At 71.5% G+C, this 229,672-nt stretch carries 199 protein-coding genes and 19 pseudogenes (1 of these 218 cut by a window edge); 123 read left to right on the top strand and 95 right to left on the bottom strand.

All coding sequences use genetic code 11. The features are described 5' to 3' along the window. The 9 genes from OG715_RS01070 to OG715_RS01030 form a co-directional block, all read right to left on the bottom strand. Positions 1–361: the 5' portion of a GNAT family N-acetyltransferase gene (locus OG715_RS01070; protein WP_327063589.1), read on the bottom strand. The gene continues 263 nt to the left of window position 1, outside the view; only the first 361 of its 624 coding nucleotides appear in the window; it begins with the start codon at positions 359–361; its stop codon lies beyond the left edge, outside the window. Between the two features lie 5 nt (positions 362–366). Beyond that, the gene (locus OG715_RS01065; RefSeq protein ID WP_327063588.1) at positions 367–1,224 is read right to left on the bottom strand and encodes a hypothetical protein; all 858 of its coding nucleotides are present in this window, start codon (positions 1,222–1,224) and stop codon (positions 367–369) included. A gap of 642 nt (positions 1,225–1,866) precedes the next feature. Continuing rightward, the gene (locus OG715_RS01060) at positions 1,867–3,111 is read right to left on the bottom strand and encodes a beta-ketoacyl-[acyl-carrier-protein] synthase family protein (protein WP_327063587.1); all 1,245 of its coding nucleotides are present in this window, start codon (positions 3,109–3,111) and stop codon (positions 1,867–1,869) included. Continuing rightward, positions 3,108–3,374, bottom strand: coding sequence for an acyl carrier protein (locus OG715_RS01055; protein ID WP_327063586.1), 267 nt, complete (start codon positions 3,372–3,374; stop codon positions 3,108–3,110). The genes OG715_RS01060 and OG715_RS01055 overlap by 4 nt, the downstream gene beginning before the upstream one ends. Continuing rightward, the gene (locus tag OG715_RS01050) at positions 3,371–4,489 is read right to left on the bottom strand and encodes a beta-ketoacyl-ACP synthase 3 (RefSeq protein ID WP_327063585.1); all 1,119 of its coding nucleotides are present in this window, start codon (positions 4,487–4,489) and stop codon (positions 3,371–3,373) included. The genes OG715_RS01055 and OG715_RS01050 overlap by 4 nt, the downstream gene beginning before the upstream one ends. Continuing rightward, complete coding sequence (locus OG715_RS01045; RefSeq protein ID WP_327063584.1) at positions 4,486–5,325, bottom strand: SDR family NAD(P)-dependent oxidoreductase; 840 nt, start codon at positions 5,323–5,325, stop codon at positions 4,486–4,488. The genes OG715_RS01050 and OG715_RS01045 overlap by 4 nt, the downstream gene beginning before the upstream one ends. A 29-nt stretch (positions 5,326–5,354) precedes the next feature. Then, positions 5,355–6,356, bottom strand: coding sequence for a 3-oxoacyl-ACP synthase III family protein (locus tag OG715_RS01040; RefSeq protein WP_327064198.1), 1,002 nt, complete (start codon positions 6,354–6,356; stop codon positions 5,355–5,357). 35 nt (positions 6,357–6,391) lie between these two features. Continuing rightward, complete coding sequence (locus OG715_RS01035; RefSeq protein WP_327063583.1) at positions 6,392–8,281, bottom strand: acyl-CoA dehydrogenase family protein; 1,890 nt, start codon at positions 8,279–8,281, stop codon at positions 6,392–6,394. Beyond that, positions 8,278–9,312 carry an acyltransferase domain-containing protein gene (locus OG715_RS01030; RefSeq protein ID WP_327063582.1) on the bottom strand — a complete coding sequence of 345 codons (1,035 nt, stop codon included), beginning with the start codon at positions 9,310–9,312 and terminating at the stop codon, positions 8,278–8,280. Before OG715_RS01030 ends, OG715_RS01035 begins: the two co-directional genes overlap by 4 nt. Before the next feature lie 325 nt (positions 9,313–9,637). Between OG715_RS01030 and OG715_RS01025 the strand changes: the two genes are divergently transcribed. Further along, complete coding sequence (locus OG715_RS01025) at positions 9,638–10,999, top strand: tetratricopeptide repeat protein (protein WP_327063581.1); 1,362 nt, start codon at positions 9,638–9,640, stop codon at positions 10,997–10,999. 140 nt (positions 11,000–11,139) lie between these two features. On the opposite strand, the gene OG715_RS01020 is transcribed toward OG715_RS01025, so the two are convergent. Further along, positions 11,140–11,487: a MerR family transcriptional regulator gene (locus OG715_RS01020; protein ID WP_327063580.1), complete on the bottom strand. Its 348-nt coding sequence runs from the start codon at positions 11,485–11,487 to the stop codon at positions 11,140–11,142. 950 nt (positions 11,488–12,437) lie between these two features. Beyond that, a complete protein-coding gene (locus tag OG715_RS01015; RefSeq protein ID WP_327063579.1) occupies positions 12,438–13,787 on the bottom strand; it encodes a glycosyltransferase in 1,350 nt (449 codons plus the stop codon). 202 nt (positions 13,788–13,989) lie between these two features. On the opposite strand from OG715_RS01015, the gene OG715_RS01010 reads away from it, so the two are divergent. Beyond that, a complete protein-coding gene (locus tag OG715_RS01010; protein ID WP_327063578.1) occupies positions 13,990–16,086 on the top strand; it encodes a glycosyltransferase family 4 protein in 2,097 nt (698 codons plus the stop codon). Between the two features lie 68 nt (positions 16,087–16,154). On the opposite strand, the gene OG715_RS01005 is transcribed toward OG715_RS01010, so the two are convergent. Further along, the gene (locus OG715_RS01005; protein ID WP_327063577.1) at positions 16,155–16,868 is read right to left on the bottom strand and encodes a response regulator transcription factor; all 714 of its coding nucleotides are present in this window, start codon (positions 16,866–16,868) and stop codon (positions 16,155–16,157) included. After that, on the bottom strand, positions 16,865–18,115 hold the full coding sequence (locus OG715_RS01000; protein ID WP_327063576.1) for a sensor histidine kinase: 1,251 nt from the start codon (positions 18,113–18,115) through the stop codon (positions 16,865–16,867). The genes OG715_RS01005 and OG715_RS01000 overlap by 4 nt, the downstream gene beginning before the upstream one ends. A gap of 137 nt (positions 18,116–18,252) precedes the next feature. Here OG715_RS01000 and OG715_RS00995 point away from each other — a divergent pair, with 137 nt between their 5' ends. Next, complete coding sequence (locus OG715_RS00995; RefSeq protein WP_327063575.1) at positions 18,253–18,630, top strand: DUF4190 domain-containing protein; 378 nt, start codon at positions 18,253–18,255, stop codon at positions 18,628–18,630. Between the two features lie 80 nt (positions 18,631–18,710). Here OG715_RS00995 and OG715_RS00990 read toward each other — a convergent pair whose 3' ends face one another. Beyond that, positions 18,711–21,572, bottom strand: a complete 2,862-nt coding sequence (locus tag OG715_RS00990) for a helix-turn-helix transcriptional regulator (protein ID WP_327063574.1) — start codon at positions 21,570–21,572, stop codon at positions 18,711–18,713. 483 nt (positions 21,573–22,055) lie between these two features. On the opposite strand from OG715_RS00990, the pseudogene OG715_RS00985 reads away from it, so the two are divergent. The 9 genes and pseudogenes from OG715_RS00985 (at position 22,056) to OG715_RS00945 (ending at position 29,813) form a co-directional block, all read left to right on the top strand. Further along, positions 22,056–23,391: pseudogene (locus OG715_RS00985) on the top strand (enolase C-terminal domain-like protein). Beyond that, entirely contained in the window at positions 23,384–24,295 is a 912-nt protein-coding gene (locus tag OG715_RS00980) for an amidohydrolase family protein (protein WP_407660930.1), read from the top strand. The pseudogene OG715_RS00985 and the gene OG715_RS00980 overlap by 8 nt, the downstream one beginning before the upstream one ends. Next, a complete protein-coding gene (locus OG715_RS00975) occupies positions 24,286–24,723 on the top strand; it encodes an RbsD/FucU domain-containing protein (RefSeq protein WP_327063573.1) in 438 nt (145 codons plus the stop codon). The genes OG715_RS00980 and OG715_RS00975 overlap by 10 nt, the downstream gene beginning before the upstream one ends. Then, positions 24,720–25,784 (top strand): zinc-dependent alcohol dehydrogenase, encoded by a 1,065-nt coding sequence (locus OG715_RS00970; RefSeq protein WP_327063572.1) that lies wholly within the window; start codon positions 24,720–24,722, stop codon positions 25,782–25,784. Before OG715_RS00975 ends, OG715_RS00970 begins: the two co-directional genes overlap by 4 nt. Then, positions 25,781–26,542 carry an SDR family oxidoreductase gene (locus OG715_RS00965; protein WP_327063571.1) on the top strand — a complete coding sequence of 254 codons (762 nt, stop codon included), beginning with the start codon at positions 25,781–25,783 and terminating at the stop codon, positions 26,540–26,542. Before OG715_RS00970 ends, OG715_RS00965 begins: the two co-directional genes overlap by 4 nt. Further along, a complete protein-coding gene (locus tag OG715_RS00960; protein WP_327063570.1) occupies positions 26,539–27,630 on the top strand; it encodes a sugar kinase in 1,092 nt (363 codons plus the stop codon). Before OG715_RS00965 ends, OG715_RS00960 begins: the two co-directional genes overlap by 4 nt. Before the next feature lie 35 nt (positions 27,631–27,665). Continuing rightward, positions 27,666–28,679, top strand: coding sequence for an aldo/keto reductase (locus OG715_RS00955; protein ID WP_327063569.1), 1,014 nt, complete (start codon positions 27,666–27,668; stop codon positions 28,677–28,679). Then, entirely contained in the window at positions 28,670–29,389 is a 720-nt protein-coding gene (locus OG715_RS00950) for a FadR/GntR family transcriptional regulator (RefSeq protein WP_327063568.1), read from the top strand. The genes OG715_RS00955 and OG715_RS00950 overlap by 10 nt, the downstream gene beginning before the upstream one ends. A gap of 46 nt (positions 29,390–29,435) precedes the next feature. Next, entirely contained in the window at positions 29,436–29,813 is a 378-nt protein-coding gene (locus OG715_RS00945) for a nuclear transport factor 2 family protein (RefSeq protein ID WP_327063567.1), read from the top strand. Positions 29,814–29,905: 92 nt separating this feature from the next. On the opposite strand, the gene OG715_RS00940 is transcribed toward OG715_RS00945, so the two are convergent. Continuing rightward, a complete protein-coding gene (locus OG715_RS00940; RefSeq protein ID WP_327063566.1) occupies positions 29,906–31,627 on the bottom strand; it encodes an amidohydrolase in 1,722 nt (573 codons plus the stop codon). A gap of 582 nt (positions 31,628–32,209) precedes the next feature. On the opposite strand from OG715_RS00940, the gene OG715_RS00935 reads away from it, so the two are divergent. Further along, positions 32,210–33,280, top strand: coding sequence for an RICIN domain-containing protein (locus OG715_RS00935; RefSeq protein WP_327063565.1), 1,071 nt, complete (start codon positions 32,210–32,212; stop codon positions 33,278–33,280). A gap of 136 nt (positions 33,281–33,416) precedes the next feature. Here the strand turns inward: OG715_RS00935 and OG715_RS00930 are convergent, their stop codons facing one another. After that, positions 33,417–34,124 (bottom strand): FadR/GntR family transcriptional regulator, encoded by a 708-nt coding sequence (locus OG715_RS00930; protein ID WP_327063563.1) that lies wholly within the window; start codon positions 34,122–34,124, stop codon positions 33,417–33,419. A gap of 67 nt (positions 34,125–34,191) precedes the next feature. Further along, complete coding sequence (locus OG715_RS00925; protein WP_327063561.1) at positions 34,192–34,959, bottom strand: SDR family NAD(P)-dependent oxidoreductase; 768 nt, start codon at positions 34,957–34,959, stop codon at positions 34,192–34,194. Positions 34,960–35,368: 409 nt separating this feature from the next. On the opposite strand from OG715_RS00925, the gene OG715_RS00920 reads away from it, so the two are divergent. Beyond that, a complete protein-coding gene (locus OG715_RS00920) occupies positions 35,369–35,716 on the top strand; it encodes a DoxX family protein (protein ID WP_327063560.1) in 348 nt (115 codons plus the stop codon). A gap of 233 nt (positions 35,717–35,949) precedes the next feature. On the opposite strand, the gene OG715_RS00915 is transcribed toward OG715_RS00920, so the two are convergent. Continuing rightward, complete coding sequence (locus OG715_RS00915; protein WP_327063559.1) at positions 35,950–36,429, bottom strand: hypothetical protein; 480 nt, start codon at positions 36,427–36,429, stop codon at positions 35,950–35,952. A gap of 275 nt (positions 36,430–36,704) precedes the next feature. On the opposite strand from OG715_RS00915, the gene OG715_RS00910 reads away from it, so the two are divergent. Both OG715_RS00910 and OG715_RS00905 read left to right on the top strand, forming a co-directional pair. Further along, positions 36,705–37,196, top strand: coding sequence for a DUF2975 domain-containing protein (locus OG715_RS00910; RefSeq protein WP_327063558.1), 492 nt, complete (start codon positions 36,705–36,707; stop codon positions 37,194–37,196). Continuing rightward, positions 37,196–37,453 carry a helix-turn-helix domain-containing protein gene (locus tag OG715_RS00905; RefSeq protein WP_327063557.1) on the top strand — a complete coding sequence of 86 codons (258 nt, stop codon included), beginning with the start codon at positions 37,196–37,198 and terminating at the stop codon, positions 37,451–37,453. Before OG715_RS00910 ends, OG715_RS00905 begins: the two co-directional genes overlap by 1 nt. Positions 37,454–37,479: 26 nt before the next feature. Here the strand turns inward: OG715_RS00905 and OG715_RS00900 are convergent, their stop codons facing one another. The 3 genes from OG715_RS00900 to OG715_RS00890 form a co-directional block, all read right to left on the bottom strand. Then, positions 37,480–38,715, bottom strand: coding sequence for a PP2C family protein-serine/threonine phosphatase (locus OG715_RS00900; protein ID WP_327063556.1), 1,236 nt, complete (start codon positions 38,713–38,715; stop codon positions 37,480–37,482). A gap of 417 nt (positions 38,716–39,132) precedes the next feature. Continuing rightward, positions 39,133–40,314 carry an RICIN domain-containing protein gene (locus OG715_RS00895; RefSeq protein ID WP_327063555.1) on the bottom strand — a complete coding sequence of 394 codons (1,182 nt, stop codon included), beginning with the start codon at positions 40,312–40,314 and terminating at the stop codon, positions 39,133–39,135. Positions 40,315–40,360: 46 nt separating this feature from the next. Beyond that, positions 40,361–40,876: a hypothetical protein gene (locus tag OG715_RS00890; protein ID WP_327063554.1), complete on the bottom strand. Its 516-nt coding sequence runs from the start codon at positions 40,874–40,876 to the stop codon at positions 40,361–40,363. A 442-nt stretch (positions 40,877–41,318) separates the two neighbouring features. Between OG715_RS00890 and OG715_RS00885 the strand changes: the two genes are divergently transcribed. After that, positions 41,319–44,669 (top strand): ALF repeat-containing protein, encoded by a 3,351-nt coding sequence (locus OG715_RS00885; protein WP_327063553.1) that lies wholly within the window; start codon positions 41,319–41,321, stop codon positions 44,667–44,669. Between the two features lie 679 nt (positions 44,670–45,348). Beyond that, the gene (locus OG715_RS00880) at positions 45,349–47,043 is read left to right on the top strand and encodes a DNA/RNA non-specific endonuclease (RefSeq protein ID WP_327063552.1); all 1,695 of its coding nucleotides are present in this window, start codon (positions 45,349–45,351) and stop codon (positions 47,041–47,043) included. Positions 47,044–47,496: 453 nt separating this feature from the next. Here OG715_RS00880 and OG715_RS00875 read toward each other — a convergent pair whose 3' ends face one another. Next, entirely contained in the window at positions 47,497–48,105 is a 609-nt protein-coding gene (locus tag OG715_RS00875; protein ID WP_327063551.1) for a TetR/AcrR family transcriptional regulator, read from the bottom strand. A 75-nt stretch (positions 48,106–48,180) separates the two neighbouring features. Here OG715_RS00875 and OG715_RS00870 point away from each other — a divergent pair, with 75 nt between their 5' ends. After that, the gene (locus OG715_RS00870; RefSeq protein WP_327063550.1) at positions 48,181–48,762 is read left to right on the top strand and encodes an RBBP9/YdeN family alpha/beta hydrolase; all 582 of its coding nucleotides are present in this window, start codon (positions 48,181–48,183) and stop codon (positions 48,760–48,762) included. Positions 48,763–49,190: 428 nt separating this feature from the next. Here OG715_RS00870 and OG715_RS00865 read toward each other — a convergent pair whose 3' ends face one another. Beyond that, entirely contained in the window at positions 49,191–49,766 is a 576-nt protein-coding gene (locus tag OG715_RS00865) for a winged helix-turn-helix transcriptional regulator (protein WP_327063549.1), read from the bottom strand. A gap of 60 nt (positions 49,767–49,826) precedes the next feature. Between OG715_RS00865 and OG715_RS00860 the strand changes: the two genes are divergently transcribed. Continuing rightward, on the top strand, positions 49,827–51,257 hold the full coding sequence (locus OG715_RS00860; protein WP_327063548.1) for an MFS transporter: 1,431 nt from the start codon (positions 49,827–49,829) through the stop codon (positions 51,255–51,257). Positions 51,258–51,569: 312 nt separating this feature from the next. Here OG715_RS00860 and OG715_RS00855 read toward each other — a convergent pair whose 3' ends face one another. Both OG715_RS00855 and OG715_RS00850 read right to left on the bottom strand, forming a co-directional pair. After that, entirely contained in the window at positions 51,570–51,734 is a 165-nt protein-coding gene (locus OG715_RS00855) for a hypothetical protein (protein ID WP_327063547.1), read from the bottom strand. 399 nt (positions 51,735–52,133) lie between these two features. Continuing rightward, positions 52,134–52,661, bottom strand: a complete 528-nt coding sequence (locus tag OG715_RS00850; RefSeq protein ID WP_327063546.1) for a hypothetical protein — start codon at positions 52,659–52,661, stop codon at positions 52,134–52,136. 157 nt (positions 52,662–52,818) lie between these two features. On the opposite strand from OG715_RS00850, the gene OG715_RS00845 reads away from it, so the two are divergent. The 3 genes from OG715_RS00845 (at position 52,819) to OG715_RS00835 (ending at position 56,257) form a co-directional block, all read left to right on the top strand. Beyond that, positions 52,819–53,841, top strand: coding sequence for a hypothetical protein (locus tag OG715_RS00845; protein ID WP_327063545.1), 1,023 nt, complete (start codon positions 52,819–52,821; stop codon positions 53,839–53,841). Positions 53,842–53,994: 153 nt separating this feature from the next. Continuing rightward, positions 53,995–55,224, top strand: coding sequence for an alpha/beta hydrolase family protein (locus tag OG715_RS00840; RefSeq protein WP_327063543.1), 1,230 nt, complete (start codon positions 53,995–53,997; stop codon positions 55,222–55,224). A gap of 202 nt (positions 55,225–55,426) precedes the next feature. Continuing rightward, entirely contained in the window at positions 55,427–56,257 is an 831-nt protein-coding gene (locus OG715_RS00835) for a helix-turn-helix transcriptional regulator (RefSeq protein ID WP_327063542.1), read from the top strand. 20 nt (positions 56,258–56,277) lie between these two features. Here the strand turns inward: OG715_RS00835 and OG715_RS00830 are convergent. Together OG715_RS00830 and OG715_RS00825 are read right to left on the bottom strand one after the other, a co-directional pair. Continuing rightward, positions 56,278–56,790, bottom strand: a pseudogene (locus OG715_RS00830) (DUF6584 family protein). A gap of 1,447 nt (positions 56,791–58,237) precedes the next feature. Further along, positions 58,238–58,534, bottom strand: a complete 297-nt coding sequence (locus OG715_RS00825; protein WP_327063541.1) for a hypothetical protein — start codon at positions 58,532–58,534, stop codon at positions 58,238–58,240. A gap of 490 nt (positions 58,535–59,024) precedes the next feature. On the opposite strand from OG715_RS00825, the gene OG715_RS00820 reads away from it, so the two are divergent. Continuing rightward, the gene (locus OG715_RS00820) at positions 59,025–59,858 is read left to right on the top strand and encodes an endonuclease/exonuclease/phosphatase family protein (RefSeq protein WP_327063540.1); all 834 of its coding nucleotides are present in this window, start codon (positions 59,025–59,027) and stop codon (positions 59,856–59,858) included. Positions 59,859–60,608: 750 nt separating this feature from the next. Next, positions 60,609–60,698: a K(+)-transporting ATPase subunit F gene (locus tag OG715_RS00815; RefSeq protein ID WP_327063539.1), complete on the top strand. Its 90-nt coding sequence runs from the start codon at positions 60,609–60,611 to the stop codon at positions 60,696–60,698. A gap of 785 nt (positions 60,699–61,483) precedes the next feature. On the opposite strand, the gene OG715_RS00810 is transcribed toward OG715_RS00815, so the two are convergent. Further along, positions 61,484–62,272: a bestrophin-like domain gene (locus OG715_RS00810; protein ID WP_327063538.1), complete on the bottom strand. Its 789-nt coding sequence runs from the start codon at positions 62,270–62,272 to the stop codon at positions 61,484–61,486. Between the two features lie 546 nt (positions 62,273–62,818). Between OG715_RS00810 and OG715_RS00805 the strand changes: the two genes are divergently transcribed. The 3 genes from OG715_RS00805 to OG715_RS00795 all read left to right on the top strand — a co-directional run bounded on the left by OG715_RS00805 (position 62,819) and on the right by OG715_RS00795 (position 67,798). After that, positions 62,819–64,675, top strand: a complete 1,857-nt coding sequence (locus OG715_RS00805; RefSeq protein ID WP_327063537.1) for an APC family permease — start codon at positions 62,819–62,821, stop codon at positions 64,673–64,675. 355 nt (positions 64,676–65,030) lie between these two features. Next, entirely contained in the window at positions 65,031–66,146 is a 1,116-nt protein-coding gene (locus OG715_RS00800; protein ID WP_327063536.1) for a hypothetical protein, read from the top strand. 335 nt (positions 66,147–66,481) lie between these two features. Next, positions 66,482–67,798, top strand: a complete 1,317-nt coding sequence (locus OG715_RS00795) for a hypothetical protein (protein ID WP_327063535.1) — start codon at positions 66,482–66,484, stop codon at positions 67,796–67,798. A 207-nt stretch (positions 67,799–68,005) separates the two neighbouring features. Here OG715_RS00795 and OG715_RS00790 read toward each other — a convergent pair whose 3' ends face one another. The 4 genes from OG715_RS00790 to OG715_RS00775 all read right to left on the bottom strand — a co-directional run bounded on the left by OG715_RS00790 (position 68,006) and on the right by OG715_RS00775 (position 71,279). Further along, a complete protein-coding gene (locus tag OG715_RS00790; RefSeq protein ID WP_266315383.1) occupies positions 68,006–68,563 on the bottom strand; it encodes a hypothetical protein in 558 nt (185 codons plus the stop codon). A gap of 324 nt (positions 68,564–68,887) precedes the next feature. Further along, positions 68,888–69,625: a hypothetical protein gene (locus OG715_RS00785; protein ID WP_327063534.1), complete on the bottom strand. Its 738-nt coding sequence runs from the start codon at positions 69,623–69,625 to the stop codon at positions 68,888–68,890. Positions 69,626–69,943: 318 nt separating this feature from the next. Continuing rightward, positions 69,944–70,606, bottom strand: a complete 663-nt coding sequence (locus OG715_RS00780; RefSeq protein ID WP_327063533.1) for a sulfotransferase family protein — start codon at positions 70,604–70,606, stop codon at positions 69,944–69,946. Between the two features lie 73 nt (positions 70,607–70,679). Beyond that, the gene (locus OG715_RS00775) at positions 70,680–71,279 is read right to left on the bottom strand and encodes a hypothetical protein (RefSeq protein ID WP_327063532.1); all 600 of its coding nucleotides are present in this window, start codon (positions 71,277–71,279) and stop codon (positions 70,680–70,682) included. A 148-nt stretch (positions 71,280–71,427) separates the two neighbouring features. On the opposite strand from OG715_RS00775, the gene OG715_RS00770 reads away from it, so the two are divergent. The 4 genes from OG715_RS00770 to OG715_RS00755 all read left to right on the top strand — a co-directional run bounded on the left by OG715_RS00770 (position 71,428) and on the right by OG715_RS00755 (position 76,308). After that, a complete protein-coding gene (locus tag OG715_RS00770; RefSeq protein WP_327063531.1) occupies positions 71,428–72,261 on the top strand; it encodes a hypothetical protein in 834 nt (277 codons plus the stop codon). A 278-nt stretch (positions 72,262–72,539) separates the two neighbouring features. Continuing rightward, entirely contained in the window at positions 72,540–73,910 is a 1,371-nt protein-coding gene (locus OG715_RS00765; protein ID WP_327063530.1) for a pyridoxal phosphate-dependent decarboxylase family protein, read from the top strand. 119 nt (positions 73,911–74,029) lie between these two features. Continuing rightward, the gene (gene cysD, locus OG715_RS00760) at positions 74,030–74,986 is read left to right on the top strand and encodes a sulfate adenylyltransferase subunit CysD (RefSeq protein WP_327063529.1); all 957 of its coding nucleotides are present in this window, start codon (positions 74,030–74,032) and stop codon (positions 74,984–74,986) included. Beyond that, complete coding sequence (locus tag OG715_RS00755; RefSeq protein WP_327063528.1) at positions 74,986–76,308, top strand: sulfate adenylyltransferase subunit 1; 1,323 nt, start codon at positions 74,986–74,988, stop codon at positions 76,306–76,308. Before cysD ends, OG715_RS00755 begins: the two co-directional genes overlap by 1 nt. 144 nt (positions 76,309–76,452) lie before the next feature. On the opposite strand, the gene OG715_RS00750 is transcribed toward OG715_RS00755, so the two are convergent. Both OG715_RS00750 and OG715_RS00745 read right to left on the bottom strand, forming a co-directional pair. After that, positions 76,453–76,992 (bottom strand): hypothetical protein, encoded by a 540-nt coding sequence (locus OG715_RS00750; protein ID WP_327063527.1) that lies wholly within the window; start codon positions 76,990–76,992, stop codon positions 76,453–76,455. Between the two features lie 115 nt (positions 76,993–77,107). After that, positions 77,108–77,632, bottom strand: coding sequence for a hypothetical protein (locus OG715_RS00745; RefSeq protein ID WP_327063526.1), 525 nt, complete (start codon positions 77,630–77,632; stop codon positions 77,108–77,110). A 413-nt stretch (positions 77,633–78,045) separates the two neighbouring features. On the opposite strand from OG715_RS00745, the gene OG715_RS00740 reads away from it, so the two are divergent. Next, positions 78,046–78,618, top strand: coding sequence for a hypothetical protein (locus tag OG715_RS00740; RefSeq protein ID WP_266315390.1), 573 nt, complete (start codon positions 78,046–78,048; stop codon positions 78,616–78,618). Between the two features lie 357 nt (positions 78,619–78,975). Here OG715_RS00740 and OG715_RS00735 read toward each other — a convergent pair whose 3' ends face one another. Both OG715_RS00735 and OG715_RS42335 read right to left on the bottom strand, forming a co-directional pair. Next, positions 78,976–79,233: a hypothetical protein gene (locus tag OG715_RS00735; RefSeq protein ID WP_327063525.1), complete on the bottom strand. Its 258-nt coding sequence runs from the start codon at positions 79,231–79,233 to the stop codon at positions 78,976–78,978. Between the two features lie 6 nt (positions 79,234–79,239). Then, a pseudogene (locus OG715_RS42335) lies at positions 79,240–79,638 on the bottom strand (MFS transporter); the annotation flags it as partial. 86 nt (positions 79,639–79,724) lie between these two features. Between OG715_RS42335 and OG715_RS00730 the strand changes: the two are divergent. The 4 genes from OG715_RS00730 to OG715_RS00715 are packed head-to-tail and all read left to right on the top strand — an operon-like array spanning position 79,725 to position 82,510. After that, complete coding sequence (locus tag OG715_RS00730; RefSeq protein WP_327063524.1) at positions 79,725–80,243, top strand: (2Fe-2S)-binding protein; 519 nt, start codon at positions 79,725–79,727, stop codon at positions 80,241–80,243. Then, positions 80,240–80,788: a hypothetical protein gene (locus OG715_RS00725; RefSeq protein WP_327063523.1), complete on the top strand. Its 549-nt coding sequence runs from the start codon at positions 80,240–80,242 to the stop codon at positions 80,786–80,788. Before OG715_RS00730 ends, OG715_RS00725 begins: the two co-directional genes overlap by 4 nt. Further along, positions 80,772–82,148 (top strand): molybdopterin cofactor-binding domain-containing protein, encoded by a 1,377-nt coding sequence (locus OG715_RS00720; protein WP_327064196.1) that lies wholly within the window; start codon positions 80,772–80,774, stop codon positions 82,146–82,148. The genes OG715_RS00725 and OG715_RS00720 overlap by 17 nt, the downstream gene beginning before the upstream one ends. Next, positions 82,145–82,510 (top strand): hypothetical protein, encoded by a 366-nt coding sequence (locus OG715_RS00715; RefSeq protein ID WP_327063522.1) that lies wholly within the window; start codon positions 82,145–82,147, stop codon positions 82,508–82,510. Before OG715_RS00720 ends, OG715_RS00715 begins: the two co-directional genes overlap by 4 nt. 1,087 nt (positions 82,511–83,597) lie before the next feature. Here OG715_RS00715 and OG715_RS00710 read toward each other — a convergent pair. Continuing rightward, the gene (locus OG715_RS00710; protein WP_327063521.1) at positions 83,598–84,824 is read right to left on the bottom strand and encodes an SPFH domain-containing protein; all 1,227 of its coding nucleotides are present in this window, start codon (positions 84,822–84,824) and stop codon (positions 83,598–83,600) included. Positions 84,825–84,877: 53 nt separating this feature from the next. Continuing rightward, a complete protein-coding gene (locus tag OG715_RS00705; protein WP_327063520.1) occupies positions 84,878–85,042 on the bottom strand; it encodes a hypothetical protein in 165 nt (54 codons plus the stop codon). A gap of 361 nt (positions 85,043–85,403) precedes the next feature. Between OG715_RS00705 and OG715_RS42330 the strand changes: the two genes are divergently transcribed. Continuing rightward, positions 85,404–85,721 carry a hypothetical protein gene (locus tag OG715_RS42330; RefSeq protein ID WP_407661159.1) on the top strand — a complete coding sequence of 106 codons (318 nt, stop codon included), beginning with the start codon at positions 85,404–85,406 and terminating at the stop codon, positions 85,719–85,721. On the opposite strand, the pseudogene OG715_RS42325 reads toward OG715_RS42330, so the two are convergent. Then, positions 85,613–85,876: pseudogene (locus tag OG715_RS42325) on the bottom strand (hypothetical protein); the annotation flags it as partial. The gene OG715_RS42330 and the pseudogene OG715_RS42325 sit on opposite strands and share 109 nt — an antisense overlap. Positions 85,877–86,172: 296 nt before the next feature. Here OG715_RS42325 and OG715_RS00695 point away from each other — a divergent pair. Further along, entirely contained in the window at positions 86,173–86,823 is a 651-nt protein-coding gene (locus OG715_RS00695; protein ID WP_327063519.1) for an NAD(P)-dependent oxidoreductase, read from the top strand. Positions 86,824–86,880: 57 nt separating this feature from the next. On the opposite strand, the gene OG715_RS00690 is transcribed toward OG715_RS00695, so the two are convergent. After that, a complete protein-coding gene (locus OG715_RS00690; protein ID WP_327063518.1) occupies positions 86,881–87,306 on the bottom strand; it encodes a hypothetical protein in 426 nt (141 codons plus the stop codon). Positions 87,307–87,338: 32 nt separating this feature from the next. Between OG715_RS00690 and OG715_RS00685 the strand changes: the two genes are divergently transcribed. Both OG715_RS00685 and OG715_RS00680 read left to right on the top strand, forming a co-directional pair. Then, complete coding sequence (locus OG715_RS00685; protein ID WP_327063517.1) at positions 87,339–87,875, top strand: DUF2231 domain-containing protein; 537 nt, start codon at positions 87,339–87,341, stop codon at positions 87,873–87,875. Between the two features lie 513 nt (positions 87,876–88,388). Next, entirely contained in the window at positions 88,389–89,819 is a 1,431-nt protein-coding gene (locus OG715_RS00680) for a transposase (RefSeq protein WP_327063443.1), read from the top strand. Positions 89,820–89,859: 40 nt separating this feature from the next. On the opposite strand, the pseudogene OG715_RS00675 reads toward OG715_RS00680, so the two are convergent. Next, positions 89,860–91,149, bottom strand: a pseudogene (locus tag OG715_RS00675) (NF041680 family putative transposase); the annotation flags it as partial. A gap of 239 nt (positions 91,150–91,388) precedes the next feature. Between OG715_RS00675 and OG715_RS00670 the strand changes: the two are divergent. After that, positions 91,389–91,928 carry a hypothetical protein gene (locus OG715_RS00670; RefSeq protein WP_266274513.1) on the top strand — a complete coding sequence of 180 codons (540 nt, stop codon included), beginning with the start codon at positions 91,389–91,391 and terminating at the stop codon, positions 91,926–91,928. On the opposite strand, the gene OG715_RS00665 is transcribed toward OG715_RS00670, so the two are convergent. Further along, positions 91,885–92,676, bottom strand: coding sequence for an IS5 family transposase (locus OG715_RS00665; protein WP_266274514.1), 792 nt, complete (start codon positions 92,674–92,676; stop codon positions 91,885–91,887). The two genes, OG715_RS00670 and OG715_RS00665, sit on opposite strands and share 44 nt — an antisense overlap. 344 nt (positions 92,677–93,020) lie before the next feature. Between OG715_RS00665 and OG715_RS00660 the strand changes: the two genes are divergently transcribed. Both OG715_RS00660 and OG715_RS00655 read left to right on the top strand, forming a co-directional pair. Beyond that, positions 93,021–94,283 carry an ISL3 family transposase gene (locus OG715_RS00660; RefSeq protein ID WP_266273001.1) on the top strand — a complete coding sequence of 421 codons (1,263 nt, stop codon included), beginning with the start codon at positions 93,021–93,023 and terminating at the stop codon, positions 94,281–94,283. A gap of 172 nt (positions 94,284–94,455) precedes the next feature. Next, positions 94,456–94,539 (top strand): annotated as a pseudogene (locus OG715_RS00655) (serine hydrolase); the annotation flags it as partial. Positions 94,540–94,709: 170 nt separating this feature from the next. Here the strand turns inward: OG715_RS00655 and OG715_RS00650 are convergent. Beyond that, positions 94,710–94,956: pseudogene (locus OG715_RS00650) on the bottom strand (IS630 family transposase); the annotation flags it as partial. Between the two features lie 107 nt (positions 94,957–95,063). On the opposite strand from OG715_RS00650, the gene OG715_RS00645 reads away from it, so the two are divergent. Continuing rightward, positions 95,064–96,824 carry an aldehyde dehydrogenase family protein gene (locus OG715_RS00645; protein WP_327063516.1) on the top strand — a complete coding sequence of 587 codons (1,761 nt, stop codon included), beginning with the start codon at positions 95,064–95,066 and terminating at the stop codon, positions 96,822–96,824. Between the two features lie 52 nt (positions 96,825–96,876). Beyond that, entirely contained in the window at positions 96,877–97,440 is a 564-nt protein-coding gene (locus OG715_RS00640; RefSeq protein ID WP_327063515.1) for an EF-hand domain-containing protein, read from the top strand. A 367-nt stretch (positions 97,441–97,807) separates the two neighbouring features. On the opposite strand, the gene OG715_RS00635 is transcribed toward OG715_RS00640, so the two are convergent. Continuing rightward, a complete protein-coding gene (locus OG715_RS00635) occupies positions 97,808–98,797 on the bottom strand; it encodes a YihY/virulence factor BrkB family protein (RefSeq protein WP_327063514.1) in 990 nt (329 codons plus the stop codon). A gap of 325 nt (positions 98,798–99,122) precedes the next feature. After that, complete coding sequence (locus OG715_RS00630) at positions 99,123–100,415, bottom strand: cation:proton antiporter (RefSeq protein ID WP_327063513.1); 1,293 nt, start codon at positions 100,413–100,415, stop codon at positions 99,123–99,125. 458 nt (positions 100,416–100,873) lie between these two features. Here OG715_RS00630 and OG715_RS00625 point away from each other — a divergent pair. Further along, positions 100,874–100,981: pseudogene (locus OG715_RS00625) on the top strand (IS5/IS1182 family transposase); the annotation flags it as partial. A gap of 133 nt (positions 100,982–101,114) precedes the next feature. Here the strand turns inward: OG715_RS00625 and OG715_RS00620 are convergent. Next, positions 101,115–102,539 carry an MBL fold metallo-hydrolase gene (locus tag OG715_RS00620; protein ID WP_327063512.1) on the bottom strand — a complete coding sequence of 475 codons (1,425 nt, stop codon included), beginning with the start codon at positions 102,537–102,539 and terminating at the stop codon, positions 101,115–101,117. Between the two features lie 416 nt (positions 102,540–102,955). Here OG715_RS00620 and istA (OG715_RS00615) point away from each other — a divergent pair, with 416 nt between their 5' ends. From istA (OG715_RS00615) to OG715_RS00600, 4 genes are all read left to right on the top strand, one after another. Beyond that, positions 102,956–104,491, top strand: coding sequence for an IS21 family transposase (istA, locus tag OG715_RS00615; protein ID WP_266271892.1), 1,536 nt, complete (start codon positions 102,956–102,958; stop codon positions 104,489–104,491). Next, positions 104,488–105,279, top strand: coding sequence for an IS21-like element helper ATPase IstB (istB, locus tag OG715_RS00610; protein WP_033817948.1), 792 nt, complete (start codon positions 104,488–104,490; stop codon positions 105,277–105,279). Before istA (OG715_RS00615) ends, istB (OG715_RS00610) begins: the two co-directional genes overlap by 4 nt. Before the next feature lie 621 nt (positions 105,280–105,900). Further along, positions 105,901–106,545 (top strand): dienelactone hydrolase family protein, encoded by a 645-nt coding sequence (locus OG715_RS00605; RefSeq protein WP_327064195.1) that lies wholly within the window; start codon positions 105,901–105,903, stop codon positions 106,543–106,545. 423 nt (positions 106,546–106,968) lie between these two features. Next, on the top strand, positions 106,969–107,718 hold the full coding sequence (locus tag OG715_RS00600; RefSeq protein ID WP_327063511.1) for a GNAT family N-acetyltransferase: 750 nt from the start codon (positions 106,969–106,971) through the stop codon (positions 107,716–107,718). Between the two features lie 21 nt (positions 107,719–107,739). On the opposite strand, the gene OG715_RS00595 is transcribed toward OG715_RS00600, so the two are convergent. Then, positions 107,740–108,096: a hypothetical protein gene (locus tag OG715_RS00595; protein ID WP_327063510.1), complete on the bottom strand. Its 357-nt coding sequence runs from the start codon at positions 108,094–108,096 to the stop codon at positions 107,740–107,742. Positions 108,097–109,124: 1,028 nt separating this feature from the next. On the opposite strand from OG715_RS00595, the gene OG715_RS00590 reads away from it, so the two are divergent. Both OG715_RS00590 and OG715_RS00585 read left to right on the top strand, forming a co-directional pair. Beyond that, positions 109,125–109,538, top strand: coding sequence for a lipocalin-like domain-containing protein (locus OG715_RS00590; RefSeq protein ID WP_327063509.1), 414 nt, complete (start codon positions 109,125–109,127; stop codon positions 109,536–109,538). After that, positions 109,535–110,500, top strand: coding sequence for an acyltransferase domain-containing protein (locus OG715_RS00585; protein ID WP_327063508.1), 966 nt, complete (start codon positions 109,535–109,537; stop codon positions 110,498–110,500). Before OG715_RS00590 ends, OG715_RS00585 begins: the two co-directional genes overlap by 4 nt. Positions 110,501–110,836: 336 nt before the next feature. Here the strand turns inward: OG715_RS00585 and OG715_RS00580 are convergent, their stop codons facing one another. The 4 genes and pseudogenes from OG715_RS00580 to OG715_RS00565 all read right to left on the bottom strand — a co-directional run. Next, positions 110,837–112,564: an aminotransferase class V-fold PLP-dependent enzyme gene (locus tag OG715_RS00580; RefSeq protein WP_327063507.1), complete on the bottom strand. Its 1,728-nt coding sequence runs from the start codon at positions 112,562–112,564 to the stop codon at positions 110,837–110,839. Next, complete coding sequence (locus OG715_RS00575; protein WP_327063506.1) at positions 112,561–113,112, bottom strand: YgaP family membrane protein; 552 nt, start codon at positions 113,110–113,112, stop codon at positions 112,561–112,563. Before OG715_RS00575 ends, OG715_RS00580 begins: the two co-directional genes overlap by 4 nt. A 319-nt stretch (positions 113,113–113,431) precedes the next feature. Further along, a pseudogene (locus tag OG715_RS00570) lies at positions 113,432–113,781 on the bottom strand (sulfite exporter TauE/SafE family protein); the annotation flags it as partial. A 105-nt stretch (positions 113,782–113,886) separates the two neighbouring features. Then, a pseudogene (locus OG715_RS00565) lies at positions 113,887–114,009 on the bottom strand (thiol reductase thioredoxin); the annotation flags it as partial. Here OG715_RS00565 and OG715_RS42320 point away from each other — a divergent pair. Beyond that, positions 113,995–114,397: pseudogene (locus OG715_RS42320) on the top strand (transposase); the annotation flags it as partial. The pseudogenes OG715_RS00565 and OG715_RS42320 sit on opposite strands and share 15 nt — an antisense overlap. Positions 114,398–114,509: 112 nt before the next feature. On the opposite strand, the gene OG715_RS00555 reads toward OG715_RS42320, so the two are convergent. Beyond that, positions 114,510–115,658 (bottom strand): hypothetical protein, encoded by a 1,149-nt coding sequence (locus OG715_RS00555; RefSeq protein WP_327063505.1) that lies wholly within the window; start codon positions 115,656–115,658, stop codon positions 114,510–114,512. Positions 115,659–116,294: 636 nt separating this feature from the next. Between OG715_RS00555 and OG715_RS00550 the strand changes: the two genes are divergently transcribed. Next, the gene (locus OG715_RS00550; RefSeq protein ID WP_327063504.1) at positions 116,295–116,822 is read left to right on the top strand and encodes a flavodoxin domain-containing protein; all 528 of its coding nucleotides are present in this window, start codon (positions 116,295–116,297) and stop codon (positions 116,820–116,822) included. Positions 116,823–116,853: 31 nt separating this feature from the next. Here OG715_RS00550 and OG715_RS00545 read toward each other — a convergent pair. Continuing rightward, positions 116,854–117,089 (bottom strand): annotated as a pseudogene (locus OG715_RS00545) (helix-turn-helix domain-containing protein); the annotation flags it as partial. Between OG715_RS00545 and OG715_RS00540 the strand changes: the two are divergent. Further along, entirely contained in the window at positions 117,027–117,500 is a 474-nt protein-coding gene (locus OG715_RS00540; protein ID WP_327063503.1) for a DUF4394 domain-containing protein, read from the top strand. The pseudogene OG715_RS00545 and the gene OG715_RS00540 sit on opposite strands and share 63 nt — an antisense overlap. Positions 117,501–117,564: 64 nt before the next feature. Here the strand turns inward: OG715_RS00540 and OG715_RS00535 are convergent, their stop codons facing one another. The 3 genes and pseudogenes from OG715_RS00535 to OG715_RS00525 form a co-directional block, all read right to left on the bottom strand. After that, a complete protein-coding gene (locus OG715_RS00535) occupies positions 117,565–118,491 on the bottom strand; it encodes an HhH-GPD-type base excision DNA repair protein (protein ID WP_327063502.1) in 927 nt (308 codons plus the stop codon). A 259-nt stretch (positions 118,492–118,750) separates the two neighbouring features. After that, positions 118,751–118,900, bottom strand: coding sequence for a hypothetical protein (locus tag OG715_RS00530; protein WP_327063501.1), 150 nt, complete (start codon positions 118,898–118,900; stop codon positions 118,751–118,753). 139 nt (positions 118,901–119,039) lie between these two features. Continuing rightward, positions 119,040–119,420 (bottom strand): annotated as a pseudogene (locus tag OG715_RS00525) (ISAzo13-like element transposase-related protein); the annotation flags it as partial. A gap of 88 nt (positions 119,421–119,508) precedes the next feature. On the opposite strand from OG715_RS00525, the gene OG715_RS00520 reads away from it, so the two are divergent. Next, positions 119,509–119,727, top strand: coding sequence for a hypothetical protein (locus OG715_RS00520; protein ID WP_327063500.1), 219 nt, complete (start codon positions 119,509–119,511; stop codon positions 119,725–119,727). Between the two features lie 170 nt (positions 119,728–119,897). Continuing rightward, complete coding sequence (locus tag OG715_RS00515) at positions 119,898–120,368, top strand: hypothetical protein (protein ID WP_327063499.1); 471 nt, start codon at positions 119,898–119,900, stop codon at positions 120,366–120,368. Between the two features lie 189 nt (positions 120,369–120,557). On the opposite strand, the gene OG715_RS00510 is transcribed toward OG715_RS00515, so the two are convergent. Further along, on the bottom strand, positions 120,558–120,920 hold the full coding sequence (locus OG715_RS00510; protein ID WP_327063498.1) for a hypothetical protein: 363 nt from the start codon (positions 120,918–120,920) through the stop codon (positions 120,558–120,560). Positions 120,921–121,101: 181 nt separating this feature from the next. After that, complete coding sequence (locus OG715_RS00505) at positions 121,102–121,329, bottom strand: hypothetical protein (protein WP_327064194.1); 228 nt, start codon at positions 121,327–121,329, stop codon at positions 121,102–121,104. 511 nt (positions 121,330–121,840) lie between these two features. Between OG715_RS00505 and OG715_RS00500 the strand changes: the two genes are divergently transcribed. The 3 genes from OG715_RS00500 to OG715_RS00490 all read left to right on the top strand — a co-directional run bounded on the left by OG715_RS00500 (position 121,841) and on the right by OG715_RS00490 (position 124,517). Continuing rightward, a complete protein-coding gene (locus tag OG715_RS00500; protein WP_030918248.1) occupies positions 121,841–122,044 on the top strand; it encodes a cold-shock protein in 204 nt (67 codons plus the stop codon). 368 nt (positions 122,045–122,412) lie between these two features. Beyond that, a complete protein-coding gene (locus OG715_RS00495; RefSeq protein WP_327063497.1) occupies positions 122,413–123,978 on the top strand; it encodes a DEAD/DEAH box helicase in 1,566 nt (521 codons plus the stop codon). A 158-nt stretch (positions 123,979–124,136) separates the two neighbouring features. Then, the gene (locus tag OG715_RS00490) at positions 124,137–124,517 is read left to right on the top strand and encodes a CBS domain-containing protein (protein ID WP_327063496.1); all 381 of its coding nucleotides are present in this window, start codon (positions 124,137–124,139) and stop codon (positions 124,515–124,517) included. Positions 124,518–125,064: 547 nt separating this feature from the next. Here OG715_RS00490 and OG715_RS00485 read toward each other — a convergent pair. Continuing rightward, positions 125,065–125,816 (bottom strand): annotated as a pseudogene (locus OG715_RS00485) (ISAzo13-like element transposase-related protein); the annotation flags it as partial. 582 nt (positions 125,817–126,398) lie between these two features. On the opposite strand from OG715_RS00485, the gene ltrA reads away from it, so the two are divergent. After that, positions 126,399–127,661: a group II intron reverse transcriptase/maturase gene (gene ltrA, locus OG715_RS00480; protein ID WP_266272552.1), complete on the top strand. Its 1,263-nt coding sequence runs from the start codon at positions 126,399–126,401 to the stop codon at positions 127,659–127,661. A gap of 86 nt (positions 127,662–127,747) precedes the next feature. On the opposite strand, the pseudogene OG715_RS00475 reads toward ltrA, so the two are convergent. After that, a pseudogene (locus OG715_RS00475) lies at positions 127,748–128,701 on the bottom strand (ISAzo13 family transposase); the annotation flags it as partial. Between the two features lie 82 nt (positions 128,702–128,783). Here OG715_RS00475 and OG715_RS00470 point away from each other — a divergent pair. Continuing rightward, positions 128,784–128,975: a hypothetical protein gene (locus OG715_RS00470; RefSeq protein WP_327063495.1), complete on the top strand. Its 192-nt coding sequence runs from the start codon at positions 128,784–128,786 to the stop codon at positions 128,973–128,975. Between the two features lie 485 nt (positions 128,976–129,460). On the opposite strand, the gene OG715_RS00465 is transcribed toward OG715_RS00470, so the two are convergent. Then, positions 129,461–129,808 (bottom strand): MerR family transcriptional regulator, encoded by a 348-nt coding sequence (locus tag OG715_RS00465; protein WP_327063494.1) that lies wholly within the window; start codon positions 129,806–129,808, stop codon positions 129,461–129,463. 928 nt (positions 129,809–130,736) lie between these two features. Between OG715_RS00465 and OG715_RS00460 the strand changes: the two genes are divergently transcribed. Continuing rightward, positions 130,737–130,877 (top strand): hypothetical protein, encoded by a 141-nt coding sequence (locus OG715_RS00460; RefSeq protein WP_327063493.1) that lies wholly within the window; start codon positions 130,737–130,739, stop codon positions 130,875–130,877. A gap of 474 nt (positions 130,878–131,351) precedes the next feature. On the opposite strand, the gene OG715_RS00455 is transcribed toward OG715_RS00460, so the two are convergent. Beyond that, positions 131,352–131,567, bottom strand: a complete 216-nt coding sequence (locus OG715_RS00455) for a hypothetical protein (RefSeq protein ID WP_327063492.1) — start codon at positions 131,565–131,567, stop codon at positions 131,352–131,354. Positions 131,568–132,204: 637 nt separating this feature from the next. On the opposite strand from OG715_RS00455, the gene OG715_RS00450 reads away from it, so the two are divergent. From OG715_RS00450 to OG715_RS00425, 7 genes and pseudogenes are all read left to right on the top strand, one after another. Beyond that, positions 132,205–133,116 carry a universal stress protein gene (locus OG715_RS00450; protein ID WP_327063491.1) on the top strand — a complete coding sequence of 304 codons (912 nt, stop codon included), beginning with the start codon at positions 132,205–132,207 and terminating at the stop codon, positions 133,114–133,116. After that, a pseudogene (locus OG715_RS42315) lies at positions 133,040–133,552 on the top strand (alcohol dehydrogenase catalytic domain-containing protein); the annotation flags it as partial. The gene OG715_RS00450 and the pseudogene OG715_RS42315, both read left to right, overlap by 77 nt. Positions 133,553–133,589: 37 nt before the next feature. Continuing rightward, positions 133,590–133,775: a carboxymuconolactone decarboxylase family protein gene (locus tag OG715_RS00445; RefSeq protein WP_407661081.1), complete on the top strand. Its 186-nt coding sequence runs from the start codon at positions 133,590–133,592 to the stop codon at positions 133,773–133,775. An 11-nt stretch (positions 133,776–133,786) separates the two neighbouring features. Beyond that, positions 133,787–134,674 (top strand): aldo/keto reductase, encoded by an 888-nt coding sequence (locus OG715_RS00440; RefSeq protein ID WP_327063490.1) that lies wholly within the window; start codon positions 133,787–133,789, stop codon positions 134,672–134,674. A 284-nt stretch (positions 134,675–134,958) separates the two neighbouring features. After that, complete coding sequence (locus OG715_RS00435; protein WP_327063489.1) at positions 134,959–135,108, top strand: hypothetical protein; 150 nt, start codon at positions 134,959–134,961, stop codon at positions 135,106–135,108. A gap of 167 nt (positions 135,109–135,275) precedes the next feature. Beyond that, complete coding sequence (locus OG715_RS00430) at positions 135,276–135,734, top strand: MarR family winged helix-turn-helix transcriptional regulator (RefSeq protein WP_407660929.1); 459 nt, start codon at positions 135,276–135,278, stop codon at positions 135,732–135,734. After that, positions 135,731–137,215 carry an MFS transporter gene (locus OG715_RS00425; RefSeq protein WP_327063488.1) on the top strand — a complete coding sequence of 495 codons (1,485 nt, stop codon included), beginning with the start codon at positions 135,731–135,733 and terminating at the stop codon, positions 137,213–137,215. The genes OG715_RS00430 and OG715_RS00425 overlap by 4 nt, the downstream gene beginning before the upstream one ends. 149 nt (positions 137,216–137,364) lie before the next feature. Here OG715_RS00425 and OG715_RS00420 read toward each other — a convergent pair whose 3' ends face one another. Continuing rightward, positions 137,365–137,877, bottom strand: coding sequence for a hypothetical protein (locus OG715_RS00420; RefSeq protein ID WP_327063487.1), 513 nt, complete (start codon positions 137,875–137,877; stop codon positions 137,365–137,367). A 930-nt stretch (positions 137,878–138,807) separates the two neighbouring features. Between OG715_RS00420 and OG715_RS00415 the strand changes: the two genes are divergently transcribed. The 5 genes from OG715_RS00415 (at position 138,808) to OG715_RS00395 (ending at position 145,188) form a co-directional block, all read left to right on the top strand. After that, positions 138,808–139,791: an ABC transporter permease gene (locus OG715_RS00415; RefSeq protein ID WP_327063486.1), complete on the top strand. Its 984-nt coding sequence runs from the start codon at positions 138,808–138,810 to the stop codon at positions 139,789–139,791. Between the two features lie 13 nt (positions 139,792–139,804). Then, positions 139,805–140,770, top strand: coding sequence for an ABC transporter permease (locus OG715_RS00410; RefSeq protein WP_407660928.1), 966 nt, complete (start codon positions 139,805–139,807; stop codon positions 140,768–140,770). Continuing rightward, positions 140,767–142,872 carry an ABC transporter ATP-binding protein gene (locus tag OG715_RS00405; protein ID WP_327063485.1) on the top strand — a complete coding sequence of 702 codons (2,106 nt, stop codon included), beginning with the start codon at positions 140,767–140,769 and terminating at the stop codon, positions 142,870–142,872. The genes OG715_RS00410 and OG715_RS00405 overlap by 4 nt, the downstream gene beginning before the upstream one ends. Before the next feature lie 57 nt (positions 142,873–142,929). Then, the gene (locus tag OG715_RS00400; RefSeq protein WP_327063484.1) at positions 142,930–144,615 is read left to right on the top strand and encodes an ABC transporter family substrate-binding protein; all 1,686 of its coding nucleotides are present in this window, start codon (positions 142,930–142,932) and stop codon (positions 144,613–144,615) included. A 180-nt stretch (positions 144,616–144,795) separates the two neighbouring features. Next, positions 144,796–145,188: an Imm32 family immunity protein gene (locus OG715_RS00395; RefSeq protein WP_327063483.1), complete on the top strand. Its 393-nt coding sequence runs from the start codon at positions 144,796–144,798 to the stop codon at positions 145,186–145,188. Positions 145,189–145,224: 36 nt separating this feature from the next. Here OG715_RS00395 and OG715_RS00390 read toward each other — a convergent pair whose 3' ends face one another. From OG715_RS00390 to OG715_RS00370, 5 genes are all read right to left on the bottom strand, one after another. After that, positions 145,225–146,856, bottom strand: coding sequence for a S41 family peptidase (locus OG715_RS00390; RefSeq protein ID WP_327063482.1), 1,632 nt, complete (start codon positions 146,854–146,856; stop codon positions 145,225–145,227). Then, positions 146,853–148,457, bottom strand: coding sequence for an amidohydrolase family protein (locus OG715_RS00385; RefSeq protein ID WP_327063481.1), 1,605 nt, complete (start codon positions 148,455–148,457; stop codon positions 146,853–146,855). Before OG715_RS00385 ends, OG715_RS00390 begins: the two co-directional genes overlap by 4 nt. A gap of 16 nt (positions 148,458–148,473) precedes the next feature. After that, positions 148,474–149,262 carry a uracil-DNA glycosylase family protein gene (locus OG715_RS00380; protein WP_327063480.1) on the bottom strand — a complete coding sequence of 263 codons (789 nt, stop codon included), beginning with the start codon at positions 149,260–149,262 and terminating at the stop codon, positions 148,474–148,476. Between the two features lie 278 nt (positions 149,263–149,540). Further along, the gene (ppnP, locus tag OG715_RS00375) at positions 149,541–149,825 is read right to left on the bottom strand and encodes a pyrimidine/purine nucleoside phosphorylase (protein ID WP_327063479.1); all 285 of its coding nucleotides are present in this window, start codon (positions 149,823–149,825) and stop codon (positions 149,541–149,543) included. 434 nt (positions 149,826–150,259) lie between these two features. Then, entirely contained in the window at positions 150,260–151,084 is an 825-nt protein-coding gene (locus OG715_RS00370; RefSeq protein ID WP_327063478.1) for a hypothetical protein, read from the bottom strand. A gap of 919 nt (positions 151,085–152,003) precedes the next feature. On the opposite strand from OG715_RS00370, the gene OG715_RS00365 reads away from it, so the two are divergent. Next, on the top strand, positions 152,004–152,756 hold the full coding sequence (locus OG715_RS00365) for a hypothetical protein (protein WP_327063477.1): 753 nt from the start codon (positions 152,004–152,006) through the stop codon (positions 152,754–152,756). Between the two features lie 538 nt (positions 152,757–153,294). Here OG715_RS00365 and OG715_RS00360 read toward each other — a convergent pair. Further along, positions 153,295–155,055 (bottom strand): penicillin-binding transpeptidase domain-containing protein, encoded by a 1,761-nt coding sequence (locus tag OG715_RS00360; protein WP_327063476.1) that lies wholly within the window; start codon positions 155,053–155,055, stop codon positions 153,295–153,297. A 388-nt stretch (positions 155,056–155,443) separates the two neighbouring features. On the opposite strand from OG715_RS00360, the gene OG715_RS00355 reads away from it, so the two are divergent. The 9 genes from OG715_RS00355 (at position 155,444) to OG715_RS00315 (ending at position 164,076) form a co-directional block, all read left to right on the top strand. After that, the gene (locus OG715_RS00355; RefSeq protein WP_327063475.1) at positions 155,444–156,487 is read left to right on the top strand and encodes a DUF4129 domain-containing protein; all 1,044 of its coding nucleotides are present in this window, start codon (positions 155,444–155,446) and stop codon (positions 156,485–156,487) included. Next, a complete protein-coding gene (locus OG715_RS00350) occupies positions 156,484–157,131 on the top strand; it encodes a hypothetical protein (RefSeq protein WP_327063474.1) in 648 nt (215 codons plus the stop codon). Before OG715_RS00355 ends, OG715_RS00350 begins: the two co-directional genes overlap by 4 nt. A gap of 165 nt (positions 157,132–157,296) precedes the next feature. After that, positions 157,297–158,406 (top strand): AAA family ATPase, encoded by a 1,110-nt coding sequence (locus OG715_RS00345; protein ID WP_327063473.1) that lies wholly within the window; start codon positions 157,297–157,299, stop codon positions 158,404–158,406. After that, complete coding sequence (locus tag OG715_RS00340; protein ID WP_327063472.1) at positions 158,403–159,923, top strand: DUF58 domain-containing protein; 1,521 nt, start codon at positions 158,403–158,405, stop codon at positions 159,921–159,923. Before OG715_RS00345 ends, OG715_RS00340 begins: the two co-directional genes overlap by 4 nt. Next, positions 159,920–160,516, top strand: coding sequence for a hypothetical protein (locus OG715_RS00335; RefSeq protein ID WP_327063471.1), 597 nt, complete (start codon positions 159,920–159,922; stop codon positions 160,514–160,516). The genes OG715_RS00340 and OG715_RS00335 overlap by 4 nt, the downstream gene beginning before the upstream one ends. A 314-nt stretch (positions 160,517–160,830) precedes the next feature. Continuing rightward, positions 160,831–161,097, top strand: a complete 267-nt coding sequence (locus OG715_RS00330) for a hypothetical protein (protein ID WP_327064191.1) — start codon at positions 160,831–160,833, stop codon at positions 161,095–161,097. 249 nt (positions 161,098–161,346) lie between these two features. Continuing rightward, on the top strand, positions 161,347–162,258 hold the full coding sequence (locus OG715_RS00325; RefSeq protein ID WP_327063470.1) for a hypothetical protein: 912 nt from the start codon (positions 161,347–161,349) through the stop codon (positions 162,256–162,258). A 155-nt stretch (positions 162,259–162,413) separates the two neighbouring features. Next, positions 162,414–162,725, top strand: a complete 312-nt coding sequence (locus tag OG715_RS00320; protein WP_030394462.1) for an ArsR/SmtB family transcription factor — start codon at positions 162,414–162,416, stop codon at positions 162,723–162,725. Between the two features lie 136 nt (positions 162,726–162,861). Beyond that, a complete protein-coding gene (locus OG715_RS00315; RefSeq protein WP_327063469.1) occupies positions 162,862–164,076 on the top strand; it encodes an MFS transporter in 1,215 nt (404 codons plus the stop codon). Between the two features lie 305 nt (positions 164,077–164,381). On the opposite strand, the gene OG715_RS00310 is transcribed toward OG715_RS00315, so the two are convergent. Beyond that, the gene (locus tag OG715_RS00310) at positions 164,382–165,992 is read right to left on the bottom strand and encodes an RICIN domain-containing protein (RefSeq protein WP_327063468.1); all 1,611 of its coding nucleotides are present in this window, start codon (positions 165,990–165,992) and stop codon (positions 164,382–164,384) included. 396 nt (positions 165,993–166,388) lie between these two features. On the opposite strand from OG715_RS00310, the gene OG715_RS00305 reads away from it, so the two are divergent. Then, the gene (locus OG715_RS00305) at positions 166,389–166,670 is read left to right on the top strand and encodes a hypothetical protein (protein ID WP_327063467.1); all 282 of its coding nucleotides are present in this window, start codon (positions 166,389–166,391) and stop codon (positions 166,668–166,670) included. A 226-nt stretch (positions 166,671–166,896) separates the two neighbouring features. Here the strand turns inward: OG715_RS00305 and OG715_RS00300 are convergent, their stop codons facing one another. After that, complete coding sequence (locus tag OG715_RS00300) at positions 166,897–167,529, bottom strand: hypothetical protein (protein WP_327063466.1); 633 nt, start codon at positions 167,527–167,529, stop codon at positions 166,897–166,899. 209 nt (positions 167,530–167,738) lie between these two features. Between OG715_RS00300 and OG715_RS00295 the strand changes: the two are divergent. Then, positions 167,739–167,975, top strand: a pseudogene (locus OG715_RS00295) (DIP1984 family protein); the annotation flags it as partial. 378 nt (positions 167,976–168,353) lie between these two features. On the opposite strand, the gene OG715_RS00290 reads toward OG715_RS00295, so the two are convergent. From OG715_RS00290 to OG715_RS00280, 3 genes are all read right to left on the bottom strand, one after another. Then, a complete protein-coding gene (locus OG715_RS00290) occupies positions 168,354–168,851 on the bottom strand; it encodes a hypothetical protein (RefSeq protein WP_327063465.1) in 498 nt (165 codons plus the stop codon). Positions 168,852–169,497: 646 nt separating this feature from the next. Beyond that, complete coding sequence (locus OG715_RS00285; protein ID WP_327063464.1) at positions 169,498–170,397, bottom strand: HEAT repeat domain-containing protein; 900 nt, start codon at positions 170,395–170,397, stop codon at positions 169,498–169,500. A gap of 142 nt (positions 170,398–170,539) precedes the next feature. Further along, entirely contained in the window at positions 170,540–171,091 is a 552-nt protein-coding gene (locus OG715_RS00280; RefSeq protein WP_327063463.1) for a YciI family protein, read from the bottom strand. Positions 171,092–171,794: 703 nt separating this feature from the next. Between OG715_RS00280 and OG715_RS00275 the strand changes: the two genes are divergently transcribed. The 3 genes from OG715_RS00275 (at position 171,795) to OG715_RS00265 (ending at position 173,269) form a co-directional block, all read left to right on the top strand. Then, a complete protein-coding gene (locus OG715_RS00275) occupies positions 171,795–172,043 on the top strand; it encodes a hypothetical protein (RefSeq protein ID WP_327063462.1) in 249 nt (82 codons plus the stop codon). Positions 172,044–172,173: 130 nt separating this feature from the next. Beyond that, a complete protein-coding gene (locus OG715_RS00270) occupies positions 172,174–172,329 on the top strand; it encodes a hypothetical protein (protein WP_327063461.1) in 156 nt (51 codons plus the stop codon). A 292-nt stretch (positions 172,330–172,621) separates the two neighbouring features. Continuing rightward, positions 172,622–173,269, top strand: a complete 648-nt coding sequence (locus OG715_RS00265) for a hypothetical protein (RefSeq protein WP_327063460.1) — start codon at positions 172,622–172,624, stop codon at positions 173,267–173,269. Positions 173,270–173,294: 25 nt separating this feature from the next. On the opposite strand, the gene OG715_RS00260 is transcribed toward OG715_RS00265, so the two are convergent. Both OG715_RS00260 and OG715_RS00255 read right to left on the bottom strand, forming a co-directional pair. Continuing rightward, entirely contained in the window at positions 173,295–174,203 is a 909-nt protein-coding gene (locus tag OG715_RS00260) for a hypothetical protein (protein ID WP_327063459.1), read from the bottom strand. A 667-nt stretch (positions 174,204–174,870) separates the two neighbouring features. Then, complete coding sequence (locus tag OG715_RS00255) at positions 174,871–176,238, bottom strand: tetratricopeptide repeat protein (RefSeq protein ID WP_327063458.1); 1,368 nt, start codon at positions 176,236–176,238, stop codon at positions 174,871–174,873. Between the two features lie 596 nt (positions 176,239–176,834). Here OG715_RS00255 and OG715_RS00250 point away from each other — a divergent pair. Next, positions 176,835–177,215, top strand: a complete 381-nt coding sequence (locus tag OG715_RS00250; RefSeq protein WP_266315396.1) for a peptidoglycan-binding domain-containing protein — start codon at positions 176,835–176,837, stop codon at positions 177,213–177,215. A 763-nt stretch (positions 177,216–177,978) separates the two neighbouring features. Here OG715_RS00250 and OG715_RS00245 read toward each other — a convergent pair. The 5 genes from OG715_RS00245 to OG715_RS00225 all read right to left on the bottom strand — a co-directional run bounded on the left by OG715_RS00245 (position 177,979) and on the right by OG715_RS00225 (position 181,848). After that, complete coding sequence (locus OG715_RS00245; RefSeq protein WP_327063457.1) at positions 177,979–178,347, bottom strand: transposase; 369 nt, start codon at positions 178,345–178,347, stop codon at positions 177,979–177,981. A 189-nt stretch (positions 178,348–178,536) separates the two neighbouring features. Continuing rightward, a complete protein-coding gene (locus OG715_RS00240; protein ID WP_327063456.1) occupies positions 178,537–178,818 on the bottom strand; it encodes a hypothetical protein in 282 nt (93 codons plus the stop codon). A 310-nt stretch (positions 178,819–179,128) separates the two neighbouring features. After that, positions 179,129–179,602, bottom strand: coding sequence for a hypothetical protein (locus tag OG715_RS00235; protein ID WP_327063455.1), 474 nt, complete (start codon positions 179,600–179,602; stop codon positions 179,129–179,131). A 494-nt stretch (positions 179,603–180,096) separates the two neighbouring features. Then, positions 180,097–180,594: a hypothetical protein gene (locus tag OG715_RS00230; RefSeq protein WP_327063454.1), complete on the bottom strand. Its 498-nt coding sequence runs from the start codon at positions 180,592–180,594 to the stop codon at positions 180,097–180,099. A gap of 21 nt (positions 180,595–180,615) precedes the next feature. Then, entirely contained in the window at positions 180,616–181,848 is a 1,233-nt protein-coding gene (locus tag OG715_RS00225; protein WP_327063453.1) for a S1 family peptidase, read from the bottom strand. A gap of 798 nt (positions 181,849–182,646) precedes the next feature. Between OG715_RS00225 and OG715_RS00220 the strand changes: the two genes are divergently transcribed. Further along, positions 182,647–183,129 carry a GNAT family N-acetyltransferase gene (locus OG715_RS00220; RefSeq protein ID WP_327063452.1) on the top strand — a complete coding sequence of 161 codons (483 nt, stop codon included), beginning with the start codon at positions 182,647–182,649 and terminating at the stop codon, positions 183,127–183,129. Between the two features lie 75 nt (positions 183,130–183,204). Here OG715_RS00220 and OG715_RS00215 read toward each other — a convergent pair whose 3' ends face one another. Together OG715_RS00215 and OG715_RS00210 are read right to left on the bottom strand one after the other, a co-directional pair. Continuing rightward, positions 183,205–183,720, bottom strand: a complete 516-nt coding sequence (locus OG715_RS00215) for an abortive infection family protein (RefSeq protein ID WP_407661080.1) — start codon at positions 183,718–183,720, stop codon at positions 183,205–183,207. Positions 183,721–183,757: 37 nt separating this feature from the next. Then, the gene (locus OG715_RS00210) at positions 183,758–185,119 is read right to left on the bottom strand and encodes a tetratricopeptide repeat protein (protein WP_327063451.1); all 1,362 of its coding nucleotides are present in this window, start codon (positions 185,117–185,119) and stop codon (positions 183,758–183,760) included. 860 nt (positions 185,120–185,979) lie between these two features. Here OG715_RS00210 and OG715_RS00205 point away from each other — a divergent pair. The 3 genes from OG715_RS00205 (at position 185,980) to OG715_RS00195 (ending at position 187,830) form a co-directional block, all read left to right on the top strand. After that, on the top strand, positions 185,980–186,417 hold the full coding sequence (locus tag OG715_RS00205; RefSeq protein ID WP_327063450.1) for a trypco2 family protein: 438 nt from the start codon (positions 185,980–185,982) through the stop codon (positions 186,415–186,417). Between the two features lie 11 nt (positions 186,418–186,428). After that, a complete protein-coding gene (locus OG715_RS00200; protein ID WP_327063449.1) occupies positions 186,429–187,205 on the top strand; it encodes a trypsin-like serine peptidase in 777 nt (258 codons plus the stop codon). Positions 187,206–187,290: 85 nt separating this feature from the next. Beyond that, complete coding sequence (locus OG715_RS00195) at positions 187,291–187,830, top strand: hypothetical protein (protein WP_266274513.1); 540 nt, start codon at positions 187,291–187,293, stop codon at positions 187,828–187,830. Here OG715_RS00195 and OG715_RS00190 read toward each other — a convergent pair. After that, positions 187,787–188,578, bottom strand: a complete 792-nt coding sequence (locus OG715_RS00190) for an IS5 family transposase (protein ID WP_266274514.1) — start codon at positions 188,576–188,578, stop codon at positions 187,787–187,789. The genes OG715_RS00195 and OG715_RS00190 overlap by 44 nt on opposite strands. A gap of 351 nt (positions 188,579–188,929) precedes the next feature. On the opposite strand from OG715_RS00190, the gene OG715_RS00185 reads away from it, so the two are divergent. After that, positions 188,930–189,739: a hypothetical protein gene (locus OG715_RS00185; protein WP_327063448.1), complete on the top strand. Its 810-nt coding sequence runs from the start codon at positions 188,930–188,932 to the stop codon at positions 189,737–189,739. 44 nt (positions 189,740–189,783) lie between these two features. Here the strand turns inward: OG715_RS00185 and OG715_RS00180 are convergent, their stop codons facing one another. Then, positions 189,784–190,998 (bottom strand): hypothetical protein, encoded by a 1,215-nt coding sequence (locus OG715_RS00180; RefSeq protein WP_327063447.1) that lies wholly within the window; start codon positions 190,996–190,998, stop codon positions 189,784–189,786. 225 nt (positions 190,999–191,223) lie between these two features. Next, complete coding sequence (locus tag OG715_RS00175) at positions 191,224–191,967, bottom strand: hypothetical protein (RefSeq protein ID WP_327063446.1); 744 nt, start codon at positions 191,965–191,967, stop codon at positions 191,224–191,226. Between the two features lie 240 nt (positions 191,968–192,207). Between OG715_RS00175 and OG715_RS00170 the strand changes: the two genes are divergently transcribed. From OG715_RS00170 to OG715_RS00125, 10 genes and pseudogenes are all read left to right on the top strand, one after another. Further along, positions 192,208–193,365, top strand: coding sequence for a site-specific integrase (locus OG715_RS00170; RefSeq protein WP_327063445.1), 1,158 nt, complete (start codon positions 192,208–192,210; stop codon positions 193,363–193,365). Beyond that, positions 193,362–195,824, top strand: a complete 2,463-nt coding sequence (locus tag OG715_RS00165) for a tyrosine-type recombinase/integrase (protein ID WP_327063444.1) — start codon at positions 193,362–193,364, stop codon at positions 195,822–195,824. Before OG715_RS00170 ends, OG715_RS00165 begins: the two co-directional genes overlap by 4 nt. A gap of 127 nt (positions 195,825–195,951) precedes the next feature. Continuing rightward, positions 195,952–197,487: an IS21 family transposase gene (istA, locus tag OG715_RS00160; RefSeq protein ID WP_266271892.1), complete on the top strand. Its 1,536-nt coding sequence runs from the start codon at positions 195,952–195,954 to the stop codon at positions 197,485–197,487. Beyond that, positions 197,484–198,275 (top strand): IS21-like element helper ATPase IstB, encoded by a 792-nt coding sequence (gene istB / locus OG715_RS00155; protein WP_033817948.1) that lies wholly within the window; start codon positions 197,484–197,486, stop codon positions 198,273–198,275. Before istA (OG715_RS00160) ends, istB (OG715_RS00155) begins: the two co-directional genes overlap by 4 nt. A 107-nt stretch (positions 198,276–198,382) precedes the next feature. After that, entirely contained in the window at positions 198,383–198,532 is a 150-nt protein-coding gene (locus OG715_RS00150; protein ID WP_266274748.1) for a hypothetical protein, read from the top strand. After that, a pseudogene (locus tag OG715_RS00145) lies at positions 198,529–198,813 on the top strand (DUF6262 family protein); the annotation flags it as partial. The gene OG715_RS00150 and the pseudogene OG715_RS00145, both read left to right, overlap by 4 nt. A gap of 102 nt (positions 198,814–198,915) precedes the next feature. Beyond that, the gene (locus OG715_RS00140; protein WP_266274746.1) at positions 198,916–199,110 is read left to right on the top strand and encodes a hypothetical protein; all 195 of its coding nucleotides are present in this window, start codon (positions 198,916–198,918) and stop codon (positions 199,108–199,110) included. A 67-nt stretch (positions 199,111–199,177) separates the two neighbouring features. Further along, complete coding sequence (locus tag OG715_RS00135) at positions 199,178–199,654, top strand: hypothetical protein (protein ID WP_266271891.1); 477 nt, start codon at positions 199,178–199,180, stop codon at positions 199,652–199,654. Between the two features lie 72 nt (positions 199,655–199,726). Beyond that, positions 199,727–200,152: a hypothetical protein gene (locus OG715_RS00130; RefSeq protein ID WP_266271890.1), complete on the top strand. Its 426-nt coding sequence runs from the start codon at positions 199,727–199,729 to the stop codon at positions 200,150–200,152. A gap of 276 nt (positions 200,153–200,428) precedes the next feature. Next, on the top strand, positions 200,429–200,929 hold the full coding sequence (locus tag OG715_RS00125; protein WP_266271889.1) for a hypothetical protein: 501 nt from the start codon (positions 200,429–200,431) through the stop codon (positions 200,927–200,929). Positions 200,930–201,010: 81 nt separating this feature from the next. On the opposite strand, the gene OG715_RS00120 is transcribed toward OG715_RS00125, so the two are convergent. Together OG715_RS00120 and OG715_RS00115 are read right to left on the bottom strand one after the other, a co-directional pair. After that, positions 201,011–202,486 (bottom strand): hypothetical protein, encoded by a 1,476-nt coding sequence (locus tag OG715_RS00120; RefSeq protein ID WP_266271888.1) that lies wholly within the window; start codon positions 202,484–202,486, stop codon positions 201,011–201,013. Further along, the gene (locus tag OG715_RS00115) at positions 202,486–203,325 is read right to left on the bottom strand and encodes a TnsA-like heteromeric transposase endonuclease subunit (RefSeq protein ID WP_266271885.1); all 840 of its coding nucleotides are present in this window, start codon (positions 203,323–203,325) and stop codon (positions 202,486–202,488) included. Before OG715_RS00115 ends, OG715_RS00120 begins: the two co-directional genes overlap by 1 nt. A gap of 312 nt (positions 203,326–203,637) precedes the next feature. Between OG715_RS00115 and OG715_RS42310 the strand changes: the two genes are divergently transcribed. The 6 genes from OG715_RS42310 to OG715_RS00090 all read left to right on the top strand — a co-directional run bounded on the left by OG715_RS42310 (position 203,638) and on the right by OG715_RS00090 (position 210,145). After that, positions 203,638–203,871 carry a helix-turn-helix domain-containing protein gene (locus OG715_RS42310; protein WP_353962752.1) on the top strand — a complete coding sequence of 78 codons (234 nt, stop codon included), beginning with the start codon at positions 203,638–203,640 and terminating at the stop codon, positions 203,869–203,871. 81 nt (positions 203,872–203,952) lie between these two features. Then, complete coding sequence (locus OG715_RS00110) at positions 203,953–204,864, top strand: ATP-binding protein (protein WP_266271884.1); 912 nt, start codon at positions 203,953–203,955, stop codon at positions 204,862–204,864. A 251-nt stretch (positions 204,865–205,115) separates the two neighbouring features. Beyond that, positions 205,116–206,669: a transposase family protein gene (locus OG715_RS00105; RefSeq protein ID WP_266274516.1), complete on the top strand. Its 1,554-nt coding sequence runs from the start codon at positions 205,116–205,118 to the stop codon at positions 206,667–206,669. Then, positions 206,666–207,421, top strand: a complete 756-nt coding sequence (locus OG715_RS00100) for an ATP-binding protein (RefSeq protein ID WP_266271882.1) — start codon at positions 206,666–206,668, stop codon at positions 207,419–207,421. The genes OG715_RS00105 and OG715_RS00100 overlap by 4 nt, the downstream gene beginning before the upstream one ends. 53 nt (positions 207,422–207,474) lie before the next feature. Beyond that, positions 207,475–208,509 (top strand): hypothetical protein, encoded by a 1,035-nt coding sequence (locus tag OG715_RS00095; RefSeq protein ID WP_266271881.1) that lies wholly within the window; start codon positions 207,475–207,477, stop codon positions 208,507–208,509. A gap of 514 nt (positions 208,510–209,023) precedes the next feature. Continuing rightward, entirely contained in the window at positions 209,024–210,145 is a 1,122-nt protein-coding gene (locus OG715_RS00090; protein ID WP_266271880.1) for an ATP-binding protein, read from the top strand. 238 nt (positions 210,146–210,383) lie between these two features. Here the strand turns inward: OG715_RS00090 and OG715_RS00085 are convergent, their stop codons facing one another. Next, positions 210,384–211,193: a hypothetical protein gene (locus OG715_RS00085; protein ID WP_266271879.1), complete on the bottom strand. Its 810-nt coding sequence runs from the start codon at positions 211,191–211,193 to the stop codon at positions 210,384–210,386. A gap of 534 nt (positions 211,194–211,727) precedes the next feature. Then, positions 211,728–212,084, bottom strand: coding sequence for a hypothetical protein (locus OG715_RS00080; protein WP_266271878.1), 357 nt, complete (start codon positions 212,082–212,084; stop codon positions 211,728–211,730). 237 nt (positions 212,085–212,321) lie between these two features. On the opposite strand from OG715_RS00080, the gene OG715_RS00075 reads away from it, so the two are divergent. From OG715_RS00075 to OG715_RS00060, 4 genes are read left to right on the top strand one after another with little or no spacing between them, the layout of a single operon-like run. Next, positions 212,322–212,903 carry a DNA-binding protein gene (locus tag OG715_RS00075; protein WP_266271877.1) on the top strand — a complete coding sequence of 194 codons (582 nt, stop codon included), beginning with the start codon at positions 212,322–212,324 and terminating at the stop codon, positions 212,901–212,903. Further along, complete coding sequence (locus tag OG715_RS00070; protein WP_266271876.1) at positions 212,903–215,167, top strand: hypothetical protein; 2,265 nt, start codon at positions 212,903–212,905, stop codon at positions 215,165–215,167. Before OG715_RS00075 ends, OG715_RS00070 begins: the two co-directional genes overlap by 1 nt. Next, positions 215,164–215,892 carry a helix-turn-helix domain containing protein gene (locus tag OG715_RS00065; RefSeq protein WP_266271875.1) on the top strand — a complete coding sequence of 243 codons (729 nt, stop codon included), beginning with the start codon at positions 215,164–215,166 and terminating at the stop codon, positions 215,890–215,892. The genes OG715_RS00070 and OG715_RS00065 overlap by 4 nt, the downstream gene beginning before the upstream one ends. Positions 215,893–215,952: 60 nt before the next feature. Then, positions 215,953–218,568, top strand: a complete 2,616-nt coding sequence (locus OG715_RS00060; protein ID WP_266271874.1) for a DEAD/DEAH box helicase — start codon at positions 215,953–215,955, stop codon at positions 218,566–218,568. Between the two features lie 473 nt (positions 218,569–219,041). Here the strand turns inward: OG715_RS00060 and OG715_RS00055 are convergent, their stop codons facing one another. Next, positions 219,042–220,037, bottom strand: a complete 996-nt coding sequence (locus tag OG715_RS00055; RefSeq protein ID WP_266271873.1) for a hypothetical protein — start codon at positions 220,035–220,037, stop codon at positions 219,042–219,044. Between the two features lie 426 nt (positions 220,038–220,463). On the opposite strand from OG715_RS00055, the gene OG715_RS00050 reads away from it, so the two are divergent. The 3 genes and pseudogenes from OG715_RS00050 to OG715_RS00040 all read left to right on the top strand — a co-directional run. Then, on the top strand, positions 220,464–220,877 hold the full coding sequence (locus OG715_RS00050) for an NUDIX hydrolase (RefSeq protein WP_323182181.1): 414 nt from the start codon (positions 220,464–220,466) through the stop codon (positions 220,875–220,877). 298 nt (positions 220,878–221,175) lie between these two features. Further along, positions 221,176–221,319, top strand: a complete 144-nt coding sequence (locus tag OG715_RS00045) for a hypothetical protein (protein WP_266271871.1) — start codon at positions 221,176–221,178, stop codon at positions 221,317–221,319. Between the two features lie 126 nt (positions 221,320–221,445). After that, positions 221,446–222,729: pseudogene (locus tag OG715_RS00040) on the top strand (NF041680 family putative transposase); the annotation flags it as partial. A gap of 40 nt (positions 222,730–222,769) precedes the next feature. Here OG715_RS00040 and OG715_RS00035 read toward each other — a convergent pair. Further along, positions 222,770–224,200: a transposase gene (locus tag OG715_RS00035; protein WP_327063443.1), complete on the bottom strand. Its 1,431-nt coding sequence runs from the start codon at positions 224,198–224,200 to the stop codon at positions 222,770–222,772. A 627-nt stretch (positions 224,201–224,827) separates the two neighbouring features. On the opposite strand from OG715_RS00035, the gene OG715_RS00030 reads away from it, so the two are divergent. Then, on the top strand, positions 224,828–225,619 hold the full coding sequence (locus tag OG715_RS00030) for an IS5 family transposase (protein ID WP_266274514.1): 792 nt from the start codon (positions 224,828–224,830) through the stop codon (positions 225,617–225,619). Here OG715_RS00030 and OG715_RS00025 read toward each other — a convergent pair. Then, positions 225,576–226,115 (bottom strand): hypothetical protein, encoded by a 540-nt coding sequence (locus tag OG715_RS00025; RefSeq protein WP_266274513.1) that lies wholly within the window; start codon positions 226,113–226,115, stop codon positions 225,576–225,578. The two genes, OG715_RS00030 and OG715_RS00025, sit on opposite strands and share 44 nt — an antisense overlap. A 257-nt stretch (positions 226,116–226,372) precedes the next feature. Here OG715_RS00025 and OG715_RS00020 point away from each other — a divergent pair, with 257 nt between their 5' ends. Further along, entirely contained in the window at positions 226,373–227,002 is a 630-nt protein-coding gene (locus OG715_RS00020; RefSeq protein WP_327063442.1) for a hypothetical protein, read from the top strand. A gap of 62 nt (positions 227,003–227,064) precedes the next feature. Here the strand turns inward: OG715_RS00020 and OG715_RS00015 are convergent, their stop codons facing one another. Then, complete coding sequence (locus tag OG715_RS00015) at positions 227,065–227,421, bottom strand: hypothetical protein (protein WP_327063441.1); 357 nt, start codon at positions 227,419–227,421, stop codon at positions 227,065–227,067. 487 nt (positions 227,422–227,908) lie between these two features. Then, positions 227,909–228,705 (bottom strand): IS5 family transposase gene (locus tag OG715_RS00010; RefSeq protein WP_327064189.1). Its coding sequence is split into 2 segments (ribosomal slippage): positions 227,909–228,370 and positions 228,373–228,705, totalling 795 coding nucleotides; the frame shifts between segments, so codons are not numbered across the junction. Positions 228,706–228,752: 47 nt separating this feature from the next. Between OG715_RS00010 and OG715_RS00005 the strand changes: the two genes are divergently transcribed. Then, positions 228,753–228,977: a hypothetical protein gene (locus tag OG715_RS00005; protein WP_327063440.1), complete on the top strand. Its 225-nt coding sequence runs from the start codon at positions 228,753–228,755 to the stop codon at positions 228,975–228,977. Positions 228,978–229,672: the final 695 nt, after the last annotated feature.

The raw sequence follows: 229,672 nt of genomic DNA, 5'->3' as shown, positions 1-229,672 counted from the left end.
CGGGCGGTGGCGAGAGCCGGTCCAGGCCCTGCTGGAACGCGCGGAACCGTTCCCACCAGGGCCCGCAGCACCATTCGAGCAGGGTGTCGGACAGGAGCAGAGGAGGAGCCTCGCCGGGCAGCCAGGCCGCGGCGGCCGAGAGGTCGTCCGTGACCTCGACGGACCCGTGTGCCAGAGCGTGGTCCAGGATCAGCCGGAACCAGCGGTGGAAGACGCTGGCGCGCCCGTCGGGATCGGGGACGAGCCAGTGGTGCAGAGGCAGATCGGCGAACGCTGCGGCGACGAGACCTGCGACAGCGTCGCCCTCCGAAGCCCGGGCCTCCCGGATCCGTACGGCCGTCCGGCGGTCGGGTTCGGTCATCCGCGTCAGCCCTCCCTGCCGGGGCAGCCGTCACGACGTGCCTCCAGGTGCCGGCGCAGCAGGGAGGCACCCTCCGGTACGAAGCGGTGACAGATCTGGACGTGGTTCGCGTGGTTGCGGGCTTGCGCTGCGGCGAGTTCCCCGATCAGCGACCGGACGTGGTCGGGCAGGCCGCAGTCGGCATCGTCGAGCCGGTCCTCCAGCGTAGTCCGCAGGCGTCGCAGCAGCCGGACCGTCTGCCTGTGTTCCTGGTTGAACAGACCGGAGAAGCCCGGGCTGAGGAACGGAGGCTCCATCGTCGGGCGGACCTCGCCCTGATAGGCGTCGGGGTGCAGGGCCGCGCTGTAGCTCATGGCCGCAGTCGCCGCGTCGTAGAGGACGCGAAGTTCCTGGAGCAGGCCGGACAGCTGGGGCCAGCGACTTTCCCGGGCTGCGTCGGTCGCCTGGATCAGGGTGTCGTTCATCGCGCGCAGGTGCAGGTGGAAGAGTTGGTGCCCCAGTTTCCAGCGGTACAGGGCCGTGGTGCTGTCTGCCGGAGCGGGCTGGGCCGGTTGCGACGCGGGAGGTCGGTTCCCGGCGAGGCCCGGTGCCCGGGTGAGCCACTCCCGGAGCAGCCGGCGGTTGAGCAGCGCGAGCCCGGCCAACAGGTCTGCCCGCTCGCGACCGTCGAGGTCGCTGGCGGGGAGGTCGGACAGGACGGCGTCCTGGACGGACAGACAGTCGCCGGTGTCGCGGGACAGCTCCTGTTCCGCGCGGCACAGACGGAAGTACTGGTCGTACTCGGCGCTCCGCCGGTTCGGCCGTCCGTCGGAGGGCAGGGTGATGACCGGGGGTTGAGGTGTTTCCGACTGGGCGCTGGGCACGTGCCGCGAGGGGCGCCCCTCACCGGAGTGGCGGAACAGGTCCCCGGAAGCGCCTTCCGCCTCGGGGGTGTCCACTGCGGTCGGCGGACAGGGCCGGCACCTGGTGCCCCGTACGTTCTCGTCGATTGCGTGGCCCGGCGACAGCTCACGTTCCATGGAAGGGATTCCCCTCAAGGCGTTCGGTTCCTGTGCCTCCGACAGTGCCCGTTGCGGTCCCGACCGGGACCAGGGGTTGTCCCCGGTCGATCCCCTGGCCGGTTCCCCGTGGCCTGCGGTTGTGCGGCTCGGAAGCGTCGGCTTCGGCGACCGTCCTCCGGATCTCAGCCGTACAGGTCGCTGTCGTGGCCCTCGGCCGCCGTCCGGCGTAGACACCGTGTGTCGTCCGGGCCGGTACCTGTGCCTGGGGCTCGGCGGGAATTCGCCGGGGGCCGCCCGGGCTGCGCCGTCCTGGGTTGCGACTTCGGCACCCACAGGTCCTACCTCTGGCCTCTGGGAGAATTCGAAACCGGTCGCCGTCCGGCGGTACCGCGGAAGGGCCAGTGGCGCCGACCGGAGTCAGGATGTGGTGCGGCGCAGGCCGGGCACAGCGGTGCCGTCGACGGGAAAGGGTGTGGCGAACGCCGGCGACACCGGCCGGTGCGGTCAGTCCGGGGACGGGCCGGCGGGGGCGAAGGCGAGGGCGGTGTTGTGGCCGCCGAATCCGGCCGAGGTGCTCAGCGCGAGCCGGAGGCGTTGGCGGCGGGGGCCGTCGAGGACCAGGTCGATCCCGCCGGTGTCCCGGTCGGGGAGGGCGAACCCCGCTGTTCCGGGCACGAGCCGGTGTTGCACGGAGAGAACCGTCAGGGCTGCCTCGATGGCGCCGGCCGCGCCCATCGTATGGCCGAGCACGCCCTTGGCGGAGGTGACCGACGGGGGGCGCCGGGCGAAGAGCCGGTGGATCAGGCGGGCCTCCGCGGAGTCGTTGAGCGGGGTGCTGGTGCCGTGGGCGTTGATGTGGTCGACGTCGCCGAGGCCGGCCCCGGCCTCGGCGAGGGCCAGTCGGGTGGCCTGTTCGAGACCGCGGGCGTCCGGGTGCGGTGCGACCGGGTGGAAGGCGTCGGCGGCCGTCCCGGCGCCGACCAGCAGAGCCCTGGGGGCGGCCCGACGCGAGGCCGCGTCCGTCAGGCGTTCCAGGACGAGGAAGCCCGCCCCCTCGCCGATGACGAAGCCGTCGCGGTCCGCGTCGAACGGACGGGAGGCCCGGGTGGGATCGGTGTTGCGGGAAAGGGCCTTCATCCTGGCGAACCCGGAGACGCAGACCGGAGTGATCATGGCGTCGGTGCCGCCGGCCAGGGCGATGTCGCAGGCTCCGGTGCGGAGCAGCAGGGCCGCGGTGTGGATGGCGGTGGCCCCGGAGGCGCAGGCGGTGGCGGTGTGCATCACCGGGCCCGTCGTGCCGAATTCGATGGCGAGCCGGCCCGCGGCCATGTTCGGCAGGAAGGCTGGAAGCGCTGTGGGGGACACGGCTGCGGGGCCCAGGGTGAGCAGGCGCTCCGCCGCGTGCTCGTAACTGCCCACGCCTCCGGCCGCGGAGCCGAGGACCACCGCGACCCGTGCGCCGTCCCAGCGTGCGGGATCGAGGCCCGCGTCCGCGACGGCTTCCCGGGCTGCGGCGAGGGCGAAGCGGGTGGCGCGGTCCAACTGCCAGGAGCGGCGTTCTCCGGCCTGCGTCGCGGAGTTCTCGGGGACCCGGCAGGACAGTACGACGGGCAGGCCGGTGAGCGCCGGGTCGGGGGCGGCTGTGCCGACGGCTCCCAGGACACCGTGCCAGGTCGGCCCGGCTCCGTGGCCGGCCGGGGTGACCAGGCCGATCCCGGTGACGGCGAGCGGTGGGTGGTCCGTGCTCATTCGGATCGGTCGGGCTCTTGGGCGGACCGCGCGAGCAGGGTCTCGATGCGGTCGACGAGTCGGCCCACCGTCACCTCGGCGGTGGAGTCGCGGTCGTCGTCCAGGGGCACACCCCAGTGGTCCTGGAGGCTGAAGACCAGTTCGACCCGGGCGAGGGAGTCGAGGTCGAGGTCCCCGAGGGCGGCATCGTCGTGGATCGAGCCGGGCGGTGCCTCGAACTTCTCGGTGAGCAGGGTGACCAGGTGTTCGCGGACGGGGTTCACGGTGGGCTGACCTCCTGATGGTCGTGGAGCGGCGGGCGGGGTTCGGGGGCGGCCGTCCGCACGGGTGCGTCCGGCCACAGCAGGGTCGCGGACGCCCAGGTGAGGCCGCCGCCGAAGGCGGTGAGCAGGGTGCGGGCGCCCGGGGCGCAGGCGTGCCGGGCGGCGGCGTCCGCGAGGGCGAGCGGTACGGAGGCGCCCGCGGTGTTGCCGACGTCGCGGATGTTGCCCAGGCGGTGCCGCGGCGGGACGCCGAGGCGGTCGGCGACGGCGTCCAGGATCCGCTGATTGGCCTGGTGACCGATGAAGGCCCGGAGCTCCTCGGGCCGCCAGCCGGTGGTGGCGAGCACGGCCTCGGAGGAGGAGGTCATGCGGCGTACGGCGTGGGCGTAGACCTGGCGTCCGCGCATCCGGAAGCAGCGGTCGCCGTGCCCGGGGGTGCCGGTGTCGATGCCGGTGTCGATGCCGGTGGTGGGCAGCCGCGAGCCGCCCGCGGCGACGGTGATCAGGTCGCTTCCACCGCCGTCGCTTCCCCAGTCGGTCTCCAGCACGGCCCCGGGCTCGTCGGCGTCCCCGAGACGGAGCGCCACCGCGGCGGCGGCGTCGCCGAACAGCGGCGCGGTGTCGCGGTCGAAGGGGTCGACGATCGTCGAGTACTTCTCGGCGGCGACCACCAGGGGTGCCCGGCAGGTCCCGCTGCGGAGCAGGGCGGAGGCCGTGACCAGGCCGTAGAGGAAGCCCGAGCAGACGGCCGCGAGGTCGAACGCGGGGACCGTTCCGAGACCGAGCCGGTGGGCGACCTCCGGTGCGGTGGCGGGGCAGGGCCGGTCCGGCGTGGTGGTGGCCAGCAGCAGCAGGTCCGGTCGTGGGACGGCGGAGCCGGCGGAGTCGATCGCCGCGCGGGCGGCGGCCGTGGCCAGGTCTCCGGTACTGATGGCGGGCCCGGCCAGCCGCCGGCGGTGGATGCCGGTGCGGCCGGTGATCCACGCATCGGTGGTGTCCAGGTTGCCGCGGGCGATGACCTGGGTGTTGGTCACCGCCAGGGGCGGGAGGCAGGAGCCGATGCCGGCGATCACCGCCCTGGCGCGGTCGCCGGGGGCGGAGGACGGGGAGGTCATGGCGCGGCGAACGGGGAGGGCGGCTTGGGGGTGCCCGCGAGTCCGCCGTCGGGGACCGAGAGGCCGCCGTCCAGGGCGATCGCCTGCCCGGTGAGGAAGGCGGACGCGGGCGAGGCCAGGAACAGCGCCGCTGCGGCGACCTCCTCCGGTTCGGCCCAGCGCCCCAGGGGAACGTGGGCCAGCAGCCAGTCGCTGAGCGCGGCGTCGCTGTGCACGGCGGCCGTCATGTCGGTGCGGACCCAGCCGGGACAGAGGGCGTTGACCCGGATGCCGCTGCGGGCCCAGCCGGCGGCGAGACTGCGGGCGAGGGAGACCTGGGCGGCCTTGGTCGCGGCGTACGCCTCCATCATGGGTGTGCCGACCAGACCTGCGACGGAGGACATCAGCACCAGGCTGGCGCCGTCGGACCGCTCCAGGTACGGGTGGGCGTGGCGGCAGATCGCCGCGGTGGCGTTGAGGTTGACCGAGACGACTTCGTCCCAGGCGGCCTGGGGGAGGTGCTGCAGCGGTGCGAGGAGCGTGCTTCCGTCGGGGTTGGTGGGCAGGACGCCGGCGTTGTGGACGACGATGTCGAGGCCGCCCAGGGCCTCGGCGGCGAGGTCGACGAGGACGGCCCGGCCGGTGTCGGAGAGATCGCCGGGCACCAGGACCGGGGACGCCCCGTACCGGAGCACCTGGTCGGTGGTGTGCTTCAGCGCGGGCGCGGTGCGGGCGGAGAGGGCCAGTCGGGCGCCGGCCTGGGCGAGTGCGACGGCCACGGCCCGGCCGATGCCGCGGGAGGCGCCGGTCACCAGCGCGCGGCGGCCGTCGAGGCGGAAGTGGTCGAGGACGGTCATGGGGGTTTCCTCCGGTTTCCGGCGGGGTGTCAGTCGGCGCTTCGGGCGGGGGCGCGCAGGGAGCGTGCCCCCGTCCAGGTGAGCAGGGTGCTGCCCCAGGTCAGGCCGGCGCCGAAGACGCAGACGAGCACGCGCGCCCGGTCGGCCAGCAGCCCCCGGGCGGCGGCGTCGGCGAGTGCGAACGGGGCGGAGGCCGCGCCGATGTTGCCCGTGAGGTCCCCGGTGATGTGCAGGCGTTCGGCCGGGATGCCGATCCGGTCCGCGACGGCGCGCAGGAGCACTGGATTGGGCTGGTGGGTGATGAAGGCGTCGACGTCGTCGAGGCCGAGGCCGTGGTGGGTGAGGGCATGCTCCACCAGGCGGGGGAAGATCTCGGTGATGAAGTCGCGTACGGCGCGGCCGTCCATGTGGATGTGGTGCAGCCCCGCGTCCAGGCTCGCCGTCCCGGCGGGTATCCGGCTGCCGCCGGCGGGGATGAGCACGTGGTGCGCGCCGCGGCCGTCCGAGCCGAGGTGGAAGTCGTGGAAGCCGCCGTCCCCTTCGACGGGGCCCAGGACCGCCGCGGCGGCGCCGTCGGCGAACAGGACGGCGGTGCCGCGGTGGGTGGGGTCGACGAACTTCGAGTAGGCCTCGACGCCGACGACCGCCGCGTGCCGGGCGCCGGGCGTCGTGGCCAGCCAGGCGTGCGCGACCTTGGCGGCGAACAGCCAGCCGGAGCAGGCCGCGCTGACGTCGAGGGCGACGGCGTTGGTGGCGCCGGTCAGGGCCTGGACGCGGCAGGCGGTGGCCGGTCCGAGCTCGTCCGGTGTGGAGGTGGCCGCGACGACGAGGTCGAGCCGGTCCGGCGCGACTCCGGCGGCTTCGCAGGCGGCCAGTACGGCGGCTGCCGCCAGGTCCGAGGCGGCCTCGTGGGGTGCGGCCCGGTGCCGTTCGGTCACGCCGGTGCGTTCGGTGATCCAGGTGGCCGAGACACCGGCGGGCGGGCCGACCTCGTGGTTGCCGCGCACCGTGGCGGGCAGGTGCGTGCCCATGCCGAGGACGCCGATGCCGGGGGATCCGCTCCGGTTCACGAGGTGCTCCAGGTGCGTTCGTCGGCGTCGGGGGCGTCGCCGTGGGCGGTGAGGAGTGCGGCCGTGCAGTCGGGCCCGTCCAAGGGGGTCCGGGCGACGGCGGCCCCGGGGTCGAGGGCGGCCACGATGTCCGGCAGGGCCTGGTGCAGCCGGTCGCACAGGGCGTCCATGGCCGCGGGCAGGCCGCGGACGGTGGAGGGTGTGAGCACGCCGGCGGCCAGCAGGGGGCCGGCCAGGCGTCGGGCCTGGCGGAGGCCGTCGAGCGCGGCGAGGTCGTCCGCCTGCGGAACCGGCCGGTCGCGCCCGTCCGTGTCCTTGCCTCCCGCCGCGGCCTCGGCCGCGAGCCGGCGGGCCTGGACGTCCCCCAGTTCCAGGGCATCCTCCAGCAGCGGGTTCCACAGCTCCAGGTCGCGGTGGCCCGCCCCGGCGCGGGAGGACCGTGCCGCGGCGAGGCCGGTGGCGAGGCGGTCCTGCAGGGCGGTGACGACCGCGGGCCACCATTCCGGGTCGGTCGGGTCGGTCGGGAGTGCGCCCGGGGCGGTCGGCGGCGGACCCGAGCGGGCCCGTTCCTCGGCTTCCTCGGCGAGGGCGCGGCCGGCGTCCAGGAGGATGAGGGTGTTGTCCCCGCCGGCGTTGTCGAAGGCTCGGGCGAACCCGAGGTAGCCCGGGAGCCGGTTGCGGTCGAAGTGGCCCGACACCCCGCAGCGGTGCTGCAGGGAGCCGATGACTTCGGCAGCGGTCCGGGTGCTGTGCGCTTTGTGGAGGGCGAGCGACCGGTCGACCGCGGCCCAGGGGGAGAAGGCCATCGCCGGGTCCGGCCCGGCGGCGGTCCCCGAGGCGCGCAGGTCCGCCCACGTGGAGAGGGCGGCCCGGGCGGTGCGGCGCAGCGAGTGGGCCGCTGCCAGTGCTCCGACGACGGCGTGCTGCTGGGTGCGGTACTCCAGGAGCGGCCTCCCGGGCGCCAGACGTCCGTTCGACCGGCGGCCCGTGTTGAACCGCCAGGCCATCGCCGCACTGCGGCCCGACAGGGCCGCCATCGCCGACGGCAGGGTGGCCCAGAGCCCCTGACCACAGCTCAGGGTTCGCCGGAGCCGGGCGTCGGGACTGCACAGGGGGTCGTGCAGTACGCCCGCGGGGTCGATCGCGGCGCCGTCCGCCAGCCACCGGCCGTACGGGACGCGGGCACCGTGGAAGCGGACGAGGCCGTAGGGCAGGGGGAGCGCGTCGACCGCTATCGGGTCGGAAACGGACACGCCCGGCACCGGGCGGCCGTCCGCTCCGGTGATGTCGACGAGGAAGGAGAACACGCCCCCGTCCTGGGAGCCGGCCAGCAACCGTGCGCAGACCACCGCCTGTTGCGGCAGGCCGAACGCCGCGACGGAGGAGAACTTCGCGGCCCGACGGTCCGGGGTGTGCAGCGTGAACTCGCGGTGGACCGGGTCGAACCGGGCCTCGGTGCGGATCTCCAGGTGGCTGCCGGCCTCGCCGATCTCGGTGACCATGAAGGAGCCCTTGGTGCGGGCGTGGGCGAGCGCGCCGCGCCCGTCCGCGGCTTCGTCGCCGAGGAGGACGAGCGAGCCGACACACAGGACGTAGTGGGACAGGAAGGTCTGGTAGAGCGAGGGGTCGGCCAGTGCCGTCGCCTCGCTGAGAGCGGCCAGAAGGGCCGGGTCGGCGACCACCTCGGCGGCAGGTGGCAGTGATGCCGCCAGGCGCGCCAGCCGCCGGTGCGCGCCGATGTCGGTGCGCAGGGCTTCGTGTCCTGCCCGGTGGTCCGCGAGGAGCTGCCCGAACTCCGTGGCCCGCCGGGGCGGGAGCAGTCCCGAGAGGCGCGTCAGGACGTCGATCGCCCGGGCCCGGTCGTCGGCCGATCGTCCGGCGCTCATGTGTGCCTCCGCACGGTCGTAGCGGTCGTCGCGGTCGGGCTGTGGTGCGACGCACCCGTGTCCGGTGCGGTGGGGGACGGGCCGGGACGGGGGGAGGGGAGCGGCGCCGGTGGGCCGGTCGGCCATCGGCCGTCGGCGATCGGGGCCAGCGCTTCCCGGTACGGATCGATCCGCCGCACGCTGTTCGTCAAGGTGCTGCCGGTGCCCGCCTCGACGATCAGCGAGGCGTCCGTCAGGCCTGCGCCGAGTACGGCGGGCAGGTCGAAGGGCCTGATCAGACAGGCGGACAGCGCTTCCGGCAGATCGGTGTCCGGGTGGTGGAACCGGCCGCTCACCACCGAGTAGACCGGTCGGCGCGGGGGAGTCAGGCGCAGCCGCCCGGCGAAGTCCGCGAACGCTCGGGCCTCGCGGGTGAGCGCCGGATGGTGGCTCATGAACGGCAGCCGCAGCCGTCGCGTCGGTATGCCGCGCGCCGTCGCCGAGTGTTCGAGGACGGAGAGCCCGTCCAGGGGGCCGGAGAGCACCGTCTCCCCGCTGTGGTTGACACAGGCCACCACCACGGCGCCGGCGCCCGGCCCTGCCGCGGCGATCAGTCGGGCGGCTGCGGCCGGCCCCGTGCCCAGCAGCGTCATGCCGCCGCCGCGGCCGGTGAGCACCTGGCCGAGCCGGCATGCCAGGCGGGCCCCGTCGGCGGTCGAGCAGCACCCGGCCGCGGTCAGCGCGGGGATCTCGCCGAAGCTGACCGCCAGCAGGCGCTGCGCCCGGCAGCCGTCGGCTTCGAGTGCCCGGTGCACCGCCAGCGACACACCGAACAGCGCGAGCTGTACGGTTCCGGGTGGGTCTGCGGCCAGTTCGCCGACGCTGAGCGGTGAGCTGCCGGCCAGGCGGGGGCCGATCGGCGGCACATCGAATTCGGGGGCTACGGCGTCGGCCTCCTCGAAGACTTCGTTGACCGCGGTCGCCAGCGACCGGGTGCGGGGGAGTGTACGAAGCAGTGCCGTCAGGCCGAAATCCCCCTGGCCCGGGAACATGTGTACGGCACTTCCGATGGTCGTGGGACTCTGTGGGCCGGACATCATGGATCCCGCCTCCGCCCTGAGCTGGGTTCGAAGAAACGTTCCGTCGTCCTTGATGGTCGAGTCTGCGACCGAACTCGCGAGGCCTTCCCGGCGATCGGCGCGTCAATTGTTCCGAGGTGTCAATTTCCACTGGAATCAGCAGAGTTGAAGAGGAGAAGGGCGCCCGTCGAAATGGCGCAGGCGGCTAGGATGGCGGAGAGTGCGGAGCACGACCGCGTGCCTCGGAGGTCGGGTCGGGCATCCGTCGGCACGGCGTCGAAGACCCGGCAGGAGAGCCATGGCCGTCCATCGTGTGCCGAACACCCGCCTTCGCGAACTGCTCGGCGAAGCCGAGTGGACCGGAGAACAACTGGCCCGGGCCGTCAACCGGATCGGCACGGAGTCCGGGTGCGCCCTGTCCTACGGGCGCGCCTCGGTGCACCAGTGGCTCACCGGCGTCGTCCCCCGCAAGCCCGTCACCCACCTCGTCTGCTCGGCCCTCAGCCGTCGACTGCGACGGCCCGTCACCCTGGACGACGCCGGCTTCGGAGACTCGCGGCCGGCCCTCCCGTCACCGGCCGTCCCGCCGCCGGAACTCCCGGCAGCGCTCGTGGAGCTCGCCTCCGCGGCCGCCGCACCCGACCGCCACGGGTACCTCCTCCCGTACCGGGCGCCGTCCATCGGCGGGGGCGTCACCGTGCCGCCGGGTCCGCTGCCGGTCCTGCTCGGGGACCTCATCGGTCCGGCCGTGGCCGTGGGAGACGCGGGGCCCCCGGCACAGCCGGACATGCTGGAGCTGTTGCTTCCCGTCTTCTCCACGATCGACCGGGCCCACGGCGGCGGCCGGGCCCGCATCGCGCTGGCCGTGTTCCTCGCGACCACGGCGGCGCACATGCTCTCCGCGTCCGCGCCGCCGGTCCGGCGCGCCGGAATCCTCGGAGCCACCGCCCGGCTGTGCTACCTGTGCGCCTTCATGCATGCCGACGACGACCTCAACGGCCTCGCCGCCCGGTACTACCACCTCGCCCTCGACCTGGCCCGCCTCGCCGGCGACACGGCCACCCAGGCGATGACGCTGCGGATCATGGCCGCCCAGGCCTACGAACTCGGCCATCGGCGGCAGAGCCTGAGACTGGCGCAGGCCGCCGCCGACTGCCGCATCAGTTCCTCGGCACCGCGCCTCCGGGCCTCCGTCCTGGGGCAGCTCGCCCTGTCCGAAGCCGCGGTCGGCGATCGGAGGGCCGCACTGCGCCACATCGGCGGCGCCCGTGACCTCCTGGCGGACGTGACCGGCCCGCCGCCGCCGGTCGGCGACTACCACCGGGCTTCGTGGGACCACCAACGTGCCCTCGTCGAGGCCGAACTCGGCGATCCGGCCAGGGCGATCGAGTTCTTCGAGACGTCCGCCGCCCGCAGGTCGCGGACCGAGTTCCGCTCCCGTGCCGTCGTCCTGAGCAAGCTGGCCGAACGCCAGCTCGCCGCCGGGCGGGTCGAAGCCGCCTGCGCCACCTGGCACGAGTTCCTCGACCTCTACCCGATGCTGACCTCCCGGCGTGCCCGCGCGGCCAGGGCACGGATACCCGGGCTCCTGCTTCCCCACTCCCGACGGCCGGCCGCGCACCACCTCCTCCGACGCGCCGGCGCCCTCGGTCCCCGCTGAGGCGTCGCACGGTACGGGACCGCGCACGGGCTGCTCGGTGGCCGGTGGCCGGTGGCCGGTGGTCGGCGCTCGTGTCCGGGCGGCCTGTCGTGAGCGCGTGTCGTTCGCCGTGGGCCGGTCCGGTCGGTCTGGTGTGTGGGTCAGGTGTCGGTGGTGGGTTGTTGTCCGGTGTTGTGGCGGAGTTGTTCGTTGATGCGCAGGGCTTCTTCGAGTTGGTCTTCGAGGATGATGATGCGGCAGGCGGCGTCGATGGGGGTGCCCTGGTCGACGAGGTCGCGGGCGCGCATGGCGATCCGTAGTTGGTAGCGGGAGTAGCGGCGGTGTCCGCCTTCGGAGCGCAGGGGTGTGATGAGTCCCTGGTCGCCGAGGGTGCGCAGGAAGCCGGGGGTGGTGGCGGTCATCGCGGCGGCGCGGCCCATGGTGTAGGCGGGGTAGTCGTCGTCGTCGAGGGAGTCGGGGGTGTGCGGTCGAATGGTTGCCGTGGTCACTGCACCTCTTCTTGTTGTCGTGTCGGGGACGCGCTGAGGGGCCCCGGGGCCGTAGCGGCTCCCGGGGCCCCGAAGGGTTTTACACCATCTACCGGCCCTTGGGCCGGGTTCCTTGTGTCCGCACCGCCCCGGGGGAGGGGGAGTGCGGGGATCGCGTATGCGTGACCGGAAACCACCGTCCTTGCCTTGGGGTCCACGGAGTCCGCCCGGGTGACTGCTTCACGGGCCGGGCGATCCTGATGGCGCTGCGTCCCCTCCGTTCATCCTCTGTACTGGCCGGTTACTGCAAACTGCGGGTACTTCCAACCACCTGGCTCCGGCAGCCGGTCCCGTCGCCCGTCCCGCTGGACCTGCTCGGCTCGGAACCCCGCTGCCGGACTCCCAGCACGCGCGCCCGCAGCCTGGGCGCCTTTACTGGGATACCGCGTACTGCGACTGCCGGTACCTCTGGTCGGCGGCCCCTGATTCCTGCGGGCCGCCAGGCCCGGCCACCGGTCCTGTCGCCTTACTGCACCATCCCTGGCTTCAGGACCCTGCAACCGTGCCGACCTGCGCACTTCCGTACTGCTGCCCGCCAGTTCATGTCTGGCGGGTACCGCTGGACTGCTGTCTACGAGAGAAACACTAACCGCGGTGCGCGGCAATGTCTACTCCGGCGGGCACAGATTTTCCGGTGTCGGTCGGGGAGGTACTCTGCGCCCCGCGCGAGGCGGGGCGGCGGTGCGCGACCGCGACGAACGGGCCCGCGCCGGCTGCCGGCCCGCTCCGCCGAGCAGGCCGCCCTGCGCACCGAGGAACACCTGGCGGGAGAAGCGGCGGGTCTATGCCCGGCAGGTCCAGGCGCAGCACGAACACCTCGCCGTCGCGGTGGGCGACCAGCGGCATGCCCTCCGGCTGCGACACGGTGCCGGCCGATGCTGCTCCTCCACCGCATGACGAGACAGGGTGGTTCAGCGGCGGGCGGGCATCTCTGCCAGGAGTGCGGCCGCGGTCCACTCGGGGCCGCGGGGGCGAATGCGCTCGCTGAGTTCGGCGGTGCCGACGGCGCCTCCGGCGAGCAGGCCCGCGACCGCGGAGCCGGCGGATTCCGGAGTGAGTGTGTTCGGGGCGAGGCAATGACCGACGGCGGCGCGCTCGGCGTCATGGGCGATGGCGAACTGGTCGCTGGAGAAGGGCAGCACGAGTGCGGGCACGCCGGCGTGCAGGCACTCGGTGAAGGAGTTGTTGCCTCCGTGGTGGACCATGACGGCGGCGTGCGGAAGCAGTTCCCGCTGCGGGACGGCCGGTGCCACGTGCAGTCGTTCGGGCGGCGCGTCGCGCAGCAGCGGGTGGCCCGTGACGTCGGCGACGCGACTCCCGGCGGCCACGATCACGGAGGCCGGGGTGTGGCGGAGGATTCCGGCCGCGGCGGTCGTCAGGACGTCGTGGCGGGCGGACAGGAACGTGCCCAGGGCGAGGAGCGCCACGGGGCGACCGCCGGCCGTCAAGCGGGTGAGCACCGCCCGCCAGGCCGCCGGCAGCGGCTCGGGGGCGCCGCGCGGCAGCAGGTGGCCGGCGTACAGGGCCTCGGGGCCGCTCGGGGCGGGCGGAAGCCAGGGCAGACGGGGATAGTTGAAGACGACCGCGTGCGGTGAGCAAAGCGCGAACGCCCGGTCCGGTGCGGGTCTCCCGGGAGCGTGGCGGCGGGCGACCGCCTTGAAGGAGGCGGTGAACGCGGTGTCATTGGCCGCGACCGCCGCGCGCAGCCTGTCGAGCTCGGCGAGGGACGGCCGAAGGCTGTCGGGCCACGCGTAGGGCAGGCCGAAGTAGGCGCCGGGGGAGACCGGCACATAGCTCGGGTGGCCGGGGCAGAACGTTGCGTAGGGCAGGCCGAGGCAGTGCAGGGCCAGGGTCGCGGCGTAGGAGAGCTGGTCGACGAGGTACCAGTCGGGGCGCAGCCGCGCGTCGAGGACGGCGAGGTCGTGCAGGACGCGTTCGGGGTCGGCCAGCATGTCGTCGGCGCGATGGCGGGCCTGGGTGAGCAGGGTCTCGGCCGGGCCGAGCCGGGTGGCGTCGAGGAATTCGCGCAGGCGCTGCGCCTCGGCGCGGCCCTGGCGGGTGGTTTCGGCGATGCCGTGGTTGGCGTTGCGGGTGACGGCGAGCTCGGCGAAGCGGAGGCCGTGTCGGGTCGCGAGGTCGGCGAACCCCTCGGTACAGGCGAAGTCGACGTGGGCGCCGTGCCGGGCCAGTGCGGCTCCGAGCGTGGCGAGCGGCCGGGCGTGGGACTGGAAGGGCGGGCTGATCACGACGACACTGGCCATGGTGTTCTCCGTCGGGGCGGTCGGTTCGCGTGAGGCTTCCGATGATGCCAGGTGCCCGGAGACAGCCACAGGCGGATGCGGGCTGCCGCGCCCGCGCCGCGCAGGTACGGCCGCACCGGGAGCGGACACGTCAGGTCCAATCCACTTCGTCACCTGTCTCCGAACATGTCCGTGACCGTTCGACGGCACGGGAGGAAGACCGATGACACACCACGTCACGCCTGCCCCGGCTGCGGCAGCGCCGCGGACCGGTGCCGCGGGCACCGGTGCTCTGGCCGCATGGCGGAGAATCCACTGGGCCCAGGACGTGGGCGCCGTCACCGCTGGTGATCTGCTCGGACGCCTGGCACAGGCCGAGTACGGCGGCGCCCGGGTCCATCCGGATCCGCTCCTGTCGCGCCAGGACCGCCGCGCGGCGCGGCTTCGGCAGCTGGCCCGGCGCGAACGCGCGATGGCGACCTGGGTGCTGGCCGCCGCGGGCGCGTCCGCCGACCTGGAACCGTGGGAACGGATCGCTCTCGCCGAGGCATGGGAACGCAGCGCCGATCCCGACGGCGGGCCGAGCGCGACCGCCGAGATCCGCCGGCGGCTGCTCGCGACTCCCGGCCCCGCCGAAACCGCCTTCCTGCTGGATGTGGCGGACGCCAACAGCCTGGGGCCCCTCTCCGCGGCGGAAGCCGTCGGACTGCGGCCCACCGGGCGGCCCGAGAGGCACGCGCTCTGGCGCTACCTGTCGGGAGTACCGGGTGGAGACCTCGTGCTGCCGGATCCGGACACGGCACTGGACGCCTACGAGCGGCTGCTCCTTTCCGCGTGCTACGAGCGGGCCGACCCCGGGGCGCCGGCGGGAGAACGGTTCAGGACGGCGTGCGACCCGCTGAGCGAGCCGTTCGAGGCAGGTCCGGTGGTCGCGCAGTCGATGCTGCTGGGTCGCCTGGAGGAGCCCGGCGCCGGGCTCAGCGGTGGCATGAGCGTGCTCCTGACCGCACTGGGCGAAGCCCTGACGACCCGCGCCCGCGCCGCACGGGTCCTCACCCTGACCACCGCCCGGCCCGCGGACACACGACGCGCAGAGCTGGTAGTACGACTGAGTCCGGCGCACCTGCTGGTTCGGCTGCCCCTGGACCCGCCGGAAGCACTCGATCCGCAGAACGCGGCCGCACACCGGGCCGCCCTGGCCTGGTGGACGGCCCGCGTCTTCGAACTCCCCGGAGCCCGACCGGACATCACGCACGTCAGGTTCGCCGACGACGCCTCGCTCGCCGTCGCCCAGGCCACCCGCAGGTCCGGCGCCAAACTCGCCTTCACGGTCACCCCCGACCCGCACCGGACGATGGACGAACGGCACGCCGGCCTGCCCGCGGAGCAGACCGGCGACGAAAGCCGCGCGCTGCGCCTGGACATGCACCGGATCTTCGTCGCCGACCGCCTCGTGGCCCGCGCCGACCTGCTGGTCGCCATGCCGGGGCGGCACGGTACGGAGGAACTCTGCGAACACTTCCCGCAGTTGGAGAAGCGGTCGGTCCATCTCCAGCCCGAGGGCATCGCGCCGTTCCGGGCCGCTCCTGACGACGCCGCGACCGGTCGCAGCCTGCTGGCCCGCCTGTTCGGAGGCGGTGGCAACGCCGACGGCCTGGAGGCCACCGATCGTGGACTCCCGTTGCTGCTGTGCGTGGGACGGCTCCACCCCGTCAAACAGCAGGAACAGCTCGTGCGGGCCTGGTTGCTGGCCGGTCTGCACCACCGCACGACCCTGCTGCTGGTGGGGGGTTCACCCACCGATCCGACCGGCGTCGAGGCGGCGGTCCGCACCAGGGTCGCCGAACTCCTCGCCGCGGACCCGGTCGCACGACGGCGAGCGGCCCTGTGGTCCGCGCTGTCCAACCGGCATGTCCGGCTGTTGGAGAGGGTGCTGGCGCGGGGCGGACCGGGATCCGTGGTGTACGTGTGTCCCAGCGTGAAGGAGGAGTTCGGGCTCGCCGTACTCGAGGCCATGGAGGCCGGCCTTCCGGTGGCCGCCCCGCAGCGCGGCGGCGCCGCCCACTACCTGCGCGACGGCGTCAACGGTCGGCTGCTGGACACCCGGTCGGTGGGGAAGCTCGCCGACGGCCTGCGCTCTCTCGTCCTCACCCCCGCACCCGAACTCGCGGCGATGGCGGCGGCCGGGTCGGCGACGGTCCGCGAGCGCTTCGGCATCGACGCCATGGCCGCGTCCCTGGCCGAGGCCTACCGGAACACGTGCCGGACGGGGCGCCCGCGCCGGGACCGGACCGGTACCGACCGGGAAGGCGGCGGCTGAGATGTCACGGGGAGAAGCAGCGGAAGTCGTGGTGGCCGGAGCGGGCCCGGCCGGGCCGGCCAGGGCCGTCAGCCGGTGAACCCGGGCACCACCAGGCCCGATTCGTAGGCGATCACCACCGCGTGGGTCCGGTTCTGCGCGCCGAGCTTGGTCAGCACGTTCCCGACGTGGGTCTTCACCGTCTCCAGGCTCACCGCGAGGGACTGTGCGATCTCCGGGTTGGACAGCCCGGTGGCCATCAGCCGCAGCACCTCCTCCTCCCGGACCGTCAGCGCCGCCTTCGGCAAGGCCTCGGCGCCGCGCAGCGGTCGGGCGGTGACCATCCGGCCCAGTGCGGCGGGGAAGAGGACCGCCTCTCCTGCCGCGACCACGCGCACCGCCTCGGCGATCTGCCGGACCGGCAGCCGCTTGAGGACGAACCCGCTGGCCCCGGCGCCGAGCGCGGCGGTGACGTAGTCGTCGTTCTCGAAGGTGGTGATCACCACGACCTTCGGCGGACCGGCCGATCCGGCCGCATCCACCGAGCCGGAAAGGAGCTGCCGGGTGGCCTCGATCCCGTTGCGGCGGGGCATCCGCACGTCCATCAGGACCACGTCGGGCCGCAGTCGCCGCGCCTCCTCGACCGCCTCGACCCCGTCGGCGGCCTCCCCGATCACCGCGATGCCCGGCTGCACCGAGAGCAGAGTGCGCAGACCGCTGCGGGTCACCGCGTCGTCGTCCGCGATCAGGACGGTGACAGGAGCGCCCGCCGGGTTGGCCGCGCTCGCGTCGGAGCCCGTCACGCCGACACCCCGACCGGCAGCCGGACCGCCAGCCTCCAGTGCCGCGGCCCGTGCGGGCCGGACTCGAACTCGCCGTGCAGTAGCCGCACACGCTCGGCGAGGCCCGGCAGACCGTGCCCCGAGGTGGGGAAGGCCCCGGTGCCGGTACGCGGGCCGGTGGCGGTTCCGGTCCTGTTGACCACGCTGAGCTCCAGGCCCTCCGGCGTGGCCGCCACGCGGACCTCGATCGGGCCGCCCGCCCCGTGCCGCAGCGCGTTCGTCAGCCCCTCCTGCAGGATCCGGTACGCCGCCCGGGAGAGCGTCCCCCGCACCTGCGCCAGGTCGCCCGAGAGCTCCGGCTCCAGCACCGCGCCCGTGTGCCGCAACCGGTCGAGCAGCTCGGGAAGGTCGGCCAGGGTCCGGGACGGAGCGGTCTCCGCCCGCTGGTCGCGCAGCACGCCCAGGACGTGGTCCAGATCCTCCAGCGCGGCCCGCGAGGACTCCTCGATGCTGCGCAGCGCGGCCCTCGCCGCCGCCGGATCGGCACCGAACATCTCGCCCGCCACCGCGGCCTGGATCGTGGTCGCGGTCAGCGTGTGCCCGATGGAGTCGTGCAACTCGTGGGCCAGCCGGTTGCGTTCGGCAAGCGACTGCTCCCGCTCCGCCGCCAGCGCGAGCTGCTCGGCCGGCGAGGGGCCCAGCAGCCGGGGCGCCAGCCACCGCAGGGCGCCCGTCACCACCGCGCACACGGCCGCCGCCAGGAGGAGGCAGCCGAGTGCCACCACCCAGCTCTGCCAGCCGCCGTCCAGCCGCACCGTCCGGCCGGACAGGCTCAGGTCCGTCTCGGCGCCGAGCCAGTTGCCCGGCAGGGTCAGCCCCAGCAGGACGAGCACCCCGGTCACCAGGGATCCCGCCCACCCCAGGGCCATGTGCAGGAGCAGCCAGAGCGATGTCCGCCGGCGGTCGGTGCCGCGGGCACCCGCGGTCCGTCGCGCGGTGGTGGGGTCGGGGAGCGGCACCCGCAGCAGGTGGCGGGCGAGCGCGATCAGCGCCCGCCGGGTGACGGGAACCAGCCCCACCGCACCGGTCAGTGCCGCCCAGACCAGGAGGACCAGGGCGGCCCGCACCCCGTAGGGGGCGGACGGCCACAGCAGCACGGGCGGCAGCGCGAAAGGCAGCAGCGGAAGGCTCGCCAACGCCCCGCAATAGGCGAACAGCATTCCCGAATACGTGGAGCCGCGCAGCAGCGGCCGAAGTCCCTTGAGCATGATCGTCCCAGTATGGCCGGGGCCCGATCCGGTGACCTCCCCCGATCGGGGGAGCGTCCCCTCCCGCCTTCCCGCGATGTGGGGCGGGGCCCCGGACGCCAGGATCGTGTCCCGAGCACTTGACCGGAGGACACTTGATGAACACCCAAGAGACAGAGACGCCGATGCGGCACACCGCCTTCGCCCAGGCCGACCGGCCCCGGAGGAACGGCCCGGCCGGCGCCGCCGTGGTGCTGGGCGTGATCGGCCTGAGTACGTCGATCGTCTTCGTCGGCGGTCTGATCGGCGTCGTCGGCCTGGCCCTGGGCATCGCGGGCCTGGTGACGGCCGGGCGGACCGGTGTCGGCCGGGGGAGGGCCGTCGCCGGTGTGGTGACGTCGGCCCTCGCGATCGTGGTGTCCGTCCTGGCCGCCGTCCTCCTCCTCTGGTACGCCGACAGGACGCAGGACTGCTACCAGCCCGACTCCTTGCGGCAGTACCGGCAGTGCGTCCAGCAGCACCTCACCGGAAACTGACGGGCCACCGGTGCACGGCGAGGCCGAGGATCGAAGGGGAGACCGGGGCTGTCCGCCCACGACGGCCGCGCGTGGTCCGTTCAGGTCGCTCCGTCGGTGAGGTCGGCGCGGGTGGTGCGGAGTTTGGTGAGGACGCGGGCGACGTGGTTCTCGACGGTGCGGGTGGAGAGGAAGAGGGCGGTGGCGATGTCCTTGTTGGTGGCGCCGGTGGCCAGGAGGTCGCGAATCTGCTCCTCGCGGGGGGAGAGTCGGTCGCCGTAGCCGGCGCGCCCACGGCGGTTGGGGGCCTGTCGGCCGTGTTCGCGCAGCAGGCGGTGGCAGCGGGCGGCGTCGGAGGTGGCGCCGAGCTGTTCGAAGGCGGCGATCGGTCCGGCCAGGAGTGCGACGGCTTCGTCGGGGTCGGTGCGGGTGCGGGCGGCGCGTTCGGCGGCGAGGGCCGCGCGGTGGGGGCGGCCGATGTCGGTCCACCGGGCGGCGGCGAGGTCGAAGGCGGCCGTCGCGGCGGCCGGGTCGGTGGCGGTCAGCAGGAGCCCGCGGCAGTGGTGGTGTTCGGCGACGGCGCCGGGTGCGTCGCGGCCCTCGATCGCGGTGGCGTGGCGTGCGGTCAGGTCGCGGGCCTCGTCGGTGCGGTCGAGGGCGAGCAGGGTCTCGACGGCGGTGGGCACCAGGTCCCAGGCGTGATTCCAGGCCTCCTTGCGGTCGAGGAACGCGAGGAAGTCGAGCGGGTCGGTCAGTGTGTCCCAGGCGGCCCGCGGGTCGTCGCGGGCCAGGTGCAGCCGGGCCCGCCCGGCCGCGGCACCCAGCGACTCCAGGTGCAGGCCCTCACGGGCAAGGACCTGCCCGAGGGCGGCGGCAGCCTGGGCGGTGAGGCCGCGCGCCGCGGCGGTGAGGCCGCCGACGGTGGCCAGCAGCCCGCCCGAGGCCAGCGGGCGGTCCGGATGGCGGTCGCGAAACTCCTGGAGGCCCTGCTCGGCCTGGTCCCAGTGCCCGGCCAGCCAGTCGAGCACCACCCGGGCGGCGTCCAGATGCACGTCCAGCGTCTGCATGTGGGTGCGCGGGACCAGGGCCTTCGCCTCGGCGCAGGCCGCTGCTGCCCGCCGGTCGTTCCCGACGGCGAGACTGCCCAGGACGGCTGCGCTGAGGAAGATCGCCGTGGCCTGGAGGAGCTGCACGTCCTCGGCCTCGCGCGGCAGTGCGGCCAGTACCTCGGCCACGGCGGGATCGGCGACCACACACTGCTGGATGAACCCGGCGAGGTGGAGCATGACCTGGGCGTAGGGATCCTCCGCGGTGATGGCCAGGCCGAATCCGCGCTCGACCATGGCCCGTTGCTCGGCGAGGGAGAAGCGGCCGGTTCTCGACATGCCCAGCAGGCCCAGCAGCCTGGCCGTGTGCACGGGGTTCTCCCCCTCCACCTCGCGCAGGGCCGTCACCATCTCCTCCTCGGCCGACTGGTCGCCGCTCTGGTAGATCAGCACCGTGCCGAGGGCCGATCTGATCTCGCCCCGGACCGGGGTGGGCAGACCCGGCAGCAGCATGAGCCGGCGCAGCACCGCGAGGGTGGCGGTGTGGTCGGTACGGAAATGCGCGGCCAGGGCCATCGCCCGGGCCGCGCCGGTCAGCTGGTCGGGGGTGAGGTCGGGCTGTTCGAGGATCTCGTCGAGCAGGGTGGCGGCGGTCCCGTGGTCGCCGAGCGCGGTGGCCCGGTCGGCGGCCGCCTGGGCGCGGGGCAGCCAGGCCTTCCGGTCGCCCGTGGCACGGGTGTGGTGGGCGATCTGCACGAGCGGGAGCGGGTCCTGGGCCAGCAGCACGTCCAGGACCCTGCGGTGCGCGCGTCGGCGGACCGGCCCCGGGAGGGCGTCGTAGACCGCCTCCTGGGCCAGGACGTGCGCGAATCCGTAGCTGTCCGGGCCGGTCTGCCGCAGCACGGCGGCGCCGAGCGCCTCCAGCAGAGCCGCCTCGCCCCGTTCCTCGTCCAGGCCGGCCGATTCGGCGAGCCGCGCCTGCCCGGCGGGGACCGCCAGTACGGCCGCGGCGTCCACCAGGGCCGTCGCTTCCGGTCCGAGCCGTGACCTGCGTTCGGCCAGGACCTCGCGCAGGCTCCGGGGCACCCGCAGCGCCGTGAGATCCGTGCCGTGCGGCGTGCCCGCGAGGGTGATCAGGTCCTCCTCGATCACCAGCGGCAGACCCCCGCTGCGCTCCAGCAGGGCCCGCACCAGGGCCGGCGCCGGCTCGTCGCCGAGCACGTCGCGGGCCATGGCCCGCAGTTCCGCCTCGGCGAGCGGGGCGAGCCGGATCTCGGCCCCGCCCGTGCCCGGCGAACGGCGGAACGCGGCACCGAGGACGGGCCCGCCGCCCCGCAGGTCCTCCGCCCGGTAGGTGAGCACCAGCGCCGCATCGGCCGGCAGGTCGCGCGCCAGCAGGAGCAGCAGTTCCCGGGTCGCCTCGTCGGCCCAGTGCAGGTCCTCGACCACCAGTACCGCCGGCGCGACCGCCGCCAGCAGCGTCCGCACCCCGGCGGCCATCCGGAACCGCTGCACGCCGGACCCGGAGGAGCCCGGTGGCACCGGCGGCGGCGCGGGCAGGGCGGCGGCCAGGTCCGGCAGCAGCGGCGCGAGTGCCCCGGCGGAGGCCTCCAGCTCCTCCACCGGGGGCAGCCACGGCCCGATCCGGCGCAGCGCGTCGATCACCGGCCCGTACGCCAGCGGCTCCCGCAACGGATGGCACCCGCCCGCCAGCACCCGCAGGCCCCGCGTGCGCAGTACCTGCGACGCCTCCGCGACCAGCCGGGACTTGCCGATCCCCGCCTCGCCCTCCACAAGTACCACGGCCGGACGTGCCGCCGACGCCGACTCCAGCAGCGCCCTCAGCTCGCGTTCGCGGCCCGCGAAGGCGCATCCCCGGATCCCGGGCGAGTCCGTTCCACTGCGGAAGCCGTCCATCCCCAGCTCTCCTCACCGTCGTGGCCCGGCAGGGACGGGACGGATCGCCGCCGCCGGCCGGATTCCACGGTAGTCCGCCCCGGGCGGGAGTGCCGGGCGCGCGCACCCGGCCGTGCGCGTGCCGACAGGCGCAAGCGGGTGCCGGTGGCCTCCTGCGGCGTGCCGGGCACGGCATCGGTGCCCGATCATTGATGGGATCAATCCTAGGGGCCCACTCGGCCTGCCTGAGTCGGCATCATGGCAAAGTGCTTGTTTTGCAGCATGGTTCCGCCTGGGCATTGACAGCTCTTTCGAATGAGACCTATAAACATCCCATGTCTTGAACCAGCGGAGCGCGTCACCGCATTCGCTCGGGACGCTGAACGGCCTGATCGTCCCGCGCATCACGAGCGGCGAGGCCCAGGAGCGACCCGGGCCGCCCCGCTCCCATCCCCCCCTCGTCCCAGCGAGACTTTTCCCCCTGCCCGCACAGGAGTTGTCGCCATGTCATCGGCCCTGCCCGCCTCCCCGGAACCCGCCCGCATCACCGCCCTCGACGTCCTGGACGTGCGGTTCCCGACCTCCGAGCACCTCGACGGCTCGGATGCGATGAACCCCGAGCCGGACTACTCGGCCGCCTACGTCGTCCTGCGCACCGACGCCCCCGACGGACTGGAGGGCCACGCCCTGGCCTTCACCACCGGGCGCGGCAACGACGTGCAGGCCGCTGCCGTCGCGGCCCTCGCCCCCCCACGTGGTCGGCCGGTCCGTCGACGAGGTCTGCGCCGACCTCGGAGGCTTCTCCCGCTCCCTCGTCCACGACCCCCAGCTGCGCTGGCTGGGCCCGGAGAAGGGCGCCATCCACATGGCCGTCGGCGCGGTCGTGAACGCCGCCTGGGACCTCGCGGCCAAGCGCGTCGACAAGCCCGTCTGGCGGTTCCTGGGCGAGATGTCGCCGGAGGAACTGGTCGCGCAGATCGACTTCCGCTGGCTCAGCGACGCGCTCACCCCCGAGGAGGCCCTGGAGATCCTGCGCCGCGCCGAGCCCGGCCGCGCACAGCGCACCGCCCGGCTGCTCGACCGGGGCTACCCCGCCTACACCACCACGCCGGGCTGGCTCGGCTACTCCGACGAGAAGCTGGCCCGCCTCGCCCGCGAGGCCGTCGCCGACGGCTTCACCCAGATCAAGCTCAAGGTCGGCGCCTCCTTGGAGGACGACGTACGGCGCCTGCGCACCGCCCGGGAGACGGTCGGCGAGGACATCCGCATCGCGGTGGACGCCAACCAGCGCTGGGACGTCCAGGACGCGATCGACTGGATGGGCGCCCTGGCCCCCTGCCGGCCGTACTGGATCGAGGAGCCCACCTCGCCCGACGACATCCTCGGCCACGCCGCCGTCCGCGCCGCCGTCGGTCCCGTCAAGGTCGCCACCGGCGAGCACATCGCCAACCGGGTCGTCTTCAAGCAGCTGCTCCAGATCGGCGCGGTGGACATCGTGCAGATCGACTCGGCGCGGGTCGGCGGCGTCAACGAGAACATCGCGATCCTGCTGCTCGCCGCCAAGTTCGGCGTCCCGGTCTGCCCGCACGCCGGCGGCGTCGGCCTGTGCGAGATGGTGCAGCACCTGTCGATGTTCGACTACGTCGCGGTCTCCGGCACGGTCGAGGACCGGGTCATCGAGTACGTCGACCACCTGCACGAGCACTTCGTCGACCCGGTCCGCGTCATCGGCGGCCACTACCTCGCCCCCACGCTCCCCGGGCTCAGCGCGCAGATGCACACCGAGTCCCTCAAGGAGTACACCTACCCCGACGGTCCGGTCTGGTCGGCCCGTGTCTGAGCTGCCCGTGTCCGGGCCGCCGTCCCTGGTCGACGCCCACCACCACGTGTGGGACCTGGACCGCCGGCCGCAGCCCTGGCTGGACGAGCCCGGCCACGAGCCGATCCGCCGAACGCACACGGTCGACGACCTGCGACGGACCGCGACCCGGACGATCGCCGGCCGGCGGCTGGCCAGCACCGTGCTCGTCCAGTGCGTGACCTCCCTCCCCGAGACTTGGGAACTCCTCGCCCTCGCCGAACAGGACGTGCTGGTCGGCGCCGTCGTCGGCTGGGCGGACCTCGCCTCGCCCGCGATCGGCGACGTGCTCGACGCCCTGCGCGCCGGACCCGGAGGCGGCCACCTGCGCGCCCTGAGGCACGTCGTGCAGGCCGAGACCGACCCCGGCTGGCTGCAACGGCCCACCGTGGAGCGGGGGTTGCGGGCCGTTCGGGACCGGGGTCTCGGCTACGACCTGCTCATCCGCAGCGAGCAGTTCCCCCAGGCGGTCCGGCTCGCCCAGCGCATCCCCGACCTGCCCCTGGTCCTGGACCACGCCGGAAAGCCGCCTGTCGGCCGCGCGCTGTCGGACTGGGAGCGGAAGGTGCGCGTGCTCGCCGCCTCCCCCCACGTGCGGTGCAAGCTCTCCGGGCTGATCACGGAGGCCGACCACCGGACCTGGACGATCGACGACATCCGGCCGGTCCGGGACGTCCTGCTGGACGCCTTCGGACCCGACCGGCTGATGTTCGGCTCCGACTGGCCGGTCTGCGTCCTCGCCGGCGGCTGGAACCACTGGGCCGCCACCGTCGAGGAACTGCTCGACGACTGCTCCGAGTACGAGCGGCAGGCCGTGCTCTCCGGCACGGCGGCCTCCTTCTACCGGCTGTCCGACCCGACGGAAGGCTCGCGCCCGTGCTCCTGACCGAACTGCTGCACCCCGGGATCCTCGCATCCCTCACCGGCGCCGGCCACGGCGCCCGGGTCCTGCTCGCCGACGGCCACTACCCCGCCAGCACCGCCACCGGCGAGCGCGCCCGGACCGTCCACCTCAACCTGGCCCCGGGCCTGCTCGACGTCACCACCGTGCTGGACGTCCTGCTGCGCGCGCTGCCCGTCGAGTCGGCCCACGTGATGGTGCCGCCCGAGGGCGAACCGGAGCCGTCGGCCGTCGCCGGGTACCGCTCCGCGCTGGCGCCCCGACCGGTCACGGCACTCGACCGCGCCGCCTTCTACGAGGCCGCCCGCTCGCGGGACCTGGCCCTCGCCGTCGTCACCGCCGACACCCGCACCTACGCCAACCTGCTGCTCACCATCGGCGTTCGCACCGAAGGGATCCTGGAACCGCGATGACACGCGCAGTCCGCTACCTGGCCGCACGCACCCTCGACACGGCCCCCGCCGAGACCCCCGAACCCGGCCCCGGCGAGGTGTTGCTCGCCCCCGCCTACGTCGGCATCTGCGGCACCGACCTGCACATCTTCCACGGCGACATGGACGCCCGGGTGGCCGCGCCCGCCGTCCTCGGACACGAGATGTCCGGCCTGGTCGTCCGCGTCGGCCCGGACGTGCAGGGCTGGCGGCCCGGCGACGCGGTCACCGTGATGCCGCTGCGCTGGGACGGCACCTGCCCGGCCTGCCGCGCGGGGAACCAGCACATCTGCCGGCAGCTCGACTTCCTCGGCATCGACTCCCCGGGCGCGTTGCAGCAGCGCTGGACCGTGCCCGCCGCCGCCCTGGTGCGGCTCCCGGACTCCCTGCCCCTGGACCGCGCCGCGCTCGTCGAACCGACCGCGGTGGCCGTGCACGACGTCGCACGGGCCGGTGTCCGTGCGGGCGAGAGGACCGTCGTGGTCGGCGGCGGACCGGTCGGCGTGCTCATCGCCCTGGTCGCGCGGGCCGCGGGCGCCGAGGTCCGGGTCGTCGAACCGAGCAGCCACCGCCGCCTGCTCGTCGAGGAGTTGGGCCTGACCGCCTGGAACCCCGCCGACGACGACGTGCCGGAACTCGTCCGGCAGTGGACGGGGGACGCGGGGGCGGACGTCGCCTTCGAGGTGTCCGGCGCGGCGGCCGGCGTCGACACGGCGGTCGACGTGCTGGGCGCGCGCGGACGGCTGTGCCTGGTGGCCATCCACCCCCGACCCCGCGAGGTGAACCTGCACCGCTTCTTCTGGCGCGAACTCACCCTGGTGGGAGCCCGGTTGTACGACCGCTCCGACTTCGAGCAGGCGGTCGCCCTCGTCGCGGACGGCACGGTCCCGGCCGAGCGGCTGATCAGCAAGGTCGTGCCGCTGACCGAGGCACCCGCCGCGTTCGAGGCCCTGGAGGGCGGCGACGTGATGAAGATCCTGGTGGACTGCACCGTGAACAGCACCGTCGACGGCACCGACAACACCGAGGAAGCCACCGCATGACACCCTTCGACCTCACCGGCAGGCTCGCCGTCGTCACGGGAGCCCGTCGCGGCATCGGCCGGGCCGTGGCCCGCGCGCTAGCCGAAGCCGGGGCGGACGTCATCGGCGTCAGTGCCTCGCTGGAGAAGTCCGGCAGCGCGGTGGAACAGGACGTGACCGCCGCCGGCCGCACCTTCGAGGCGATCCGCGCCGACTTCGCCGATCCCGAGGCCGTCCGCGCCCTGGGCGCGGACCTCGCCGGCCGCGAACGGCCTGTGGACATCCTGGTCAACAACGCGGGCACGATTCGCCGCGCCCCCGCCGCCGAGCACACCGACGCCGACTGGGACCTCGTGCTCCAGGTCAACCTGAGCGCGCAGTTCGCGCTGACCCGGGCCGTGGGTGCGAGGATGGTGGCACGCGGCCGGGGGAGCATCGTCTTCACGGCCTCGCTGCTCAGCTTCCAGGGCGGCATCACCGTCCCCGGCTACACCGCCGCCAAGCACGGCATCGCCGGCCTGACCAAGGCGCTGGCCAACGAGTGGGCCTCGCGCGGCGTCAACGTCAACGCCGTCGCGCCCGGCTACATCGCCACCGACAACACCCGGGCACTCCAGGACGACCCGGCGCGCAGCAGGGCCATCCTGGAGCGCATCCCCGCCGGCCGCTGGGGGAGCGCCGACGACCTCGCCGGCGCCGTCGTGTTCCTGGCCTCGGACGCCGCCGCCTACGTCCACGGCACCGTTCTGCCCGTCGACGGCGGCTGGCTCGGCCGATGAGCGGCACCGGACCGGAATCCGCACCGGCCGCGACGAGGAGAACGGGAAACGGCCCGGAGGTCGTCGCTCTGGGCGAGGTGATGCTGCGCCTCGACCCGGGTGAGGGCCGGATCCGCACCGCCCGCTCGTTCCAGGTCTGGGAGGGCGGCGGCGAGTACAACGTCGTTCGCGGCCTGCGCCGCTGCTTCGGCCTCCGCACGGCCGTCGTCACCGCGCTCGTGGACAACCCGGTGGGCCGCCTCGTCGAGGACCTCATCCTCCAGGGCGGCGTCGACACCTCGATGATCCGGTGGACACCCGACGACGGCGTGGGCCGCACTGCACGCAACGGCCTGAACTTCGTCGAGCGCGGGTACGGCCTCCGCGGCGCGCTCGGCGTCGGCGACCGCGCCCACACGGCCGTCTCGCAGCTGCGGAAGGGCGACGTGGACTGGGACGCCGTCTTCCCGGCGGGGGTGCGCTGGTTCCACACCGGCGGCATCTTCGCCGGCCTGTCGGACACCACCGTCGACGTCGCCGAAGAGGCCATGGCCGCGGCCCGCCGACACGGCGTCACGGTCTCCTACGACCCCAACTACCGCGCGAGTCTCTGGGCCGGCCGGGGCGGCGCCGCCCGGGCCCGCGAAGTGGACCTGAGGCTCGCCCGCCACGCCGACGTCGTGGTCGGCGCCCTGGGCCTGGCCGGTACGCACCCCGGGCAGACCCGCGTCGCGGCCGACGAGGTCGCCGGAGCCCTCGCGGAGGTCGCCGCCCGGCTGCCCGGGGCGGGAGTGCTGGCGACGACCCTGCGCGAGGTGCCCTCGGCCGGGGTGAACGACTGGTCCTCGGCCGCCTGGTCGGCGGAGACCGGCTTCGTCGCCGGGCGCCGCATGCCCGGACTGCACGTCCTCGACCGGATCGGCTCCGGCGACGGCTTCGCCGCCGGCCTGATCCACGGACTGCTCGGCGGCACCGGCCTGGAACGCGCCCTGGCCTACGGCACCGCCCACGGGGCCCTCACCATGACCACGCCCGGAGACGTCTCCATGGCCACCCTCGCCGAGGTCGAGGCACTCGTCGCGGGCGGATCGGCCCACGTCAGCCGGTGACCGGCACCCCCTCACCCCCACTCCAGGAGCACGACGTGCAGCAGCGGACCATCGAGAACACCTCCGTCACCCTCACCGGGCTGGGTTTCGGAGCCTCCGTCATCGGCAACCTCTACCGCGCCACCCCTGCCGAGGTCGCGAAGGCCGCCGTCGACACCGCCTGGGACGCCGGCGTCCGGTACTTCGACACCGCGCCGCACTACGGCCTCGGCCTCTCCGAGCGCCGCCTCGGCGCCGCCCTGCGGGACCGGCCCCGGGACGAGTACGTCGTCTCCTCCAAGGTGGGCCGGCTGCTCGTCCCCAACGAGGCGCCCCGGGGCAGCGACCCCGAGGGCTTCGTCGTGCCGGACGACCTGCGCCGGGTGTGGGACTTCAGTCGCGACGGAGTGCTCCGCTCCGTCGAGGACACCCTGGAGCGCACCGGACTGGACCGGCTGGACGTCGTGTACCTGCACGACCCGGACGAGCACTGGCGGCAGGCGGCAGAAGAAGCCATGCCCGCGCTCGCGGAGCTGCGCGACCAGGGCGTGGTCGGCGCGATCGGCGCGGGCATGAACCAGTCGGCCATGCTCGCCCGCTTCCTGCGCGAGACCGCCGCCGACGTCGTGATGCTCGCCGGACGCTACAGCCTGCTCGACCAGTCCGCGCTGGACGACGTGCTGCCCGCCGCCCGGGAACTCGGCCGGAGCGTCGTGGCGGTGGGGGTGTTCAACTCGGGGCTGCTCTCCCGGGACCGGCCCGCCGAGGGCATGAAGTACGACTACCGGGACGCCCCGCCGGACCTCGTCGCCCGGGCCCGCGCGATCGCGGAGGTCTGCGAGGCGCACGGCACCACGCTGCCCGCGGCGGCGATCGCCTTCCCCCTGACCCACTCCAGTATCATCAACGTCACCCTCGGTATGCGGAACCCGGAACAGGTCGTACGGAACGTGGAACTCCACGGCAGGAACACGCCCGAAGGACTCTGGAGCGACCTCCGCGCCCGGGGACTCATCAGGTCGGACGTGCCCCTGGAGCACGGTCGGGGGAGAGGTGCGCAGTGCTGCTGACGGACAAGGCCATAGAACAGATCCGTGAGCTGATCAGGACCGGCGCCCTGCCTCCCGGCTCGAAGCTCCCCCCGGAACCCGTGCTCGCCGCCCAACTGGGCCTCTCCCGAAACCTCGCCCGGGAGGCCGTCAAGGCCCTCGCCGTCGCACGGGTGCTGGAGGTCCGGCGGGGCGACGGCACCTACGTGACCAGCCTCCAGCCGAGCGTGCTCCTGGAGGGCCTCGGCGGCGCGGTCGAACTCCTCCAGAGCGACGCGGCGGCCCTGCGGGACCTGATCGAGGTACGGCGCCTGCTCGAACCGGCCGCCACGGCGCTGGCGGCCACCCGGATCTCGGACGGGCAACTGGCCGAGGTGAAGGAGCACCTGGACGCCATGCGCGAGGCCCGCGACGACGTCGAACAGCTCAACGTCCACGACGCCGCCTTCCACCGCGCCGTCGTCTCGGCGACGGGCAACGAGACCCTCCTCACCCTGCTGGAAGGCATCTCCGGCCGCACCCTGCGCGCCCGCGTCTGGCGCGGCCTCACCGACGCCCACGCCGCGGGCCGGACCCTCGCCGAGCACGAGGCGATCTTCAACGCCCTGTCCGCCCGCGACGCCTCCCTCGGCCAGGCGGCCGCGCTGCTCCACGTCAGCAGCACCGAACAGTGGCTCCGGGAGCACCTGAGCACGGGGGAGTCCCTTCCCGGCGCGGCCGCCGTCGAATAGCGCTGCGACCGGGCCGGACGGTCCACCGTGCTGGTATTACTGGTGCATGCAGGAAGAGACCGCGCAGTCCGCCATCGACACGTTCATCTCCGCGTTCAACGCCTCGGACGACAGCTATGTGACCGCGCTGCTCTCCCGGGCCCTGACCTCGGACGTGGTCTTCTGGGGACCGCTGGGCCGCAGTGAGGGGATCGAGGCGGTCGAGCGCTTCGTGCTGGACCTCCGGCGCCACCCCGCGGGGACCGGCACGATGGCGCGTTGTTCGGCGGTGGACATGCCGGACGAGTGGGCCCGGTACCGGTGGGTCTTCACAACGCCGGACGGAGGCCCCGGCCTGGCGGGAACGGACGTCGTCCACCTGCGGCGGAACCTCATCGACCAGGTCATCGTCTTCGCGGGGGAGATCGGGCCACTGGCCGCCTGAGCCGCTGGCCGCCTGAGCCGCTGACCTCCTGACTGATCGGCGACGCCCGGCAGCCGAGGCCGCCGGGCGTGGTGGTGCGGGCGCGCGCCGGATCAGCAGGAGCAGCCCCAGTGCGGGGCGGGTCCGGTCGACGGGGTCCCGCCGCCCCGGTCGGTGGGTGCGGGCGGGTGGACGGTGGTGCCGGCCTTGATGGTCTCGATCACCTCGATGTCGCGGATCCGCTCGGGGTCGACCGTCAGCGGGTTCTCGCTGAGGACGACCAGGTCCGCGAGCTTGCCGACCTCGATACTGCCCTTGCGGTCCTGCTCCCCGTACTGGTGGGCGGCGTTGACGGTGATCGCGCGAACCGCCTCCAGCGCGGAGACCCGCTGGTCGGGGCCGAGGAGGTGGCCGCCGCGGGTGCGGCGGGTCACCTGGCTGGACAGCACGGCAATGGAGTTCGGCAGCGCCACCGGGGCGTCGTGGTGCGAGGTGTAGCGCAGGCCCCGGTCGAGTGCCCAGCGGGCGGGGGAGATGTCCTGCGCCCGCTTCTCGCCGAGGACGGTCTCGCGGTACCAGTCGCCCCAGTAGTAGGTGTGCATCGAGAAGAAGGACGGCAGGATCCCCAGCCGGGCGAACGCGTCGACCTGGTCCTCGCGGGCGGTCTGCGCGTGGATCGCCACGGTCGGCCGGCGGCCCGGCCCGGCGGCCGCGACCGCTTTGATGAACTGGTCGATCGCCGCGTCACCGTTGACGTGCGCCAGGACCTGCCAGCCCCGCTCGACCGCCGTACCGATCTGCTTGGCCACCACCGCGTCGTCCGGTACCGCCGGGTACCCGCAGTAACCCTGGGGCTGTCCGGGCGGCGGCGTCAGGTACGGCTCGCTGAGCCACGCGGTGCGTCCCTGCGGCGAGCCGTCCAGGACCAGCTTCACGCCGGCCGCGCGGACGCCGTTCACGTACTCGTCGCTCACCCCGATCGGGTCGTCCAGCGCGGACGACATCGCCTCGTCGGCCTTCACGTACGCGACCACGTCGACCGGGAGCGGCACGGCGGCGGCGGTGTCCCGCAGCGCCTTGAGGTTGGCGAGGGTGGTGCCGCCCTCCTGGACGGTGGTGAAGCCGAAGCTCGCCGCCGTGACCGCACCCGTCGCGAACAGCATCAGCAGCTCCCGCTCCGGCAGCCCCGCGAGCGCCAGGTCCGAGGCCGGGGTGAACGCCTTCTCCTCCAGTACGCCGTCGGGCTCGCCGAACGAGGGCGGGACGGCGAGTTCGCGCCGCCGGATCACCCCGCCCTCGGGGTCGGGCGTGGCGGCAGAGTAGCCGAGCCGCTTCAGGCCGAGGCGGTTCACCGCGCCGAGGTGGAAGGACTGGTGGATGGCGAGCACCGGGCGGTCCGTGGACACCTCGTCGAGGTCGTCGCGGGTGGGGTGGCGGCCCTCGGCGAGCATCGCGTCGTCGTACCCGAAGCCGATGATCCACTCGGAGTCCGCGCCCACCGGGCCCGCGGCCCAGGAGCGCAGCTTGTCCTTCAGCGAGGCGAGGTCGGTGACGTCGCCGTCCGGGTCGGCGAGCAGGTTGGCGATGACGGTCTGCAGGCCGATGCCTCCGAGATGGCCGTGCGCGTCGATGAACCCGGGCAGCAGGGCGCGGCCCCCGAGGTCCCGCACGACGGTGTCCGGGCCGCGCCAGTGCTCCAACGCCTCCTGCTCGGGGCCGACGAAGACGACGGTCCCGTCCTTCACGGCCACCGCCTCGCCCCGTCCGTCGTCGCCGTGCTCCGCGAGCGTGACGATGTCGCCGCCGTGGAGGATGATGTCGGCCTGTTCGGCCATGCTGGTCTCCCGTTCGGTAGAAGGATGGTGAAACCGGCCCAGAGCCTAGAAGCAAACTGGGCGAACTCGGCTGCGAACGGCCGGACTTCACCGGAACGGGGCAACGCGGCGGGGGGAGCTCCCGGCTCCTCGCCGGAGGAGGCGGGAGCGTCCGGATCCGGTCGATGACGGATGCTGCGGCGGCCGGCCCGCACCCGCCTGCTTTCCCGAAGGAAGTAGGCGGCCTTGAAGGTAACCATCCGACATCGCCTACGATCTGCCCACAGCTTTGGGGAAGTGACGGTACGTCAACGCCTGCGACTGCTCCTGTTCCCGTCGTGATCGCGGCGGCGGGGTGGATCGCGGCGCGGCGTTCCCGTCGGGATCCGTGCCGCCCGCGCCGGTCGACGGTGACCGGTCCGGCCGCCACCCGGAGCGTGCAGGCGGTCCTCCGCACGGGCGCTGGGCAGCGCCGCCCGTGGACCCGCCGCATCTCCGGCCCGCTCACCCCGGGCGTCCGGCTGAGAGTCAGCGACATCGCAAGTGGAAAGAAGCTCCACGAACCCGAGACTCCCGCGTGCTCGATTCGATCTCCTGAGGACGGTGGTCGCCTGCCTGGCGACCAGCCTCCTCGCCCTCGGCCTCGCCGTCGGTCCGCTGGCGAGCACCGACGCCCGCGCCCTGGACCTCAAGGGGCCGCCGTGCCCGGCCGGCGCGGCGGGGTCCACCTGCTTCTCGATCGGCTTCGCGGGGGGACAGACCGTCGCCCTGAACCCCTACGCCTACTTCACCCAGCAGTTGACCATGCAGAACAAGGGGGAAGGCACCACCTGGCAGCTGCGGCTCGACCGGACCGACGGCACGTTCGGGATCGTCAACAGGGCTTTCGGCAAGTGCCTCGAAGTGCGCGGGAGTTCGGACGAGGCCTGGAACTTCGTGTATGCCGCGGACTGCCAGGTGAAGCCGGAGCAGAAGTGGTACTTCCACCCGAACGGCGGGGGCTTCATGATCCGGGCCGTGACCTCCGGAAGGTGCCTGGCGCCCTGGGAGGGCGACCTCCGGGCCGGCTACCCGATCGGTGCGACGGCGTGCAAGGCGGTCGCGTCCCAGCGGTGGGCCTTCGGCTGGAACACGGCGCCCTCACCGAGGGACCTCGCCCTCGCGTACGCGGCCAAGAAGTGCGAGGCGGCGCCGACTTCGTGCTCCTGGGACATGAAGTCGGAGGCGCCCGCCGCGCCGGTCCCCGCCGAATGCGTGTCGGTGCCCTGGTACAACAACACCTCCACGCCGTCGACCCACACCTACTCCGTGCTCAAGACCAGTGGGTGGTCCAATGAACTGGGCTCCAGTTTCGAGAGCGCGTTCGAGAGCGGATCGGCCGCGTCGCTGATCTCCAAGGTCACCGTCGAGCTCACGGTCTCCTTCAAGACCGTCTGGTCCGGCTCCGAGAGCGTGAACGACCAGGTCACCTACAGCGTTCCGCCGGGGCAGTACGGCTGGGTCACGCTCAACAAGATCGCCCGGAAGGCGACCGGGGTCTGGACCTTCTCCGCCGCCGAGCTCCCGTGGACGGCGTACGACACCGTCTCGGTGCCCATCGTCCACGACCGCAGCGGCCAGTCCACGGTCTACGCCCTGAACACGGACCCGAAGCCCCCGGTCTGCCGGTCGTAGCAGAGCGCGGTGGGCGGGAACGAGGTCGGACGGCGGACATCCCCGCTTCGCCGTCCGGATCCGCCCACCGCGTTCGGTGGCGGTGCGCAGGAACAGCCAGCGAGGGGGACGAGGGACGTCTCCGGGGCCGTGATCCTCATGGTGTCCCTCCCGGACCGATCAGGTCGAGGTCGGCGGTGGCCTGCGCGAGCAGCTGCCGGACGGCCTGCTCGGCCGCGTGCGGGTCGCCGTCGCGGACGGCGTCGAGGACGGCGCGGTGCGCGGGCACGGGGTCGGACCAGTGCTCCGTGCCGTGGACGAGGCGGTCGCGCACCCGCAGTCCGGCCTCGATCACCACCTCCATGCGGGTGAGCAGTTCGTTGTGGGCGGCGGCGAGCAGGGCGCGGTGGAACGCCAGGTCCGCCTCGACCACGGCACCGGCGTTGTGGCCGGCCTCGGCCATGCGTTCCAGGGCGTGGTCGAGGTCGGCCAGGTCGGCCTCGTCACGGCGCTCGGCGGCGAGGCGGGCGGCGGCCGGCTCCATGATCGAGCGGACCTCGCCCAGGTCGGCCAGGAATCCCCGGTCCGGGGCGTCCGCGCCCTGCCAGCGCAGCAGATCGGCGTCCAGCAGGTTCCAGTCGGCGCGGGGCCGTACGAAGGTTCCCCGCTTCTGCCGCGAACCGATGAGGCCCTTGGCGGCCAGCACCCGCAGCGCCTCGCGCAGCACGGTCTTGCTGACCCCGATCTCCTGCTCCAGCCGGTCCGGGGACAGGAGCGAGTGAGGAGCGTAGGCGCCGCTGACGATCCGCTGCCCGATGATGTCGATGATCTGCCGGTGCAGATTGCGGGTGGGCGGCTGGTTCATGCGGGGCCTTCCGGTGCGGGTTGTTCGGGCGTCGCGGACGGCACTCGGGGCACGTCGGAGCCGGGTGTCATGCGGATTCCTTGACGATCGACCAGCCCCCGTCCACGACGAGGGTGGTTCCGGTGACGTAGGAGGCGTCGGGCGAGGCGAGGAAGGCGACGGTGGCCGCCACCTCCTCGGGGGTGCCGAACCGTTTGGCGACCGTCCCGGCCACGCTGTCGGCCCGCCCCGCCCCGTCCACCCGCTCCCAGGCCGCCGTCAGGATCGGACCGGGAACGACGGTGTTGACCCGCACCTCGGGCCCGTACTCCACGGCCAGCTGGCGCCCCAGCGAGCACAGCGCGCCCTTGGCGGCGGCGTACGCGGGATGCCCGGGCAGGCCCACCAGCGCGTGGACGGACGAGGTCAGCACCACCGAGCCGCCGCTGTCGCGCAGCAACCCGGCGAAGGCACGCACCCCCAGCCACGCGGCCTTCAGGGTGACCGCCAGCTGGCCGTCCCACTCCGGCTCGGTCAGCTCGTGCGCCGGTTTGACGACGACCGCGTACGCGTTGCTGTGCAGCACGTCCAACCGCCCGTAGCTGCTCCGCACATGGGCCGCGAGCTCCTCCCACATCGCCGCGGACGACACGTCGCCGTGCCGGTACTCGGCCCGCCCGCCCTGCGCCGTGATCGCCTCGGCCGTCGCCCGCCCCGCGACGTCGGCGATGTCGACGATCACCACCGCCGCGCCCTCCGCCGCCAGACGTCGCGAGGTCGCGGCGCCGATACCGGCGGCGGCACCGGTGATCACCGCGACCCGGTCGCGGAAGCGGTGGCACGTCTGCTCTGTCATGCCGCCACCGTATCCGTGGACATTAATTATGCAAATATCTTGAACGCGGGAATCTCACCGCCACCGGATCGGTGTCAGAGAAGCCGGACACGGTGGTTTGCGGTGGCGGATCGGGGTGAGAAGAGCGTGCGGTGGGCGAGTGAGAGGTCCGGCCGGCGGACATCCCCCCTCTTCGCCGTCCGGACCCGCCCACCGCGTTCAGAGCCCGGCCGCCGTGACGACAGCGCACCGGTGGCCGGGCGCCCGGCGCCCCTGCGGATCGGCGGTCCGTCCGACACGCAGTTGCGGCCCCGGAGAAAAAACTTCGGCGCTGCTGTCACATCCGGTGCGGCCGGCGGGTCAGCGGAGTGTTCGAGCAAGCGCGGCGGTGCCACCGCTGCTCCTCCCACACGAAACCGGGGTCCCCGCCATGTCCGTCGCCCACATCGTCCTCGCCGTCGTCAGCGCCCTGTGGGTCGGCTTCTCCGGCGTCTCGCTGGCCCGCCGGGCGGAGTTCGTCACCCAGCCGCTGGTCGAGTACGGGGTGCCGCGCTCGTGGTGGGGGCCGCTGGCGCTGGCGAAGCTCGCCGGGGCGGCGGGTCTGCTGGCGGGTCTCGTGGTCCCGGCGCTCGGTGTCGCGGCGGCGGTCGGCCTGATCCTCTACTTTCTCGGCGCCGTCGTCACCTGCCTGCGGGCCCGCTCGTACAAGACCGTGGCCTTTCCGCTCCTCTACCTCGCCCCCGTCGCGGTCACCCTCGGCCTCGGCCTGGCCGCCTGACGCGCGAACGCCTCCGGCCGACCGGGCCCGGAGCGGCCTCGGCCGTTCCACGGGCGCGGCGACTCCGCCTCGTGGTACGTGGCGAACTCGCTGACAGCTCCCGTGCCGCGAAGCGCTCCCCGGCCCCGGCCCGGCCCCGGCCTCGGCTGCGGGACGGCCGTCGCACCGCCACGGCGCAGCCGTGCGGCCGACCCGACGCCCGCCGCGTTGGAGCCGGGGCGGGCGGGAAGCGGTCAGGCGGTGGCCTTGCCCGCCGTGACCAGGGCGGCGAGTGCGGTCCGCTGGACGTACGCGAGCAGGCCGACGGTGACGGCGGCCATCACCACGGCCATCAGGACATGGCCGAGCGCCGAGACGAGCGCGAGGCCGAGGGCGCCGAGCAGGACGTGGGTGCCGATCCGCAGGCCCACCAGGGCGAAGGCCACCTTGCGGGTGCCCTTGCCGCGCCACAGCAGCTTGGCGAGCTTCAGCCGCTTGCGCAGCAGGGTCAGCGAGACGGTGATGTTGATCGCGACGAGGAGGATCAGGGCGGGCCAGGCGGAGGGGAAGGCCCGCAGCAGGTCGAAGGCACCGGCCAGGCCGCCCTCGAATCCGAAGAACCAGGAGGGCAGCCGCATCTCGCCGACCGAGGGCAGCAGCTCACCGGCCGCGCCGACGGCATCGAGGCCGGCGGTGGGTTCGGATGCGGCCGCGTCGGTACCGGTGCTCGCCATGGTGTCCCCCGTGGTGTGTCGTCCCCTGCCGGGGCCTGTCCGCCCCGGTGATGATCATCAGTTTGGCATGCGGGACCACGTCGCTGGCAGAGGTGGAGCGTCAGCGATGAGGGATGACGGATGTCATGGCTCCGGCGCTCGACGTACGGCTTCGATCAGGTGGCGCCGGGGCCGAGGGGGCCGAGGGGGCCGAGCGGGGCTGCGAACCGCCCTTTGCTCCACCTATCGATATTCGATAGATTCCCATCGCAACTCGATGGACGGATGGATGGATCATGGGCAAGCTGACAGTGCGCGCGCTGCGCGTGGTGCTCGCGGTGGTGCTGACCGGCACTGTGTTCGTGCAGGCGATGATGCTGTGGGCCCTGGTGAGCGGGAACGACCCGGAGGACGGGACGCTCCCGCTGACCGCGCTGCGCCTGGTGACGGTCCTGGGCATCGGGGCTGCGCAGGTCGCCCTGGTCTGCGTCTGGCGACTGGTGGCGATGGTGCGACGCGAGACCGTGTTCTCCCACGCCGCCTTCCGCTACGTGGACGGCATCATCGGCGCGATCGTCGCCGCCGCTCTGGCGTGGTTCTCGGTCACGGCGCTGAACGCGCCGGGCCAGCGGGACGACCCCGGCGTCACCCTCATCATGGGCGGGATCGGCGTGGCGATCCTGGGCGTCGCGCTCATCGTGCTCGTGCTGCGGATGCTGCTCGCCCAGGCCGTCGCCCGCGACGTCGAAGCGACCCGGATGCAGGCCGAGCTGAACGAGGTGATCTGATGCCGATCGCGGTCGACATCGACGTGATGCTGGCCCGGCGGAAGATGTCCGTGGGTGAACTCGCGGACCGGATAGGGATCACCCCCGCCAACCTGGCGGTCCTCAAGAACGGCCGCGCCAAGGCGGTGCGCTTCTCGACGCTCGCCGCGCTCTGCGAGGTCCTCGACTGTCAGCCGGGGGACCTGCTCCGCTGGGAGGCCGATGGCGCCGATAGCGCCGAAGCGGCCGACGGGGCCGAACAGACCCAGGGCGACTGAATCCCGCCCGCTGCGCACGTCGGCCGTCAGAGGCGCAGGACGATCAGCGCGGTGTCGTCGGTGAGCCCGGCGGGCGGGACGAGGTCGGCCAGGAGCGCGTCGGCGAGGCGGTCGGGGTCGGCGCGGCGGTGGCGGGCGAGGGAGCGGGCGAGGCGGTCGAGGCCGGTGTCGATGTCCTCGCGTCGGCGCTCCACGAGCCCGTCGGTGTAGAGGACGAGGACGGAACCCTCGGTGAAGCCGGTCCGGGCCTGCGGGCGCGGGACGTGTTCCGGGCGGGCGCCGAGCGGGGGATCGGTGGCCCGGTCGAGGAGGACCACGGCACCGTCGGGGCCGCACAGGGCGGGCGGCGGGTGGCCCGCGCTGCTGTAGGTGAGGGTGTGGGTGGTCCAGTCGACGAAGACCGACACGACCGTGGCGTTCTCCGCACCGTCGACGAAGCGGGCGTACAGGCCCAGGACCTCCAGCGCCTGGGCGGGGCCGTCCGCGACCCGGGAGGCGGCGGACAGGGCGCTGCGCAGCTGCCCCATGACGCCGGCGGCGCGCAGTCCGTGGCCGACGACGTCGCCGACCGCCACGGCGACGGCGGTGTGGTCCGTGCCGGGCAGGTCGGCGAGGTCGTACCAGTCGCCGCAGACGTTCAGGGCCCCGGTGGCAGGGCGGTACCGCACGGCCGCGCGGTGGTGGCCGAGCGGCCGGGGCGCGGGGAGCATCGCCTCCTGCAGGTGGAGGGCGACCTCGCGTTCACGGGCGTGGGCGTCGCGCAGGCGTTCGTTGACCTCCTGCAGTTCCCGGGCACGGGTGTAGAGCTCGGCCTCCAGGACCCGGGCGCCGCTGCCGTCGCGGGAGCCGCGGGCCGTGATGAGGTCCGTGACCTCCTCGACGCGGTGCAGCAGCAGCGCCACCGTGCCGTCCGGGGCGAGGACGGGGGCGTTCACGGGGCTCCAGTACCGCTCGTGCCACACGCCGGGGCGCTCCGGGTCCTCGACGTCGTAGCGCTGCAGGGCCATGGTGTCGCGCTCGCCGGTGGCCATCACACGCTCGAGCGAGGCCTGCAGGTTGCGCATGCCGTTCGCCGAGGCGTCGTTCGGGTTGTCGGGGAAGACCTCGAACAGGTAGCGGCCGATGAGCTGCTCGCGGGTGCGTCCGGAGACGGACAGGAACGCTTCGTTGACATCCGCGTACACCAGGTCGCGGGTCAGCAGCGCCACCGCGCCCGGCAGGGCCTGGAAGACGTCCTGGTAGTCGATGACGGGTCCGTTCACGATCCACCTGCCCGTACGCCGTCGCTTCCGGTGATGGGGTTCTTCCACCATAGGAGCGTGCCGCCCGCAAGGCCCACTCCCGGAGCGCGCCCGGCGCCGGAGCACGGGGGGTGTGCCGCCACGATCCCGTCAGGGCCCGACGACGTTGATCGTGTGGTTGATCGAGGAAACCGGCACGAGAATCGTTTTCATGCCGAGCAGCCGGGAGCCGCTGCTCCCCGCGGTCCAGCACCGGTCGAAGGCCCGGTCCGGCATTTGCGTGAGGAATTCTCCGCCCCAGCTCAGAGTTCTGTCCTGGTTCTCCGCGAAAGAAGTCGACGTCCCTGCGGACTACCGGGCCTGCCGGGAAGCGCTCCGGCCCGGCCACCGCGGTGGTGACCGGGCCGGACCGCGCGGGCCTCTCTGTGTTGCCAGGGGTCAGTACGAGAAGGCCCATTTCTGGGTGGGGAGGTCGTAGAAGGTCCACTGCTGGGCGCGGGCTCCGTCGGTTTTGAGCGAGTCGTCGATCTCCAGGGCCTTGCCGCTGTTGCGGTTCTTGAGGGCGTAGCCGCCGGCGCTCTTGACGAGGTCCCATTTCTGGGTGGGGAGGCCGTAGAAGGTCCACTGCTGGGCGCGGGCGCCTTCGACCGTGAGGGAGTCCTCGATCTCCAGGGCCTTGCCGCTGTTGGCGTTGCGCACCTCCCAGCTGTCGCCGGCCCAGTGGAAGATCCAGCGGGCGGTCGGCAGGCTGTGGCAGGTCCACTGCTGGGCCTGGGCTCCGTCGGTCATGAGGGAGTCGTCGATCTCCAGGCACTTGCCGCTGTTGGTGTTGACGAGCAGGGTCTTCCAGTCAACGGCGCGGGTCTGTTGGATCCAGGTGCCGAGGTCGTCGGTGCGGGTGTTGTAGGCGCCGGTGCGGGTGGTTTCGGTGGTGCCGAGGCAGCCGTTCTGCCAGGAGCGGCTGTTGAGGGCGGCGAGTTCGTAGTGGTCGCCGACCTTGCGCAGGGCGGGGCCGCCGGTGTCGCCCTTGCAGACGGCGGCGCCGGTCGGGGTCTTGGGGTTGATGGCGAGGCCGGTGGGGTCGACGGTGCCGACGGTGAACAGGCCGCTGTGGAGCCGGTCGGGTACCCACTCGGTGCTGGTGCGGCCGAAGCCCGCCACCGTCAGCTCCTCCCCGGCGGCAGGAGTCGTGGTGGCGACCGCGACCGGGGTGATGTCGGTGACGGGGTTGGCCAGGCGGGCCATGACCAGGTCGCGGTCGGTCCGGGGGACCAGTTCGACGACATCCCGGACCTGGCCGGCTGCGGTGGTGAGGTCGGTGCGACCGACGGTGACGGTGGTCCTGAGCGCTGGCGCACCTGCGGGCACGGTTGTCGGCCGGGAGGGGTCGTCGGCGAAGCAGGAGGCGGCGGTGACGATCCAGAACGGGTCGACGAGCGCGCCGGTGCAGGCGCGTCTGCCGTCACCGATGTCCAGCTTGGCGGCATAGGTGTGGGCCCCGGTCGGCGAGGCGTCACCGCTGACGGCGGGCGCGGGACCGCCCGTCAGCAGGGCACTGGTCAGGACGGCGACGGTGACGGTCCCGGTCGTCCAGGCGGCACGTGAGCGTGAGCGAAACACGGTATGGCCTTCCTCTGCGGCCCCGGGTACTGGGTGCCGGCCGGTGCTACTTGCTGGTTCGGATTTCCAGGAGCATGAAATCTCGGCCCTGCTCGTCCGCGGTCTCGCCGACGGCCGTCCAGGCGTTCTTGTCCACCGGGAAGGTTTTTTGCTCGGTGCCGGTGGTCATCGCGACCTGCGCGGCGTAGTTGTTTCCCTTCACTCCGAAGACCGCAGGGACCTCGAGGCTCAGGTACCCCTTGTCGCCGGTGACCCGGAAGCAGATCTTCTCGTTCTTGTGGGAGAAGACCTCCATCAGTTCGGGCGCGCCCGTGCAGGGGGTGAGGAGGATGTGGCCGTCTCCGCTCTTCAGCTTGATCTTCTGCTCCGCGAGAATTTTGTCGGCGTTCGGGTAGGCGAAGTCCTCGATGGCGTACCCCGGGGCTTCGTCGGCAACCACCTTCGTCGCGGGGGTGTCGGAGCCGGACCCGCCAGTCGCTCCTCCGGCTGTGAAAGCCCAGGTCAGAGCGCCTGCGCTCAGAGCCGTGGCGGTGATCCGCAGAATGGTGCTACGTATCTTCATTTTCATCCCCGGTGTCGATTCGGGATGTGCGTGAACGCGCACGGGTGCGCAATGAGGAAGGGGCGAACGGGCCTATGTGTGCGCCTCGTCCAGGTTATAAGGATTCCTCTGGGACGGGAATACGGCGGCATCGTGCCGCGGCTGGAGATCTTCTGAATGAAAGCAGCAGGATGTCGTCAAGCCAAGGGGATGTATGGATACATACTTGAGCAAATACCGCATTCGGAATGCGATGTGCGTCACTCCGCAGAACGGTTGCGGTGTTTTTGCGAAAGTTTGATGACGAGAATCGGCCATCTTTTCGCCAGTATGCCATTCGGGTTCCGGTGAAGGTTTTGAGTTCGTGTCCGCTGCGCAGGGTCAGGTCACCGCCGCTCCGATGAGATGTCCCGGGCGGGTTGTGTCCGCACCCTCGATGAATCGCGATCAGAGAGGTTCTCCTGTGCAGCAGACTTTCTGGAGCCGACGCCGTTTCGCCACCGCCGTCGCGGCGAGCGCAGCGGTCGTCTCCACTCCCTGGCTGTGCACCACACCCGTACGGGCGGCCCCCCGTGCCGGCACGGCCGACCCCGTCGGCGACGCCCTGGCCCTTCCGGACACCGACCGTGCCAAGGTCGTCAAGGCCTGGATCCTGGGGGGCCGTTCGGTCAGGGAGGCGGCTTCCTACGTGCTGAGCGGGACTGACCAGGAGATCACCGCGTTCCTGACCGAGCAACTGCCGAGAGCGACGCGGGTCGACAACCGTGTCGCCGCCTTCACCTACCTCGGCTTCGGAGGCAGGAGCGTCCGCAGGGACGTCACCGCCGCCCTCAACGACGGTGACCAGGCGGTATCGGCCTTCATCAAGGACGGATTCCGCTCCTCGGTCACCGAGGACATGCGGGTCTCGACCCTCTCGGTGATGGCCCTCGGGGGAAAGAGCGTCAAGCGCGACGGCAACGCCGCACTCGGCGCCGGATCGGACCAGGCCCTGGAACAGTTCCTGCTCGCCACTCAGTACAGTGCCAGGCTGGAGGACATGCGGGTCGAGATCATCCGCGGCCTCGCCACGGCCGGCCCCGAGCTCAAGAAATATGCGAACCGGGCCCTGAGCGGGACCGGGGACGACGTGCAGTGGTACCTCGACACCGGCCAGTACATCGCGCGGGCCCGGGACCAGGATGCCGCCAACATCGCGCAGTTGGTCGCTGTGGTCGAGCGCGAGAGCGTACGCGCACGGGAGCAGACCGACCTGGCCGTCGAGGCATCCGCACGTGCGACGACGGCCGCGAGCAAGGCCAAGGAACAGGCCGAAATCGCCGCGTCCGAAGCGGAGAAGGCACGGGACGACGTCCGTCTGGCCGCCGACGCGGCCCGCTCGGCCGCCACCGCCGCCAGTGGGGCCGCGTCCGCCGCCCGGACCGCCATCCACGCTTCGACGGCCGCCGTCCAGGCATCGCAGCGGGCGTCCTGGGCGGCGACTGCGGCCTCGCAGGCGGCAGCCGCAGCCGGCGCGGCGGCCACGCGCGCCTACAACGCCGCGATCGCCGCGTCGAAGGACGCGTCGAGGACCGAGGAGGCGAAGAACGCCGCCGTTGCCGCACGCGACGCCGCCGCGAAGGCCTCCAACGCGGCGAAGGCGGCCGAGGACGCGGCCGTCGCTTCGGACCAGTCCGCCAACGCCGGCCTGGCGGCCGCCGGCGCCGCACGCGACGCCGCCGCCGCGGCGAGGGCCTCCGCCCAGGCCGCGAGCGCCTCCGGTGCCGCCCAGGGCGAGGCGGCCGAAGCCAAGCGCCAGGCCGAGATCGCCTCCTCCGCGGCCAATCAGGCGACCAACGCCGCCTCCACGGCCCAGGCACTCGCCTCCGCCGCCGCCCGGGCCGCGCGCGCCGCCAACGCGGCGGCCAGGTCGGCCGCCGCACACGCCGAGAAGGCCGCCGACGCCGCAGAGGAAGCGGTCAGGTACGCCGGCCAGGCCATCGACTTCGCCAACAGGTCCACCGCCCACGCCGACGAGGCGGTCAAGGCCGCCAACCTCGCGACCAAGGCCGTCGCGGACGCGCTGGACGTCGAGAAGAACGCCCGCGCCGCCGAGGCCGCCGCGCTGGAGGCCGACAGGCTGCAGGGCATGAAGGAGGCGGCCCAACTCTCCCTGCTGGATCAGAGCGAACGCGCGGCCGCCCTGCACAGGCGCACCCAGGCACAGCAGACCGACCAGGCCACCAAGGACCTCATAGCCCGGGCGGAGCAGGCGCTCAGGAACAACGACCTCGCCGTTGCCGCCACCCTGGGCCGTCAGGCAGCAACCGTGCTGCTGGATTCCAGGGGAACCTGGACCCGCCAGGCCGCCCGCTTCGCCCTCGCCGGATCCGAGTACGACGTCTACTCCTGGATCGATCTGGACCGCCAGCTCGCCGCCTCCCAGGACGATCGCGAGACCATCCTCTTCATCGCCCAGGTCTCCGAGCCGGCTGTCGCGCGAGCGGCGGTTCAAGCCCTGGCCGGCGGCATCCCCGCGGAGGGCGACTTCAACACCGGTGGCGTCATCAAGTCGCGGGCCGAGGACAACAGGGTCAACATCCTCAAGATCCTCAACGAGAGGCCCGGCGACGCCGTCGTCAAGGCCGCCAACGACGCCCTCAACGCCAACACACCGGAAGCCCTCCAGAAGTTCTTCGACGAGGACCTGGCCGACGCCATCGCGGAGGACGACGCCGTCCGCACCATGAAGGTGATCGCTTCCGGCGACGCCTACGCCAAGGCGTACGCCCAGGTCGCCATGGAAGGCCCGGCCTGGATGCGCCGGCGCTTCGTGGAATCCGTCCAGCACCGGGCCGCCGAGCTCGACTACGACTCCCTCAGCCACGCCGCCGCCATGCAGGCGACCATCGCGGCGGCAGCCAAGATCGCCCAGGACGCACAGAAGGACGCGGCACTCGCCTCCCAAGTCGCGGCCGTGGCCCGGGATGCAGGGGCGATGGCGCAGGAGTGGGCCCAAAAGGCGCTGGACTCGGCGGCACTGGCCGACGACTACGCCGCTCAGGCTCGCCGGCACGCGACCGCGGCGGACAAGTCCGCCGCCGACGCCCAGGCTTCGGCGGACAAGGCCAAGGACGCGGCCGCGACCGCCCAGGACGCGTCCCGTGCGGCGAACAACTCCGCCAACCTCGCCATCGACGCGGCCCGCAGCGCGCTGGCCTCCTCCTACAGTGCCGCAGCCTCCGCCGCCCAGGCCCACCAGGCCGAGCTCGACGCCGGCCGTGACAAGGCGACCGCTGCCGAGGCCGCCGCCCAGGCCCACCGGACCGCGGCCGCCAAGCGGACGGCGGAGGTGAACGAAGCCGCGCGCGTGGCCGCCGAGCAGGCACAGAAGAACCGCGATGCGAACCGCAACCCCTCCAACACGACGACCAACGACACGGTCAACCCCCAGGGAAGCCAACCCGGCAAGGACGAATGGCGGAACGACGCCAAATGGTGGGCCGACACCGCGGACAAGGTGAGCTCGGCCGCAGGGCTCCTGGCCGTGGGTTTCGGCGTCGCCTGCGTGTTCTGGCCCGCCGCGCCCGTCCTCGGCAGTATCGCCGCGGTCTGCCTCACTGTTTCCGTGGTCGCCGCTGGAATCAGCGCGATCGCCTCGGGCTTCGAACACGGCTTCGGCAGCGGCGAATTCGCCGCTGCCGCCGGACGCACAGCTTTGCAGCTCGTCACCCGTGGCGGCGGAAAGGTCGCCTCCACCGTGGTCAAGCCGGTCGCCAAGAAGGTGGAGAAGCTCGCCGACGCCGGTTCGAAGCTCGTCGGCGCCTTCTTCTGACAGGTCCGCCGTAGCCTTTCGCTCGCATCCCGGGCACCGGTCGACGGGACCGCCCGGCGCGGCGCGAGTGCCCCGGTCCGGTGCCATGACGACGAGTGCCGTACCGCTCCCGACCGGGAAGCGGTACGGCACTCACCCCCAGGGTTCGCCGAGCGCAAGGCAGGCGGCAACGGTCCTGTCGTGTCGCAGCATTGCCCAGCCGTCGCCCTGACGGCGCGGGCGCCCGGAGCAGTGAGAGCAACCTCGACCGGAAACGCAACCGTGACAGTCGGTCAGCGACGAATCGATCCCCAAGGCGATTCCAGCAGCCGCACCCGCCGACCCGAACGACAGAGGACGGCGCGGCCCACCTGGTCACGCAGCTCGCCGAACGGCGCTTGGTGATCCCTTGCCGAGAGAAGACATGTTCTCCTTACGCACAAGACGAATACTTCCCCGACTCCTCCTCGTTCTCAGCCTCACCGCGACCGGCACTGCCGTCGCCGACCAGAACTCCCCGTCGACGCATGCGTCCACGACCTCCCACCGTCAGGCGGGCACGGTCGACCCCGGCGGTCCGGACCGCGTCCCCGCCTCTGCCAAGACCCGGCCCTTCACGGCGGCCTCGGGGGAGAACTGCGAGCCCACGCTCGCGGGCTCCCGGGAGCGCCGGGCGGGAGCCGTGCAGGCATGTGTCACCGTGAGCGCCGTGCCGACGGCGCCGGCCGGGCGCGGGTCCCTCACTGCGGCCGGGCCGACCGGTCCGGCGGCGGCCGGCGAAGCCACCTGTACGATCACGCACCCCGGCGACTGGAACTACTACCGCTTCGGCTACTGCCTGAGCGGCCTGAGCGTGCTGTACACGCTCAAGGACAGCAACGGCAGAGTGGTCGGCACCGGCACCCTGACCGTCGCGACCAGTGCCTTCCTGCCTGCTGGGAGCACCAAGTGGGACGAGAGCATCACGGTGACCATGACCGGGGCGACCGATGCCGTCACGTCCCTCACTGCGAAGTTCAAGGCCCAATGCTCGTCCGGCTGCAAGATGAAGAACGGCACCCCTTGGTACAACGGTGACCTGGTCAAGGGCAAGTCCGTCAGCGGCACGGTGTCCTACGGCTCCGACCCTGCCCCCGGAACGTCCGTCGACTTCACGACCTCGTACACGTTGGCCGTGACATCCCCTGGCGCCCAGCCCACCGACCCGTACGCCTCCTGGACCAATCCGGAGAAGATCCGGTGCGACGACAACCTCCGGGACATCAGCATCCCCGACAGCAAACCCCCCGCGGGCTGCGTCGTCCGCGACTACACGCCCGTCGTCCGGATGAGCACGTCGACCTCCGGCGCCGCAGCGGCGGGATACCTGTGGGCCCAGGAGAACCTCTCCGACGGCTGGGGCCGCAACAAACCGCTGACACGCGCAAGGAGCGGGGCAGACGGCCGGACGAACGCTACCTGCGAGGGTTCGCAGCCGTTCGAGGCCATACCGGAGATCGTCACCGACGACACCTGTGAAGCCTTCCCCTTCGGGGCCAGCCATGAAGGAGGAACCGACGGCGCCCAGTGCGCCGAGATCATCCCCGCCAGCAGCGGCGGAGAGTGGCACATCCACAAGCTACGGGGTGTGACGCCCAGCATGCCGTGCGTGCGCGCCCACGTTCCGGCCGCGGACCATCAGTCCGCCCGGACGCAGCTCGACCAGGGCTTTGCCGAGCAGCGTGTGGTGGAGGGCGAGCGGTTCAATCTGGAGGTCACCGGCTCAAGCGCACAGCCGCAGGCCGCCTGCCTCCGGACGCGGCCGGAACCGTCGCTCCCGAGCAGCAACGGGTGGATCAACAACACCACGGAACCGGTCGCGCAGCGCAACAAGAACACCACCCCGCCCGGCCCGGCCGGTATCCGGGCGACCAAGGCCGAAGCCTGTCTGGGGAAGGCGCCGAGAACGGGCTCCGAAGCGGTGGGCGACATCACCGGCTGGCAGGACGCACAAATATTCGCTCGCCCGCTCGCCGAGCCCGGCACCAAGGCTCCGTACGGACTCGGGCGGTGTCATCTGATCGCCAACATCCTCGGTGGAAAGGGCAGGGTACGGGACGGCGGACAGAACAATCTCGTCCCTTGCTGGCAGTCGGGTATGAACACGGGAACCCCCAGCATGCGGACCTTCGAGTTCCAGGCTCAAAAGTTTTTGGACGACGACAACTTCGGGGCGAACGACGCCATCTTCTACGAGGTCACACCCCACTACAGCGACGCCACCAGCACGGTCCCTGACGGCGTCACGATGAGAGCAACCGTCCAGCGGGCGGACGGTACGTCGCAGCCGCTGTTCCAAGAGGTTTACGTCTCCAACACCAAGGGCTCGACCGGGCTGTTCAACCTCGGAAACTGATCCGGGCCGACCGGCGCCGTCGGGAGCCGGAACGTGTCCTACCACTCCACCGCTGCGGCTCGACATCACCGTGCTGTTCCCTCGACCGGTCCCTTGGCGCACACAGTGACCCGGTTGCATCCGCACCTCGGACCGCCGTCACCGGACGACGGCTCGGTCGGCGGCCCGCCGACCGAGCCGTGGCCGGACTGCGCGGGCCCGCAGGTGCGCGACCAGGTCGACGCAGCTCTCTCGCCGCAGGACGTACGGCAGAAGCGCTGCATTCGGGCGGCCGCGGCGAGCGGTCGGCACGGCATTCCCGAGACGGTTCGGTACATACCCGAAGAGCGCGCGATCGAGTCGCCGCATCACTGCTGGGGGTGGCGGGGCCCCGGTGGTCCCGGCCGGGGGAGCGGACCTCCAGGCTGAGGTCCGGGCTGTGTCGCAGTCGCCCGCCCGGCCCGACGGGCGGGCCTACCGGTGGTGCCGTGGCTGGAGGCCGTGGAGGAGTTGGTCGATGTGGGTCGCGGCCTGGGCGGGGTCGAGCGGTTGGTGGCCGACCAGGAGGCGGTACCAGAAGAGGCCGAAGAGCTGGTCGGTGACGGCGTCCAGGTCGGCGGTGGGCGGTAGGTCGCCGCGTTGCGCTCCGCGCGCCAGGATCGCGGACACGACCGCCCGCCGGCTCTCCACCCAGTCCCGGAAGGGTTCGGCGAAGGCGGGGTCGAGTTGGGCCTCGGCCATCAGGCCGCGCAGGGTCTGCACCCGGAGGGGGTGTGAGGTGACGCCGTACAGGGCGGTGGCGAAGGCGGTCAGGTCGCCGGCGAGGGACCCGGTGTCGGGTTGGGGCATCCGTTGTTCGACGGCGGCGCGGTAGGCGTCCATGACGAGGGTCGCTCTCGACTTCCACCAGCGGTAGATGGTGCTCTTGGCGACATCGGCGCGGGCGGCGATCCGTTCGACGGTGACGGCCTGGTAGCCGAGTTCCTCGACGAGTTCGATCGCGGCGGCGAGGACGGCGTCGTGGGCTTCCTCGCTGCGGAGCCGGCCGCCGGTGCGGCGGTTCGGGGATGGTCCGGTGGGCACGCGGAACACGCTAGCAGTGTGCTAGGTTTAATCGAAACGCAACGTATCGTTTTTATTTGGGGGAGTGAATCGATCATGAGCGAGATCGTGGTGTCGCACGGCTACGGCGCGAGCGCCGACAGCGTCTGGTTCCCGTACCTGACCGAGCGGCTCGCGGCCGTGGGGCACCGGGTCACCGTGCCCCGCCTGCCGCACACCGAAGCCCCGCGGCTCGGGCCCTGGCGCGAGACCTTCGGCGACGCCGCGCTGGCCGCCGGCCCCGCCGGGTCCACGGTGCTGGTCGGGCACAGCATCGGTGGCGTCAACGTGCTCCGGCTCCTGGAGCAGCACGACCCCGAGGTGAACGGGGTGTTCGCGGGCGTCCTCCTGGTGGCGACCTCCGCCCACGAGGTCGGCTACAACGAACTCGCCCCGTTCTTCGAGGGGGGCTTCGACTGGGAGCGGATCCGTCGCTCCGCCCGCCACTTCCGGGTCCTGCAGGCGATGGACGACCCGGTCAACCAGCCCGATCCGGCCGAGCACGTCCGGCTGCTGGTCGAGGGTCTCGGCGCGACGGCCGTGGTGACGCCGACCGGTGCCCATTTCGGAGCCACCCCGGACGACCACGTCGAGGTCCCGGAGGCCGTTCGGCTGGTCACCGAACTGCTCGCCCTCTGACCTGACCTGACTGAAATGGACGAGGAACCTCGTCACCCACGGCCTGTGGGGTGCGTCCCACCCGGGACGAACCCCACGGGCCGTTCCCGTGTGCCGGGTTGCCCGGTCCGCGATCACCAGGGCATCCGCGACGACCGCCGGATCAGAAGCGATCCCCGGCCCGAGGAACGAGATGCCTCCGTCGTTGGCTCCGCGAGCGAGCGCCAGCGCCACGGACCGTCAGGACCCTGGTCGCAACCCAACCCATCGGCTCAAGCTCGGCTCTTCTTCGCAGACACTCCCACCCGCGTCGCCCGATCAGGTGGCTCCTGTTCCCACCGTCGATCATGGAGCTGCGCTGCTGTCCATCTCCATCGCAGACGGACCAGTACGGCTCTCAAGGCCACCGCCCGGCTGGTTCCCGTTTGCCCCACCGAAAACAGTCCGGCTCACCGTAGAGCCCCTGTGTCGTTGCCGGGGGCGGCAGGGCCCCGGTGGTCCCAGCCGGGGGAGCGGACCTCCAGGCTGAGGTCCGGGCTGCGCACCTCCACGCCGCAGGTGCGGCAGGTCCAGGCGGCGTCCAGCGGGTGGCCGTGGTCGTCCGCGTCGTCGGGGTCCTCGGAGCCGTCCGGGTGGTCCGGGTGGTGGTGCAGCACCACCGGCGGCTCGGGCGACACCCAGCGGTCGCCCCAGGCGAGCAGGGCCTGGGTGAGCGGGGCGAGGTCCCGGCCGGCCTCGGTGAGGTGGTACTCGTGGCGCGGCGGGCGCTCGCTGTAGGCGTGGCGTTCGACCACTCCGGCTTCCTCCAGGGCGCGCAGCCGGGCGGTGAGCCGGTCGCGGGGGGCGCCGGTGTTGCGGGCGATGCGGTCGAACCGGTGGTTGCCGTAGAAGAGCTCGCGCACGGCGAGCAGCGCCCATTTCTCGCCGAGGACCTGCAGTGCGGCCGCGATGGAGCAGGGGCGGCCCGGCAATGCGGTGGCGGCGGGCCGGGCGGCTGTGGGTTGGGCATCGGTGTGCGGGGTCACTCCACCAGCCTGCCACAGTGGGTTGCGTATTCAAACCCACTGCCGCTAGCGTTCCGGGCCATGGAGCTAGTTGGAATTTCAAACCCAGTAGCCGCACCGTCCGGCCGCGACCGGCCCCACCGCCGCGCCGCGTTCCTGGTGCTCGCCGCCGCGGTCTTCGTCTCGAACCTCGACCTGTTCGTCGTCAACGTCGCCCTCCCGGCGATGCAGCAGCACTTCGACGGCAGCAGCCTGGCCACCCTGTCCTGGGTGCTGAACGGCTACGCCATCGTCTTCGCCGCTCTGCTGGTCCCCGCCGGACGACTGGCCGACCGCGTCGGCCACCGGAAGGTGTTCCTCGCCGGGCTGGCCGTCTTCACCGCCGCCTCCGCACTGTGCGCGCTCGCCCCGGCCGTCGGCTGGCTCGACGCCGCCCGGGTGCTCCAGGCGGCGGGCGCGGCCGCGCTGATGCCCACCTCGCTCGCGCTGCTGCTGGACGCCACTCCCGCGGCCGAGCGCCCCGGCGCCATCCGGGCCTGGGCCTCGATCGGCGGGATCGCCGCCGGCCTCGGACCCGTCCTCGGCGGACTGCTGGTCGAGGCCGACTGGCGCTGGGTGTTCGTCGTCAACGTCCCGGTCGGCATCGCCGCCATCGCCGTGGGGGCCCGCGTACTGCCCGCGCCGCGTCGCGGCAAGGAGAACGGACCGCTGCCCGACCTGTTCGGCGCTGTCCTGCTCACCGCCGCCATCGCCGCCCTCACCGTCGCCCTGGTCAAGGCCGACGAATGGGGCTGGCTCTCGCCCCGGGTCCTGGGCGGCCTGCTCGCGAGCGCCCTGCTGACCGCCTGGTTCCTGCGCCGCTCGGCGCGCCACCACGCCCCTGTCGTCGAACTGCCGCTGCTGCGCGTGCCGGTCTTCGCCGCCGCCAACACCGCTGCCCTGCTGTTCACCCTCGCCTTCGCCGGCATGCTGCTGACCTCGGTCCTCTGGTGCCAGCAGGTCTGGGGGTACTCGGCACTGCGCACCGGACTCGCCGTCGCCCCCGGACCGCTGCTGGTGCCGCCGGTCGCCCTGGGCAGTGCCGCCCTGGTGCGCAGGCTCGGCCCCGGACGGGTCGCCGCCCTCGGCACCCTGCTGTTCGCCGCAGGCATCGGCTGGTGGACCGCCGCCATCGGCGTCCGGCCCGGCTTCGCGGCCGAACTGCTGCCCGGGATGCTGCTCACCGGCCTGGGCGTCGGCCTGACCCTGCCCACCCTCGTCGGGTCCGCCGCGGCGGCGCTGCCTCCCGCGCGCTTCGCCACCGGCTCGGCGGTCACCACGATGGCCCGGCAGATCGGCGCGGTGGTGGGCGTGGCGCTGACGGTCGGCCTGATCGGCACCCCGCACGGGCCGCAGGCCGCACTGGACGGCTTCCGGCGCGGCTGGATCCTGCTGGTCGTGGCGGCGCTGCTGGCCTGCGCGGCCGCCCTGTGGCTCGCCGCCGCCCAGCGCCGTGCGGCGGAATCGCGGTAGCCGGCACCCGTCGGCGGCCGCCACCAGCTGCCGCCACCACCACCTGCCGCCACCGACCGGGCCGGCTCCCCCTGAGGGGACGGGAGAAGGGCGGGCCGTCTGCCACCGAGCGGTCCGCGGAGGCAGGCGGCCCGTTCGTCCTGTGAAGCGGACCGGTCGCCGAGGAGCGGCGGGGGACGGCCCGGGAGTCCGGAATCCGCCGCTACCTGAGGCTCCTTCGCCGAGATCGCGGTTAGAACGCTCCGACCGACCGGCGTCCCGTCCGCCGACCGGGCCCGTCACCACCGCTGTCCCCGCGCCCGACTTCGCGCCTCACTCCCCGGCCAGCTCGCGGAGGGCCGCGGCGTAGTAGCGACGCTGTTCGGCCAGCGTCCGGGCGACCTCGTCGTCGGTCGCGTCCATCTGCTCCAGGTGCCCCAGGAGGTTGTCCCGTTGCGGGTGCTCCGAGCCGCGGACGTACTCGACCGTGCGGGCCACGCCGGCGCTGAGCTTCGAGGACCTGTTCCCGGTCCTCCCAACGGATGTCTACGGGCTGGCCGTCGTCATCGTGCCGTCCGTCGAACTCCAGAAGCTCCCACCGCTCCGGGTCCTCGCACCACCAGGCCGGTTCGGGTACCGCGGGACGGCTCATCGGTGGTGATTCCGTTCGACCGAGGGAGTACTGGCTCGAAGCACCCGGGCCGAATGCAGACAATCGCACCCGCTGCGGACCCGTGGGTGCCCCGCCACAGTCTCGCGTCTGCCCCGGGGAATCCGCCATTTGATTCGGACGGACCCTGACTCTGTGGGCACGGGGAGAGGCCGTCCACCAGGCCCGCTGGTCCCCACGGGCGCGGGGACCAGCGGGCCCTGGCCGCTACCGACGGTGCGCCGCGGTCACGCGGTGGGGCACACCAGCGTGGTGTGGGCGATCGACTCCGGGCGGTCGAAGGAATCTGTCGCCTGCCCATGCCCGTACTCGTAGTGGAAGTACGAGACCGACATGCCCAGGGTCCATTGCGAGGCGCAGTCCAGGTCGGCACGGAAGCGGAAGGGCAGCCGGACGGTCCGGCTCTCCCCGGGGGCGATCGGGACCAGTGGCGCGGTCAGGTTGTACGCCAGCATGCCGGGGCTGTTATTACCGTACGAGCACCAGCTCGTGCCGGTGCAGCCGAGGAATTCGACCCAGATCGGCCACAGCATCGCGTAGACGAACTGGACGGGTTCGGTCTCCCGATTGGTGAAGGTGACACTGACGGTGGAGGTCTGACTGGGCGTCAGGGTGGCGTCGTCGACGGTGACCACGAAGTGGGGCGGAGTCGGCTCGGCGGCGACGGCCGGGCGGCTCAGGGCCACGAAGCAGAGAAGGGACGCGATGACGGCGGTGAGGCCTGCACGCCTCACCGCCGGGGCGGAGGTCCACATGGCGCCTCAGCGTAGGCAGCCGGGCCCGGGCCGTCTGCACCGCGTTCCTGGAACCGGCCATGATCCCTACCGCGGTCGGCCGGACGGACAACAGGGCTGTCAGTGCCCGCGGATAGAGTCCGCTCGAAACCCGCAGGCGGTTGCCGAAGGAGCACGGATGCCGAGAACCACGCCACCCCGGCCCGAGGACATCGCGTCCGTGCACCCGGAGCTGGCACCACTGGCCCGGCAGGCTGTCCGCCTGCACCCGCGCGCGGGCCGACCGTCCGTTCACGACGGCTCCGTCGGCGGACCGCTCCTGTGGCCCGCCGACGAGGAATGGCCGACCTGCGCGGAGGAACACCAGCACTGGGAGCCGCCCGTCTCCCTCGACGATGTCCGCCGCAGGCGGGCGCTGCTCGAAGCCGCCTGGCTCCGTGCTCGCGAGCCCAGCGAGGACCTCCTCGACCCCGACCAGCGCGCGTACCTCGACAAGCTCGAGGCAGGGCATCCGGCTCAGGCCGGGCCGAACGCCCTGCTGCCGGTCGCCCAGCTCTACCTTCGCGACGTCCCGGGACTGGTGGGCCCAGAGGGAGCCGACCTCCTGCAAGTGCTGTGGTGCCCGCTCGACCACCACAACTGGCTTCCTGCGGCCCGCCTCGTCTGGCGGAACGCCGCAAGCGTCGGCGAGCTGCTCACGGATCCCCCGGAACCCGCCGATGTCGAGCACTACGGCAACTACGTTCCCGAGCCCTGCGTCCTGCACCCCGAGGTCGTCACGGAGTACCCGGCACCGCACGAACTCCCGAAGGAGCTCGCTGAACGTCTCCACAGCTGGGGGGAGGAGCAGCTGAAGGACTTCGGAGCAGGCCCCGGCGGCGCCTACTACCAGTACGAGCTCTCGGTCTCTCCCGGCTGGAAGGTCGGCGGCTGGGGCCCGTGGAGCTTCTGCGACCCCTCGCCCATGCACTGCGAGACCTGCAACGCCGAGTACAGGCCCCTGCTCACCATCGGCTCGGGCGAATGGGACGGCGGAAGCGGCAGCTGGATCCCCCTCGAAGACCGCGAGGAGCCGTCGGGCCCCACCGGGCTGCGCACTCGTGCCAATGCGCCGACGGTGACGATCGGCCGGGGCTACAACCTGCAGATCTACATCTGCCCGACATCGTTCGACCACCCGCATCTCGAAGTCATGCAGTGAGCCGGTCGCGCGGTCGGACGCCGCCCGTCCGCGTCCGCTCGCGCCGATGACCGGAGAGGCACCCCTTAGGGGACGCGAAGGCTCCTTCCGGAGGGGGCGGATACACCGCTGAGTGGACGTCAGTTCCGGTGCCCGCGACCTACTGTCGCCGACATGAGACGACTTCGCGTCACCGTCGGCGCGGCAGCCCTGCTGCTCGCGCTGCCCCTCTCCGTCGCCGCCGCCGTTCCGGCTCTGGCCGTACCGTCCCCGGCGGGCTCCGCCGCGCCCGCAACCGCACCCGCAACCGCGCCCGCATCCGTACCCGCACTCGGCGCCGCCGCGACGGGCGACCCGGCCGCCGTCCGCATCGAACTCCCGCGCCCGACCGGCCCGTACGGGGTCGGGCGGGAGATCCTGCACCTGGTGGACCGGGACCGTCCGGACCCGTGGGTGCCCTCCGCCGGTCCGCGCCAGCTGATGGTCTCGATGTACTACCCCGCCCACGCCGGCACGGGCGGCCCGGCCCCGTACATGACCGCCGGGGCGGCCCGCGCGATGCTGGACTTCCGACTGCCGGGCAACACCGTCCCCACCGAGGTCCTCGCCGGCGTCCGGACCTGGTCGGCGACCGGCGCCCGTCCGCAGGGCGGCCACTACCCGCTGGTGGTGCTGTCGCCCGGTTTCGTCGACGCGCGGACGGCCATCACCGGCCTCGCCGAGGACCTGGCCAGCCGCGGTTACGTCGTCGCGCTGGTCGACCACACCTACGAGAACACCGGCACCACCTTCCCGGACGGGCGGACACTGCCCTGTGTGATGTGCGGCGTTCCCAAGGACTGGGCGCAGGTGGACGAGAGCCGGGCGAAGGACGTGTCGTTCGTCATCGACCGCCTGACCAGCCGTCCCCACCCGGCGTGGCGCTACGCCCGGATGATCGACCGCGACCGGATCGGCATTGCCGGTCACTCCGCCGGTGGCGCGGCCACCGTCCCGGCCCTGCTCACCGACGACCGGATCCGGGCCGGGGTGAACCTGGACGGGACCATGGACGTGCTGGTGCCCGCCACCGGGATCGGCGGCAAGCCGTTCCTGATGATCGGCCACCCGCTGGGCGGCGGCGCCGAGGACGAGAGCTGGGAGACGAGCTGGCCCCGCCTCGACGGCTGGAAGCGCTGGCTGACCGTCGAAGGCACCGACCACCACAGCTTCACCGACTTCCCGGTCCTCGTCGACGGACTGGGCCTGCCCCCGGCCCCCGGCACCACCATCGCGAGCGGGCGCGCCGTCGATCTCACCCGCCGCTACGTCGGAGCCTTCCTCGACCTGCAGCTGAAGGGCATCGAGCAACCGCTGCTCGACGGCCCGAACGCGGCCGACCCGGAGGTGCTGTTCCACCCCTGACCCCCGGCCCGCGGGCGGGGACCTCGGCCGCACGCCGGCGTCCCCGCCCGGGCGGGAGCGGTATTCGACGGGCTCTGTCACGGGTGGGGGAGCGGCCGAAGGAGGCGCCGAACGGCGCACGGCGCGCGTTCACCGCTGGTGCGGCGGAACGCCGGAACGGCTCATGAGCCGACATCGACTCGGCGGAACCCGGTGACGCCTCGTGGGCGAGCCGCAGTGCGCTCGCCCACGAGGCGTTCCGTCACCAGGTCGAGGTGCTGCCCGGACCTTCGGGTCCGACGGCGCCGCCCTCGCCCTGCTGGTCGCCGGATCACGGCGTGGAGCGCAGGCGTTCGGCCTCGGTTCGGCGCTCGCCTCGGCGATGCTCAAGGTGGTCGACGCGCTGCCCGAGAGCTATCGGGACACCGCGGCCGGCGCGGCTCAGCGACTGCTCGTCGACCCGGAGACCGACCTCCTCTCACGTCTGCTGGTCGCCGAGGAGGTGCCCGACACCATCGTGGCCGCGGTTCTGCGCGCGGTGTTCACCGGACACAAGCTGCGGATCCACTACGCGGCTGTGGACCGGACCCCGAAGTGGCGCACGGTGGACCCGATCGGCCTGGTCACCGTGCGCGAGCAGGGCTACTTGCTGGCCACGCGGTCGGGCGCGGACCGCACCTATCGGCTGTCCCGCATCCTGGCCGCCGAGGAACTCGCCGAACCGGCACAGCGGCCGGAGCGGGTCGATCTGGACTGGGCCTGGCAGGAACGCAGCCGGCGGTTCCGGACCGGCGGTGATCAGGTCATCGTGCGGGTGCGGGTGGACCCGGCGCGGCGGGAGGACCTGGTGGGCACCGCGCTGGCGGTCCTTGTCGAGGAGGCCGACGCGGACGGCCGGCTGCGGCTGGAGGTCACCTTCCAGGATCCGCGACACGCCGAATGGGCGGTGTGGCAGCTCGGCACGAACGCGGAGGCCCTGGCTCCGCAGTGGTTGCGCGACTCCCTGCGCGACCGCGCCGCCGCGATCGCCACCTGCTACGGAGTGTCGTCCTGAGAGTTGTCACCTTTCGCGGCTCAGAGCCACCAGCGAACGAAGGTGACGACGCCGAGGGTTGCGAAGCCCAGGAGGGCCAGACCTGCGAGAGCGAGTCCGGCACAGAACAGTGTCCCGGTCGAGTCGGCCTGCTCGGTGTGTTCGGCGCGGTCAGGTCTGTGGTGCCAGTGGATCGGGCGGCCCGCCTGCGCGGAGGCCGCCTCGCGGAGCCCGGCCAGCCGGGCCCGGGAGGTGTCCGTCGGTGCCGACTCCTCGGGGCCGCGCCAGGCGACGGCCGTCATTCGGTCGAGCGGATCGGGGTGTCGGGCCTCGAAAGCCGCCGTCTCGTCGGGATCCCGGTCCGCGTCGAGGTACGCCCAACGGCCTGCCTCGGCCGGCTAGCCGTACAACCGGTAGACCTCGGCCAGCCGCCGCCTGACCGTGAGGTCCGCCGGGTACGAGCCCACCAGGCCGCGCAGGCGTTGACGAGCGACGGGTATCCGGCCGGCGAGAAGGTCCGCGTCGACCCTGAGGAGGGTGCTCTCAACTGTCACCGGATCATGGTGACGAACGAGGAACACCTGGTCAAAGGACTTACGAGCCCGCTCGGACAACCAACCGGAGCCCGATGTCCTTCAGGAACGGCCCCGCCCCTCCGGCGACTGTGCCGCTTCCTGTCGGGCGTCGCGATCCGGGGACCGCGAGGGCACCCTGCGGGGTTCGGTTCGGGTGCCCCGTCGGTGGGGCGGTCCGGAGGCGTCTGCCGGGTCGCTGGCGTCGAGGGGGTGGGAGAGGGCATGGTGTCACCATGTCCGAACGCCGCGACCGTCGTCGTCTTCACGCCCGTGCCCGCGCTCTCGGGGTGCCCGTCGGGCAGGTCCGGCGCCGGGTCCCCCCTCGTCGGCCCGGGCCGACGCCCGTGGAGCCCGCGTGGCCGCGTACCGAGATGCCGGACCGGGACGAGGCTCTTGCGGTCGTCCGGGAGATGTCTCCGGAACCGGTGACGTGCTGCACGGTCTCGCGCGACCGGCAGGTCTCCGACGGCGGGACGGTGGTGATGATGACCCGCCACATGGCCGACTGCCCGGTCTGGTCCGCCCGCTGACCACGGGCCCCGACGGGCCCCGACGAGCCCAACCGCGCGGCGGGTGTCCGGCACCTTCCGCCGGACACCCGCTGTCGCGTTCCGCCGGACGCTCAGGTCAGGAATCAGGAGAGCATCTCCATTGCGGCGCGCACCATCAGACCGTACGCACCCGAGATCTTGTGCACGTATGCGCCGTCGATGGTCATCGACCCTCCATTGGTTTGAGTGCGGAGCAGTGCTCCTGTGCCACGTGCACGCGGCAGTTACCTCCTTCCGGCTCTCCTTCAGGCGGATAGCTGCCGTACAAACACCGCCTCATTCCTCGTGCCTCCTCGGGCCGGCAGACGGCAAGGAGCGATGGACGCCGGACGAGGGCGGGGTCGGCCAGCGAGCCCTGCCCGGTCCACAGGCCCGGTTCGACCGGTGGCAGCTCGTGGTGGATTCGCCCGGCCCTCACTGGCGCCTGCAGGTCATCGCATCCAGGTGCTCCGGCCTCGGGAGCGGGTTCGGCCGGCCCACCGGTCGACGGGCGAGAGTGGTGATCACCGGCCGGGGTGCGGCGGCGCGGACGCGCTCACGGTGCGGCGCGTCGCTCGAACGCGCGAGGATCTCAGCAGGTATCGTGCGCCGTCGAGGTCGGCCTCCTTGAGTGCCAGGCTGTTGTACTCCAGGACCCACCATCAGGAAGTCTTCGAAGACCTTCAGGCCGAAGAACCCCTTGAGTGTGTCGGGCGCGGTGCCTGCGATCCATTCGACCAGGAAGGCGAAGTACTCGGGTGCGCCGGAGGTCGCAGGAGCGCTTCCCGTACCGGCCTACGAATGGGGCTCTCCGGACATGGGACGAAAGACCTCGTGGATTCGGTGGACGGAGGTGGCCGGGGCCGTGCCGGACAACCGCGGTCCCGGCCGTTCGATCAGGTGGTGACGGTGATGCGCGTGGTCAGGACGCACTGGTCCGGGTCGGCCGGGGACGGGGTGATCGTGACACAGGCCGTGCCAGGCTTGATCCCTTCGGCGCACGGTGTGGAGGTCCAACTGCCGTGGTCGGCTCCTGGGATCACCTTGAGGACGTCCGGGTTGTCGGTGCTGATCCGGCTGTTGGCCGGGTCCTCCCACCCGTAGAAGTAGATGGTTCTGCCCGCTTCCGCGGAGGTCGAGGGCCTGCCCACCATGACGGGTGGCAGAAGGGTCGTGGACGTGGTGCTGGTCATGGGACTGCTACTCCCTTCGCATCGGTCGGCAGGGTGTGGAAGGGGCCCGGCTGTCGGGACTTCACCCCGGGCGCACTGGTGGCTCCCGCCGGCAGGCCCGGCCGGCCCCGGTGCGGAGCGGGGGCACAGGAGGACAAGCCGGGGAAGCTCCGGCAGTCGCACCGGACCGAGCCCACCCCTGCTCTCCTTCCAGCCTGGCACCTTCACACCGTCCGCGCATCAGGTCGGTGCCGCCGCGTTCGGCACTCCTCACATCGAGTCACCGCACCAGGCATGCGCCCCGGGGTGTGGAGCCCTCGCAGTCCCCGACCAACGGGCCACCGGCGGCAGCCGGATCAGGCGCCCCGGTTCGACGAAGGCCGCACTGAGCGTCACCAGCCCGGCGACCGACAGGGCCGGGCCGGCCTCGCCCAGCCGTTCTGTAGTGGGCCGCCCAACGCCTCGCAGTGGTCAGCGAGACCTGGAAGCGCTCGGTGCCGCGACCGGTGCCATGGAACTCGACGTCATGACCTACAACTTGAAGTTCGACGACCAGGGCAGCGCCACCACCAACTCCTGGACAACGCGGCGGCCTGTCATGGCCCGCCTCCTCACGAGTGCGCTCCCGCATCTGCTCGGCACCCAGGAGGGGCTCTACGGCCAGCTCAAGCAGATCCACCGAGACCTGTCAGCACAGCAGAAGCGGCGGTACGCCTGGATCGGCGAGGGCCGAAAGGGCGGCAGCCACGACGAGTTCATGGCCATCTTCTACGACACCGACCGGCTGGTGCCACAGGAGTACCAGCACTTCTGGATCGACAAGGCGGACCCGCTGACCATCGGGAGGACGTGGGACGAAGAATCGGGGTCGCCCCGGATGGTCACCTGGGTGCGCTTTCAGGACACGGTGACCCAACAGGAGTTCTATGCCATCAACACACACGCAGACGATCAGAGCGAGCGGTCCCGCCAGGCGAGCGCCACCATGATCCGGAATCAGATGCGCAATGCCCTGGCACGCCTGCCGCGCTTCGACACCAGCCTGCCGTGCATCGTGACCGGCGACTTCAACACCGCCGCCGTCAAGAAGGAGCCGGTGTACGACACTCTGGTCGGGGACGGACGCCTGGTGGACACATGGGTAGTGGCCGAGAAACGGGGCCAGTCGTACGCCACCTGGAACGACTGGCAGGACCCCAGGCCGGTCGACGAGCGGCTCGACTGGATCCTGACGACACCGAAAGTCAGGGTCAGCTCGGCCTCGATCAACATCTACCGGGAAGACGGGCAGTGGCCGAGCGACCACTGCCCGGTCCAGGCGACCCTGACGCTCCCGACCTCCTGACGATGCCTCGAGCGCGTTGACGAGAACGCGACGAACGGGTGCGTCGAACGGCGATCCAGCGTACTGGTCGACCTCCTGGAGATTGTCGAGGGTTGTGCGGTTCATCGGCTGGGTGCGGCGCGCCGGCGCCGTAGGAGCCGGGATTCGCTGATGCGGCCGAGTCGTGGCTTCCGCAGTCCAGGGCGCTGGGGACCCGGCACAGCGTGGCCGTGCTGGACTGCCCTGGTTCGGGGCGGCTCCTCGGCTGGGGCGGGGGTGACTGCGGAGGACTTCGTGGGGAGGATCGCTGTAGTAGTCGGCGCAGTCGCTCCGGCCCCGTCACCCTGGCCCTGGTCGAGCGTTTCCCGGGTTCGGTCCTGGCCGTGCGGGCGGCGCATTCAAGGACGATTTCCCGCGGCAGGTGCGCGGGCCGGTCGTCAACGGCTGGGCGGCGGCCAGTTAATGGCCCAGGCACAGGGGCATCGGTCGGCCGCCGACCACTACCGGCCTGCCGGACTCGGGCTCGGCCGCGCGCAGCAGGCAGGCCTGGAGCAAGCCGCGCCCGCCGCCGCTGAGTCGCAGGACCCGCCACGGTCGCACCGGCAGGACGGCGGACCGTCCAGGCGTCCGCTCAGGCGCCCTTGCCGGGTAGCCTGGTCCTGTAGGCGGGCAGCTGAACCGTCACCCGCGGTACAGCGCTTACGTCCCCGCTCGATGCCTGCGCGTACACGGGAGTTCCCTGTCGTACGCACGGAGGAACGCGAGGCTCTCATGGCTGTCGGAACCATCGTCGGTCTGATCGTGGCCGGCCTGCTGGTCGTCTTCCTGGTGCTGGCGGTGAAGTACCCGAACCGCTTTTGAGATCCGCCCCGAACCGACTGGGGCCCGCCTGAACCGGCCGCCCCGAAGTCGTGGCAGCCCTGCCCTGACAAGCCGCGGTCCGCCTTCGGGCCGCGTCTGTTCGGCTCTGCTCCCGCAGGTGCCCGGGCACGGGCTGCGGAGAAGCCCGTGCCCGGGCGCTGCTGCGTGGCCTTTCGCGGCAACCGCAAGCGTTCTCGGCGCAGTGCGGCGCGCGGCGGCGAAAAGTACCGTCCGGTTCGGAGGAGTTCACCGCCGGGCTCGGCGGTGGGGCGGTCGGGTGTGGAGTGGCGACGGAGGACCGGGTAGCCGGTGCGGCCGGTCCCGCGTCGCTCCAGTCCTTCCATTGGGTGGTCGTGGTCATTGTGCAGGTGGAGCGGCAGCAGGGCAGCTCGCCACCCGCCGGGTCGCCGCCAGGGAGGGCGGCGCGCTCGTCGGGTCGCAGCAGGCCGTGGAGGTTCTCCCCGACCTCCGGGGACGGTGACAGGCGAAGCCCAGCGGCACTTGGCCCACCTGCTTCCTCTGCAAGCCCCGGGTCGGCCCAGTGACGGCCTGCTCGACGGTCCGGGCCATCGCCCGGTTCCTCACTGTTCGGTGACGTGCATGAACCGGGATGTGCCGGGGTGCGTTCCGACACCGGTGCCGCTGTCGTCACAGGTCGCGGAGGCGGGGTCGCCGCCGGACCGGCCGGGGCACGGGCGAGCGGGTCCTCGCACTCCGGAGCTTCGGGGCTCGCGGCGCGGGGACCCGCTCCCCGGCGCGGCCCGGGAGATGGCGTGAGTCTCCGGTCAGTGCCAGAACTGGGCCAGGGCACCTGATTTGTAGGGGGCCGGGGAGACGCTGAGGTCGCCCGCGAACGGGCGGTCCATGACGAGGGTGAGCAGGATGCTGAACCCGATGAGGCCGGCGACGGAGGCGACGAAGAGGATCTGTATGCGCTTGCTCCGTACGCCGAAGAGGAGGGTGAGCGGGATGATGATGAGGGCACCGCCGTAGACCAGGATCTGGAGCAGGATGGGGAGTTCCTGAGTGGCCATGGTGATCCGGGCTCGTCTCTGGGCCACGAGTGTGTCGAGGTTGGCAGTGGCCTGGTCGTAGTAGGACTGTTCGCTGTTGGTCTGGGGTTCGTAGGACTGGACCGCGTCGTAGACGGCCTGAAGCCGGGCTTCGGTGGCTTTGTAGTCGGGCGATCCGTTCCGCATCTGGGGCCACTGGATGTCCACCACTCCGTGCACGTAGGTGCCGACGGCCGCGTTGATCTTTTCCTGCTCGGTCTGCGGGAAGGCCCGGGCGTCGCGGACCAGGGATGCGGCGGCCGTGGACTCGGAGGCCACGATGGTGGTGGCGGTGTCGAGTTGGGTCCACAGGGTGACGATGACGAAGGCCAGGATGATGCCGTAGATCGCGCCGAACATGCCCAGGGTGGTGCCGACCATCTCGTTGTGCTCGCCTTTGACGAGGTCGGGGAACCGGTGGCGGACCAGCAGTGCGGCGAGTACTGCGATGATCATGATCCCGCCGACTATGAGGAGCGTCAGTGTGGAGGTCTTGAAGGTGTTCAGCAGCCACAGTTCCATGTCGCTCTCCGTGCCAGTGTTGATCTTGCGATGAGTGTCCCCGCCCTCCGGCCCGTGTCGTGTTCGCGTGCTCCTGGCGGGTCGGTCGAGCGCCTGGCCCCCACTGTTGCTCGGCCGGCCTCCTGCGGTACCGGGCACAGTCCCTAGTGCCGTCCGCTTCGCCCCTGGGGTTCTGGGACCGCGTGGTGCATGCGGTCAGTGCGGAGGTGCGTGCCCGGGAAGCGACGGCGAGAAGCCCCGGGTGGGCGCCCGGGACTTTCCCCGGGTGGGCGCCCGGGACTTTCCCCGGGTACTCCCGCATCCACGCGCGCTAGAAATGAACGCACGGGTCCCCCGAGCCGACCCGGACCACCGGTACCGCCCCCTGGACCTTCACCGCCTGAGGCCGCTGCGGCTCCGTCGCCGGCCTTCGCGAACGCCACCGGAAACCGGCGCCGGAGCCGCACCGCCGCACTGCTTCACGCCGAACGACGGAGGACGCTCATGCCGACGCCGATGTCCGTACCGAACCCCCTCACGCCCGAAGTCGTGCAAGCCCCCCCGGCCATGTCGCAGCCCTCCCGCGGACCCCGCTCCGTGTGGCGGCGGATGGTGCGCTCGCGCCGGCTCGCGGACCGCGACCACCTCACCGCCCTCGGCGGGCTGCCGGCCCTGTCGCTGGACGCGCTGACCTCGGTCGCGTACGGCCCGGAGGCTGCCGTGGTGGTCCTGGCCGTGGCGGGCACCGGGGCGATTGAGGGGATGCTGCCGCTGAACATCGTCATCGCGGTGCTGCTCGGCACACTGGTGCTGTCATACCGTCAGGTGATCGCTGTCCACCCCGACGGCGGGGGCTCGTACGCCGTCGCCAAGCGGGAGTTCGGCCCGCGCATCGGCAGACTGGCGGCAGCGGGGCTGGTGGTCGACTACGTCCTCACCGCGGCGGTCAGCCTGGCCACCGGTGCAGCCAGCCTCGCCTCCGCCTTCCCCGTGCTCAACGGCCACCTGCTGCCGGTGGCATTGGCCGCTCTGGTCCTGCTCGCCGCCGTCAACCTGCGCGGGCTCGCGGAGAGCGCCCGCCTGCTGATGCCCCTGACTGTCCTGTTCGTCCTGTTCGTCCTGGCCGTCATCGCCGCAGGTCTGCTGCACCCCGCCCCGATCGGCGAGGTCGGCGGTCCGCCCTCTGTCGCCGTCACCCAGGGCTTGGGAGTGCTGCTCCTGCTCAAGGCGTTCGCCTCCGGCTGCACCGCGATCAGCGGGGTGGAGGCGATCGCCAATGGCGTCCCGGTCTTCCGCGAGCCGCGCGTGCGCACCGCCCAGCGCACCCAGGTCCTGCTCGGTGTGCTGCTCGCGTTGACGCTGACCGGCCTGGGCTACCTGCTCACCCGCGACCGCGTCGTCCCTCGGGCCGATGTCACCGTCCTCGCCCAGCTCACCGCACACTCGCTCGGCACCGGATGGCTCTACTACGCGGCCAATCTGACCGTGACACTGCTGCTCGCGGCCGCCGCCAACACCAGCTTCGGCGCACTGCCGGTCCTGCTCGCCCTGCTCGCCAAGGACGACCGCATGCCACACGTCTTCGCCCTCCGCTCGGCCCGCCCGGTGCACCGCGCCGGAGTGCTGACGCTCGCAGCACTCACCGCCCTGCTGCTGGCGGCCACCGGAGCGGTGACCGGCCGCCTGATCCCGCTGTTCGCGCTCGGGATCTTCATCGGTTTCACCATCAGCCAGCTCGGCATGGTCCGGCACTGGTGCCGGAGGCGCCCTGCACACTGGAGGCGGTTGAGCGTCCTCAATGGTACCGGCGCGGTCCTGACCCTCACCGCTACCGGCGTCCTGCTGGTCTTCAAGTTCACCGAGGGAGCGTGGGTCGTCGTCGTGGTGGTGCCGCTGCTGATGCTGCTCTTCACCCGGGTCGAGCGGTACTACGCCGCGGTCGCCCGCGCCACCGGCATCGGCCGACTTCCCGCCCGGCCCCAGGCGGGCCGAGGCCTGGTGATCGTCCCGGTCGGCGAACTGAGCGCGGTCACCTCCCACGCCCTGGCTCGCGCGCTCTCGCTGGGCGGCACCGTCGTCGCCGTGAACGTCCACAGCCAGGACGCGACCGCCACCACCATCACCCGACAGTGGGAGGAGTGGAACCCCGGCGTCCCCCTCGAAGTGCTCCCCAGCCCGCATCACTCCCTGCTCGGCCCGATCGTGCAGTACGTCCAACGAGCCACCGCCGCGGGCCACGACGTCACCGTCCTCCTCCCCGAGAAGCTCCCGCGCCGCCACCGCGACCGCCTGCTCCAAGGCCGCCGTTCCGCTGTCCTGGCCGCACTGCTGCGCCGCCGCACCGCCGCCGTGGTCTCCACCGTCCCCTACCATCTCGACTCCGCTGTCACCTCACGCACTGACCTGCCCGTGCCCTTCCCGTGACCAAGGTCGGGTGACCACGTCCAGGAGGCCGGGGGCCCAGGGCGCCAACGTGGAATCGGACCTGCCAGAACGGAGCCCCAGGCGGGTGGCCTGGGGCTCCGTGCCGGTGATTCCGGGTCATCAGGCGGCGACGGCGGGGGTTGCCGCTGCCGGTTGAGGGTGGCCGGACATCAGGTCACGAGGCGCTCACATCGGATGTACCGGGTCCAGGGGCGGCTTTGCGGATTGTTCATCCCCTCGCGGACAGGCGCAATCCACTAGCGATCGCTCTACGAACATCTGGCGATCTAGAAGATTCGGTTGCACGCCGTGCAAAATTCCAGTCGGAGGGTATTAAGAAATGAACAGAACGCGAATGGCTGAGGCCTACGATCTGTCGACGATCGCCGACGAGGAGATCTTCGTCGTCAGCGGCTTCACCCATCCCGTCCGCGGGCGGGTCGTCTGCCCGGCGGCGCCCCTCGTTGCGGCCTGGATGGCCGGGCAGGGATGTCCCGCACCCGTCCGTGAGTTCGCGCCAGGTACCATCGGGCGCCCGAGCGCCACGATCGGATCCGCGCGGTCCGGAGTGCTGGCCACGACGACCTATCTCGATCTCGACGGGCGGGCCGTGGGCATCGCGGTCGCGGGTGGGTCCCGGAGAGCGGAGTTGGCCGAGGATGTAGTGCGACGCTGGTCGCGGACGCTCAGGACCCGTCGCGCGCTGGTGGCACTCACCTCCCGGCCGTGCGGATACGGTCGGGGTGGCAGGCCACCGTTGCCCGAGCGCAGCGGCCCCGAAGGGGACTTGGGGAATGACGGTGAAGAGGTGTGCCGCGCAGCGAGGACGGTGGATGCCACGGTCCGCTCCTACCTGGACCGGGGTGACACCGTTCTCCTCCTCGGCCACCGGGACGACCGCCGCCGTCCCGGACCGGCAGGGCGTGAGACCGTGCCCAGGCCGGCCGGATCGGTCGTTGAGGTCGGCGGGCCGGAGGCGGTGGCGGGGCTGGAGGTCAAGGACGAATCGCGCATCTCGTTCGTCGTGCGACCGTGTGCGGTCGTCGAGGAGATCGTCCCGCTCCTGCGCGAGCTCCGGCACCGGTACCCCGAACTGCGCGGTCAGCACCCCGATCAGTGGTGTTACGTCGCCTCCGACGCGCGGTGGGCCTACCGGGCTGTTGCCGAAGCCAGCGATCTGACACTGCTGACCGGGAAGGCCGAGCCACATCCGGCGGTGCTTGCGGGGGGAGGGTCCCCGCGCAGGATCAGGTCGCTGGCCGAGCTTCTGCCGGACGAGATCGCCCCGGCCGCGACTGTCGGCCTGGTGGCGACCGACGACGGCCTTGCCGAAGCGGACCAGGACGCTGTGACGGTGACAGACATCCTTGAGGTGCTCGCAGGGCTGGGGCCGCTGAGTATCGTTCACCGCCGCGTGCGGACGGACGTCAGTACGAACATCTACGAGAACGCGCCGATCACTCTTCCCTAGCGCGGACCGCCACCGTGCGCCGCGGCAGGGGGAGGATGCGGCGACCCGGGGCTGGCATGTGCTGTCGAGGGTGGTTCGCGGGTGCTCTTGCCTGCGGGCCGACGGCAGGGGTCCAGGTGGTGTCACCTGTCGGACGTTCGAACTCTGGTCGGACGAACGCTGTGCCGCAGGTCCGGTACCCGTCGGCTGCGTCATATGCAAGATGGTCCCGCGGTCGCACCGACTGGTTGGTTTCGCGGATGCTCTTCCGGTAACACTGGCAGTATTTGCGTTCCCGTTCGGTGCGGTCCGTACAGAACTGCGTTAACTGGCACCCGTTCGCAAGGGAGTCGAACATGATCGCCTCGCGTCCTGAGAACGCCCTTCTGAGGGCGTTGCTCCGGGAAGCGAAATGGAGTGGGGACGGTCTGGCTTCGGCCGTCAACGCCCTCGGTGCCGAGAGTGGGTTGGGACTGCGCTACCGGCGACCGTCAGTGGCGCAGTGGTTGGACGGCTCCATGCCCAGGGCGGAGGTGCGGATCCTGGTGGCCGAGGCGTTCAGTCGTCGGCTGGGACGCGAAGTGACTCCCTCCGATCTGGGCATGGCCACCGCCGGCAAGCCGGGTACACCGGGCGGCGATCTGGAGGGGATGCTTCCGGTGCCCCGTACCGCGGTCTACCGCCTGGCCGAACTCGGCCACGTTCCGACCAGTGCGGAGGGCCGTACCCGTGGCCTGGCGCCAGGGCCTGCCGTACCGCCGCAGCTCGGCAAGCAGCACGTCAGAGCGGTGCACGACATGGCCGTCCTGCTGTCGCGGACCGACCAGACTTTCGGCGCGGGGGCAGTGAGGCAGGCGTTCACCTCCTACCTCGACAGCACGGTCGTCCCCTGGCTCAGATTGTCAGGACGCCCCGCAATCCGGAACGAACTGCTCATCGAAGCAGCCAGGCTGACCTACCTCGGTGGATTCCTGCACTTCGACGACGACCTGCAGGGCCCCGCCCAGCGCTACTACCGGATCAGCGCCTCGCTGGCGGACGAGGCAGGAGATTCGTACGGACTGGCGCTGGCGTTACGGGCACTGAGCGTCCAGGCCTGGTCGCTCGGGCACTACCGGCAGGCATACAGCCTCGCAGAGGCAGGAACCTCCGCAGGTTGCCGGGCCGGGCCGGGTACCTTGGCGTTCCTCAACGGTCAACTCGCCCTGTGCACGGCGGCGATGGGAGAGCGAAAGGTGGCGTTGGAACGACTCGCCCTGGCCGAACTGAGCCTGAGTCGGGCGGACATCGCGGCGACCCCCCCGGTCGGCGCCTACAACCTGGCCTCGCTGGCCCACCACCGGGCCGCGCTCAGCCGCCACCTGGGCGACTCCGCCGGGGCTCTGGCCGCCTTGAAGGAGGCATCCCGGCTCCGGCCCGCCCACGAAATCCGGTCTCGCGCGCTGGTCCTCGCCCGTCAGGCGGAGCTGGAACTGGAACGTGGGTACCTGGAGGCGGCCTGCGCCCGTTGGCAGGACTTCCTGACCGCCGGGCGAGGAATCCGTTCCCGGCGTCTGAACCGCGCGGCCGCGACCATGCGCGCCTGCCTGGCACCGTATCGCCACAATTCTGGGGCACGTGCGGTACTGGCCACGTGTCGTGAGGTGTTCCCTGTGACGGCCGAACGGAGTTGACCACCGGCATGGAGGCCTGAACCTCGACGGAAGCGGTCACGCGGTGCGCCGCACCGCGTGACCGCTTCCGTTCGACCCCGAGGACACCGGGGCTGATCGGACCGTAGCGGTGCCCTGCCGTCGGCCCCGGTGCCCGGATTGCCGTCCGACGGGTGGCAATCCGGGCACCGGGGCCGTGGATGCCGACCGAGGCGGCACCGGCCCGCTTCAGGGGCCGATCGTGAGTGTGGTCTGGGACGTGGTGCCGGCGATGCCCGCACCGGCACATGCCAGCGGGTCCAGGCTCGGGACGATGGTGACCTGCTCGGCGCTGAGACCGGCGAACCGGCCCGCGCTGATGGTTCCGGTGCGCAAGGAGGCGCTCTGCCCGCCGACGCTGGTCAGGGTGGTGGTGTAGGGGAAGGTGCTGGTCTGGCCGTTGTCCCAGGTGAACACCCTGGTGCCGCTCTGAGTGGCCACGCCGGAGGAACAGGACTGCGACGGGTTGGTGAAGCTCTCGTCGTAGTAGGCCGAGGCGACGGTCGCCCCGACCGCCAGGCACAGGCCCGGACTGGCGAGTGAGCCGAGATCGCCGTGCGCGGTGATGCTGGTGGCCTGCGGGGTGTTGGTCAGGGGCGGGGAGTAGCTGATGTTCGACTGACCGCTGCAGGTGATCGTGGTCGTCAGCGGGGCTGCCGAAGCACCGGTGCTGCCGAACAGCGGAAGAATCGGAACCACGACGGCGAGGGCGGCCGTCGAGCGCAGGATCTTCGTACGGTGTGTCATCCGGGTCTCCGTTCCGGTCAGGGCTGTTCCCGGCAGCTGCGGGCGATCGCCCGCAGCTGCTCGCGGCCCACCGTCCAGACTGCTCCCCTCCGAGTCTCGTGCAACCATCCGGTCGCGTGCGGTTGCGTGCGGACGTCGTATCGACGGTGGCCCGGCCGCCCGTCGGCCGGGCCTGGGGCAGCGCCGGGACGATATCGCCGCCGGTCGCCACCGGTTCTTAACACTGTGGCCGGGTAGACGGGATCGTGCCGCCTGACCGGCAGACCTTCTCGGTGTCAGGACCGGCCGGACAGCAGTCGGAGCCGGCGCCCGGGGCGCCACAGGTCACGTCTGGACGCCGGAGACGCCGAGGCGGTTGAGCGGACCGCTGCGTCGGGCCGGTACGGAGGGCTCGGGGGTTGTCCTCGTGTCGGTGAGGGACCAGCGACGGACCGCGTCGTCGTGGCCGAACTCGAACAGGTCGTACGCCAGGTTGTCGCTCGCATCCGCGGTCAAGGTCGATTGCAGTAGTACGTAGTCGCCCTCGGCCACGGTCCGTTCGAGCCTGCGCCGCGCGCCGTTCACGGCCCGTCGGGATTCGGCGTGCGCGCCGAAACGCTCGCACAACCGGTCTGCGAACACCACGTGCTCCAAGGGGTCCTGTCGCATCAGCTGCACCGCGCGCTCGGTGTTGACCGGACTCGCCCCACTGGTCGGGCCGTAGGGCCGCAGGCTCGGCAGACCGTGGGGCGGGTCCTGCAGGGGGCCGAGCGCGTCCCAGTGTTCGACGAGCAGGCCCTGGTGCGTCCTGAAGAGGTCGACGGAGGCCAGGGGCCCGTCCGCCAGACCCTCGCATGTCCCGATCATGGCGAGGAGGGAGCCTTCTACGACGGCGAGGTCTAGGTTGTAGCGGAAGTCCGGCGGCAGTCCCGCCAGGAGATCCGCCAACCCGGGCCGGGCACCCGTCACCGCAGCGGGCAGCAGCCCGTGTTCGCGGTAGTGCGCGGCGCACAGGGCGGCCGCTCCGATCCCGTCCCGCGTATCGAAGACGCGCTCGATCCGCTTGGCAAGCTGCGACAACAAGATGATGTCCCCTCAACGGTGCTTGGCGAAGTGGGTCGTTGGGGCCAGCCCTGCAGTGCTCGGCCCGCGAACGTTCCCACGTCAGGACGTATCGTCCCAAGGCTCCTCCGGCTTCACTGTCCGGACGGTGCAGAGGTGTAAAGAGTTCGCACGTGTTAAGCGCGCGTCCCGTGTGGTGGGTCTGGTTTCCCATGAGTCGCGGAGACGGTGGTGTCGTCCCGGTCGAAGCCGAAGGAGCGCTGACCGGTGCCGCAGCCCACAGAATGCTCCACCACCACGTGCGCACCGCATCGAACCGGCCTTCGTCGGGGCGCGCCGTCACGCTGGGGCGCACAGTTGCCAGAAGTCCTTGCGCCGATTGATGTGCGGATAGGCGTCCAGCGGCTGGGGGACGCCCAGGAACTCGGTCAGCGGGCCCCAGCCTGCGGTGGGATCGAAGAGCAGCAGGCGCTCCGTGGGCAGGTGGGAGACGACCGCGTTGACGTGCGCCCGGTACACGGCCAGAACCTCGTCCTTGTCGTGGACCCGCCCTCCGAAGACCCGATCGGTGATCACCCGGTACATGAGGTCGTCACTTGCGACGGCGCCGGGGATCCCGTGCTCGTTCATCGCTGCTCGCGTGGTGGCCAGGGGCGGGGTTGCCCCGAGGGCGACGGAGATGGTCTGCGCGAAGCTGGCGTACCACTCATGTGGTTCGCGGACCGTCAGGATGACCTTGGCCTCGGGGTAGAAGTCCGCGAGCTCGCGCCAGAACGCGGCGGTGGGCCAGTCGACCGCCGCCCGGAACCCGGCATAGACGGTGTCCCAGCCTACTGCTCCGCCCGCAGCGGTGTCGGACAGGACCTGGTACCAGTGAGCAGTTCTCTGTGGCTCCGCTATCAGGGTCTTCCAGTGATAGCACGGTCCGTACCCCAGTATCTGCAGGGCACTCTGCAGCGAGGCGGTCCCGGTGCGACCGAAGCCCGCGCCGATGACGTCCATCGTGGTGCTCCTTCGGAATGAAGCGGAGCATGCCATGCACGGCATGCTCCGTCGGCCGGATTGACCCGCCGGGTCACTGCAGGACGTTGACCTGGGTGGTGAAGTGGTAGTTGCTGAGGCCGGCTGTCCTGGCGCAGGCCGCGGTGTTGGAGAGGACGTTGGTCAGGACAGTGTTGTTCTCCACCGTCGCCCCTGAGAAGAGTCCGCTGTCGACCGTTCCGACACCCGGGACGTTCTCCAGGAAGTTGCCTGCCACGATGTCGATGGTGTTGGTGCTCGTGACCGTCGAACTGTCGTCGAGGGTCCATGTGGCCGTCGCCGTGTAGTGCCCGGAGGCCAGGACACAGGTGGCGCTGTCCAGGTGACCGGAGATGTTCACCGCCCTGTTGACGATGGAGCGGCCGCCCGTTGCCGATTTGTCGGTCCGCAGGTCGAGACACGAACCCGATGCGGAGGCCGTGACGTCGACGCTGCGCGGGCTCAGGTTGGTGATTCCCTGTGAGGGGTTGGCGGAGTCGGCGAAGCTGCCCGATCCGCCGATGACGCAGGAGACGGCCGTCAGGGCCCTGATCTCGGCGACGGCGGATGGTGCGTAGGCCGAGGCGGCGGCAGGCCAGACAAGGGCGGCGATCGGGGCGGCGAGGCACGGAAGGGCCCGGCGGGGGAAACGCATGACAACTCCAGTTCGGATACGAGCAGTTACGGAACGGACTTCCCCCAGTCAAGCAAGGTCCGTGTACGCCGCAACTCAGGGCGTCCCGGTTCTCCTGTTCGGCCCATCCGGCTCGCGTCCGTCCACCGGCTGCCGTTGCATGACCTCCATGACCGTGCCCGCACCCGCTCTCCTCCTCCCGCATCCCGACCACCTGCCGGAGACCCTCATGGCACTGCGGGCGGCGGTGGGCGGCCCCGGCGCACCGCACCCGGGAACGCCCAAGCCCCGGAGAAGTCCACGTGAGAGGTGCTACGACGAGTTCTTCGGCGTCATCCGGTCCTCGGGGGAGCCCGCCTCGGTCCTCGCCCACGCCCTGAGGACGACACTGACCATCGGCTGCGCCTGGGCCGAGCCGCACCAGCGGACCGCGATCACCCGGGCTGCCCGCCTGGCCGGCCTCCGCCTTGTCCCCGGCCTGGCTACCGGACGGTCCGAGGATGTCGAACCTCTGGAACGGTGGAAGACCGGACACCGACTCTTCTTCACCCTGAACCAGTTGGCGGTCGTGGCTCTGCGCCAGGCCCGCTCCGGCAGCTGCCGCTTCACAGGCGTGGTGGCGGCCGCGCACGTTCTTCGCGCGGGAGCGGCAGTCATGGCGCTGACCGCGGCGTTCGACGAGGCGTCCTACCATCGGACGGTGCGGCCGGCAATGGCGCCACCGGGTCTGCCACTGGAAGGCTTCTCCGGCCTCTGGTCCGCCGATCACCGTGCCCTCATCAAGGAATTGGGCGTCTGGGGTGAGCACCACGCGCGCCTCTGCCATCCGGACTGCACCGCCCGGCGCGCGCTGCTCGCAGCCCTCGGCCAAGCCGGGGCCGCGCATCACGGTGTCTGCGCTCGCTTCGTCGGACGGCGCCCCTCCCTCGCCGGCAGTGACGACTCCCTCCTGGTCCTGGAACGCCTCCACCGGGCCAGGTACCGTTCGGCGGCCGGTGGCTGAGGGGCGAACGGAGCCTGTGCACTTCTGGTCGATCGTACGGAGGAGCCTTGACGACTGACCGGGTCGAGCCGACTGCGCGACTGCCAGGGTGGGGCGCAGACCCGGGTTTCGCGCAGCAGCACGTGTGCGTGGGGCAGTCGAAGGCCCTCGCAAGGACGGGAAAGACAAGCCCGGTAGCCCCGGAGAGCCGGTCGGTCGCTTCTTCGGCGTCACTGGAAGCAAGACCCGACAAGCCGCATCCGGCCCCTCCGGGCGGAGCAATACCTTACGGAGAACATATGGACCTCTCACGCTGGCTTCTTCGCGCTGTCGACGAGCACGAGGCCTGGACGGAGCAGTTCGGCGAGCCGGTGCGCCATTCGGCGACCGCCGTGGACGAGCGGCAACTGGAGGACGCCTTCCAGCGTCTCGGAAAGGCGCTCGCGACGTGCTACCCGTTCTTCCACCCACGGTACGCGGGTCAGATGATCAAGCCCCCGCACCCGGTGGCGGTCGTCGGTCAGCTCGCCGCCATGCTCGTCAACCCGAACAACCACGCACTCGACGGCGGCCCCGCCACCACCGCCCTGGAGGAGGAGGCCGTCGGTCTGCTGGCCGGTATGGTGGGCTTCGCCACCCCCCTGGGGCACCTGACCGGGGGAGGAACGATGGCCAATCTCGAAGCCCTCTTCGTCGCCCGTGAGTCCCACCCGCACCTCGGCGTCGCAGCCAGCGCCGAAGCGCACTACACCCACACCCGCATGTGTCATCTCCTCGGCATGCAGATCCACCAAGTCCCGGCCGACGAGCACGGGCGGATGGACCAAGCCGCCTTGCGCGAACTGCTCGCCACCGGTCGGGTGGGAACCGTTGTGGCCACCGCGGGCACCACCGGTACGGGTGCTGTCGATCCCATCCACACCATCGTCGACCTCGCCCGTGACGCCGGAGCCCGCGTCCATGTGGACGCGGCCTACGGCGGGTTCTTCCGCTTGCTCGCCGACGAGCCCGACCGGCCGCTCGGAGACCCCGACCCGTGGCGTGCCATCAGCCGGTGCGACTCGGTCGTGGTGGATCCGCACAAGCATGGTCTGCAGCCCTACGGTTGCGGAGCCGTCCTGTTCGCCGACCCGGAGGTTGCCCGGTTCTACCGGCACGATTCGCCGTACACCTACTACACCTCCGGTCGACCTCACCTCGGAGAGATCAGCCTGGAATGCTCGCGTCCCGGGGCGGCCGCAGCGGCCCTGTGGCTCACCCTCCAGGTCTTCCCCCTGACCGCGTCCGGTCTCGGTTCGGTCCTGGCCCCCGGACGCCGGGCGGCCGTGCGGTGGTCCGCACTCCTCGAGGACTCCCCGGAGCTGGAACTCTTCCAGCAGCCGGACCTCGACATCGTCACCTACTTCCCCGCAACTCCCTTACGCACTATGGGTGCTGTGGACCGAGTGGCACAGGCCCTCTCGGACCGGTGCTCGGTGTCTTCCGATCCGCTGTACGTGAGCGTTTCACGTGCTTCGGCGCAGGCCTTCACGAAACGACCCCTCGGCGTTGCGGCGGACCTGCCGGAAGCGCGGATCCTCCGCAGTGTCCTGATGAAGCCCGAGGCCGAGATCTACCTCGGACAGATGCACAGCCGTCTCGAAGAGGAGGCCCGCGCACTGCGAGCCTGACATCACGGCATACGGAGACATTCACCCGAGGCAGGCCCCGGTCCACAAGGCGCACTGGCCCGTTTCGCAGGCAGGTCCACCGATAAGCACTCACACGACGTGTGGAGGAGGATTCCGGCATGACCACCGCGACGGACAGCCCGCTCCGTACCGAGGACCCCGACCAGAATTCAGGGGGGCCTTTCGCGCTGTCCCACCTGGACGCGCTGGAGGCCGAGTCGGTGCACATCTTCCGCGAGGTCGCGGGGGAGTTCGAGCGCCCGGTGATCCTGTTCTCCGGCGGCAAGGACTCCATCGTCATGCTGCACCTGGCGCTCAAGGCCTTCCGGCCAGCCGCGATCCCGTTCTCGCTGCTGCACGTCGACACCGGCCACAACTTCCCCGAGGTCATCGCCTACCGGGACCGCGTGGCCGCCGAGCACAACCTGCGCCTGCACGTCGCCTCGGTCCAGGACTTCATCGACGACGGCCGGCTGCGCGAGCGCCCGGACGGCACCCGCAACCCGCTGCAGACCGTCCCCCTGCTCGACGCCATCGAGAAGGGCCGCTTCGACGCCGTCTTCGGCGGCGGCCGCCGCGACGAGGAGAAGGCCCGCGCCAAGGAGCGCGTCTTCTCCCTGCGCGACGAGTTCGGCGCCTGGGACCCGCGCCGCCAGCGCCCCGAGCTGTGGTCGCTCTACAACGGCCGGCACGCCGTCGGCGAGCACGTGCGCGTCTTCCCCCTCTCCAACTGGACCGAGCTGGACGTCTGGCAGTACATCGAGCGCGAGTCCATCGACCTCCCGGAGATCTACTACGCCCACGAGCGCGACGTCTTCGCCCGCGGCGGCATGTGGCTGACCGCCGGCGAGTGGGGCGGCCCCAGGGACGACGAGCCCGTCGAGCGGCGGCTGATCCGCTACCGCACCGTCGGCGACATGTCCTGCACCGGCGCCGTCGACTCCGACGCCGCCACCATCCGGGCCGTCATCGCCGAGATCGCCGCCAGCCGCCTCACCGAGCGCGGCGCCACCCGGGCCGACGACAAGCTCTCCGAGGCCGCGATGGAAGACCGCAAGCGCGAGGGATACTTCTAATGAGCACCACCCCGACCGGCACCACCCCGACCGGCACCACCCGGACCGGCACCACCCGGACCGGCACCGCCACCTCGCTGCTGCGCTTCGCCACCGCCGGCTCCGTCGACGACGGGAAGTCCACCCTGGTCGGCCGGCTGCTGCACGACTCCAAGTCGGTGCTCGCCGACCAGCTGGAGGCCGTCGAGCGCGTCTCCCTCAGCCGCGGCCAGGAGACGCCCGACCTGGCGCTGCTCACCGACGGCCTGCGCGCCGAGCGCGAGCAGGGCATCACCATCGACGTCGCCTACCGCTACTTCGCCACCCCCCGGCGGCGGTTCATCCTCGCCGACACCCCCGGGCACGTGCAGTACACCCGCAACATGGTCACCGGAGCCTCCACCGCCGAGCTGGCCGTCGTCCTGGTCGACGCCCGCAACGGCGTCGTCGAGCAGACCCGCCGGCACGCCGCCGTCGCCGCCCTGCTGCGGGTCCCGCACGTCGTGCTGGCCGTCAACAAGATGGACCTGGTCGACTACGCGGAGCCGGTCTTCGCCGCCACCGCCGCCGAGTTCACCGCCTACGCGGCCTCGCTCGGCATCGGGGACGTGCTCGCGGTCCCGATCTCCGCGCTCGCCGGGGACAACGTCGTCGAGCCCTCCGCGCACATGGACTGGTACGGCGGCCCGACCCTGCTGGAGCACCTGGAGACGGTCCCGGTCGGCAGCGACCCGAGCGCCGAGCCGACCCGCTTCCCGGTCCAGTACGTGATCCGCCCGCAGACCGAGGAGCACCCGGACTACCGCGGCTACGCGGGCCAGCTGGCCTCCGGCGTGCTGCGGGTCGGCGACCCGGTCACCGTGCTGCCCTCCGGCCACACCACCACCGTCACCGGTATCGACGTGCTCGGCCGCGCCACCGACATCGCCTGGACCCCCCAGTCGGTCACCGTGAGCCTGGCCGACGACATCGACATCTCCCGCGGCGACCTCATCGCGGCCGGCCCGGCCCCCGTCCCCACCAAGGACATCGAGGCCACCGTCAGCCACCTCAACGAGCGTCCGCTGCGGGCCGGCGACAAGGTGCTGCTCAAGCACACCACCCGCACCGTCCGGGCACTGGTCAAGGACATCAGCTACCGGATCGACATCGACACCCTCGAACAGCGCTCCGGCGCCGACGGCCTGAACGTCAACGACATCGGCCACGTGGTGCTGCGCACCGCCGAACCGCTGGCACTCGACGACTACACGGACAACCGCCGGACCGGATCGTTCCTGCTGATCGACCCGGCCGACGGCACCACCCTCACCGCCGGCATGGCGGGCGAAGCCTTCGGATGAAGGAGGGCGTTCACTCCGTGACGGTGCATATATGTCGGACCATCAGATCTTCTTGGGGACTGATCCCGGTACCCGAAGGCGTGGACCGCCTCCAGGCGCCCGGGTTTCGGCCGGCCGCAGGGTTCCGCAGACGTGCTGCCTGGCTCAGTCGATGGTGAGGGTGGCGATGCTGTCGATCCTGGAGACTGTTCCCAGGCCGAGGGTGCACGCGAGGACAGCCGCCGAGGGAGCGACGAGTTGGTAGACGGCTGTGTCGCCGGTGAACAGGCCGGAGGTGACGGTGCCTGTCACCGTGGTGGTGAGGGCGGCTCCGGCGAGGTTGACGGTTCTGGTCCCCGTGACGACGGTGGTCGCGCCGTTGTTCCAGGTGAAGGTGATGACGGTGGGGGCGGAGTTGAGGAGGGTGGGGCACGAGTAGGAGGAGATGGTCACCTGGTGGACGGTGACAGGTGCCGAGTTGATGGCGGGCACGCTCAGTGACGTACAGGTGTTCAGGTCTCGGGTGATGGTCACGGTGGTGCTGGCCGGGGTCAGGCTCAGGGGAGGCGAGTACGTGGAGGAGTCGCTGCTGGGGGCCGTGCACAGGACGTCTCCTGCGGCTGCCTGAGCCGCTGAGCCTGTCGTGACGGCGGCTGTGGCCAACGTCAGCGCGCCGAGCAGGCCGATGACAGGGTTCCGCTTCATCGATGAGTCTCCTTACTGGTGTCCGAGGTCCCGGAGCCCGTTCCTCGGCAGTCGGCGGCTGTCCTGCCGCAGGTCGGTGCCGTGGTGTGCGCGGAGTCCTCGAAGCGGGTGGTACCTACAGGTCGAGGATGGCCAGGGCTCCGGTGTAGTCGAGCTCGGAGACTCCGGTCGTCGAGCAGGCGTCGAGCTGGCTGTTCAGTGCGGTCGCGGTCGCGTTGACCACGGCGCCCTGGAAGGTGCCGGCGGTGATGCTGCCGATCAGCTCGACCACCGTCGTGCCGTTGACCACCCTGTTGTTGATCCGGGTGAAGCTGAACGTGCTGGTGGCGGAGTTGTTCCAGGTGTAGGTCTTGGTGCCTGTCGGGAACTGCAGCAGGTCGGTGCAGCCGAGGGTCACGGTGTACTGGTCGGAGGTGGTGGCGGACGTGTAGCCGGGAGGAAGTCCGGTGCACGACGCGGTGCCGCTCGCGTTGACGGTGATGCCCTGCGGGGTGTTGACGATCGCCGGGCTGTAGGTGGCCGTCGTGCTCTCCGTGCAGGTCAGGAGGGCGGTATCGGCGTTGGCGGGGCCGGCCGGTGTCAGTAGCGCTGCCAGGGCGGTGGCGGACAGTGTCGTGGAGAGCCGGAGGGAGAAGCGCATTCTGTCTCCTGACGTCAAGCGCATGATGGGGGTCGCATCAGGGTGACCCGCTCTGCCCTTCGTGCCCAGAGGCGCAGGCGGACCTGATTCGGCGCGCCCGGTGCGGCGCCGTGCCGACCCGGTACAGCTCCGCGCGCTCCGGAGCCGGGGACACCGGCCCGGTTGTGCGCCGGTGACGTCGGCAGGAACCCTTTCAGGGGCATCCGTCGGTCGCCGATCACTGTCGGTCTGCCGGACCCGGGTCCTGCCGCGCGCACCGCTGAACGCTTCGGCGATTCTGTACACCGAGAGTGCGGTCAGGGTCTGTGTCGCCCGGTGCCGAGCCGCGAAGCTGACGGAACCGGCAGAACCACCTCGGTCGGTTCGAGCCACTTCGCCGGGTGCCACCAGTCGCACGACAGAGGAGTGCAGCCATGGGCCGAAGCGTCACTCGTCGTACCCGCACAACCGCCTTCTGCGCGGCGGCGCTGACCGCCGCCGGGGCATGGATCGCGGCCACCCCGTCCGCCACCGCCACCACCGCCCTCGTCACGTGTCCGCTGGGCACGGAGACCATCACCTACACCCCCGGGCTGAAGCTCCCCGCCCTGCCGCCGGCACCCCCCAACCCCTCCGTCTCCCTCAGTGCGAGCGGCACACTGGCGGCCTGCGTGTCGCTCGACCTGAACCACACCTCCGGAACGATCACCTTCACCGGCGGCGGGCCGCTCACCTGCCTGGGCGGCAACTCCACCGGCAGCGGCCGGGTCACCTGGTCCAACCTCGGAACCACCCCCTCCGACTTCACCTTCACCGGCGGAGTGTCGGTGCGCCCCGACGGTGTGACCGTCCTGGTCCTGTCCGGCAGTGTGACCGCCGGCGACTTCACGGGCGCCGCCGTGGTCAACACCATCGTTCTCGCCAGCACGGACCTGACCGCATGCCTGACCCCGGCAGGGCTGACCACCAGCTCGGGCCCCATCACCCTCACACTGGCCTCGCCCTGAGCACATCGAGACCCGCCACGGATCCTGGCGAACCGGGCCCGCGCCACCACCCGTTCGTTCGCCCGACGAGGAACATGACTACAAGGCCGCGCGCAAGGAGGCTGCCCGGCTGATGAGGACTGCGGGTCCGGTCGCGCCACGGCTGCGGTGCCCCGGCGGACCACCGTCGCCGGCCCGGCGGCGGCCGGGCCGCGGACAGCACGCGACGGAGAGCTGGAACGCGCCCATGCCCCAGGATCCGGCTCAGCGAACGCGAAGCCCATCCGGAACCGTTCCGCCGGCTGCAGGCCGATCAGCCTCGCCTTTGCCTGACCGGCCCCACCACCGGGGCCGTGGTCGGAGTCGGCAGGCGGCCCGTCAGGAGAGACAGCGGCACGTCACGACCGCTGCTGCCGCGAGTGTGGCCGAGACTGCCAGCAGCCCCCACTCCAAGCCGGTGTCGAAGGCGTCGGTAGTGGGGGCGGCCAGCGACTGCCGTCCGGGTGCCACGGACGGCGGAAGCTGCAGCGCCTCCTGCCGCTGGCCCGGCCCGATCTGCGCGCCGGGCCCGTCCGGAGAAGTCAGGGCGTGGCGGTACCCGGCCGTGAGTACGACGGAGACCACAACGACCCCCACGGCCCCGCCAAGCATTCGGGCAGCTGCGAGGACTCCCGTCGCCAGCCCTGCCCCGTCGGACGGTACCGATCGTGAAACAACTATGCCGACGCAGGAGTTGAGGATCCCGGCGCCGGAACCGAAGATGAGGAACGCTGTCAGCTGCGCCAGGCCGGGGCCTGTTCGCAACAGAGCGGACAGCATGCATGTGCCGCCCACAACGGCTGCCGCCCCGACAGCTGCCGTACGGCGAGCTCCGCAGCGCGACAACATGCGGCTGCTCGCTGCGGCCGCGAGAAGTAGCGCGAGCGCCGCAGGGGTCATCAGCAGGCCAGCCCGCAACGGTGCGGCGCCGGCCGATCGCTGCAAGTACATGGCGTAGAAGAAGGTGTAGCCGTTGAAGACGACGAACAGTACTCCACCCAGGACCGCGGCGGCCCGTACCGGACCGGGATCGGGCGCACCGGACCGGTGTCGGAGCGCGCCGCACCCCCGTGCCCGGAGGCTCGACGATGACCGAGCCGACCAGCACCGTTCACCTCCGGATAAACGGCGCCGACCACACTGTCGAAGTGACGGACCGCCTCCTCCTGTGCGACCTGCTGCGCCGTGACCTGCACCTGACCGGTACCCACATCGGGTGCGAGGTGGGGCAGTGCGGCGCCTGCACCGTTCTGCTGGACAGCCACCCGGCCCGCTCCTGCCTCGTACTGGCCGTCGCCGCGTCCGGCAGTGCTGTCACCACTGTTGAAGGCATCAGCCCGGCCGACGGCAGTCTCAGTCACCTCCAGGAGTCGTTCCGAGCCCGACACGCCCTCCAGTGCGGCTTCTGTACCCCGGGACTCCTGATCGCCGTCGCCCACCTCCTGGACCACTGCCCCACGCCGGACCGCGACCAGGTCCGTGAGGTGCTCACCGGTCACCTCTGCCGCTGCACCGGCTACCAGCCCGTGATCGACGCCACCGTGTCAGCAGCGCGCCTGCCACAGCCATCGGTCCGCACCGAATCCGCCAGGAGCACACCACCGTGATCGGCACCAGCCACCCACGCACCGAGGACCACAGGCTGCTCACCGGCCGCGGCCGCTTCACCGACGACCTCGGCCCCACGGCCTACAGCTGCGCCGTCGTCCGCAGCCCCCACGCCGCAGCCGAGATCGACGTGGTCGACTGCGACCGAGCCCGCGCCCATCCGGGAGTGGTCGCCGCCGTGAGCTACCAGGACCTGCCACCCTCCATGCGCCGTCGGCTGCCGCTGCTCATCCCGCACCACGACCTCACCCATCCCCGCACCGGCCACGTGCTGGCACACCGCGAGGTCCGCTACGCGGGGGAGCCGGTCGCCCTGGTGGTCGCACGTGACCGCTACGCCGCACAGGACGCCCAGGAACTCGTCCGCGTCCGCTACCGGCCCCGGCCTGCGGTTGTCGGGCTCGGCGCAGCCGACCGGGCAGACCACCTGGTGCACCCGGACATCCCCGGCAACACCGCCGCGCGCCACGCCCAGCACACCGGCGACGTCCCGGCCGCCATGGCAGGGTGCGCCCCACCGGCTCCGCCTGCGGCTGGAAGTTGAACGCAGCACCGCGGCCCCGCTGGAGCCCCGCGCCACCCTCGCCCGCTGGGACCCGATCCGTCGACACCTGCACCTGATCAGTAGCTGCCAGGCCCCGCACGGCGTAGCCGCAGCCGTGGCCGCCTTCCTCGACCTCCCGCGCGACGCCGTCACCTGCACCGTGCCCGATGTCGGCGGGGCCTTCGGCGGCAAGCTCGTCCACCCCTGGCCCGAGGAAGTGCTGACCGCCTGGGCCGCCCACCACCTCGACCACCCGGTCGCCTGGACCGAGGACCGCACCGAGAACCTCACCGCCACCAGCCAGGAACGCGGACAGCGACACGAGGTCGAGGTCGGCTTCGACAACGAAGGACAAATCCTCGCCCTCGACCTGCGTTTCCTCCATGACACAGGGGCCTACACCCCGTACGGCATCATCGTCCCCCATGTCACCGCCACTCAGCTCCTCGGCCCGTACCAGGGGCACGAGACCGTCCTCGCCCAGGTCGTCGCGGCCGAGCTCGGCTGTGACATCAGCCAGGTGACCGCCGACACAGGCCGGACTGACCTCGTCCCGTTCGGCGCAGGCACCTACGCCTCACGCACTGCGGCCGTCACCGCCTCCGCGGCGGCCGAAGCAGCCCGCCAGGTGCGAGCGAGGGCGCTGCAGGTCGCCGCCGAGCACCTGGGCCGCCAGCCCGAGGCCCTGGTCCTCCGCGACGGCATCGTCGCAGGCCACGACCCGACAGAGGAACTGACACTCGCCCAGATCGCCGTCCTTGCCAACCCCCTGCGCTACTCCTTCGACACCGTGTCCCTCGTGGCCACGCAGTTCGCCAGGCCCCGCCAACGGCCCGCCCTCGCCCCAGGAGAGCAGCCTGGCCTCGACTCCACCGCCTACTTCGCCCCACGCCGGGCCACCTGCTCCTACGGTGTGCACGTGGCCGTGGTCGAGACCGATCCCGAGACCTGCCGGACCACGGTCCTTCGTTACGTGGTCGTGCACGACTGCGGGAATCCGCTGAACCCGATGCTCGTCGAGGGCCAGATCCGCGGCGGCGTCGCCCAAGGTCTCGCCGGCGCGCTGTTCGAACGGATCGTCCACACGCCCGAGGGCAACCAGCTCACTACCACCTACGCTGATCTGTTGACACCGGGGGCGGCCGATGTCCCGGACATCGAGATCGACCACCTGCGGCACCCGACCTCGCTGAACCCGCTCGGCGCCAAGGGAGTCGGCGAGGCAGGCGTGATCCCGGTGGCCGCAGTGATCGCCTCAGCCGTGGAAGACGCCCTGGGCACGGTGATCGACCGGGCGCCGATGCTCCCGGACACCCTCCACCACCTTCAGGCCACCGTCGAACGGAGCGGTCGATCGTGAACGGCCCCCTGAAGCTGACCGGTCAGGCCGATGAACTGGCAGGAATAACACTGGAATTGGGACTGGAAGTTCCGGCCCGCACAGACCCACCGGTCCGCCGGGTGCTGCTGTGGGCACGAGAGGGCACCCAGTGGCGGCTCACCTCTGTGCTCCAAGCCCGCCCCGGCTCGGTGCAGCGGATCCACGGACTGCGCCCGGACACCGACCACCGGGTCTGTCTCGACCGCGGCCACGGCAGGGAAGCGGAGGAAGTGGTCATCACCTTCCACACGCCCGTCGGCTCCTCCCGCCTGATGGTGACGGTGGTCGTCCACTGCACTGGCTTCGAGGCCGCCGCGCTGGTCGACCCCCTCGAATCCTGACGGGTACTACGCGCGGGCCATTAACCCAAGGTGCCGTCGTGACGCGCGCTGAAGGCCCCGGGTACCCGGCTCAGGGTGCCCTGCGCGAGTCGGCCATGAGGGCGGCGCCGACCCGTGCGACGGACTCGAACCCACCGACGGACCGCCACCCGTCAGTTGGTGCGTGACCGCCAGGTCCGCTGTCCGCGTGAGGTCAGGACAGCCATGCACCGAGGCGCCCGATTCCTCCCTGTGCCGTCCTGGTATTGGCGCGCACAATGGGCATACTGGCGTCGCATGAACGCCGGGCCCCGACCTGGAGGCGGTTCTGGGGCGGTGCCCCGAAGGGTGGAGGTGTCCAGAGGCCTTCGCGCCGGTGACGGAGCGCCAGTACGAGCAAGCTGCTACGAAGCCCGCGCCGGGCCGCTCGCCGCCGACCTGCGGCAGCCCTCGGGCGGTCCTGTCCCGCCGTAGAAGTCGACCCCGGCCCGAGTTGCGGCGCGGGTTTCGTCGCATCCGACCGAGGACCCGAGAGCTGTCGCACAACTGCCGGACTCCAGCGGTCAAGGGCGCGTTGCTGTTCGAGTTTGCCGACGCGTGCGAGCGCGAAGGCTGACCAGCCACGATGTCATCGTCAAATCCTGCCGCAGGTCGTACCGAGGCGGACCGCCGCTCGCCGGCATCGCCGGACGCAAGGGCGACCGCATGGCCAGTGAGCGTGGACTGCGTTCGAGGAGATCGCCGGCCACGGCGGTGCCGACAGTCCCACGGCCAGCGAGCCGCTCGCACTCCGGGGGCCGGGCCGGTTCACCCGGGCCCGCGACCTCATGACCGGGTGCGGCAAGTCCCGAAACGGTACCGGGCCCTTCCGCGCGGGCAGATCCGGCGTGCTCCGGGGTGCGGCCGTGCGGAGTGCTCGCGTCGGCGGTCGTCTACCTGCGGGCTGTCGTTCTCCTCGGGAGCGGTTGTCGCGGCCGTCCTCCCGCAGGGTCCGGGGGTGCGGGACCGGGGTCACCGTCGGCCCGGGCGCGGCCGACCGGAAGGGCCCGTGCCAGGGCGCGGGTGACCTGGTGTTTGCGGGCGGCTCGTTCCGGCTGGACCAGGGAAGTCAGCTCCGGTCGGGGCGCCGGGGTGTGGGGCGGCCGTTGACGTTCGGGTCGGCGGCCGATGCGCCGGTCGTCGACGTCGCTTCGGGCGCCGCGGAGTGTTGGAGGGACCGCAGTACGGCCAGCCCCTGGCTGACGATGCCGGCTGCGATCTGGTTCACCCCGTCGGTGCCGTTCAGGACGGTCAGATCGGCGCCCGCCAAGCCTCGGGCCGCCGCGTCGGCGAGCCCGGGCAGGGCCTCCACGATCCGGTTGGCCGCGATCAGCTCCTGGTTGCCGTCCCGTAGCGACGTCGCGCGGGCGGCGTTGGCGTCCGCCTGGGCCTGGGCCAGGGTCCGTTCCGTGTAGGCGCCGGCGTCGGCCTCGAACTTCACCCGGTCGCGGTCCGCCTCGGCCAGTGTCCGCCTCCGGTAGGCCTCGGCGTCGGCCGGGCGCCGCACCTCCGCCTCCAGGCGCTGCGCCGTCAGCGCCGCATTGCGCTGCGCGAGGGCGGTCTGTTCCTCGGTGACCTCCTGGGTGGCTCGTGCCTCGGCGAGCGGACCGGCCTGGGCGGCACGTGCCCTGGACTGCTCGGTCTCCGCGAGGAAGCCGGCCCGCTTGATCGCGGTGTCCCGCTCGTACTCGGCCTTGAGCGCGGCGGCCTGCTGCTCCCGTTCGCTCGCCTCCTGATCGGCCTTGGCCTGGGCGATCCGGGCCTGGCTGGCCACCGCCGCCGCGTGTGGTGCGGCGAGGTTGTTGATGTAGCCGGTGGCGTCCTCGATCTCCTGGATCTGCAGCGCGTCCACCACGATTCCGAGCTTCGCCATCTCGCCGTGACTGCCTGCCATGACTTCCTGGGCGACCCGGCTGCGTTCCCTGATGATCTGCTCCACGGTCAGTCCGCCGATGATGGAGCGCAGGTGGCCCGCGAAGATCCGTCCGACCAGTTCCTGCATCTGGTTCTGCTCGGACAGGAAACGTCGGGCGGCGTTGGCGATCGACACGGCGTCGTCGCCGACCTTGAAGACACAGACCGCGCGGACGGTGAGCCGGATGCCCTGCTGGGTGACGCAGTCCTCGGCGATCTCCGCCTCCTGCAGGGCGAGGGACAGCATGCGGGCCTTCTGCTTGACGGGAACGACGAAGCTCCCGTGGCCCGTGACGATCCGGAACTGGGTGTCCTGCGACTGCCGCTTGGAGCCGGAGATGAGCATGGCCTCGTTGGGCGCGGGCACGTGCCAGAACAACATGACGAACCACCTGACCTGCAACAGATTGACGAGGGCCGCAGGCGCCGCCGGACTCAGGGCGGCAACGGCTCGACGAGTACCGACCGGGCGGAGATCGTGTCGGTCACGACCACCCGGGCGTTGACCGCGATCGGCCGGGCCGACCAAGCCGCGAACACCTCCGACCCGCCGCGCAGGCCGACCAGCACCTCGCCCGGCCCGTCCGTCGGGATCGGCACCGTCACCCTTCCGACGGCTCCGACCGGGCTCTGCCCGGAGTCATCGGCCGCGCGCATGACAGCCCGTGCCATGCGGCACGACGGCGCAGTGGGCGACCGGAGCACGTACGGTCACGGGCAGCACCCCTCCTGGAGGCACCGGGCCCCGGTCGAGTCCTACGGCAGAGTGCCTGCGGGCAGCGCACGCGTCGCGACCGCCCCGACCCCTCCCACGGTACTCCGGCCGCAGCAGGGTGGTGGTTTCTCGGGTGCCCGGCCCGGAGCCGACCGGCCCGGCTCGGAGGCTGGGCCACCAACTGCCCGTATCGGCGGATTCCGGGCCGCTCGGACGACGTCGACAGCGTCGTCGAGGTGGCGGGCGATGTCGGCAGGGGGCCAGTACTACCAGGAGTTTGTTCGAGCCTGGACAGGCCGAACGGACGGCACCCTCCTGCGCACCCTCGGCTTCAGCGGCACCGTCCCCACCGTCTACCAGGCGCAACGCGACGGCCTACTGCAAGGAGACCGGTGCACTGCGTCGCGGTGGACCGGGCTCCCGCTGTCCGCCACAGACGCCGTGCACCCGCCGCAGTACGACGCGCACCAGTCCAGCCACGAGAGCACCGCCGCCCGGCGGGCGTTCCAGGTGTCGACCGCCACGGTGCCCCGCAGCAGTTCCGGGGCCTCGCCGATCTCGTAGTCCGCGACCGACCCCAGCGGGCGTGACTCCCGGCGCGCTCCGACCAGCAGACCGCGCTCCTGGACGCGTTCCACCGGCATGCCGACACCGCCACCGGCGGACCCATTCGTTCCCGCCGGCCGCGCTCCGAAACTATGCCTGACCTGCGGCGACACATTCGTCACTCTCGGAAGGAGAACGGCTCCCCAGGTCATATCCGCAGGTGAGAGGGTTTCCGGCGCCGGCGTGGGACGGGGTCGGGACACGGCTGTGCGGCGGGCTGCTGACCCATCTCAACGAGGTACGACGAGTCTCGCCGAACGTTGACCGGCGGCAGCCGTTCGTCACAGGGACGTTCGACGGCCGCTCCTTCTGCTCACGGTGCCGTCGCGAGCGAGCCTTCTCGGTCTTGCGGTCCTCCGTGGCTAGCGTGGTTGCTCCAGCTCACGTGTGTTTTGAGGAGAATCCCTTCATGGCCAAGATCGCCCTCTTCGGTGCCGGCGGCACCATCGGCAGTCGTGTCCTTCGGGAGGCGCTGGGCCGTGGCCACCAGGTCACGGCCGTCGTCCGCGACCCCCGGAAGATCACCGAGCAGCACCCGAACCTCACGCTCGCGACCGGTGACGTCCTCGATCCCGCTTCGGTGGCTGCCGTGGCCAAGGGCCAGGACGTCGTCGTCAGCGCTGTCGGCGGGGGTGACGGCCCTGGCCACCAGGCGACCATCAGGCCTGCTGCCGAGGCCTTGGTGGAAGGCCTGCGCTCGCTCGGCGCGGATGCCCCGCGGCTGATCGCTGTCGGCGGTGCCGGTTCGCTGCGTACGCCGGGCGGCACACAGGTGTGGGACGCCGAGGGGCTGCCCGGGTTCGTCCTGCAGATCATGCACGCGCACGGTGACGCACTGGACTTCTACCGCACCATCGGTGACGTCCGGTGGACCTGTCTGAGCCCTGCCGCGCAGATCGAGCCGGGCGAGCGTACCGGCACCTATCGCGCTGCCCTCGACGACCTGGTCGTGGACGCCGACGGCAGGAGCCGGATCTCCGCCGAGGACTACGCGGTGGCCCTTGTCGACGAGATCGAGCACCCGGGGCACGTGGGAGAACGCTTCACCGTCGGCGCCTGACTCGACTGCCCGGCCCCGCGCCGCTGGCCGGGGAGCGCTCGGGTCTCCTTTGCCCACTCATACGTCATCGTGGCCCGCTCCAGGGGTGTCGTCACCGGGCCTGTGGCCTGGTTCGGACGGTGCGGGCCGGAGGATGTGGTCGGGGTCGCCCGGGGCGATGAACCGCGCGTCCGTGTTGTCGTTCGCGTTGAGGTGGCCCATGGCCGTGGACCACATCTCCGCGGCCTCCGTGCCACGGCGGCGCAGCAGGTCGGAATGGCGGACGAGGATGTCGTGGGCGTTGACCAGTTCGTTCTTGTCGTCGCCGAAGTCGGCCTCGCCCTCGCACGCACTCGCCGGCTCGTCGGCGACGGTGGCGTGGGCGTCCAGGTCTGCGCACGTCGGCGGTACCCGTTGGGCCGCCGGTGCCCGGCTGCGCCGCTCGGCGTGCCGGTGGCGGTACGGGGTTCCCGCCCGGGGCCGTCCAGCCGTGCGGGACGGCACACGACGCGGTACCTGATTCGAGGAGCTGACCTGTGGGCCTGACAACGTTCAACGGTGTTCCCGTACACGTCCTTCTTGTGCACGCTGTCGTGGTTCTGGTGCCGCTCACCGCTCTCGCGCTGCTCGCCTGCGCACTGTGGCCCGCTGCGCTGCGTCGCTTCGGACTCGCTCTGCCGCTGCTCGCGCTGGTCTCGCTCGGCTTCGTCCCGCTCACTACGGACGCCGGCGAGTGGCTGGCGGAGCACGTGCGCGAGAGCGCTCTGGTGGAGCGGCATACGGAACTGGGTGACGGGCTTCTGCCGTGGGCCGTCGGGCTGTTCGTCCTCGCGGCAGTGTTGGGCTGGGCGGCGTGGCGTCCGGACCGGTCGCCGGTCTGGCTGTCGGTTGTGGCGCGGCAGCCCACCGACCGGACGGCCGTCCGGGTCAGGGCCGCAGTGGTGGCGCTCGCGGTTCTCCTGGGCACCGGGGCGGTCGTCCAGGTGTATCGAATCGGCGACTCCGGCGCGCAGGCCACCTGGCAGGGCGTCAGCACCGCAACCACGAACGGGGCCGGACGCCTGAACGGCTGATGTGCGGTTGGACGGAAACGGATGTCGGGTTGCCTGTCGCGGCCTCCGGGTTGGCGGGTCGGCTTTGGGGCGCCTGGAGGCGGTTGGACGGCAGCAACATCCAACCGGTCTTTTTGGGGCTCTTCTGCTCCATCTGTGGGTCGCTGAGGCGCGTCTAAGCTTGGCGTTTAACCTCGCTGCGCTTGGTGATCCTTGATCGATTCGGCGCGTTTCACGGTCTTGCCGACGTCGTGGTGCTTGGCGCGGTTCTTGTTCTTCGAGCCTGCGGGCCGTCCCGGCCCTGGCCGGGACGGTTTCGGTGCGGCCGCCGGACGGGCCGGAGGCTGTCGCACGGCTTCCCCCGTCCGCGAGTCAAGAGCGATTCGATGTTCGGTTCAAGTCGTCGTGGGGACGTTGGAGTCTGGATCGGTGGGGCGGAACTTCCTGCTGTGCGACCGCGAACGTGATCTTGAGATGCCGAAGAGTGCCCGGGAGTGGCTGCCGCCAGGGCACTTGTGTTGGAGAGTGCTTGAGGTGGTCGAAGGGCTCGACCTCTCGGCCTTCGAGGGCGGCTATCGTGCCGACGGGCAGGGCGGCGTCGCCTACCCGCCAGCCGCCTTGGTGGCGCTGATCTTCTACTGCTACAGCAAGGGCATACGCTCCTCGCGCGGCATCGAACGGGCCTGCTGGGACGATCTGGGCTGCCGGATCATCACCGCGAACCGCGCCGTGGACCATTCCACCGTCGCACGGTTCGTCCAGCGTCACCGCGACGCGCTGACCCGGCTGTTCGTGCAGGTGCTGGCCCTGTGTGGCAGTCGTGGGCTGGTCGATCTGTCGGCGGTCGCGGTGGATGGCTCGCCGATGGACGCGAACGCGTCCCGTGACTCCAACAAGCAGTTGCCGCGTCTCGAGACCGTCATCGCCCGGTGCGAGGACGAGATCAGCGCGCTCATGGACGACGCGCGCGACCATGCCCGGCGCGTCGAGACCCGCGACGCTACGGACGCCGACGACGAGCCCCAGCGTGACGACTGGCCGAGGATGTCACGCCTGTGTGACCTGCTCGCCAGGGCTCGCACGGCCCGGGACCGGCTCCACCAACGCGCCCTGCCGTCCGCCAACGAGATAAGGATCAAGGTTCAGGCAGCCGAACGCATCGTGGCCCGCGCGGAGGAGCGGTTGACCGCGGAGACTGCGGCCCATCAGGAGAAACTGAGGAAGTACCAAGCACGGACCGAGGCCGACCGGGAGGCAGGGCGCCGGGCCGCCAACGGTCGACCGCCCGTGCCCATGGAGAACAAGACGGTCCTGGTCCGGCAGCGGGCCCGACTGGCGAAGGCCCTCGCTCACCTGGAGCGGGCAAGCAGCCCCGAGCCGATGCCCTCCCCGACCGCCGTCGCCAGCCTGAGCGATCCGGACTCACGGCTACAACTGGGCAAGCACGGCGGCTACCTGCAGGGATACAACCTGCAGATCGTCTGCGCGCGCCGCCAGATCCTGCTGGCCATCGACCTCCACGACAACCCCTCGGACCGCACCGCACTGATCCCGATGGTCAGGAAGACCCAGGAGAACCAGCGCGCGGCAGGTCTGGCGGGCGACATCCTGCTCTGGCTCGCGGACAGCGGATACGCCAGCGCCGCCTCCTTCGAGGAGCTCGCCGACCTGCCGCTGCTGGTCTCGGTCACCAGCGAGGCTGACCAGGCAGGCTTCCCCGCGAAGCGCCAGACCGCCCCCGCCGGCCAACAACCCATGGCCGACCGCCTGGCGACCCCGGCCGGCCGGGCCCGGTACCGCCAGCGCAGCGCTCTCGTCGAGCCTGGCTTCGCCCAGCTCTTCCAGCGGTTCGGCCGACACCTCAACTACCGCGGACGCCGAGCTGTCGACACCGAGATCAAGCTCCTCGGCACCGTCCACAACCTCAGCAAACTCCTTGTCGGCACCACGAAATCGCGCTCTTGACTCGCGGACGGGGGAAGCCGTGCGACAGCCTCGCCGCGGTCGCGCGGATGTTTCGAAACCCGCGCCGGACCCGGGCGGGGGTCAGACGGCGGGGCCCAGGCGACCGTTCCCAGGGGCGGCGTAGGTCTTCGGCGAGCGGGCGGGCGAGACGGAGCTGGGTGTGGGCGGCGATGACCAGCCAGGTCCACAGGTCGGCGCTGTCGGCGTGGCGGATCTTCGGAGCGGTCCAGCCGAGGGTCTGCTTCATCAGCCTGAAGGTGTGTTCGAGATCGAATCTGCGAAGGAACGCCTGCCACCAGCGGTCCACGTCCGCCGGCGTGGCGGCGGTTGACGAGACCCAGAGCCAGACCGGCTTCGGGTCGCGGTCGCCCGGCAGGCGCTCCACCTTGAGGCGCATCAACGTACCGTGAAGGATGGGCAGTTCCTCCTCGGCCAGGTCCAGCCAGGGGCCGCGGTGGGTGAGCCGGGGGTGCATCCGGTCCCAGGCCATCGCCTCGGCCTTGCCGTAGCGGGTGGTGTCGGTGGCCGTGGTGATCTCGGGTTCGTGCCAGCTGTCGGGCCGAGCGAAGGACAGGACGCCGCCATGCTTGCGAGGCCGGCCGCCCTTCGGGCCGGAGCGGGCGGGCCCGGCGTCGCGGAGCATCACGCGGTCCGAGCGCAGTCTCCCGACCAGCACGACCGGCAGGTCCGCAAGGGCGTGGGACAGGTAGGCGACGTCGTAGCCGGAGTCCATGACGACCCAGATCTCGGGGTCGCCGTCGTGCCACTGCCCGGCCTGTCTCAACCTGGTTACCACGTCGCGAAGTTGGTCGGCGGTGACTGCGGTCGCGTCATCCGCCCGCCCGAGGCGCACGGCGTCCAGCAGCGCGGTCCAGGAAGTCCGGCCGGTCTCCAGGGCCGCGACGAAGGAGTACGGCCAGCCGGGCACGAACTGGTCCTTGCTGCGGCCCCCGCGCCCGTAGACGTGGCAGAACAGCCGGTCGTCGCTGGTGGGGGCGTCGGGCCGGAGCCAGTTGCTCACGTCAACGGCCAGCACGATCCGCCCGTCGGCCGCGCGGGGCAGCGGCAGGCCGGCCAGGGTGCGGCGCAGGCGGGCGGGCTCGCACCAACCCCGGTCCAGCGCGGCGTACAGGGCTCCGTGCCCGCGCCGATGCTCGATGGCCAGCGACAGCTCGACCAGCGTCTTCACCGGCCCGTCCGTACACAGCACCGCGTCGGTGAGCTCGAAGAGCGCGTCCTGGCGGGCGTAAAGACAGTCGTAGAACTCGACCCGAAAGCGGGACAAGACGTCCAATGCCGCACTTTCGGGCGCATCGACCGGGAGACTCATAGGCAGCGGCCGTTCTCTCGTGCTTCGTGACTCGACATCTCGAAGCGTGGAGAACGGCCGCCTCCGCTGTCCCGGGAAGAACCGCAGATCAGCAGGTCGGGTGACCTGCGAGGTTAAACGCCAAGCTAAGTGGCTGTTGTCTTTCCGGGCTTGAGGGCTGCGTTTCCGCTGGTCGGGCATAGGGTCGGTGGTCTCGGGGAGTGGTGACGTGTCGTGTCGTCGCCCTGGTGGAGGTCGGGATGCCGTCGGTCGTTGGGCTGCTGGAACAGCGCGAGCTCTCCGCTCGCCGTCGTATGGACGATCTGCGGGAGGAGGCCGACCGTATCCAGGCCGAGCTGGTCGTGGCCGAGCGGGAGTGGAACGAGTGGGTCATCGCCCGCTCACGCGTCGGCGAGGTGCTGTCCCCGGGCGACGCCGTCGGCCCGGATGTCGCAGGGAATCCGTCGGATCACGGTGAACAGCCGGCGCTGCCTGCGTCTTCGGAGGCGGTGAAGCGGAAGTCGGTGGTGCCGATGTGGCGCGCGGGTCTGGCCTGGTCGGCGTTGTCGGCGGACTACCAGCGCATCCTGCAGATCCTCGCGGACCGGAGCCGTCTGGGCCAAGGCCCGCTGACGTGCCAGGAGATGGCCGGCTGCTTCGGCCTGGACCCGGTGCCCGCGAAGATCGAGGCGTTGCGGTCGAAGGCGAAGCGGCTGACAGCGCGGGGGTGGCTGGCCGAGCCGGCACCGGGCCGGTTCACGCTCGCGAAGGCCGTGGCCGGGCAAGGCGGCGGGTCATGAGCGTCGTCATCGACCAGTAGACCATCGCCTCCGCGCTGCTGACGGATCGTTCGAAGTCCCGTGTGAGGCGGCGGCTTTGCATCAGGTGGGCGAAGAACCGCTCCACGATCCACCGCTTGGGCAGCACGACGAAGCCGCGCATGTCGTCACTGCGCTTGACGATGGCGAGGACCAGGGCGAGGGCGGCCAGGCAGTACTCGACGAGGCTGCCCGTGTAGCCGCCGTCGGCCCAGACCAGCGCCAGCCGGTGGTGCGCGGCGGCCACCTGGGCGAGCAGAACCCGCGCGGCGGCGCGGTCGCCGACATCTGCGGCGGTGACTGTCACCCCCAGCAGCAGGCCGAGGGTGTCGACCACGGCGTGCCTCTTGCGGCCGTTGATCAGCTTGCCGCCGTCGAAGCCGCGGCTGTCGGCGCCGACGACGGCGTCCGCCTTCACCGACTGGGAGTCGATCACACCGGCGCTCGGCTCCGGCTCCCGCCCGGCCCGCTCGCGGACCTTGCGGCGGAGCCGGTCGTGGAACTCCTTGACCAGACCGTGGTCGCGCCAGCGGCGGAAGAACGCGTAGACCCGGTCCCACGGCGGGAAGTCGGCCGGCATGGCCCGCCACTTCGTTCCGTTGTCGACGAGGTAGCGGACCGCGTCCAACATCGCGCGGTGGCAGTACGCCTCCGGCTGCCCGCCCCGCCCGCGCAGCCAGCCCGGCACCGGCAGCAGCGGCCGCACCACCGCCCACTCCGCATCGGACATGTCCGTCGGGTAGTGGCGCGCACGGACCCCGTGATCGGCGGCGTTCCCGAACCGGTGTGCCAGGCAGTCACACGCGAGAGTGACCGAAGTGGACCCCGCTCCCGCGATGCCGTAGAACTGCGACAACAGGGCCTCCTGGACCGCTCTTTGGCGTAGACACCCTTCGAGCTACCAAGAGGCCCTGCTTTCATGCGCGCCGGCCGCCGCACTCACCCGATCGAGACTCCCGTTCGACCAGCACACCTCAAGATCGGAACGACAACAGCCACTAACGCGGGGCACGCCGTCCCCTGTGCAGATCTTGAGGTGTCGAGACTCAGAATCTGGGGTGCAGGGAGAACGGCGTGCGGTTGACCACGGTATTGAAGGCGTTGGTCGGATGCGAGCAGGCAGTGCCGGAGGAGGTGCGGTTTGAGGAGAAGTCGCAGGTCATCGTGGTCACTGTCCGGCCCAGGTCTCGGGCGCGTCGCCGGTGCGGGATCTGTGGAAGCCGCTGTCCGGGGTTCGACGCCGGTGCGGGGCGGCGGCGCTGGCGCCACCTGGACGCCGCCGGCCTCAAGCTCTACCTGGAGGCCGACGCACCTCGTGTGACCTGCGGGCGGCACGGGGTGGTGGTCGCCGCCGTCCCCTGGGCCCGCCACGATGCGGGACACACCCGAGACTTCGACCAGCAGGTCGCCTGGATGGCCACCGAATGCTCCAAGGCGGCCACCGCCCAGCTGATGCGGACCTCCTGGCGCACGGTCGGCGCGATCATCACCCGCCACCAGGCCGACGCCGATGCCGGGATCGACCGGCTCGCCGGCCTGCGGCGTGTGGGCATCGACGAGATCTCCTACCGGCGCGGGCAGAAGTACATGACCGTGGTGGTCGACCACGACTCGCGCCGCGTGGTGTGGATGGCCGACGGCCACGGCAAGGACGTGCTCCGCTCCTTCTTCGACGCACTCGGCGCCGACCGCGCGCACCGGCTCACCCACATCAGTGCCGACGGCGCCGAGTGGATTGCCGACGTGGTCGCCGAGCGCGCTCCGAACGCGGTCCGGGCCATGGACCCGTTCCACGTCGTGGCCTGGGCCACCGAGGCCCTGGACGAGGAACGCCGCTCCGCGTGGAACCGGGCCCGACGCGAGGCCGCGGACCCCGAACTCGCCCGACGCCTCAAGCACTCACGCCACGCGTTGTGGAAGAACCCCGAGGACCTCACGCCCCGCCAGCAGGTCAAACTCGCCTGGATCGCGACCAACGACCCCCGCTTGCACCGTGCCTATCTGCTGAAGGAGGGCCTGCGCACGATCTACCGGATCGCCGCCGACGAGGGCGTCGAGGCCGCTGTGAAGGCCCTGGACCGATGGCTGTCCTGGGCTGTCCGGTCCCGCCTTCCGGCCTTCACCGACCTCGCCCGCAAGATCAAGCGCCACTACGAGGCCATCCTCCACGCGATCGTCGAGAAGCTGTCCAACGGCCTGATCGAGTCCACCAACACCAAGACCCGCCTGATCATCCGCAGAGGCTTCGGCTTCCGATCCGCCGAGGCCGTCATCGCCCTCGTCATGCTCTGCCTCGGCGGCAACCGCCCCACCCTGCCCCGACGCCAACTCGCATGACCAGACCCACAGGTCCAACACAAGAGCCTCTTTTTGGGGGGTCGATGGCAAAGCCGTTCAGGGTCCAGGGATCGCGGGCTGTCCGCACACGTCACAGCACACGACAAGAGCCGAAGTCAGTATCGACGTCCCCGCCGTCGGCCGCACCCCCGGTAGAACCGGCCTCGCCGCCATGCTCGACGACGCCCGTCTGTCCCTGCGCGACCTCGCCTACCTCACCGCCGCCGTCAGCGACAACACCGCCGCCGACACCCTGTGGGACCAGATCGGCCTTGAGACCGTCAACCGCACTGTCGCCGTCCACACGCTCCGCGACCTCATCGCCGCCATCGCCGAGGACACCGGCCCCGACTCCCCGGTCGACCCCGCCGTGGTCGCCCGTCTCAGAGTCCTCGACCCCTCCTTCACCAACCACAGCACCCCCCCCCGCGAGGTCTTCCAGGTCTTCACGCGTCGAAAGGAGGCGCCCTCCTTGCCGAGCAGAACCCGCAGGCCCTCGTGGCTGATGTCGTCGACCACCCCTCCGCGACCACGAAGTCGGCGGCCTGGCCAAGCTCCAGGTCGAGCACAGCGGGCCGTGCTCGGACGGGTCGGACTTCGCGGTCTTCCTGATCCCGCGGCGCTCGGGCAGCGTGAACGTCCTCGGGCGCCCGCCTTCGTACTTGGGGTAGAGCAACGCCCGCCAGGGCGCCAAACCAGAACAGGGGGAAGACCACTCATACGGATGGCAGAGCAGGCTCAGACGGCCCAATGCCTCTTACGAGGCCGGACAATCGGCGCGTGACTGGTCCTGCCGGTGAGGCGTTGCCCACCTACCCCGTCCTGCTGGGCGGTGTGTCCGTCCCCGGCGAGGGCTGGGTGCACTGGCCCCGCAGCAGCACGATGCTTCACGATACCTACGACGTGCTCGCGCTCAAAGCCCGCCTCGACCACGGCCGCGCCCGGCCGGGCGACGATACCGATCCCCGGCTGGCTGGAAGGGTGGCACGCTCGACACCTGCGCAGGCGGACACGGCACTGTCGCTGGCCCGTGCGGCGCAGCCCTCGTGGGCGCGGGTGCCGTTGGAGCGTCGGCTGGCCTTCGTCAGCGCGTTCCACGATCTGCTGCGGGACCGGGCCGAGGAGTTCACCGCGGTCCTGGTGGCGGAGGGGCACCCCGTCCGGGTGGCCGGGTGGGCGCTGGCGGCCGCGCTGAACCTGACCCATCCGGGCACCCTTGAGCATGCTCGCTCGGCCATGGTGTGGGAGGGCGCGCAGGCGGGAAGGCGAGTACGACTGGTACGAAAGCCCGATGGCGTGGTGTGCCTCGATCCGGCGCGCAACGCGCCCCTGCTCACCGCGCTGGCGGGGGTGCCCACCCTGGGCGCAGGTAACGCGTTGATCGTCAATGCCCCGCCGTCCGTTCCACTCAGCGTCGCGTATGTGTTCCACACCATGGTCGCCCCACTGCTGACCCGGTTCGAGGCACCGCCCGGAACGCTCAGCATGCTGTGCGCGCCGGCACGGCCGGTGCTGCGCACCTGGCTGGCCTCTCCCGACTGCGACGACATCTTCTTCTTCGGCGGCTCCCGGCAAGGCGCCGAACTGACCCGCTCCTGCCTGGAGTACGGCAAGAAACCCGTCATGGAACTGGCTGGCAACGACGCCCTGGTGGTCTGGCGGGATGCGGACCTGCCCCAGGCTGCCGAAGCCGCGCTGGAGCGCTACCAGGGCTCGGGCCAGCTGTGTCTGGCGCCGAAATTCACCCTGGTCCACCCGGCGGTGGCACAGGAGTTCACCGCACTGCTGCGCAGCCGAGTCGAAGCCCTGCGTGTGGGACCGCCCGAGGACCCCGACGTCGTACTCACCCCGGTGATCAAACGCGCTGAGTGCCAGGACGTCCTCGACGACGCTGTGGCCAAGGGTGCCGAGCTGCTGTGCGGGGGCGAGCTGGTCGACGTCCACAGCAAGCCCTCGCGCCGGGGACCCTTCGTGCGGCCAGTGCTGCTGCGGGTGGGGGACCTGCGGGCGGCTGCGCAGATGCGGGCCGTCGCCGAGGAGACATTCTTCCCTCTGATGTGCGTGATCGCACCGCAGGACACAGCGAGCGACACACCGGCCGACGACGAAGGGCTGCTGGAGACCTTCCTCGCCTTCGTCAACGCCAACCGCTACGGGCTGCGCAACTCCCTGTGGGCCCGAGATCCGCACGTCATCGAACGCTTCACCGACGAGGTGACCAACGGTGGCGTGCTGAAGGTCAACGACAGCCACATCGCCACCCTGCCCGTCCTGCCCATCATCGGCGGAACAGGACTGTCCGGCGGAGTATTCGGCGAAGCCAACATCCCGTTCCTGCGCACCACCCGCCTGCAGGGGATCAGCATCGGTACCGGCGCGGCAGAGCACTTCGACCACCTCGCGACCACCACCCTGCCCCGGCTCCCCCCGCCGCAGCCCGGCAAGGGCCCCTCGCACCCCGGGCCCGCCCACTCGCCCGAGCACACCGGCAACCGGGAGCAAGCGGCTGCCCAGGAGCTCACCGACCATCTCGGGATCTGACCCAGAACCCCAGGCCCGAACCACCGCGACGCGCACGAGAGAGGCACCGCCCATGACCGCACTGTCCGGAACCGACCTGCTGCACCACAAGATCGACGCCTGCTTCCACCACTTCGACACCGATGACAACGGTTCCATCGACCGCGACGACCTGCTCACCCTCGGCTCCCAGCTGCTGTCCAGGTTCGGTGAACCCGCCACCTCGCCCAAGGGCACCGCGCTGATGGACGGCATGGTGCGTTTCTGGGACGCCTTGACGGCCGCAGGCGACCGTAACGGGGACGGCAGGCTTTCCCGCGAGGAATACCGGACGTGCATGACCGGCGCGTTCGTCACCTCCGCCGACGGCTTCGACGCGTCGCTGCGGCCCCTGGCCGAGGCGGTCTGCTCGCTACTCGACACCGACGGCGACGGAGGTGTCGACGAGCAGGAGTTCCAGGCCTGGCAGGAAGTGTTCCGCACCGCGCCCGAGAACCGGGCTGCCGCCTTCCGCAAGCTGGACGCCGACGGCAGCGGCCGACTGAGCGTCGAAGAACTCCTCACCGCCATCCGCCAGTACTACATCAGCCCCCATGCCGACGAGGCGGGCAACTGGCTGTACGGCCCCGTGGCCTGATACCGGCCCTCGCCGCGCCGGGGCACCTCTCCGACGGATACCACGGCGCGGTACTGAACCTGTCCAGGTGGACTCTCTCGATCGCTCATCCGGCCGCCAGGGCCACCCAGCAGGCGGCGGCCGACGGTGCTCGTCAATGAGATGGCTTCCAGCCGCCGACCCGGATGCCAGGTCAGCGGCGGGGGACGACGGCGACGGGGCAGGCGGCGTGAGGGACGACGGTGGCGTCGAAGGCGCCCTCCAACACCCCGTCCTTCCCCTCTCGGTGGCTGACACCGACGGCGCTGGCGCCGGACCGGGCGGCCGGACCCTTCGTTCCGGCCGGCTGCTCGTACTCCCGAACCAGGGCAGGACACGGAGGTGCTGGTCACCCCCGGTGCCGCCGTGTCGGCTTCCTGGGCGGGCGGAGACGGGAGAGGCGCTCCAGGGCGGTCTGCCAACGCTCCCGGGTCTCACCGACCACGTTCTCCCATTCTCGTCGCACCTCGTCGTCGGGCGGGCGGTCACCGCTGCGGATACGCCCGAGTTCGTCGCTGACCTCCCGGCCCAGCGCTGCCGACCCGACGATGACGAGCACGACGCCGAAGAGCGCCGACAGCATCGCGAACACCGTGCCCACAGCGCCGTACCGGGTGACGTAGGAGCTGAACAGGCGCGGCACGTAGAACGTCGCGCCGACGGAGTAGACAGTCGTGAGTACGGCCGCGATGCCGCCGAACGGCAGAAGGTCCCGCCAGACGATCCGTTTCGCAGTGAGGATCCAACCGCTCCAGACGAGGAAGACCCCCGTCAGCGGTGCTTCGATCAGATAGGCCCCGGCCTTGAGGCGTGCACCGCCCATCACCGCGTAGAGCCAGCCGCTCGCTGCCAGGTACACCACGAAGGCAAGGGCCCACCGCACATCGTTCGGCGTGTTGCGCACGCTGAGCGGCTTGAGCTCCCACGTCTGCTCGAACAACCGCTGCACCGCTCGCGCGAAGCTCAGTACGGAGACCATCAGAAACAGAGCCCCGAAGATGCCGATGCTGGTACTCGTACCGGCGGGCGACGAGAACACGTGCCTGACCGCGTCGGCTCCGCCTCCGGTGAGGCCGTAGCGGTCGATGATCCGGTCCGCGACGTCCTTGTCCGCGATGCTGGACAGAACTGCACCGCAGACGATCGCCAGCGGGACCACCGCTGTCAGCATGCTGGACGCCAGCGCCATCGAGCGGTCGAAGCCCGCGATCCTCTGGAAGCGGTTGACGACGCGCAGGGCGAACGCCGGACGGAGCCAGAACGTCAGCGTTCTGACAAGGCGCTCGCGGTTGATGTGTACCGTCCTTCCCTCCCACCTCCAGGGAGGCCGTAGCAACACGTAGCCGGACCGCCTCGTGAAGGGGAGACCGGGACAGCATCGCGCATTACCGCCTCCTGGCGGTGGACGCGAGCGGCGCTCGATCAGGGATGTCGCAATGTCACACGGACGGGCGTGATGAGCGAGTCGCACGTCGAGGCTCTCGACCTGATCGCGTGGCTGCCGGGCCGGGCCGGGCCGCAGGCCGTCGGCGATGTCCGTGGCGTCGCGTTCCGATCCCGGTCACCGTGGCGCAGGGGGAGTGGCCGGTGTCGTACCGGGCGTCGTGCGGTCGTGCTGCCGTCGCCTCGGTGGGTCGGGCCGTGGCAGTGCGTCGCTGGGCTCTCTACTGCCCCGGTCGGTCGTCGTTCGGGTTTCGGCGGATGAGGCGTCGTGCGGGGATTTCGGCCGGCACGGCCGTCGTTGCCCGTGCGGCGCTCTGTCCCTGCGGCGCGGCGAGGCGCGCGCCGTAGCGTTTGGCCAGTGGGTCGGCGGTGAGGCCGTGGGCGAGGACGCTGAGCAGCACGGTGAAGGCGATGACGGCGGTGGTGGCTCGGGCGGCTGGCCCGTCGAGGTCTTCGAGGGCGAGGAGTGCGAAGACGACGGAGGCCAGGCCGCGTGGTCCGAACCAGCCGATGAACAGGACGGCGGGCCGGCCGAGGTGGGTGCCGGCGAGGGCGACGGCGACCGGCAGTATCCGGACGGCCGTGAGGCTGAGTACGGCGTACAGCGCTGTCTGCCAGGTGAGTGCCTCCAGGGCCGGTACGACGGCGATCACGCCGAAGAGCAGCCAGACCAGCAGGGAGAGCAGGGCGCCGGTTTCCTCGAGGTAGGGGACGAGTCCGGTGGCGGGGCTGCCGGCGGCGGTGAAGGCCAGGCCGCCGGTGAAGGCCGCGATGAAGCCGTTGCCGTCCAGTGCGACGGAGGTGGCGTAGCAGCACAGGGCCAGGCCCAGGACGGCGGCGCCGGCGAATCCGTCGGCGACCCAGCCGCGGTTGCGGCCCAGTTCGAGGAGCCGGCCGCCGCCACCGCCGACCGCGGCGCCGACCAGAAGGCCGATCGCGAGTTCGGCGACGGCCTTCCCGGGCCCGGTGTCGCCCACGTGCTCGGCAGTGGACGCCCCAGCGATGGCGACCAGTACGACGGGGGTCGCGATCCCGTCGTTGAGGCCGCTCTCGATGTTGAGTACCCGTCTGATCCCGGCCGGAACGGCAGGGTTGACCATGACGGCGGAGCCCAGCGCCGCGTCGGTGGGCGCGAGCGCCGTGCCGACGAGCAGGGCGAGCCAGACGGTTCCGACGCCGGGCAGGATGAAGGCGAGCAGTGTGCCAAGGGCGATGGACAGTGGCAGACCGATGCCCAGCAGTCGCAGGCACAGTCCCAGGTCGGGGCGCAGTTGGCGCAGCCCGATCCGGGAGGCGTCGGAGAACAGCACCAGCGCCAGGGTCGCCTCGGCCAGGACCTTCACCAGTTCCGGGCCGGGGGTGATCCCGAGCGACGTCAGCGGGCCGTGGGTCAGGAGGACGCCGGCGGCGGTGAACACGATGGGCGCGGTCATGTCGAAGCGCTCCAGCCGCGCCGACAGCATCCCCCAGACGAAGACCAGCCCGGCGACGATCGCCAGGTCCGAGTCGCTCACCGTGCCACCTCGGGCAGGCTGTTTCCGCCATGGCCTCCAGTGGGCCGGCCCGACCGCCCCGCTGGTGGCCAGGCTGACGAGGTGGCCCGGGGCGGAGGGACGCTGCTCGACCTCTGCCTGCCACAGGTGTGCGGTGTCGCGGGGTGGCGAGTTCGTTGACGGGCAGGGTGTCGACGATGGTGAGGACGCCCGTCGCCGAGCGCCTCCATCCGCGCGGCGCGCAGATGACGCCCGGTCCGTACCTCCCCTGGTTGTTCATCTGTCATGGCTGCAGTGTGGCAGCCGCGCCCTCTGGGACGGCGCAGGTGAACGGTGGTGCGGAGGCTGTGTTCATCTCCTCCCCAATGTCGCGCCGTCGCCGTACACGCACAGCATCTGCTGGCCGGCGGCGCTGTTCGCGAGCAGGGTCAGATGCCGGGCGGTCCCTTCAGGACCAGTGTCGGAGTACCTGCCCCAGGATCGGCTTCGGCTCCGGCATGACCTGCTGGCGGCGCCTGGCAGCCTCGAACGAAGCCGGCGTGTGGGACCGACTCCACCTGGTCCTGCTGCGAGAGCTCCAGGTCGCCCGCGGCTCGGCCCACAGGTTAGGGTCGCGGTCTTGCCGCGGCTGAGTGGAGTCGCTGCCGCCCTGCGTCGACGGGTGCCAATTTTTCAACGGGGGCGGCTGCCTTTCGGCGTACCCATCGGTCCCACGACCGCTCAGCGGACCAGGACGCGTTCACCGGAGCGGGGGACGACGGCCGTCCAGCCGAGTTCGCGGTCGATGCGGTCGCGCAGGGCCTGCGATCCTTCGGGCTCGCCGTGCACGAGGTAGGTGGCGCTCGGAGGTGGGGCGTGGCGCAGCCACTCGATGATCTCGGCGGCGTCGGCGTGCGCCGAGAAGGCGGGCACGTTGACCACCTCGGCCCGTACGGGGACATAGGTGCCGTACATCTTGAGCACGCGGGCGCCGTCGACGAGGTCGCGGGCGCGGGTGCCGGCGGCGGCGTAGCCGACGATGATCACGGTGTTGCGCGGGTCGGGCAGCAGTCTCCGCAGGTGGTGGACGACGCGTCCGCCGGTGGCCATGCCGGAGGCCGAGACCAGGATCGAGGGCACGCTGGAGTGCTCCAGGGCCAGGGACTCCTGGAGGGAGTGGATGAGCGTGAACGGTTCGGGGTCAAGGGCTGAGGCGCCTTCGTCGAGGATCTCGGGGCGCAGCTGGCCGGAGCGTCGTGCGAAGGCCTCGCGGTAGATCTGCAGGGCGGCCAGGGCCATGGGGCTGTCGACGTACACCGGGGCGTTGGCGGGCAGCCGCCCGGTACGGCGCAGCTCGGCGAGCTGGTGGAGGACGACCTCGGTGCGGTCGACGGCGAAGGAGGGGATGACGACGGTGCCGCCGCGGGCGAGGGTGCGGCTGATCGCGGCGGCGAACCATTCGCGGGCGGCGGTCTCCTCGTGGTGGCGGTTGCCGTAGGTGGATTCCATCAGCAGGACGTCCGCGCCGGTGAACGGTTCGGGTGGGCGCAGTAGCGGGTGGACGGGTCGGCCGAGGTCGCCGCTGGCCGCGAGGGTGTGTCCGTCCTCCAGGGTGAGGTGGGCCCAGGCGGAGCCGAGGATGTGGCCTCCGTGGTGCAGCCGGAGGACCATGTCGCCGGTGATCTCGACGTCGGTGTCGAGCTGGACGGGGTCGAACATGCGCAGGGTGTTCTCGACGTCGTCCTTGTCGTAGAGCGGTTCGGCGGGGCGGTGCTTGGACCAGCCGTGCTGGTTGGCGTGGTCGGCGTCCTCGCGGAGCAGGTGGGCGCTGTCGCGCAGGATCAGCTCGGCGAGACGCGCGGTGTCGGGGGTGGTCAGGACCGGTCCGCGGAAGCCGTCCCGGACGAGTTTGGGCAGGTAGCCGCAGTGGTCCAGGTGGGCGTGGGTGAGGACCACGGCGTCGATGTCGGCCGGGTCGAGTGGCAGCGGGCGGCGGTTGCGGCGCCGCAGTTCCGCCAGGCCTTGGAACATGCCGCAGTCGACCATGACCCGGGCGCGGTCGGTCTCGACCAGGAACTTGCTGCCGGTGACGGTGCCGACCCCGCCGAGGAAGGTCAGCAGGCCCGGGCGGGGCTGCGGATGAGGGGTGGTGGCGTGTGTCGTCATGGCGACCTCCTGGGGGAGTGGTCACTTCCCATGATGGCGAGTGGAGGCTCGGTCGGCGCGGGCTGCATCGGTCCTGGCGGTGGGACCGAACGGCCCTGTGCGGTCCCGCTCCGGCGGGCGGACAGTGTTGGAGGGAGACCAAAAGCGGAGGAGTGAGTTCCATGCAGCGTCGCAGTGTCCACGACGTGATGACCCGGGAGGTCGTCACTGTCGGGCCCGAGACATCCTTCAAGGAGATTGCGGCGTCGTTCCATCGCAACGACACATGGTCTCCGAGGCCGACCTGTGACAGCGGTCGTGACAAGCTCCCCATAGGCGGCCATATAGGGCCCCACTGATGGCCAGGGGTTTCCCCGTGGACGGCCAGATATCTCCCCGCTCGCCCCACCCCTCCCCGGTCGGCGACGCTCGACCGGGTGAAGAACAGCGGGGAGATCATGGAAATCCTGGAGGCCTACGACCTCACGGGCAGTTACCGCTCGGCCGCTGAGCTGGCCGGATGCGACCACCACACGGTCGCCCGGTATGTGAAGATGCGCGCGGCCGGCCTGCAGCCCGACCAGCGCCGACACCGCGACCGGGCGATCGACGCCTTCCTGCCCAAGATCGAGGAGCTCGTGGTCCGCTCCGGCGGCAGGATCCGCGCCGACGTGGTCCACAAGCGGATCTCCGCGATGGGCTTCACTGGCGGCGAACGTACCACCCGCCGCACCGTCGCCGAGGCAAAGGCCCAGTTCAGGGCCGGGCAGCGGCGAATCTACCGACCCTGGATAACCGAGCCGGCGCTCTGGCTGCAGTGGGACTGGGGCGAGGGTCCGACCATCGGCGGGCGGCGGACCTCGCTGTGGTGCGCGTGGCTGGCCTGGTCCCGCTTCCGGGTCGTGATCCCGGTCTGGGACAAGACCCTGCCCACGATCACCGCCTGCCTCGATGCCACCTTGCGCAGGATCGGCGGAGTGCCCGCCTACGCGCTGACCGACAACGAGAAGACGGTCAGTACCGACCACATCGCCGGGATCGCGGTCCGCAACCCGGAGATCGTCGAGGTCGCCCGGCACTACGGCATGACCATCCGCACCTGCCTGCCAGCCGACCCGGAGACGAAGGGCGGCAGCGAGGCGACCGTGCGGATCGCCAAGGCGGACCTGGTTCCCAAGGACGTCAACCTCCTTGAGGAATACCGAAGTTTCGCCGTGTTGGAGGCGGCTTGCCGCAGCTTCTGCGAAGAGGTCAACAACCGCGTCCACCGAGAGACCCGCCGCCGCCCGGTCGAGATGCTCGCCGAGGAACAGCAACGGCTGCACCCGCTGCCCAAGCAGCCCTTCACCGTCGCGTTCGGCACCACCCGCCGGGTCAACTGGGACGCGACGATCTCGGTGGAGGCGGTGCGCTACTCGGTCCCGCACCCGCTGATCGACACCCGGGTCTGGGCCCGGTTCCACGGCGACGAGCTCATCGTCACCGCCGTCCAGGCCGACGGAACCGCGTCCGAAGTGGCCCGCCACCAGCGCGGCACCCCGGGCAGCCCGGTCATCGACGAGGCCCACTACCCCGAGCGCGAGAACAAGGAGGGCGACCGCACTCCGCGCGCCACCAGCGCCGAGGAGGCCGCGTTCTTGATGCTCGGACCAGGAGCCGCCGCCTGGCTGGTCGAGGCGGCAACCGCCGGAACCCGCAGGGTCAAGGCCAAGATGGCCGAAGCCGTCTCGCTGTCCAAGCTCTTCCCCGCCGCCCAAGTCGACCGGGCCCTGGGCACCGCCGCGGTCACCGGCCGCTTCGCTGAGAAAGACCTGCTGTCGATCCTCGACTACCAGGCCAGACACGGCATCCCCGAACCCACCCGCGCGAGCGAGGCCCACAGCCTGCAGCCGGGCACCTCCGCCTGGGCCCGCTTCGGCACCACCACCAGCAGCGACGCGACCGACGACGACGAACAGGACGACTTTCGATGACGACCCCGCTCCGCAGCGTCCCTGGCTCGGCCGGCGATCCCCTGAACGAGGCGATCGCGCTGACCCGGCGCTTGAAGCTGCCTCACATCCGTCGCGCGCTGGGCGACTTGATCCCCACCGCGAAGGCCCAGCGTTGGGACCCGGCCGAGGTCGTGCGTGTCCTGCTGGCCGAGGAGGCCGCCGGCCGCGACCGCGCCAACCTGCACACACGCCGCAAGCGGGCCGGGTTCCCCGCCGGGAAGACGTTCGGCGACTGGGACGAGACGGCATCCTCCATACCCCGCGCCACCCAGGACGCCCTCAAGACCCTGGAATGGGTCAGGCGCCGGGAGAGCCTTTGCGTCTGCGGACCGTCCGGCACGGGAAAGTCGCACTTCACCGAGGCGCTCGGGCAGGCCGCGGTCGAGGCCGGAATGACCGTTGCCTGGTTCACCATCGAGGACCTCGGCGCCCTGGTCCGCCGCCACCGCGCGGACGACTCCATCGCCCGAGCCCTGGCCCGGGTCATCCGATCCGACTTGATCATCGTCGATGACATTGGCCTGCTGCCGGTCAGCCCCGACGCGGCCGAGGGCTTCTACCGGCTGGTCGATGCCGCCTACGAACGCCGCGCGCTCGCGGTCAGCAGCAACCTGCACCCCTCGGGATTCGACGAGATCATGCCGAAGACCCTGGCCACGGCCACCGTCGACCGGCTCATGCACCACGCTCACATCGTGGTCACCCAGGGTGACAGCTTCCGCCTCACCCAGGCCACCTCCGGTCAGGGCGTCAAGCCCTTCAGCTGAGCATCACACCACCCAGGGCGGGGAGGTATCTGGCCGCCGTTGGGGAGAACCCGCAGGCCACCAGTGGGGAGAACTCCTGGCCGCCTACGGGGAGAACTTCAAGACCGTTGACAGACCTGATCCGTAAGGAAGCTGTTCGGCCCGGTCCGCAAGGCCATGGTCCGCGAGTTCGGCCCGGTCGCATACGCCACTGCAGCCCTGCAGAATCTCGGCCCCGGCCCGGAGGACATGTGGCGCAGGCCCTTTTCCGAATCCACCCGGCACATGGTGGACGAGGAAGTCGCCCGGCTGCTCCGGCAGGCCGATGCGCGGGCGACTGGGGTGGGCCGCGTGTCGTGGGAGGCCCGGGCGGCGAACGGCCGCCGGGCGGCAGCTGTGCCGGGTCACCCACGGCTTCGGCCTGGCCCTGGCGCAGGGCGGTGACGGTGGCTGCGAGGTCTTCGACGGCGCCGCTGCGGCGGGTTCGGCGGGCCAGGAACCTGTGGGAGTCGGCCTGGTCGCGTGCGGACAGGCGGCGGCGAGGAGGACGGCGAGGATCGTGGCACACGGGCGATGCGGCGCTGTGCGGTCCCGCAGGCTGTTCGGAGGAGGGTCGTGTCATGTACTTCGTCGACCGTGTGGATGCGGGTCGCCGGCGAGAGAGGGGTTCGGGTCGTCGACGAGGCGGTGATGCGCTCCACCCGGACGTCCGAGGACGAGCTGGCACGGGTGGAGGAGATCGAGCGGGTGGAGCTGGATCGCCGGTCCCGGCGGTACCGGGGTGACCGCCCTCGGACGGAGCTCCGCGGCCGGACGGCTGTGGTTGTGGACGACGGCGTCGCCAGCGGTTCGACCGCCCGGGCTGCCTGCCTGATCGCCCGCCGCCTGACCGACGCCACCCACTGGGTCCGGACCCGGGACGAAGCCCGTGACCTGCCGGTCGGCTTCTTCGGCGCCAGCAACGGCGCAGCCGCAGCCCTGTGGGCAGCCGCCGAGCCGGATTCCCCGGTCGGGGCGGTCGTCTCCCGGGGTGGGCGGCCCGACCGGGCCGGGCTGCGCCTGCCAGCGGTGACCGCACCCACCCTGCTGATCGTCGGGGGGAACGACGACGTGGTCATCGGCCTCAACCAGCAGGCGCAGGCTCGGCTGGGCTGCGAGAACCGACTCGCCGTCATCCCCGGTGCCACCCACCTCTTCGAGGAACCCGGCACCCTGGAGGAAGTGGCGAGCCTCGCCGCCCAGTGGTTCACCGGTCACCTGCCTCCCGCCTCACATCCGGCGGCCTGACACCCGGAAGCGCACCGGCCGGGTGAGGATCGGCCCGCTGGACCCACCGCCGCGACATCCTCTCGGCCGCCTGCCTCGCCGGCGCCGGTCTCGTCTCCGACCGCACCTTCGCCGTCTGACAACGGCCGACACTCAGAGCGTGAATGATTGTTTCAGAACGATCTTCGGAGTCGGCGAAGGCAGGTGATGCCGGTGGTAGTTCGGCTGGCCGGGTTTGCGGAACCGGCCGGGCGGGGGGATGCCCGCTGCCTGATGGCAGTGAACCGCTGCACTGGGCAGATCTGTTTTGCACCTGGCACCGCATGGGTCGTCTCATTACTGCTTCGTGCTGCCCGCGGTGCACGGGCATCATGATTTCACGCCAAAACGGTGGACAGCCCGCGATTTCCGCGGCGGCGCGTGCTTGAGGAGTTGGAGTCATCTGTGAACAGTGCCACTGACGTCGTGCGGGATGCTGGGGGAGAGCCGCTCGCCTACTACGAGGAGGAGCACCGGGAGGGCGTCCGCTGGGCGCAGGATCTGTGTCCGGCGGAAGGCGCCCCGCTGGCCGCCGTTGCGGAGCGCGTCGTGGTGGACCTGGCCGGCTGGGGCGCGACGACGCAGGCGTTGCTCGGCAGAGCCCTGGCCGAACGGGGCGCGAGCCTGGAGCGCGAGTTCGACACCTACACCCACGCGCTGAGGGAATCCTCGAAGCCGCCCGAACCGGTTCGGCTGCCGGAGAAGCTCGCCCCGTTCGCGGCGCAGGCGGTGGACCCCCAGACCCTGCGAGCCGCCTACCAGGCGGCCTACCCGCCTGGGCACCCCGACCACGACATGAGCACGTACGACGATCTGCGACGGCTCATGGACGGCACCCTGATGGGGCCGCTCCTGCCGACCAGTACCGTCCTGATCGACACCGAACGCGATACCGCCGTCGCCGCCGTACTCGCCCACGACTGCCCCGGCGCCCCGCCCCTGGAAGGGCCCTGGATCTCCGAGGTCTTCCGCGACCCCGAACCCGCCTGTCGCGGCATCGGCTCGCTGTTGCTGCGCCACGTTCTGTGGTTGTCCGCCGAGGCGGGACTGCCCGCGCTCGGTCTGTCCGTCACCGCCGGAAACCCCGCAGCCCGCCATTACGAGCGCCTGGGGTTCGTCCGCACCGAACAGTGGGCCGATCTGCGTATTCACTGAGGTGGGGCGGGTGCACGTGTCTCAACGGGACAGTTTCCGCCGGCGCCCGGGAGCCCCTTGCCGCCGGTCGTGTCCCCCCGGGTCGTGTGGCTGATGATCGGGAAGGTCCATGCCGCGCCGACGGGGTCGGTCACCCACCGACCTGGCGTTCTGCGGTCGGCCGAACTCGCTGTGGTCGTCGTCGGCGGCCCAGGTGGCTTTCGGGTCCGGGTCGGCCGGCCACCAGTGGGTGGCGACGGGCGGGGTCGTGCAGGTGAGCGCGTGGTAGGTGGCGAGCGTGCACAGGTCCAGCAAGTGGTAGCCCCGGCCCGGGTCGAAGCCGGGCAGCGCGTCGGTCTCCCCGGTGATCAGTACCTCTCCTCGGACGGACAGGTGCACCGACCGTGCCCGTCCGCGACGGCGGGCGGGCGGCGACCCCATCGGGACGGGGCGACGCGAAGGAGTTCGGGAACGGCCGCGACGTGCAATCGCGGTGCAGGCGAAGCGCCAGGCCGTGGTTCCGGCGCCGGCGTGGGGGAGGGCAGAGGATGTTCGGTTCGAAGAAGGAGCTCAACGATCTGATGGCGTGGCTCAGGCGGACCTGACCCGAAGCCCTTGGCCGGATCCGCGCTCGGTCCAGTCGGCCTCGAACCGCCTGTCCGACACGGACCGGATCATCCCGAGCGCGTCGAGCACCTCCACCCGTTGTCGCATCAATTCACCAGCGGTGTGCACCGGTCGGAGGATCCATTTCCCGAGCGGGTAACTACCCTCTTCTCCGACCATCGCGGAACAGGGAACATCGAGCCCGCCGGATTCCTTTTCCACCGGTGGGCGTGGTTTATCCCCTCCTGCCAGAACTGGTTTCACCGGTCAGACCCGTGAGGCGAACAGCGCGAGCACGTTCTCGTCCACCGGCGTCTGTGCCGCACCGGCAGCGTTTATGCCCCCTCCCTGTCCGCACGGACCTCACCGGACCGGCTCTCCCCAGGCTCGGACGCTCCCTCGGCGCTGCGCCCCTGGTGCGCCTGCTGGACTTCTGCGGCACGGCGGGAGCCTCCGTCACCTTGTCGTCGTGGCTGCGCAGCGCGGTCAGGATCTTGACCACCGGGCAGTCGATCGGAGGAGTGGGTTCCTGTTACGATCAAGCGCCGCAGGGCGCTTCTTCGCCGTTCCGAAGAAAGAAGTCAGCAGCACCGGGGGCTGACCGGACCACAGCACCGCCCGCAGCGGGAAGTCCTTTTGTTCTATCAAGGACTACAACTGCAAGCGGCTGAGCAAGGGCTCCCGACTGGCATATCTGGTGCCATTCGAGTCGCCAGCGGCACCGTCAGGACCATACCCGCGGAACATACGGACGTGCCCGGTCGCAAGGGGTGGAACTTTGTCGCCGGACAGGGACACTGTTGCGGAGAGAGGAAGAAGCCATGGATACGCTGTCAGGTATAGAGGTGGGCAGAGTCATCGGGGCGTGGCAGCTGGTTGCGCTCACGGCAACCGACGTGAACGGGGCCGCTACTCATCCCCTGGGGACCGAAGCCCGGGGCATGCTCATCTACACGCCCGATGGCCACGTGTCGGCCCAGATCGCCGGCCCGGACGGATACATCGGCTACGCCGGCACCTACCAGTGGCTCGGTGACCGCGTCGTCCACCGTTCTCTGGTCGGCAGCCCCGCCGAGTTCAGCGCCGTCGAACTGCCCCGCACGGCCCGCCTGGAGGCAGGCCGTCTCAGCCTTGCCTCGCTCCCCGCCAACGGCTATCCGGTTCTGACCGCAACCTGGCAGCGCGTCACCCCCGCCCCCGACGCGCCGAACGCGGGCACTGGTGAACAGCGATGATGGCCCACCTGTTCGATGTCCCGCGCGATGGCACCGTCTTCCTGTTTCCTGGTCAGGGCATCTCTCCCCATGGCGCCCTGGCGAACCTGTACGACGACCAGCACGGAGCGCCTCCCTCGGCTCGGGCCGAGGCCGACCGGGTCGTCCGCGAGATCGACAACGTGGCGACAGCACACGGATACGGCCCGGTCCGTGACGTGCTGTTGGCCGAACGCTCCTCCGCTTCGGCTGCTCCGCTCGCCTACGGCACCTCTCAGCTGGCCCACTTCGCGGCCTCCGTTGCCCTCGCCCACGCCTTTGCCGCAACCGGGATCGCCCCCGACCTGATCGTGGGTCACAGCCTCGGCGAATTCTCGGCCTTCGTGGCCGCCGGCGCGTTTTCCGTCGCCGAAGGAGCAGAGCTCGTCTGCGCATTGAACGACGCCTACCGCCCCATCACCGGCCAGGGCACGATGGTTCTGGTCCTGGCCGGGGAACGCGACACACGGGCCATGCTCGCCGACACGGGCCGTGAAGACCTGGCGATAGCCTGTGTCAACTCCCCGAGGGAGACGATCGTCAGTGGCCCCAACGCCGCCGTAGCCGCCCTTCGTGCCGCTGGAAACAGTCGGCGGCTGTTCGAACTGGACGTTCCCTACGCGGCCCATCACCCCGCCCTCTCGGAGATCCACGGCCGTTTCATCGACAATGCCAAGGGTGTGCGCCAGCGACCCTTGCGCGTCGCGGTGCACTCGCCGGTCCAGCGCCGCTCCTGCAGCGATGCAGACGACTTCCACCTGGCACTCGCCGACTGCATCACTGAACCTGTGTACTTCGCCGAGGCAGTGAACAGCATCGCGGCTGCCGCCGACCAGCAACTGTTCATCGAACTCGGAGCCGGGGAGACCCTCAGCCGCTGTGTGCGGGCAACCGTGCGCGGCGCCCGCACCATCGCGCCCCTCGCACCCCCGAAGAAGAGGTAGACCGCAAGGCAGCGCGCTGTCAGCCGGGACACCGCCCCCCGACCGGGGCTGGTGTCCCGGCCTACGCCCACTCCACGCCGTGCTCGGCTCGCTGCGCGAGCTGCCCCGGAGTCAGTTGTGCCCGGCGGGCCTCCTGCCTTGTTGAGTCAGGTGTCCAGGGCGAAGTGCGACACCGCCGCCTGCCCCTCACCACCGGGGTCGGCCTCCACGCTCTCCACAGGTTCCTTGTGCGGCCCCGGCGCCTTCGCGTGCCCTCGCGTTCGATGAACCGGGCGAGCGCGGCCAGGGCCCGGGCGAACCGGTCGGTGCGGTACGCCTTCGGCTACCCGTTCGCCGTCACGGTGCCAGGCACTGCGGTGGCAGCGGGAACCAGCGCAGGGCTTCGAAGTCTGCAGGGAGGGCGCAGGGGTCGGAGTCGACCGGGTCGGGTCGGCAGTCGAGCAGCGTGCGGGCTTCGGCGAGTTGTCCGGCGAGTGCCTCCTCGCCCATCCGCGCGCGTCCGTGCGGCCAGTGCAGGTGGCCGTGCTCGTCGTAGCGGGTGTCTGTGAGCCGCAGTGGTGGTCCGGCTGCGGCGTTCCGGTGGCGCCACAGTCCGGTGCGCGGGTCGAAGCGGTAGTCGGGCAGCAGCCGGTGTCCGTTGTCGGCGAGCAGGTCGACGGCGTCGATGAGGTAGTCCCGGACGGTGTCGGACAGGAAGTAGTGGAAGTTGATCCGGGTCCAGCCCGGCTTGATCCCCTCGCACCGGTGCCCGACGATCTCGTCGCGGAAGGCGTGCGAGTGCGGTGCGTCGATCGCGAGCAGGCGGTGGCCGTAGGGGCCGGCGCAGGAGCAGCCGCCGCGTGACTGGATGCCGAAGAGGTCGTTGAGGACGGCGACCACGAAGTTGTGGTGCAGGAACCGGTGGCCGTGCCGGATCCGGAAGGAGACGATGGACAGCCTGCGGGCGGCGTGGCTGCCGAGGACGTCGATGCGAGGGTTGCGTTCCCACCGGTCGAGGGCGGCGTGCCACATGCTCTCCTCGCGGGCCTGGATCAGGTCGGTGCCGACGGCTTGTTTGAGGCCGAATACCAGGCCGGCGCGGATGGATTCGACGATGGCGGGTGTGCCGCCCTCCTCGCGGGCGACCGGGTCGTCGAGGTACCGGTGGCTGGTGGGGTCCACGAACAGCACCGTGCCGCCGCCGGGCGCGGTGGGCACGGGGTTGCGGACCAGTTCCCGGCGTACGACCAGCACGCCGGGTGTCTGCGGGCCGCCGGGGAACTTGTGCGGGGAAAGGAACAGTGCGTCCTTGCCGTCGCCCCGGCCGGGGGAGCTCTCGGCCGCACGGATGGGCACGTACGGTGCTGCCGCGGCGTAGTCCCAGAAGGACAGCGCTCCGTGGTCGTGCAGGAGGCGGGCTGTGCGGTCGGTGTCGGTGAGGATGCCGGTGACGTTGGAGGCGGCGGAGAAGCTGCCGATCCGCAGTGGCCGGTCGGCGAAGCGGACGAGCTGGGCCGTGAGCTCGGCTAGGTCGGGATGGCCTTCGGCGTCCTCGCCGATGGGCACCACGTCGGCGACGGTCTCGCGCCAGGGCAGTTCGTTGGAGTGGTGCTCGTACGGTCCGACGAAGACCACCGGCCGCTCGGCGGGAGGGAGGGGCCCGTTCGGCCGGTGGCTTTCGGCGGGGCCGGTCGGCCGACGGAGTTCCAGGATGCCGATGAGCTTGTTGACGGCGGCGGTGGAGCCGGACCCGCAGAAGATCACCAGGTGGTCTTCGGTGGCGCCGACGCAGTCGCGGATCATGCGGCGGGCGTCCTCGCGCAGCCGGGTCGTCTGCAGGCCGGTGCCGGAGCTCTCGGTGTGGGTGTTGGCGTAGCGGGGGAGGACGGCGTCGCGGATGAAGTCCTCGATGAAGTCGAGGGAGCGGCCGGAGGCGGTGTAGTCGGCGTAGGTGACCCTGCGTGGTCCGTAGGGGCCGTCCAGGACTTCGCCTTCGCCGATGATGCCCGCCCGGATGCGCTCCAGCAGCGGTGAGGGCGGGGCGGGGGAGGCGGGCCGTTCGCCCGATGCGGTGGTGGTGCTCACGTCGCCCTCCGTTCGGGGCGGCCGGGACCGGTCGGCGCGGTTCCGGAGAACCCCGTTGATTGCCAGCATCCCGCATCGGCTCCCGGCGGGCCAGTGCCGGACGGCCCTCCCGCGCGGCCCGTCGCGGCCATCCCACGTGGAGCCGACGGCGGAGGCCGGGGCGGATCGGCTTCTCCCGCTCGCCAGGGTCGGTCACCGGCGTCGAGGTGGTCGGCCGCGTCGGTCGGCGACGAGGCCCCGGAGACTTCGTGTGTCCGACGACCCGGTGGTTCCGCCGGTGTTCCGGGCGCGCCGGTGCGGTGTGCGCGGCGGCGGTCGGCGGTGGAGGGCGGCGGTGGAGGGCGGCGAGGACGGGTCCGCCGTGGCGGGGAAGGTTGTAGGAGGGGCTGGCCGAGCATCGCGCCGATGGCGCAGGTGTTGGTGATCGCTGCGAAGGCGGGACCGGCTCCGACGGCGGCGGAGAACCAGTGGCCGCCGGGGAGCACCAGGTCGGCGACGATGCCGAGGACGACGAGCGATCGTGCGACGAGGCGGACCTGGCGGTCCATGGCCCAGGCGGCTCGTGTGCGTCATTAGGGGCGGTTGAGGGGGTGGCCGTTCTGGGCCCAGACGGAGGTGCCGCCGACGAGGGTGTGGGCGGTGATGCCGGTGGCGGCGAGCCTTTCGCATGCGGTCTGGGAGCGGGCACCGGAGGCGCAGATGAGGGCGACCGCACCGTGCCCGGCGGCTGCGCGCAGTGCGGGCAGGGCCCGGTCGAGCTGGTCGAGCGGGCTGTGGTGGCCGCCGGCGTACTCGCCGGGGGAGCGAACGTCGCCGGCGGCTGCGGCCCGTGCGGGGCCGTTCCTGGCGGACCGGTCGGCTGCCGGGTCGCCGGGGCGGTGCCGTGCGGAGTCCTCGGGTTTGCGGGCGGAGGCGAGCGTGCGTCAGCACCGCGAACGCCGCCAGCACCACGAACGCGACGGTGAGCAGGGTGGCGGGCAGGCGGCCAGCGGGAGTCCGGCTGCGGCGAACAGCAGTCCGGCGCGGGCGTGGGCGAGCAGTCCGGTGAGCGAGGTGGCGGCGACGAGGAGGAGGCTGGCGGTGCAGGCGTGGGCGGGGGAGAAGCCGAGCAGGTAGATCAGGGCGGGGACGGCGAGCATGTTGCCACCTCCGCCGAGGCCGCCGAGCGCGAGGCCGACGACGACACCGGCGATCAGGGCGATAACGAGCGCGGTCATATGACCTGGCCGCCAGCGCCGTGTGCGGCGACGACGGGGAGCCCGGCGTCGGCCCAGGCTCTCAGCCTGCCTGCCACGTTGACGGCAGTTTCGTGGGCTCGTCGACTACGCGGCGGATGCCGTGATCCGCTGACGAACGTCGTCCATGTCCACGGCGCGGACCCGGCGGATCACGTCCTCCAGTGCGGCCTCCGGCAGCGCACCCGGTTGGGCCTGGCCCGGGACCTGAAGCCCGTCTTCACCGCGCCGAACGAGGCCGCGGCCCTGGAGCGGTTCGCGGACTTCGCCGCCGCCTGGGAGGCGATCTGCCCGGCCGTGGTGAAACTCTGGAGAAGGCCTGGCCCGAGACGGTGCCCTTCTCGCTTTCGCCGCCGAGATCCGGAAGATCATCTGTACCACCAACGCCATCGAGAGTCTCAACTCCCGCTACCGCAGGGCCGCCGGTGCGTCCGGTCACTTTCCCGACGAGCAGGCCGCCCTCAAACGGCTCTACCTGGCCACCCTCGCGCTCGACCCCACCGGACGCGGCCGGCAACGCTGGAGCAACCGCTGGATGGCCGCCCTCAACGCCTTCGACATCGCCTTCGACGGGCGCCTGTCAGCCGGACGGGTGTAGGTCACCCGGCCTACACCCACCAGGAAGATCAATACCTAGGCCAACCGGGTGTCGTGCACCTAGATTGTGATAGTCCCGGAGCCGTGCTCACGGCGGTCAGTGAGGCCGGGGGTTACTGTTTCTTGACGTAGGTGCGGCCTGCGCTGGTTCCGGGCACGGTGACGGGGAATTCGCGGACTTCCTGGCCTTCGGCGCGGTAGAACCGGTACTGGTCCTGGCGGTAGAAGTCGCACACGGCCATGTCGCCGTCGTTGACCGGCCCGATCTGGTAGTTGCCGCTCTTGGTCTCTGAGTAGGACCTTGAGGTGCGCTGGCTGGTCTTGATGTTCAGCCCGTAGGAGACGCTGGTGGACACCTTGGCGCTGAAGCCGCTGATGTCCAGACCGGCTTCCGCGGAAACGCTGATGTTGAGGTTCTGGTCAATCTGGCTAGCGTCCTCCTGGCTGACACCCCAGGTGATGGACCACTGGTGCTGCCTGGTCTCGGTGCGCTTGAGGGTCTCCCAGTCCTTGGAGTACCAGCGCGACCAGCGCCGGACGATGTAGTACGGAGTGTTCATGGCACGCCACTGATCGTCTCTGTCGCCGTCCTTGGCGACGAGGAACCAGGGCACCGCCACCTCACCGGCGATCTCCTGGTCGGTGTAGATGGGCGGCTGGTCCATGCTTGTGAGTTCGGGGGTCTGGAACGTCTTTGGCGGGTACTTCCGGAGGTTGATGACCTCGCTGTACTCCCCCACCTTCTCCAGCTCGAACAGGTCACTGCCGTCACTCTTCTTATCCCCGAGCACGAACTGCGTTTGATTGAAGTCGGCCACGACGTACAAGGACCGGCCGTAGCACCACAGCCGGAACTTGCCGTTCCCGGCATCTTCGAGCTGCCACACGGTGTGCACGTCAAGCAAGTGCGGCTCCGTCGCGAACGCTGCGTGGATCCAAAGGTCGTTCTTGTCCCCGTAGAGCACACTGCCGACGGGGTTGTAGGAGGGCTGAGGGGCCTTGGCCGTGCACAGGATGTACTTGTTGGAGGCGGGGTCGACGCAGTGGAAAACCCACTGAGCAGCACGGTCGGCCTCCTGGACGTAGCCCTTTCCCCAGAGATAGACGGGCCCGCCCTTCGGTTTGGAGATCTTGATCCGGTAGATTTCGCCGATGACGGGCTTCAGAAGGGGCAGGTCGGTCTCACCCCGCGCAGTGCCGACCGCTTCCGCGACGGACTGGGCGGAATCCTTCTCCTGCTGGGTGCCGATCCGATCGTCCATGACTGATCCTTCCTGGTTCGCGCCGAATGGCTCTCGCGGTCGCGGGCCCCGTACACAGCGAGGCGCTCGCGACCTTTCTCAAGCCATTCCCATCCACCCAGCACTTGGTGCTACGGCATCCGGGTACCCGCGGCGTACCCCGGCGCACGAAGCCACCGCTCGGCCTGCGCCGGCACGGAACCTGGTGCCCCTCCACTCGCTCGCTGTCTAGTAGTGGTGAGTGGCGCGGCCTGCCGAGCCGACCATCGTTGCGTGGGCCCGCTCCGCGTCGGCCGGCGTCGGTCGCGCTCTTCAGGCGCCATCGCCTCCACTACTGCGCTACGCCGCACGGACGGCAGCGAGTCGGCACAGGTGACCGTGATCGGTCTGCTCCGGGCCTCCGGGTAGACATGATCGGCACACCACCGGTGATCTGCGGCCTACCGACGGTCGGCGCCCGGCACGTCGCGCGATCGCCCGCGCGGCACAACCGGGTGGGGTACAGGCGGACGCACGGAGGCACGCCGTGGCAGCCCGGTGACGTGCGCGGGCTTGGGCCGGCCGGCCCGCCATCGGGACCGTCTGACCCAGGACGCCGCACGGGGACGGTACGGAGACTGGTCATGACCCACAGCAGGGGCGTTCCGAGGAGGCACAATGACCGTCCTGGTCGGCTATGCGAGCGCGCACGGCTCCACCCGGGAGATTGCCGTATGCATCGGCGCCCGCCTGGCTGAGTCCGGCTGCCCTGCCGATGTCCGGCCGCTTGACGGCGGGACGACCGTGGACGGCTACAACGCCTTCGTCCTGGGCAGCGCGGTCCACAACCGACGGTGGCTGCCGGAGGCGGCCGCCTTCCTGCGACGGCACCGCGACATGCTCGTGCACGGTCGGGTCTGGGCCTTCAGCGTCGGTATGCCGGCCGCGCTGCGGGGGCCGTGGCGCAGGTTCGCCCGGCGCGAGGAGGTGATCGTCCTCGACGCGCTCGCGCCGCTGCCCGGCCTGTGCGGGCACCGCCTCTTCTCCGGTGTCGTCACCCGCGAACAACTCGGCCGGGTGGGCACACTCACCCTCCGCATCTTGGGCGGCCACACCGGGGACTACCGCGACTGGGACGCCATCGACGCCTGGGCCGACGAGATCGCCGAGACGCTCGCCGCCGACGGGAAAGCCTCGGGGTGCTGATTCCGGGCCCTGGGGATGCTGTGACACCACCGCGGCTGGAGGCGGCGATGGTGCGGTCGCGCAAGGAGATGAGGGTTCCGTCGACGATCCACGGCCGCTTCACGCCCGGGCTCGGGCGTGAAGCGTTTTCGAGGGCCGCAGGCCCAGGGGCTGGATGATCCGGCAGACCGTGGCCGTCGAGATGCCGAACAGCGGCGCGAGCCGGTGCGTTGTGAGGTCGGTCGGGTAGTACACGGCGACCAGCAGGACTCTGTCAGCCGGTGGCAGGCCGTCACCGACGGCACCCTGACCAACCCCGCAGTCCCCCCAGCCACCACCGGCACCACCGCCCCCGGCATCACCGGCGCCGCCTACATCAACAACGACATTGCCCCGGCGACCGCCACTACCCTGTTCGACCTCGACACCGGCAACGACCGCTTCTCCGTGCAGTCCCTGGCCAACGCCGGCACCCTCGCCCCCAGCGGGAAGCTCTGCGTCGGCGCCGCGCCCGACGACGGCTTCGACATCTACTACTCCACGAAGCAGGGCATGAATTACGGCTACGGCGCGCTCGCCGTCGCGGGTGTTCGGGGCCTGTACCGCGTCGACGTCCTGACCGGACGCGCCACCGACCTGGGAACGTTCCCCGGCTCGTCGCACGTCACCGACCTCGCCCTGCCGCTCGACCAGGACTGACGTTTCCCCTTCTCAGTGTCCCGTGAGCGGGACGAGGTGAAGCGAAGGGCGCAGGAGCGGTGCGTCATTCGCAGTCGGAAATGGCTTGCCACCCGTGTGCGTCGGGACCGACTTCAATCCTGCTGCGCGCACGCCCGATTCGCCGCCCCGCGGTGCCCGGACCGCCCGTGTCACCCGGACGGGTCAACTCCATCGTTTCCTGCCCCGGCGGATGATCCGGCACCTCTTGGGCCGTGCGGCCCTTCCCACCCGCAGACCCGGCGACAGTCCCCCGTGCGGTCGGTTCGGCCGTCCACTGGCTTGTCGTACCGTTACCGTCGCGGGGCGCTCTCCCGTCCCGGTCGGTGCTTGGGGAGCCCGGGTCCGACGACGACCGCTGGCGGTGCGGGCTCGTGCCCGGTGCCCGGTTGGCGCGTGCGGCCCTGGCCGCCAGGCGTTCGTGCAGGCGGTATGCGGTGACCGCCTGCAGGTCGTGGGGGCCGGTGACGTCGGCCACCGAGCGGTGGACGCCGTCCTCGCCGAACGGGTCGGCTGCCTCGCGCCAGCCCTCGGGGCGCACACCGCACCGTTTGCCGAGCAGGGCCACGAAGATCTTCGACTTCTGGCGGCCGAACCCCGGCAGTTCCCCCACCCTCCCGAGCAGTTGCCGGCCGTTCGGCACGCCCTCCCAGACGGCAGCCGCCCGGCCGCCGTGGCGCACGACCAGGAAGCGGCACATTTCCTGCAGCCGACGCGCCGTCAGCGCGGGACGGTCGTGCACGGCGGGCCGCGCCGCCAGCGCCGCCGCGAAGTGCCCCGGGCTGTGGTCGGCGATCCGGTGCGCGTCAAGGTCCTCCCAGCCGAGCCGGCGCGCGATGGTCAGCGGCCCGGTGAACGCCCGCGGCGAGGCGCCGCCGTTGTCCAGCAGTGCCCCGACGAGCAGGGCGAGCGGGCTGCGTGACAACAGGGCGTCTGCCTCGGGATCCTGTGCGATACGCAGTGCGACATCCACCGCAACGAACCTCCCTGTACGAACAGAATCTGGGTGCGGACAGTCTGGCCGCTCCGGCCGGTCCGGGCGCGGCACCACGCCGCCACCCCCGTGACCGCATCGCCCGCTGCCTCGTTGGACCGGGCACCTGCCGGTCGCAGGACGACGGCGCGCGGGCCATCACCCCCGGAGGTCCGCGCGCCGTCACCGCGCGATCCCCGAACGACGGTCGTCAGCGGGCTTCTCGGCCTTCTCGATCGCGACGAGGGTTCGGCCCGCCTCAGGCCGCGCCGCTGACTCCGGCGGCGACGAAACGTCGATGGAGCGTCGTGAACCGCGCCCCGGGCTCGCCGGCGAGGCCGGCCTCCTGGACCGCCGCCGCGAAGCGCTCGGAGAAGAACTGTTCGAAGTCGGCGTGTGAGATCCTCACGTCGACACCCGCCGGTGCGCCGAGGTCGGCCGCGGCCCGCGTCGGCGCTCCAGTGCTCCAGCGCGATGTTTAAGCAGTCCAGGGCTGCGGCGGCGCGGACCGATTCGGCGAGGGTGGGTGGTCGGCCGGAACCAGTGCGGTCGGCGAGGGCTTGTGCGAGCAGGGTGCGCCAGCCGTTGGAGCCGCCTGCATCCGCGGTGATCAGCAACCGGGTGGCCTGCGGGTAGTCGTGACTGCCGGGGGCCTGCCACCAGCGGCGGATGGAGGTGAGGGCGAAGGCTGTCGTGTCGTGGTCGGTGCCGACGCTGACCCAGCCGGTGTTCGTGGCGACGTCGTGGATCCCGTACGGGATCGCCTTGCCCGGTCCCTGCCTGTCCAGGAAGTCGTGTGTCTTGACCTGGGCCGGAGCCCCCTTCGGCTCCCACTCGCGGCCTCCGTTCTCGTAGGGGCCGACCAGTTCCTTCTTCTTGGTGTCCACGCTGATCACCGGGTCGCCGGCACCCAGGTGTTCCTTGGCCCGTTGACCTCAGCCGCCAGAGCGACTGCCCTAACGAGCTCGTGCGTGGTTGGAGGGGCGACACTGGATCGTGATCCCTGACCATGGCCGTGTGATGGGGAACGAGTCTCGTGCAGCGATCATCAGGGACCGGAGGACCACAGGACTGTCGGCCGATGTGATTGCCGAACTCGTCGCCGAGGTAGCCTTTGCCTTCCGGCTTCGGCTCGCGCTGGTGATGGGCGGCATGTCGATCGACCGCCGGGCACCGAGCCGCAGAAGCACCGCATCGTTGACGCCGCCGCCGGACATGGTGATCCTGCCGCTCTGAGGCAGGCAAGGACCCGCGCCTCTCCCTCTCTCGCCGGGCACTGAGGGGCACCGGCCTGCACAGGCCGGCCGCCCGAGTCTGCCGGCCGGTACCCGCCAGGCATGGCCGACCGTGCGACCTCGACCGCTCACGCCCCCCGGAGCCCGACCCGCCCGACCAAGGGACGGTCAATGCCGTTCGAGATCACGCACGCGACCGCCCCGGCGCCGGGCGGCGTCAACGAGGCCGCCGTCGTCACCGGGCCGAGGTTCGCCATCGTCCTGGACGGCGCAACCGCCACCGGAGCCACGACGGGCTGCGCCCACGATGTCACCTGGTACGTCGAGCAGTTGGCGGGTCGCCTCTGCGCGCAACTGCTCACGCAGGGCCCGGCCCACCTGCGGGAGATCCTGCGCACCGCCCTGACCGCGCTGGTCGGGAGGCACGGCCGGACCTGTGACATGACGAACGCGGACAGTCCCTCTGCGACCGTAGCGGTGGTCCGTGAGCGCAGCGGCAGTCTGGACGTCCTGGTGCTCGACCACTCGCCCGTGGCGCTGCACCGGACCAACGGAGCGATCCTGTTTCGCTCGGACGGACACCGTCGTTGTGGCGGCCGGGCAGAGGGATCGTCACCCACTCGACGCGACTGCGGTCGTTGAGGCTGCTGTGCGGCCTTCGTCCGTCGTACCGGCCCTCGATCCACTGGATGATCGCAGGTCGGCCTGCGATCATCCAGTGGCCCCGGTTGCTGGCCAACTCCCTTGTGAAGGCGGCGAAGAAGGAGCAGGCAACGGCACGGTCCGATGCGGCCGACCTGAAGCGGAAGGCCATGCGGCCTGCCGTCGCTGTCAGGTGTCGGAGTAGCCGAGGTCGCCGATGGTCCAGCTGCTGATGTCTTCGATGGCGATGCGGTACATGCCGCCGGTGTGGGGCAGCGCGAAGTCGCCCTGAAGGATCTTCGCCCGGTGGAGGTGCAGGTGGGTCGGCCGCGCGGGCGGGCCGTCGGGGGGCGGGGCGAAGAGGGCGGCGAACGGCTTCAGGTGCTCCGAAGCATGGAGGACCTCCGCCACCCGTTCCCACCACAGGGTCACCGGTGCGAGTCTGCCGGTGATCACCGCTCCGGGGACCACCACGGTCAGGGACATCTGGTTGCTGTGCTCGGACTCGACCATCGCGGCGATGTCGACGAGCAGCCCGTCAGGGTTCGACATGCCCCAAGAATAGGCCACGGCGCCCATGGCTCAAGGGCCTGGGCGGGCGGCCGTGGCGGCCACGGGCCTCTCGCGGCCGCGCGGCAGGGGGTGTCTCCTGGTCGCCGTTCCGGCGCCCGCTGCCCGGGGACGCACCCTGTGTGCCGCGGTGTTCCCGGCCGGGAACCGCGTGCGTCCTGGGTCAGAGCTTGAACATCGCGGTGTAGGGCTGGGTGATGCGTTCGCGTCGCGATCCGAAGTCGACGAGTACCGCGATGTCGCTGTCGCCTTCGACTTCGATGGCGCGTCCGAGGCCGTAGGTGTCGTGGGTGACGCGGTCGCCGACGGCGAAGTGCTTGCGCGGTGCTTCGATCCGGGCCTTGAAGGGACTGGTGGGCAGGACGCGGCGAACTGCTGCAGATTTCGTCATCCCCTGCAGTATGCGCCGAAAATCGCGGGAGCGGGCCTTTTCCGGCATATTCGACTTCTCGGCTGCGGCAGGAATTTCGAGCACGCCGCCCGCAATGATCACCGGTGCCACTGGTGGGGCGCGGTGCGGGCCCGGCGTGGCAGGGCGGGCGGCTCGGGGCCTGCGCGACCCGCTGGTCCGGGGGAGCCGGGCAGCGGGTTCCGAAGGCACTGCGGCGGATGCCCGACCGGGCTGCCGATCAGGCGTGTTGACGGTCCGGCGGCCTCGTGGTCGGCGGCGCCCGGCGCGAGGTGCCGCAGAACCGGGGGCGGAATGTCCACCCGTGGCGGGCCCGGGCCTGCTACAGTGTCCTTAGTTGCAGTAGTGGTTCCCATGAACTTTGTGTGCGCCTGCTGATGTTTCGTAGGCGCCTTTTTGTTTCCCGGCTCTTCCCCGGGTGGGTGCTCATCGCGGTGACTCGGAGCGGGCACTGTGCACGTTCCGGAAAGTCCCCTTTGAAGGAGATTTCTTTATGGCTAATGGCACTGTGAAGTGGTTCAACGCGGAAAAGGGCTTCGGCTTCATCGAGCAGGAGGGTGGCGGCCCCGACGTCTTCGCCCACTACTCGAACATCAACGCCAACGGCTTCCGCGAGCTGCTCGAGGGCCAGAAGGTCGAGTTCGACGTCACGCAGGGCCAGAAGGGCCCGCAGGCCGAGAACATTCGTCCGCTGTAGTTTTTCTGCCACGGCACCCGCCTGGTAGCGAGGGGCCCGCACCGCGTACTTCATGTCCGGTGCGGGCTCCTCGGCATTGCGCCACGACGCACATCCCCGGCCGTTTCCGGCCCCCTGGCTCCGCCGCCGGCGGCCGTCCCCACGCGAGACGCACAGCGCCGCGTCCGGATCGCCGCCCCGCCGTGACAGCTCACGGTTCGAGGTTCTTCGCTCCCGCCCCGCGGTGAGCGCCGACTGCAGGTGACGTGCCGCACGGTTTCACCGTCCACGCCCCGCACCACACTTTCGGCCCGTTCCCTCAAGGCCTCCTGCCGGCGCCCCGCGCTGCGGAGCCGCCTCGCGACGTGCCGCCCCAGGAAGGTTTCCGCATGAACCGCTCCAGCCGCTCTTCGTACCAGAACGCCAACTCCCGCACCTCGGCCTCCTCCCGCTCCGGTGGTTCCTACGGGTCCCGCTCCGGCGGCGGTTCCTTCTACGGCGACCGGCCCTCCGGCGGCGGCCGGTACTCGTCCGGCCGGACCGGTCGTCAGGGTGGCTCCGTTCAGGGCGAGTTCGCGATGCCGGTGAGCACCACCCCGTCGCTGCCGGCCGTCGAGACGTTCGAGGAACTGGAGATGCCGAAGGCGCTGTTGTCGGTGCTGACCCGTCAGGGCGTCACCGCTCCGTTCCCGATCCAGGCCGCCACGCTGCCGAACTCGCTGGCCGGCCGGGACGTCCTCGGACGGGGCCGTACCGGCTCCGGCAAGACCATCGCGTTCGGCCTCGCCGTGCTGGCCAGGACCGCCGGGCAGCGGGCCGAACCGCGCCGCCCGCTGGCGCTGGTGCTGGTGCCCACCCGGGAGCTGGCGCAGCAGGTGACCGAAGCGCTGACGCCGTTCGCCCACGCGGTGCGGCTGCGGATGGCCACGGTCGTCGGCGGGATGTCGATCGGTCGGCAGGCGCAGACGCTGAACCGGGGCGCGGAGGTCGTGGTGGCCACCCCCGGCCGGCTCAAGGACCTGATCCAGCGCGGTGACTGCCAGCTGGACGGGGTCGGCATCACGGTGCTCGACGAGGCCGACCAGATGGCCGACATGGGCTTCCTGCCGCAGGTCACCGAGCTGCTGGAGCAGGTGGCCGAGGGCGGTCAGACGATGCTGTTCTCGGCGACCCTGGACCGCAACGTCGACCGGCTGGTGCGGCGCTTCCTCAAGGACCCGGTGACGCACTCGGTGGACCCGTCCGCCGGAGCGGTCAGCACGATGGAGCACCACGTGCTGCAGGTGCAGAACTTCGACAAGAACGCCACGATCGCGCACATCGCCTCCCGCGACGGCGGGGTGATCATGTTCATCGACACCAAGGACGGCGCCGACCGCCTGGTGGACGACCTGCTCGCCAACGGCGTGAAGGCCGCCGCCCTGCACGGCGGCAAGTCCCAGCCGCAGCGCAACCGGACCCTGGAGCAGTTCCGCAACGGCCAGGTCACCGCGCTGATCGCCACCAACGTCGCCGCCCGGGGCATCCACGTCGACGGCCTCGACCTGGTCGTCAACCTCGACCCGCCGAGCGACCACAAGGACTACCTGCACCGCGGCGGCCGCACCGCCCGGGCCGGGCAGTCCGGCACCGTCGTCACCCTGGTCCTGCCCAACCAGCGCCGCGGCATGGCCCGGATGATGGCCACCGCCGCCATCACCCCGATCACCACCCGCGTCAATGCCGGTGACGAGGAGCTGGCCCGCATCACCGGTGCCCGGGTGCCCACCGGAATCCCCGTCGTGATCGAGGCCCCCGTCGTGGAGCGCTCCCGCCGCAGCGCGTCCACGAGCCGCAACCGCCGCAGGCGCCCCGCCCTCACCGTCGGAGCCACCGGCACGGCCACCGCGGGCCGTGCCGGCCAGGGCTCCTCCGGCCGTCGCCGGGCCCCCCGCCGCGTCGCCCTCGCCGCCTAGCACGTACGTGGGGGCCCGGACCGCCGCCGCAGTCCGGGCCCCACCAACTCGCCGATCGCAGAGCAGTCTCGGTCCGCTCCGGCGCACCCGCCGGTTGTCCCACCGCCAGTGCCCCGACCACCGCCGGCCCCGGCGGAAACGACGCCAAGGAGTCCGCCGTGACCATCACCCTCGAATGCCCCGCTACCACCGCCACGGTCGGCGACCTCATGAAATGCCCGGAGCTGCAGATCAGTGAAGACATCATGGTCGACATTGCGATGGACGTCCTGCAGAGCTCCGGCGCCGACCACCTCCTGGTCCGCGACGACGACGGCCGCTGCGCGGGGCTGCTGACGCGCCTGCACCTGGCGCCGTTCCAGGCCCGGTCCTGGTACACCGAGCGGACCCCGGTGCGCGACATCATCCTCGACCGGGCGCCGTTCGCCACCGCCGACATGCCCGCCGCCACCGCGGCGGTCGCCATGCGCGCCCGGGGCCTGGCCGTGTGGCCGGTCGTCGACCACGACGGCCACGCCATCGGCCTGCTCACCCTCTGAACCCGCCCGCCGGCGCGCGCTCATCGGCCCGGTGACGGCGTCGTAGATATCCCCGACGCCCCCGGCCCGGCGCCCACAGGCCCGCGCGCGACGCCCCTTTGCCACACACGTCGGGGACCGCCGCCGCTGCGAGGCTCGCACACCACCGGGGCAGGGCTCACGCGCGGCACCCGGGCCGCACCATTACGGCGCAGCAGGGCAGCGAGCGGTTCGGTCGGTCGGAGCAGGTGGAGCTGCGCGCCTGCTTCAGGGGCCCGCAGGTGTGCGCGGAGGGGCTACGGCTCTCGCTCACTCCCGATGGCAGCGCCCCAGGCCGGTTCGATGGCGCCCGGCGCTCCTGCACGCCGTGGTGCCTGAACCTGCTGGTGGTCCCGCCGGAGAGCAGCGAGGCCGTGGCGGCCGGGCTGATGAACGCCGTGGCCGAACCCGCCAACACGCGCACAGCGAGCGAACTGCTCGCGCGGTGGACAACGCTCACCGCCACTTCGCACCGAGCCCCGCAGCAGAGGCCTGGGATCCCCCTCTGCCGCCGGCGGCAGAGGGGGATTCAGCGGCACTCCTGAACTCCGTACAGGGCTCGTATCTGAATAACTGTCAGGTTTGATCTCCCTTGTCGGCGGACTCGGGCAGAAGGGCTTGGAGCTGTTCGAGGGTTCGGGCGGGCGGTCCGGGCAGCGGTGTGACGTCGATGCGGTGTAGGTCAAGGAGCCGGTGGCCGTCCTGGAACTGGTTGGAGAGGTTGGTGCGGGTGACGCCCAGCAGCTGGGCCAGGAGGGTGCTGGTGATCGCCCGGCGACGGCGCAACAGCGCTGCCAGGAGGCGGTGGTAGTGGTCGATGCTGCTGGTCTGCGGGTGGAGGTAGCTGCGGGGACGGTGGAAGCGCCGCTGGAAGGCGGCCTCGGCGAGGGCGTCCCAGTACGGCTCCGAGACTGCCACCAGGCGCTCGAAGTCGGACCGTGGCATGCCGGTCAGGGCCGGATCGCTGAGCATCGCGGTCAGGGCGGGGTCGATCCGCCGGGCGGCCGCCGGCACCTCCGGGGGGCGGGGTGGAACGGGGGCGAGGGTGTAGTTCCAGTCGCCGTGGAATGCATCGGGCGTGATCGGCAGGGCCTGGAACTCGGCAGCGGCAACCGTGAAACCCAGGCGGTAGCTGCCGGTGTCCAGCTCGGCGCCGATGGTCAGGCCGGTTCGGGTGGTCGTCGCGGCTATCGTCTCGATGACGACCTCGTAGCTGGTCAGCGGTCGGCCGCGCCAGTTCGCGGTGATGTGGCAGAACATTCGGTGTTCGATCTTGTTCCAGTGTGTCCTGAATGCAGAGGGGAATTCGATGTAGGACGAGTTCTTGAGGCAGTGCTGCGTGACCGATGAAGGAATGGCCCTTCGAAGTCGCCCTGCGGGGGGAGGCTTCAAACCGCCTCATGCTGCGTTAGCCGAAGACTGTCGTGGTGAGCGATGAGGAAAAGGCGTCCAAGAGGCGTCAGGTGGGGATCAGGGAGACGAACGCAAGTGAATCGTTGCTGACGTGTCGAAAAGATTCCGACGACATCAAAACCGGGAAGCTTGGAACCGTCCCGGGATAAGCCTGGCGGGAGCCCGCCGACTGGCCAGGCGGTGTCCGGCATGGAGACGACGTGAACCTGGTCTGCTGCGGTCGCGTGGAACAGGAGAAGGCGCGGACCGATACAGCCCGTCCTGGTAGGGGCGGGCGAGAGGGAGCACCCCGAGCGGTAGTGCCGTGAAGGGGCCGAGTACCGATGCGGACGCGCCGGCGGACCGGCTCGTAGTAGTGAAGAAGCTCCTGTAATGGGGGTCGAGCGAAGGGGCCGGGTTGTTCGTGACTGAGCTGATCGCATCAACCGGAACATGTCCGGGAGGAGTTCGGTGAGCCAGTTGAAGTCACGGGCCAAACCGTTTGAGATTTCCAAGTGGGAAGTCAAGGAAGCATGGGAGGAAGTGAGGGCCAACAAGGGAGCACCGGGGGTGGATGGACAGAGTGTCGCCGACTTCGAGAAAGACCTGAAGAACAACCTCTACAAGGTCTGGAACAGGATGTCGTCGGGCTCCTATTTTCCTCCACCGGTGCGCGCGGTGGCTATTCCAAAGCCGCATGGCGGCGGCGAGAGAATCCTCGGGATTCCTGCTGTCGCTGACCGTGTGGCCCAAACCGTCGTGGCCCGGCACTTGGTGCGACGGGTGGATCCTGTTTTCCATCCGGACAGCTTCGGGTACCGGCCCGGACGGTCTGCCCTGGATGCCGTGGAGAAGTGTCGGGAACGCAGCTGGAAGCGGGACTGGGTAGTCGAGTTCGACATCTCCAAGTTCTTCGACAGTGTGCCCTGGGACCTCCTGGTCAAGGCAGTGGAAGCGCACACCGACGCCGTTTGGGTGAAGTTGTACGTGCAGCGGTGGCTCGCCGCCCCGCTCAAGATGCCCGACGGCACCCTGCTGGAACGGGAGCGCGGGACGCCGCAAGGCGCCCCGGTTTCTCCTGTCTTGGCGAACCTGTTCCTGCACTACGCGTTCGACGTCTGGATGGCCCGGGAGTTCCCGACCGTCCCCTTCGAACGCTACGCGGATGACGCGGTCGTGCACTGCGTCACTGAGCGTCAGGCCCGCCAGGTGCTGGCCGCGCTCTCGGACAGGATGGCCGAAGTCGGGCTGCATCTGCACCCGGCCAAGACCCGGATCGTGTACTGCCAGGACGGCCTGCGGCGTGGCTCGTACGAGCACACGTCGTTCACGTTCCTGGGGTTCACATTCCGCCAGCGCCAGATGCGGGACAAGAACGGCCGCATCAGATGGTCGTTCCGTCCTGCTGTCAGCAACGACGCCCTCAAACGACTCGGCGAGGAAGTCCGCTCCTGGCGGCTCCACCGGCGGGTCGACCTCACCGTGGAAGAGCTCGCGAAGCGGATCAATCCGATCGTCGCGGGCTGGATGCAGTACTACGGCCGGTTCTACCGATCGGCCCTGTATCCGATCCTGATGCGCATCAATGCCTACCTGGTGCGCTGGCTCCGTAACAAGTACAAACGGTTTCGCGCGATGAGGAAGGCCATCGCGGCCTTCCAGAGGGCAGCCAAGCGCCGCCCGGGGACGTTCGCGCAGTGGAGGTGGACCAGTTCCCCCTCCCTGGCCTGGTGATCAGGACGACAGGAGCCGTATGACGGGAGATCGTCACGTACGGATCTGTGGGAGCCGGAGGGTGAGAATCCCTCCGGCTACCCGACCTTCGACGTGCCCGGCGGGAAGTGGCGGACCGTGATCTCCAGGCCGCTCTCCAGGGCGAAGGCGGCGAGGTGCTTCTTCCAGGTCCAGCGGCGGGGATCGTTGGAGCCGCCGGCGTCGGCGGTGATCAGCAACCGGGTGGCGTTCGGGTGGTGCACCCGTCCCCGGTTCCGCCACCAGCGGCGTATGGACTCGACCGCGAACTCGGCGGTGTCGTGGTCGGTCCCGACGTTGACCCAGCCGGTGTTGGTCGCGATGTCGTAGATTCCGTACGGGATGGCGACGGGTTGGTCGCTGGTGGTGAAGGTGTGGCAGTCGACCTCGATCGGATTCTTGCCCGGCCTCCAGGTGCGGCCGGGCCGGTCGCGGCTGCCGAGCCATTCCTTGGCCTTGGTGTCGACGCTGATCACCGGCTGCCGGTCGTCGAGAAAGGCAGCGGCCGTGGCGTTCAAGTGGCCGAACTGGGCGTCGCGGTCCGGATGGCCGGCGCCTTCGGTGGTCTTGACGGTGCCCTGCAGGCTGTAGCCCCGGCCGTGCAGCAGACGCCCGACGGTTGCGGCACTGACCGGATGGCCCTGCGACGTGAGGGTCGAGGCCAGGCTCCGCAGTGACAAGGTGGTCCACCGCAGCGGCGAGACGGGATCACCCCGGGTGTGCGGCTCGATCAGCGCCTCGAGCGCCGCCGACAGCCCGGGGTCGGTGATCGTCAACGGCTTACGGCCGGCTCCCGCAGCCCTGACCCTCCGCGTCGGCACAGGGTCCCCGGTCAGCTCGGTCACGCCACGCGAGACGGTGGAAGCACTGGTCCCGGAGGCGGCGGCTACCAGTGAGATCCCTCCGTGGCCGATCGCCACAGCTTCGCTGGCCAGGTAGAGCCGACGGCGCCGCTCGTCGAGATGCGGCAGGATCCGATCGAACTTGGCCCGTAATGCGGTGACGGGCGGACGCACAGGCATGGTCCACCCTCCCACCAACTCCACAAGAGCAAGCAGTAATTGAAATACAAGCCCACACCTGCGAGGAGAACTGGCAAATCCGGTGAGCGCGGAGTGCATCAACATCCCCGAGACGGGGCGGCTCCGCCCTGCCTGCCTTCGCCCGCGCAACTACACGAACTCCACCGCAACCGTCTTCCTCGACGAGGACTGCAACGGGGACACCTACTACGTCATGCCCCCGGGCAAGAAGCTCGGCGACCGTCTGCGGCTCCGCTCCGTCGTCTTCGGCTGACGCCCCAGCCGCACCGGAGGCGAGGCCGGGCCCTTCGGCGAACGGGCCCGGCCTCGCCTGCACTGGCGGGCATCCGCTGATGGGGCGGCCGCGATTCGCTCGACCGGACGCAGCGCCGGCGACGGGTGCGGCCACCTGCGCCGCGAACGTCACTGCGAGGGGCTGTGCGCGCTCCCCTGGACAATGCCGAGGCCGGATCCGTTGGCGGCCCGGGCGGTGGGAAGCGTGGGCCCGGGCCGGAAGCAGGCCGGGCTCGGGCCCACACCGCGGGGCACGCGTCATGACCCGGGCCGAACGGTAGGGGATGGACGCCGCAGGTGTGAACTCCACCGGGAAGGCGTGCCGCTCGTACGGGGCAGGGCTTGCCGGCACCCGGCGAGGCGGGGTTGCGGGCGATCCTGCGTCGGTCGGCGCTCGTGTCCGGGCGGCCTGTCGTGAGCGCGTGTCGTTCGCCGTGGTCCGGTCCGGTCGGTCTGGTGTGTGGGTCAGGTGTCGGTGGTGGGTTGTTGTCCGGTGTTGTGGCGGAGTTGTTCGTTGATGCGCAGGGCTTCTTCGAGTTGGTCTTCGAGGATGATGATGCGGCAGGCGGCGTCGATGGGTGTGCCCTGGTCGACGAGGTCGCGGGCGCGCATGGCGATCCGTAGTTGGTAGCGGGAGTAGCGGCGGTGTCCGCCTTCGGAGCGCAGGGGTGTGATGAGTCCCTGGTCGCCGAGGGTGCGCAGGAAGCCGGGGGTGGTGCCGGTCATCGCGGCGGCGCGGCCCATGGTGTAGGCGGGGTAGTCGTCGTCGTCGAGGGAGTCGGGGGTGTGCGGTCGAATGGTTGCCGTGGTCACTGCACCTCTTCTTGTTGTCGTGTCGGGGACGCGCTGAGGGGCCCCGGGGCCGTAGCGGCTCCCGGGGCCCCGAAGGGTTTTACACCATCTACCGGCCCTTGGGCCGGGTTCCTTGTGTCCGCACCGCCCCGGGGGAGGGGGAGTGCGGGGATCGCGTATGCGTGACCGGAAACCACCGTCCTTGCCTTGGGGTCCACGGAGTCCGCCCGGGTGACTGCTTCACGGGCCGGGCGATCCTGATGGCGCTGCGTCCCCTCCGTTCATCCTCTGTACTGGCCGGTTACTGCAAACTGCGGGTACTTCCAACCACCTGGCTCCGGCAGCCGGCCCCGTCGCCCGTCCCGCTGGACCTGCTCGGCTCGGAGCCCCACTGCCGGACTCCCAGCACGCGCGCCCGCAGCCTGGGCGCCTTCACTGGGATACCGCGTACTGCGACTGCCGGTACTGCCCAACTCGACTTCACCTACGGACACTGCACTTGCTCAACTGCGTTACCACTTGGTGGCGGCCCCTGATTCCTGCGGGCCGCCCGGCCCGGCCACCGGTCCTGTCGCCTTACTGCACCATCCCTGGCTTCAGGACCCTGCAACCGTGCCGACCTGCGCACTTCCGTACTGCTGCCCGCCAGTTCGTGTCTGGCGGGTACCGCTGGACTGCTGTCTACGAGAGAAACACTAACCACGGTGCGCGGCAATGTCTACTCCGGCGGGAACAGATTTTCCGGTGTCGGTCGGGGAGGTAGTCTTCGCACCGCAAGGGGCGGGGCGGCCGGTCGCCGCAGCCCCATCAGGATGGAGGGCGCCGGGCCGACGGCCCGGGACGACGAGTGAAAGGGGTGCCGGCGGTGGAAGGGCCGCAGGCCGCGCGGCGGGCACACGCCCCCGACCCCTGTGCTCAGGCGTCGCTGGCGAGGGCCATCGCAGAAGCCGTGCGGGACCGCGACGAGCGGGTCCTGCGCCGGCTGCTGGCCCGCTTCGCCGAGCAGGCCGTCATCACGGACCTGCCCGCCCTGCGCGACGCCCTCGACACCGCGCGGCACCGCGGCGATCGCCCGCCGGATGCCCGGTAGGGCCGCGCCGGCCCCTGCCGGATTCAGAAGGCGCGGGCGCCGGCATCACAGGTCGGGCAGAGGTAGCCGGCCCAGCGCGGCGGATACCACCCCTGCCCCGGCCGCTGCGGGCTCCACCGGTCGACGACCATGGCCGCAGTGTCCGGTCCGCACACGGTCGGCGCCCCCGGGCCGCGGGGGCGCCCGGGTGGGAACGGACCGCCCCGGCCGGGGTCGGGCTGATCGTCAACCCACGCTCCCGGCCGATCCGCTCCGCGATCACGGTGACCGGCATCGTCGGGGCCTGCTTCAGCAGCTCACGGACCGCCGGTTCCACCGTGTCCACCGCCGAGCCCTTCAACGGCCGCCGGTACTTCGGCGGCTGGTCCGAGGACAGCGCCCGCGACACCGTGCCACGCGAGATCCTCGGCTGCCGGGCCACGGCCGGGCCGAGAACCCCTCCGCCCGGTGCAACCGGCGAATCCCGGCCCAGTCCTACACGCGGATCACCCTCTCTTCCTCCTGACCTCCAAGCATTGAAGCCAGGATGATCAAGAGATCGCAGAGCGGCCCGCTTTTGATGTGGGCGGAGCGGGATCGGTCCTTGGTGAAAGTGAATGCGACCTCGCTGATCCGGCTGGGGATCCGACTGATGTTCTCCCCGTACTCCTCGTTGCCGAATTCGGGATCGATCCGGGCAGGATCGATCATCGGACGACCCATGCCATGGCTGAGCGCATACGCCCCCCGCCGGTGCGTACGAGCAGAAGCCCGGCCCAGGTCCGGTCCTCCTCGCCGACCAACTCGGCTCCCTGTCCGGTGGAACAGGAGGCAGGCGGGGGCTCGGAGGTGTCGACCTGGCGTCCGAACTCGGTCAGCGGGTTGTCGTTCCGCTGCACTCACGCCCTCTCCAGGGTGTCGGCCGTAGCGAACGCCTGCCTGGCAGAGGGTTCCTGGCAGTTGTGGACGCTTTTGACCGCAGTCACCACCAGATACTCCCGCCAGTCCACATTCGTGCACCCGGCGGGCCCGATTACGCGCTTTTCCGGAGTAACCTGGAAGGTGCCGGAGAACTTACCGGAAGGACGATCGCGAGGAGGTGCTTATGCAGATCAGTGGAGCAGGAGCCCTGATTCTGCGACTCGTGATCGCGAAATCCCATCCCGGCCTTTCGGGCGGGAGATGACGGGGTCACTGAGGTGTCGGGGGGCGCAGGTACAAATCCTGTTGTTCGGCGTTTATACAGGGCGTGGGCCGTTTCCGCAGAGATGCGGAGGCGGCCTTTTGTTCTGCCAGGTGGCAGTCGCGGTGGGCCCGACGGGTCCGCTCCCTGTCGACGGGAGGAGACATGACGGGTCCCGGCGGCCAACGTTCCGTAGTGGTCGGCGTCGATCCCGAACACCCCAGTCGTATGGTGCTCGCCTGGGCCGCCGACGAGGCGGACCGGCGCCGTCTACCGGTCCATGTCGTGCAGGTGCGGAAACCCGTGGCCCGCGAGGCCGGCTGGCCCCGGCTCTGGCCCGAACTCCACGAACGTGGCCGACTGCTCCGTACCGCAGGTGAGCACGCGCTCGACGAGGCGGCTCGCTTCATCGGCGAACGCCGTCCCGCCCTGCAGGTGTCGGCCCGGCTCATCGACGGGGACCCGGCCGAGGTACTGAACAGGCAGGCCGGGCTGGCAGTGGTGCTGGTCCTCGGCTCACGACCGCTCTCCGGCGTCCGGGAACTGTTCCACTCGGGGGCGGTGACTCTGCCACTGATCGCGCACGCGAACTGTCCGGTGGTGGTGGTCCGGGACCCGGAGCACATCACCCAGCAGCCGGCGTACGTCGTCGTCGGTGTCGACGGCAGCCGAACGTCGCAGGACGCCGTGGACTACGCCTTCGAAGCCGCAGCACTGCGGGGCGCCGAGTTGCGCGCCCTGTACGCCTGGAATCCTTCGCGTCTCTCGGCGGCCGACGAGTACCGGGCGGAGCAGGAGTCCCGCCGGGTGCTCGCGGAAACAGCCGCCGGGCGGCGGGTTCCCTACCCGGAGGTGGTGCTCAAGCACGAGGTGGTGCGCGGACATCCGGTGGCCGTTCTGGCCGAGGCCTCCAAGCATGCTCTGGCCCTGGTTGTCGGCACACGGGGCGCCGGGGGGTTCACCGGTCAGTTGCTCGGGTCCGTCGGCCAAGGAGTTCTGCATCACGCTCGCTGTCCTGTCGCCACCGTGCCGGGGCCGGTCGGGCCTGGCGGACCCACGCGAGGGGCCTCGGGCTGAGCGGCGACGAAGTGCCCGGCACGCTGCAGGGGATCTGCGCCGCGTTCGGCCGTGCCGAGGTCCGCGACGCCATCGACGTCCACGGCCCTCTGCAGGCCGGAGACTCCCGCGAGCGCCCCACCGAACCCGCCGCCCGGAACCATGCCGGCCGAGGCTGCCGCGGAGGTCCCGAACTATCTGCGGCAGCGATCTGTGGCCCTACAAGTCCCAGCCGCTGACCGAGCACCCGCGGCAGATGGGCCACGAGTTCCTGGGCGTGGTCGAGGAGACCGGCCCGCAGGTGTCCACCGTCAAGCCGGGGGACGTGGTGGTGACCCCGTTCACCTACAGCGACGGCACCTGCGAATACTGCCGCGCAGGGCTGCACACCTCCTGCGAACACGGCGGCCCGTGGGGCGTGAACGGCGTGGACGGCGGCCAGGGCCAGGCCGCCCGCGTCCCCTACGCCGACGGCACCCTGGTCGAGCGCCGCGCTGGGCCGCGACGCGCAGCTGACCGGCCACCTGCAACGCGCCCTGGGCAACGGCCTGAGCCACGACGAGCTCGCCGAGGCCATCACCCATCTCGCGTTCTACGCCGGCTGGCCCGCTGCCATGACTGCCACCACGCTCCTGGCCCAGATCACCGACACCCCCGCCACCGACGACCAGACCCGCTGAGGAGCATCCCCGTGCAGCACCTGACCCTGAACAACGGCGTAACCATGCCCGCCCTCGGCTTCGGCGTCTTCCAGACACCGCCCGACGTCACCGAACAGGCCGTCACCTCCGCCCTGGAGAGCGGCTACCGCCTCATCGACACCGCCGCCGCCTACGCCAACGAACGCGAGGTCGGCAACGCCATCCGCAACTCCGGCCTGCCCCGCGAGGACGTCTTCATCGGGACCAAGGTCTGGATCAGCGACTACGGCTACGACCAGACCCTGCACGCCTTCGACAAGAGCGCCGGCAAGCTCGGCGTCGAGACCATCGACCTGTTCATCCTCCACCAGGCCCTACCCGGCCGCTTCGACCTCTCCACCGAGGCATACCGGGCACTGGAGCAGCTGCTCGCCGACGGCAAGGTGCGCGCGATCGGCGTCAGCAACTTCATGCCCGACCACCTCGACGCCCTCCTGAAGACCGCGTCCGTGGTCCCGGCCGTCAACCAGGTCGAGGTCCACCCCTACTTCACCCAGCCCGCCGTCCAGGCCGCCGACGCCGCCCACGGCATCCTCACCCAGGCGTGGTCACCCATCGGCGGCATCACCAGCTACCGCGGCACCGGCACCGGCACCAGCACCAGCACCTTCGACGACCCGACCATCACCGCCATCGCCGCCGCCCACGGCAAGACCCCCGCCCAGGTCATGCTCCGCTGGCACCTCCAGCAAGGCCGCAACGCCATCCCCAAGTCCGTCCGCCCCCAGCGCATCGCCGAGAACATCGACATCTTCGACTTCCAGCTCACCCCCGCCGAACTCGACGCCATCGACGCACTCAACACCGGCACCCGCGGCGGCCCCGAACCCGAGGCCATCACCCTCGAAGCCTTCGGTCGCGACATCCCCGAAGCCTGACCCGCCCCTGCACGCCAAGTCCTCGTAGACCGTGGCACCGCCCGTAGAACCAGGTGCCCCGTGCCACGTGGGCTTGGCACGTTCGATTCCAAGCGGCAATCATCTGCTGCTGAATCTCGGGTTCTGGCTCACAGAAGTTGAGCCAGAACCGGTTCTCGTGAACAGAGCCACAGCTCACCGTCCAGCACCGCCGCCAACTCCTGGCCGGCCCCGCCCCGACCGCGAGTGGTTCCCCGCCTCCGGTCCCGACCGTGACCGGTCCGGCCGGTCCGCCCGGACCGGCCGTGACGGAGTCCTCCAGCGCTTCCCCCGGCGGGGGAGGCCGGCTCGCGCACACGGGCACCGCCGTCGCGCTCGCCGCTCTGGTGGGCGTCGCCGCCCTGTTCGCGGGCGTCGTCCTGGTCCGGCTCGCCCGCCGGAGCCGCCACGGCTGACCGGCGACCCGGCCTCGGGCGGCTCGCCGTCGCTCGTGGTCCCGCAGTGCCACAGTCTGTCGCGCGTGCCAGGGGATCCAGGATCTCCTGGCACGCGCGACAGGCCCTCGCCGAACCTCGATCGGGATATACATAAACGATTCATATAAAGCCGCTATGCTTCTGGCATGAGTCTCCCAGACGCCGCGCACGACGCTCCCGATGCCATCGCGTCAGCCCTCTACGGTCTGGCCACCCGGGCTGTGAGACGCCTTCCCCGCGACATGAGCCTGACGTCCGCCGCCACCCTGGCCACCCTGGACAGGACCGGCCCGCGACGGATCACCGATCTGGCGGCGGCCGAGGGCGTCACCCAGCCCGCGATGACCGTCCTGGTCCGGGTGCTGGAGGAATCCGGGCTGGTCGAGCGGAAGGGCGATCCGTCCGACAAGCGGGTCACGCTGGTGTGCCTGACCGAGGACGGCGCGTCGTACGTCCGGACCCGGCGCCGAGCGGGCGTCGACGCGTACGCGCGGTTGATCGACGAGCTCACCGGTGACGAGGTCGAGGCCCTGGCAGCGGCCCTTCCGGCGCTGCGGCACCTGGCGGAGCTCGAAAGCCACGCCCGCGAGGAGACGGACCGGTGACCGCCGCCCGGGCCCACGACCGGCCCACGGACGCCGCCCCGATCCCGTCCGAGGCACGTCCGCTGGTCCCCGCCCTGGTGTTCGTCGCCCTGGTCGTGGCGGCGGTCGCCAGCCTCGGGACGCCGCTCGTCACCAGCGTGGCGACCACGTTCCACGTCTCCCTCGACAGCGCGCAGTGGACGCTGACCATCGCCCTGCTCAGCGGCGCCGTCGCCACCCCCGTCCTCGGCCGGCTCGGCGCCGGGCCGCACCGGCGGGCCACGATTCTCGCCACGCTGGCGATCGTCGTCGCCGGCAGCGCACTCACTGTGCTGCCACTGCCGTTCGCCTGGCTGCTCGTGGGCAGGGCGGCCCAAGGCGTCGGACTCGGCCTCACGGCGCTGATGATGGGCGTGGCCCGCGACCATCTCCCCGAGGACCGCGGCGCGGCCACGATCGCCCTGATCTCGGTGGTCTCCGTCGTCGGAGCAGGCGTCGGCTACCCGCTGGCCGCGCTGCTCGCCGAGTTCGGCGGACTGCGGGCCGCCTACGGCCTCGGCCTGCTCGTCACCGCCCTCGCCCTCGTGACCGCGTGGCGCTCCGTGCCCGCGGCTCCCGAAGGCCGCTCCGCCCACGTGAACGTGGCCGCCGCGCTCGTCCTGGCGGGCGGACTGGCCCTCGTCCTGTTCCTGGCCGGCGGGAGGAGCCTGTGGAGCCGGCACCTCACCGTGGCGGTGACCCTCGCCGTCGTCGCCGTACTCCTGCTCTGCGTCTGGACCGTCTCCGAACTGCGGACCAGGACACCCCTGGTCGGCGTCCGGGCGGTACGGCACCCGGCGGTCGCCGGGGCGAACATCGCCATGTTCGTCGGCGGGAGCGGCATGTACCTCCTGCTCACGCTCGTCACCCGCTACGCGCAGACACCGCAAAGCGCCGGCTACGGCTTCGGACTGACCACCTTCGTGGCGGGGCTGGTCCTCGTCCCGTTCTCCGTGCTGGGGTTCGTCGCCGGCAGGATCACGCAGCGGGTCCGTGAACGGATCGACGGCCCCCTGCTCCTGGCCGGCAGTGCCGTCGTCGTCGGCTGCGGGTTCGTGCTGTTCGCGACCGCCCGGTCCAACCTGGCCGAACTGCTCGCGGTCATGGGCGTGCTCGGCTTCGGCGTCGGCGGCTTCTCGGCCGCGGTGCCCGGCGTCATCCTGGCCGTCACCCCGAAGAGCGAGACGTCGAGCGCGATGAGCTTCAACTACGTCGTCCGCAGCGTCGGGTACTCCCTGGGCAGCGCCGTCGGCGGCCTGGTCCTGGCCGCCGGCACCGCCACGGGCCGCCTCTTCCCGGACGACGACGCCTACACGACCGCGGCACTGGCCGGCGTCGCCGTGATGGCGGCCACGACGACGGCCGCCCTCGCCCTCGCCCGCCGACGCCCGCCCGGGACCGATCCGGTCACCGGTTCGGCCGGTGCGCCTGGCCCGGGCGGGGCGGGTCGGACCGGACCCTGAGGACCGAAGCCGCCCGACTCCGACGACGACTCCGTGACGGTGGCCAACCGGCTGCTGCCCGCCCCCACGCTTGCAACATCGGTGACACCGCTTCACCGACGACGACGACGCCGCCGGCCCGGTCCGGCCGCCGCCCGGACCCGGCTCCGCTACGAGGGGAGTGGGCTGCTGAGCTGGAGGGTCGTGCGGTCGGGCGCCACGGTCAGGGAGGTGGTCACCTCCCCGTCCGTGCGTCGCGGGACCATGGGCGAGACCTGGGCGGACTGCCCGTACGCCGCGAACTGGCTGTTGACCCAAGCCTTCCGTTCGTCACCGGCGTGGCCGTCCAGGCTCAGGTCGAGGGCCTGCACCAGGGTGGCTGCCATCGCCGCGGACGGTGCCCCGTTCGCGGTGAGGACGATGTTCCTGGGCCGGCCGTCCCCGTCGGCCTGGATCATGACGCCCAGGCGGTATCCCTCGGGGAACTCCTTCAGCGCTTCGTACTCGGCATGGCCGGGCAGCCCGGCGCTGACGGATCGGACCTGCTGGACGTGGAACTCCAGCCCCCACTGCCGCTTCAGCCGTTCGGCCACGATGTCGGCCTTGGGGCCCGGGGGGGCCGAACCGTACCAGCGCGGCGTCTGCTCATCTGCCGGCCGCTCGCCGGTCGGTGCGGTCGGCACGGCTCCCGAGCCGGTTCCCGAGCCGGCTCCCGGACCGGCTGCCGAGGGGGCCGGACCGGGGGCGCCGTTCACCGGTGACGACGCTGTCCCCGACGCCTGCCGGATCTCCCCGGCCGCGGCGTTCGGCGACTTCGGGCCGGAGGAAGAGGAGGAGCAGCCGACGACAGGGAGCGCCACCACCAGGAGGAGGGTTGACAGTGCCCCCGGGGACCGGCGCCTTCGGTACGTCACGTGACCAGCCTTTCGGATGTCGGCCGGGAAGCATCACCCGGCGGCGGGGTCGCCTGCCGGGCGAGCGCGGCGGCCCGCCGTCCGGCACCGGAGGACACCGCCTCCCCACCGTCCGGGACCGGCGGCCGCCGCCGGTCCGGCCCACCGCCCGACCGCCCGGCCGCAGTGCCTGTGGGGAAGACCCGTAACCTGACCGCCGTGCCGTCCTGAAGGCCCAACGCGATGAACTGCCTCACAGCCAGGATTATGACTCCTCCCCGGCGCGCACGCCGGGGCTTCTCGCAAAGCCGGGTGGGCCTCGTGACGGATCCGCAAAGGTTCCCGACCCACCGCTCAGGACCGGCCCGGGCCACGCTGCTCTCGACAGTGACGAGTTCCGTCCCGAGCCGGAGTGCCCTCGGGAACACCAGGAGCTCGACTTCGTCGAGGCGCTGACGTCGGACGAGGTCCTGACGGGTCCTGACGGCCCCTGGACGGCCGGAGTGTGACACGGACACGTCCCTGTACTTCGGGGCTGTTTCGTCTTCGTGTCCAGATGTCTGGACCACTGGTGCCGGGTGTCGCTCGCACACAGACTTGGCCTCTGCACCACAGTGCAAGCACCCCCCTTGGACCGAAAGAGCGCCACCCCATGCTCAGCTCCGCCAGACCCGGCGTTTCCCAGCCCTGCCCGCCGTACCCCGTGGGGAGGTGGCATCCGTGCTCCGGTACGTGACACGCAGGGCAGTGGGCTGGTTCCTGGTCATCGCGGTGGCCACCAACGCAACGTACTTCCTGGCCAGTTCGTTCCTCGACCCGCGCTCGAACTTCAAGGAGCTGCGCCCGGTCCGCACCGACGAACAGATCTCCCGCGCCCTGGCCCCCTACAACCTCGACCCGCACGAGCCACTGCTCCACCGCTGGTGGGACTGGCTGACCGGAGTGGTCCTGCACTTCGACTGGGGACGTTCGCCGGTCGGGGTGGCGGTCAACGGGGAGATCGGCTACCGCTCCCTCGTCAGCGCCCAACTGGTCATCGGTGCCACGGTCCTGTCCGTCGTCGTCGGTGTCGCGCTCGCCGTCCACACCGCCTCGCGCCAGTACGGCTGGCGGGACCGGGCCGCCCAGGCCGTGTCGATGGCGCTGTTCAACGTCCCGGTGTCCATCGCCGCACTCGCCCTGGTCCTGCTCGCGATCCGGCTGAACGAACAGGCGGGCTGGCACTTCCTGTACGTCGCGGGCGAGAGGTCCCCGGACGTGGAGGGGTTCTGGGCGACGCTCGGCGACCGCCTGGCGCACCTGATCCTGCCGACGCTGACGCTCACCCTGACGGGGTACGTGGGCCACCACCTCACCCAGCGCTCCCTGCTGCTGGACGTGATCGGCTCCGACTTCGTGCGTACCGCCCGGGCCACCGGGCTCACCCGCGCCCAGGCGATCCGCCGGCACGCCCTGCGCACCGCGCTGATCCCCACCGCCCAGTCCGTGGCCTTCAGCATCCCGGCCGTCTTCACCGGCGCCGTCCTGACCGAGACCGTCTTCGGCTGGAACGGCATGGGCCAGTACTTCGTCCAGACCATCAACAAGAACGACGTGCACGGCACCGCGGCCACCGCCGCCTTCGCCGCCGCCCTGACCGCGATCGGCGCGATCCTCGCGGACATCACCACTGTCCTCCTCGACCCGAGAGTGCGGGTGAGCTGAGATGGGTACCCCCGTGAGTGCCGGCACGACCCCCGACGGCGTCCTCGCCGCCGCCCCCGACAGCGCCCTCGCCACCGCCACCGGGCACGACACGCCGATCGGGCACGACGGCCGCTACCTCGGCCGCCGCCGCCTCTACCTGCGCCGTTTCCGGCGCAACCGGACCGCCGTCGCCGGTGTGGTGATCCTGCTGCTGCTCGTGCTGTTCAGCGCGTTCGGCGAACTGCTCACCCCCTACCACTTCTCCGACGCCGACTTCTCAGCCCTGACCCAGGCCCCCGGCTCCGAGCGCTGGTTCGGTACCAACCAGGGCGGCAACGACGTCTACGCCTCCGCCGCGCACGGCCTCCAGCGCTCGCTGGTGATCGCGGTGACCGTGTCCGTCCTGACCGTCGCCGTCTCGGCGGTCGTGGGCGCGGGCGCCGCCTACCTCGGGGGCCGGACGGAGAAGGCCACCCTCGCCCTCATCCACTTCCTGCTGATCGTGCCGTCCTTCCTCGTCCTCGCCCTGGTCTCGCACAAGCTGGCGGGCGACTGGCGGGTCCTCGTCCTCGTCCTGACGGTGTTCGGCTGGATGTCCACGGCCCGCGTCGTCTGGTCGGTGTCGACGTCCCTGCGCGAGCGGGACTACGTGCTCGCCGCGGAGTTCATGGGCGTGCGCCCCTTGCGCATCGTCCTGCGCCACATCGTCCCCAACCTCGGCTCCCTGCTCATCGTCAACCTCACCCTGGGGGTGGTCTCCACCGTCCTCAGCGAGACCGCCCTGTCCTTCCTCGGCTTCGGCGTCCAGACCCCGGACGTCTCGCTGGGCACGATGCTCGCCGACGGCGCGGGCACCATCACCAGCGCCCCCTGGCTCTTCGCCTTCCCCGCCGGGCTGACCGTGCTGCTCACCGTCTCGATGACCTTCGTCGGCGACGGCCTGCGCGACGCCCTCGACCCCACGTCCACCACCGGCGCGGCAGGAGGCCGACGATGACCCCCGCACCCGCCCGCCCCACCGGGCCCGAGACCGGACCCCGGACCGGGATCCAGGCCCCGCCCGCACCAGTCCTGTCCGTACGCGACCTGCGCGTCTCCTTCCCCTCCGAGCAGGGGCCGGTGGACGCTGTGCGCGGTGTCGACTTCGACCTCCTCCCCGGACGCACCCTGGGCATCGTCGGCGAGTCCGGCTCCGGCAAGTCCGCCACCGCCCTCGCCCTCCTGGGCCTGCTGCCCCCCACCGCCCGCGTCGGCGGCCGGATCCTGCTGGGCGGCCGCGATCTGGCGGCGATGGACGACGCCGCACTCGCCCGCGTCCGCGGCAAGGACATCGGCATGGTCTTCCAGGACCCGATGTCCGCGCTCACACCCGTCTTCAGCGTCGGCCGGCTCCTCGCCCAGGCCCTGCGCGTGCACCGGGACCTGTCCAGGAAGGACGCCTGGGAGCAGGCGGTGGAACTGCTCGACCTGGTCGGCATCCCCGACCCGCGCGAACGCGCCAAGGCGTTCCCGCACGAGTTCTCCGGCGGCATGCGCCAACGCGTCGTCATCGCCCTGGCCATCGCCAACAAGCCCTCGGTCCTGGTCGCCGACGAGCCCACCACCGCGCTCGACGTCACCGTCCAGGCCCAGATCCTCGACGTGCTGCGCCTGGCCCAGCGCGAGACCGGCGCCGGCCTCGTCCTGATCACCCACGACCTGGGCGTGGTGGCCGGGCACGCCGACGACGTCGCCGTCATGTACGCCGGACGGATCGTCGAGCACACGGGCGTCGACGAGCTCTTCGCCCGCCCCACCATGCCCTACACCGCCCGGCTGCTGGCCGCCGTCCCCTCCGCCGACAGCGGCGTGCGACGGCCCCTGGTCCCGATCGGCGGCGAGCCGCCCTCCCCGAGCGCCCTGCCCGACGGCTGCGCCTTCGCACCGCGCTGCACGGTGGCCCGCGACGTCTGCCGCACCACCGAACCGGACCTGACCGCGCCCGCCGGGCGGCCCGGGCGCGTCGCCTGCCACCGCGCGCACGAGATCGCCGACGGCACCCTGGACCCGGTCGGGCCCGTCGTTCCCCCCGCCCCGGCCCGCGACGGGCGGGGGAGCGCCGGCGAGGTGGTCCTGCGCGTGGAGGACCTGGTCAAGACGTTCCCCGTCACCAAGGGCGCCCTCCTCAAGCGCCGGGTGGGCACCCTGCAGGTGGTCAACGGCGTCGGCTTCGAGCTGCGCGCGGGCGAGACCCTCGCCCTGGTGGGGGAGTCCGGCAGCGGCAAGACCACCACGCTGCGCGAGGTGCTGCGCCTGCGCGCGCCCGAGGGCGGCCGGATCGAGGTGGCGGGCACCGATGTCGCGACGCTGCGTTCGGCGGCCGGGGTGCGGGAGCTGCGGCGCGAGATCCAGATCGTCCTGCAGGACCCGACGGACGCGCTGGACCCCCGGCTGACCGTGTTCGACCTGCTGGCCGAACCTCTCCAGGCCGCCGGCGCCGACCGGGGGGCCGTGCGCTCCCGCATCCCGCAGCTCCTGGACCTGGTGGGACTGGACCGTGCCGTGGGGGACCGCTTCCCCGCCGCGCTGTCCGGCGGCCAGCGCCAGCGCGTGGGCATCGCCCGCGCCCTGGCGCGCGAGCCGAAGCTGCTGGTCCTGGACGAGCCGCTGTCCGCCCTGGACGTCTCCGTGCAGGCCGAGATCGTCAACCTGTTCGTCCGGCTGAAGCGGGAGCTGGGCCTGGCCTACCTCGTGGTGGCGCACGACCTGGCCGTGGTGCGCTACTTCTCCGACCGGATCGCGGTGATGTACCTCGGACACATCGTGGAGTCCGGCGCCACCGAGGAGATCTTCGCCCGGCCGCAGCACCCGTACACCAAGGCCCTGTTGTCGGCGGTCCCGCTGCCCGACCCGCAGCGCGAGCGCCGCCGCGAGCGCATCGTCCTCCAGGGCGAGCAGCCCAGCGCCGCCCGGCTGCCGGCGGGCTGCGTATTCGTCGACCGCTGCCCGCTCCACCGGGAGGCCGAGGAGAGCGTGCGCACGCGCTGCCGCACCGAACGGCCCGCGACGGTCGGCGCGCCGGACGGCTCCGACCACCGGTACGCCTGCCACGCGCTCTGACACCCGCACCCTCCCTTCCCGGCCCTTCCCCCCTTCCCTTCCCATCAAGGACATCCCGTGCGTCGTAAGCTCGCTCTGCCCCTCGCGCTGGTCGCGGCCGTCTCGGTCGCCGCCACCGCCTGCTCCTCCTCGTCCTCCTCGGGCGACTCCTCGGGCAAGGAGACCCGCAACACCGCCCAGGTCGCGTCCTCGGTCACCGACTACAACCCCCAGCCGTACGAGAACCTCAAGGACGGCGGCACCTACACCACCGCGGGCACCTTCGACGAGCAGGGCAACCCCTTCAACGTCAACGGCATCCTCAACGCGCTGCGGACCTGGTCCTGGTACAACGCCGACGCCATCACGTACTCGCCCACCGGCGAGGTCCAGTACAACCCGGACTACTACAGCGACGTGAAGGTCTCCGTCGAGGGCGGCGACCAGAAGGTCGTCATCACCCTCAACCCCAAGGCCGTGTTCAACGACGGCACCCCGATCGACTGGCGTGCCGTCGAGGCCACCTGGAAGGCCAACAACGGCTCGGACAAGGAGTACACGGCCTCCTCCACCGACGGCTACGACCGCATCACCTCCGTCACCCGGGGCGCGGACGACAAGCAGGCGGTCATCGCCTTCAAGGGTGTCAACGCCTCCTGGTCCGCGCTGTTCACCACCTTCCTGCACCCCCAGGCCGCCACCGTCGAGAACTTCAACAAGGCGTACGTCAAGACGGCGCACCCCGAATGGGGCACCGGACCGTACACCGTGGGCACCTGGGACGCCCAGTCCGGCAACATCACCTTCGTCCGCAACCCCGCCTGGTGGGGCCGCAAGGGCAAGCTCGACAAGCGCGTCTACGTCAACCTCGAACGCGCCGCCTCGATCAACGCCTTCAAGAACGGCGAGATCGACTACGCCCCGGTCGGCGACGCGGAGAACCTGAAGCAGGTGAAGACCGTCAAGGACGCCGAGGTGCGCAGCGGCGGCAGCCCCTTCGAGTACGCGCTGTACCTCAACACCAAGTCCCCGTTCCTCGGCGACGTCCAGGTCCGCAAGGCGGTCCAGGAGAGCATCGACCGCTCGCAGATCACGAAGATCCGCTTCCAGGGCCTCGACTACAGCGAGCCGCTGCCGGGTTCGGCGGTCCTCTACAGCTTCCAGCAGGGCTACCAGGACAACGTCGCCGCCGTGCTGAAGTACGACCCGCAGCAGGCTCGGAAGACCCTGGACGAGGCCGGCTGGAAGCCCGGGGCCGACGGCATCCGCGCCAAGGACGGCAAGGAGCTCGAACTCGGTTACACCCTGCTCGGCGACGACCCCGTCGAGAAGGCCGTCTCCGGGGCGTTCACCGCGATGCTCAAGGCCGTCGGCGTGCGGCTGAACGTCAACAAGGTCTCCTCCAACGACTTCTCCAAGGTGCTCAGCGAGCGCCGCTTCGACCTGTTCATCTCCGGCAACCGCTCGACGGACCCCTTCGGCGCGCGGTCCCTGTGCGACTTCTACTGCTCGGACCGCGAGTCGAACATCACCGGGGCCGGCACCCCCGAACTGGACCAGGAGATCCGCGCCACCGGGGACATCGCCGACCTCGGCCAGCAGATCGAGGCCGTCAACAAGCTGGAGCAGAAGGCCCTCCAGCAGTACTCCCTGCTGCCGCTCTACAGCGGACCCTCGACGTACGGCCTGCGGAAGGGACTCGCCAACGTCGGCGCCACCATCTTCCTCAGCCCGCTGCCCGAGACCGTCGGCTGGCAGAAGTAGCACCCCCGGTACCCGGGCGCGACCGGCCCTGTCCTCCGGGGGGAGGACAGGGCCGGCCCGTTGCGCCGAGCCCTTCCCGCCGGCCCCCGGTGCTCCGGGTCGACGGCACCCCGCGCGCACCCGTCGGGGCAGCACCACCGATCATGGACCGTCACCGGTCCGCAGACGGAAGGGGCGTCCATGCGGCTGCACTACGCGGATGACGGCGGGGAGGCCGCGCTCTTCGGCCGCGCCGAGGAGCTCGTCGCGCTCGCGGAGGTGATCCGCGCGGGGGCCGGCAGCGTCGCGCTGGACCCGGTCGCCGACGCGGCACCCTACGACCGGGGCCTGGCGGTCCTGGAAGTGGGAACCGCCGCCGGGGCAGCGGTCACGCTGTCGGTCGAGGGGCCGTCCGACCTGTACCGGATCGCGGGGGAGCCCCGACTGCTCGACGTGCTCGCGGCGAGCATCGAGGAGTACGCCCGCCACGCCGACCCCGAGGACCCGCTCGACCACCTGCACGTCGATCCCTTCCCCGGCCACTACTACCTGTCACCGGAGTCCGAGTCCATGGTCGTTCACCTGAGTTCCTGACTCCCGCGGCGGCGGGGCGCCGGGCCGCCCGCGCGGTCAGGGCAGCAGCGCGGCCGCCGCCCCCAGCAGGTCCCGGTTGTGGCCCAGGACGTCGCGCCTGGTCAGCCGGTGCAGCGGGTCCGCCGTCACGCCGAAGTCCTCCAGCGGGACGCCGATGCGCGACCCGGCCCGGGTCGCGCGGCGCAGGGCGACGCGGAACCCGGCCCCGCGCGGCAGCTCGCCCAGCAGTTCGGGCAGCCACACCCTCAGCAGCTCGTACGTCCACACGTTGGCGCCGCCGGCGCCGGTGGTCGCGGCTGTCCCGAGCACCGGGCCGATCCCGCCGCCCGGGCCGCCGGCCGTGAGCCCTCCCGTCGCCGGACCGTCGCCCGCGGGCCCGTTGTCCGCGAAGCCGGCCGCGAAGATGTCGGCGGCCGAATAGGTCAGGGCGTCGACGATCAGCACCTTCGGCCCCGCGTAGCGCGGCAGCCCCTCGGCGACCGCGTCCGGGTCGGAGAGCGGGAAGGCCTGCGAGTACTGCTCGCCGCTCTCCACGGCGTCGCGGATCGACCCCGTCCACCGGCGCAGGGCCGGATCGGCGCGGACCAGGGCGAGCGCCGCCCGGGTGGTCGGCAGCGAGAACCGGACCGGCGCCACGGGGTCCGTGCTCAGCACCCGCAGCGCGGCCTCGGCGGCCAGGATGTTGCCGCCCGGGTTGCCGCGGACGTCCACGATCAGCCCGGCCGCCGGCGCCCGGGCCGCGATCGCCGCCACCTGCTCGGCGAACCGCCGCGCGCTCGTGACGTTGAAGGAGTAGATCCGCAGGTACCCGTACGGCCGCGCCCTGGCAGCCGAGTACGCGAGCACGTCGCGCGGGGCCCGCGCCACCGAGGTCCGGGCCGGCCCCGGCGCGAACAGCGCGCGCTTGGCCTGGCGGGTGGCCTCGTTCCCGGCGTCGATGCCGAGACGGGTCCCGAGCGTGGGCACCGGATCCTGGTCCCGGCCCCGGTACCGCTCGGCGGCCCGCACCCGCCACGGGATGCGGGTCTCACGCAGCCGGCCGCCGGGCGTGCGGTACGTCAGCAGGACCCACCGTTCGTCGGGCGGCGGCGCGGTCCGCAGCGGGCGCAGCGTCAGCGACTCCAGACCGCGCGCCAGCCGCGCGTCGGGGCCGCAGCCCGCCTGCGCGGCCGTGCCGCGTTCCACGGCGCGCTCCACCGGGACCCCGTTCCACAGCTCCAGCTCCACACCGGCGTCGAAGTCCCCGTGCCGCAGCGCGTCGTCGATCCGGGAGACGACGTGGTGCGGCGTCCCGTCCTCGTCCTGGTAGCGCTCGACCAGGAAGCCGAGCACGGCCACCTGCCCCCGGTACGGGGCGGGCAGTTGGTAGACGGTGTGCAGATCGTGCAGGTCCCGGAAGACGGCGGCGAGCTCGGCGTGGAACTGCAGCTCGCCGAGCGCGGGCACCCGCCGCTCCAGCAGGCGCAGCCGCTGGACCGGGTCGGTCGCGTACCGCGCTCGCTTGAGCGGCAGGTGGACGTACAGTTCCTCGACGAGGACGCGGGCCGCGGTCACCAGCCGGTAGCGGTCGGCGAGCGGCAGCGGGTCGGCCCCGACCCGGGCCATGAACGCGTCGAGCCCGACGGTGTCCGGCAGCGTCCGGGCCGGCCGGGTCGGGCGCGGGCTCACGGCGGGCCCGGCCGGTAGTACTCAGCCAGCCGGGTCAGCGCGGGGATCCCGCTGCGCTCCACGGCGGCGAAGAAGGCGTCGTCGTGGGTCAGCGCGTCCGTCCCGGGAACGACCAGCCCGGCCGGGACGTCGTCGGTGCCGGCGACGGACACGGCCTCGCCCTCGGGCATGTCGCCGAACAGGACGAGCGGTGCGTCGGGATCGTCGAGCGGGCCGCCCCAGGCGGCGAGCGCGTCCTGGGCGTCGCGCCAGGCGGCCCGCGGGTCCTGGCGGACCTTCTCCAGCGCCCGCTTGGCGGCCGGCCAGTCCAGGACGGTGTCCGGCGCGTCCGGGGCCCGCACCGCGACCCTGCGCCGGATGCCCTGCGCCGGTTCGATCGCGTTGGTGCCCCGGGCCCCGGCGGCCGTCATCAGGGCCGCGGTCCCGTAGCGCGGCACGCCCCGGGAGACCACCAGGAGCACCCGGCGCTCGGTCGCGTCGATCAGGTTGCGGTACTCGTCCTGCGCGGGGTCGTGGCGTTCGAGCACCAGCAGGTCGGCGGAGCTGCCCGCCGCCAGGCGCCCCACCTGCGGCCCCCAGGCGGTCGCCAGCGCGTCGCCGGGGTTCGCGGTGACCATGTCGCACAGGGCCCGGTCGTCGAAGTGGCCGCCGAGCTCGTGCCGATTGATGCCGTCGGCCACCTTGAGCTCGCCGAGCACGTGCTTGGTCCCCGACGGCGACCAGTCGGAGCCGAGGGCGATCCGCAGGCCCCGCTCCGCCGCCGCGACCACGTCGGTCGTCTCGTGGTAGAGCCAGTGGTTGGAGAACGGCGACCACACCACGGTGCCGCGCTCGGCGGCGTCGACGCCCGCCACGGCCTGCTGCCAGGCCGCGAACTCGGCGGAGGTGAGCGCGGTGCCGTGCACGCAGATCAGCCCCGGCCTGAAGCAGGGCGCGAGGTCGGCGAACTCGCGGTGGACCAGCGGCACCGGCTTCGGCGGGGGCGGCACCTCGGCGCGCCGCCCCTCCGCGACGTGGTAGATCAGCACCCGGCTGCCGTCGAGCCGGGCCGCCGTCTCGTCGCGCAGCACCTCGGCGTCCTGCTGGAGCGCGGCGGTCAGCACCACGTCGCGGCCCGCCGGCAGCTTCTCGACGTCGACGATCCGCACGAGCCCGCCGTCGATCGGGCGGGTGGAGCGCGGCGCGCCCTGGACGGAGGTGGAACCGCCGACCAGCGCCTTGACGCCGATGTAGGTGAGCAGCGCCTGCGGGGCGGCAGTGCCGAGCACCTTGGCCGGCCAGGTCACCGTCGTCGCGTAGTCCGGCGGGTGCTTCTCGTCCACCCAGCGGTCGTGGTGCAGGTACGGGACGCCGACCGCCTCCCACAGCGGGAGGGAGTTGTACTGGAGGTGGCCGTGCAGGTCGACCAGGCCGGGCAGGATCAGCGCGCCGCCGGCGGTGAGGTCGATCACCGGGGCGTCGGCGAACCCGGCGGGCGGCGCCTGGCCGGCCGGCTGCACCGCTGCGAGGCGGCCGTCGTCACCGGCGTACACCGCACCGGGGTCCAGGATCCGGTGCTCGGCGTCGAAGGTGACGACGGTGCCGCGCAGGACGAGCGCCATCAGTGCGGGGCCTTCGTCATCGGTCCGGTGCCTTCCAGATCAGGGTGTGCAGGTCGTCCGGGACCGGGCGGCGGACGGAGTTCTGCTCAACGCCCCCGAGGGCCCGCACCCAGGCGTCGTCCCCCAGGAACGCCGGGACGCCGAACGGCAGGTCGCGGGCCGGTACCGGCCGGTAGTCGCCCTCCTCGAACACGGTCCCGTAGTTGGGTCCGGTGTTGTCCCCGTCCTCGTCCGGCGTGACGATCGGGCGCAGCGTGCCGATCGCCGCCCGCCACCCGTCCAGCAGCGTCGACTCGGTGTGGCTCGACGGGTGCGGGACCTGCGCGAGCACGGACCCGGCGGGTCTGCCGGTCCACAGCCGCACCGCCTCCTGGGCCACGCCCCCCATCGCGACGACGGCCTCCAGCGCGGGACCGGCCACCGCGCCGTAGAGCTCGTTGCGCCACTGCGCCTGCGCGGGGTCGGCGAGTCGCGGCTTCATCTCCCCGGCGAAGGACGGGCGGACGGCGTACGCCCACGCGTTGAGGCAGACGTAGGACCGGGTCAGGCCCAGCCTCGCGAGGAACCCCTGCACCCGCTGCCCGGCATTGCCGACCAGGGTGCGCCCGGCGATCCGCTCGGTCGGCCCGGGATCGGAGGCGACGACCAGCACCCGTGCCGACCCGTCCAGCCGCCCCCGGTAGAACACAGGCCCCCAGTCGGACCAGAACGCCACTTCGCCGGGCGGATCGGCATCGGGCGGATCGGGCACCCGCGCGAACAGCTCCGCGAACGCGTCGCTCGGCCCCCGGTCGAACTCGGCCATCGGGTCACCACCTCACTCACCGGCGGACCTCACGGACCGTGCCCACTTCTCGCCCCCGCGCGGGGAACGGCCGTTGCGGTCCACCTCCCAATGCACCACACCGCCCCGCCCCCCGCAAACCGTCGCCGCCGTCGCCGTTGCGCCGGGGCGGTGCGCTCAGACCTTCGTCGGCTTGCGGTGCCCCGCCGCCGCCGTCCTCGTCCGGCGCCGCGGACGACCCCGACCGGCTGCCGGGGCGGCTCGCCCCGCACCACCCCGGCGGCGGGCGGTCCGCGACGTCAGTCGCGGTACTCGCAGAGGTAGGCGGTCTCCACCGCACTCCTGACCTGGAACCTGCTGTCGGCCGGGACGTCGAACCGGTCGCCGGCCTTGAAGGTCTCCCACTGGTCGGAGCCGGGCAGCCTGACGGTCAGCTCGCCGCTGACGACATGCATGATCTCCCGCTTCGCGGTGCCGAATTCGTAGTCACCGGGCGCCATGACGCCGACGGTCGCAGGACCTTCCTCCGCGGTGAAGGCGATCGACTTGACCGCGCCGTCGAAGTACTCGTTGACCTTGAACATCGGCGTCCTCTCAGGAGACAGGCAGACAAGGGGGCGTCCCGCCCGTCGCGGGCCGGCCCCGGCGAGGGAAGGGTACCGGTAGCCGTCACCGCCCTTTCGCGCAGGTCGAGGCTGCGGGCCCGCCCGGCCCGAACAGCTGAACCGCACCGTTGACGCACGGGGACGGTACAGCCCCGTCCGTAGCGAGCCGCTGCCCGCGAGGCACTCTCCTGCGGGCAACGGGGCCGGCGTGCAGGCGGCCTGGAGGCGCCTGCACGCCGGGCAGGTGCTGACCGACGGACGTGCACTACGCCGGAACGGCCGTGTCCCTGCCGGGGCCGAGAGCACTACCCGTCAGGCATGTCGGACCGGGCACATCTCCCGGCCCCGCAGGATCACCGCACCCACCCGTACGCGCCCCACCGCACCGGCCCGCGGGCGCCCGCTCCCTCGGTTCAGGCTCCGGACCCGGTCCCTCGGGCGGTCGCCGTGTACAGGCCGCGCCCGGGGCGCTGGGCGCGGCCGTCCTTCGCGAGGCGTTCCAGCCGGGTGCGGACCGCGTTGACGTTCGCCTGCAGTGGTTCCAGCCCGAGCTTCTCGCTCACCTCACGGGCACGCAGCGGTCCTGCCGATCCGGACAGGACCGCCAGGATGCTGTCCGCGTCGGTCACCGTTCGCCGCCCGGCGGCCGACGCCGCGGTCGGGGGCTCGGCACCGACGGGGCCGCGCCGCCGCGCCGCCCGCCCGGTCCGAGCGGCCGGCTCCTGCTGCGCCGCCGTCCTGGCACCGCCGCCCGTCTTCGCGGCGCGTGCCGAGGCCCGCGTGGGCTCTGTCTTCGGGGGCGTCGCCTTCGCGGGCGTCGCCTCGGCGGGCTCTTCCTTCGCCGCTTCGGCCGTCTTCCGTGCCGGGGCCTTCCGTGCCGGGGCCTTCCGTGCCGGGGCCTTCCTGGTGGGCGTCGCCTTCTTCGCGCCGGCCGCCGCGGTGGCGGGCCCGGCAGGGACCGGTGCCTCCGGAGTGGACGGAGCCTGTGCGGTGTCCGGCACGGCCTCGGCCGCTACGGGCGGGGCATCGGTCGCGGGCGTCCGGTCCTCGTCGGTGCGAGCGGGTGCACCGGACAGCAGCCGCAGTGCTTCGAGAGCCTGGCGGACGGCGTCCCGTTCGGCGGTCGCGGCGCCGAGTTCGGCCTGCGCCCGGAGCAACCGTTCCTCCGCGGCGGGCAGTTGCTCCTCCAGAGCGAGGATGGTCGAGCCCACATTGGTGTCCGTACCGAACGTTGCCACGATCACTCCCGTTGCGTTGTCACCATCCGTACCGGCGAATGTACGGCCCCCGCGGCGTGGCGTCCGCGGAATGCGGAATTCACGTCGTGGGATCCGGGACGGCAACTCGGCTGGGTGGGCAGGCGCGTGAGGGCCCCGCGTGGGGGGTACGGGGACCGGAGGGCGCCTCGCAGGTCCGCGCCGACTCCTACGACACCGCACGGCAACCGAAGCATCAGGACGTGCCGTCCCGACCGTGTGCAACTGCGGGGACAGGTGTCAGGAGCCGCACCCGGGGTATTCACGGCAAAGCCCTTGCGGGGAACCGGTACCCACCGAGGGCGTTACGGAGGTAGACAGAACATGGCCCGACCATGTTCGGTGTGGGTGCGACCGAAGCCGGTGTGCACCCGCACCGGCTTGCACCGTCCGGTCGCCACCCTGCCGAGAGAGAGCTGCGCGGTATGCCTGCAGAATCACTACCCTCTGCGGACGAGAACGGCGACGGAGGGCGAAGGGCGTGGCCCGCGACGTGGGGCCACCGGTTCACCGTCGAGCTGGTCGCGCTGCTGACCGTCTTCGCCGTGCTGACGTTCTGGCTGGTCCCGGAGTCGTTCAGGTTCCTCTCGCTTCCGGTGGCCGGCCTTGCCATCGGCTGGCGTTGGAGGGGCCGGTCGCGACGGTAGTGCCGCGGGGACCGTGCCGCGGAACGCATGGCCTCTCCCTCTTCGCGCTCACGCTTGCGTGGCACGCACCCGCGTGATCGGAAGTGGTGCTCTCCACCGCGGGGTCACCACGTCCGGAACGTTCGGTCCGCCGTGCCCCGGCCCTGCCGGTCCGGTGCCGTGACTGGACCCGACTGCAGCCGGGGTGTGGAAACGCGGCAACAGGGCTTTCTGGATCGCTTGCCGGCGCAGAAAACCCTTCGAGCAACCCCGGCATGTGGGTGATCAAGCCCGTCGCCGGCTACCCGGAGCGGTACACGATCACCACCCCCACCGCCGACGGCGATCGCTGTCTCACCCAGCAGGACGGTGTGGTGGGATCCGGTTGTCTGGTGGGTGTCACCAGCCAGCAGTGGGAGATCACCCCGTTCCAGGCGGAGCCGCCGCTCTACGGCCTGCTCGGAGTGCGGCTGAAGAACGTGTCGACCTCGGAGTGCCTGGACAACTCGAAGAAGAACTTCGGGGGCTGGAAGCTGGTCATGCGCGACTGCGACTACGGCAGCTACCAGCAGTGGAACATCTACAGCACCGCCTACCAGGCCCTGTTCGCCGGCCGGCACGCCGGCATGACCTGGGCCAACCTGGAACAGCGCGCCGACAACGTGGTGCACGTCGGCTACGACAACTCCACCAGCAGCAACCCGTACAGCGGCGACACCCCGTCGAGCGCCGTGCTGCCCCTGCTGTGCCTCAAGCAGGACGGCCGCCCGGCCCCGGCCGGTGTCCCCACGAGCGGCTTCCACAGCTGGTCCGGCGGTGAGGTGAAGGCCACCGCGCCGCTGCCCGGCAGCCAGCTCACGAGCCGTGCCGCGGCCGACCAGAAGTGCGCCGCTGCCTTCGGCACCGGCTTCCGGATGGCCGAGTTCCACGACGCCTCCGGCTGGGGCCTGTGGGCCAACGGCACCCTGCCCACCAACACCCGCTTCTGGACCGCCATCAACGACCAGCCCGCCAACCCCTGGAGCTGACCGCCGGACCCCGGGCGGGCGCCGTCACCGGCGCCCGCCCGCAGTCCCCGCTGCGGCCGGTCCGATCCTGACCGGCGGGGGAGCAGTAGTCGGACGACTGATGTCCGCCGGGCCACGGTCGGCCGGAGTCATGGGCACCGGGCAGGACGAGGCCCCCGCTGCGGGGGCGGCCGCCCGGCGGTCGAGGAGGGCGCGCGGTGCGCGCCGTCGGCCACCCGACCGAACAAGGGAGACCGCTTCACGAAGCGCACGGTACGGACGTCAGCAGCTCTCCTCCTCGCGGCGGCCGCGACGACCGGGGCGCGCGTGTCGGGCGCCGGGACAGCCTCGGCGGCCGGCTACGAACCGGGCGATCGGCGCGGTCACCGAACCCGGCGTCCTTTCGATCGTGCCCTTGCCCGATGGCGTCGCCCTGAGGGCCGTGCCACCGGCCGGCCGTGCGGGTGTTGCCGGTCCGGGTCGGGCCGAACAGCCCGTCCGGGGCGTCGAGGGGGCGCCCCTGATTCCGGCTCAACGGCGTGGTGGAGTGCGGAGGCCGTCAGCCCTTGCCGCCGGCCTTGAGGACCTGGGCCGCGGCCACGCCGGCCGCGGCGAAGCCGTGGCCGCCGCCGTCGACCTCGGCGGCGACGGCGAGGTCCCCGCGGTAGGCGATGAACCAGCTGTTGGTGGCTGTTCCGCCGGACTCCGCGGTGCCGGTCTTCGCGCCGATCTGGCCGGTGAGGCCGGCCATCGGCGTGCGGGCGGTGCCCTGGGTGGCGGTTCTGGCCATCATGGCGCGCAGGTCCCTGGCGACGCCGGCGGGCAGCGGGACCGGGGCGGTGACGCGCTTGGCGTCCTCCCGCAGGACGGGCTGGCGGAACTTCCCGCTCTGCACGGTGGCGGCGACCGAGGCCATCGCCAGCGAGTTGACCTGGATCGTGCCCTGGCCGATGTACGCCGCGGCGGCCTCGTCATTGGTGCGCGGCACCGGGATCGTGGCGTCCCGGCTGTCGATGCCGATGTGCCACTCCAGGCCGAGGCCGAACTGCTCGCGGGCCACCTTGGCGAGCGTTCCGGGCTGCAGCTTCTCCAGGCCCTTGTCGATGAAGCCGGTGTTGCAGGAGTGGCTGAAGTCGTCGGCGAGCGTGTACGAGGGGAAGTCGCCGCGTTCGTCGTTGTGCCACTGCCGGGGCGAGTTGGTGGTGTCCTTGCAGGGCACCACGGTGTCCGGGGTCACCCCGGCCTCCAGCAGGGCCGCCGAGGTGATCACCTTCATCGTGGAGCCGGGAGCCTGGCCGGCCGAGACGGCGCGGTTGTGCCCGCTCGGCGAGTAGGCCATCGCCAGGATGTGGCCGGTGCTCGGCTGGATCGCCACCAGGGAGGCCGGCTTGCCGCCCGCGGCCTGCTGCTTGACCGTCTCCTCGGCCACCCGCTGGAGCTCGGCGTCCAGCGTCAGCTTGACCTGCGGCGCGCTCGGCGGGGTGAGCACGTACAGCTGCTCGGGCTCCCTCCCGGCCGCGGAGAGCACCACGGCCCGCCCGCTGACGACGCTCTCGCCGTCGGCCGGCGCGATCCTGGGCAGCACGGCGGCCAGCGAGGGGAAGTCCTCGAGCGACTTGCCGTTGCGGTCCGTCGGCTTGGAGACCGGGTCGGGCAGCGTCTTCACGGCGATCGTCCCGCCCTGGGCGAGGTGCGGGTGGAGCACGGTCGGCGCCCAGTGCACGACGGCCTTTCCGGTCCCGCCCCGGACGACGCCGAGCGTGCTGTCGTACTCCCAGGCACCGGTCGCGCCCTCGAACTCGGCCTTCGCCCGGAAGCCGACCACCGGTTCCCCGTCAGTGCCGGCGGTCGCCGGGCCCGTGGCGGTCAGCGCGAGCGTGCGGGCCGGCACGTTCTCCTGGAAGGCGGCCAGCGCCGCGCGGGCCGTCTCCGGCCGGTTCGTCAGCGCCGATGCGGCCGTGACGTCCCCGCGGCCCCACGCCGCCAGGAAGTCTTTGGCCACCGCAGCGGCCTCCTCGGCGGTCGGCGGCGCCTGCGGGGTCTTCGCCGCAGTCTCGGACGCCTGCGCGCCGCCGCCGCTGCCGCCGTTCGACGACCCGCCCTGCACGGCGGTCACGACGTTGTGGAGGCCGTACCCGCCGACCGCCAGCAGCGCGGCGGACACCCCTCCGACGGCGGCCAGGACGGCCTTCCGGGCGCCGGAGCGGCGCGGTGCGCCCGCCTCGTCCCCGTTCCTGTCCCCGTACTCGACGTCGTACCCGTCGAGTTCGGTGTGCCCGGCGTACCCCTGGTTCCCGTCGGGTTCCTGTACGTCCCGCATGTTCTCGTCCCCCTGCGTGTGGGTGTCCCGCGGACCTGCCCCCGCCGGCATCCTGGCCCGCGGCCCGGACGGACGGTCGTCGATCCGTTCGGGCGCGGATCAGCATATGCGGGTGCCGTTGAGAGGTCGACGGAGGGCGCCCGCGGGACGGACCGGCGACGAGTGCGCGGAGCGCGACGGGGGTGGCCCGCAGCCGTCCCGCAGCGTGCGGCCCGGGTGGCGGCGGTCAACGGGCGACTGTGACCGCAGGCCGCGCGGGGCGCACGCCGCACTACGGTCCGGGAGCACGGCCATGGACCACAACGCGGGGTGACAATACGATTGTTGGTGTGCGACGCTGCAGCTCGCGCGGTGCCATCCGCGCTGCGGGGGAACCAGAGGTGGCCGCATGGACGACGAAGCGCAGCCGATCGAGCCTCGGCACGACGGCCGCGACGCACCGGACGACAGCGCGGGGGAGCCCGCCCGCAGGTCGGGCGGCCGGATCGCGGGCGTCCTGGTGGCCTTGGCGGGCCTGCTGCTCGCGGCCTCGACGCTGCGGCCGGACGGCGGACTGCTCGGTGCGCCACTCGCCAAGGCGCCGGTCCAGGCCATCGGGTTCGTCCTGCTGCTCGCGCTCGGCTGGCTGATCGTGGTCGGCCGGTTCGCGCTGCGCTTCCGTGCGGAGGTCCGCCGCCTGGACGGGCCCACGCCGTGGGCCGAGCGCCTGCGGGAGGCCGCCGCCGTCCTGCTGCCCGGGGCCGCCGTGGCGGTGCCGGTGCTGATGTTCCTCTTCCACAACCGGGCGGACACCGGACCGGACGGGCCGCACCGGGCGCGGCCGCTGCCGGACTTCACCCCGCCCCCGGTGCCCACGGTGTCGCCGCCCGAGCCCGGCGAACCGGTGTCCGACAGCTCACTGTCGGGTGTGGTCCAGGTGGTGTTCGGCGCGCTCCTGGCCGTGCTGGTGATCGCGGTGGTCGTCGGCGTCGTCCGGCTGCTGCGGCTGCGGATCGTCCGGCGGCGGCCGCCGACGCCGCTGCCCGCCGCGCCGGCCCGGACCGAGGACGCCTTGGCGGCTGCGGTGCTGACGGGGCGGCGCGCCCTCACGGGCGCCGACGCGCGGGCGGCCGTGATCGCCTGCTACGCCGCGATGGAGACATCGCTGGCCGCCTCCGGGCTGTCCCTCCGAGCTACTGACAGCCCGACCGAGCTGCTGGAGCGCTCGATGGCCGACGACCGTGTCGACCCGGTCCACGCGCGGGCTCTGACCGCACTGTTCCGGGAGGCCAGGTACTCCACCCACCCGATGGACGAGACCCATGTGGGCCGGGCGCGGACCGCCCTGGACGCCCTGGCCGGGGGACTGGCGGAGCGGACCGCCCCGCCGCCGGAGCCAGTGGCGGTGGGAGCGTCCGGGGCCGTCGACCGGGCCGCCGGAGGCCACCGATGAACGCCCGCCCGAACCGGCGCACAGCCGGCCCCGCCGCGTCCGCCGACCATGCCCACCAGGCCCACCCGACCGGTCCCGCCGCGTCCGCCGACCATGCCCGCCCGGCCGACCGGACCGGTCACGGCCTGGCCGCGCCCGGCTCCGTCCGGCACAGCCTGATCGAGCTGACCGGGACGGCGCTGTTGGCCGAGGTCCTGTTCGCGCTGGTCGGCGGGGCTCCTGCGGCAGCTGCGGGAGCGGTCCTGCTGACCGTCGGCGCCCTGCTCACCGGCCGGTACGTGGCCGGCGGGGGCTTCCTCGACATCGGTCTGCGCAGACGACAACGCGTGATGGACTCCCGCGAGCCGGGTCTCGGCGACTGGCGCTGGACCGTCCGCGAGGGTCTCGACCCGCAGGGCGACGCCGGGCCGTTGCGTGGTCGCCTTCGGCGGCTGTACGCGGCACGCCTGTCCGAGACCCACGGCGTGTCGCTCACCGCCGACCGCGACCGGGCCGTCGAACTGATCGGGCCCCGGCTGTGGCCGTGGATCGATCCGGAGGCCGCGGACCGGGACGGGGCCGTGCCGGCGGCCGTTCTCCTCGCGCTCGTCGACCGGCTAGAGGCCCTGCAACCGCCCGGCCCGACGCCGCCGACGTCCGGCTAGCGGGCGCCGCGCGGTATCCACCGCTCCCCGTACTTCGCTCGCTCACCGTACTTCGCTCGCTCACCGTACTTCGCTCGCTCACCGTACTTGGCTCACTTCCCGCACTTCCGTACTCGCCGCCGGTTCCGACGAATCGGCCGACCGACGCCGTCCTCCAGGAGAGTCATGACCGCCGTTCCCCAGGCCCCCGCCCCGGACACCGAGCAGGCCCGGGTGGCCGAGGCGGGCCCGGCCCGCCCGACCGAGGCCGCCGTGCTGACGCCGCAGGAGGCCGGCCGGCGTGCCCGCACGGTGGTGGAGGAGATCGAACGCGCCGTGGTCGGCAAGCCCGAGGCCGTCCGTCTGGTGCTGCTCGGCGTGCTGGCCGGCGGCCACGTGCTGATCGAGGATCTGCCGGGGCTCGGCAAGACCCTGCTGGCACGCTCCTTCGCCACCGCCCTCGGCCTGGACTTCCGCCGGATCCAGTTCACCCCCGACCTGCTGCCCTCGGACGTCACCGGCGCGCCGTTCTACGACCGGCGCAGCGGCGAGATGGTGTTCCGCCCCGGGCCGCTCTTCACCCAGCTCCTGCTGGCCGACGAGATCAACCGCACCCCGCCGAAGACCCAGGCCGCGCTGCTGGAGGCGATGGCCGAGGGCCAGGTGTCCGTCGACGGTGCCACCCGTCGGCTGCCGCAGCCCTTCACGGTGATCGCCACCGCCAACCCGATCGAGTACGAGGGCACCTACTCGCTGCCCGAGGCGCAGCTCGACCGCTTCCTGCTCCGGGTGCGGATGGGCTACCTCTCCACCGGCCTGGAGGCCTCGATGCTCCGGGCCCGCCTGGACCGCGCGACGCCCGAGCCGGACCTGGAGACCGTCAGCAGCCCGGCCGAACTGCTCGCCATGCGGGCGGCGTTGGAGCGGGTCGAGGTCGACGACGACCTGGTCGACTACGTGATCGCGCTGGTCCACGCCACCCGCAACGACGCACAGATCCAGGTCGGCGCCTCGCCGCGGGGCGGTCTCGCGCTGGTCCAACTGGCGCGGGCCCGCGCGATGCTGGAGGGGCGCGACTACCTGACGCCGGAGGACGTGAAGGCGCTCGCCGTCCCGGCGCTGGCCCACCGGATCACCCTGACACCGGAGTTGTGGGTGCGCCAGGTCGAGGTGGACGAGGTTCTGGCGCGCCTGGTCGCCACCGTTCCGGCACCGCGGACCCTGCCGCGTGCGGCCGGCGGCTCGGAGAGCAGTCCGGAGAGCGGTCCGGCGGACGCCCCGGGCGCCGCCCGGTGAGCCCCGAGCCCGCCGCCGACCACCGGCGCGCGGAGCGGGCCCGCCGGCTCGTCGCCCAGAGCGCCGCGCTCGGCGCGCGCCCGGTCCGCCGGCTCGCCGGCCCCACCGGCACCCCGATCGGCGTCCGGAGCGGCGCCCGGAGCGGCGCGCGCACCGGCCGCCGTCCAAGTCGTCGGACAGGCCCGCGGGGCCCGGAGCGGGCGGCCGCGCGGCTGCTCGCCCGCAGCACCAGAGCCACATTGGCCGGCCTGCCCACCACACCGCCCTCCCCGTACTGGCGGCCCGGCGAGCGGGCCCTGCGCCTGCTCACGGTGGCCACCGTCGCTGCCGTCGCCGCACTGGCCACCGGTCACCCCTGGCTGCTCGCGCTGGCGGCGGGCCCGGCCGTCCTGCTCGCCCTGGCGGCCGCGGGCAACGACCGGCCGTCCCGGCTGGACGCCGAGAACACCGTCACGCCCCGCCGCTGCCTGGAGGGCGAGCCGATCACCGTACGGATCACCGTCCGCCACGACGGGCGGATCGGCCGACTCGACCCGACCGCGGCCCTCGGCCCGGGCGTCGCCCTCACGGCGGTGACCGTCGGTGCCACCGAGGTCGACCTGGTGGTCCAAGCCGAACGGTGGGGCCGCTGGACCCTGGGCAGCGTCGACATCGATGTCAACGACGCCGGCGGCCTGGCCCGCCGGACGGTTCGCACCGACCTCGGCACGATGGACGTCTTCCCGGAGCCGAGCGCGGCCCGCCTCACCCCGATCCCGGTGCGGCTGCCCGAACGCCTCGGCGAGCACACCACCGCGCACGAGGGCACCGGTGTCGAGGTGGTGGGCGTGCGCCCGTACGTGCCCGGTGAGCGCCAGCGGCGCATCCACTGGCCGTCGACCACCCGCCGCGACGCCGTCCAGATCAACCAGTTCGCGGCGGAGCGGGCTGCCGACGCGGTCGTCCTGATGGACACGCTGGCCGACTTCCGGGACGCGGCCACCGGCCGCTCCAGCCTCGACGAGACGCTGCGCGCGGCCACCGGGCTGACCCGTGCCTACCTGCGCCGCCACGACCGGGTCGGTCTGATCGCGGTCGGCGGGAAGCTGCGCTGGCTGACCGCGGGCAGCGGGGAGCGGCAGTCCTACCGGATGGTGGAGAGCGTGCTGGAGGTCCGTCAGGACCGCGGCTACCGCGGGGTCCTCGCGCCCCGGCTCCCGGTGGCGGCACTGCCCCGCCACGCGCTGGTGTACGCGTTCACCCCGCTCGCCGACCAGCGGATCCTGGAGGTGCTCGGCCGGGTCCGCGACCTCGGCAATCCGCTGGTCGTGGTGGAGATCCCGGCCGGCGAACCTGCGGTGGAGCCCGGTGACGAGATCGACGCCGTGGCCCTGCGCCTCTGGCACGCCGAACGCGAGGCGATGCGGTCGGCACTGCGCGCCCGGGGCGTCCCGGTGGCCCGCTACACCCCGGGCGAGGCGCTCGACCTGGCGCTCGCACCACTGCTGCGCCGCCGGATCGGGGGAGGAGTCCGATGACCACACCCGACCACGTCCCGACCCCGGCCCCGATTCCTGTCGCGGCCCCGACCGTCCCGACCGCCCCTGCGGCTCCGTGGTCGCGGTGGGCCGAGCGGGCCGCGCTGCGCTGTACCGGTGTCGCCCTCGCGCTCACCGCCGCCGGGGTCGGCGCCGCCGACGGTGCGGCGGTGCGGTTCGGGCCCGCCGCCGTGGTGGCCGCCGCGGCCTTCGCCCTCTGGGCCGCCCCGCCGCTCGACGAGCCGCCGCACCGCCCGCACAGCTGGCCCGGCCGGCTCGCCGGGTCACGCAGTACCGTGCTGGCGGCCGGGAGCGTCCTGCTGGCCGCGCTGGGCGAGCCCCCGTTCGGGCGGATCGCGGCGTTGGCCGCGCTCCTGATCGGCTATCTGCTGCTGGTCGACGTCCTCGGCCCGCAGCGCGACAGCGCCCGGCCCGCGCACGTGCTGGCCGCCCTCGCCGCGTCCGGGCTGGTCCTGTCCGTCGCGTTCGCGCCGACCGGGGCGGGGGAGTGGTCGCGTCCGATCGCCCTGGCCGGTCTGGCGGCCACGGGCTGGGGCGTTGCGCGGGCACTCCGGCCGCGCCCCGGCGGCTGAGCGGGGCCCGGCCCGGTCCGGACCGGTCGGGGCGCCCCGACCGGTCGGTTCTGCGGACGGGCGGCTCGGCGGCCGGGCGGTGCCGCCGAGCGGGATGCCGCCGATCCGGATGCTGCTGATTCGTACGAGGCGTGTTCGGCTTCCGCGACAAGGAGGAACCGATCCGTCCGGTCGGCGGGCCCTCACGGGGCGGCAGGCCCTTGCGAGCGCCCGGCCGTCCGTCGCGTCCCACCGTCGCGCCCCGCCGCCGGAGGAGCCGTCCGCCGGAACCCGGACGTCGGCCGATGTCAGTGCCGCGCGCCATGCTGGCGAGCATGGACGAGGAGGCATTGATGCGGGGCCGGGTGTACGGCGCGGACCATGACGACCCGGGTCCGCGGCCCGGCCGGGTCTACCGGGAGCTGTGCGGCGGGTCGCTCGACGGTCTGCTCCTGGACGTCACCGGTTGGGGCGCCGACGCTCTCGCCGACGGCGCCGCGCTGCCCACCGAGATCGGCAGTTTCGGTTCCGGCGGCCGCGCTCACTACGGGCCCCGCCCCGCGGATCCGCGTCGGTGGGACTGGCTCGGGGACAGCGGCTGACCGGGTTCCTCCCGCCCCGCCGACGGCATGCCTCTCCGGCGGGGTTGTTCCGATCCGGTCTCGGACGAATCCGTCGACCCACCCTGCCACCGGCTCGGACGGTGTCAGAAACGCGCGACAGAACCACAGTTCGCCAGGGTGCGTGTCACGGCACCGCAGGCTCGGTGTGAAGCCGGTCGTCAACGCTTTCGAGAATGTCAGCGGTCCGTGAAAGTGTTCTCCCTGATCATCCCCTTTGACGGAGAACTCGTGAAGATCCGCCGTACCACCTTGACCGCCGCCGCCACGCTGATAGCCCTGTCCGCCGTGGCCGCCTGCAACGACGGCGACGGCGCCAAATCCGCGCCGTCGGCCGCCGGTGCCCCGGCCACTGCCAGTCCCACCGTGAGCGCGAGTGCGAGTGCCACTCCGAGCCCGTCCTCGACGACGGAGGCTGCGACTCCGACGCCCACCCCGATCGCCACGCCGACGCCGACGCCGACCGCAACTGCCACCGGCGCGCCGGTCGACGCGACCGGCGCGTTCGACCCGGCGGTGGCCCTGGCCAACGCCGACCGGACCCCGTACGCCGCCACCGAGACCATGAAGACGACCGCGTCGGCGGACGGTCAGGGCTCCGTGATCAACGCCAGCGGCCGGGTGAACTTCAACACCCCGACCCGTGAGGGCCGGACCGAGACGAAGATGACGATCACCGGCAGCGACGAGCCGATGTTCTGGATGGAGGTGGTCAACACCGGCAGCGCCGTCTTCGTGCGGGACAAGAGCAAGCCGGGCGGCGCCTGGAGCCCGTCGAGCACCGCGGGCGACACCCGGTCGGACAGCATCGGCGACTACGTCAAGGCACTCGTCGACGTCGGCCCGGCTGCCCGCAAGGGGATGGAGCAGAAGAACGGCGTCCCGGCCTATCACCTCGGCGCCCGCATGACCGCCGCCCAGATGAAGGCCATCGATCCCGAGGAGTACAAGAAGCTGGTCGACAAGGGCGTCAGCGGAAAGCAGATCGACGTGTGGATCGACCGGGCCGGCCGCGTCCTGGCGCATACCCAGTCCATGAAGATCCCCAAGGACGGCACGACCGTCACCACGGTGATCACGGTGACCTACACCGACTTCGGACCTCGCGAGACCTTCCCCGCCCCGACCGCCGCCGCCAGCTGACCGGCAACGCCCCACCGAGCCGCCCGCCCGCGCATCCGCCCGGTCGGGCGGCCCGGCCGCGCAGGCCCGGTGCCGGGGTTCCGGGTTGACACGTTTCTTCGTATCGAGAATATTAGATACGTCCCGGGAGGTCCTGCTCGCGAAAGGGGTGTGCGGTGGATCCGCTGGCCGTTCACAAGGCGCTCGCCAATCCCGCGCGGGCGGAGTTCCTGCGCTGGCTGAAGACGCCGGAGCTCTACTGGGACGAGGAGTACTACCGCGAGCGCGGTGTCGGTTTCCATATCGGCGTGTGCGTGACGGAGATCCGGGAGCGTTCCGGGTTGGCCCAGTCGGTGGTCTCCGGCTACCTGCAGATTCTGCGGGACGCCGGGCTGCTGGTGTCGGAGCGGGTCGGCAAGTGGACGTTCTACCGGCGCAACGAGGAGACGATCGCCGCCTTCGCGGCGTACGTGCGCGACGAGCTCTGACATTCGTTCCCGGGTCGGTGCGGGGGAGGGGTGTGCCCTTTCCGCGCGAAAACCCATCTAATTATCTAGATTTGTAGCTCGGTCTGGCGGGGCGGCGCAGCCGTGCCCGCGCACGGCCGGACGGCGGAAGGCAGTTATGGGAAAGACCGGTCCTGTTGTCCTGACCCTCTCCCTGGGGGTGTTCGGCATCATCACCACGGAGATGGGCGTCGTCGGGGTCCTGCCGCGGATCTCCGAGGAACTCGGCGTGCCGGCGGCGACGGCCGGGTGGCTGGTGGGGGTGTTCGCGCTGGTGGTCGCCGTGGCCGGCCCGTTCGCGACGCTGCTGGCCTCCGGGGTGCGGCGCAAGGCCGTCCTGGCGGCTGCGCTCGCGGTGTTCGCGGCCTCCAACGCCGTCTACGCGCTCACCGACAGCTTCGCGGTGATGCTCGTCTTCCGGATCGTGCCGGCGCTCTTCCATCCGGTGTTCTTCGCAGTGGCGCTCACCGCCGCCACCCGGCTCGTGCCGCCGGAGAAGGCCACCAGGGCCGCCACTACCGTCTTCGCCGGGGTGACGCTGGGCTTCGCGTTCGGTGTGCCGACAACCTCCTACCTCGCCGAACACTTCTCCCTCGCGGCCGCGTTCTGGTTCGGCGCCGGAGCCAACCTGCTCGCCCTGGTCGGGATCCTGGCCCTCTTCCCGTCCGCGCCTGCCGGGCAACGGCTCTCCTACGGAGACCAGTTGGGAATTCTGAACCGCCCCCGGCTGTGGCTGTCCCTGTCGGCCGTGGTGTTCGTCTTCGCGGCGATGTTCTCGGTCTACGGCTACTTCGCCGAGTACCTGGAACGCGTCACGCACCTGGGCGGATCGACGATCGGTGCGCTGCTGATGGCCTTCGGGGTCGTGATGGTCCTCGGCAACCTCCTCTTCGGTCGGCTGCTGGAACGCGACCCGGTCCGGACGGTGACCGCCTTCCCCGTCCTCTGTGCGCTGCTCTACGCCCTCCTCCACACCGTCGGCCCGTGGGCCGTCCCTACCGTCCTCGCAGTGCTCCTGTGGGGCGCGGTCCACTCGGGAGGACTCGTCGTCGGCCAGACCTGGCTCGCCCGGGACGCCCAGGACGCCCCGGAGTTCGGCAACAGCCTCTTCATCTCCTTCTCCAACCTCGGCATCACGATCGGCAGCGCCGGCGGCGGCCTGGTGGTCGCAACCGTCGGCACGCGCCAACTCCCATGGGCAGGAGCGGCATTCGCACTGGCGGCACTGGCCGCCGTGCTGCTGCGCCGCCGACTGGGGCCCGAGGCGCCGGGCGAGGGGACAGGCGAGGGGAGGGCGGACCGGGCAGGGAGGCGCACTCGCGTGCGGTCCTGACACCGGGGCACAGGACGGGTGAAGGCCGCGGAAGAGCCACGAAACGCCCGGCGCCGCCCCGCGCCCGGGGCGGCGTCTCGTTCGGTCGCTCTTCGACCGTCGAGACCTGTGCCCACGAACCCGGTCGACCTGTACGAGGTGCTTGCCCCGTGCGCCCCGCAGGGCGCCGATGCCCGGAGAAGGTGGGGCACCGCTGTCGCCAGCGGCGCCCCACCTTCTCCGGGACGGCCGACGGCGCTGTGCCGCTGGTCGTCCGCCGCTCCGTTCCCGGCAGGCCCGGCTGCGCCGCCCGGCTGCGCGCAGCGTTACTTGCAGATGGGCGGATTCGGGGACGAATGGACGGTGTAGAGGGTGGGCTGGCCGTTTGCGGCGCTCGTCATCGGCATCGCGATCGTGTCCCTGGCGGTCCAGGGAAGATGGTTGGCGCTGAATGTCCAGGTGCCGGTGATCCTGGTGGCGGCCCTGGAGAGGGTGACCCAGCCGTATTCCTTGGGTCGTATCTTCGCGGTCACCTGGTTCCCCACCGCTTCCGAGCCGGACCAGACCTTCTTGAAGGAGAATTTCACCTTCACGGTGACCTTGGCGATCAATGATGACAGTGCGCCGGTTTCCAGCCCCAGCTCGACTTCACTGCCCAGTTCGTGGGACCACCCGTTCGTTCTGTGTACCGAGAACGTATGGGTCATGCCGTCCGGATGGTCGTTGTCGTTGAACCAGGCGTCCGAGACGCAGGACTCCGGCAGCATTTCCGAGGACGATTCCGATTCCATGTCCCATGAGCATTCCGTCTTGTACTTCTGGCATATCTTGGTCGCGTACGTGAGGGCGAGCTCCCGCGGTCCGCGCACGGGAGGCCGGCTCGGGTCGTGGCCGAAGGGGACCTCCCACGACTGTGCCTCGCTTCCGTCGCAGGTGATCAGGCGAACCGGCCTGCCGGGGGTGAGGTCCGCTCGTTCGGGGGAGAGGCAGGGGTTCTGCCATGCGTTCCGGATCATGAACCCGGTGGATGTGGGGTGGACGTACCAGTCCGCCTCCACACCGCCGGAACCGCATGATTCCAACTGCACCGGCGCGAGCGAAGTCGACATCGCCCTGGTCTTCAGGCACTTCCCCAGTGCCACGTTCTGGATCCGGAAGGTTCCGTTGTCCCAGTTCGGAGTCAGCCGCCAGGCCCTGTTCGGGCCGCTGCCCAGAGGTGTCAGCATGACCTGGTTCACCGTGTCCCGCCCGGTGTCCACGCCCAGGGCGACGCCGCCGTCAAGGAACAGCCGGGTGCAGTACATGCTCTCCGCGGTCGGGCAGGGGTTGCCGGCGAACTCCGCGGCGCGCGCCGTGCCGCTCGTCAAGGAAGTGACGGACATGCCGGCGGCAAGGAGGGCTGTCGCCAGGGACGTGGGCACCAGTCTCAACAGACCGGCTCGAACTCTCGGGGAAGGCGGATTCATCTTTTCCTCTCTCGATTCCACGGCACTGCGGCCGGGGCCGCGCTCTCGGACCGGTGCACGGTGCAGGCCGTTTGCCGCGACCCGTCCCACCGCCCGCCACGGGCGATTGCCGCAGATCCGAGAGGGTTTGATGCGCCACCAAGGCCACGCGGGCACGTTATGCGAAGCAGGGTGGTTACCTTCAAGTGCCCCTACTTCCCTCAGGAAAGCGGGAGTTGAATCAGGAGAGGGTCCAGGACTTCCCGCCCTTGCCGACGACGATGCTGCCGTTGCGGGTCCGACGGTCACGCAATGGCCGCTCGCGTCGTCCTTCGCGACGTTCACGGCGACGTCGCCCTTCTTCACGGCCGTGCGGACCGCGTACTTCGATTCCGGCAGGCCCAGCTCGACGTCGCCGTCCCTGCTCCGTACATCGACCAGATCGGGCACGGCAGCCACGCCCTGGTCGACGTTGCCGTTCCGCGACGTCACGCTGACGGACCGGGCGGAGATCCCGTCGCCCTCGATGCTTCCGTCGGGCCGACTGGCAGGTCGCGCCGGCCTCGACCGCACCGCAGGGCCCGGAAGGCGGGGACTGCGGCACCGTCGAGGTCGAGGGCTTTCGCTACCGGATACGCCTCACGCCACGCGTGCGGACGGACCTCGCCGACGACGGGGGCGGCACGCTCACCTGGCGACCGGTGCTCTCGCAGCCGCATGGGTCGAGCCGGTCCTGGAGCCGGGCAACCACATCCCGTACCGAGGACGAACCTGACAACCGCCCCGCGCACAGGAGGCCGGCCGTCGATCGGCGAAGGGTGTGAAAGCCTCGGGTTTGTGTTCGGGCGGCGTTCCGGTCCGCCCGGCGCTGCGGCTATGGTGGCGGGCATGACGTACCGCGTGCAGTACACCGTCGAGGCGAAGGCGACCATCGATGCCCTGCCCGCCGAGCGGCGCGCCCTCCTGGAGCGCGCCCTCGTCGTTCTCGCCCGTGACCCGTACCACAAGACGGCAACAGCACCCATCGGCCCCGACGAGCACCTGCGCAAGGCCTACGCAGCTCCCGGCGTCGTGGTCGAGTTCCTGGTCGCCGACCACGTCCTGGTCGTCGTCGTCCTCCAGGTCTTCGACGAGCTCCAGTACCTGATCGACGAGACCGAAGCCGGTTGACAACAGGCACTCACCGACCCATCCCGCCCTGACCCTGCCGATTGACGGTTCCCCCGTTCGCGCACGCCGCCCAGCGGGCTCGAGGGCGCCCGGGGATGTTCCGGCCCCGGTCCTGGTCGGCGGGATTCGGGTGCGCGGTCTGCAGGGATCGATCGCCGCAGCCGGCGGTAGCCCGAACACCGCCCCGCTGGTTCGCACCAGCGCCGCGACGCCCGCGGCCCGCCCGTCACCGGTTCGCGTCAGTGCGACCAGTAGGCATCCTCGGTGTCCGGTCGCAGGGGCGAGAGCGGGCGGGCGTACTCCGGTGCGTAGGCGACGAGGTGTCGCTGACGGACATGGTGAGGGTGAGCGTCCCGTCGGTTTCCGGCGAGAGCGCGACCCACACGCCGATGCCCTCCGACGTGTCGGCGCTGAGGAGGTCCGGGCCCTGGCCCGGGCCGTTCGGGGTCCGGACCGAAGGTTCCTGCCAGTAGTTGTGCTGCCGCCACGCGGCCTGGACGCGGTCCTCGATCTCCTGCCGGTGGGCGGCGCTGATCCTGGTCCGGGAGGTGAACCGCCGGTCGAAGGTGGCCAGCTTGCTGGCCGTACCGTCCGAGCGCTGCCCGTGCCGGTCGACCGTACAGCCACTGTCGCTCAGCACCAGGCCCAGCCCGCCCAGCGTGTCCTGAACGGTCCGCTCCCCGAGCTCCTCGAACTGCTCCGGCGAGTGGCGCACGACCTCCGGCGCGGGCTTGGACGAGTGGTCCTCGGACGCCAGGGACCACCACTCCACGATCACCAGCACCACCATCACCCCGAACACGACAGCGACACCCGCCACCGCGACCAGAGCCGCCTTCACCCACTCCCTGCCGGACAACCCGCACCCCCTGCTGCGTCTTGTTCCGCCACCGTACGCGCGCGACCCGGCGCGGCTCCTGAGCATCCGTACTCGGATCGGTGCCGCAGGTTCGTGGTTCTTGCCCGGGACGGTCTGTCCGGCCCAGGGGTTCGGTCCCTGCTTGAGGACGTCGAGCTCGCGCGTCCGGGCGGTGGGCCACAGGTCGATCCGGTAGAGAAAGTGATCGCCGGGGCCGCCGGGACGTCCTGCGCCTGCGCCACTCGGTGACCACCGCGGCCGCTGACGCCGCCTCCGGCCGCGACCAGCGCGGAGCCGTACGCCAGCTGCGATCCGAACTCAGGATCCTCTCCGCCCTGCCGGTCGCCGAGCTCCGCGCCCGGGCGGACGCCCTGGCCAAGGAGATCCGCGACGTGGACACCCTGATCCAGCGCACCAACTGGGAGATCGACCTGATCGAGGACTGACCCACAAGCTGGGTGTGGGAAGCAGGTAGTCGCCACGGAGGCGTGCACACACCGCGGGTCGGCGGTCTATCCGGCCCCTGGCGCGTGAAGAGCAACGCAGGGGTTCAACTCCCCATCAACAGTGCAGCTCAGCATCGCGTACAGGTGACAGAGCACATCGCACAGCTCACCACCACGTGCAGATCCGGACGACGAGGGCGGGAACGGGGTTCCCCACACCCGGTGCGAGGGCCGTGAACACCATCACGGCCCTCGCACCTACTCCGCGCCAGAGCCCGCCGCAATTCCCCACCCGTACGGTCACGTTTCGCCATGGGGATGACGGTTTCGGTGGATGCCCATGGTCAGGAGAGGCCCAACGTCGCCCCTCGTGACCGTTCACACGGACAGTGGGTCGACCGGCGGCCATGGGTAGCCCAGTTGCTCGGCATCGTGCGAACCTCCCCAGACCTCGGCGGTGGCACGGGGATCGCTTGCGGTCAGCCGCGCTTCGAGGTGCTCGGCCTGCTTTGACGGGTCGTCTGCGGAGATCGGGAGGGTCATCCCGAACTGGAGCCAGGGCCGGTCCGCGTCGGCCCGGTTGCGGGGATGCAACAGGACGACGTGGATTCGATCCGGTTCGTTGCGGGAGGCCCAGACGCCTTCCAACTCGCAGTCCCATCTGGCCAGCCCGTCCCCGCGTCTCCTCAGCCCCGCTTCAAGCAGCCGCGCAACCGCTCCTGCTGGCCACTCCCAACCGCGGTCCTCTTCCGCTCGCAGGACCTCGGCCTGGTACTGACCTGCGGTGAACCGGAGCTCCGGCAGGTCGAAGTCCTGGTTGGCCGGGTCGCGCCAGTCCGTCCAGACAACAAGATCCCCGTCACGCCTGACCGTCATGTACAGGGCACCACAGCACTCCTCCACGCCGCACCCGGACCGAGCGAGACGAACCTCGTGTGGCGTCGCCGTGGCGTGCAACGGCCCGTCTGGGCCCAACAGGTACCGGGGGCCTACTCCCAGGTACCGGGAGCCTCCCACACCGGCGGGGAGCATCTCGGCCAGAAGATCCCGGCCATTGACGATCGGGCGGACCTCCACGCAGCCCTCGTCGAGCGGTGGGCACACGATGCTCAGACTGAGAAGGTCCGGTCTCATGGTCATTGGCCAATGATCGCGGAGCCGACTCGCAACTGTCATGTGAATTCGTGTGGCCTCCGCTCAGGACGGTAGCCGGGCCGCTCTGAGGCACGCTCGCCTCTGGGCACCCTCCGGAGCGACGTCGGTCGAACCGTCCCAGCGTCCGTGACCGTCCTTCCAGGGTTGCGCGTGCGAGCTCGGCGTTCGAGTCAAGGAGTCGTTGTCGACTGGCCGTCGGCCTCCGGGAGGAGTTGGAGCACGCTGATCCCGAGCCTGATTTCCTGGACCTCGCCGCAGCTGAGGTGGCGGAGGTACAGGCCCCGGGCGCCGTCGGATCGTCCCCGGCTCCGGGGCAGGTCGGGTGGTTGCAGTGCGTACACGAGTGGCACAGCTTGATCGCGACGGGTCAGTATTCGACCAGCCAGGGGAAGTCGTCAGGATTCCGCATCTGGTCGAGGCACACGAGCAGGCCGTTGCCCCTGACGCCGTCCTGGGCGTCGCGCAGCCAGGGGACCGGGGCAAGGAGAGCTGTCAGCTCGTCGGTGACCGCGGTGTCGAAGAGGGCGTCGATCTCGGCGGGGATGGAGTCATCCACGAGGCACAGCCAGGCCAGGGCGGCGCTCACGCGCACGTCCGTCGGTGGGCCGGGGTGGTGCCACCACTCGTGCAGCTGTGTCACGGTGGCCGGATCGCCGTTCTCCTGGCAGAGCTGGCCGATCGCCAGAACCAGACAGGCCCGTGTCACGGGGTCGTCCTCACGTGCGAGGAGGGCGTGCAGGGAGGACGCGGCGTTGGCCGGCGGCGGCAGTGCGGCGGCCAACGCGTAGGCGGCGGCCTGGCGGACGGCCGGCTCGCGGTCGTCGAGCAGGAAGCACAGCAGCTCCGCGTCCGCCGCCACGGCATTGCGGGCCGCTTCGACCGACCAGTTCCCCGGGTAGCCGCTCGGTTCGAACCGGACGGAACCGGCGAGGTCGCCCGCGCGCAGGAGACCGGTGCGTGAGCCGTCGCCGAAGTGCTGGCGTCGGGCGACCGCGCCGACCAGGAGCAGGAGATCAGCGCGGTGACGCGGGTGGGCGAGCGCGATACGGATCAGGAAAGGAACAGCCAGGGCTCCCGGGGCGGAAGTGCCGCCTTGATGGCAGAACCGGTCCCACAGCGTGCCGAGGGCCCGGCCGGAGGCTTCGTCGTCACCGAGGCGGACGTCCTCCAGCAGGGCGGGAACGTCGCTTCCGGATCCGAAGCAGTGGTGGAAGCGGGCCCAGGGCACAGCGTCGTAGCGCAGACCGTCCTTGACCTCCGTGGCCATGTCGGCCACCACGGCCCGCACGTCGTCCGGCGCAGCCGCTCGGAACCCCTGCCCGCCCTCGTGCCACCTCACCGACGCACCGGCCCCGCCCCACCGTTCCACCTGACCTTCCTTCTGCCTCACCCGCCCTTACGTCGTCGGGCTATGACGGCCGCCCGCCGAACTGCCAGTTGTGCACCTCGATGTCGGCGTACCGGTCCGGAGTCAGGACGGCGCGTGCCGTCTCCGGGTCCGGTGCCCGGAGCAGCACCGCCGTGCCGAGCCAGGTGGCGCCGTCGTCGGACAGCAGCGGCCCGTAGGCGATCAGCTCGTCCCGGTCGGCCGGCACGGCGAGGTCGGCAGCCTGCCCCTGGCCGAGGCCGAGCACCAGATACCGGTTGCCCCCGGTGCGGCCGCCGGGGAAGTCCCACATGGTGCGCCCCAGCATGTTGCGCCACCGCCGCAGCAGCACGTCCCGGTAGACGCCGGCCTGGTAGCCCGGTTCCTCGAAGGCGAACGCGCGGGCAGCGGCGGGATCGGGCAGGTCGAGGATGTGCACACTGCCCGTGGGCGTGTCGCCGTCGTCGGTGAGGGTCGGGCCCCGGGCGATCATCTCCTTCGCATACTGGTCCATGTAGGACCAGTGCTCTTCCAGCAGCTCGTCGCGCAGCGGCAGGGAACCGGGCCGGTCGCGGTGGTAAAAGAGGAACTCCATGCCCCCATGGTCCCTTCAGGGAGGCGGCCCGGTCGAATGGGTTTCCCTGCGCCGGGCGCTCGGCAGCCCCACCCGGACGCACACGCGCCGAGTTCGCGTGGTGGATCGCGGTCACTCGTCGATGCCGAGGGCGAGGGACAGGCGGCGTGGGTCGGCCTCGCTCACCGGGGGACCGGCCTCTGTCGTGCGAGGACCGCCGCATGTGTCACCAGCAGAACAGGAGGGCTATGCACTCCGGCGTCAGCCGGACAACCGAGCCCCTTCCGCGCCTCTGGGTCGGAGGCGGGCCGAATGACGAAGGGGTTGGTGCTGTCCGCGGACAACACGGCGACCGGACAGATGGACGAGACCGGCTCGGCACTTCCGTGCGACCGGCCCCTCAAGATCTGACCGACACCGGCCACTGAGCTCGTGAGTCCGAGGTCGCGGGCAGCGGTCAGCGGGCAGTGGCCAACGGCCAGTACTCACCGCCGGAACAGCTGGGGGTGGGGACAGGGATCCAGGGGCTCTGCAGGCCGGTCCGCCCCAGTGCCACCAGACGTGACCCTCCGGACACTTCCAGGCGTGCCGACACACGCGCTGCTGGGCGCAGGTCCTGGCGGCGGCGGAAAAGTCGCCGGGCCTGGTCAACACCTGGCGGGTCGCCGGCCGTAGCGGTCGGGCGCCGCTGCACCAGGCCGCCCGGCACAACGCCCCGACTGAGGTGGTCGAGCGACTGCTGGCAGCCGGCGCCTGGCGCACGCTGCGCTCCGCCGACGGCGAGCGCCCCGTCGACCTCGCCACCCGCCTCGGACGTGAGGCCCTGGTGCCGATTCTGCAACCGGTGCCGCTGCACCCGGTGCCGGAACTCGATCTGCGGGCGATGGAACACTTTCTGCACGCCCTGATCCGGTTCCGCACCGAGTACTTCAGTGTCACGGTGACTCTGGTGCGCCGCAGGTCTGTGTCCTGACCGAGCTGCCCGACCCTGCGCTGTGGTTCACGGTGCCCGGCATGTACGGGGGCTTCAGCGTCCGGCTCGAGGAGGAGCGGGGCGCGGCCCGTCTCGGGGTCGGCAGCAGTACGAGCCCGCGGCCAGGAGTGTGGTCAAGGCGATCGGGACCGCCGGGCGGGGCATCGCGACGATCTCCGGCCGCCTGTGGACGATGGCCTCGAACTACCTCGCACCCGACCCGGCGACCGGCTTCGTTCACTTCGACCGACAGCGTTTGTTCGTGGGTTCCGGCGGCGTTCAGTGATCACCGGCACTCTGGACGTTCATGGGAAACGACGGCAGTGTCGCCCTTCTCGGTGGACTCCGCCCTGACCTGCTCCGGGGAACGGTGCCGCGTAACTCAGCGCCTTGCGGTCGGTGCCGAGGGCGGAGCAGCCGTCGCGATCGTCTCCGAGGCTGGGCTCCGTTTGATCATCATCGGAGTCGGCTGCCATGATCATCTGACGATGCGACAGCCTGATGGGGTTGGTCCGATGAGCCAAGGGGAGCGGGCAATGCAGTTGAGGTCCGGCGTTGGTTCGAGGGTGGCGGTTCTGATGGCGCCGGCGGCCTTCGCCACCGCCTGTGGTGGCGGCGGCTCCGATCCGATCGGTGAGAAGCCGCCGGCTGGCGACAAGTCGGCAGCGGGAGCGAATGCGGGCACGGGTGCGGGTTCGGGCAAGCCGAAGGGCGGCAAGGCGGACTTCGACACCGTGTTCAACACCGAGGACCGGATCCGGCAGGCGCTCCCCGACCCGGGGGCGATGAAGGGCTGGAAACCGAAGACCGGCCGCGCGAACATCGAGGAACAACCCAAGTCCGCGGCGGAGTGCGGTCCGGACACGCATTGGGACTGCACCCGCATCGCGAACGGCTCGGTGAAGTTCGAGGCGGCCGGCGAGAACGCCTACTTCGACATCCAGGCCTACGCGGACAAGAAGGCCGCCGAGGCTGCGTGCAGCAAAGAGAAGGACTGGTCGGCCAAATACGCCAAGGCGGAGGTGGCACCGGTCCCCGGCGTCGAGGGGCACGCGTACTACCGCAACGCCGGTGGTTCGGACGGCCTCGGCCTCATCATGTGCCTGGGAACGGTCATCGCCGAGGTAAGGCTGGAGGACGGGGGAGGCAGCTCCCTGGACCCGGCCACCGTCCACTCCTTGGCCCAGCTCTTCGTCCCCCGTATCCAGAAGGCTGCCGCACCCTGACGGGACGCGGCATCCTCCGCCGAGGTCAGGGGGACCCGTGCTCGTAGGGCCCGGTGACGGGCAGCCCCTGGCGGAGGTGGTTCGAGAGGGCGCGGAAACGATCGCGCTCCTCGGCCGGGTCGGCGGGCAGCGGCAGCCGGAAAGCCGTCAACAGGTCGAACCTGTGCAGGTTCACGGCCGCGTTGACCAGCCGGCCGTAGCCCTCGGCGGCGCCGATCGCGCTCCGGTAGGTGAGGACGGACGCGAGCAGGAACGCCACGGCCAGGAGCGTCCACCGGCTGGGCGGGAGGATGACCGCCGAGAGGCCGCCCATCAGGGCGAGGGCCGCGGCCGTCCGGCAGGTGGTGTCCAACTGGTCACGGGCGTCGTCGACGAGCGTCGCCGTCGACTCGGGGAGGAGCGCGTACAGCTCCGGCCAGGCGGCCACCGCGTCGAGGCCGTAGGTGTCGGCGGGCCGGTCCTCGGCCGCGCGGAGCGTGTTCCCGAGACCGGTCGGCATGAGCCGGTCCGGCGAACGCGGCAGCCTGGCCAGACGGGCAGCGGCCGCGGCCATTGCCGGCAGGTCTGCGGGGCGGGGGTCGACCCTCTGCTGCAGTGCGTCCAGCCGTTCCCAGCGCCGCCGCCAGCGGGCGACGAGCGCACGCCCCAGGACCGCGCCCGGGCCCCGCATCAGCGGATAGCCCTCCAGCCAGCGGACCAACTGCCGTTGGAGCGGCTGCAGGACGAGTGCCGCGACGGTCACGCCCAGGAACAGCAGGACCCACTCGCCGGGCACGAGCGACTCGAGCGATCCGACCAGCCGCTCCCTGCTGGGCATGTGCGTGGGCGCGCCGGAGGCGAGCTCCGCCAGCACGGTGAGCAGGACGGCCAGCGTAGGGAGGGTGCCGGTGATCGAGACGCGGCGTCCGTGGTCCTGGAGCAGACCGGGAGGCATGATGCCGCTCGTCCGACCACCGCCAGGGTCCGTTCGGGATGAACCGGGCAGCGGGGCGCCCGGAGCGGATGGAGGATCAGCGCGAGACGGTAGGAGCAGTCCACCGCCGGGCAGCACATGGTGATCATCTCGTAGCGCACGTCGCCCGGCAGGGCAGCGTGGTCGGAGGCCCCGTAGTCGCGCGTGCTCAACGCGGGTGGCGGAAGGCTGTAGGTGTCCCGGCGATGGAGCAGGCCGAGCGGTTTCGCGCCGGCGAGGACCGTCACCGCCGGACGGTCGTCGTCCGCGTCGAAATAGCGCAGGACGGCGGCCAGCACACGTGTCGCGTCCCGGTCGCCGTCCAGCAGGACACCGGGGTGCGGGTTGGGCCGCCGGCGGTGAGGAGTTCGACGTCGGGTGCGCGCCTCAGCCGCTCCTCCAGAACCGCCGCCGCCCGCGCGAGGTCCCCCCGGGCTCTGAACGCCGCGGCGTCGTCCAGCACCCGCCGCTTGTCCCGAGCATCGTCCGCGCCCACCGCGCCTCCCCTCGCCGACAGGACTCGTGCGGCATCCGGAGCCCCGTGGCAACGAGGCTAGAGGAGATCCGACGACCCGTCAGCCGTTCGCGCCCTGTCGGGGGCCGGCTCCGGCGGACGTGGCCGCAGAAGACGAGCGGGTGTGGAACGGCGTCAGAACGGTGGTTCGGCGGAGTAGGCGGTGCCCGAGGGGTCGGGGGCCGGGGCGGCGCTCGGTCGGGCCTGAACAACTCGGACGGCTTCCTCGACGCGGCCGAGGTCGACGAGGTGGTGGGCGAGGAGAGTACTGGTGGAATCGGGGTGCTGTTCGAGGACAGCGGCGGCTTCTTCGCGGCGGCTGGCCTCGGCAAGCAGGTGCGAGAGGGACCAGGCCGCGTACCAGGTGCCGCCTTCGGGGTGGGCCCGGGCCTGCTCGATCGCTTCGTCGCGCAGGCCGCAGGCGGCCATGAGCGGCAGCCGTATCCGGAAGAAGTCCCACTCCTCCTCACCGCCCCGCCGCTCCTTGAGGGTGTCGAGGTAGGCCAGGGCCTCCCGGGCACGGCCGTGCCCGGCGTACAAGGTGCACAACGTGTCGACGACGTAGTCCTCCGCGCCGTTCGGGGAGTCCGCCAGGGCGCGCATCACCGCGATCGCCTCGTCGGCGCGGCCGTGCCGCAGCAAGAGCTGCGACAGCAGATGGGCCACCTGCCACATGCCGTGGGGCTTCTCGGCGAAGGCTCGGTAGACGTCGGTCGCCCCCTGCACGTCGCCGCTCTCCTCCAGCACCTCGGCCAGACTCCGCGCGGCGTGCCCGTGGTACTCGGAGTCGGCGTACGCGCGCAGTTCCTCGATCCGTCCGTGCCTGGCCAGCAGATCGGCCAGCGCGTCCCGGCTGTTGACCGACGTGACCTCCCGGCGGCGCAGCAGGGCGATCGCCTCGTCGACGCGGCCTTGCCGTTCCCGGACGGTGGCGAGCAGGGCGAAGGCGTTGGACGGCTCCATGCGCAGCCGGTGGCAGTCGGGGTCGTCACAGGCCGGGACCGCGGCCTCGATCCGGGCTTCCAGTAGCGCCGCCACCTCCTCGTCCCGGCCCGCGGCTTCGGCGACGTCGACCAGGGCCCGGGCGAGGAACCAGCCCTCGATCCCGGGCCGCAGCAGCGCGAACGCCTCGGCGGCCCGGCCGTGGCGGGCCAGCAGACGCGCGAAGAAGTCGAGGACCAACGAGTCGCCGGCCCGCGCGTAGGGGCGGGACAGATCGATCGCCTCCTGCTCCCTGCCCCACCCTTCCAGCAGATCGGCCCGGGCCCGGGCGGCCGGCCACCAGCCCGTCGCGATATACGGTCCGAGCACGTCCAGCGCCTGGTCGTACTGCCCCCGGTCGCCGAGGAGCCGTGACCACTCCAGGGCGCAGACCCACTCCCCGCGTCCGGCCTGGAGCTCCACTTCCCGCTCGTGGCCGAGTTCCAGAAGCCGGGTCACCAGCGACACCGGAATGCAGTCCGACACGGTGAGGGCCGGGTCATCAAGATCAGCAGTGTCCACGACCCGCACCCTAGCTGCCGCCCCCGACACACCCGGCCCGGATCCTGTCGCAGTCAGTGTCCGAGGGGGCTGACCTGCGCAGAGCCCGCTCACCGGCTGGTGCCGGAGGAGTGCGGGCGCTGACCCTTCCTTGCGACGTGCCGTAGGACGGACGCGGGGGCTCGCACCGCTGTGCGGTCCCAGCGTGCCCCGGCAAGGCAATACGTACCCTGCGCTCGGTCGAGGTCGCCGTCGAGTGGCCCATCTCCCGTTCCCGCTGCATTCGAGCGTTTGGCCTGCGCCCGGACGCCGAGCCAGTCGGCTTCGGTGGAGTCCGGGCCCGACTCTCCCGCACCTGCCGGCTACAGGTTGGCCAACGAAGCGTTCCGGTTGTTCTGGCGTCGGAAGATGAAGTGTGGGACGTCTCCATTTTTGTGTCTGCCGGTTTCTCAAATCCCTGGTCAGCGGGCTGAGACGATCCGAGGTCTCCGGGCGGGACGGGAAACAGCTCCTCTTGACGGTCGAGTTCGGCTCTAGGGTTTGACCAAGCCAAGGGAATGCCTCGGCAAGGAGCGGGTACAGAAGCCCGCCAGATTGCAACCCGATGGGGGAACACTGTGAGGATCGGACGAAGGATTGCCGTTCGCGGCAGCATTCTGACCGCTGTTGCCGGACTGCTGATCGGCCTCTGCGCACCGGCGGCGACGGCCAATCCCAACGCTCGCAACATCCGTTACGGAGACTCAGGTACGGCCGTCAGGTGCGTGCAGCTCGCCCTGAACATGTACTTCGAGGAGACCCGCCGTTACGGTCACTCCTTGGAGGTGGACTCTGTGTTCGGGGCCAACACGCTCAAGGAGGTCAAGTACTTCCAGGACCTCAACGGTCTGGACGCCGATGGGGTCGTCGGTCCGCGTACCGGCAACTATCTTGACAACGAGATCTCCGACAGTGTCCTGTTCAGCTTTTGCCGCAGCTATATCCCCACCCTGCGGTAGCAGCCTGACGATCGCCCTGGAGCGGCCCGGTCGGCAGCCCACCCTCGGCACTGGATGGCTCTGCTTGCTGCTGAATGGGCCGGGCCGCCACGCACACGTGCGTGGCGGCCCGGCCCATTCGGTTGGACGAACAGACATCTTGCGGACAGTCGAGGAGACCGCGGGGGTGGCCTGTCGGAGGCTTCGCGGACAGTCGAACCGCTGAAGAGGAGCACCAGCACCCCGTGAGCCGCACCGACCACTTCAACGGCCCCGACACCCCGAAAGCCCAGCGGATCGTCCCCGCCGTCACCGCCTGCGTGCTCAACAACCACGACGAGGTGCTCCCGGAGCGAGAGCCAGGTCGAGCTCGCCGCCGGCATCGGCCTGCCCCAGGACAAGGTGTCCCGCCGTCAGTCCGGTGCGCAGCCGTGGGGCCTGGACGAGGTCGACGCCCTCGCCCGGCACTGGGGGCCTGGCGCCGCTGGACCTGCTCGCCGGCCCCACGCACGCCGTCCAGGCCATGACCTGGCCGCCCGGCACCGCAGCACCCCAGCAGCAGCCGACCGAGGTGCCGGTCACCTTCGCCCCGGCCGCGCCCGCCGCCGCGCCGTGGCATCCGGACCGAGCCGTACGTGCCCCTCACTCCCGTGCCGGGCCACTGGGCGCGCCCCGGCCGCTGCTCCGGCCTCCCCGGCCACCGTCGCCCTGGCTTTGCTCATGTGAACGGGTTCTGGCTCAGCTTCCGGGCTCTGTCGCTATTTCGGGGGTGGGAGCCTCGTGATCATGGTGAGAGCAGGATGCGGCGCCGCAGGAGATCGAAGTTGGCACGCCCGTACATCTGCTTCTTCAACAGCTTGATCCTGGTCACGTTGCCTTCGACCGCTCCGGAGGTGTGGGTCGTGGTGAGGGCGGCCCGGACGGCTGCGTGGTCGCGTCGGATGCCGTTGGCCAGGGTCCGGAGTTCGCGTTGGCCGTCCAGGCGAACGTCGGCGATCCAGACGTCGAGGGCGAGGTGTTCGCTGCGACGCTCGCGGATCATCAGCGCGAGGCGGCGGGCGTACTCGATGGTCGTCGCGAGGGCGGTGTTCCGTCCGCACAGCTCGTCGAGACCTTTGCGTTCGACGTCGGTGAGGTGTTCGGGTCTGCGCATGATCCAGTCGGTGACGCTGCGGACACCCCGCCCGAGACGACACAGCGACCCGTACCTCGGTATCGGTCAGCACCAGCCGCTCGACCCACACCTCGATGCCAGGCATGCGACAGAGCCAGATCCCGGGGAGCGATTGCGGAGGGTGGCAGGTTTCGTCGACTACAGGTAGGGAAACGACCCCGGAGACCGTCAGCGATCGCGCATTCTGGTCCACCACCAGCGCGTCGTCGCCCACTCGCCGTAGTTGGGCTCCGGCAAGGTGCGGCGCTCGAATTCCTCATCGATACGCGTGATCAATCGGCCCAAGTCCCTTTTGGCTCCGGGCGGAAGGTGCAGCATCGCCCACTCCAGGTCATCACGGGCGTCTCCCACCCCCGGCGAATCAAACGCGGAGGCGTCCAGGTAGCGTCCGGGCTGCCCAAAAGCCCACTCGAAACGCGAGATTGCCTTGGCGACCGCGTTGGGCCACATCTCCTGGTCCTCGACCCGGCGGATCGCTGCGCGAGTCCGCGCGGAGACGCCAGGCACCCTCATGACCGGATACTGCCATCGTGGCCGCCACCGCTCTGCACGGACGGCCTCGGGACGCCTACGCGGCATCGCCCTTTCGGATCAACATGAGGTCATCCTGCCACGGCTGGGCACCTGTATGCACTGGCGATATGCCGGCCGCGGCAGGGGCGACAGGGGTCCCGCTGTCCGGTTCTTGCGCAGCTCCTGCGGACCACTGCGAAGGGGCCCCAGGCCGAACGCGCCAGCAGCTGATCACCGGGCGGTCGAGCTACCGCACTGGCCCGCATTCATCGATGAACACTGTCGGCGCCGACAGGAACAGGTCGGCGTCAGCAGGGCCGTAGGCGACGTTGAACGTGTCCAGCCAGTACGACCAGTCCCGCACCCCTGCCGCGCTGCTGAAGCGGTAGTTCAGTTGCCACCGGACCCACTGGCCCGGGAGGAGACGCACAGCCGGAGGCCTGCGCGGTCGAGGTGGCAAGCCGAACAGGGGATCCACGCGGGGAAGCACACGCAGCCGCCCGTCGGCCTCGCGAAGGCCGACGTCGACACCGCGAAGTTCCTCCCGACTCTCACGCGGCTCGAAGCCGTCCCGTTCGTGCATCCGGACCACATGCGCGGACGAAGCCCAGTCCTGCGGCACGGCGAACCCGACCGGGGTCGCATTCCTCCGCGCAGCGGCTTCCCCGCCGCGGGACTGCTTCGTCCAGGACGTCCTGATCCACTGAACGGTGATCTCCAACGCGGCTACCTCCCCGCCGAAGAATACGGAGCCCGAGGAGCGAATGCCATCGCCACCTCAACGGAGCGGTAGGTGCTGCTACTTCTCACCGACACTTCGGGTCCCACCGGCTGCCGATCGCTCTCCGACCGGACCTACGCAGCCAATCACGGAGACCGGAAGCGACTCCTACCGCCTGGCCGCCGCCCGTGCCCGCGCGGGCATGGGTGGCTTCAAATCTCCTCCGCAGACGCGCCCTGTTGGCGGGGTGAGTGCTTCCCCGGCCCTCGTCGCACTCCTCGATGCCGGCTCGCGTACGGAGTTCGGCGGGGTCGACCATCTCGACTGCCTCACCCAGGCCCGGCGGCAGCTGGAACGTGACGGCCGACTGTCGTGTCGCCAGGGGACTCGGCCCAATCCAAGGAATCCATGCCAGAGCCACCAGTGATGAACCGAGCCAGGTTGCCTCCTGGGGCCGGTGGCACTCCGGTCGTAGGCAGCCCCGGTCGTCCGGGTCAGGGGCCGGTGTTTCCGTGGACGGTGGTGCGGCCGGGGTAGTGGGTGTCGAGGAAGGCGCGGGCGGCGGTGAGGTCGCCGACGACGCCGACGCTGGTGCGGCCGTCGGGTGCGGGGCCGGTCTCGAAGACCTGCCAGTCGCCGCGGTCCACGGCCAGCAGGGCTGCCTCGAGGGCGTTGTCCTGGCCGCGGTCCCACAGCAGGTCCTGGCCGGCGTGGCCCCGCACCACGGTCGTGCGGCCGGGGAACTGCCGTTCCAGGGCGTTGCGTGCGTCGTCGAGGGAGCCGACGACCTCGACGCTCTGCAGCCTGTCGCCGGGGTGGGCGGAGACGGTGGTGACGTGCCAGGTGGCGGGTCCGGTGCCGGCGCGGTGGATGGCGTTCTGGAGGTCGGCGAGGTCCTGGCCGCGGGGCGGGGTGTCGGCGGCCGCGGCCGCGCCGCACGCGAGGGCCAGGACGCCGAGGGTGGTCAGCACGCGGCCGGTGGTCCCGTTCACGGGTGCTCCCCCTTTCTGCTGCTAGGCGAGTGAGAGCCCGAACTTGGAGACGATCGGTGCGATCGGTACGAACCGCAGGCTGTCCCAGCAGGTCGTCGGCGCTGCCACGGACCCGCAGACGACCGGGTTGCCGGTGCCGGCCGAGATGATGCCTCTGGCCTGCATGTCGGCGCCGCCGTTGACACTGGCGACGACCGGGCCGCCGCTGTCGCCCTTGGCGACGGCGACGGTGGAGTCGTCCGTCCTGGTCGCGGTGTCCAGGTCGGTGCGCCACTGGCCGTTGACCTCGGCGGCGACGTCGGTGGCGGTGATCCTCAGCGAGCAGTGGATGCCGCTCATCGCCCCGCTCGCGCAGACCAGGTCGCCGACGTTGTTGCGCCCGGCGCCGACGACGCGCTTCGCGTAGCCGCTGCCGTTGTCCCAGCCGCCGTCGAAGTACTTCCCGGACGGCGTCCCGTTGACGTCGATGACCGTGGTGTCCAGGCCGGTGTCGGAGTCGGTGGCCGTGCCGACCACCGCTCCGGCACCGGTCCTGTAGGTGCCGGAGGTGCCGCAGTGCGAGGCCGTGAGCAGCACGGCCGTCGTACCCCGCCAGCCGCCGAACCCGGAGGTGCACCAGCCGTTGCCGGGCGTGGTCAGCTCGGCGCCGGCGCTCCAGGGACTGGCGTCGCTGTGGCGGGTCGAGGCGGCCGTCGACGCGGCGGCGGTAACCGCCGTGACCGGCACGCCGGCGACCGCGGCGGCCCGGGCCGACACCTCCCCGGCAGTCGCCACGCCGTGGCGGCCGCCCCCGTCGGGGGTGTAGCCGACGGCCAGGGCGGACCCGTCCACCAGCGGGCCGGCCGACGTCCACACCGCCCCCGCCTCACCCCGGACGACCGCGCCCACCAGCCGGTCCCGCCCCGCCCGCAACTCCCGCAACGTGTACGACGCCTCGTGCACGGCCGCGGTGACCCCCGTGGGGGCGGCGGCGAGAACCTTCGTGACGTGGTCGGGGAGTCTGCCGTGCCAGTACAGGTCGAGGTGACCGTGCCGGGGATCCACGGTGTGACCGGCGTAGCCCGCCACCAGGGAACGCTCGTGCTCCGGCACCCGCGTGATCTCGTCGGCCAGACGGTCGAGGACCTCCTGACGCGCCAGTACTTCCGCCGCCGGACCGCCGTCCCGCGGCAAGGACGGCGCGGCAGCGGCCTGGACCGGAAGCACGTTCAGCCCGGCCAGCAGCGCGGCCCCGAGCAGACCCGTCGTCGTCATGCGCACCCGGCCAGTACGCCACGGAACGGCCCTTCCGATCCAGCGGACGTCCGGGTTGTCACCCGGACGAGGGCCGGAAGCACCTCGCGCGCCCGCGCACGCCACCGAGTGGGCGGCGCGCCACGAAAGCGATCAGCGGGCCGGAGACTGGACCATCGCGTGTGCCCACCCGCAGGTGAGGCCCGCCACGCCGGCCCGTCCGGCACACGGGCGCTCCGCCCACCCGGCCTGCGATTGGCCGGCCGCCGGAGCGCCTTCAGACCTCCTGCCGGACGGCGGCCCGTGAGCGTCGACCGCCGCTTGCCGCCAGGACGGGTCTTCCCGCCGACAGGCCACCGCAAGAGCGTCGGCGACGGTGCCGTCACCCTCGCTGCGCCCGGCACTGCCACAGGCGGTGAGCGGCTGGGCGCATCTGCCGCGCTCACGCAGCCGCAAGGCCGTCTCGACGCGGGGCCTGCGGCGGAGTCCGGCGGTGGCCCGGCTCTGGTCCACCACCTCACCGGCGGGCACTGGGGTGTCGCCCCCGAGCCCTACGGCAAGACCGTCCACGCCGACCTTCGCTCCCGCCCCGCCCCAGCCGGCCGACCGATCGCTGCCCCGGCCGGCTGTCCGCAGTCAGCTGGTGCCCGGCCCGCTACGGTGTGCCTGCGGACAAGCTGACGATCACCGGGAGTCCGGCCGAGGCCGCCGACCGGGAGCGGTGCGACACGTCGTGCTCTCGCCGTGCCAGCCGACGCCACGACCCTGCTCGCCCGCAACGCCCGCCAGCACCCCCGAACACTCTCACCTGGAGCCGAGATGTCCGAAATCCCCCCGATCACCATCCGTGACCTTGCCGCTGCCGACGAGAAGGACTGGCGCCGACTGTGGGCTGGATACCTCGACTTCTACGAGTCCACCGTGCCCGCGGGGGTCGCCGACTCCACGTGGCGACGGCTCCTCGATCCGCACCAGCCACTGCTGGGCCGCGTCGCCGAGCACAACGGCACGGTGATCGGCATCACCAACAGCGTGCTGCACCACAGCACGTGGCTCACCGGCCAGGTCTGTTACCTGGAGGGCCTCTTCGTGGACCCCGCCCACCGCGGGCTGGGCGCGGGCCGCCTGCTCCTCGAGGACCTCTTCGACCTCGCCGCCGTCCGTGGTTGGGCACGCGTCCACTGGCTCACCGCCCACGACAACCCGGCCCGCCGCCTCTACGACACCTTCGTCCCGGCCGACCACTTCGTCCACTACGAGCGGGACCTGCCCGGCGGCCCTGCCCCGGCCGACCGCCCCTGACCCGGGCCACGCCCGCTGCGTCCGCCGTGGAGGCCGAGGGTGGTTACGCCGTCGTTGTGGACCGCTCCGCTGCGTTCAGGACTGCTGCGGATCCTCTCGGAGGCGGCTGGGGTTGTGGCGGGGTGGACGGTGACGGCTTCCCGGGTATCGACCGGAGCCTCTGCTCGCTCCTTCTCCCACTGCTCGGCCGAGCCCGGACCCCGTCCTGCGCGAGGTCCTCGAGGGCCTGCCCGGTGAGGTCGACGAGGTCTGAGGTCCGTTCACCCTGCCCACCGGCGACATCGCCCACCAGCTCCAGGAACTCGCCACCCACTGACCCGCCGTCCCCATCCCCGCCCCCGAGAGGCCCGCACCATCCTTGCGCTCCTCCTCAAGCGCAAGCCCTGACCGATGCCGCAGCCGGGTCCGTCGCTGCCGGCCGGCCGGGGCCTTTCGCCAGGGGGCCTCGGGGTCGCGGAGGGTGTCGAGCATTAGTTCGCACCGGGTGAGGGCGCGCTGCGGGGTGAGGGGGGCATGACGGGCGCCCAGGCCGTTCGGTGCGGAGGCCTGTCCGTGGCCGGTGCCGTAGCGCCGGTTGCGCAGTTCGGCGATCCCGGCCGCGATGGCGGGCGGTGGCCGACGAGTACCGTCAGAGCGGTGGTGCGGTGGAGACCCAGTCGCCGCAGCGGCTCGTCATCGTCCAGGGACTGTCGACCGGGTCCTTCGGCGGCCGCTGGAGAGCCGCGATGGCGTCCTTGATGCGCCCGGCGTCGATGAGGTGCTCGGCGAGGCGGGCAGGGGTGGAGGCGAGGTGCGGTTCGAGGACCGCGCGGGCTTTCTCGGGGCGGCCGGCCGCGGTGAGCATGCGGGCGATCTCGTCGGCCGCGTACCAGGTGTCGCCCTCGGGGTGTGCCCGTGCCAGCTCGATCGCCCTGTCGGGCAGGCCGCAGGCGGCGATGAGCGGAAGGCGCATGCGGAAGAAGTCCCAGTCCTCGCGTGCGCGGCGTTCCTTCACGGCGTCCAGGTGGGCCAGGCCCTCCCGGGGTCGGCCTTGGTCGGCGTACAGGGTGCACAGGAACTCGACGATCCAGTCCTCCAGTCCGTCGGGGCCCTCGACCAGCTCGCGCATCACCTCGATCGCCTCGGCGCCGCGCCCGTGGCGCTCCAGCAGCCGGGCCAGCGGGACGGCCACGTGCGACATCCCGTCCTGCTCGCCGATCGTGCGGTAGGCGGCCACCGCCGCTCCGATGTCGCCGCGCTCCTCCAGGACCTCGGCCAGGCACTGTGCGGCGAGCCCGTGGAGCCCGGTCGCCGCGTACGCGCGCAGCTCGTCGATCCGGTCGTGGCGTGCGAGCAGGTCGGCCAGCCGGTCGCGACCCTCGACCAAGGCGAAACCGTGGGCGTGCAGCAGGGCGATCGCCTCATCGATCCGGCCCTGGCGTTCATGGATCACGGCGAGCAGGTCCACGGCGTTGAACGGCTCGACCACGAGGCCGCCCCAGAGGGGGACTGCCGCTTCGATGCGGTCGGCCAGCAGCGCCGCGGCCGCATCGTCCTCGCCGGCCGCACCGGCGACATCGACCAGGGCCGCAGCGAGGAACCAGTCCCTGACTCCGTCCCGCAGCAGCCCGAACGCCTCGTCCGCGCGGCCGTGGCGGCCCAGCAACCGCCCAAGGAGACCGAGTGCCACGCTCTCCCCGGACTGCGCGTACCGCCGGCACAGCGCGATCGCCTCCTCCGCCCGCCCCCAGCCCTCCAACAACTCCACCTGCGTCTCCACGGCGGGCCACCAGCCCGCCGTGACGTAGGGGGCGAGAACCTCCAGCGCCTGCGTCCGCAGGCCCCGCTCACCGAACAGCCGCACCAGTGCCTGCGCGCACCGCCACTCGCCCCGGCCGGCCTGCTGCCTCACCTCCTCCTCGTTGCCCAGCTCGAGGAGCCGCTCGACCAGCGCCGGCGGAATCGCCGCGGACTGTGTCCGAGCCCGGAACTCAAGATCAGTAGCGTCCATGGCAGCGCACCCTAGCCCCCGCTTCCGACAACCCCCGCACGGCAGAACTCGGTTCCCCCGGGCAGGAAGACCTCTCGTCCCTGTATCTGCAGCCGCACCTGCGGCCGCCGGACGACGAAGGCCGGCCAGGGACGCGAGGGTCTCCGCCCCCGGCCTGCCCAGCGAGGCCGATGATGCCGCCGAGCCGTCGGCACAGCACGGGTCGGCCGGATCGGTCGCAGGAGCGCGTCCGTCCGCCGTCCGACCGAACCGGCCCGGCGACCTCCGCTGCACGGCGTCGGGCGCTGAAATCCGGGCAGCTCGTACACCCACCCGTTCGTCCCGTTGCGCTCGCCCCGACCTGCGCCGTGCGCCCGCGAGGACGAGGAGCACAAGGCCTGCCAGGAGCTGATGGACTGCCCGGTAGGAACCGCGGCCGACAACTGAGCAGCAGCGACCATCTGGCAGTGACCGGCACGTGGCCGACGTGCGGTCACCAAGGCCCCGCCAAGATCCAGGGCGGGCCCGGCCTCGGCCGCTGCCTCCGCCCGCGCGGCCACCGCGAACGAGCGACGGAACCGGCCCCATCCTCCATCGTGATCATCTGCACGAGTGGAAGGAGCAGCCCGAGCAGCAGTGGTGGGCCGCCTCCGGGCTCGACTCCGACAGCGAGCCGCTCACCTGACCTCGCCACGGCCCGGCCTACTGTCCGAATCTGGCGTTTCGGACAGTTTCCTATGAGGACAGTAGATCCGCCGATGGGTGGTCCGCGTGGCCCGTGCAGGTCTGTGCGTTTCGGGTGTGCCGAATGGGCGAGAGGGGCAAAATCGGGTCCGGTAGCGCCGGTTCATCAGGTGATCGGCTTGGCTGGTGGGGGAGCAGTGGACCACAAGGACGACGTGGCGAGCGCGTTGGAGGACCTGCGGCGGCAGCTGTACCGGGCCCAGGACGAAGGTCGGGGGGAGCAGTTCCGGTTCGAGGTGGAGAAGGCCGAACTGCACCTGGAGGTACAGGTCCGCAAGGACGCCACGGGCAAGGCGAAGCTGTCCATCGGTGCAGCCGGGGCTGAGGCGGGCGGGGGCGCGGGGCAGACCCGCACCCACAAGCTGGTGCTCGTGCTGAACGTGCGGGACGGCGCGACGAACAACGGGCCTGTTCAGATCGATCGGGAGGATTACCTGCCCGGCTCCTCCTGGGACCTGGAGGATGCGGAGGCCGACGACGCGGAAGGGGCGGCGGTCCCGGAGGCCGGACAGGACGTTCCGGCCGCCCGCTGGCCCGAAGGCGACGCGGAGCCGCGCACTGACTGGAGAGGGTGACAGGCTCCGCGATGAGTCTGACCGAGCAGGACCTGGCCCGGCTGACCCTCGTGAAGGTCTCCCCCCGGCCCAACTACGAAAAGTACGGCTCCGGCTGGCTCCTCGGGCCGCGCCTGGTGCTGACCGCACGCCACGTCGTCACCGATCATGACGGCAATCCGCTGCCGGGGATCCAGGTGCAAGTGGGTGATCCGCGCACCGGCGCGCCCTCTCCACCGCCGGTCCGGCGCCGGGCCCAGATCTGCTGGTCCCGGCCCGGCCCCGTGCCCGGGAACGCCCCCGACGTTGCCCTGCTCCTGCTGGATCAGCCCGTGCCCGCAGGAGCCGCACCGCCCGTGCGCTGGGGCCAGGTCGCCGGCATCACCGAGCTCCCGTACCAGGGCTTCGGGTTCCCCCTGTTCGCCGACCCACGGAACCTGACGGGGCGCAGCGCGGTGAGGCAGCCGATCGAGCACCTCCGCGGGACGCTCTCACCGGTGTCCACCGACGGTTTGGACGCCTTGGTCCTGGACACCAGTGCCGGGCCACCCGGGTCAGCCGCCGCACAGGAGCAATGGTCGGGGGCCTCCGGTGCCGCCGTGTTCTGTGACGGTCGCCTGGTCGGTGTAGTCGCGGAGGCGTACGGCGGGCGCCGCCAGTACGCATACCCCGTCGCTCGCCTGATGACGGACGACGCGTTCGCCAAGCACGTCACAGAACACTGTGGCGGAAGGCCGTTCCTCGAACCCGTCAGCGTGAAGCGCAAGGATCCGTTGGCCCCTGAGTGGCTGTTGTCTTTCCGGGCTTGAGGGCTGCGTTTCCGCTGGTCGGGCATAGGGTCGGTGGTCTCGGGGAGTGGTGACGTGTCGTGTCGTCGCCCTGGTGGAGGTCGGGATGCCGTCGGTCGTTGGGCTGCTGGAACAGCGCGAGCTCTCCGCTCGCCGTCGTATGGACGATCTGCGGGAGGAGGCCGACCGTATCCAGGCCGAGCTGGTCGTGGCCGAGCGGGAGTGGAACGAGTGGGTCATCGCCCGCTCACGCGTCGGCGAGGTGCTGTCCCCGGGCGACGCCGTCGGCCCGGATGTCGCAGGGAATCCGTCGGATCACGGTGAACAGCCGGCGCTGCCTGCGTCTTCGGAGGCGGTGAAGCGGAAGTCGGTGGTGCCGATGTGGCGCGCGGGTCTGGCCTGGTCGGCGTTGTCGGCGGACTACCAGCGCATCCTGCAGATCCTCGCGGACCGGAGCCGTCTGGGCCAAGGCCCGCTGACGTGCCAGGAGATGGCCGGCTGCTTCGGCCTGGACCCGGTGCCCGCGAAGATCGAGGCGTTGCGGTCGAAGGCGAAGCGGCTGACAGCGCGGGGGTGGCTGGCCGAGCCGGCACCGGGCCGGTTCACGCTCGCGAAGGCCGTGGCCGGGCAAGGCGGCGGGTCATGAGCGTCGTCATCGACCAGTAGACCATCGCCTCCGCGCTGCTGACGGATCGTTCGAAGTCCCGTGTGAGGCGGCGGCTTTGCATCAGGTGGGCGAAGAACCGCTCCACGATCCACCGCTTGGGCAGCACGACGAAGCCGCGCATGTCGTCACTGCGCTTGACGATGGCGAGGACCAGGGCGAGGGCGGCCAGGCAGTACTCGACGAGGCTGCCCGTGTAGCCGCCGTCGGCCCAGACCAGCGCCAGCCGGTGGTGCGCGGCGGCCACCTGGGCGAGCAGAACCCGCGCGGCGGCGCGGTCGCCGACATCTGCGGCGGTGACTGTCACCCCCAGCAGCAGGCCGAGGGTGTCGACCACGGCGTGCCTCTTGCGGCCGTTGATCAGCTTGCCGCCGTCGAAGCCGCGGCTGTCGGCGCCGACGACGGCGTCCGCCTTCACCGACTGGGAGTCGATCACACCGGCGCTCGGCTCCGGCTCCCGCCCGGCCCGCTCGCGGACCTTGCGGCGGAGCCGGTCGTGGAACTCCTTGACCAGACCGTGGTCGCGCCAGCGGCGGAAGAACGCGTAGACCCGGTCCCACGGCGGGAAGTCGGCCGGCATGGCCCGCCACTTCGTTCCGTTGTCGACGAGGTAGCGGACCGCGTCCAACATCGCGCGGTGGCAGTACGCCTCCGGCTGCCCGCCCCGCCCGCGCAGCCAGCCCGGCACCGGCAGCAGCGGCCGCACCACCGCCCACTCCGCATCGGACATGTCCGTCGGGTAGTGGCGCGCACGGACCCCGTGATCGGCGGCGTTCCCGAACCGGTGTGCCAGGCAGTCACACGCGAGAGTGACCGAAGTGGACCCCGCTCCCGCGATGCCGTAGAACTGCGACAACAGGGCCTCCTGGACCGCTCTTTGGCGTAGACACCCTTCGAGCTACCAAGAGGCCCTGCTTTCATGCGCGCCGGCCGCCGCACTCACCCGATCGAGACTCCCGTTCGACCAGCACACCTCAAGATCGGAACGACAACAGCCACTCACTGGACTTGAAATCTTCCGGGGCGGCCACATGATGCTGGCCCTCGCGTGGCTCGTGGCTGCAACTGAGATCATGAACCTATGCCCGAGGAATCGAACCTGTTGTCAGACATGTGGCCGCTCGCGCCGGCCGGCGCGACGGACTGGCTACTTGAGCTGTGCGGCGACGGTTTGACCGGGTTCATGCCGCCAGCGATGTCCGATGCGGTCTGGGTGCTCAACGCCATGTACGAGCACGAGCACGGGCCGGGCGACGTATCGCACCACGAGTACCGCCAGGCACGTCTGGCGGACGGAAGTACCCCGCGCGACATCGTCGCGGGCATCGATCTCGACGCCGTGGGCGTCGCCATGGGAGGCGGCCTGGGCCGCGCCGAGCCCCCCGGCCCCGGCTGGCGACGGCTGCGCTGGGCGGAACTCGCCCGGCGGACCGGCGACCCCATCGTCCCCGACGGGCTGCTGCCCTCCTACCGTTGCTTTCCCTCGGCCACGAAGAACGGCAGTTGGCCGCTTGGCATCGTCCCTCCCACCGAGGGGAGCCTGGACCGTGAGACCTGGATCCGGCTGATCGACATCCTCACCGCGCACAGCCCTGCGGGTCCGGACACTCGCTGTTTGGTTTACTACAACCCGCTGACGCTCGGGGCCGTCGACTTCGACAACCTCCATGTGCGGGTGGGGTGCCTCGGCGACGCCGCCATCCTCTACGACGTGTCCGAGGCCGACCTGGCCGACTTCAGCCCCGCCAACCTCTGGGCCGAAGACCGCTCGTGGGTCCTGTGCACCGACTACGACCTGTGGGCCACCAAGGTCGCCGGGCCTCCAGCCCTCATCGAGACGCTGCTGAATGACACCGGCGTCGAGGCGGTACGGCTTCCCTGGGCGACCTGAGGGCGAGCCGCACCACCCGTCCCCGCACTGAGACGCAAGCGCATTCACGTGTCCCGGACTGAGCCCATCACCTGTATGCCGACCAGGGTGTCGGCGTGTGCCGCCAGTGCTGTGATCAGTTGCTGGTATCTCTGCGTGGGCGCCCGGGCGGTCAGGGCCTTGACGACGCGGTGTTCCGGTCCGACGGGGTCGGGGCGGCCGATAGGGGAGAGCGGGGGCCGCATGGCGGGGGCCAGGCGCCATTCGCTGCCGGTGGCCCTGGCCCAGACGACCGCTGACGCGCAGTCGCGCAGGAGTTGGTCCGTGACGGGGTACTTTCCGGGGCGCCTGGGGACGAAGCCGGACTCCTGCTTGATGGCCTCCCAGTCGGTGGCCTGGAGATGCCAGAGCGCGAGGCGCCTTCGGCGCTCGTGGTAGTCGATCGGGTGGGGGTCCTTCTCGATGTGCTGTGCGAGGCGTTCGAGTGCCTGGGCGAGGTCCTGGCCGTCGCGGAGCTGGGGGAGGCGGTCGAAGGGCAGGACCCGCTTGGCCGGGTCGACGAACCAGGCTGAGGGGATGCCGAGGAACCTGGCGGCCTCGCGGATTGTGCTCGTCTCGGTGGCTTGGACGAGTTGGATGGCGGTCAGTCGCCGTAGTGCCCGGATCGTCTGCGCGTAGGCGGCTCGGTCGCGGCCGAGGAGGACGTCGAGCCAGGCCGAGGGGATCTCCTGGGGGATGTTCTCCGCCCGGTAGTCTCGCCGGCCGAGGGCCAGCAGTGACCTGCTGTCCAGCAGATCGGGCCAGGACGTTCGCGCTGGGAGGCGCCGGCCGAGAGCGCGCGTCGCCTCGGACCTGACCATCGCCGAGCACGTCGCCAGCTGGCTCTTCCAGGTCTTGCCCCAGCGGGGGTGTTTGCGGTCGGGGATGTGCTCCAGCAGGTCGGCCAGCCAGGCCCGGAAGGCGTCCGGCTCCAGTTGCAGGCAGCGGTCGGCGAGGTGGAGGAGGGCGGCGTTGGCCGGCGGCGGGGTGGGGGCGGCATCGAAGGAGAAGGCTGCTCGGTTGCTGTAGCCCCGGGCCCGTTCCTTGGAGGTCATGAGCTGTTCCCGCGCCACGAGGAAGTCGTCCAGGGCCAACTCCAGCCCGGGCGGCATGTCAGGCTCGGCGCTGTTCGGCCAGGAGGCGAGCACGACGGCGGCGATCGCCCGCAGGTCGGAGAACGCGCTGAAGGCGTCCGAGGGGGCCGTGGCCGGGTCCAGCAGGGCCAGCAGTCTGTCCTGCAAGGCGGCGGTGTCGGCGGTGAGCGCGGGTTGCGCCGGGTAGTGGCCGGGGTGGTCCCGGCTCCAGCCGCCCCCACTGGGCGGCGGTGATCCGGGGTGGCGGGACGAGCAGGCCGCGGGTGGCCCGGTAGTGCTGCCAGCCCTCGAAGGTGTCGCGGTGCGGGCGTGGACGCAGGATCAGCTCCGCGATCTCGGTCCGGGTCGGGAGGCCGGCCAGCGGGTCCTCGCTCACATGCTCTCCTTCGAGGGGTGCTCTTCCGGCAGGTCCGTCACCGGCGGCAGCAGGAACAGGCCCCCTCGGCGAAGGGACTCGTGCAGCAGCAGCGGTGCGACCGGTTCGCGGTTCGCGGCGGCCTCGCGGCGCCGGCGCCGCGAGATGTCGACGGTCCGGGTGGCCTCGGCGTCCGGCCCGTCCGGTGGCGGGGACGGCTCGGCGGCTCTCGCGCGGTCGGTGGCGGCCTGGCCGGCGCGGTCGCTCTCGCGCGAGCGGGCCGCCCGGTCGCGCTTGCGCTCCCGTTTGGCCTGCTGGGTCGGCCACTGGTCGACGGGTGTGGCCGCCCCGAGGAGTTCGACGAGCACCGGAAGGAGTTCCTCGTCCGAGCGCGGGGCGAGCTTGCGGGCCCGGACTTCGGCCAGCAGTGCCTCCGCGCTCTTGTCGGAGAAGGCCGGGACCTCGCCCTCGGGCGGCAGCCCGGTCCAGCGAAGGGTGTGCCAGGTGTCGTGGTCGACGGGGTCCTGGAAGAAGACCTGGCGCCGGTCGCGCCGGTCGCTGTGGACCACCCATTTGCCGGCGTGTTTGCCGCCGCGCTCGGACGGCAGCAGGTAGCGGGGGTCGTCCAGCACCTCGGAGCGGTAGTAGAGCCCGAGGATCTGGACCCCCCGACGCGGATGGATCTTGACGTGGTGCTTGCGCAGGACCTTGTAGTAGGACTGCGGTTCGGGGATCTGCAGTGACCATCCGCCCTGCTGCATCGCCGCCGCGAACAGGGAGTTGGGGCTGTGTCCCTCGCCGGGGCCCCAGCAGGGTGCGTACTCGCCCAGGATCCGGTTCTGCCAGACCTTTTTACCGACCGTGAGTTGTGCTGCCCGTGATGTCCGTCTGGGCCTGTGACGTGGACGTCATGGGCTCGTTTACCGACCGGGACCGGGACGTCTGTCATGTTCCGGAGTCGGTACGGAGGACGAGTGGCACGGCACGTCATCATCGGGGACTTGAGGGTCCAGCAGATCGAGCGAAAGGGCGGGCGGAGGTCCTGGACGATTCTCTGGCCCGAGGGCACGGTGCACGTCGAGGCGGACCGGTTCCTGCGGCAGCACGACGGCTCAGGCACGCAGCGGACCTACGCGTATCTGCTGGTGGACCATCTGCGCTGGCTGGAGCGTGAGTGCCTGGCATTCAGCACGGTCCAACTGCGGGACCTGGAGCGGTACATGGGCATCGTCGGGGCCGAGGTCCGCATGCCGCTCGGGGAGCCGTGGCGGGTGGGCAAGCGCCCCTACGGCCGGTCCGCCCTGTCGGCGGCGGCCTCCTGCGTGAAGGGCTTCTATCTGCACCAAGCGTCCCTCGGCGTCAACGTCGAGCTCGGTGAGAAGCTCGACGGCACCCGGCTGCCGTCGCGGGTGGATCGTCGCCGCTCGCTCCTGGGGCACGTGAAGACGGCCATGCCCGCGAACCCGCTCGCGCCGAAGGGACCGCACCGCCGGCATCCGAAGATGCTGCCGGACGGAGCCCGCGAGCGACTGCTGGAGACGGTGAACTCGGCCCGGGACCGGCTGCTGGTGACCTGGCTGGCCGACGGAGGGCTTCGGATCGGCGAGCTCTGCGGGCTGCACCTGGTGGACCTGCACCTGCGCGAGAACGCGGCCTGCGGCGAGTGCCGCAGCCCCCACCTGCACGTCTGCCACCGGCCGGACAACCCGAACCGGGCCGAGGCGAAGACCAAGCACCCCTGGCGGATCGAGCACGGCACGGTGACCGGCGGGCTGATCAAGCGGGTCAGCCCGGCGATGGTGCACACCTACTTCGAGTACCTCACCGGCGGTGAGTATCCGCGCGCTGCCGCCGGGCACGGGATGCTCCTGGTCCAGCTCCACGGCCCCGGGACCGGGCAGCCGTGGTCACCGGTCGGGGCCCGCCGGATGCTCGGCCGCGCCGGAAGGCGTGCTGGCCTGGGCCTGGTGAAACCCCATGCCTTCCGCCACAACTTCACCAGCGCGGTTCTCGACGCATCGGACGGCAACCTGCTGATCGCCCGCGACGCCGGCGGCTGGGCATCAGCCGCCACGGTCGACGAGGTCTACGGCCACGTCGACATCCATGATCCCGCTTTCGACGCGGCCCTGCGCACGGTCTGGGGTGAGCCGAAGTGACCGTGACGACCCTGTTGCCGCAGCAGGACACCCGCACCGGCCGGGACCGGCTGGAAGTCCTCACCACGCTGATCAGCACCCCGTCGTTCGACCAGCTGTTCCGCCCCGACATCGTCAAGGTCCCGCCGAACCACCCGGTCTACCGGTGGAACTGCCTGACGGCGGAGTGCGAGAGGTCCACGATGGGGCACGGCGACCTGTGCTCAACCCACGAGATGCTCTGGCGCGAGCACCGCGACCAGGGAGGAACACGAGCCGAGTTCCTCCGCACCGCGCCGCCCGTCGGCCCCGGGGAGGGGGTCGAGCAACGCTCCTGCCAGATCTGCCCGGGACGGCCCGCCCGTCACCTCACTCTGGAGCTCTGCCACCACCACGAGTTCCGTTGGTACAACCATCGCGGCCGCCGCAGCGGCGACGCCGACTTCGACGCCTGGCTCCTCGATCAGCACGCGCTGCCCGGCTTCGGCAGTTGCCGGGTCCAGGTCTGCCCGGAACTGGCGGACTCCCCGCTCGGGCTGTGCTTCCGGCACGAGCGCCGCTACGGCAGAGACGGCAGGCCCGGCGGAGCGGCCCTGCCGTCCCAGTGGGGCAACCGCTACGGCCGCCGAGGGCTGGTCGCACCGGTCAGCTACCAGGACCAGCACGCCTTCCAACGCTGGTGCGCGACCGCCCCGGCCGTGCTCCGCCCCGCGCAGGTCAACCTCCGGGGCCTGCACCCGCTACTTCGGGCCGAGATCAAGTGGGGCATGTTCGCCTACACCCAGAAGGCCCACGGCCGCTGGGAACTGGTCACCTGGCAGGGCCTGGCGAACTTCGCCCGCGAGCACGGCCTCCGGTCGCTGACCGACATTGACTCGGAGGAGGAACGGCTTCTGCAGAAGGCGGTCAGCCGCGAGGCAGTCCACATCGTCCGGGCCGTGACCGACTGGTTGCACCCCCTCTACGTGACGCCAACCGAGACGCGCGAGCTCGGATACATCCTCACCGAGCACTTCGGGCGGAAGCTCACCGGCCGCTCGATCCACATGGACCTCACCGGCATCTCCCAGCGATGGCTACGCGACCTGATCTGGGACCACCTGGTCGCGATCCTGCGTTCTCCCAGCTGCCCGCGCAGTGGAGGCACCTTCGACGACACGCGCCGAGCCGGCCTGGAGCTGAGCACCTTCCTGGAACTCCACGCTCCCGCCGGCGGCCACGACCCGCGGGCTCTGACGGCCGACCACATGCACCAGTTCGTCGCCGACCAGCGGCAACGCGAGCGGGACGGCCTCGTCTCGCTGGCGGCCAGAGGCGTCCACGGCAAGCCGTCGATCGTGACCGCCAACACCCGACAGCGCGTCTTCCACCGCACCAGGCGGCTCCTACGCGGGGCACTGGAGTCGGGGGAGGCCGAACGCCTCGGCCTGGACCGGGCGTTCATCGCGGCCATGCCTGCCCCGGGGCGGATGATCAGCCGATCTCGACAGCCGTTCGCCGACGATGTCGCCCGCGCGCTCGCCGACGAGACCAACCTGAGCCGACTCGCCGAGACCCACGACACCTTCGACCGCGGCCTGAGGGACGCCTGGGAGACCATCCTCGTCACTGGCCGCCGCTGCGGCGAGGTCCTCCAGCTCCGCCTGGACTGCCTCGGCCGCTACGGCGGACTGCCGATGCTCTGGCACGACCAGACCAAAGTCGGCAACTACGACCAGGCCCTGCGGATCCCCGAGCGCGTCCACCAGCTCCTGGAAGCCCGCCAGCAAAAGACCCTGACCTTGTTCGAGGCCCGGAACAACCGGCCGCCCACGGCCGAGGAACGCGACCACATGGCGCTGTTCCCCACCAACATCCGCAACCGCGACGGACGCCGGCCGCTGAGCTACAAGTGGTTCCACAAGGGCTTCAAGCCCTGGATCGACGACCTCGACATCGGCCGCGGGGTTCCCCACCAGGCCCGCCACTCGCTGGCGACCAGCCTGCTGCGGGCCGGCGCGACCTTGACCCACGTCCGCCGCTACCTCGGCCACGTCTCCGAGCGGATGGCCGAGCACTACATCCACCTGACCCAGTCCGACCTGGAGGACGTCCTGCAGCACGTCTGGGTCGCTGGCCCCGGCACCACCAGCCCCGGCGAACTCCTCACCGAACCGACAACCCCGCTCACCCGCGAGCAGGCCCAGGCCATCGCCGTCGACCTGTCCCGCCGCAGCACCCCGGCCGAGGGCGGCTTCTGCACCTTCCAACCCGTCGTCGACGGCGGCGCCTGCCCGTGGAACCTCGACTGCCACAACTGCGACAAGTTCGTTCTCTCCGGCGCCGACCTCCTCTACTGGCGGCGCAAGCGCGAGCAGTGGCGGCTGCTGGCCGAAGGCGCCCCGGACGACACCACCGCCGACTACCTCCACCGCTACTTCGAGCCCACCGCCCGCGCCATCGACGGCCTGGAGAAAGCCCTCGCAGGACTGGGCCTCTGACAGCGGTCGTGACAAGCTCCCCATAGGCGGCCATATAGGGCCCCACTGATGGCCAGGGGTTTCCCCGTGGACGGCCAGATATCTCCCCGCTCGCCCCACCCCTCCCCGGTCGGCGACGCTCGACCGGGTGAAGAACAGCGGGGAGATCATGGAAATCCTGGAGGCCTACGACCTCACGGGCAGTTACCGCTCGGCCGCTGAGCTGGCCGGATGCGACCACCACACGGTCGCCCGGTATGTGAAGATGCGCGCGGCCGGCCTGCAGCCCGACCAGCGCCGACACCGCGACCGGGCGATCGACGCCTTCCTGCCCAAGATCGAGGAGCTCGTGGTCCGCTCCGGCGGCAGGATCCGCGCCGACGTGGTCCACAAGCGGATCTCCGCGATGGGCTTCACTGGCGGCGAACGTACCACCCGCCGCACCGTCGCCGAGGCAAAGGCCCAGTTCAGGGCCGGGCAGCGGCGAATCTACCGACCCTGGATAACCGAGCCGGCGCTCTGGCTGCAGTGGGACTGGGGCGAGGGTCCGACCATCGGCGGGCGGCGGACCTCGCTGTGGTGCGCGTGGCTGGCCTGGTCCCGCTTCCGGGTCGTGATCCCGGTCTGGGACAAGACCCTGCCCACGATCACCGCCTGCCTCGATGCCACCTTGCGCAGGATCGGCGGAGTGCCCGCCTACGCGCTGACCGACAACGAGAAGACGGTCAGTACCGACCACATCGCCGGGATCGCGGTCCGCAACCCGGAGATCGTCGAGGTCGCCCGGCACTACGGCATGACCATCCGCACCTGCCTGCCAGCCGACCCGGAGACGAAGGGCGGCAGCGAGGCGACCGTGCGGATCGCCAAGGCGGACCTGGTTCCCAAGGACGTCAACCTCCTTGAGGAATACCGAAGTTTCGCCGTGTTGGAGGCGGCTTGCCGCAGCTTCTGCGAAGAGGTCAACAACCGCGTCCACCGAGAGACCCGCCGCCGCCCGGTCGAGATGCTCGCCGAGGAACAGCAACGGCTGCACCCGCTGCCCAAGCAGCCCTTCACCGTCGCGTTCGGCACCACCCGCCGGGTCAACTGGGACGCGACGATCTCGGTGGAGGCGGTGCGCTACTCGGTCCCGCACCCGCTGATCGACACCCGGGTCTGGGCCCGGTTCCACGGCGACGAGCTCATCGTCACCGCCGTCCAGGCCGACGGAACCGCGTCCGAAGTGGCCCGCCACCAGCGCGGCACCCCGGGCAGCCCGGTCATCGACGAGGCCCACTACCCCGAGCGCGAGAACAAGGAGGGCGACCGCACTCCGCGCGCCACCAGCGCCGAGGAGGCCGCGTTCTTGATGCTCGGACCAGGAGCCGCCGCCTGGCTGGTCGAGGCGGCAACCGCCGGAACCCGCAGGGTCAAGGCCAAGATGGCCGAAGCCGTCTCGCTGTCCAAGCTCTTCCCCGCCGCCCAAGTCGACCGGGCCCTGGGCACCGCCGCGGTCACCGGCCGCTTCGCTGAGAAAGACCTGCTGTCGATCCTCGACTACCAGGCCAGACACGGCATCCCCGAACCCACCCGCGCGAGCGAGGCCCACAGCCTGCAGCCGGGCACCTCCGCCTGGGCCCGCTTCGGCACCACCACCAGCAGCGACGCGACCGACGACGACGAACAGGACGACTTTCGATGACGACCCCGCTCCGCAGCGTCCCTGGCTCGGCCGGCGATCCCCTGAACGAGGCGATCGCGCTGACCCGGCGCTTGAAGCTGCCTCACATCCGTCGCGCGCTGGGCGACTTGATCCCCACCGCGAAGGCCCAGCGTTGGGACCCGGCCGAGGTCGTGCGTGTCCTGCTGGCCGAGGAGGCCGCCGGCCGCGACCGCGCCAACCTGCACACACGCCGCAAGCGGGCCGGGTTCCCCGCCGGGAAGACGTTCGGCGACTGGGACGAGACGGCATCCTCCATACCCCGCGCCACCCAGGACGCCCTCAAGACCCTGGAATGGGTCAGGCGCCGGGAGAGCCTTTGCGTCTGCGGACCGTCCGGCACGGGAAAGTCGCACTTCACCGAGGCGCTCGGGCAGGCCGCGGTCGAGGCCGGAATGACCGTTGCCTGGTTCACCATCGAGGACCTCGGCGCCCTGGTCCGCCGCCACCGCGCGGACGACTCCATCGCCCGAGCCCTGGCCCGGGTCATCCGATCCGACTTGATCATCGTCGATGACATTGGCCTGCTGCCGGTCAGCCCCGACGCGGCCGAGGGCTTCTACCGGCTGGTCGATGCCGCCTACGAACGCCGCGCGCTCGCGGTCAGCAGCAACCTGCACCCCTCGGGATTCGACGAGATCATGCCGAAGACCCTGGCCACGGCCACCGTCGACCGGCTCATGCACCACGCTCACATCGTGGTCACCCAGGGTGACAGCTTCCGCCTCACCCAGGCCACCTCCGGTCAGGGCGTCAAGCCCTTCAGCTGAGCATCACACCACCCAGGGCGGGGAGGTATCTGGCCGCCGTTGGGGAGAACCCGCAGGCCACCAGTGGGGAGAACTCCTGGCCGCCTACGGGGAGAACTTCAAGACCGTTGACAGGCCTCCTCGACGACGCCCTCGCCCTGGACCTGCGCAAACCCCAGGACTACTTCCAGCGGATCTGGTCCACCGCGTTCCGCGCGGCCGACCTCGCCGACGCCGGCTCGGAGGGCGCGGACGACATGGCAGGTCAGGTCGCATAAACACCAACACCGTCCCTCCGGCCCGCACCGCCGCGGCTCTCGCCGCCCGGCGCCGCAAGACACAGACCGCGCTCGGACGCGTCCACGAGGCCATCACCCGCCTCCGCCGGGAGAAGGCCCAGATCAGCGTCGCCGCTGTCGCCCGCCGCGCGGACGTCTCCCGCACCTTCCTCTACGACAACCGCGAGGCCAGAGCCGCTGTCGCCGCAGCGCTGGCCGAGGCCGGCGATCACCGCCACCGAAGCCTCGCCGAGCAGGAGGACCAGCGCGAGGCGACCTGGCGTGAACGCGCGCTGAACGCCGAGGAGGCCCTCAAGGCCGCCCACGCCGAGATCCAGTCCCAGCGCACCCGAATCGGTGAACTCCTCGGCCAGGTCCGCGACTTGCAAGCCGAGTGGACGGAAGAGACCCTCCAGCGGATCACCACCGAGAACACCACCCTCAAGCAGCGCGTCCGCCAGCTCACCACCGACAACCGCACCCTCGACGAACGCCTCAAGGCCGCCCGCAGCAACCTCCGCTTCCAGGACCGCCGCGTCGCCGACCTTGAAGCCCAGATCGCGGCTCCGGCGGGCTGATCCGACGTGACCGGTGGCCGCCGCGCCCGTGGCGGGGCGGCCACCGCGGGTAGTGCAGACTGGGCCGATGCTGTTGACGTTCATCGCAGAGGTCGCGGACGAACCCTTGGTCCTGGACCCGGGCAACCAGGCGACCGAGTCGCAGGCCAACACCTGGCATCTCGGCACCGACGCCGAGGAGCGGGCGACGCTGTCCGTGGAGGAGGTGGCTGCCGCCTTCGAGAGCACAGCGAGGGCGTTGCGTGACCGCATCCGGGCCCTCGGTCTGCACGGGTCCGCCACCTTCTACGTCTGGCACGACGACCAAGCCGGACAACTGCGCTGTTCGACTTCCTCCCAACCCCCGGAATCGCTCCCGTTCGCTGGCAACTACGTGCTGACCGAGACGCTCGAACCGATCATCACCAGCTTCCTCGACGACAGTGACCCCGGCTCGGTGCCGTGGACCGAACTCACGTCATTCGAGTCCGACGGCCAGGACCGGGCGGAAGCCGTGCCGCCGCCGTTCCCGGTCTGGACGCGTCAAATCGGACGTGATACATGAACAGCCCCCTCGGTCTCGAAGCCGGGGAAAGCCAGTATCCGCACCAGCCGGGGTCATGCGAACATCCCCAGCATGGAGCCCCAGGACGACCCAGCGGCAGGCGAGGTGCTGCACGGGCGCGGCTGGCGCAAGGCGTTCACCGTCACAGAGATGGTCGACCAGTGGGCCTCGCTCGTCGGGACCGTTGAGAACGGCTACGAGGATTTCATCGACGAGTACACCAACAACCTCTACAGCCGGAACTGGCTCCACGAGGCGTGGGTTCTCCTGCCCGGGCACGTGCTCGTGGCCTGGAACCAGCGGATCCAGGAACTCGACAACCGCTTCCGGGCCGCGACCGCCTTCGACGACGGCCAGGCACTGTCCCAGTTCCACTGGATCAGCCGTTTCGATCCCGACGACATGTGGTGGTGGCGCCGCCACCCGCGGATTCTCGTCGGAGACCTCGGCCGCGCGCTCCGCTCAGCCGGAGCAATCGACGCGCCCTCAGACCCTTGACCAGCCTCGGAAGCTGGCACGCGCGGAGCCAGGCCAGCCCTTGTCGCAGGCGCGACTTATCGTGGCCGGGTGACGAAGTGGCTCCGCTGTTACTGGGATGAAGAAGGCATTTAGTTCTACTTCGAACTCGACGGCTGGGCTCTGTTCGACAACGCCCATCGCCACCGCGGGATGGCTCAGCCCGACTGATCAACGACACGCCTCCATGCTTTCCTCGCCCCACCTCGCCCAAAGCCGTTGGACAGCCCATCGCCGCAGATGACAGGCTCCTGCCCCATGGAGCTACTCGACGTCCTAACGGAACTCGCCCAGTCGGGACGGCTGGGTCCGGTCTCGAACGGCGCCGCCTGGGACGAGGTCACTGCGGCCCTCGGTGAGCCCTTTGAAGTGGTCATCGGGAAGCGTCGATCGTGGCCGCGTCTGTTCGCCTACGGCGACCTTGAGCTGAGTGTCTGCCGCTGCCAGAAGATCATCCTGATCTGTCTCCAGACCTGGCGTGATGTCATCGATCTCCCCATCGGCCTGGTCGGCAGAGAGACATTCCCCGGCAAGATCAAGTACGCCGACGTGATCGAATCTCTCGACCGCACCGGTTGCGCCTGGCAGCCCTACACACCGCTGACCTTCGACAACCAGTGCTCGGTCCAGGCCACGGCCTCCGGCATCGTCTTCGTCTTCGAAATCCCCGAAGGAGAAGACCCCGTCCTCAACATCGCAGGACCCCAGCCCCACCAGCACGACTGCCCCGCGAATACCGGAAACCCTGCGACACCGTGAGCATGCAGCCGACACACGAGACCACCCAGATGAGCTACGGAAACGGCCTCACCTGACCGTCGCGGACATGTAGTCTATGAATCACCGCAGGTCAGAGCCGGAACATGAGCTCCCGTGGTCGGTAAAGCGGTTCACGATCCAGCCGGCGATCAGGTTCTCCATCTGGGCCAGCGTCAGCACCGCGTCGCGCTCCGGGTCGGCGCCGCGGTCGGCGACGTCGGTGCCGGTGAACCCCAGTAGGTGCTCGAACAGCAGCGTCTTGATGCCGCCGAAGGCGCGCTCGACGGCGAATTTGTCGCTGGCCCGAAGCGTGCGGGCGGGCAGGATGGTGCAGCCCAGCTCCCGCTCGGCTTCCACAAGGGCGTGGTTCTTGTAGGGGCTGCCGTGATCGGTGGTCACGGTCTCGGGGGAGAAGAAGGGCAGGGCCGCGACCTTGTGGCCGGCGAACTCGGCGATCAGCTCGGCCGGGACGCCGGGGTAGGGCCACTCCATCTCCGCTCCCCAGCCCTCGCGCATCGGCAGGGGCAGCATCACGTCCCGCAGCAGCATCGCGACGTCGACCGAGGTGTCCGACCCCAGGGTGAGGCGGAACGCCGGCAGCGAGTGCGAATACAGGTCCAGGCCCAGGGTCAGCGTCGCCCCCACGGCCTCCCCGAAGACCGTCTCGCGCAGCATGACCGGCAGCGGCGTGGAGTCCAGCGCCAGGACCTGACCGGGGCGGTGGACCACCACCCGCGTGCCGACGCCGGCCTGGGCCGCGGCCTCGGCCGAGCGCAGGTAGCGGGCCCGGCCGCCCCCGGGTCCGAACCACTCCGCCCAGACCCGGGCCAGGGTGAAGCGGGACGGGATCTTCTCGGCGGGGAAGTCCTCGAACCTCTCCGTCATGTACTGGTGCAGCAGCCGGTGCTTGGCCCGCACGCTGATCCGGGCCCGGTCCTTGCACTCCTCCCTCACCGCGAAGATCGCCTCCCGGACCTCCTCGGTGACCGTCGGGTGCCCGCCCTGGCGGCGCGTCCACCGGCCGTCCGCGCAGGCCAGCAGCAGACTCCCCTCGCCCCTCAGCGTCGTCAGCCCCTGCAGGGTGCGCAGGCCCAGGCCCTGCAGCCCCAGCCGCGCGGCCTCGTCCGGTGACAGTGCCGCCAGTTCGGCGACCTTCGCCGCCCGGCGCTCGGTGAGCGTGGTGGCGTCCGGGTCGTAGGCCGGCCGCGGCTCGCCCGGTCGGGCCCGGGCGCGGTGGCCGTTGCGGAACCCGGTCGCCGCCTCCAGCACGTGCTCGGCCCGGATCCGGGCCTGGGCGAGCTGGTCCTCGGTCAGGTCGGCCAGCGACAGTGGCTGGGCGGACCGCGCCTGGCCGCTGACGTCACCCACCTTCCCGGCCGGCCGCAGGTCCGGGTGGTGGACCAGCCAGCGGATCGAGCGGTGCTCGGCCCGTCCTTCGCCGTCGACCAGGACCAGGCGCCCGAACTGCGGCTCGGCCGACTCGACGGTCCACGGCACCCCGTTGAGCAGGAGCCGGCTGCCGGCAGCCAGCTCCAGGCGGCTTCGCCCGCCCGCCATCACCGCACCTCCGCGGGCCCGCCACCAGGCCAGAGCAGCGAGCCGTCGCCCAGCGGCGAGCCCAGATCGACCCCGAGCCGGCGGTGCCAGAGCAGGTGGGCGGCGTGGGCGCGGGCGACCACCGGCAGGCTGGTCGACTCGACCACCTCGCCGAACGGCCGCGGCCCGCCCCGGACCGCCGCGTGCAGCTGCGGCTCGAGTCCGAGCCGGTCCGTCAACGGGCGGCGCTGCGAGGACAGGTGGTCCAGCACGCTCCAGACGAGCGGCCGCCAGCCGGTCACCACCGTGTAGGCCCAGCCGCAGGCCTCGGCGGCCTCCCGGGCGGCCGCGAACTTCACCGCGTCCGCGTCCTTGACCAGGCCATGCGGGCGGACGTCGAACAGCCACCGATCGCCCCTCGGCAGCACCGCCAGGAAGTCCGGTGTGTGCCGGGCCCGGCCGCCGTCGTACTCGAAGTCCAACGTGAAGGGCTGCGGCAGCACCTCGGCCACCCGCAGGAAGTCCAGCACGAGCAGCAGCCGCTGTTCCTCCAACGACTCGAACCCGTGGTGCCGGCCGGTGGACACCATGAACTGCAGCCCCGGACGGTGCCCCTGCCGGGCCCGCCAGGTGAAGCCCCGCACCGGCCGCGACGACAGCACCGGCACCCCGGCCATGTCCCGTACCGGCCAGGCCACCTTCCCCCCGCCCACCAGCCACGTCCCGCGCCACCGCCGCGTCCAACCGTCCCCGAGCCGCAGCCGGTCCCGGAACGGCGAGTCGTCGTACGCGCAGGCCAGCTCCAGCAAGCCGCACGCATCGGATCGGATCAACGCCTTCGGCGTCACCGGGTCGCCCATGCCCCCAGGACAGCACCGTCCCTCTGTCCGCCGTACCGGATCACCGAAGTTGTTCGTAACTCACCGTGATCTGATCACTCCGCAGGGGCGTACTCGCAAGGTAGCTTGCTCCTGCGATTTCTTGGGTTGGTGTCAGTACTGGTGAGAGGTTGATGGTGGTGGTGGTCTGAGGGGCGGGTTCGGGTTGGTCGGGTGGGTTGTCGGGGGTGGTGCTCTGGCTGTCGTGGGGGTTGTATCTCACGGTGGCTGTCGCTGTCTTGGGTTCGAGAGATCTGATGCCCTTTGCGGGGCGGTGTCGCTTGGATCTGGTTCATGGGTGACATTGGTGGGGGTGTGGGGCGGGGGTTGCCCCGGGGGTTGGTGGTACGGCGCCTGGTGGAGCGCCAGGCGGCAGGTGAGCTGACATCGCGACATGTGCGGGCGGTGGCTGACACGGTGGGTGTGTCGGTGCGGACGGTGTGGCGTTGGCTGGCGGAGGCGAACGCGACCGGCGAGGTGGACGGCAAACCCACCCGCCGGGGCTACACAATGTCGGACCGGACGTAGGCGCTGCTGGCCGCGGCGGGTGGGAACGTCGCTGAGCTGCACCGCCGGATGCTGGCCTGCGGTGAGGAGGGTGTGCCGCCGTTGGGGACGTTGCACCGGGTGGTGCGCCGTGACCGTCTGGCGGGCCGGGTGCTGGTCATCGAGCGGGAGCCGGGTCTTGCCGAGCCGCTGCGCCCTGACCCGCTCGCCGAGTTGGGCCTGGCGACGGTCAGTGGCGCGGGGCTCGGCGGGCAGGTGTTCCTGCGTGAGCAGACCCGCCTGGCTGCGGTGCCGGTCCTGGTGCCCGGCGCGCAGGTCGTCGTCACACCCGTGGTCGCGTCGGTGGTGCAGCGCGTCGCGCACGTCGCTGCGGTGGGTGCGGTGGCGTGCCTGTACGGGGACGCCGGTCACGGTAAGACGGTGGCGCTGCAGTACGCGCTGTCCCAGCTGCCGGAGCCGGTCAGGGTACGGCGGGTCCATGTCGGGGTGAACCCGTCGGTGCCGGAGCTGCGCCGGGTGCTGGCCGAGGCGCTGGAGTTGAAGCGGCTGCCACACTCGACCGGCGCGGCGGACCTGACGCTGCTCGAGGCGCTGCGCAGGCCCAGGGTCCTGGTCCTGGACGAGGCGCAGCGCCTGCCCGCAGCCGCGCTGGAGTTCCTGCGGCAGCTGTGGGACCACCCGGACACGGACGTGGCGCTGCTCTTCGCCGGTGCGGGGGCCGAACGGGCGCTGCGCAGGGTGCCCGCGCTGGCGTCGAGGGTGCTGACCTGGGAGCTGGTACCGCGCCTGTCCCCGGCCGAGGTGGCGCCGGTGATGGAGGCGTTCCACCCGCTCTGGGGCCAGGTGGCTCCCGGAGACGTTGCGTGGGTGGAGGAGCACGTCGGGCACGGCAACTTCCGGACCTGGGCGAAGGTGACCTCGCATCTGACGGCGGAGGTCTACGGCCAGGCCCGCCCCGTAGTCGACCGCCGCCTGCTGGAGCGGGTCAGTGCCCGCCTCACCGGCCCGTTGTGACGGCCCCGCCGGACCCGCACCCCCGGGAGGCCGGCAGCACAGCCGCCGCACCACATGAGACAAGGCCGGGCGGCCCCTCACCCCGGCTTCGAGGAAGGCAGGAGAGCGTGAGCGACCATTCAGGTCCCGAGCCCGGATCCGGCGGGGCCGCCCGCAGCGGCTCCGAAGCCGCCGGCGGCGCTGCCGGCACCGGCGCGGCGGCCGCTGCCGTTCTCCCTGCGGCGACCCTGGCCGCGCTGCGCGGACCAGCGGTGCGCCGCCTGCTGGCCCTGCGGCAGGAGCGCGCTCTGACGGCCCGACAGGTCCGGCTCACCGCCCAGCACCTGGCGGTGACCGAGCGGACGGTGTGGCGCTGGCTCGCCGCGGCCGAACGCGACCCGGCCGCGGCCCGTGACCCCGGTTCCCGCGCCGAGACCAGTGCTCGCTTCACCGTCACACCCGAGGTCCGCCATCTGCTGGCCCTGTGGAAGGGCAACGTCGCCGCGGTCCACCGCGAGCTGGCCGCCCTGGCCACCCAACAGGACCCGCCCGGCCGCCCGCCGTCGCTGCCCACCCTGCACCGCGCGATCCGGCGGGACCTGAGCGCGGGGGAGCGGGCGGGACTGGCGGCGGGGGAGCGGGCCGCCCGCAAGCACGACGTGTTCCTCACCCGCCCGCGCGGGCACCGCAACGCCGTGTGGGAGACCGACCACAAACAGGCCCCCGTGCTGGTGGACGTCGACGGCCAGGCCCGCCAGCCGTGGATCACCTGGTACGTCGACTGCGCGACCAACGCGATTGCCGGCCTCGCCGTGACACCCGGCCAGCCCTCCCGCGAATCCGTCCTGGCCGCGCTGCGCTCAGCCGTGCTGCGCACCGACCCCTACGGCCCCGTCGGCGGCCTGCCCGCAACCGTCCGCATGGACCGGGGCCGCGACTTCCTGTCCCGCACGGTCACCGCCGCCTTCGAGCTGCTGGAGGTCACAGTCGAGGACCTGCCCGCCTACACCCCGCACCTGAAGGGCACCGTGGAGGGACTGAACCGCTCCGTGGAGCGGATGCACCTGGCCGCGCTGCCCGGCTACGTGCACCAGCCCCGCCCGGGCCGCCGCCCCCGCCCCGCGGACCGCCACGGCCTGCTGTCCTTCGAGGAGTTCACCACCGGCCTGATCGCCTGGGTGGTCTGGTGGAACACCGAACACCGCCCGGCCCCGCTCAAGGGCAGGACTCCGCTCCAGGCGTGGCAGGACGACCCCGCACCCGTGAGGGACATCCCGCCCGGGGACCTGTGGACGTTCACCCTCGAGGACGACCGCGCCGAGCCCCGGCCGGTGACCACCCGCGGCGTGAAGTTCAAGAACCGCTACTACGTCGCCCCGTGGATGACCGGCCGCACCGGCACCCGGGTGCGGGTGCGCCACATGCCCCACCACCTGCACGAGATCGAACTCTTCGACCCCACCACAGGCCGCCACCTGGCCACCGCCCACCTCGCCGACGAAGCCACCCCCGAGCAGATCGCCGCCGTCCGCCGCGCCCGCACCGCCCGCACCCGCCGCCTCAGACGCGACCTCGAACAGGCCCAAGCCCAGCGCCACGAGCGCTACGCCGCCGCCACCCGGCCCGAGGCCCCGCGAACGCTGGGCGCCCTCACCGCCGCCGAGGCCGGCCGCGAACTGGCCGCCTCCACCCACACCGACCTGGCCGCCCTCGCCCGGCCCGACCTCATCGCGCCCACCGCCCCGCCCGGGCACTGGAACACCCCGCCCGGCCTGCTCACCACCACCCGCCCCGCCACCGAAGCGACCCGAAAGCCGACCCCGTGACCGGACTCCTCCCGCCCCAGGACAGCGACCAGTACCTGCGCCTGCCCGGCGCCCAGGTCGTCACCACCCGCGCCCTGCTCGCCGCCCGCGACAACCTCGCCGACACGATCAACGCCCGCGCGATGATGTGCGTCCACGGCGGCGCCGGCTTCGGCAAGACGCTGGCCGTCAACACCTGCCTGCGCGACCTCGACCCCGCCGAGGACGTCCGCCGCATCACCTTCCGCGTGCGCCCTACCCCCCGCGCCGTGCGCCACGAGCTCTTCGCCGTCCTCGACCTGCCCGGCACCCCGCCCCGCGGCCCCAGCGAGTTCGACGCCCTGCTGCGCGAAGCCCTCGCCCTCCAACCCCGCACCCTCGTCGTCGACGAGGCCCAGTGGCTCAGCGGTGAGGCCTTCGAGTACTTCCGCTACCTCTGGGACGACCCCTACACCCAGCTCGCCATCGTCTTCGTCGGCGGCGAAGGCTGCCACCAGGTGCTGCGCCGCGAACCGATGCTCTCCTCGCGCGTCTTCATCTGGCAGCACTTCACCCGCCTCACGACCGAGGAGGTCGGTGCGGTCATCCCGCTGTTCCACCCGCTGTGGGCCGACGCCGACCCCGAGGAGATCGCCTTCGCCGACCAGCACGCCGCCCACGGCAACTTCCGCGCCTGGGCCCAGCTGACCGCCCACGTGCGCCTCGGCCTGGAACGCACCGGCCGCGAGCGAGTGGACCGCGAGGTCCTCGGCTGGGCCTTCAGCCGGCTGTGAACCACCACCCTCCTCCAGCACCCGGTGCCAGCGGCCCGGGAGAGCCCGCGGCCGTGGACGACGGCGCCTGTGCCCGCTCCGAGTCGCCTGCCGGACCCCTCGCCATGACGGCGCGCTTCCTGGCCGTCGACCTGCTGCTGAACCCTGCCACGGTTCTGCAGGAAGCGGAGCGGAATGCCCTGCCGCCGGTGACGGTGGTCCTCGACCGTGGTGACGACGCCCGGTTCACCGCCGCCGCACTGGCCGCCCATCGCCCCCGGGCCGGCCGCATCACCGTGCACCCAACCGTGGGCACGGCCCGCACCGCGGTCCTTCTCCACGACCACCTCACCGCTCTTGGCCGCTCGGTGGTCGGCCTGCGGGCGCAGGGACTGGCCCAGGAGGCACAGGCGGAGCACGCGGTACGGGCGTGGATGTGGACGGAGGCTGTCCAGCACGTGATCGTGCTGCGCTCTCACCTGCGCATCGACCTGTACTACCTCCTGGACCTGCACGCCGCCACCGGTGCCGCCCTGACCCTGGTCTGGCACGCACCCGCCCTCGGGAGCGGCCTGGAAAGCCTGTTGAGCAGCCTCGACCACCGCGTCGTCGACACTCTCAACGCCGCCCGCGACGCATTCCACGAACCCGCCGCCCGCACGTTGGGTGGCCAGACGCTACCGCCCCGCACCCAGGACCGGGTCCTGATCCCGGGAAGGGACGTACCCGTCGCCGGGCTGCCTCCGGCAGTGGTGCTGGACCGGATCCGCCGCCATGCCGCGCATCCGGTCCAGGCCGGGGCACTGGTCGCGGCCTGGATCACCGGCGCTTCAGCGCACCGTCTGCGCGGCGCGCAACTGAAGGACCTCACCCCCGGCGGAGACGAACTGGCCCTGCCGATGACGGTCACGTGCGGCCCGGGACGCATCGGCCGCTCCGCCACGACGGAGGCCTTCCGCGTCCCCGCTCGGCTGCGGCCTCATCTGCTCGCCGCGGCGCAACATCGTCGCCTGGAAGGCGCCGCAGCGGACGCGCGGTTGTTCACCACACTCCGCGCGGACCGTCCGAGCGCCGTGGCCGCCGCGTGCGGGATCGGCATCCGTTTCTGACCCACCGGGGGTGCCCAGGGGAGGACGTACGCCGACGCCGAATCCCGCTGGACGTCGACTCGGAGCGGGGCCAGCACCTGAAAGGAGCGAAGGCATTGCTGTAGTGGGCATCGCGCCGGTCCATGTGAATCCGTGGTTTGGTGCCACGGCTTCCGGCTGTTTGCTGTGACCGAGCAGGGGATTCGTGACCTATGGCTGGGAGTTGGCGGCGTCATGGGGATGCGGCGTTGTTGATGTCACCGTGGTGCGTCTTCCAGAGCAGCGGAGTGGATAGTAGCCGCAGTGCGGGTCCGGTGTCGGTGGATTGGTTGAACTCTACTGTTCTGCAGGTGAGTTGCTGGATCCTCTGTCGTGGCTGCGCCGCGGATCGCATCGCCGCGTTCCGGCCCATACGGACCGACCGGAAGGACCGGAGGGATTCCCCCGGAGCGGCGCACAGCGCAGGTCGGCCTCCGGCCCGCGGCCGAGGATTGGTCCTGCCGTTCCGGGCGCGCAGACCAGAAGGAGGAAGTCCTTGCAGGCCATCCGCGAGGGAATGCTGGCGCACACCGTGCTGGTGCGACGCCTGCTGGCGATCGACGAGGTCGGGCGCCTGTTCCCGCCGCACCGCAACACCGCGGCGGCGCTGGCACGGGTGCCGGACAAGACCGTGGGGCGCTGGCTGTGGCAAGCCCGTGACGTCCCAGACGCCCCGACGCCCGCCACTCGCGCGGGGTGGTTCCTGAAGGCACCTGCATGGGACGATCCGGCCTGGGCCCGCATGGAAGCCCTGGTCAGGGAAGGGTACGAGCTCCGCACCCGTCGGCAGCGGGGACCACGCCCCACGGCGGACCTGAACGCGCCCCTGTACCGGGCCCGCCGCAGCCCCAACGACGAACGAGGAAACCCCGGCCGCGATGCCGAGACCGGCGTGGACCTGCTCGTACCCGAAGCGGACGTGGTGGTGACCGAGGCACTTGACCGCACTGCCTCGGACATCCGGCACGTCGCAGCTGCCGGCGGCGTGATGTGCCTCGACGGCGAGCCGGGATCGGGCAAGACTGTCGCCCTCCAGTACGCCCTCTCCCGCCTGCCTGCCGGGCCCGTGGTACGCCGAATCCCGGTACCCGTGGGAGCAACGGTCGCTCACCTGCGCTACGCCGTCGCCGACGCGCTCGCCCTCACCGTGCGCTACGCCAACCAGCGAAGCGACACCGACCGCAAACTCACGGCCGCCCTGCGGACACCGCACCTGCTGGTCCTCGACGATGCGCAGCGCCTGTCAGCACCGTGCTTGGAGTACCTGTGCCGCCTGGTCCAGGACCCCGATGCCCCAACGGCCCTGGTCCTGGCTGGAACCGTCGGCACCGAGGCCGTACGGCGCGTCCCGGAACTGGCCTCCCGCGTTCTGGCCCGCTGCCGCATCCCCTCGTTGACGCTGACCCAGGCCCTCGACGTCCTCCCGACGTTCCATCCGCTGTGGGCTCGGATACCGCCGCGCGAGCTCGCGCGAACCGACGACCGGGGAACTCGAGGGAACTTCCGCACCTACGCCCAGCTCACCGCGCACATCATCGACACGGTACTGACCGACCCGCTCGCCTGCTCCGGCAGCGCCCTGCTCGACAGGGCATGGCGTCGCCTCACGGGCCTATGAGGCCGATGGCCGCACGTAAGGGGCGCGCCTGAGGCCGGTTAACTTAGGTGGATCTGAGTACGTCCGTGCGCAGGCTCGACCGCGAGCTCTCGAGTGAGCTTTCCCCCGGGGCCCAGCGCTGCGGGTGGCAAACAGACAGCCGTCCTTCTCTCTGGCCGGCCGATCTGGCCAGTGACCGAGAGTAGGGGCTCTATCTACGCAGGGATGGTGACCGGCAGGCGAAACATGGCCTTGTGCTTCAGCCCTCCTCGTCTGCAGGCGCAGCAGGACCAGGGGTCCCGTCGCCGGATTCGAGCTCGTGGACAATGCTGTACCGACCGCCGGGAGCGTCCAGGATCAGATCGCCTGGCTCGGCCGGGCATCCATCGGCTGTGACAACGCTGTACGACTTGTTGAGCCGCTCCAGAATCAAGCGTGTGCTCTCCTGCTCGGACCGGCGGATCTCCTCGTGGTCGACTGCGTGGATTTCGCGCTCGTCGGGATCGCCGGACACCGCTGAAGCCAGAAGGCATGCCTCGCTGTAGGTGCGGGCGAGACCGACACGGGTCAGCCCGTCCTCATGCGCCGTGACGGAGATCTCGCCCCAGGCCGGATTGATCCCGGCGAGTTCGGCTGTGACCCGGTCGGCCCGGGCATGAGCCGACAACAGCGCCTCGGCCTGGGACTCATCGAGAAAGGGCCGCAACGCCATGACGATCTGTCCAGTTTCGCCTCCCGCCCGCTGCACGTCGCCGGCGAGTTGTCGCGCAGCCCACCGGACAGTCGCGAGGGATTCGCACGCCAGGTCCAGCAGCAGCGGCGCCAGGCGCTCCGGGGACGCCTCCACGACCGCGAGATCCTCACCGTCCGGGCCCTCCACCCGGGCCCTGATCCGAAAGGCCCCCCGGCTGAGCACGCAGGTACGGTAAAGCTCCGGGACCACCTGCGGGAGCTCGGACTCCAGCACATCATTGGCCAGCTCTGCAGGATCGCCCAGCCATACCTCTACTTCCCAGACGGGACCGTGGCGCATGTAACGGCTGGGTAGCACCGCATCCAGGTATGGCATCCATGCACCCCAGCTCTCGTCGGGTTGATTCGAGTGTGGCAGGCAGACCTCCAAGCAGCACGCCAGGTCGTAGAGGTAGTCGTCAGGTCCGGACGCACCGGCTGCGGGGACCCCGGGTTCTGGGGCGGGACCGGTGACGGAAGCCGTGGCCGGGTCGGTACAGGCACGCTCCCCGCGGGGCTCGGAGTCGAGGCGCGTTGACTTTGCCACTGTGATTGTTCCTCAGAGTCGATACCGGTGGGATGGTGCCAGTACGGTTACCAGGTCGCGGAGTTGCTTTCTGCGGCACCGGCAGCCGACCGCCACTGGATATGTCGGCATCGTCGCGCGGATCACGCCCTTCCGATTGCCGTCAGGGAACCGGACCACCTGAAGGGATGAGTACCCAGTCTGCGGATTTGACGACGCTGCCGGTGAGGCCGGAGCGTTGGTTTGGCGAATCTGCTCTGCGGTTCATCGTCTAGGCCGTCGTCGATCTGTCCGCTCCGCAGATCTGCCACCCGCCGCGCAGTCTACGACATCGGCCGCGTCGTCTCAGGTGTCGCGAACGGGGTCGGTGCCATCTGCAAGCAGTGCGCCCGCGAGGCGGTGGAGCAGCGGGTGGCCCGGTGCTGCTGCGACTGCGGCCCGTGCGCGTTCCATCCGGAAGCGGGCGCCGAGTGGGGCCCAGGGAAAAGGCTTGGCCTGGCCACCTGGTGGTGACCGGGCCGGACCGTGCGGGTGCGCGTCAGGCGTTGCGCAGGACTGCGCGACGCCCGCGGTCAGCACAGCGAGCTGCACCGCGTCAAGGCCGAGCGCGCGGGCCTGGCTCTTGGCGACGTTGCCGAGCATGTAGGCGCCGACCAGGGCCGCACCGAAAATCACCATGGCCTGCTGTTGTCGAGAACTCATCTTCTTCACCTCCCTGCGGTGTTGGTGACCGACCACGGTCTCACCGGGCACTGACAGACCGGGGCGGGTCACCTTCCGGGCATGCTTGTATGACTTACTAAAAAGACGTGGATGGTGTCGATGGGGAGGCGTAGAGTCGCCCTAGCGTTTCAAGTTAGATGAATAGGCGTGAAGGTTGTGGGTGTGTTCGTGACGACGGGTCAAGCCGGGACGGCCTTGGGGTGCTCGATCCCGACGGTGAAGAAGCTGATGGCCACCGGCGTGGTCCCCGGCGTCCGCGAGACGGGCCGGCAGGTGTTCCCGCTGGCCGCTCTCCAGCAGCTGCAGGCCCGGCCCGCTGCCGACCTGACCGTGCTCGGTACGGCCGAGGTGGCGGTGCTGCGCTCGGACGCCCCGCAGCGGGTGGAGGAGCCGGACCGGGAATGGATCGGCTTCGGCACCGACATGGACGCGGCGCAGCTGCTGGCCGCGCTGTCCGGCTGGTGGCGGTGCGACCCGGCCCGGGTCGCGGCCGGCGGAGTGCTGCCGGTGACGGTCGCCGGGTTCGTCGTCGCGGTGCTGACTGGCCTCACCGAGTGGGAGGCCGACGGCACCGTCGGCACCGCGGGGCGCTACCGCTTCCCGAAGGCGCGACTGGCCGGCTACCTGACCGACCTCACCGCCCCCGCCAACGCCGCAGACCCGGCCGACACCGAGGACGCGCGTCTGGCGGGCCTGCTGCTCGGCACCCGCCTGGCGTCCGTCTCCGGCGGCCCGATCGCCTACGCCACCACCAACCCGACCACCGATACCGCCGACGAGGGGGGAGTGACCCGCTGATGGACCGCAGGACGTACACCGCCGAACTCGCCGGTCTGCGCGAGCTGCGCACCGAGATCACGGCCGCCGAGAAGACGGTCGCGGCCGCGCAGAAGGAGCTGGACAAGCTCACCGCCCAGCGTGCGCGCCGGGTCGCCGGGCTCGCGGGGTACGAGGGCGCCCAGGCGCCGGCCATCGCGAAGGCCTCCGGGCTGTCAGTCGGCGACGTCGTGCGGATCGCGCCGCTGCTGGACCCGACCCCGGCCGCCGTCCGCGCGGCCAAGGCCGAGGACCAGGCTGCGGCCGCCGCGCCCGTGCAGGCACCGGTTCCGGTGGCCGAGCCCGCGCCGCAGCCGGTCGGCGCCCTCGCCCCGGCGCTGACCCGCCCCGCCCCGGCCCCCGCCCCGGCCCCCGTCGTCGAGCAGCCGGCCGAGGTGCCCGAGGCGCCGCGCGAGGTCGAGGACCAGGCCGTCGCCGCCGAGCAGCCCGCCCCCGCCGCCGTTGCCGCTGCTCCTGCTGTCGCTGCGCCGGTCGAGTCGGCTATCTCGGTCGCTTCGGTCGCTGTCCCGCAGTGGCCGATGGTGGAGGCCGGGCCGCGTGATCTGCCGACACTCCCGGAGGGCCCGGACGGTGCCCGGTTCGAGGCCGTCACCAGCGGTCTGGTGTCCAAGCGCCCGAACTTCGTGCAGCAGGCCCGCGCGACGGTGTTCCTGGACGCCGCGACCGGTGAGCTGGCGGTCCGCGACCAGGTCGTGCGCCTGGCCCTCGGCGCGAAGACGCCGGGGGAGATCCTGGACGCCGTCCTGGCCACCGCGCCGGGCACCGAGCGCATCTACATCACCGCCGGCGCCCCCTGGCACGACGGCGCCGAGCGGTACTCCACTCTCAAGGACGCGGTCGCCGCCTGGCTCAACACCCCCTCCGAGCGGTGGACGACCGCTGTCGGGGCGGGTCGGGACAAGCTGGCCGGGCACTTCGTGCACCAGCGCCAGCCCGTCGGCCGCTACGCCCCCGCCACCGCCCCGGACAGCGCCACCACCGAGATCCGCTCGATCGGCGAGTGGTTCGATGCGGACGGCGCCGACGCCGCGACGTGCCGCCAGGCGTTCACGCTGCTGTGGCAGGCACTGCGCCGGCACTGGGACGACGTCGTGTTGATGGGCTCCCCGTCGCAGACGGGCCGGGACCTGTGGTCGCGCACGATCCCTGCCAAGGGCAAGTGGGCGGGCGGCTATCCGGTGCTGTCGGAGGAGCTGCGCGCTCTGCTGCACGCCACTGGTGGGCAGGGCCGCACCGAGCTGATCCTGCCCCCGCGGGTGCCGGAGCAGTTGCCGGCGCTGGTGGAGTACGACCGCACGTTCGCCTACGCGAAGCACCTGTGGAAGTCCCCGGTCGGCACCCCGGCCCGCATCACCGCCCGAACGTTCGCGGCGATGACGGAGGCGGAGCAGGCGAAGGCGCTGATGTCCTGCTCGCACTGGAAGGTGCGCGTGACCGTCCCGGCCGGGTGGAACCACGTCGGGCTGCTGCCCGCCCCGGTGACCGGTGAGCGCGCCTGGGTCTACCCCTCCGACCCGGGCGCGACGTTCACCACCTGGGCGGGCGGCGCGGAGGTGCACCTGGCGCTGTCCAACCACCTGATGCCGTGGAAGGTGGAGATCCTCGGCGGTCTGGTCTTCGAGGACGGCAAGCCGCTGGACGACTGGGGCAAGAAGTTGAAGGCCGCCTGGGCGGACCTGACCAACCTCTCCCGCATCCACGGTGACGAGCGGCAGCGGCAGGCGGCCTACCTCGCCTCCCGCGCCGTGCGCAGCGTGCTGCTGTTCGGCCTGGGCGGCTTCGCCCAGCGTCCGCGTCTGGTGTCCGGCACCACCCCGGTGGGGGAGGCGCTGCCGGCGGGGGTGGAGATCCTCGGCCAGGACGGCGAGGTGGTGACCTGGCAGCGGCAGGCCGGGTTCTCCCGCGACCCCAACGCGCACCCCGAGTGGGCCGCCTACGTCTGGTCAGGGGCCCGGGCCGCGCTGCTGGACATGAAGTACCGCGACGGCAAGGAGATCGTCGGCGTCGCCGGCGCGCTGCACGCCCGGCCGGGCACGGTCGTGTACTTCGGCACCGACGGCATCGCCCTGACCGAACGCCAGCCCTGGCCCTACCGGGGCGAGCCCGGTGACTACCTCCTCAAGGGACACCTCACCGGGCCCATCCCGCACCCCACCAGCCAGGAGCAGTACCTCAAGCTGCGCGGCCAGGGCCGCGCCGAACTCGCCGCCGGAGGTGACCAGTGAGCCCCGCCGACCCGCAGAACCCGAACGAAGCCGCGAGGCTGACCCAGCAGCTGATCGACCAGGGCTACACCAAGCGCCAGGTCGCCAAGATGCTCGGCCGCGACGCCTCCCTCGTCTCCCAGTTCTTCACCAAGGGCAAGGGCGCCGCGTTCGTCGGGGCCCTGCGCCAGATGGTGCGGGCCGTGCGCGGCGGCGAGCGGGACGAGGAGGCACTGGCCGGCATCGCGGAGGCGAACACCTCCCGCCGCCGCACCAAGACGGGGCAGAAGGCGCGGGTGCGGGGCAAGGACGTGATCGGTGTTCCGGGCGGCAGCATGGCCGGACGCGCCGGGAAGCAGGCCATCAAGTCGGGCGCCGCGCACCTGGCGGGTGTCATTCACGCGGCCGCGGCCGCCGACGGCCGGGTCGCCCTGACGGTGCGCATGCGTGGGACGTTCTTCACCTTGGCGGCCGGGTCGAAGCAGGACTCGCCGGGCATCCGACGCGGTGTGGTCCCCCGCGCGGACGGCACCGAGGAGCGCACCTACGGCTCGTCCGCCACCGGCGGATTCCCCGCCACCGAATGGTCCCGTCGGGTGGCCGACTCCCACGGCGACGTCGTCCACGCCGTGCAGACCTGGCTGATCGAGACGGGCCGCGCCATCCCCGAGGCGGAGATCGTCTACCTGGAGATCCGCACCTGGACCCCCGACGGCCACCAGACCTCCGAAGTCCTGATCAGCTGACCACCGGCGGCACCCGACCACCTCCCCGCACCACCCGGCAGACGAAGGAGAACCACCGCCGTGCAGACCACCACCGCCACCGCCGAGCAGGACGTGCCGGCCGCTCTGCGCGCCCAGGCCGTACCTCCCGTCCCGGCGCAGCAGCCGTCCGGCACCACCGCCGTGAACCCGTTGCCGCTGCACTGGTTCCAGAAGGATGCCGTCGCGGCCGCGGTGAAGGCCGTCAAGAACGGTGGCCGCGCCACGATCGTCGCCGCCACCGGCTCCGGCAAGACGCTCATCGCCGCCGGCTGCGCTCGCCGCCTGGCGGCGAGGGGACGGGTGCTGGTGCTGGTGCCGACGATCGAGCTGCTGGAGCAGACCGCTGAAGCCTGGTCGCTGAAGGGCGGCCGCCGGGGACTTGCGGTGGCGGCGTGTTCGCGGGCGGAGGCGCTGGAGAGCGCGGAGGCCGGCGGCCGAGTCCACGCCCAGGTCACCACTCAGGCCCCGCGGATCGCCGACCTGGTGACCAAGCTGAAGGCAGGCGAGCCGGTCACCGTCTACGCGACCTACGCGAGCCTGGAGCGGATCGTCAAGGCGCACAAGGACTTCGGTCTCCCGGTCTGGGACGTCGTGGTCATCGACGAGGCCCACCGGACGGCAGGCTCCGAAGGGAAGGCGTGGGCGGCGATCCACTCCGACGAGAAGGTTCCGGCGCTGCGCCGCCTGTACTTCACTGCCACCCCGAAGATCGCCGACGACACCCGCGCGAAGGCCGGCCTTGCCGACCTCACCACCGACGCCGACGGCCAGGGCGCCGAGCAACTGCCCGCGCTCTGCTCCATGACGGACACCCGCATCTACGGCGAGACCGTCTACACCTGGACGCTCGGACAGGGAATCGAGCACGGCTACCTCGCCGACTACCGCGTCCTGGTCCCCGTCGTCACCGACGAGGACCTGCGTGAACTCCTCAACCTCCCCGCCGTCGCCGACCTCCGCTCCCAGCGCTCCAACGAGGAACTCCTCAGGCTGGCCCTGCAGATCGCCGTGCTGCGCGCGGTGGCGGACCTGGAGCTGCGCCGGGTCATCACCTTCCACTCCCGGGTGACCGCGGCCCGGGAGTTCGCCACGACCATGAACGCCACCGCCGAGCTGCTCCCCGACCGGGACCGGCCGGAGCGGGTGACCGCCCTCGCGGTGGCCGGCTCCGACAAGCTCAAGGACCGTCGGGCGGCGTTCGCGACCTTCTCGGCCTCCACCGGCGAGCGGCCCGGGGAGGAGGGCGAGGAGTGCTGCATCATCTGCAACAGCCGGCTTCTGAACGAGGGCATCGACGTCGAGGCCGTCGACGCCATCGTCTTCGCCGACCCCAAGAACTCGGTCATCGACGTCGTCCAGGCCGTCGGCCGGGCCCTGCGCCAGGCCTACCGGCAGGGCAAGGTCTCCTGGGTCATCATCCCCGTCTACCTCCCCACCCCGCTGGTCGGCGACGACACCCAGGCCGCCGACCCGGCCAAGGTGACCGAGGCCGGGGAGGCGGTCAAGGCCGAGGCCGACGAGGAGATCGAGGCCAGCTCGTTCCGCACCATCTGGCGCGTCCTGCGGGCGCTGGCCGCCCACGACGCCCGGGTCGTCGGCCGGATCACCGAACTGCGCACCAAGCGAGTGGGAGAGAAGGGCGACGTCACCGAGCCGGAGACGGGGGAGGAGTCGGGCGAGGCCGCCGACGGCGAGCAGCCGGACCCGCAGTCGCCGGTGGAGTGGCTGCGGATCAACGCCCGAAAGCACGCCGCCCAGATCCTCCAGACGGTGAAGCTGCGCACCTTCAACCCGCGCGCCACCGAGTGGCAGCGGATGTATCAACTGGCCGCCGCGTTCCACACCAGCCACCACCACCTCGACCCCACGGACAAGACCCGCGACGGCGCACTGATCTCCTGGCTCGACCGCCAGCGCTACCTGAGCGGCGCCGGCCTGCTCGCCCCGGTCCGCATCCACGAACTCGACCAGCTCGGCATGATCTGGGACAAGCACGCCCGCTCCTGGGACCGCGGCTACGCCCACGCCCGCGCCTGGGCCGCCACCCACAGCCACCTGGCGATCCCGGCCGCCGAGAAGCTCGACGGCCACGCCGTCGGCGCCTGGATGGGCCGCCAGCGCAAGAACACCAAGCTCACCGCCGTCCAGGACGCCAAGCTCACCGCGCTGGACGCGATGTGGCGCATCGAACCGGACTGGACCCGCTCCTACCGCCGTCTGCTCGCCTACCTCGCCACCGGCGGCACCCTCGACGGCCCGGCGAACCGCACCGGCGGCGAAGCCGACCCGACCTTCCGGCCCGGCGCCTGGCTGCGCAAGCAGGACAAGGCCCGCGCCGAGGAGAAGCTGACGGTCCAGCAGACCGCGCTCCTGGACGCCCTGCCCGACGCCCTCGCCGAGCAACCGGAGCAGGGCCCGGCCGAGCGCACGGTCACCTGGACCGCCGAGTGGACGTGCCGTGCATGCGGAGACGGGGGCGATGCCCAGTTCGAGGACGGCACCAGCGTGGACGCCGACCACGACTGCGACCAGGACGACGACGGCGCGATCGACTGGGAGGGCCGCGCCGAGTGCACCTGCGGCTGGGCGCTGGAGACCCAGTTCGCCAACGGCGACTACGTCGAGGCCGACCACCACTGCGTCACCGACCGGTAGCCCACCACGGGGGCGGCCCACCAAGCCGCCCCCGCCCTCATCCCGCCGACCAGGAAGGCCCCGCCCGCTCCTGCAGGGCTCCTTCGCGGACCTCTTCGACCGCTACGACGTGGGCATCCCACCCGCAAACCCGACCACTGCGTCCGGCCCGGGTGGTGCTCGCCTCCGGGACTCTTGATGGCCGCCGGGCGCTGCCTGCCCGCCTTCAGTGGAGTCGCGGCGGCGGGGCGATTCCTTGATGGTCACTCTGGGGCTCGGACGCCCACCTTGATGGTCCTCCCGGGGCGGTGGCCCATACCTTGATGGGCCACCAAGGTATGCAGTGGATACCTTGGTGGCCCGGTCACGGCTAGATAACGTCGCAGGTCAAAGCATTGGTGAGGGTGGGTCGGACACCTTGATGTCCGACCCACCCTGGGTCGCTCTTCTGCCGTTCGATGTGTGCCGGTCGGTGGGCGAGGGGTTGCCACCGCTCAGGTGAGCGCTGCGGTGACCTTCTCGATTGCCGAGCGGGAGGCTGGCGGGCAGGTGGGGCTGATCGCGATGATCAGCCGGAAGTCGTTGCTGGTCGTGCCTGCGATGGCAAGGGCGAGTGCGACGAAATTTGTGGTGGTGCCGCCGAGCAGTTGCTGCAACCGCGCCTGCCAGACATGGTCCGGGCGTATCCATGCCTGGCCGGTGCGCGCCGCCTCCACGATGAGCAGGGTGGGGCCCGCGGCCTTCGCCTGGTTGTTCTTCGCGCCTTCTGTGAGCTTGTTCGCGATGAAGGTCTCGACGTCCGCGAGGTGGTCAGTCAGCTCCGCGCTGGAGACCGTCATGGTGACCGAGTCGGCGCTCTGATCGGGGCCCGCGGGCGAACCGCTGATGTCCACCTCGATCTCGGGCTGCGCCAGCGTCGGGTGACCCACCTTGCCGGTCAAGGTGAACGGCTTGCCCACCGCCACCGACTGTGCGACCTGATCGCGGAGCCGGACGATCTCGGTCTCCTTGATGCGGGCCGGCTGCTCGGAGAAGCAGATCTCGACGGCGAAGCCTGTTCCTACGAGCTCGGTCTCGATCGCGTCCCGCAGGTCCCTGCTCTGGCTGGTCCACCGATTGGTGATCTCGATGTGCAGGGGCTCTCCGATGAGTTCGATGTCCGGCTGGGGCGTACTGCCCTCGGGCAGGAAGCGGAAGGGGACTCGGCCCTGGAGCTTGCCGGCGATGAGAAGTTCTGTCCGTACGTCCATGCACTCCTGCCAGGTGGAGGCGCGATTCATTGCCTTCCGCTTGGAGGTGAGGGAATGCCCGGCCGACTGAAGGCCGCGGATGAGATCTTCGAGTTGTTGCAGGACCTGCTGTTGACCGACAGAGCCGTCATAGGCGGCCCGGATCGGATGGCTCGGCCGTGTGCCGATCCAGGGCTTCAGGTCGGGCCATTGGTCGAACGGGTCCGATGGTGCTTCGGTGGAGGCGGTGTGCTGGGCCACTGATCGTCAACTCTCGTGCTGAGGGCGGCTACCGGGAGCGCGGGTTGGTCGGGACTCCACACCCTTGCATCCCAGCTGGACATCGCGCCAGCAGGATGTCCGCCCAGCTCCCTGTAGGCGCACGGCAGTCGCCGGTCGCCGCAGACGAGTACGGCGGGGCCGTTGCTGGACCCGGTCCTCGACCCGGGCAGCCCTGGCCGGCGGTGAGCAGCTCGGCGAGGGCCGGTTGCTCCTCGGCCAGCTGTAGGTTCACCACCACCGCGCCCATGGCGGTGGCCGTGGTGCCGATCAGGAAGACCAGGAACCGTAAGAAGGTCGTCCAGAGCCGATTCCAGGAGCGCCCGGCGCTGCTCGCGCGGGCAGTTCCTACAAGCGGACGCAGGCCGCGAGCTGCGCCACCAGCAGCGTGCTCAGCGCCAGCGGCGGGTGCTGTCGGACCTGGTCGAGCGAGCACCTCGCCCAGGGTGGCCTGGTTGTCCGAACGACCTGGCACGAACCGGCCTGCCGGGCCTGGTCCAGGCGGTGACCACCACGGTGCAGGCCCCGACCCGGTCCGGACCAGGGTGTGCGGCCCTGCTCCACGACGACCGCCTCGCCCTGATCCGGCGCGACCGGCCCGACGGCGTCCAGCACTCGCTGCCCGGCGGCCTGGTCGAGCCCGGCGAAGACCCGCACGCCGTGCTGCGCCGCGAGCTCCTCGAGGAGCTCGGCCTCGACCTGGACGACCTGCCCACCCGGCCGCGGCTGTGCTTCGCCCAGGACCAGGCCACTGCGCGACCGGGCCGTCGCCGACGCCCACACCGACCTGCGCACCGCCGACCGGTACGCCGACGCCGGTGACGAGAGCGCCCTCGCCCGCGCCGCGCTCGCCTACCAGGAGTGGCAGCGCATCCGTGGCGAGGCCGCCACCGCCGCAGGCGAGACCTACGACCCTGACCGGGACCTCGGCCTGCAACGGGCCCAGACCGCGGCCCGCCACCGCCAGGACGTCGCGCAGTGCGCCGCCGAGGCCGCCCACGACGCCCGGCAGCGCACCGACGCCGCGCACCGCCAGTTCGCCGGAGCGGCTGCCGGCCCGCTGTACACCGCCCTCGCCCGCGCCGGGCTCCACACCCTGACCGAGGGCGACCACCAAGCGGTGCGCGAGCTCACCCGCCACCTCGGCCCGGCCACAGTCCAGCAGGTCGCGGACTGGCTCGAGCGCACCCGCGCCACCGCCCACGCCCTGGCCGCCGACCAGACGAGGCCCACCCGGCCCGTCGAACGCCGCAACCGGTTCTGACCTTTTTGTTTAACCTCGCAGGTCACCCGACCTGCTGATCTGCGGTTCTTCCCGGGACAGCGGAGGCGGCCGTTCTCCACGCTTCGAGATGTCGAGTCACGAAGCCCAAGAGAACGGCCGCTGCATATGAGTCTCCCCCTTGACCCGCCCACGAGCGACGCATTGGGCATCTTGTCCCGCTTTCGGGTTGAGTTCTACGACTGCCTGTACGCTCGCCCGGACGCGCTCTTCGAGCTGACGGACGCGGTGCTGTGCACGGACGGACCGGTGAAAACGCTGGTGGAACTCTCGCTCGCGGCCGAGCACCGGCGCGGGCACGGCGCCCTGTACCAGGCACTGGACCGGGGATGGCTGGAGCCGACACGGCTGCGCCGCACCCTGACAGGCCTGCCGCTGCCACGGCTCGCGGACGGGAGAATCGCGCTGGTCGTCGACGTGAGCAACTGGCTCCGGCCCGACGCCCCGACCAGCGACGAGCGCCTGTTCTGCCACGTCTACGGCCGCGGTCGAAGCGCCGACCAGTTCGTCCCCGGCTGGCCGTATTCCTTCGTCGCCGCCCTGGAGTCCGGGCGCACGTCATGGGTCGGACTGCTGGACGCGGTCCGGCTGGGACCGGCCGACGACGCGACCGCCGTCACCGCCGCCCGGCTGCGCGAGGTCGTCGAACGCATCATCACGGCATGCCACTGGCACCGCGGCGATCCGGACATCCTCATCGTGATGGACGCCGGCTACGACGTGACCCGCCTGGCCTACGTCCTGTCCGATCTGCCGGTTGAACTGGTCGGCCGACTACGCTCGGACCGGGTCATGCTCCGTGACCCGGGCGAGCCCCGCTCCACCCCGAAGGGCGGACGCCCGCGTCGGCACGGCGGCGTCTTCACCTTCGCCAAGCCCGACAGCTGGCACACCCCGGACGCCGCCACCACCACCGCCACCACCCGCTACGGGAACGCCGAGGCGAGAGCGTGGGACCGGATGCACCAGCGCCTGCAAAAGCGCGGCCCGTGGCTCGACCACGAAGGTGAAATCCCTTTGATCCACGGCACGTTGGTCCGCCTCAAGGTCGAGCACCTGCCGGGCGAGAGGGACGCGAAACCGCTGTGGCTGTGGTCCTCCGCCACCGGCATCGACGCCGAGCACCTGGACCGGATCTGGCGCACGTTCCTGCGCAGATTCGATCTTGAGCACACCTTCCGGCTCATGAAGCAGACCCTCGGTTGGACCACCCCGCGCTTCCGCAACCCGGACACCGCCGACCTGTGGACCTGGCTCGTCATCGTCGCCCACACCCAACTACGCCTCGCCCGCCCCCTCGCCGAGGACCTGCGCCGTCCCTGGGAGAAACCGGCCCCGCCGAGCAGGCTCACCCCCGCCCGGGTCCGACGCGGGTTCCGCAACATCCGCGCGAAGACGCCGAGGCTGTCGCACGGCTTCCCCCGTCCGCGAGTCAAGAGCGCGATTTCGTGGTGCCGACAAGGAGTTTGCTGAGGTTGTGGACGGTGCCGAGGAGCTTGATCTCGGTGTCGACAGCTCGGCGTCCGCGGTAGTTGAGGTGTCGGCCGAACCGCTGGAAGAGCTGGGCGAAGCCAGGCTCGACGAGAGCGCTGCGCTGGCGGTACCGGGCCCGGCCGGCCGGGGTCGCCAGGCGGTCGGCCATGGGTTGTTGGCCGGCGGGGGCGGTCTGGCGCTTCGCGGGGAAGCCTGCCTGGTCAGCCTCGCTGGTGACCGAGACCAGCAGCGGCAGGTCGGCGAGCTCCTCGAAGGAGGCGGCGCTGGCGTATCCGCTGTCCGCGAGCCAGAGCAGGATGTCGCCCGCCAGACCTGCCGCGCGCTGGTTCTCCTGGGTCTTCCTGACCATCGGGATCAGTGCGGTGCGGTCCGAGGGGTTGTCGTGGAGGTCGATGGCCAGCAGGATCTGGCGGCGCGCGCAGACGATCTGCAGGTTGTATCCCTGCAGGTAGCCGCCGTGCTTGCCCAGTTGTAGCCGTGAGTCCGGATCGCTCAGGCTGGCGACGGCGGTCGGGGAGGGCATCGGCTCGGGGCTGCTTGCCCGCTCCAGGTGAGCGAGGGCCTTCGCCAGTCGGGCCCGCTGCCGGACCAGGACCGTCTTGTTCTCCATGGGCACGGGCGGTCGACCGTTGGCGGCCCGGCGCCCTGCCTCCCGGTCGGCCTCGGTCCGTGCTTGGTACTTCCTCAGTTTCTCCTGATGGGCCGCAGTCTCCGCGGTCAACCGCTCCTCCGCGCGGGCCACGATGCGTTCGGCTGCCTGAACCTTGATCCTTATCTCGTTGGCGGACGGCAGGGCGCGTTGGTGGAGCCGGTCCCGGGCCGTGCGAGCCCTGGCGAGCAGGTCACACAGGCGTGACATCCTCGGCCAGTCGTCACGCTGGGGCTCGTCGTCGGCGTCCGTAGCGTCGCGGGTCTCGACGCGCCGGGCATGGTCGCGCGCGTCGTCCATGAGCGCGCTGATCTCGTCCTCGCACCGGGCGATGACGGTCTCGAGACGCGGCAACTGCTTGTTGGAGTCACGGGACGCGTTCGCGTCCATCGGCGAGCCATCCACCGCGACCGCCGACAGATCGACCAGCCCACGACTGCCACACAGGGCCAGCACCTGCACGAACAGCCGGGTCAGCGCGTCGCGGTGACGCTGGACGAACCGTGCGACGGTGGAATGGTCCACGGCGCGGTTCGCGGTGATGATCCGGCAGCCCAGATCGTCCCAGCAGGCCCGTTCGATGCCGCGCGAGGAGCGTATGCCCTTGCTGTAGCAGTAGAAGATCAGCGCCACCAAGGCGGCTGGCGGGTAGGCGACGCCGCCCTGCCCGTCGGCACGATAGCCGCCCTCGAAGGCCGAGAGGTCGAGCCCTTCGACCACCTCAAGCACTCTCCAACACAAGTGCCCTGGCGGCAGCCACTCCCGGGCACTCTTCGGCATCTCAAGATCACGTTCGCGGTCGCACAGCAGGAAGTTCCGCCCCACCGATCCAGACTCCAACGTCCCCACGACGACTTGAACCGAACATCGAATCGCTCTTGACTCGCGGACGGGGGAAGCCGTGCGACAGCCTCCGGCCCGTCCGGCGGCCGCACCGAAACCGTCCCGGCCAGGGCCGGGACGGCCCGCAGGCTCGAAGAACAAGAACCGCGCCAAGCACCACGACGTCGGCAAGACCGTGAAACGCGCCGAATCGATCAAGGATCACCAAGCGCAGCGAGGTTAAACGCCAAGCTCAGTGGCTGTTGTCGTTCCGATCTTGAGGTGTGCTGGTCGAACGGGAGTCTCGATCGGGTGAGTGCGGCGGCCGGCGCGCATGAAAGCAGGGCCTCTTGGTAGCTCGAAGGGTGTCTACGCCAAAGAGCGGTCCAGGAGGCCCTGTTGTCGCAGTTCTACGGCATCGCGGGAGCGGGGTCCACTTCGGTCACTCTCGCGTGTGACTGCCTGGCACACCGGTTCGGGAACGCCGCCGATCACGGGGTCCGTGCGCGCCACTACCCGACGGACATGTCCGATGCGGAGTGGGCGGTGGTGCGGCCGCTGCTGCCGGTGCCGGGCTGGCTGCGCGGGCGGGGCGGGCAGCCGGAGGCGTACTGCCACCGCGCGATGTTGGACGCGGTCCGCTACCTCGTCGACAACGGAACGAAGTGGCGGGCCATGCCGGCCGACTTCCCGCCGTGGGACCGGGTCTACGCGTTCTTCCGCCGCTGGCGCGACCACGGTCTGGTCAAGGAGTTCCACGACCGGCTCCGCCGCAAGGTCCGCGAGCGGGCCGGGCGGGAGCCGGAGCCGAGCGCCGGTGTGATCGACTCCCAGTCGGTGAAGGCGGACGCCGTCGTCGGCGCCGACAGCCGCGGCTTCGACGGCGGCAAGCTGATCAACGGCCGCAAGAGGCACGCCGTGGTCGACACCCTCGGCCTGCTGCTGGGGGTGACAGTCACCGCCGCAGATGTCGGCGACCGCGCCGCCGCGCGGGTTCTGCTCGCCCAGGTGGCCGCCGCGCACCACCGGCTGGCGCTGGTCTGGGCCGACGGCGGCTACACGGGCAGCCTCGTCGAGTACTGCCTGGCCGCCCTCGCCCTGGTCCTCGCCATCGTCAAGCGCAGTGACGACATGCGCGGCTTCGTCGTGCTGCCCAAGCGGTGGATCGTGGAGCGGTTCTTCGCCCACCTGATGCAAAGCCGCCGCCTCACACGGGACTTCGAACGATCCGTCAGCAGCGCGGAGGCGATGGTCTACTGGTCGATGACGACGCTCATGACCCGCCGCCTTGCCCGGCCACGGCCTTCGCGAGCGTGAACCGGCCCGGTGCCGGCTCGGCCAGCCACCCCCGCGCTGTCAGCCGCTTCGCCTTCGACCGCAACGCCTCGATCTTCGCGGGCACCGGGTCCAGGCCGAAGCAGCCGGCCATCTCCTGGCACGTCAGCGGGCCTTGGCCCAGACGGCTCCGGTCCGCGAGGATCTGCAGGATGCGCTGGTAGTCCGCCGACAACGCCGACCAGGCCAGACCCGCGCGCCACATCGGCACCACCGACTTCCGCTTCACCGCCTCCGAAGACGCAGGCAGCGCCGGCTGTTCACCGTGATCCGACGGATTCCCTGCGACATCCGGGCCGACGGCGTCGCCCGGGGACAGCACCTCGCCGACGCGTGAGCGGGCGATGACCCACTCGTTCCACTCCCGCTCGGCCACGACCAGCTCGGCCTGGATACGGTCGGCCTCCTCCCGCAGATCGTCCATACGACGGCGAGCGGAGAGCTCGCGCTGTTCCAGCAGCCCAACGACCGACGGCATCCCGACCTCCACCAGGGCGACGACACGACACGTCACCACTCCCCGAGACCACCGACCCTATGCCCGACCAGCGGAAACGCAGCCCTCAAGCCCGGAAAGACAACAGCCACTCAGCCACCACTGATCGTCTGTCTGGGAGTGTCAGCGATTGTTGACCATCTCGCTGTCACCGGATTCTGGCTAATGAGGGCCATGGTTCATTCTTGACCTATGGTCAGGGAAGTGGTGGTGTTGGCCGTATGACAGGACCTGTTCGGATGACCCGCCCGACGGTGGAGGTTTTGCGCCTGCTGTTGGCGGCCTCGGCGCACGAGCCGTTGTGGGCGGCGAGGATCAGCGAGCGGGCGGCCTTGGGCAAGAGCACGGTCTCACAGATCCTGACCAGACTCAGCGAGCGGCAGTGGGTCGTGCTGCGCCAGGAGCAGGGCTCGCACCCGGGCCGTCCGGCGCGGGTGCTGTGCGAGCTGACGCAGCAGGGGTGTATGGAGGCGGAGACGGCACTGGCGGTACGGGGCGCGGGTGATCAAGGAGCCCCCGTGGCGCTCACGGTGGCTGCCGACCAGACGACCCGTCAGGGCCCGGCACGCAACGGAGATTGGACCCACGGGCTGCACCACCTGATCCGCCTGCCCGACTTCGAGGCACTGCGCCAGGTCGCGGCGGACCGGTCGCAGGGCGTCTCGGAGACTGCCGCAGTGGAGCGCATGGCCATCCTGCGGGAAGCGCTCGGTGCGCTCCAGGCCCTGAACGGGCTGCTCACGAGAGAGTTTCTCGCTCGCAGCGCTGTCGGCCCCACCCGCAAGGAGGAGCACTGGGACCTCATGAACGACTTCCTGACTGAGGCGAGCGAGATCTGCAGTAAAGCTCTGGGTGCTCACAACTACTGACACCTGCCGCAAGCCGGGGGCGGCAGGTGTGACGAATTCCCAGGTCAGCTACATGCAGACCATCACGCGAGCTCTGCGGCGGGCCGGTACACACTGCTGCCCTCGACCGGCAGCTCCGGGGTGGGGAGGAGGTCGAGCGGGCCGCAGGCCTCGCCGCGGGTGCGGGCGTCGGTGGCGAAGGCGGTGTGGATCCGGCCGACGTCGAGCAGGTGCTCGCGCCCGTGCCGGACGGTGAGCTGTTCGGTCTCCGGCACGGCGGCCCGACGGCGGGCCTCGGGGAAGGTCGCTGCCACCGCCGCGCCCTGGGCGGTGAGGTGCCAGGCCTTTGCCCGGCCAGCCTGCGGCAGGGTCACGAACTCGGCCAGGCCCTCGGTGTGCAGGCGGTCTCCAGATCCCCGTGCACGAATGTGCTCCCTCATTCCGAAGCGCGGGCGTGCTGCATGCCAAGCTCTGCCCGGCGGATGGCCGCCGGGTGTGACCTGTTGGTGATTGTGGGGGTGGTTTGGCCTTACATGCTGGATTGTCTGGACCTTTGGTTGGACCGGTTGGGGGGTGGGGGCCGGGGTGTGGTGACTGTGTGTGGTGGTGGGTGGGGTCGGGGGTCCGGTGGGGTCGGTCGGGGTGTGGTGGGCGGGTTTCCGGGTGTGAATTCTGCCGGGTATTCCGTTCGGCTGTTTTGGCGGATTGGTTCTGATGGTGTTGTGAATTCTGGTTGGAATGGCCGGGTGAGGGGAGTTGGCGGGGCCGGTGTTCGGTTTCTGCCGGGCCTCGGCCGGGCCGTCCCGCCGCCACCTCGCTGCCGCTGCTCCTCCGTCGCCGTCCGGGCCGCTGCCGGTCGGGGCGTGCCCTCCTGCCGCCGTCCGGATCTCCCGTCGTCCGGGTCGTGCCGCCGTCTTAGAAGTCGTCTCATTTGGTGAGTCGGCGGTGGCAAATCAGGGTTGCGGCGATGGTGGCGAAGGCAGCGAAATGGTCGGCCTTGCGTTCGTAGCGGCGGTGGAGCCGGCGGAAGCCTCCGAGCAAGGCCATCGTCCGTTCGATGGTCCAGCGGTAGCGGCCAAGGCGGCTGGAGGCTTCGATGCCGCGGCGGGCGATACGGTGGGCGATCTGGCGGCGTCGCAGGTAGGCGCGGATGAAGCGGTGGTCGTAAGCCTTGTCGGCGTGGAGCTTGCCGGGCCGGCGGCGCCTGGGGCCGCGCCGCGAGCGGATCGGCGGGACGGCGTCGACGAGTGGGATCAGGGCCTGGCTGTCGTGGAGGTTGGCCCTGGAGATCGCAACCGAAAGGGGCAGACCGGTACGTTCGGTGAGCAGATGGATCTTCGACCCATACTTGCCCCGATCGACAGGATTCGGACCTGTCAGATCCCCTTTTTCAGGGCCCGCATGTTCACCGAATCGACCGCGCAGTGGGACCAGTCCAACTCGCCCCGGGCGCCGAGCTCGTCTAGGACCAGGCGGTACAGCTTGGCCCACACCCGCGCCGCGGTCCACTCGGTGAAGCGCCGGTGCGCGGTCGGCCCGGACGGGCCGAAGCACGGCGGCAGCTGAGCCCACGTGCACCCCGACGTCGCGACGAACACGATCGCGGCCAGCACCTCCCGGTCCCCGTGCCGCCGCCGACCGCCGCCCTGCGGACGCGTCGGCGCCGGCGGCACCACCCGCTGGAACAGTTCCCACAACTCGTCCGGCACCAGACGCTCCACGATCAGCACGCCCAGAGTCTACTCAACCGCCCAAATGAGAGGACCTCTTAGTGCCGCGTGTGCTGGCCGCCCTCCGTCGCGGTCCCGGCGCCGCCGCCCTGTTGCGCCCTGGCCGCCGTCCCGGTCGGCCGTCGGGCCGTCCCGCTGCGCCCGGCTCGACCGCGCTGGCCGCCGTCCCGGTGCTGCTGCTGCGCCCTGGTGTCGGGGTGGTGGTGCTGGGTGGCCGTCAGGCCGCCGTGGAGGCTGCCCTGGAGGGTGTGCGGGAGGGCCGGTGACTGGGGTGTGGGTGCTATCGCGTTGCCCTGTCGCGGGGGGTGCTGTCGTGTGGTGTGACGTCGGCGGCTACCCGGTTTCCCCTGTGTGTGGTCTGGGCGCGACAGCATCCGCGACAGCCGCGGGGCGTTGCTGTCCAGTCCCTGTCCTACCTCTGTCCCCGGCTGCCGGGTATGTCCGTTTCGCTAGGACGGTCTCAGGGTGTTTCGCCTGGTGGTGGCGTCGTGTGTTGCGGGTTGGGACGGTGGTGGGACACCCCTGGGCTGGCGGTCGGCGGGGCGAAGACCGGGCTTGCCGTTGCGTCAGGGGTCGGCCTTCTCCTTGCGGCGGTGCTCGACAGGCTGGGTGGTGGGCGCGGCCGGTTGCTCGGTACCTGATCGGCGTCCGGCTTACCGAATGTTCAGCTGGTGCTTCGCGTCCAGTGCGATCCGATCCACATCGGCTCGCGATGAGACAGGGTGGCGCTGCGTCGAGGCTTTGGGGGCGGCGGTACGTTCCGGGGAGCCGGGCCGGGGCTGCGTATCGCATGCAGAAGCAGGCCGCGCGCGTACTCCACTTCCCTGTTGGCCTTGTTGCATCGATGTGCAGCCGAGTCGAGTTCTCTGCGCCGCGTGAACTCCTGCGCGCCATTGGACCTGCGGGGTTGGTTGCGTAGGCGGGCCAGCAACTCGGTTGCGTGGGCTTGGCCTTCGAGGTG

This window comes from Kitasatospora purpeofusca (assembly GCF_036010405.1).
Taxonomy (GTDB): Bacteria; Actinomycetota; Actinomycetes; order Streptomycetales; family Streptomycetaceae; genus Kitasatospora; species Kitasatospora purpeofusca.
This window is presented reverse-complemented; position numbering and strand designations above follow the sequence as displayed.

Coding starts and splice junctions, on each gene's coding strand:
- OG715_RS00800 (WP_327063536.1), top strand. CDS start 65,031: ATGGCTGAGGCCTACGATCTGTCGACGATCGCCGACGAGGAGATCTTC.
- OG715_RS42310 (WP_353962752.1), top strand. CDS start 203,638: ATGGGTGACATTGGTGGGGGTGTGGGGCGGGGGTTGCCCCGGGGGTTG.
- OG715_RS00695 (WP_327063519.1), top strand. CDS start 86,173: ATGGCCAAGATCGCCCTCTTCGGTGCCGGCGGCACCATCGGCAGTCGT.
- OG715_RS00770 (WP_327063531.1), top strand. CDS start 71,428: ATGACCGTGCCCGCACCCGCTCTCCTCCTCCCGCATCCCGACCACCTG.
- OG715_RS00350 (WP_327063474.1), top strand. CDS start 156,484: ATGAACGCCCGCCCGAACCGGCGCACAGCCGGCCCCGCCGCGTCCGCC.
- OG715_RS00710 (WP_327063521.1), bottom strand. CDS start 84,824: ATGTTGTTCTGGCACGTGCCCGCGCCCAACGAGGCCATGCTCATCTCC.
- OG715_RS00945 (WP_327063567.1), top strand. CDS start 29,436: ATGCAGGAAGAGACCGCGCAGTCCGCCATCGACACGTTCATCTCCGCG.
- OG715_RS00640 (WP_327063515.1), top strand. CDS start 96,877: ATGACCGCACTGTCCGGAACCGACCTGCTGCACCACAAGATCGACGCC.
- OG715_RS00495 (WP_327063497.1), top strand. CDS start 122,413: ATGAACCGCTCCAGCCGCTCTTCGTACCAGAACGCCAACTCCCGCACC.
- OG715_RS01050 (WP_327063585.1), bottom strand. CDS start 4,489: ATGACCTCCCCGTCCTCCGCCCCCGGCGACCGCGCCAGGGCGGTGATC.
- OG715_RS42330 (WP_407661159.1), top strand. CDS start 85,404: ATGTCGGCAGGGGGCCAGTACTACCAGGAGTTTGTTCGAGCCTGGACA.
- OG715_RS00245 (WP_327063457.1), bottom strand. CDS start 178,347: ATGCGCAGACCCGAACACCTCACCGACGTCGAACGCAAAGGTCTCGAC.
- OG715_RS00290 (WP_327063465.1), bottom strand. CDS start 168,851: ATGACGGTCAGGCGTGACGGGGATCTTGTTGTCTGGACGGACTGGCGC.
- OG715_RS01045 (WP_327063584.1), bottom strand. CDS start 5,325: ATGACCGTCCTCGACCACTTCCGCCTCGACGGCCGCCGCGCGCTGGTG.
- OG715_RS00765 (WP_327063530.1), top strand. CDS start 72,540: ATGGACCTCTCACGCTGGCTTCTTCGCGCTGTCGACGAGCACGAGGCC.
- OG715_RS00330 (WP_327064191.1), top strand. CDS start 160,831: ATGGACGAGGAGGCATTGATGCGGGGCCGGGTGTACGGCGCGGACCAT.
- OG715_RS00280 (WP_327063463.1), bottom strand. CDS start 171,091: ATGGAGTTCCTCTTTTACCACCGCGACCGGCCCGGTTCCCTGCCGCTG.
- OG715_RS00755 (WP_327063528.1), top strand. CDS start 74,986: ATGAGCACCACCCCGACCGGCACCACCCCGACCGGCACCACCCGGACC.
- OG715_RS00125 (WP_266271889.1), top strand. CDS start 200,429: ATGGAGCTACTCGACGTCCTAACGGAACTCGCCCAGTCGGGACGGCTG.
- OG715_RS00240 (WP_327063456.1), bottom strand. CDS start 178,818: ATGTGGCCCAACGCGGTCGCCAAGGCAATCTCGCGTTTCGAGTGGGCT.
- OG715_RS00870 (WP_327063550.1), top strand. CDS start 48,181: ATGAGCGAGATCGTGGTGTCGCACGGCTACGGCGCGAGCGCCGACAGC.
- OG715_RS01000 (WP_327063576.1), bottom strand. CDS start 18,115: ATGCTCAAGGGACTTCGGCCGCTGCTGCGCGGCTCCACGTATTCGGGA.
- OG715_RS00195 (WP_266274513.1), top strand. CDS start 187,291: ATGCCGTCGGTCGTTGGGCTGCTGGAACAGCGCGAGCTCTCCGCTCGC.
- cysD (WP_327063529.1), top strand. CDS start 74,030: ATGACCACCGCGACGGACAGCCCGCTCCGTACCGAGGACCCCGACCAG.
- OG715_RS00820 (WP_327063540.1), top strand. CDS start 59,025: ATGGAACTCGACGTCATGACCTACAACTTGAAGTTCGACGACCAGGGC.
- OG715_RS00395 (WP_327063483.1), top strand. CDS start 144,796: ATGCGGCTGCACTACGCGGATGACGGCGGGGAGGCCGCGCTCTTCGGC.
- istB (WP_033817948.1), top strand. CDS start 197,484: ATGACGACCCCGCTCCGCAGCGTCCCTGGCTCGGCCGGCGATCCCCTG.
- OG715_RS00990 (WP_327063574.1), bottom strand. CDS start 21,572: ATGGACGGCTTCCGCAGTGGAACGGACTCGCCCGGGATCCGGGGATGC.
- OG715_RS00085 (WP_266271879.1), bottom strand. CDS start 211,193: ATGCCATACCTGGATGCGGTGCTACCCAGCCGTTACATGCGCCACGGT.
- OG715_RS00670 (WP_266274513.1), top strand. CDS start 91,389: ATGCCGTCGGTCGTTGGGCTGCTGGAACAGCGCGAGCTCTCCGCTCGC.
- OG715_RS00995 (WP_327063575.1), top strand. CDS start 18,253: ATGAACACCCAAGAGACAGAGACGCCGATGCGGCACACCGCCTTCGCC.
- OG715_RS01060 (WP_327063587.1), bottom strand. CDS start 3,111: ATGAGCACGGACCACCCACCGCTCGCCGTCACCGGGATCGGCCTGGTC.
- OG715_RS00210 (WP_327063451.1), bottom strand. CDS start 185,119: ATGGACGCTACTGATCTTGAGTTCCGGGCTCGGACACAGTCCGCGGCG.
- OG715_RS00175 (WP_327063446.1), bottom strand. CDS start 191,967: ATGCAGCAGGGCGGATGGTCACTGCAGATCCCCGAACCGCAGTCCTAC.
- OG715_RS00515 (WP_327063499.1), top strand. CDS start 119,898: ATGCCGTTCGAGATCACGCACGCGACCGCCCCGGCGCCGGGCGGCGTC.
- OG715_RS00915 (WP_327063559.1), bottom strand. CDS start 36,429: ATGGCGAGCACCGGTACCGACGCGGCCGCATCCGAACCCACCGCCGGC.
- OG715_RS00315 (WP_327063469.1), top strand. CDS start 162,862: ATGGGAAAGACCGGTCCTGTTGTCCTGACCCTCTCCCTGGGGGTGTTC.
- OG715_RS00120 (WP_266271888.1), bottom strand. CDS start 202,486: ATGGCGGGCGGGCGAAGCCGCCTGGAGCTGGCTGCCGGCAGCCGGCTC.
- OG715_RS00015 (WP_327063441.1), bottom strand. CDS start 227,421: ATGAGGGAGCACATTCGTGCACGGGGATCTGGAGACCGCCTGCACACC.
- OG715_RS00810 (WP_327063538.1), bottom strand. CDS start 62,272: ATGGAACTGTGGCTGCTGAACACCTTCAAGACCTCCACACTGACGCTC.
- OG715_RS00585 (WP_327063508.1), top strand. CDS start 109,535: ATGATGGCCCACCTGTTCGATGTCCCGCGCGATGGCACCGTCTTCCTG.
- OG715_RS00970 (WP_327063572.1), top strand. CDS start 24,720: ATGACACGCGCAGTCCGCTACCTGGCCGCACGCACCCTCGACACGGCC.
- OG715_RS00020 (WP_327063442.1), top strand. CDS start 226,373: ATGACCCGCCCGACGGTGGAGGTTTTGCGCCTGCTGTTGGCGGCCTCG.
- OG715_RS00185 (WP_327063448.1), top strand. CDS start 188,930: ATGCCCGAGGAATCGAACCTGTTGTCAGACATGTGGCCGCTCGCGCCG.
- OG715_RS00450 (WP_327063491.1), top strand. CDS start 132,205: ATGACGGGTCCCGGCGGCCAACGTTCCGTAGTGGTCGGCGTCGATCCC.
- OG715_RS00860 (WP_327063548.1), top strand. CDS start 49,827: ATGGAGCTAGTTGGAATTTCAAACCCAGTAGCCGCACCGTCCGGCCGC.
- OG715_RS00505 (WP_327064194.1), bottom strand. CDS start 121,329: ATGACGAAATCTGCAGCAGTTCGCCGCGTCCTGCCCACCAGTCCCTTC.
- OG715_RS00840 (WP_327063543.1), top strand. CDS start 53,995: ATGAGACGACTTCGCGTCACCGTCGGCGCGGCAGCCCTGCTGCTCGCG.
- OG715_RS00405 (WP_327063485.1), top strand. CDS start 140,767: ATGACCCCCGCACCCGCCCGCCCCACCGGGCCCGAGACCGGACCCCGG.
- OG715_RS00115 (WP_266271885.1), bottom strand. CDS start 203,325: ATGGGCGACCCGGTGACGCCGAAGGCGTTGATCCGATCCGATGCGTGC.
- OG715_RS01010 (WP_327063578.1), top strand. CDS start 13,990: ATGACACACCACGTCACGCCTGCCCCGGCTGCGGCAGCGCCGCGGACC.
- OG715_RS00305 (WP_327063467.1), top strand. CDS start 166,389: ATGACGTACCGCGTGCAGTACACCGTCGAGGCGAAGGCGACCATCGAT.
- OG715_RS00550 (WP_327063504.1), top strand. CDS start 116,295: ATGACCGTCCTGGTCGGCTATGCGAGCGCGCACGGCTCCACCCGGGAG.
- OG715_RS00135 (WP_266271891.1), top strand. CDS start 199,178: ATGCTGTTGACGTTCATCGCAGAGGTCGCGGACGAACCCTTGGTCCTG.
- OG715_RS00260 (WP_327063459.1), bottom strand. CDS start 174,203: ATGCCTCCCGGTCTGCTCCAGGACCACGGACGCCGCGTCTCGATCACC.
- OG715_RS00620 (WP_327063512.1), bottom strand. CDS start 102,539: ATGACGACACACGCCACCACCCCTCATCCGCAGCCCCGCCCGGGCCTG.
- OG715_RS00380 (WP_327063480.1), bottom strand. CDS start 149,262: ATGGCCGAGTTCGACCGGGGGCCGAGCGACGCGTTCGCGGAGCTGTTC.
- OG715_RS00730 (WP_327063524.1), top strand. CDS start 79,725: ATGACCGAGCCGACCAGCACCGTTCACCTCCGGATAAACGGCGCCGAC.
- OG715_RS00795 (WP_327063535.1), top strand. CDS start 66,482: ATGATCGCCTCGCGTCCTGAGAACGCCCTTCTGAGGGCGTTGCTCCGG.
- OG715_RS00930 (WP_327063563.1), bottom strand. CDS start 34,124: ATGAACCAGCCGCCCACCCGCAATCTGCACCGGCAGATCATCGACATC.
- OG715_RS00355 (WP_327063475.1), top strand. CDS start 155,444: ATGGACGACGAAGCGCAGCCGATCGAGCCTCGGCACGACGGCCGCGAC.
- OG715_RS00555 (WP_327063505.1), bottom strand. CDS start 115,658: ATGGACGATCGGATCGGCACCCAGCAGGAGAAGGATTCCGCCCAGTCC.
- OG715_RS01035 (WP_327063583.1), bottom strand. CDS start 8,281: ATGAGCGCCGGACGATCGGCCGACGACCGGGCCCGGGCGATCGACGTC.
- OG715_RS01025 (WP_327063581.1), top strand. CDS start 9,638: ATGGCCGTCCATCGTGTGCCGAACACCCGCCTTCGCGAACTGCTCGGC.
- OG715_RS00190 (WP_266274514.1), bottom strand. CDS start 188,578: ATGTCCGATGCGGAGTGGGCGGTGGTGCGGCCGCTGCTGCCGGTGCCG.
- OG715_RS01030 (WP_327063582.1), bottom strand. CDS start 9,312: ATGTTCCCGGGCCAGGGGGATTTCGGCCTGACGGCACTGCTTCGTACA.
- OG715_RS00030 (WP_266274514.1), top strand. CDS start 224,828: ATGTCCGATGCGGAGTGGGCGGTGGTGCGGCCGCTGCTGCCGGTGCCG.
- OG715_RS00890 (WP_327063554.1), bottom strand. CDS start 40,876: ATGAAGATACGTAGCACCATTCTGCGGATCACCGCCACGGCTCTGAGC.
- OG715_RS00430 (WP_407660929.1), top strand. CDS start 135,276: ATGAGTCTCCCAGACGCCGCGCACGACGCTCCCGATGCCATCGCGTCA.
- OG715_RS00605 (WP_327064195.1), top strand. CDS start 105,901: ATGCGGGTCGCCGGCGAGAGAGGGGTTCGGGTCGTCGACGAGGCGGTG.
- OG715_RS00225 (WP_327063453.1), bottom strand. CDS start 181,848: ATGACGACGACGGGTCTGCTCGGGGCCGCGCTGCTGGCCGGGCTGAAC.
- OG715_RS00385 (WP_327063481.1), bottom strand. CDS start 148,457: ATGGCGCTCGTCCTGCGCGGCACCGTCGTCACCTTCGACGCCGAGCAC.
- istB (WP_033817948.1), top strand. CDS start 104,488: ATGACGACCCCGCTCCGCAGCGTCCCTGGCTCGGCCGGCGATCCCCTG.
- OG715_RS00265 (WP_327063460.1), top strand. CDS start 172,622: ATGGCGCCGGCGGCCTTCGCCACCGCCTGTGGTGGCGGCGGCTCCGAT.
- OG715_RS00080 (WP_266271878.1), bottom strand. CDS start 212,084: ATGAGTTCTCGACAACAGCAGGCCATGGTGATTTTCGGTGCGGCCCTG.
- OG715_RS00920 (WP_327063560.1), top strand. CDS start 35,369: ATGTCCGTCGCCCACATCGTCCTCGCCGTCGTCAGCGCCCTGTGGGTC.
- OG715_RS00360 (WP_327063476.1), bottom strand. CDS start 155,055: ATGCGGGACGTACAGGAACCCGACGGGAACCAGGGGTACGCCGGGCAC.
- OG715_RS01040 (WP_327064198.1), bottom strand. CDS start 6,356: ATGGGCACGCACCTGCCCGCCACGGTGCGCGGCAACCACGAGGTCGGC.
- OG715_RS01015 (WP_327063579.1), bottom strand. CDS start 13,787: ATGGCCAGTGTCGTCGTGATCAGCCCGCCCTTCCAGTCCCACGCCCGG.
- OG715_RS00130 (WP_266271890.1), top strand. CDS start 199,727: ATGGAGCCCCAGGACGACCCAGCGGCAGGCGAGGTGCTGCACGGGCGC.
- OG715_RS00335 (WP_327063471.1), top strand. CDS start 159,920: ATGACCACACCCGACCACGTCCCGACCCCGGCCCCGATTCCTGTCGCG.
- OG715_RS00925 (WP_327063561.1), bottom strand. CDS start 34,959: ATGACAGAGCAGACGTGCCACCGCTTCCGCGACCGGGTCGCGGTGATC.
- OG715_RS00965 (WP_327063571.1), top strand. CDS start 25,781: ATGACACCCTTCGACCTCACCGGCAGGCTCGCCGTCGTCACGGGAGCC.
- OG715_RS00905 (WP_327063557.1), top strand. CDS start 37,196: ATGCCGATCGCGGTCGACATCGACGTGATGCTGGCCCGGCGGAAGATG.
- ppnP (WP_327063479.1), bottom strand. CDS start 149,825: ATGTTCAAGGTCAACGAGTACTTCGACGGCGCGGTCAAGTCGATCGCC.
- OG715_RS00960 (WP_327063570.1), top strand. CDS start 26,539: ATGAGCGGCACCGGACCGGAATCCGCACCGGCCGCGACGAGGAGAACG.
- OG715_RS00940 (WP_327063566.1), bottom strand. CDS start 31,627: ATGGCCGAACAGGCCGACATCATCCTCCACGGCGGCGACATCGTCACG.
- OG715_RS00665 (WP_266274514.1), bottom strand. CDS start 92,676: ATGTCCGATGCGGAGTGGGCGGTGGTGCGGCCGCTGCTGCCGGTGCCG.
- OG715_RS00910 (WP_327063558.1), top strand. CDS start 36,705: ATGGGCAAGCTGACAGTGCGCGCGCTGCGCGTGGTGCTCGCGGTGGTG.
- OG715_RS00590 (WP_327063509.1), top strand. CDS start 109,125: ATGGATACGCTGTCAGGTATAGAGGTGGGCAGAGTCATCGGGGCGTGG.
- OG715_RS00575 (WP_327063506.1), bottom strand. CDS start 113,112: ATGGACCGCCAGGTCCGCCTCGTCGCACGATCGCTCGTCGTCCTCGGC.
- OG715_RS00345 (WP_327063473.1), top strand. CDS start 157,297: ATGACCGCCGTTCCCCAGGCCCCCGCCCCGGACACCGAGCAGGCCCGG.
- OG715_RS00365 (WP_327063477.1), top strand. CDS start 152,004: ATGTGGGTGATCAAGCCCGTCGCCGGCTACCCGGAGCGGTACACGATC.
- OG715_RS00500 (WP_030918248.1), top strand. CDS start 121,841: ATGGCTAATGGCACTGTGAAGTGGTTCAACGCGGAAAAGGGCTTCGGC.
- OG715_RS00285 (WP_327063464.1), bottom strand. CDS start 170,397: ATGGCCACGGAGGTCAAGGACGGTCTGCGCTACGACGCTGTGCCCTGG.
- OG715_RS00740 (WP_266315390.1), top strand. CDS start 78,046: ATGGGCCGAAGCGTCACTCGTCGTACCCGCACAACCGCCTTCTGCGCG.
- OG715_RS00815 (WP_327063539.1), top strand. CDS start 60,609: ATGGCTGTCGGAACCATCGTCGGTCTGATCGTGGCCGGCCTGCTGGTC.
- OG715_RS00775 (WP_327063532.1), bottom strand. CDS start 71,279: ATGCGTTTCCCCCGCCGGGCCCTTCCGTGCCTCGCCGCCCCGATCGCC.
- OG715_RS00455 (WP_327063492.1), bottom strand. CDS start 131,567: ATGATCGATCCTGCCCGGATCGATCCCGAATTCGGCAACGAGGAGTAC.
- OG715_RS00200 (WP_327063449.1), top strand. CDS start 186,429: ATGAGTCTGACCGAGCAGGACCTGGCCCGGCTGACCCTCGTGAAGGTC.
- OG715_RS00745 (WP_327063526.1), bottom strand. CDS start 77,632: ATGCGCTTCTCCCTCCGGCTCTCCACGACACTGTCCGCCACCGCCCTG.
- OG715_RS00850 (WP_327063546.1), bottom strand. CDS start 52,661: ATGTGGACCTCCGCCCCGGCGGTGAGGCGTGCAGGCCTCACCGCCGTC.
- OG715_RS00825 (WP_327063541.1), bottom strand. CDS start 58,534: ATGACCAGCACCACGTCCACGACCCTTCTGCCACCCGTCATGGTGGGC.
- OG715_RS00780 (WP_327063533.1), bottom strand. CDS start 70,606: ATGGACGTCATCGGCGCGGGCTTCGGTCGCACCGGGACCGCCTCGCTG.
- OG715_RS00790 (WP_266315383.1), bottom strand. CDS start 68,563: ATGACACACCGTACGAAGATCCTGCGCTCGACGGCCGCCCTCGCCGTC.
- OG715_RS00220 (WP_327063452.1), top strand. CDS start 182,647: ATGTCCGAAATCCCCCCGATCACCATCCGTGACCTTGCCGCTGCCGAC.
- OG715_RS00070 (WP_266271876.1), top strand. CDS start 212,903: ATGGACCGCAGGACGTACACCGCCGAACTCGCCGGTCTGCGCGAGCTG.
- OG715_RS00805 (WP_327063537.1), top strand. CDS start 62,819: ATGTCGCAGCCCTCCCGCGGACCCCGCTCCGTGTGGCGGCGGATGGTG.
- OG715_RS00025 (WP_266274513.1), bottom strand. CDS start 226,115: ATGCCGTCGGTCGTTGGGCTGCTGGAACAGCGCGAGCTCTCCGCTCGC.
- OG715_RS00750 (WP_327063527.1), bottom strand. CDS start 76,992: ATGAAGCGGAACCCTGTCATCGGCCTGCTCGGCGCGCTGACGTTGGCC.
- OG715_RS00845 (WP_327063545.1), top strand. CDS start 52,819: ATGCCGAGAACCACGCCACCCCGGCCCGAGGACATCGCGTCCGTGCAC.
- OG715_RS00510 (WP_327063498.1), bottom strand. CDS start 120,920: ATGTCGAACCCTGACGGGCTGCTCGTCGACATCGCCGCGATGGTCGAG.